Annotated in this window: 200 protein-coding genes, 4 pseudogenes and 1 riboswitch (2 of these 205 cut by a window edge); of the genes and pseudogenes, 96 read left to right on the forward strand and 108 right to left on the reverse strand. The window is 71.2% G+C overall.

From position 1 onward, the window contains the following. From ACFZBP_RS18680 to ACFZBP_RS18695, 4 genes are all read right to left on the reverse strand, one after another. Positions 1 to 427 carry the 5' end (the start) of a SpoIIE family protein phosphatase gene (locus tag ACFZBP_RS18680; protein WP_391414351.1) on the reverse strand. Its footprint begins 2,030 nt before the window's first position, so the window shows 427 of its 2,457 coding nt (coding positions 1-427); the start codon lies at positions 425 to 427; its stop codon lies off the left edge, out of view. A gap of 385 nt (positions 428 to 812) precedes the next feature. Next, complete coding sequence (gene rocD / locus ACFZBP_RS18685) at positions 813 to 2,039, reverse strand: ornithine--oxo-acid transaminase (RefSeq protein ID WP_383453749.1); 1,227 nt, start codon at positions 2,037 to 2,039, stop codon at positions 813 to 815. Beyond that, positions 2,036 to 2,848, reverse strand: coding sequence for a dimethylargininase (gene ddaH, locus ACFZBP_RS18690; protein WP_383453751.1), 813 nt, complete (start codon positions 2,846 to 2,848; stop codon positions 2,036 to 2,038). Before ddaH ends, rocD begins: the two co-directional genes overlap by 4 nt. A gap of 123 nt (positions 2,849 to 2,971) precedes the next feature. Continuing rightward, entirely contained in the window at positions 2,972 to 3,487 is a 516-nt protein-coding gene (locus ACFZBP_RS18695) for an Lrp/AsnC family transcriptional regulator (protein ID WP_383453753.1), read from the reverse strand. Between the two features lie 89 nt (positions 3,488 to 3,576). Here ACFZBP_RS18695 and ACFZBP_RS18700 point away from each other — a divergent pair, with 89 nt between their 5' ends. The 4 genes from ACFZBP_RS18700 (at position 3,577) to ACFZBP_RS18715 (ending at position 7,806) form a co-directional block, all read left to right on the forward strand. Then, a complete protein-coding gene (locus ACFZBP_RS18700) occupies positions 3,577 to 4,341 on the forward strand; it encodes a LytR/AlgR family response regulator transcription factor (protein ID WP_383453755.1) in 765 nt (254 codons plus the stop codon). Between the two features lie 2 nt (positions 4,342 to 4,343). After that, positions 4,344 to 4,703: a hypothetical protein gene (locus ACFZBP_RS18705; RefSeq protein WP_383453757.1), complete on the forward strand. Its 360-nt coding sequence runs from the start codon at positions 4,344 to 4,346 to the stop codon at positions 4,701 to 4,703. A 179-nt stretch (positions 4,704 to 4,882) separates the two neighbouring features. Next, positions 4,883 to 6,595, forward strand: coding sequence for a cation acetate symporter (locus ACFZBP_RS18710; protein ID WP_383453760.1), 1,713 nt, complete (start codon positions 4,883 to 4,885; stop codon positions 6,593 to 6,595). Further along, a complete protein-coding gene (locus ACFZBP_RS18715) occupies positions 6,592 to 7,806 on the forward strand; it encodes a histidine kinase (protein WP_391414355.1) in 1,215 nt (404 codons plus the stop codon). The genes ACFZBP_RS18710 and ACFZBP_RS18715 overlap by 4 nt, the downstream gene beginning before the upstream one ends. A gap of 27 nt (positions 7,807 to 7,833) precedes the next feature. Here ACFZBP_RS18715 and ACFZBP_RS18720 read toward each other — a convergent pair whose 3' ends face one another. From ACFZBP_RS18720 to ACFZBP_RS18750, 7 genes are all read right to left on the reverse strand, one after another. Further along, positions 7,834 to 8,022, reverse strand: coding sequence for a hypothetical protein (locus ACFZBP_RS18720; protein ID WP_383453767.1), 189 nt, complete (start codon positions 8,020 to 8,022; stop codon positions 7,834 to 7,836). Positions 8,023 to 8,035: 13 nt separating this feature from the next. Next, positions 8,036 to 9,874 (reverse strand): protein kinase, encoded by a 1,839-nt coding sequence (locus ACFZBP_RS18725; protein ID WP_383453770.1) that lies wholly within the window; start codon positions 9,872 to 9,874, stop codon positions 8,036 to 8,038. A 39-nt stretch (positions 9,875 to 9,913) separates the two neighbouring features. Next, the gene (locus ACFZBP_RS18730) at positions 9,914 to 11,269 is read right to left on the reverse strand and encodes a DUF6777 domain-containing protein (protein WP_391414358.1); all 1,356 of its coding nucleotides are present in this window, start codon (positions 11,267 to 11,269) and stop codon (positions 9,914 to 9,916) included. Between the two features lie 69 nt (positions 11,270 to 11,338). After that, positions 11,339 to 12,289, reverse strand: coding sequence for a cytochrome c oxidase assembly protein (locus ACFZBP_RS18735; RefSeq protein WP_391414360.1), 951 nt, complete (start codon positions 12,287 to 12,289; stop codon positions 11,339 to 11,341). Positions 12,290 to 12,488: 199 nt separating this feature from the next. Continuing rightward, complete coding sequence (locus tag ACFZBP_RS18740) at positions 12,489 to 13,514, reverse strand: 6-phosphofructokinase (RefSeq protein ID WP_062722841.1); 1,026 nt, start codon at positions 13,512 to 13,514, stop codon at positions 12,489 to 12,491. A 166-nt stretch (positions 13,515 to 13,680) separates the two neighbouring features. After that, positions 13,681 to 14,409, reverse strand: coding sequence for a type 1 glutamine amidotransferase (locus ACFZBP_RS18745; protein ID WP_383453779.1), 729 nt, complete (start codon positions 14,407 to 14,409; stop codon positions 13,681 to 13,683). A gap of 24 nt (positions 14,410 to 14,433) precedes the next feature. Continuing rightward, complete coding sequence (locus ACFZBP_RS18750; RefSeq protein WP_383453782.1) at positions 14,434 to 15,672, reverse strand: MurT ligase domain-containing protein; 1,239 nt, start codon at positions 15,670 to 15,672, stop codon at positions 14,434 to 14,436. A gap of 112 nt (positions 15,673 to 15,784) precedes the next feature. Between ACFZBP_RS18750 and def the strand changes: the two genes are divergently transcribed. Continuing rightward, positions 15,785 to 16,324 carry a peptide deformylase gene (def, locus tag ACFZBP_RS18755; protein ID WP_391414363.1) on the forward strand — a complete coding sequence of 180 codons (540 nt, stop codon included), beginning with the start codon at positions 15,785 to 15,787 and terminating at the stop codon, positions 16,322 to 16,324. A 70-nt stretch (positions 16,325 to 16,394) separates the two neighbouring features. On the opposite strand, the gene ACFZBP_RS18760 is transcribed toward def, so the two are convergent. Further along, positions 16,395 to 17,039: a TetR family transcriptional regulator gene (locus ACFZBP_RS18760; RefSeq protein WP_383453788.1), complete on the reverse strand. Its 645-nt coding sequence runs from the start codon at positions 17,037 to 17,039 to the stop codon at positions 16,395 to 16,397. Positions 17,040 to 17,209: 170 nt separating this feature from the next. Between ACFZBP_RS18760 and ACFZBP_RS18765 the strand changes: the two genes are divergently transcribed. Continuing rightward, entirely contained in the window at positions 17,210 to 18,442 is a 1,233-nt protein-coding gene (locus ACFZBP_RS18765; protein ID WP_383453791.1) for an acyl-CoA dehydrogenase family protein, read from the forward strand. Positions 18,443 to 18,602: 160 nt separating this feature from the next. Here ACFZBP_RS18765 and ACFZBP_RS18770 read toward each other — a convergent pair whose 3' ends face one another. The 5 genes from ACFZBP_RS18770 to ACFZBP_RS18790 form a co-directional block, all read right to left on the reverse strand. After that, complete coding sequence (locus ACFZBP_RS18770) at positions 18,603 to 18,839, reverse strand: DUF6213 family protein (protein ID WP_126389501.1); 237 nt, start codon at positions 18,837 to 18,839, stop codon at positions 18,603 to 18,605. Between the two features lie 25 nt (positions 18,840 to 18,864). Further along, positions 18,865 to 20,259 (reverse strand): NADP-dependent succinic semialdehyde dehydrogenase, encoded by a 1,395-nt coding sequence (locus ACFZBP_RS18775; RefSeq protein ID WP_383453795.1) that lies wholly within the window; start codon positions 20,257 to 20,259, stop codon positions 18,865 to 18,867. A 76-nt stretch (positions 20,260 to 20,335) separates the two neighbouring features. Continuing rightward, positions 20,336 to 20,809 carry an NUDIX domain-containing protein gene (locus ACFZBP_RS18780; RefSeq protein ID WP_391414367.1) on the reverse strand — a complete coding sequence of 158 codons (474 nt, stop codon included), beginning with the start codon at positions 20,807 to 20,809 and terminating at the stop codon, positions 20,336 to 20,338. Then, entirely contained in the window at positions 20,806 to 22,344 is a 1,539-nt protein-coding gene (locus ACFZBP_RS18785) for an ATP-dependent DNA ligase (RefSeq protein WP_391414369.1), read from the reverse strand. Before ACFZBP_RS18785 ends, ACFZBP_RS18780 begins: the two co-directional genes overlap by 4 nt. Positions 22,345 to 22,467: 123 nt before the next feature. Continuing rightward, positions 22,468 to 23,403: an FAD-dependent oxidoreductase gene (locus ACFZBP_RS18790; protein WP_391414372.1), complete on the reverse strand. Its 936-nt coding sequence runs from the start codon at positions 23,401 to 23,403 to the stop codon at positions 22,468 to 22,470. Positions 23,404 to 23,481: 78 nt separating this feature from the next. Here ACFZBP_RS18790 and ACFZBP_RS18795 point away from each other — a divergent pair, with 78 nt between their 5' ends. The 6 genes from ACFZBP_RS18795 (at position 23,482) to ACFZBP_RS18820 (ending at position 28,759) form a co-directional block, all read left to right on the forward strand. Beyond that, entirely contained in the window at positions 23,482 to 24,066 is a 585-nt protein-coding gene (locus ACFZBP_RS18795) for a helix-turn-helix domain-containing protein (RefSeq protein WP_383453807.1), read from the forward strand. A gap of 100 nt (positions 24,067 to 24,166) precedes the next feature. Then, entirely contained in the window at positions 24,167 to 25,144 is a 978-nt protein-coding gene (locus ACFZBP_RS18800) for a zinc-binding dehydrogenase (protein WP_391414374.1), read from the forward strand. Next, complete coding sequence (locus ACFZBP_RS18805) at positions 25,141 to 26,322, forward strand: acyl-CoA dehydrogenase family protein (protein WP_391414376.1); 1,182 nt, start codon at positions 25,141 to 25,143, stop codon at positions 26,320 to 26,322. Before ACFZBP_RS18800 ends, ACFZBP_RS18805 begins: the two co-directional genes overlap by 4 nt. Beyond that, a complete protein-coding gene (locus ACFZBP_RS18810; RefSeq protein ID WP_391414378.1) occupies positions 26,319 to 27,395 on the forward strand; it encodes an acyl-CoA dehydrogenase family protein in 1,077 nt (358 codons plus the stop codon). The genes ACFZBP_RS18805 and ACFZBP_RS18810 overlap by 4 nt, the downstream gene beginning before the upstream one ends. Before the next feature lie 185 nt (positions 27,396 to 27,580). Continuing rightward, positions 27,581 to 28,444: a phosphatidylinositol-specific phospholipase C/glycerophosphodiester phosphodiesterase family protein gene (locus tag ACFZBP_RS18815; protein WP_391414380.1), complete on the forward strand. Its 864-nt coding sequence runs from the start codon at positions 27,581 to 27,583 to the stop codon at positions 28,442 to 28,444. 120 nt (positions 28,445 to 28,564) lie between these two features. Continuing rightward, positions 28,565 to 28,759 (forward strand): hypothetical protein, encoded by a 195-nt coding sequence (locus ACFZBP_RS18820; protein WP_107912016.1) that lies wholly within the window; start codon positions 28,565 to 28,567, stop codon positions 28,757 to 28,759. Between the two features lie 3 nt (positions 28,760 to 28,762). On the opposite strand, the gene ACFZBP_RS18825 is transcribed toward ACFZBP_RS18820, so the two are convergent. The 9 genes from ACFZBP_RS18825 to ACFZBP_RS18865 form a co-directional block, all read right to left on the reverse strand. Continuing rightward, positions 28,763 to 29,998, reverse strand: a complete 1,236-nt coding sequence (locus tag ACFZBP_RS18825) for a phosphodiester glycosidase family protein (protein WP_391414383.1) — start codon at positions 29,996 to 29,998, stop codon at positions 28,763 to 28,765. Positions 29,999 to 30,076: 78 nt separating this feature from the next. After that, positions 30,077 to 30,436: a DUF779 domain-containing protein gene (locus ACFZBP_RS18830; RefSeq protein WP_383453823.1), complete on the reverse strand. Its 360-nt coding sequence runs from the start codon at positions 30,434 to 30,436 to the stop codon at positions 30,077 to 30,079. A 54-nt stretch (positions 30,437 to 30,490) separates the two neighbouring features. Next, positions 30,491 to 30,727 carry a hypothetical protein gene (locus ACFZBP_RS18835; protein ID WP_391414385.1) on the reverse strand — a complete coding sequence of 79 codons (237 nt, stop codon included), beginning with the start codon at positions 30,725 to 30,727 and terminating at the stop codon, positions 30,491 to 30,493. 41 nt (positions 30,728 to 30,768) lie between these two features. Then, entirely contained in the window at positions 30,769 to 32,313 is a 1,545-nt protein-coding gene (locus ACFZBP_RS18840) for an alpha/beta fold hydrolase (protein WP_391414387.1), read from the reverse strand. A gap of 153 nt (positions 32,314 to 32,466) precedes the next feature. Beyond that, a complete protein-coding gene (locus tag ACFZBP_RS18845) occupies positions 32,467 to 37,686 on the reverse strand; it encodes a family 43 glycosylhydrolase (protein WP_391414389.1) in 5,220 nt (1,739 codons plus the stop codon). Between the two features lie 194 nt (positions 37,687 to 37,880). After that, positions 37,881 to 38,513 carry a DedA family protein gene (locus ACFZBP_RS18850; RefSeq protein ID WP_383453831.1) on the reverse strand — a complete coding sequence of 211 codons (633 nt, stop codon included), beginning with the start codon at positions 38,511 to 38,513 and terminating at the stop codon, positions 37,881 to 37,883. A gap of 109 nt (positions 38,514 to 38,622) precedes the next feature. Beyond that, the gene (locus ACFZBP_RS18855; protein ID WP_391414392.1) at positions 38,623 to 39,927 is read right to left on the reverse strand and encodes a sugar ABC transporter permease; all 1,305 of its coding nucleotides are present in this window, start codon (positions 39,925 to 39,927) and stop codon (positions 38,623 to 38,625) included. Then, positions 39,921 to 40,694 (reverse strand): ATP-binding cassette domain-containing protein, encoded by a 774-nt coding sequence (locus ACFZBP_RS18860; RefSeq protein ID WP_383453837.1) that lies wholly within the window; start codon positions 40,692 to 40,694, stop codon positions 39,921 to 39,923. Before ACFZBP_RS18860 ends, ACFZBP_RS18855 begins: the two co-directional genes overlap by 7 nt. 62 nt (positions 40,695 to 40,756) lie before the next feature. Continuing rightward, positions 40,757 to 41,845: a substrate-binding domain-containing protein gene (locus tag ACFZBP_RS18865; RefSeq protein WP_391414394.1), complete on the reverse strand. Its 1,089-nt coding sequence runs from the start codon at positions 41,843 to 41,845 to the stop codon at positions 40,757 to 40,759. Positions 41,846 to 42,233: 388 nt separating this feature from the next. Here ACFZBP_RS18865 and ACFZBP_RS18870 point away from each other — a divergent pair, with 388 nt between their 5' ends. The 6 genes and pseudogenes from ACFZBP_RS18870 to ACFZBP_RS18895 all read left to right on the forward strand — a co-directional run bounded on the left by ACFZBP_RS18870 (position 42,234) and on the right by ACFZBP_RS18895 (position 47,265). After that, complete coding sequence (locus tag ACFZBP_RS18870) at positions 42,234 to 44,744, forward strand: SpoIIE family protein phosphatase (protein ID WP_391414396.1); 2,511 nt, start codon at positions 42,234 to 42,236, stop codon at positions 44,742 to 44,744. A 20-nt stretch (positions 44,745 to 44,764) separates the two neighbouring features. Next, positions 44,765 to 45,847, forward strand: a complete 1,083-nt coding sequence (locus tag ACFZBP_RS18875) for a substrate-binding domain-containing protein (protein ID WP_391414398.1) — start codon at positions 44,765 to 44,767, stop codon at positions 45,845 to 45,847. Between the two features lie 65 nt (positions 45,848 to 45,912). Further along, complete coding sequence (locus tag ACFZBP_RS18880) at positions 45,913 to 46,086, forward strand: hypothetical protein (RefSeq protein WP_391414400.1); 174 nt, start codon at positions 45,913 to 45,915, stop codon at positions 46,084 to 46,086. Between the two features lie 37 nt (positions 46,087 to 46,123). After that, positions 46,124 to 46,396, forward strand: coding sequence for a hypothetical protein (locus ACFZBP_RS18885; protein WP_391414402.1), 273 nt, complete (start codon positions 46,124 to 46,126; stop codon positions 46,394 to 46,396). Positions 46,397 to 46,480: 84 nt separating this feature from the next. Continuing rightward, positions 46,481 to 46,675 (forward strand): annotated as a pseudogene (locus ACFZBP_RS18890) (hypothetical protein); the annotation flags it as partial. Positions 46,676 to 46,737: 62 nt separating this feature from the next. Next, positions 46,738 to 47,265, forward strand: coding sequence for a hypothetical protein (locus ACFZBP_RS18895; protein WP_391415138.1), 528 nt, complete (start codon positions 46,738 to 46,740; stop codon positions 47,263 to 47,265). On the opposite strand, the gene ACFZBP_RS18900 is transcribed toward ACFZBP_RS18895, so the two are convergent. Together ACFZBP_RS18900 and ACFZBP_RS18905 are read right to left on the reverse strand one after the other, a co-directional pair. Next, a complete protein-coding gene (locus ACFZBP_RS18900) occupies positions 47,237 to 48,196 on the reverse strand; it encodes a LysR family transcriptional regulator (protein ID WP_391414404.1) in 960 nt (319 codons plus the stop codon). The genes ACFZBP_RS18895 and ACFZBP_RS18900 overlap by 29 nt on opposite strands. Positions 48,197 to 48,248: 52 nt before the next feature. Then, positions 48,249 to 49,559 carry an SUKH-4 family immunity protein gene (locus ACFZBP_RS18905; RefSeq protein ID WP_391414406.1) on the reverse strand — a complete coding sequence of 437 codons (1,311 nt, stop codon included), beginning with the start codon at positions 49,557 to 49,559 and terminating at the stop codon, positions 48,249 to 48,251. Between the two features lie 167 nt (positions 49,560 to 49,726). Between ACFZBP_RS18905 and ACFZBP_RS18910 the strand changes: the two genes are divergently transcribed. Both ACFZBP_RS18910 and ACFZBP_RS18915 read left to right on the forward strand, forming a co-directional pair. After that, positions 49,727 to 50,965 carry a glycoside hydrolase family 88 protein gene (locus tag ACFZBP_RS18910; protein WP_391414408.1) on the forward strand — a complete coding sequence of 413 codons (1,239 nt, stop codon included), beginning with the start codon at positions 49,727 to 49,729 and terminating at the stop codon, positions 50,963 to 50,965. A gap of 214 nt (positions 50,966 to 51,179) precedes the next feature. Further along, positions 51,180 to 53,003 (forward strand): glycoside hydrolase family 15 protein, encoded by a 1,824-nt coding sequence (locus ACFZBP_RS18915; RefSeq protein ID WP_391414410.1) that lies wholly within the window; start codon positions 51,180 to 51,182, stop codon positions 53,001 to 53,003. A 41-nt stretch (positions 53,004 to 53,044) separates the two neighbouring features. Here the strand turns inward: ACFZBP_RS18915 and ACFZBP_RS18920 are convergent, their stop codons facing one another. From ACFZBP_RS18920 to ACFZBP_RS18965, 10 genes are all read right to left on the reverse strand, one after another. Further along, complete coding sequence (locus ACFZBP_RS18920; RefSeq protein WP_391414412.1) at positions 53,045 to 53,767, reverse strand: hypothetical protein; 723 nt, start codon at positions 53,765 to 53,767, stop codon at positions 53,045 to 53,047. 124 nt (positions 53,768 to 53,891) lie between these two features. Then, entirely contained in the window at positions 53,892 to 54,731 is an 840-nt protein-coding gene (locus ACFZBP_RS18925; protein WP_383453868.1) for an enoyl-CoA hydratase/isomerase family protein, read from the reverse strand. Further along, a complete protein-coding gene (locus ACFZBP_RS18930; RefSeq protein WP_391414414.1) occupies positions 54,728 to 55,975 on the reverse strand; it encodes a cytochrome P450 in 1,248 nt (415 codons plus the stop codon). Before ACFZBP_RS18930 ends, ACFZBP_RS18925 begins: the two co-directional genes overlap by 4 nt. 93 nt (positions 55,976 to 56,068) lie before the next feature. After that, positions 56,069 to 57,445 carry a cytochrome P450 gene (locus tag ACFZBP_RS18935; protein ID WP_383453877.1) on the reverse strand — a complete coding sequence of 459 codons (1,377 nt, stop codon included), beginning with the start codon at positions 57,443 to 57,445 and terminating at the stop codon, positions 56,069 to 56,071. A gap of 10 nt (positions 57,446 to 57,455) precedes the next feature. Next, the gene (locus ACFZBP_RS18940) at positions 57,456 to 58,016 is read right to left on the reverse strand and encodes an ATP/GTP-binding protein (RefSeq protein ID WP_383453880.1); all 561 of its coding nucleotides are present in this window, start codon (positions 58,014 to 58,016) and stop codon (positions 57,456 to 57,458) included. A gap of 3 nt (positions 58,017 to 58,019) precedes the next feature. After that, the gene (locus ACFZBP_RS18945) at positions 58,020 to 58,403 is read right to left on the reverse strand and encodes a DUF742 domain-containing protein (protein WP_383453882.1); all 384 of its coding nucleotides are present in this window, start codon (positions 58,401 to 58,403) and stop codon (positions 58,020 to 58,022) included. Next, positions 58,396 to 59,223, reverse strand: coding sequence for a roadblock/LC7 domain-containing protein (locus tag ACFZBP_RS18950; protein ID WP_391415095.1), 828 nt, complete (start codon positions 59,221 to 59,223; stop codon positions 58,396 to 58,398). Before ACFZBP_RS18950 ends, ACFZBP_RS18945 begins: the two co-directional genes overlap by 8 nt. Before the next feature lie 20 nt (positions 59,224 to 59,243). Next, positions 59,244 to 60,362: an ATP-binding protein gene (locus tag ACFZBP_RS18955; RefSeq protein ID WP_383453885.1), complete on the reverse strand. Its 1,119-nt coding sequence runs from the start codon at positions 60,360 to 60,362 to the stop codon at positions 59,244 to 59,246. Between the two features lie 670 nt (positions 60,363 to 61,032). Then, the gene (locus ACFZBP_RS18960; RefSeq protein WP_391414418.1) at positions 61,033 to 61,935 is read right to left on the reverse strand and encodes a DUF4436 family protein; all 903 of its coding nucleotides are present in this window, start codon (positions 61,933 to 61,935) and stop codon (positions 61,033 to 61,035) included. 87 nt (positions 61,936 to 62,022) lie between these two features. Further along, entirely contained in the window at positions 62,023 to 63,267 is a 1,245-nt protein-coding gene (locus ACFZBP_RS18965; protein ID WP_391414420.1) for a Rieske 2Fe-2S domain-containing protein, read from the reverse strand. Between the two features lie 518 nt (positions 63,268 to 63,785). Between ACFZBP_RS18965 and ACFZBP_RS18970 the strand changes: the two genes are divergently transcribed. The 3 genes from ACFZBP_RS18970 to ACFZBP_RS18980 all read left to right on the forward strand — a co-directional run bounded on the left by ACFZBP_RS18970 (position 63,786) and on the right by ACFZBP_RS18980 (position 69,969). After that, complete coding sequence (locus ACFZBP_RS18970) at positions 63,786 to 66,839, forward strand: FAD-linked oxidase C-terminal domain-containing protein (protein WP_391414422.1); 3,054 nt, start codon at positions 63,786 to 63,788, stop codon at positions 66,837 to 66,839. A 44-nt stretch (positions 66,840 to 66,883) separates the two neighbouring features. Then, a complete protein-coding gene (locus ACFZBP_RS18975; RefSeq protein WP_391414425.1) occupies positions 66,884 to 68,707 on the forward strand; it encodes a thiamine pyrophosphate-requiring protein in 1,824 nt (607 codons plus the stop codon). A gap of 791 nt (positions 68,708 to 69,498) precedes the next feature. After that, the gene (locus tag ACFZBP_RS18980) at positions 69,499 to 69,969 is read left to right on the forward strand and encodes a hypothetical protein (protein WP_383453900.1); all 471 of its coding nucleotides are present in this window, start codon (positions 69,499 to 69,501) and stop codon (positions 69,967 to 69,969) included. 132 nt (positions 69,970 to 70,101) lie between these two features. Here the strand turns inward: ACFZBP_RS18980 and ACFZBP_RS18985 are convergent, their stop codons facing one another. Next, positions 70,102 to 71,016 carry a hypothetical protein gene (locus tag ACFZBP_RS18985; RefSeq protein WP_391414427.1) on the reverse strand — a complete coding sequence of 305 codons (915 nt, stop codon included), beginning with the start codon at positions 71,014 to 71,016 and terminating at the stop codon, positions 70,102 to 70,104. A gap of 390 nt (positions 71,017 to 71,406) precedes the next feature. On the opposite strand from ACFZBP_RS18985, the gene ACFZBP_RS18990 reads away from it, so the two are divergent. After that, entirely contained in the window at positions 71,407 to 72,108 is a 702-nt protein-coding gene (locus ACFZBP_RS18990) for a hypothetical protein (RefSeq protein ID WP_391414429.1), read from the forward strand. Positions 72,109 to 72,325: 217 nt separating this feature from the next. Beyond that, on the forward strand, positions 72,326 to 72,862 hold the full coding sequence (locus ACFZBP_RS18995; RefSeq protein WP_391414431.1) for a MarR family transcriptional regulator: 537 nt from the start codon (positions 72,326 to 72,328) through the stop codon (positions 72,860 to 72,862). 198 nt (positions 72,863 to 73,060) lie between these two features. Here ACFZBP_RS18995 and ACFZBP_RS19000 read toward each other — a convergent pair whose 3' ends face one another. Next, entirely contained in the window at positions 73,061 to 73,549 is a 489-nt protein-coding gene (locus ACFZBP_RS19000; RefSeq protein WP_391414433.1) for a hypothetical protein, read from the reverse strand. A 17-nt stretch (positions 73,550 to 73,566) separates the two neighbouring features. Continuing rightward, entirely contained in the window at positions 73,567 to 73,914 is a 348-nt protein-coding gene (locus tag ACFZBP_RS19005) for a hypothetical protein (protein ID WP_383453917.1), read from the reverse strand. 329 nt (positions 73,915 to 74,243) lie between these two features. On the opposite strand from ACFZBP_RS19005, the gene ACFZBP_RS19010 reads away from it, so the two are divergent. The 4 genes from ACFZBP_RS19010 to ACFZBP_RS19025 all read left to right on the forward strand — a co-directional run bounded on the left by ACFZBP_RS19010 (position 74,244) and on the right by ACFZBP_RS19025 (position 76,828). Beyond that, on the forward strand, positions 74,244 to 75,131 hold the full coding sequence (locus tag ACFZBP_RS19010; protein WP_391414435.1) for a helix-turn-helix domain-containing protein: 888 nt from the start codon (positions 74,244 to 74,246) through the stop codon (positions 75,129 to 75,131). Continuing rightward, complete coding sequence (locus tag ACFZBP_RS19015) at positions 75,128 to 75,946, forward strand: helix-turn-helix domain-containing protein (protein WP_383453923.1); 819 nt, start codon at positions 75,128 to 75,130, stop codon at positions 75,944 to 75,946. Before ACFZBP_RS19010 ends, ACFZBP_RS19015 begins: the two co-directional genes overlap by 4 nt. Positions 75,947 to 76,265: 319 nt before the next feature. Further along, complete coding sequence (locus ACFZBP_RS19020) at positions 76,266 to 76,589, forward strand: helix-turn-helix domain-containing protein (RefSeq protein WP_391414438.1); 324 nt, start codon at positions 76,266 to 76,268, stop codon at positions 76,587 to 76,589. Further along, positions 76,577 to 76,828 carry a transposase gene (locus tag ACFZBP_RS19025; RefSeq protein WP_391414440.1) on the forward strand — a complete coding sequence of 84 codons (252 nt, stop codon included), beginning with the start codon at positions 76,577 to 76,579 and terminating at the stop codon, positions 76,826 to 76,828. Before ACFZBP_RS19020 ends, ACFZBP_RS19025 begins: the two co-directional genes overlap by 13 nt. A 7-nt stretch (positions 76,829 to 76,835) precedes the next feature. Here ACFZBP_RS19025 and ACFZBP_RS19030 read toward each other — a convergent pair whose 3' ends face one another. The 4 genes from ACFZBP_RS19030 to ACFZBP_RS19045 all read right to left on the reverse strand — a co-directional run bounded on the left by ACFZBP_RS19030 (position 76,836) and on the right by ACFZBP_RS19045 (position 81,339). Continuing rightward, positions 76,836 to 77,387 carry a hypothetical protein gene (locus ACFZBP_RS19030; RefSeq protein ID WP_391414442.1) on the reverse strand — a complete coding sequence of 184 codons (552 nt, stop codon included), beginning with the start codon at positions 77,385 to 77,387 and terminating at the stop codon, positions 76,836 to 76,838. 539 nt (positions 77,388 to 77,926) lie between these two features. Then, complete coding sequence (locus tag ACFZBP_RS19035; protein ID WP_391414444.1) at positions 77,927 to 79,402, reverse strand: AMP-binding protein; 1,476 nt, start codon at positions 79,400 to 79,402, stop codon at positions 77,927 to 77,929. A 37-nt stretch (positions 79,403 to 79,439) separates the two neighbouring features. Beyond that, positions 79,440 to 80,363 carry an alpha/beta fold hydrolase gene (locus ACFZBP_RS19040; RefSeq protein WP_391414446.1) on the reverse strand — a complete coding sequence of 308 codons (924 nt, stop codon included), beginning with the start codon at positions 80,361 to 80,363 and terminating at the stop codon, positions 79,440 to 79,442. 7 nt (positions 80,364 to 80,370) lie between these two features. Continuing rightward, positions 80,371 to 81,339: an enoyl-CoA hydratase-related protein gene (locus ACFZBP_RS19045; RefSeq protein WP_391414448.1), complete on the reverse strand. Its 969-nt coding sequence runs from the start codon at positions 81,337 to 81,339 to the stop codon at positions 80,371 to 80,373. A 261-nt stretch (positions 81,340 to 81,600) separates the two neighbouring features. On the opposite strand from ACFZBP_RS19045, the gene ACFZBP_RS19050 reads away from it, so the two are divergent. Next, positions 81,601 to 82,284, forward strand: coding sequence for a WHG domain-containing protein (locus ACFZBP_RS19050; RefSeq protein WP_391415097.1), 684 nt, complete (start codon positions 81,601 to 81,603; stop codon positions 82,282 to 82,284). A gap of 38 nt (positions 82,285 to 82,322) precedes the next feature. Here ACFZBP_RS19050 and ACFZBP_RS19055 read toward each other — a convergent pair whose 3' ends face one another. Further along, the gene (locus ACFZBP_RS19055) at positions 82,323 to 83,219 is read right to left on the reverse strand and encodes a short-chain dehydrogenase/reductase (protein WP_383461140.1); all 897 of its coding nucleotides are present in this window, start codon (positions 83,217 to 83,219) and stop codon (positions 82,323 to 82,325) included. A gap of 106 nt (positions 83,220 to 83,325) precedes the next feature. Between ACFZBP_RS19055 and ACFZBP_RS19060 the strand changes: the two genes are divergently transcribed. The 3 genes from ACFZBP_RS19060 (at position 83,326) to ACFZBP_RS19070 (ending at position 85,526) form a co-directional block, all read left to right on the forward strand. Then, on the forward strand, positions 83,326 to 83,823 hold the full coding sequence (locus ACFZBP_RS19060; protein WP_391414451.1) for a winged helix-turn-helix transcriptional regulator: 498 nt from the start codon (positions 83,326 to 83,328) through the stop codon (positions 83,821 to 83,823). Positions 83,824 to 83,934: 111 nt separating this feature from the next. Further along, positions 83,935 to 84,465 carry an SRPBCC family protein gene (locus tag ACFZBP_RS19065; protein ID WP_391414453.1) on the forward strand — a complete coding sequence of 177 codons (531 nt, stop codon included), beginning with the start codon at positions 83,935 to 83,937 and terminating at the stop codon, positions 84,463 to 84,465. Beyond that, entirely contained in the window at positions 84,465 to 85,526 is a 1,062-nt protein-coding gene (locus ACFZBP_RS19070; protein WP_391414455.1) for an LLM class flavin-dependent oxidoreductase, read from the forward strand. The genes ACFZBP_RS19065 and ACFZBP_RS19070 overlap by 1 nt, the downstream gene beginning before the upstream one ends. A 593-nt stretch (positions 85,527 to 86,119) precedes the next feature. Here ACFZBP_RS19070 and ACFZBP_RS19075 read toward each other — a convergent pair. Further along, on the reverse strand, positions 86,120 to 86,614 hold the full coding sequence (locus ACFZBP_RS19075; protein WP_391414457.1) for a MarR family transcriptional regulator: 495 nt from the start codon (positions 86,612 to 86,614) through the stop codon (positions 86,120 to 86,122). Between the two features lie 106 nt (positions 86,615 to 86,720). Beyond that, positions 86,721 to 87,947, reverse strand: coding sequence for an acyl-CoA dehydrogenase family protein (locus tag ACFZBP_RS19080; RefSeq protein ID WP_383461156.1), 1,227 nt, complete (start codon positions 87,945 to 87,947; stop codon positions 86,721 to 86,723). Positions 87,948 to 88,010: 63 nt separating this feature from the next. Between ACFZBP_RS19080 and ACFZBP_RS19085 the strand changes: the two genes are divergently transcribed. Together ACFZBP_RS19085 and ACFZBP_RS19090 are read left to right on the forward strand one after the other, a co-directional pair. After that, positions 88,011 to 88,838 carry an SDR family oxidoreductase gene (locus tag ACFZBP_RS19085; RefSeq protein ID WP_391414460.1) on the forward strand — a complete coding sequence of 276 codons (828 nt, stop codon included), beginning with the start codon at positions 88,011 to 88,013 and terminating at the stop codon, positions 88,836 to 88,838. 76 nt (positions 88,839 to 88,914) lie between these two features. Continuing rightward, the gene (locus ACFZBP_RS19090) at positions 88,915 to 89,163 is read left to right on the forward strand and encodes a hypothetical protein (RefSeq protein ID WP_391414462.1); all 249 of its coding nucleotides are present in this window, start codon (positions 88,915 to 88,917) and stop codon (positions 89,161 to 89,163) included. A 318-nt stretch (positions 89,164 to 89,481) separates the two neighbouring features. Here the strand turns inward: ACFZBP_RS19090 and ACFZBP_RS19095 are convergent, their stop codons facing one another. Both ACFZBP_RS19095 and ACFZBP_RS19100 read right to left on the reverse strand, forming a co-directional pair. After that, positions 89,482 to 90,312: an enoyl-CoA hydratase-related protein gene (locus ACFZBP_RS19095; protein WP_391414464.1), complete on the reverse strand. Its 831-nt coding sequence runs from the start codon at positions 90,310 to 90,312 to the stop codon at positions 89,482 to 89,484. Between the two features lie 260 nt (positions 90,313 to 90,572). Next, entirely contained in the window at positions 90,573 to 91,412 is an 840-nt protein-coding gene (locus ACFZBP_RS19100) for an alpha/beta fold hydrolase (protein WP_383448557.1), read from the reverse strand. Between the two features lie 131 nt (positions 91,413 to 91,543). Between ACFZBP_RS19100 and ACFZBP_RS19105 the strand changes: the two genes are divergently transcribed. After that, positions 91,544 to 92,152 carry a TetR family transcriptional regulator gene (locus ACFZBP_RS19105; protein WP_391414466.1) on the forward strand — a complete coding sequence of 203 codons (609 nt, stop codon included), beginning with the start codon at positions 91,544 to 91,546 and terminating at the stop codon, positions 92,150 to 92,152. Between the two features lie 137 nt (positions 92,153 to 92,289). Here ACFZBP_RS19105 and ACFZBP_RS19110 read toward each other — a convergent pair whose 3' ends face one another. Continuing rightward, complete coding sequence (locus ACFZBP_RS19110) at positions 92,290 to 92,892, reverse strand: TetR family transcriptional regulator (RefSeq protein ID WP_391414468.1); 603 nt, start codon at positions 92,890 to 92,892, stop codon at positions 92,290 to 92,292. Positions 92,893 to 94,356: 1,464 nt separating this feature from the next. Here ACFZBP_RS19110 and ACFZBP_RS19115 point away from each other — a divergent pair. Next, positions 94,357 to 95,223 carry an alpha/beta fold hydrolase gene (locus tag ACFZBP_RS19115; RefSeq protein WP_391414470.1) on the forward strand — a complete coding sequence of 289 codons (867 nt, stop codon included), beginning with the start codon at positions 94,357 to 94,359 and terminating at the stop codon, positions 95,221 to 95,223. Positions 95,224 to 95,595: 372 nt separating this feature from the next. Here the strand turns inward: ACFZBP_RS19115 and ACFZBP_RS19120 are convergent, their stop codons facing one another. Beyond that, a complete protein-coding gene (locus ACFZBP_RS19120; protein ID WP_383448565.1) occupies positions 95,596 to 96,189 on the reverse strand; it encodes a TetR/AcrR family transcriptional regulator in 594 nt (197 codons plus the stop codon). Between the two features lie 161 nt (positions 96,190 to 96,350). Beyond that, the gene (locus ACFZBP_RS19125; protein ID WP_391415099.1) at positions 96,351 to 97,001 is read right to left on the reverse strand and encodes a hypothetical protein; all 651 of its coding nucleotides are present in this window, start codon (positions 96,999 to 97,001) and stop codon (positions 96,351 to 96,353) included. A gap of 633 nt (positions 97,002 to 97,634) precedes the next feature. Here ACFZBP_RS19125 and ACFZBP_RS19130 point away from each other — a divergent pair. Then, positions 97,635 to 98,645, forward strand: coding sequence for a 3-hydroxyisobutyryl-CoA hydrolase (locus tag ACFZBP_RS19130; protein WP_391414473.1), 1,011 nt, complete (start codon positions 97,635 to 97,637; stop codon positions 98,643 to 98,645). Between the two features lie 338 nt (positions 98,646 to 98,983). Here ACFZBP_RS19130 and ACFZBP_RS19135 read toward each other — a convergent pair whose 3' ends face one another. Further along, complete coding sequence (locus ACFZBP_RS19135) at positions 98,984 to 99,997, reverse strand: zinc-binding dehydrogenase (protein WP_391414475.1); 1,014 nt, start codon at positions 99,995 to 99,997, stop codon at positions 98,984 to 98,986. Positions 99,998 to 100,154: 157 nt separating this feature from the next. Between ACFZBP_RS19135 and ACFZBP_RS19140 the strand changes: the two genes are divergently transcribed. Continuing rightward, complete coding sequence (locus ACFZBP_RS19140) at positions 100,155 to 100,664, forward strand: winged helix-turn-helix transcriptional regulator (RefSeq protein ID WP_391414477.1); 510 nt, start codon at positions 100,155 to 100,157, stop codon at positions 100,662 to 100,664. A gap of 140 nt (positions 100,665 to 100,804) precedes the next feature. Here ACFZBP_RS19140 and ACFZBP_RS19145 read toward each other — a convergent pair whose 3' ends face one another. From ACFZBP_RS19145 to ACFZBP_RS19155, 3 genes are all read right to left on the reverse strand, one after another. Then, entirely contained in the window at positions 100,805 to 102,694 is a 1,890-nt protein-coding gene (locus tag ACFZBP_RS19145) for an AMP-binding protein (protein WP_391414479.1), read from the reverse strand. 186 nt (positions 102,695 to 102,880) lie between these two features. Next, on the reverse strand, positions 102,881 to 103,792 hold the full coding sequence (locus ACFZBP_RS19150; RefSeq protein WP_391414481.1) for an alpha/beta hydrolase fold domain-containing protein: 912 nt from the start codon (positions 103,790 to 103,792) through the stop codon (positions 102,881 to 102,883). 1,020 nt (positions 103,793 to 104,812) lie between these two features. Next, positions 104,813 to 106,279: a non-reducing end alpha-L-arabinofuranosidase family hydrolase gene (locus tag ACFZBP_RS19155; RefSeq protein ID WP_383448579.1), complete on the reverse strand. Its 1,467-nt coding sequence runs from the start codon at positions 106,277 to 106,279 to the stop codon at positions 104,813 to 104,815. 793 nt (positions 106,280 to 107,072) lie between these two features. Here ACFZBP_RS19155 and ACFZBP_RS19160 point away from each other — a divergent pair. From ACFZBP_RS19160 to ACFZBP_RS19170, 3 genes and pseudogenes are all read left to right on the forward strand, one after another. Then, positions 107,073 to 108,506: an endo-1,4-beta-xylanase gene (locus ACFZBP_RS19160; protein WP_383448580.1), complete on the forward strand. Its 1,434-nt coding sequence runs from the start codon at positions 107,073 to 107,075 to the stop codon at positions 108,504 to 108,506. A 99-nt stretch (positions 108,507 to 108,605) separates the two neighbouring features. Further along, positions 108,606 to 109,910, forward strand: a complete 1,305-nt coding sequence (locus ACFZBP_RS19165) for an RICIN domain-containing protein (RefSeq protein ID WP_391415101.1) — start codon at positions 108,606 to 108,608, stop codon at positions 109,908 to 109,910. A gap of 356 nt (positions 109,911 to 110,266) precedes the next feature. Continuing rightward, positions 110,267 to 110,797, forward strand: a pseudogene (locus ACFZBP_RS19170) (IS701 family transposase); the annotation flags it as partial. Between the two features lie 25 nt (positions 110,798 to 110,822). On the opposite strand, the gene ACFZBP_RS19175 reads toward ACFZBP_RS19170, so the two are convergent. After that, entirely contained in the window at positions 110,823 to 111,551 is a 729-nt protein-coding gene (locus tag ACFZBP_RS19175) for an SDR family oxidoreductase (RefSeq protein ID WP_391414484.1), read from the reverse strand. A gap of 75 nt (positions 111,552 to 111,626) precedes the next feature. Here ACFZBP_RS19175 and ACFZBP_RS19180 point away from each other — a divergent pair, with 75 nt between their 5' ends. Both ACFZBP_RS19180 and ACFZBP_RS19185 read left to right on the forward strand, forming a co-directional pair. Further along, complete coding sequence (locus ACFZBP_RS19180; RefSeq protein ID WP_391414486.1) at positions 111,627 to 112,004, forward strand: MerR family transcriptional regulator; 378 nt, start codon at positions 111,627 to 111,629, stop codon at positions 112,002 to 112,004. Positions 112,005 to 112,186: 182 nt separating this feature from the next. Next, entirely contained in the window at positions 112,187 to 113,413 is a 1,227-nt protein-coding gene (locus tag ACFZBP_RS19185) for an IS701 family transposase (RefSeq protein WP_391415103.1), read from the forward strand. A gap of 486 nt (positions 113,414 to 113,899) precedes the next feature. Here the strand turns inward: ACFZBP_RS19185 and adh are convergent, their stop codons facing one another. From adh to xylB, 5 genes are all read right to left on the reverse strand, one after another. Next, positions 113,900 to 115,423: an aldehyde dehydrogenase gene (gene adh / locus ACFZBP_RS19190; RefSeq protein WP_391414488.1), complete on the reverse strand. Its 1,524-nt coding sequence runs from the start codon at positions 115,421 to 115,423 to the stop codon at positions 113,900 to 113,902. 106 nt (positions 115,424 to 115,529) lie between these two features. After that, the gene (locus tag ACFZBP_RS19195; protein WP_391414490.1) at positions 115,530 to 116,846 is read right to left on the reverse strand and encodes a GAF domain-containing protein; all 1,317 of its coding nucleotides are present in this window, start codon (positions 116,844 to 116,846) and stop codon (positions 115,530 to 115,532) included. Between the two features lie 94 nt (positions 116,847 to 116,940). Further along, positions 116,941 to 117,540 (reverse strand): N-acetylmuramoyl-L-alanine amidase, encoded by a 600-nt coding sequence (locus ACFZBP_RS19200; RefSeq protein ID WP_391414492.1) that lies wholly within the window; start codon positions 117,538 to 117,540, stop codon positions 116,941 to 116,943. Between the two features lie 281 nt (positions 117,541 to 117,821). Continuing rightward, entirely contained in the window at positions 117,822 to 119,030 is a 1,209-nt protein-coding gene (locus ACFZBP_RS19205) for an ROK family protein (protein WP_391414494.1), read from the reverse strand. A 14-nt stretch (positions 119,031 to 119,044) separates the two neighbouring features. Next, positions 119,045 to 120,490 carry a xylulokinase gene (gene xylB, locus ACFZBP_RS19210; RefSeq protein WP_391414496.1) on the reverse strand — a complete coding sequence of 482 codons (1,446 nt, stop codon included), beginning with the start codon at positions 120,488 to 120,490 and terminating at the stop codon, positions 119,045 to 119,047. A gap of 201 nt (positions 120,491 to 120,691) precedes the next feature. Here xylB and xylA point away from each other — a divergent pair, with 201 nt between their 5' ends. Together xylA and ACFZBP_RS19220 are read left to right on the forward strand one after the other, a co-directional pair. Further along, positions 120,692 to 121,858 (forward strand): xylose isomerase, encoded by a 1,167-nt coding sequence (xylA, locus tag ACFZBP_RS19215; RefSeq protein WP_383448599.1) that lies wholly within the window; start codon positions 120,692 to 120,694, stop codon positions 121,856 to 121,858. A gap of 398 nt (positions 121,859 to 122,256) precedes the next feature. Then, positions 122,257 to 122,529, forward strand: a complete 273-nt coding sequence (locus tag ACFZBP_RS19220) for a hypothetical protein (protein ID WP_383448601.1) — start codon at positions 122,257 to 122,259, stop codon at positions 122,527 to 122,529. Positions 122,530 to 122,616: 87 nt separating this feature from the next. Here ACFZBP_RS19220 and ACFZBP_RS19225 read toward each other — a convergent pair whose 3' ends face one another. From ACFZBP_RS19225 to ACFZBP_RS19235, 3 genes are all read right to left on the reverse strand, one after another. Continuing rightward, the gene (locus tag ACFZBP_RS19225) at positions 122,617 to 123,963 is read right to left on the reverse strand and encodes an esterase-like activity of phytase family protein (RefSeq protein ID WP_391414499.1); all 1,347 of its coding nucleotides are present in this window, start codon (positions 123,961 to 123,963) and stop codon (positions 122,617 to 122,619) included. Positions 123,964 to 124,092: 129 nt separating this feature from the next. Then, positions 124,093 to 125,382, reverse strand: a complete 1,290-nt coding sequence (locus ACFZBP_RS19230; protein ID WP_391414501.1) for an SWF or SNF family helicase — start codon at positions 125,380 to 125,382, stop codon at positions 124,093 to 124,095. Beyond that, the gene (locus ACFZBP_RS19235) at positions 125,379 to 128,270 is read right to left on the reverse strand and encodes an SNF2-related protein (RefSeq protein ID WP_391414503.1); all 2,892 of its coding nucleotides are present in this window, start codon (positions 128,268 to 128,270) and stop codon (positions 125,379 to 125,381) included. The genes ACFZBP_RS19230 and ACFZBP_RS19235 overlap by 4 nt, the downstream gene beginning before the upstream one ends. A gap of 254 nt (positions 128,271 to 128,524) precedes the next feature. Here ACFZBP_RS19235 and ACFZBP_RS19240 point away from each other — a divergent pair, with 254 nt between their 5' ends. Then, on the forward strand, positions 128,525 to 128,707 hold the full coding sequence (locus tag ACFZBP_RS19240; RefSeq protein WP_062704261.1) for a hypothetical protein: 183 nt from the start codon (positions 128,525 to 128,527) through the stop codon (positions 128,705 to 128,707). A 3-nt stretch (positions 128,708 to 128,710) separates the two neighbouring features. Here the strand turns inward: ACFZBP_RS19240 and ACFZBP_RS19245 are convergent, their stop codons facing one another. From ACFZBP_RS19245 to ACFZBP_RS19260, 4 genes are all read right to left on the reverse strand, one after another. Further along, on the reverse strand, positions 128,711 to 130,105 hold the full coding sequence (locus ACFZBP_RS19245) for a tannase/feruloyl esterase family alpha/beta hydrolase (RefSeq protein WP_391414506.1): 1,395 nt from the start codon (positions 130,103 to 130,105) through the stop codon (positions 128,711 to 128,713). 171 nt (positions 130,106 to 130,276) lie between these two features. Beyond that, positions 130,277 to 131,140 (reverse strand): hypothetical protein, encoded by an 864-nt coding sequence (locus tag ACFZBP_RS19250; protein ID WP_391414508.1) that lies wholly within the window; start codon positions 131,138 to 131,140, stop codon positions 130,277 to 130,279. 134 nt (positions 131,141 to 131,274) lie between these two features. Next, entirely contained in the window at positions 131,275 to 131,589 is a 315-nt protein-coding gene (locus ACFZBP_RS19255) for a hypothetical protein (protein WP_391414510.1), read from the reverse strand. A gap of 114 nt (positions 131,590 to 131,703) precedes the next feature. After that, the gene (locus tag ACFZBP_RS19260) at positions 131,704 to 132,228 is read right to left on the reverse strand and encodes a helix-turn-helix transcriptional regulator (RefSeq protein WP_391414512.1); all 525 of its coding nucleotides are present in this window, start codon (positions 132,226 to 132,228) and stop codon (positions 131,704 to 131,706) included. A 153-nt stretch (positions 132,229 to 132,381) separates the two neighbouring features. Here ACFZBP_RS19260 and ACFZBP_RS19265 point away from each other — a divergent pair, with 153 nt between their 5' ends. Next, on the forward strand, positions 132,382 to 133,137 hold the full coding sequence (locus ACFZBP_RS19265) for an alpha/beta fold hydrolase (RefSeq protein WP_391414514.1): 756 nt from the start codon (positions 132,382 to 132,384) through the stop codon (positions 133,135 to 133,137). 4 nt (positions 133,138 to 133,141) lie between these two features. Here ACFZBP_RS19265 and ACFZBP_RS19270 read toward each other — a convergent pair whose 3' ends face one another. Beyond that, entirely contained in the window at positions 133,142 to 133,741 is a 600-nt protein-coding gene (locus ACFZBP_RS19270) for a methyltransferase domain-containing protein (RefSeq protein ID WP_391414516.1), read from the reverse strand. Between the two features lie 152 nt (positions 133,742 to 133,893). On the opposite strand from ACFZBP_RS19270, the gene ACFZBP_RS19275 reads away from it, so the two are divergent. From ACFZBP_RS19275 to ACFZBP_RS19295, 5 genes are all read left to right on the forward strand, one after another. Further along, positions 133,894 to 134,667 carry an MHYT domain-containing protein gene (locus tag ACFZBP_RS19275; protein ID WP_383448619.1) on the forward strand — a complete coding sequence of 258 codons (774 nt, stop codon included), beginning with the start codon at positions 133,894 to 133,896 and terminating at the stop codon, positions 134,665 to 134,667. A gap of 57 nt (positions 134,668 to 134,724) precedes the next feature. Then, positions 134,725 to 137,244 (forward strand): nitrate- and nitrite sensing domain-containing protein, encoded by a 2,520-nt coding sequence (locus tag ACFZBP_RS19280; RefSeq protein ID WP_391414519.1) that lies wholly within the window; start codon positions 134,725 to 134,727, stop codon positions 137,242 to 137,244. Then, positions 137,241 to 137,714: a roadblock/LC7 domain-containing protein gene (locus ACFZBP_RS19285; RefSeq protein ID WP_383448623.1), complete on the forward strand. Its 474-nt coding sequence runs from the start codon at positions 137,241 to 137,243 to the stop codon at positions 137,712 to 137,714. Before ACFZBP_RS19280 ends, ACFZBP_RS19285 begins: the two co-directional genes overlap by 4 nt. A 22-nt stretch (positions 137,715 to 137,736) precedes the next feature. After that, entirely contained in the window at positions 137,737 to 138,150 is a 414-nt protein-coding gene (locus ACFZBP_RS19290) for a DUF742 domain-containing protein (protein WP_391414521.1), read from the forward strand. A gap of 119 nt (positions 138,151 to 138,269) precedes the next feature. After that, the gene (locus tag ACFZBP_RS19295) at positions 138,270 to 138,875 is read left to right on the forward strand and encodes an ATP/GTP-binding protein (protein ID WP_234763347.1); all 606 of its coding nucleotides are present in this window, start codon (positions 138,270 to 138,272) and stop codon (positions 138,873 to 138,875) included. 19 nt (positions 138,876 to 138,894) lie between these two features. Here ACFZBP_RS19295 and ACFZBP_RS19300 read toward each other — a convergent pair whose 3' ends face one another. Beyond that, entirely contained in the window at positions 138,895 to 139,323 is a 429-nt protein-coding gene (locus ACFZBP_RS19300; protein WP_383448627.1) for a PPOX class F420-dependent oxidoreductase, read from the reverse strand. Positions 139,324 to 139,419: 96 nt separating this feature from the next. On the opposite strand from ACFZBP_RS19300, the gene ACFZBP_RS19305 reads away from it, so the two are divergent. Together ACFZBP_RS19305 and ACFZBP_RS19310 are read left to right on the forward strand one after the other, a co-directional pair. Beyond that, positions 139,420 to 139,833 carry a roadblock/LC7 domain-containing protein gene (locus ACFZBP_RS19305; RefSeq protein WP_391414524.1) on the forward strand — a complete coding sequence of 138 codons (414 nt, stop codon included), beginning with the start codon at positions 139,420 to 139,422 and terminating at the stop codon, positions 139,831 to 139,833. A gap of 126 nt (positions 139,834 to 139,959) precedes the next feature. After that, the gene (locus ACFZBP_RS19310; RefSeq protein ID WP_391414526.1) at positions 139,960 to 140,886 is read left to right on the forward strand and encodes a DUF6397 family protein; all 927 of its coding nucleotides are present in this window, start codon (positions 139,960 to 139,962) and stop codon (positions 140,884 to 140,886) included. On the opposite strand, the gene ACFZBP_RS19315 is transcribed toward ACFZBP_RS19310, so the two are convergent. Next, complete coding sequence (locus ACFZBP_RS19315; RefSeq protein WP_391414528.1) at positions 140,873 to 141,742, reverse strand: acyl-CoA thioesterase domain-containing protein; 870 nt, start codon at positions 141,740 to 141,742, stop codon at positions 140,873 to 140,875. The two genes, ACFZBP_RS19310 and ACFZBP_RS19315, sit on opposite strands and share 14 nt — an antisense overlap. A gap of 28 nt (positions 141,743 to 141,770) precedes the next feature. Beyond that, positions 141,771 to 144,284, reverse strand: coding sequence for a DUF3516 domain-containing protein (locus ACFZBP_RS19320; protein WP_383448633.1), 2,514 nt, complete (start codon positions 144,282 to 144,284; stop codon positions 141,771 to 141,773). A 145-nt stretch (positions 144,285 to 144,429) separates the two neighbouring features. Here ACFZBP_RS19320 and ACFZBP_RS19325 point away from each other — a divergent pair, with 145 nt between their 5' ends. Further along, positions 144,430 to 145,224 carry a metal-dependent hydrolase gene (locus ACFZBP_RS19325; protein WP_383448635.1) on the forward strand — a complete coding sequence of 265 codons (795 nt, stop codon included), beginning with the start codon at positions 144,430 to 144,432 and terminating at the stop codon, positions 145,222 to 145,224. 209 nt (positions 145,225 to 145,433) lie between these two features. Here the strand turns inward: ACFZBP_RS19325 and ACFZBP_RS19330 are convergent, their stop codons facing one another. The 4 genes from ACFZBP_RS19330 to ACFZBP_RS19345 all read right to left on the reverse strand — a co-directional run bounded on the left by ACFZBP_RS19330 (position 145,434) and on the right by ACFZBP_RS19345 (position 150,328). Further along, on the reverse strand, positions 145,434 to 145,694 hold the full coding sequence (locus ACFZBP_RS19330; protein ID WP_383448637.1) for a type B 50S ribosomal protein L31: 261 nt from the start codon (positions 145,692 to 145,694) through the stop codon (positions 145,434 to 145,436). 123 nt (positions 145,695 to 145,817) lie between these two features. Then, on the reverse strand, positions 145,818 to 146,288 hold the full coding sequence (locus tag ACFZBP_RS19335) for a DUF5709 domain-containing protein (RefSeq protein ID WP_383448639.1): 471 nt from the start codon (positions 146,286 to 146,288) through the stop codon (positions 145,818 to 145,820). 462 nt (positions 146,289 to 146,750) lie between these two features. After that, positions 146,751 to 148,538, reverse strand: a complete 1,788-nt coding sequence (locus ACFZBP_RS19340) for an ABC transporter transmembrane domain-containing protein (RefSeq protein ID WP_391414532.1) — start codon at positions 148,536 to 148,538, stop codon at positions 146,751 to 146,753. After that, a complete protein-coding gene (locus ACFZBP_RS19345) occupies positions 148,535 to 150,328 on the reverse strand; it encodes an ABC transporter transmembrane domain-containing protein (RefSeq protein ID WP_383448643.1) in 1,794 nt (597 codons plus the stop codon). The genes ACFZBP_RS19340 and ACFZBP_RS19345 overlap by 4 nt, the downstream gene beginning before the upstream one ends. Before the next feature lie 200 nt (positions 150,329 to 150,528). Between ACFZBP_RS19345 and ACFZBP_RS19350 the strand changes: the two genes are divergently transcribed. The 3 genes from ACFZBP_RS19350 (at position 150,529) to ACFZBP_RS19360 (ending at position 154,630) form a co-directional block, all read left to right on the forward strand. Next, on the forward strand, positions 150,529 to 151,356 hold the full coding sequence (locus ACFZBP_RS19350) for a hypothetical protein (RefSeq protein WP_383448645.1): 828 nt from the start codon (positions 150,529 to 150,531) through the stop codon (positions 151,354 to 151,356). 51 nt (positions 151,357 to 151,407) lie between these two features. After that, entirely contained in the window at positions 151,408 to 153,057 is a 1,650-nt protein-coding gene (locus tag ACFZBP_RS19355; protein WP_391414535.1) for a peptide-N4-asparagine amidase, read from the forward strand. Positions 153,058 to 153,226: 169 nt separating this feature from the next. Continuing rightward, positions 153,227 to 154,630, forward strand: a complete 1,404-nt coding sequence (locus ACFZBP_RS19360; RefSeq protein ID WP_391414537.1) for a cation:dicarboxylate symporter family transporter — start codon at positions 153,227 to 153,229, stop codon at positions 154,628 to 154,630. A gap of 87 nt (positions 154,631 to 154,717) precedes the next feature. Here the strand turns inward: ACFZBP_RS19360 and ACFZBP_RS19365 are convergent, their stop codons facing one another. After that, a complete protein-coding gene (locus ACFZBP_RS19365) occupies positions 154,718 to 155,167 on the reverse strand; it encodes a MarR family transcriptional regulator (RefSeq protein WP_391414539.1) in 450 nt (149 codons plus the stop codon). Positions 155,168 to 155,261: 94 nt separating this feature from the next. Here ACFZBP_RS19365 and ACFZBP_RS19370 point away from each other — a divergent pair, with 94 nt between their 5' ends. Both ACFZBP_RS19370 and mltG read left to right on the forward strand, forming a co-directional pair. Continuing rightward, complete coding sequence (locus ACFZBP_RS19370) at positions 155,262 to 157,076, forward strand: ABC transporter ATP-binding protein (protein ID WP_383448653.1); 1,815 nt, start codon at positions 155,262 to 155,264, stop codon at positions 157,074 to 157,076. A 43-nt stretch (positions 157,077 to 157,119) separates the two neighbouring features. After that, the gene (gene mltG, locus ACFZBP_RS19375) at positions 157,120 to 157,974 is read left to right on the forward strand and encodes an endolytic transglycosylase MltG (protein WP_391414542.1); all 855 of its coding nucleotides are present in this window, start codon (positions 157,120 to 157,122) and stop codon (positions 157,972 to 157,974) included. A 359-nt stretch (positions 157,975 to 158,333) separates the two neighbouring features. On the opposite strand, the gene ACFZBP_RS19380 is transcribed toward mltG, so the two are convergent. From ACFZBP_RS19380 to ACFZBP_RS19400, 5 genes are all read right to left on the reverse strand, one after another. After that, positions 158,334 to 159,440 (reverse strand): NAD(P)-binding domain-containing protein, encoded by a 1,107-nt coding sequence (locus ACFZBP_RS19380; RefSeq protein WP_391414544.1) that lies wholly within the window; start codon positions 159,438 to 159,440, stop codon positions 158,334 to 158,336. 71 nt (positions 159,441 to 159,511) lie between these two features. Next, a complete protein-coding gene (locus tag ACFZBP_RS19385) occupies positions 159,512 to 160,537 on the reverse strand; it encodes an aliphatic sulfonate ABC transporter substrate-binding protein (protein WP_391414546.1) in 1,026 nt (341 codons plus the stop codon). Between the two features lie 63 nt (positions 160,538 to 160,600). Then, positions 160,601 to 161,383, reverse strand: coding sequence for an ATP-binding cassette domain-containing protein (locus ACFZBP_RS19390; RefSeq protein ID WP_391414548.1), 783 nt, complete (start codon positions 161,381 to 161,383; stop codon positions 160,601 to 160,603). Next, complete coding sequence (locus tag ACFZBP_RS19395) at positions 161,356 to 162,240, reverse strand: ABC transporter permease (protein ID WP_383448663.1); 885 nt, start codon at positions 162,238 to 162,240, stop codon at positions 161,356 to 161,358. Before ACFZBP_RS19395 ends, ACFZBP_RS19390 begins: the two co-directional genes overlap by 28 nt. A gap of 116 nt (positions 162,241 to 162,356) precedes the next feature. Then, entirely contained in the window at positions 162,357 to 162,440 is an 84-nt protein-coding gene (locus tag ACFZBP_RS19400) for a putative leader peptide (protein ID WP_349817350.1), read from the reverse strand. A 134-nt stretch (positions 162,441 to 162,574) separates the two neighbouring features. Between ACFZBP_RS19400 and ACFZBP_RS19405 the strand changes: the two genes are divergently transcribed. From ACFZBP_RS19405 to dapE, 3 genes are all read left to right on the forward strand, one after another. Continuing rightward, a complete protein-coding gene (locus ACFZBP_RS19405; RefSeq protein ID WP_391414550.1) occupies positions 162,575 to 162,997 on the forward strand; it encodes a secondary thiamine-phosphate synthase enzyme YjbQ in 423 nt (140 codons plus the stop codon). Between the two features lie 429 nt (positions 162,998 to 163,426). Further along, the gene (locus ACFZBP_RS19410; protein WP_391414552.1) at positions 163,427 to 164,893 is read left to right on the forward strand and encodes an amino acid permease; all 1,467 of its coding nucleotides are present in this window, start codon (positions 163,427 to 163,429) and stop codon (positions 164,891 to 164,893) included. Further along, positions 164,890 to 165,951: a succinyl-diaminopimelate desuccinylase gene (gene dapE / locus ACFZBP_RS19415; RefSeq protein WP_391414553.1), complete on the forward strand. Its 1,062-nt coding sequence runs from the start codon at positions 164,890 to 164,892 to the stop codon at positions 165,949 to 165,951. The genes ACFZBP_RS19410 and dapE overlap by 4 nt, the downstream gene beginning before the upstream one ends. 99 nt (positions 165,952 to 166,050) lie before the next feature. On the opposite strand, the gene ACFZBP_RS19420 is transcribed toward dapE, so the two are convergent. After that, entirely contained in the window at positions 166,051 to 167,664 is a 1,614-nt protein-coding gene (locus ACFZBP_RS19420) for a helix-turn-helix domain-containing protein (protein WP_391414555.1), read from the reverse strand. Between the two features lie 127 nt (positions 167,665 to 167,791). Here ACFZBP_RS19420 and ACFZBP_RS19425 point away from each other — a divergent pair, with 127 nt between their 5' ends. Continuing rightward, on the forward strand, positions 167,792 to 168,799 hold the full coding sequence (locus ACFZBP_RS19425) for a chorismate synthase (protein ID WP_391414557.1): 1,008 nt from the start codon (positions 167,792 to 167,794) through the stop codon (positions 168,797 to 168,799). Next, positions 168,796 to 169,935 (forward strand): o-succinylbenzoate synthase, encoded by a 1,140-nt coding sequence (gene menC / locus ACFZBP_RS19430; RefSeq protein ID WP_391414559.1) that lies wholly within the window; start codon positions 168,796 to 168,798, stop codon positions 169,933 to 169,935. The genes ACFZBP_RS19425 and menC overlap by 4 nt, the downstream gene beginning before the upstream one ends. 69 nt (positions 169,936 to 170,004) lie before the next feature. Here the strand turns inward: menC and ACFZBP_RS19435 are convergent, their stop codons facing one another. From ACFZBP_RS19435 to ACFZBP_RS19450, 4 genes are all read right to left on the reverse strand, one after another. Continuing rightward, positions 170,005 to 170,574, reverse strand: a complete 570-nt coding sequence (locus ACFZBP_RS19435) for a hypothetical protein (RefSeq protein WP_391414561.1) — start codon at positions 170,572 to 170,574, stop codon at positions 170,005 to 170,007. A gap of 120 nt (positions 170,575 to 170,694) precedes the next feature. Continuing rightward, positions 170,695 to 171,519 (reverse strand): rod shape-determining protein, encoded by an 825-nt coding sequence (locus ACFZBP_RS19440; RefSeq protein ID WP_391414563.1) that lies wholly within the window; start codon positions 171,517 to 171,519, stop codon positions 170,695 to 170,697. Then, positions 171,516 to 171,890: a TraR/DksA C4-type zinc finger protein gene (locus ACFZBP_RS19445; protein ID WP_391414565.1), complete on the reverse strand. Its 375-nt coding sequence runs from the start codon at positions 171,888 to 171,890 to the stop codon at positions 171,516 to 171,518. The genes ACFZBP_RS19440 and ACFZBP_RS19445 overlap by 4 nt, the downstream gene beginning before the upstream one ends. A gap of 46 nt (positions 171,891 to 171,936) precedes the next feature. Next, positions 171,937 to 172,248: a TraR/DksA C4-type zinc finger protein gene (locus ACFZBP_RS19450; protein WP_383448681.1), complete on the reverse strand. Its 312-nt coding sequence runs from the start codon at positions 172,246 to 172,248 to the stop codon at positions 171,937 to 171,939. 317 nt (positions 172,249 to 172,565) lie between these two features. Here ACFZBP_RS19450 and ACFZBP_RS19455 point away from each other — a divergent pair, with 317 nt between their 5' ends. The 4 genes from ACFZBP_RS19455 to secD all read left to right on the forward strand — a co-directional run bounded on the left by ACFZBP_RS19455 (position 172,566) and on the right by secD (position 176,955). Next, complete coding sequence (locus tag ACFZBP_RS19455; RefSeq protein ID WP_383448683.1) at positions 172,566 to 173,516, forward strand: histidine kinase; 951 nt, start codon at positions 172,566 to 172,568, stop codon at positions 173,514 to 173,516. A 2-nt stretch (positions 173,517 to 173,518) separates the two neighbouring features. Beyond that, entirely contained in the window at positions 173,519 to 174,199 is a 681-nt protein-coding gene (locus ACFZBP_RS19460; RefSeq protein ID WP_391414568.1) for a response regulator, read from the forward strand. A gap of 4 nt (positions 174,200 to 174,203) precedes the next feature. Then, positions 174,204 to 174,617 carry a hypothetical protein gene (locus ACFZBP_RS19465; RefSeq protein WP_383448687.1) on the forward strand — a complete coding sequence of 138 codons (414 nt, stop codon included), beginning with the start codon at positions 174,204 to 174,206 and terminating at the stop codon, positions 174,615 to 174,617. A gap of 82 nt (positions 174,618 to 174,699) precedes the next feature. Beyond that, positions 174,700 to 176,955: a protein translocase subunit SecD gene (gene secD, locus ACFZBP_RS19470; protein WP_391414570.1), complete on the forward strand. Its 2,256-nt coding sequence runs from the start codon at positions 174,700 to 174,702 to the stop codon at positions 176,953 to 176,955. A gap of 54 nt (positions 176,956 to 177,009) precedes the next feature. Here secD and ACFZBP_RS19475 read toward each other — a convergent pair whose 3' ends face one another. Next, positions 177,010 to 177,444, reverse strand: a complete 435-nt coding sequence (locus ACFZBP_RS19475; RefSeq protein WP_383448691.1) for a hypothetical protein — start codon at positions 177,442 to 177,444, stop codon at positions 177,010 to 177,012. A 93-nt stretch (positions 177,445 to 177,537) separates the two neighbouring features. Between ACFZBP_RS19475 and ACFZBP_RS19480 the strand changes: the two genes are divergently transcribed. After that, complete coding sequence (locus tag ACFZBP_RS19480) at positions 177,538 to 178,215, forward strand: helix-turn-helix domain-containing protein (protein ID WP_391415105.1); 678 nt, start codon at positions 177,538 to 177,540, stop codon at positions 178,213 to 178,215. On the opposite strand, the gene ACFZBP_RS19485 is transcribed toward ACFZBP_RS19480, so the two are convergent. Beyond that, on the reverse strand, positions 178,209 to 179,108 hold the full coding sequence (locus ACFZBP_RS19485) for a S1 family peptidase (protein ID WP_383448693.1): 900 nt from the start codon (positions 179,106 to 179,108) through the stop codon (positions 178,209 to 178,211). The genes ACFZBP_RS19480 and ACFZBP_RS19485 overlap by 7 nt on opposite strands. A 191-nt stretch (positions 179,109 to 179,299) precedes the next feature. Further along, entirely contained in the window at positions 179,300 to 180,001 is a 702-nt protein-coding gene (locus ACFZBP_RS19490; RefSeq protein ID WP_391414573.1) for a methyltransferase domain-containing protein, read from the reverse strand. 114 nt (positions 180,002 to 180,115) lie between these two features. Between ACFZBP_RS19490 and pgm the strand changes: the two genes are divergently transcribed. Then, positions 180,116 to 181,756, forward strand: a complete 1,641-nt coding sequence (gene pgm, locus ACFZBP_RS19495; protein ID WP_383448697.1) for a phosphoglucomutase (alpha-D-glucose-1,6-bisphosphate-dependent) — start codon at positions 180,116 to 180,118, stop codon at positions 181,754 to 181,756. Positions 181,757 to 181,785: 29 nt separating this feature from the next. Here pgm and ACFZBP_RS19500 read toward each other — a convergent pair whose 3' ends face one another. From ACFZBP_RS19500 to ACFZBP_RS19510, 3 genes are all read right to left on the reverse strand, one after another. Beyond that, the gene (locus tag ACFZBP_RS19500) at positions 181,786 to 186,534 is read right to left on the reverse strand and encodes an aminotransferase class I/II-fold pyridoxal phosphate-dependent enzyme (protein WP_391414576.1); all 4,749 of its coding nucleotides are present in this window, start codon (positions 186,532 to 186,534) and stop codon (positions 181,786 to 181,788) included. A 122-nt stretch (positions 186,535 to 186,656) separates the two neighbouring features. Beyond that, entirely contained in the window at positions 186,657 to 186,887 is a 231-nt protein-coding gene (locus ACFZBP_RS19505) for a response regulator transcription factor (protein WP_062725213.1), read from the reverse strand. Positions 186,888 to 187,049: 162 nt separating this feature from the next. Continuing rightward, positions 187,050 to 187,553, reverse strand: coding sequence for a hypothetical protein (locus ACFZBP_RS19510; RefSeq protein ID WP_383448703.1), 504 nt, complete (start codon positions 187,551 to 187,553; stop codon positions 187,050 to 187,052). 373 nt (positions 187,554 to 187,926) lie between these two features. On the opposite strand from ACFZBP_RS19510, the gene ACFZBP_RS19515 reads away from it, so the two are divergent. Further along, positions 187,927 to 189,084, forward strand: a complete 1,158-nt coding sequence (locus ACFZBP_RS19515) for a SpoIIE family protein phosphatase (protein ID WP_391414579.1) — start codon at positions 187,927 to 187,929, stop codon at positions 189,082 to 189,084. A gap of 15 nt (positions 189,085 to 189,099) precedes the next feature. Here the strand turns inward: ACFZBP_RS19515 and ACFZBP_RS19520 are convergent, their stop codons facing one another. Next, positions 189,100 to 189,255 (reverse strand): hypothetical protein, encoded by a 156-nt coding sequence (locus ACFZBP_RS19520; protein ID WP_383448707.1) that lies wholly within the window; start codon positions 189,253 to 189,255, stop codon positions 189,100 to 189,102. A gap of 155 nt (positions 189,256 to 189,410) precedes the next feature. On the opposite strand from ACFZBP_RS19520, the gene ACFZBP_RS19525 reads away from it, so the two are divergent. Next, positions 189,411 to 189,815, forward strand: coding sequence for a hypothetical protein (locus tag ACFZBP_RS19525; RefSeq protein ID WP_391414581.1), 405 nt, complete (start codon positions 189,411 to 189,413; stop codon positions 189,813 to 189,815). Here the strand turns inward: ACFZBP_RS19525 and ACFZBP_RS19530 are convergent. Beyond that, complete coding sequence (locus tag ACFZBP_RS19530; protein ID WP_383448710.1) at positions 189,784 to 190,272, reverse strand: hypothetical protein; 489 nt, start codon at positions 190,270 to 190,272, stop codon at positions 189,784 to 189,786. The genes ACFZBP_RS19525 and ACFZBP_RS19530 overlap by 32 nt on opposite strands. 220 nt (positions 190,273 to 190,492) lie before the next feature. Here ACFZBP_RS19530 and ACFZBP_RS19535 point away from each other — a divergent pair, with 220 nt between their 5' ends. The 14 genes from ACFZBP_RS19535 (at position 190,493) to ACFZBP_RS19600 (ending at position 205,327) form a co-directional block, all read left to right on the forward strand. Next, positions 190,493 to 191,134 carry a DUF998 domain-containing protein gene (locus ACFZBP_RS19535; protein ID WP_391414584.1) on the forward strand — a complete coding sequence of 214 codons (642 nt, stop codon included), beginning with the start codon at positions 190,493 to 190,495 and terminating at the stop codon, positions 191,132 to 191,134. Between the two features lie 70 nt (positions 191,135 to 191,204). After that, positions 191,205 to 191,414, forward strand: a complete 210-nt coding sequence (locus ACFZBP_RS19540) for a hypothetical protein (protein ID WP_383448714.1) — start codon at positions 191,205 to 191,207, stop codon at positions 191,412 to 191,414. Beyond that, on the forward strand, positions 191,414 to 193,789 hold the full coding sequence (locus ACFZBP_RS19545) for a heavy metal translocating P-type ATPase (RefSeq protein WP_391414586.1): 2,376 nt from the start codon (positions 191,414 to 191,416) through the stop codon (positions 193,787 to 193,789). The genes ACFZBP_RS19540 and ACFZBP_RS19545 overlap by 1 nt, the downstream gene beginning before the upstream one ends. Continuing rightward, a complete protein-coding gene (locus ACFZBP_RS19550; protein WP_383448718.1) occupies positions 193,786 to 194,364 on the forward strand; it encodes a copper chaperone PCu(A)C in 579 nt (192 codons plus the stop codon). The genes ACFZBP_RS19545 and ACFZBP_RS19550 overlap by 4 nt, the downstream gene beginning before the upstream one ends. 182 nt (positions 194,365 to 194,546) lie before the next feature. Further along, entirely contained in the window at positions 194,547 to 195,302 is a 756-nt protein-coding gene (locus tag ACFZBP_RS19555) for a hypothetical protein (RefSeq protein WP_391414588.1), read from the forward strand. Between the two features lie 235 nt (positions 195,303 to 195,537). Continuing rightward, complete coding sequence (locus ACFZBP_RS19560) at positions 195,538 to 196,212, forward strand: sigma-70 family RNA polymerase sigma factor (protein WP_383448722.1); 675 nt, start codon at positions 195,538 to 195,540, stop codon at positions 196,210 to 196,212. A 114-nt stretch (positions 196,213 to 196,326) separates the two neighbouring features. Further along, a complete protein-coding gene (locus tag ACFZBP_RS19565) occupies positions 196,327 to 197,403 on the forward strand; it encodes an ABC transporter substrate-binding protein (RefSeq protein ID WP_391414591.1) in 1,077 nt (358 codons plus the stop codon). Between the two features lie 26 nt (positions 197,404 to 197,429). Beyond that, the gene (locus tag ACFZBP_RS19570) at positions 197,430 to 198,494 is read left to right on the forward strand and encodes a FecCD family ABC transporter permease (protein ID WP_383449184.1); all 1,065 of its coding nucleotides are present in this window, start codon (positions 197,430 to 197,432) and stop codon (positions 198,492 to 198,494) included. Beyond that, entirely contained in the window at positions 198,491 to 199,333 is an 843-nt protein-coding gene (locus ACFZBP_RS19575) for an ATP-binding cassette domain-containing protein (protein WP_391414593.1), read from the forward strand. The genes ACFZBP_RS19570 and ACFZBP_RS19575 overlap by 4 nt, the downstream gene beginning before the upstream one ends. A 29-nt stretch (positions 199,334 to 199,362) precedes the next feature. After that, a complete protein-coding gene (locus tag ACFZBP_RS19580; protein ID WP_383448728.1) occupies positions 199,363 to 199,587 on the forward strand; it encodes a hypothetical protein in 225 nt (74 codons plus the stop codon). Between the two features lie 134 nt (positions 199,588 to 199,721). Further along, the gene (locus ACFZBP_RS19585; protein WP_391414595.1) at positions 199,722 to 201,086 is read left to right on the forward strand and encodes an MFS transporter; all 1,365 of its coding nucleotides are present in this window, start codon (positions 199,722 to 199,724) and stop codon (positions 201,084 to 201,086) included. A gap of 13 nt (positions 201,087 to 201,099) precedes the next feature. Next, the gene (gene asnB / locus ACFZBP_RS19590; protein WP_391414597.1) at positions 201,100 to 202,926 is read left to right on the forward strand and encodes an asparagine synthase (glutamine-hydrolyzing); all 1,827 of its coding nucleotides are present in this window, start codon (positions 201,100 to 201,102) and stop codon (positions 202,924 to 202,926) included. A 51-nt stretch (positions 202,927 to 202,977) separates the two neighbouring features. Beyond that, positions 202,978 to 204,249 carry a cytochrome P450 gene (locus tag ACFZBP_RS19595; RefSeq protein WP_391414599.1) on the forward strand — a complete coding sequence of 424 codons (1,272 nt, stop codon included), beginning with the start codon at positions 202,978 to 202,980 and terminating at the stop codon, positions 204,247 to 204,249. Positions 204,250 to 204,352: 103 nt separating this feature from the next. Beyond that, a complete protein-coding gene (locus tag ACFZBP_RS19600) occupies positions 204,353 to 205,327 on the forward strand; it encodes an L-tyrosine/L-tryptophan isonitrile synthase family protein (RefSeq protein ID WP_391414601.1) in 975 nt (324 codons plus the stop codon). On the opposite strand, the gene ACFZBP_RS19605 is transcribed toward ACFZBP_RS19600, so the two are convergent. The 3 genes from ACFZBP_RS19605 to ACFZBP_RS19615 are packed head-to-tail and all read right to left on the reverse strand — an operon-like array spanning position 205,297 to position 208,099. After that, positions 205,297 to 206,301, reverse strand: a complete 1,005-nt coding sequence (locus tag ACFZBP_RS19605) for an ABC transporter substrate-binding protein (RefSeq protein WP_391414603.1) — start codon at positions 206,299 to 206,301, stop codon at positions 205,297 to 205,299. The genes ACFZBP_RS19600 and ACFZBP_RS19605 overlap by 31 nt on opposite strands. Further along, positions 206,286 to 207,068 carry an ATP-binding cassette domain-containing protein gene (locus ACFZBP_RS19610; protein ID WP_391414605.1) on the reverse strand — a complete coding sequence of 261 codons (783 nt, stop codon included), beginning with the start codon at positions 207,066 to 207,068 and terminating at the stop codon, positions 206,286 to 206,288. The genes ACFZBP_RS19605 and ACFZBP_RS19610 overlap by 16 nt, the downstream gene beginning before the upstream one ends. Positions 207,069 to 207,070: 2 nt before the next feature. Then, entirely contained in the window at positions 207,071 to 208,099 is a 1,029-nt protein-coding gene (locus ACFZBP_RS19615; protein ID WP_391415108.1) for an iron chelate uptake ABC transporter family permease subunit, read from the reverse strand. Between the two features lie 179 nt (positions 208,100 to 208,278). Then, positions 208,279 to 208,361: riboswitch (cobalamin riboswitch) on the reverse strand. Between the two features lie 141 nt (positions 208,362 to 208,502). Here ACFZBP_RS19615 and ACFZBP_RS19620 point away from each other — a divergent pair. The 5 genes from ACFZBP_RS19620 (at position 208,503) to ACFZBP_RS19640 (ending at position 214,564) form a co-directional block, all read left to right on the forward strand. Beyond that, complete coding sequence (locus ACFZBP_RS19620; protein ID WP_391414607.1) at positions 208,503 to 209,228, forward strand: ankyrin repeat domain-containing protein; 726 nt, start codon at positions 208,503 to 208,505, stop codon at positions 209,226 to 209,228. Positions 209,229 to 209,487: 259 nt separating this feature from the next. Continuing rightward, complete coding sequence (locus ACFZBP_RS19625; RefSeq protein ID WP_391414609.1) at positions 209,488 to 210,885, forward strand: FAD-binding protein; 1,398 nt, start codon at positions 209,488 to 209,490, stop codon at positions 210,883 to 210,885. 115 nt (positions 210,886 to 211,000) lie between these two features. Further along, entirely contained in the window at positions 211,001 to 212,419 is a 1,419-nt protein-coding gene (locus tag ACFZBP_RS19630) for a cytochrome P450 (protein ID WP_383448746.1), read from the forward strand. Positions 212,420 to 212,613: 194 nt separating this feature from the next. Continuing rightward, the gene (locus ACFZBP_RS19635) at positions 212,614 to 214,092 is read left to right on the forward strand and encodes an MFS transporter (RefSeq protein WP_383449186.1); all 1,479 of its coding nucleotides are present in this window, start codon (positions 212,614 to 212,616) and stop codon (positions 214,090 to 214,092) included. A 40-nt stretch (positions 214,093 to 214,132) separates the two neighbouring features. Continuing rightward, on the forward strand, positions 214,133 to 214,564 hold the full coding sequence (locus ACFZBP_RS19640; RefSeq protein WP_391414612.1) for a hypothetical protein: 432 nt from the start codon (positions 214,133 to 214,135) through the stop codon (positions 214,562 to 214,564). Between the two features lie 18 nt (positions 214,565 to 214,582). Here the strand turns inward: ACFZBP_RS19640 and ACFZBP_RS19645 are convergent, their stop codons facing one another. Then, positions 214,583 to 216,577 (reverse strand): GDSL-type esterase/lipase family protein, encoded by a 1,995-nt coding sequence (locus ACFZBP_RS19645; RefSeq protein ID WP_391414614.1) that lies wholly within the window; start codon positions 216,575 to 216,577, stop codon positions 214,583 to 214,585. A gap of 220 nt (positions 216,578 to 216,797) precedes the next feature. Between ACFZBP_RS19645 and tgmA the strand changes: the two genes are divergently transcribed. Next, entirely contained in the window at positions 216,798 to 216,989 is a 192-nt protein-coding gene (tgmA, locus tag ACFZBP_RS19650) for a putative ATP-grasp-modified RiPP (RefSeq protein ID WP_048580735.1), read from the forward strand. A gap of 14 nt (positions 216,990 to 217,003) precedes the next feature. Beyond that, positions 217,004 to 217,960 (forward strand): MvdC/MvdD family ATP grasp protein, encoded by a 957-nt coding sequence (locus ACFZBP_RS19655; RefSeq protein ID WP_391414616.1) that lies wholly within the window; start codon positions 217,004 to 217,006, stop codon positions 217,958 to 217,960. A gap of 20 nt (positions 217,961 to 217,980) precedes the next feature. Here the strand turns inward: ACFZBP_RS19655 and ACFZBP_RS19660 are convergent, their stop codons facing one another. The 3 genes and pseudogenes from ACFZBP_RS19660 to ACFZBP_RS19670 form a co-directional block, all read right to left on the reverse strand. Continuing rightward, a complete protein-coding gene (locus ACFZBP_RS19660) occupies positions 217,981 to 218,847 on the reverse strand; it encodes a TIM barrel protein (RefSeq protein WP_391414618.1) in 867 nt (288 codons plus the stop codon). Beyond that, positions 218,844 to 219,860, reverse strand: a complete 1,017-nt coding sequence (locus ACFZBP_RS19665) for a Gfo/Idh/MocA family oxidoreductase (protein WP_391414620.1) — start codon at positions 219,858 to 219,860, stop codon at positions 218,844 to 218,846. Before ACFZBP_RS19665 ends, ACFZBP_RS19660 begins: the two co-directional genes overlap by 4 nt. 68 nt (positions 219,861 to 219,928) lie before the next feature. Beyond that, positions 219,929 to 220,290, reverse strand: a pseudogene (locus tag ACFZBP_RS19670) (2-keto-myo-inositol dehydratase); the annotation flags it as partial. 225 nt (positions 220,291 to 220,515) lie between these two features. Between ACFZBP_RS19670 and ACFZBP_RS19675 the strand changes: the two are divergent. Beyond that, positions 220,516 to 221,517: a LacI family DNA-binding transcriptional regulator gene (locus ACFZBP_RS19675; RefSeq protein ID WP_383449187.1), complete on the forward strand. Its 1,002-nt coding sequence runs from the start codon at positions 220,516 to 220,518 to the stop codon at positions 221,515 to 221,517. Positions 221,518 to 221,589: 72 nt separating this feature from the next. Here the strand turns inward: ACFZBP_RS19675 and ACFZBP_RS19680 are convergent. The 4 genes and pseudogenes from ACFZBP_RS19680 to ACFZBP_RS19695 all read right to left on the reverse strand — a co-directional run. Further along, positions 221,590 to 222,593 (reverse strand): annotated as a pseudogene (locus ACFZBP_RS19680) (sugar ABC transporter substrate-binding protein). A gap of 247 nt (positions 222,594 to 222,840) precedes the next feature. Beyond that, positions 222,841 to 224,346, reverse strand: a complete 1,506-nt coding sequence (locus tag ACFZBP_RS19685; protein WP_391414622.1) for an NlpC/P60 family protein — start codon at positions 224,344 to 224,346, stop codon at positions 222,841 to 222,843. A gap of 404 nt (positions 224,347 to 224,750) precedes the next feature. Continuing rightward, positions 224,751 to 225,809, reverse strand: a complete 1,059-nt coding sequence (locus tag ACFZBP_RS19690; RefSeq protein ID WP_391414624.1) for an NAD-dependent epimerase/dehydratase family protein — start codon at positions 225,807 to 225,809, stop codon at positions 224,751 to 224,753. 64 nt (positions 225,810 to 225,873) lie between these two features. After that, positions 225,874 to 226,235: the final stretch of an enolase C-terminal domain-like protein gene (locus ACFZBP_RS19695; RefSeq protein ID WP_391414626.1), read on the reverse strand. 898 nt of this gene lie beyond the right edge of the window; 362 of the gene's 1,260 nt are visible here — the last part of the coding sequence; its start codon lies beyond the right edge, outside the window; the stop codon is at positions 225,874 to 225,876.

Raw genomic sequence — 226,235 nt, forward strand, 5'->3', positions numbered from 1 at the left:
TCGCTATGCCGACGGGGGAGCGGGTGACCATCTGCTCCAGGGTGGCGCGGCTCATGTCCCAGCCGGGCGCGTCCGCGAGCTCCGACAGCAGCACGAGCCAGCGTGCCGGGCCCTGGGCGTCCAGGGCCGAGGTGATCCGCACCATGAGCCGGACCGGGGCGCCATCCCGGTGCCGGGCGGTCAGCAGCCCCGCCCAGCCGCCGTCCCTGCGGCACCGCTCGATCAGCTCCGGCACCCGCCCCGCGTCCTCGGCACTCAGCAGCTCACCGACGCTCTTCCCGACCGTCTCGGATGCCGTGTACGCCAGCAGCCGCTGCGCGTTCCTGGTCCACGCCGTCACCAGACCCCGCGCGTCGAGCAGCACAGGCGCGGCGTCCGCCACGTCGAACCCCTGCCCGGCAACGCCCCGCTCCTCGTGTGTGCCCACGGCCGACCTCTCTGTCGCTGAGAGCGGTCTACCACCTCTTGTCCCCATCTTCACCCTTCCGGTCACCGCTGCCTCTTTGCGGGGGCCGGGAGTGGGGTGGTGGACGGCGGGGTTCGCGCGGCGGCGGCCGCGTGCCGCAGGGGCGGGGACGCGTCATCGGTGACGGGGCCGCGGCGAGCGTACGGGCAAGCGGAGGACGAGGCGGGTCGGGCGCGGGGCGCCGGGACGGCCACCGTCAGGGCGGTCCAGGGGCAAGGGTCCGGGGGCGTTCACCCGTGGAGCTCGGCCTGTTCATTCCGCCTCCGCCGCTCGGCAGTCCGGCCCCTACCCCGACAGCCCGGCCCCCCAACCGCTCGGGAGCCGGGCCGCCGGTATCCCGGGGCGCTTACGCCAGTACTTTCTCCAGCGCCCCCAACGCCCCTGTCAGCTCCTCCGCCGTGATCGTCAGAGGCGGTGCCAGGCGGATGGTGGAGCCGTGGGTGTCCTTGACCAGGACGCCCTCGCGCATCAGGCGTTCGCCGATCTCGCGGCCCGTGCCGACCGCCGGGTCGATGTCGACGCCCGCCCACAGGCCCCGCGCGCGGAAGCCGACGACGCCCCGGCCGAGCAGGGCCGACAGGCCGCCGCGCAGGACCACGCCCAGTTCGGCGGCGCGGCGCTGGTACTCGCCCGTCTCCAGGAGCTCGACCACGGCCGTGCCGACCGCGGCGGCGAGCGGGTTGCCGCCGAACGTCGAGCCGTGCTCGCCCGGCCGCAGCACCCCGAGCACGTCACGGCCGGCCACCACCGCGGACACCGGCACGATGCCGCCGCCCAGCGCCTTGCCGAGCAGCAGCATGTCCGGCACGACCGACTCGTGCTCGACGGCGAGCGTGCGCCCCGTACGGCCGAGCCCCGACTGGATCTCGTCCGCGATGAACAGGCACCCCTCGCGGCGGGTCAGCTCACGGACCCCGGCCAGATAGCCCTCGTCGGGGATCAGGACCCCCGCCTCGCCCTGGATCGGCTCCAGCAGCACCGCCGCCGTCGTCTCGTCGACCGCCGCCTCCAGCGCCGCCAGGTCGTTGTACGGCACGATCCGGAAGCCCGGCGTGAACGGGCCGAAGCCCTGCCGCGCGGTCTCGTCCGTGGAGAACGACACGATGGTCGTCGTACGGCCGTGGAAGTTGTCCGCCGCGACCACGATCGTCGCCCGGTCGGCCGGGACGCCCTTCACCTCGTACGCCCACTTGCGGGCCACCTTGATGCCGCTCTCCACCGCCTCGGCGCCCGTGTTCATCGGCAGCACCATGTCCAGGCCCGTCAGCGCCGCCAGCCGCTCGGCGAACTCGGCGAGCCGGTCGTTGTGGAACGCCCGGGAGGTCAGGGTCAGGCGGTCCAGCTGCGTGTGCGCCGCCTCGACCAGCGCCGGGTGGCGGTGGCCGAAGTTCAGCGCCGAGTAGCCCGCCAGCATGTCGAGGTAGCGGCGGCCCTCCACGTCCTCCACCCAGGTGCCCTCGGCACGGGCCACGACCACGGGCAGCGGGTGGTAGTTGTGCGCCAGGACCGGCTCCTCGGCGCGGATCAGATCGGCGGACGAACGGGTCGTACGGGTCTGCGCGGGCGCGGTCATGAGCGGATCTCCTGGGTGCAGCACTTGATGCCACCGCCGGCCTTGCGGAACTCCGACAGGTCGACGGGGACGGGGACATAGCCGCGCTCGTCCAGGCGCACGGCGAGCGCCTCGGCCTGCGGCGCGATGAAGACATGGCGACCGTCGGACACGGAGTTCAGACCGAAGGCGGTCGCGTCGTCACGGGTGGCGAGCACCGCGTCCGGGTACAGCCGCGCGAGCACCTCACGGCTGCCCGGCGAGAACGCCTCCGGGTAGTAGACGATGTTGTCGTCGTCCAGCACGAACAGCGCCGTGTCCAGGTGGTAGAAGTACGGGTCCACCAGCGTCAGGCTGATCACCGGGTGGCCGAAGAACTCCTGCACCTCGCGGTGCGCCTCCCGGGTCGTCCGGAATCCGGTGCCGGCCAGCACGTACCGGCCCGTCCAGACCAGATCGCCCTCGCCCTCGCAGACGGACTCGGGCCGGTACACGTCGAAGCCCGCCGTCTTGAACCACGTCTCGTAGTGCGTGGACTCCGGGCGGCGCTCGGGCGCGTGGAAGAGGGAGCCGAAGACGCGGCCGCCGACCACGACCGCCGAGTTCGCGGCGAACACCATGTCGGGGAGACCGGCGACCGGCTCCAGCGTGTCGACCGAGTGGCCGTGGGAACGGTAGGCGCGGATCAGCGCCTGCCACTGCTCCTGGGCCAGATCGACGTCCACCCGGACGTCGGGCCGCATCCAGGGGTTGATCGCGTACTGCACGGCGAAATGTCTGGGTTCACAGACGAGGAAGCGCCGCCGGCGCGGCACACGGGTTTCGGGCACAGAGGGGTCCCTCCGCTTCCTACGGTGTTGATGAGGATTGACACCAAGGTAAGAAAGCGGGCTGACGAGCGACAAGAAACAGAAAGTGCGTGTCCACGCAGGAACGCTGCGTCTTCGGCCGGTTCAGCGCACGTCTGCTGCGTCGCTCTCGGCGGCCGTGGGGACGGGCTGGCTCGCGCCCGCCTCCGGACTCTCCGGGATGAGATGGGACAGCACCATCACACTGATCGTCTTGCGGATGAACGGCTCGACCCGGATGCGCTCCAGCACCTCCTCGAAGTGCTCCACGTCCCGCGCCCGCACATGCAGCAGCGCGTCCGCGCCCCCCGTCACCGTCATCGCCGCGGTGATCTCCGGATGGTTGCGGACCACCTCCGCCAACCGCCGCGGCGGGGCCGCGCCCTCGCAGTACACCTCGACGTACGCCTCCGTACGCCAGCCCAGCGCCGACGGCTTCACCGTGGCCGTGAACCCGGTGATCACGCCCGTGTCGCGCAGCCGGTCCACGCGCCGCTTCACCGCCGTCGCGGACAGCCCGACGCTCGAGCCGATCTCCGCGAAGCTCGTCCTGGCGTTCGCCATCAGGGCGGTGATGATCTTCCGGTCGAGTTCGTCGAAGGACGCCGCGCCGCTGTTCATGAGGGCACTGTAAGCGGCCCGACACCCAGCGCGAACGCGCACCGGAAGCACGTGTCCAAGCGTGCGAATTGCTCCTAGACTCCGGGTTCATGCTGCGCGCCCTCGCTGTCGACGACGAACGCCCCTCGCTGGAGGAACTCCTCTACCTCCTGAACGCCGACCCCCGCGTCGGCAGCGCCGAGGGCGCCGGCGACGCGACCGAGGCGCTGCGCCGCATCAACCGCGCCCTGGAGTCCGGGCCCGGCGGGCCCGAGGCGATCGACGTCGTCTTCCTCGACATCAACATGCCCGGTCTCGACGGACTGGACCTGGCCCGGCTGCTGACCGGGTTCGCCACCCCGCCGCTGGTCGTGTTCGTCACCGCCCACGAGGACTTCGCCGTGCAGGCCTTCGACCTCAAGGCCGTCGACTACGTCCTCAAACCCGTCCGCAAGGAACGGCTCGCCGAGGCGGTCCGCCGCGCCGTCGAACAGCGCGACGCCGCCCGGCGCGACACCACGCCCCGCATACCCGTGAGCGAGCCCGACCCCGACCACATACCCGTGGAGCTCGGCGGCGTGACCCGCTTCGTCGCCGTCGACGACATCACCCATGTCGAGGCGCAGGGCGACTACGCCCGCCTGCACACCGACAAGGGCAGCCACCTCGTCCGCATCCCCCTGTCCACCCTGGAGGAGCGCTGGCGCTCCCGCGGCTTCGTCCGCATCCACCGCCGCCACCTCGTCGCCCTGCGCCACATCGGCGAACTCCGCCTGGACGCGGGCTCCGTCAGCGTCATGGTCGGCGCCGAGGAACTCCAGGTCAGCCGGCGCCACGCCCGCGAACTGCGGGACCTGCTCATGCGGAGGTCGTGACCATGCCCCAGAACCCCGCCGACCGCCGTGTCGTCGTCACCGGCCCGCCCCGGCAGACCCGCCGCGTCTCCGGCTACTACCGGCCCCGCACCGAGATCGACGAACAGACCACCCTCGGCCACACCTACGTCCGCTCCCTCATGCGCACCCAACTGCGCACCGCCCTCACCGTGTTCGCCGTCCTCGGCCTCCTCGTCGGCCCGCTGCCGCTGCTCTTCGCGGCGATGCCGGACGCCCAGCACCTGGTCTGGGCGATCCTCGGCTTCGGCCTCTACGCCCCCCTGGTCCTGCTGGCCCGCTGGTTCGTACGCCGCGCCGAGCGCAACGAACGGGACTTCGTACGGCTCGTCGAAGACCGCTGAGCGCTCCGCTGGAAGGGCCGGGACATGCCGTCGATCGTCCGCAGCGCCCTCGTGGCTGGTCGCGCCCACGCGGCGGAGCCGCATATGGACACAGCCGCGCGCCCCTTCAGGGACCACGGAGCCGCAGCAGACTTCGCCCGACCCGCCGAGACCGCTGAGACAGAGGAACCGATGAGGCCGTGAACTCCAGCTACGCCGTCCCCGCCGTCGCCCTCGTCGTCCTCGCGACCGTCCTCGTCGGCGCCTTCGGCCTGCGCATCTCCCGCACCACCTCCGACTTCTACGTCGCCTCCCGTACCGTCGGTCCCCGCCTCAACGCCGCCGCGATCAGTGGCGAGTACCTCTCCGCGGCCTCCTTCCTCGGCATCGCCGGACTGGTCCTCGTCCAGGGCCCGGACATGCTCTGGTACCCGGTCGGCTACACCGCCGGCTACCTGGTCCTGCTGCTGTTCGTCGCCGCCCCGCTGCGCCGCTCCGGCGCCTACACCCTCCCCGACTTCGCCGAGGCCCGCCTCTCCTCCCAGGCGGTACGACGGCTCGCGGGCGCCTTCGTCGTCGGCACCGGCTGGCTGTACCTGCTGCCCCAACTCCAGGGCGCCGGGCTGACGTTGACCGTACTGACGAACGCACCCGACTGGCTCGGCGGAGTGATCGTCGCCGTCGTCGTGGTCGCCATCGTCGCCGCCGGCGGCATGCGCAGCATCACCTTCGTCCAGGCCTTCCAGTACTGGCTCAAACTCACCGCCCTGCTCGTCCCCGCCCTCTTCCTGATCCTCGCCTGGCAGGGCGACGGCGCACCTCGCCACGCCTTCGACGAACCGGCGACGTTCCGCGAACAGAGCGCCGTCCGCGTCGACGACACCCTCGACCTGAAACTCGACCGCCCCCTGACGGTCACCGTCACCGGCACCGTCGACGGCCGCACCCACGAGGAGCACAAGCTCCGGCTCCCGGTCGGCACCCACCACATCGAGGCCGGCACCCGCCTCACCTTCGACCAGGGCGCCCCCGTCCCCGAACCCGACCGCGGCAGCAGCGGCAGCCTCTCGCCCTCCCAAGCCGAGAACCGCGGCGAACGCCCCCTGTACGCCACGTACGGCCTGATCCTCGCCACCTTCCTCGGCACCATGGGCCTGCCGCACGTCGTCGTGCGCTTCTACACCAGCCCGCACGGCGTCGCCGCCCGCCGCACCACCGTCGCCGTCCTCGGCCTGATCGGCGCCTTCTACCTGCTGCCCCCGGTCTACGGCGCCCTCGGCCGGCTCTACGCCCCCGAACTCACCCTCGCCGGAGACGCGGACGCCGCCGTGCTGCTGCTGCCCGAGCGGATGATCGGCGGCCTCGGCGGCGACCTGCTCGGCGCGCTGGTCGCGGGCGGCGCCTTCGCCGCGTTCCTGTCCACGGCCTCGGGCCTGACCATGGCCGTCGCCGGCGTCCTCACCCAGGACGTCCTGCCCTCCCGGGGCGTACGTCACTTCCGGCTCGGCACGGTCCTCGCCATGGCCGTTCCGCTCGCCGCGAGCGCCCTGGTCGGCGGGCTGCCCGTCGCCGACGCGGTGGGCCTCGCCTTCGCCGTGTCGGCGTCGTCCTTCTGCCCGCTGCTCGTCCTCGGCATCTGGTGGCGGCGCCTGACCCCGCCCGGCGCGGCCGCCGGAATGCTGGTCGGCGGCGGCTCGGCGCTGCTCGCGGTGGCGGCGACGATGGCCGGCTTCCCGGGCTCCGGAGCCCTGCACGCGCTGTTGGCCTGGCCCGCGCTCTGGTCGGTGCCGCTGGGCTTCCTCACCATGATCCTGGTGTCGCTGGCCACCCCGGGCCGCGTCCCGGCCGGGACGGCGGCGATCCTGGCACGGTTCCATCTGCCCGAGGAACTGCGCGCGGAGGTGAAGGCATGAGCGGATTCATCGCGGGCCTGTGCGTGGCGATCCTCCCGCTGCTCGCCGCCGGCTTCTGGCTCGGCCGGCGCACCGCCCGCCCCCAGAACCTCGGCGGCCTCGGCACCCCCGTCGAACACGCCACCTTCGAGACCCTGCACACCGCCTCCCTCGCCGCACCCCCGCTCAGGGCAGGCCTCACCGAGGAGACCGCCCGCAAGTCGGCCCGCCGACTGCGCTCACTGCTCGGCACGGACGCGCTCTGCCTCACCGACCACAAGGACGTGCTCGTCTGGGACGGCGTCGGCGGACATCACCGTACGGAGATCATGGAACTCCTCGCCGGCCCCCTGGACACCGGCCGTGGCGAGGCCTTCCCTCTGACCTGCGACACCCCCGACTGCCCCGTGCGCTGGGCCGTGGTCGCCCCGCTCACCGTCGACGACCGCGTCCACGGCGCCCTCGTGGCCTGTGCGCCCCGCGAGTCCGCCGTGCTCGTGCGGGCCGCCGGGGAGGTCGCCCGCTGGGTGAGCGTCCAGCTGGAACTGGCCGACCTAGACCAGTCCCGCACCCGTCTCATCGAGGCCGAGATCAAGGCACTGCGCGCCCAGATCTCCCCGCACTTCATCTTCAACTCGCTCGCCGTGATCGCCAGCTTCGTGCGCACCGACCCCGAGCGCGCCCGCGAACTGCTTCTGGAGTTCGCCGACTTCACCCGCTACTCCTTCCGCAGGCACGGCGACTTCACCACCCTCGCCGACGAACTCCACGCCATCGACCACTACTTGGCGCTCGTGCGGGCACGCTTCGGCGACCGCCTCTCCGTCACCCTCCAGATCGCCCCGGAGGTACTGCCGGTCACCCTGCCCTTCCTCTGCCTCCAGCCGCTCGTGGAGAACGCCGTCAAACACGGCCTGGAGGGCAAGAAGGCGCTCGCGGGCAAGAGCCACATCAGCATCACCGCCCAGGACGCGGGCGCCGAGGCCCTCGTCGTCATCGAGGACGACGGCGCCGGCATGGACCCCGCCCTGCTGCGCCGCATCCTGGCGGGCGAGGTCAGCCCGTCGGGCGGCATCGGACTGTCCAACGTCGACGACCGGCTCCGACAGGTGTACGGCGACGCCTACGGCCTCGTCATCGAGACCGCCCCGGGAGCGGGCATGAAGATCACCGCCCGGCTGCCGAAGTACCAGCCGGGCGTGCACTCCGCGGGGCGGCTCGACAGGCAGTGAGACAGCCCCAGGCGCCGGGCCCCCTTCTCAGGTGCTGCGGCTGACGACCAGCCCCAGCGTGATCAGCCCCAGCACCACCCACCCGAACCACAGCCAGCCATTGCTCCCGAGCGCCACCGTGTAGGCCGTCACCACGACGAGACCTCCTACGGTGACCACCCCCATCGCCTTGGTAGAACTGTCCGCAGAACCGCCAGAACCGCTAGAACCGGGCATCGCGACACCCTCCTCATGGTTCGTCCCCCTCCATGGTGCCCCCGTTCTGCCTCCTGACGGTGCACACGACGAAATGAGTCCCGTTCTTCCAGGACCCCTCGCTCGTCCAGGAGCCCGCCGTGTACACGGAGGGATCGAACCCGTAGTCGCGCGGCGGCACCTCACGGGCACACGCCGTGTCCGATTCGGTGCGGGCCTCGGTCAGCGTGACGTCGGCGCCCAGTCGGGTGAATCCGAGCACCTGCTCGTCGTGCGGATCCGCGCAGGACACCAGGCGGGCGTCCCGGCGCGAGCGCACGTCCAGACAGTCCCGCCGCTGCATGGTCGCCGTGTCGGCGAACGCCGAACCCGCCTCGCGGTGCCCACCCAGCGGCCCGAACACCGGCCCGTGCGCGCCCAGCACCAGACAGGCGGTACGCCGCCCCGCCGCCTCGAACCCCGCCTCGGACGGTACGACGGCGAAGCCGCGCACATCCGCGAGCCGCTCGCGGATCGCCTCCGTCCGCTCCTCGCACGCCGCAGGGCCCTCCCGGCGCGCCTCGGCGGCGGACGCGGCGGCGACGAACGCCATCACCTGCCCGTCGGGAGCCAGCTCCCCACAGCTGGGGTCCAGCCGCAGCCGGGGCGTCCCGTGGAAGGGCGCCGCGCCGGGCCAGTCGGCCACCACACAGTCACCGTCCTTCAGCGGCTCCCCGAGCCCGACGGCATCGCCGTACGGCCGCCCCGACCCGCCCTCGTCCGACTCCCGATCCACCGCGTACCAGGCCCCGGCCCCCGCCAGGGCCAGCCCGAGGAGGCCGGCCAGCACCGCGTGCAGGACGCGGGGACGGGTCCGACGCGGCCATGGGTCGGGCTCGGACAACGAGGACGGCAAGGGCGCCATGGGCGTCGGTGGGGTCACGGAGGGCACGGGTGTCCCGGGCGGCGCCCCGCCCCAGTGCGGCTGCGAACCGAGGTCCGTCCGGGTGCGCGTATACGCGTCCGCCTCGGGCGTCACGATCCGTGACAGCGCCGCCTCCGCCTCCGCGGCGGACATCCGCCGTGCCGGATCCTTCTCCAGCAGGGCCCGTACGACGGGTCCCAGCGCCCCGGCCCGCGCGGCCGGCCGGGGCTCCTCCATGACCACCGCGGTCACCTGGGCGAGATGCGACTCGCGGTCGAAGGGCCCCCGCCCCTCGACCGCGTGGTACAGCGTGCAGCCCAGCGAGAACAGGTCCGTGGCCGGCGTGGGCGCCCCGCCCGTCACCCGTTCCGGCGCCAAGTAGCCCGCCGTACCCACCAGCACCGACGCCAGCGTGTACCGCGTCTCCCCGGCGTCCGGCTGCACCGAGATGCCGTAGTCGGCGAGCAGCACACGCCCGTACGGCGCCCCGGACCGGTCCGGCGCGAGCAGGATGTTCGCCGGTTTCACGTCCCGGTGCATGACGCCCCGCTCGTGTCCGGCGGTCAGCGCGTCGAGTACGGCGAGTCCGATGCGGGCGCACTCCGCGGGCGCGGGCGGGCCGTCCCGGTCGACGAGGTCCCGCAGGTTGACGGCGTCTGCCACGTACTCCATGACGATCCACGGCAGCCCTTCGTGCTCCAGCACGTCATGCACGGTCACCACGTGCGGATGCCCGCGCAGCCCCGCCGCGTGCCGGGCCTCCGCACGGGCCCGGGCCACCCTGGCCTCGCGCTCGTCGGCCTCCGCCGGGTCCCGGAACACGATCTCCTTCAGCGCGACCTCGCAGGCGAGTCTCCGGTCGTGGGCCAGCCAGACATGGCCCATACCGCCGCTGCCGAGCCGGTTCAGCAGCAGATAGCGGCCGGCGACGACCCGGCCCACTCCCGACGTCGGTGATCCTGAGGGCATCCGGTGACTCCCGGGGTCTGCGGGTGCACTGCGTGGTTGCTAGGCGCTCGTGCGCGCGGAGGGGCCGACGGCGGAGGGCGTGCCGGTCGCCGGGTCGCTGGTGGCGGGCGCACTGGTCCCGGACGGGGGCGCGCCGCTGGTGACCGGCGTGCTGGGCGGGGGTGAGCTGGTGAGGGACGGCGGCGGGGGCGGTGTGCTGGACGTGGGGGGCTTGGCCGAGGGGCGGGGTGCGGAGGACGTTCCCGTGGACGGGGAGCCGCTCGTGGGCCCTGGGCCGGACGGTTTGGAGCTGCTGGACTGCGAACTCCCCGGAGACGAGGGCGGCGGAGTCGACGCGGACGACGAAGGGGGTGAGGACGACGAAGACGGCGACGACCTGGTCGGTGTCGGCGTCGGAGTGGGCGTCGGCGTGGGCGTCGAGCCCGGGGGAGTGGGCACCGCCCCACCGGAGCTGTCGCCGGTCACGCTCAGCGTGACGTACTCCCCGAACCGCAGCTCGGTCCCGGCCGGGGGATTCGAGGCCGTCACCGGGGCGTCGTCCGGCGGCAGCCCCCTGCCGTCGAGGTCGACGGCCAGCCCCTGGTCGGCCAGGCGCCGGCTCGCCTGCCCGAACGTCGCCCCGGCGAGGTCGGGCACGGCACGCCGCTCACGCGTGTCGAACGCGGCATCGTCCTCCCCGGCCGTCCCCACGGGACGGGCGATGCCCCGATCCGGTTCATGGATGTCGACCAGGGCGAGCCGCTCCACTTTCCGGGGCGCGGATCGCACGGCCACCACGGACGACTTCTCGTACCCCTTCCACTCCTCATTACGGTCATCGAACGCGACGGTTATCCGGGTCGTGTCACCCTCGAAGGGCCGCAACGGATTTCCGCACGAGCACTTCACCGCGGGAAGACCCTGCTCATCGACGAGAATCGCGATTCCCGACTGAAGCAACGCGTCGAAGGGGACGGCCTTCCCCTTCTTGTAGTCGTGATTCCGCACGAGAGTGTCGTGACGCAGGAGAACAGGTGTGAGGCGTTCCAGATATCCGGGAATCTCGTCCGTCGAAAGGAACAGGGCGGTGGCCCACGCCCGTGCCTTGCGCTCATGGGCGGGATCGGTGAGGAACTTCTTCAGCCGTACGACATCGCAGATCGCCGGCTGCTCGGACCCTCCGTACAGGCCCGGAGTATCCCCCTGCTGAAGACCACCGTGCGCGGCCCGGACCGTGGTGACCCGCGCGTCATCCCGCCCGAGCCCCTGGTTCTCGTCGAAGAAGGGCGCGAGCGAAGGAACTCCCGCGGCCACTGCCTTCACGACGGACACAGGCGCGTCCCGGTCGCACCCGCTCAACACGAGTACGCAGACCCATACGACGGCGAACCTGCGTACGAAAACACGAAGCGCCATTACCGCTCCCCCCGGTGCGGTTCCCCCGACGCGCTTCATGCTACTGAAAGGCGAAGCCTTTCGGTTTCCTCAGTTTCCGCGTGCGTTCAATGAGGCCAAATAGGCGTTGTACGCCTCGAGTTCCTTGTCGCCGTCCCGGTCGGCGGCCCGGTCCGTGCGCCGGGCCTGCCGCTGCTCCGAGCGGTACCACTGGAACAGCAGGGCGATCAGCACCAGCACGGACGGAATCTCACTGAACGCCCAGGCGATACCACCGGCCGCGTTCTGGTCGGAGAGCGCCTCGATACCGAGCGAGCCGGGCGGGTTCTTGAACGTCTCGACCATCGGCTCCGACGCCATCATCAACGCGATCCCGAAGAACGCGTGGAACGGCATCCCCGCGAACAGCTCCAGCATCCGCATCAGATACCCCGGCCGGTGCGGACCCGGGTCCACGCCGATGATCGGCCAGAAGAACACCACGCCCACCGCGAGGAAGTGCACCATCATCGCGATGTGCCCCGTCTTGGAGCCCATCAGGAAGTCGAAGAGCGGCGTGAAGTACAGCGCGTAGAGGCTGGCGATGAACAGCGGGATCGTGAACGCCGGATGCGTGATGATCCGCATGTACCGGCTGTGCAGCAGAGCCAGCAGCAGTTCCCGGGGCCCCTTGCGTCCGCGCCCCGCCGGTGGCATCGCCCGCAGGGCCAGGGTGATCGGGGCGCCGAGCAGGATCAGGATCGGCGACAGCATGCTGATCACCATGTGCTGCACCATGTGCACGCTGAACATGACCATGCCGTAGTCGTTCAGCCCGGTGCACATGACGAGCATCACGGTCAGCACCCCGGTGACATACGAGACCGTCCGCCCCACGGACCACGCGTCCCCCCGCCGCCGCAGCCGCACGACCCCCCAGGCGTACAGCGCGAGCGCCACCAGACAGGCGACGAGGAAGAACGGGTCGGCCGACCACTGAAGACCCCGTCCCAGCGTGAACGGCGGCAGATCCATGGTCATGCCGTGCCCGCTGTGATCCATTCCGACGGCTCCTGATTCGTGGGGGTTGTGCAAGTCTGTCCGCACACAGACTAGAACTGCCCCCGGCCGAGTTCTCGACCGGGGGCAGCTGCATCGCCCAGGGGCGCGGGGCTGTATCGATGTGCGGCTCCGCCGCGTGGGCGCGACAAGCCACGAACCACCCGCAGACTGCTGACAACCTGCGGTCCTGCGGCGAGGCTCAGAGCACGCACTCAGCCTCTTCGTACCGGTCCGCCGGGACCGTCTTCAATGTCTCCACGGCCTCCGCGAGCGGCACCATCACGATGTCCGTGCCCCGCAGCGCCGTCATGTGTCCGAACTCGCCCCGGTGCACGGCCTCCACCGCGTGCCAGCCGAAACGGGTCGCCAGCACCCGGTCGTACGCGGTCGGCGTACCGCCCCGCTGCACATGCCCCAGGATGACCGGCCGTGCCTCCTTGCCGAGCCGCTGCTCCAGCTCGATCGACAGCTGCCGGGCGATCCCGGCGAAGCGCTCATGGCCGTAGATGTCCTTGCCGCCCTCGTCGAACTCCATGGAGCCCGGCATCGGCTTGGCGCCCTCGGCCGCCACGACGATCGCGAAGCGCTTGCCGGCGTCGAACCGCTCGCCGACCCGACGGGCCAACTCCTCGATGTCGAAGGGGCGTTCCGGTACGACGATGGCGTGCGCGCCGGCCGCCATCCCGGAGTGCAGCGCGATCCAGCCGGTGTGGCGGCCCATGACCTCGACGACGAGGACCCGCTGGTGGGACTCGGCGGTGGTCTTGAGCCGGTCCAGGGCCTCGGTGGCCACCCCCACGGCCGTGTCGAAACCGAAGGTGACGTCGGTGACCGCGATGTCGTTGTCGATGGTCTTCGGGACCCCCACCACGGGCAGGCCGCTGTCGGACATGAGCCGGGCCGCCTTGAGCGTGCCCTCGCCGCCGATCGGGATGATCGCGTCGAGGCCGAGCTCCGCGACATGGCCCTTGGCCCGCTCCACGCCGTCGCGCAGATGGGAGGGCTGGACCCGAGAGGAACCGAGGATCGTGCCGCCGCGGGCGAGGATGCCCCCCACCGCGTCGAGGTCGAGCTTGAGGTAGTCGCACTCCAGGAGGCCCTTCCAGCCGTCCCGGAAGCCGATGACCTCGTCGCCGTGGTCCACGACGGCGCGGTGCACGACGGACCGGATGACGGCGTTCAGGCCGGGGCAGTCGCCGCCGGACGTGAGGACACCAATGCGCATAGCCCGGAATACCTTCTCAACGTGGGCCGGGACCGGACCACGTTGTCCGGCTCGAATCCCCGCCACCCTAGCGGCATCAGGGGGCGGGGCCGAACCGTGCGTCCGCCTGCTGGACGACCCCGCTCACCTGTGCGGACGGGCCGTCAGACGGGCTGCGCGACAGCGCTCACGCGGGCTGCTGCGCGGACGCGATCCGCTCGTTGCGAAGCGCCTCGTACCACCGGTCGTCGGTCGGCGGCAGCGCGTTCACGTCGAGCGCAAGCTTCAGCAGGTGGTCCGCGATCAGCGGGTTGCGGGCCAGCACCGGGCCGTGCATGTACGTACCGAAGACGGTGTCGTTGTACGCGCCCTCCGTGCCGTCACCGGTTCCGTTGCCGTTGCCGAGGCGGACCTGGGCGAAGGGGCGGGCGGTGGGGCCGAGGTGGGTGACGCCCTGGTGGTTCTCGAAGCCGGTCAGCGGGGGCAGGCCGAGCCTCGGGTCGATGTCCCCGAGGACGTCGCCGACGCACCGCTCGCCCTCACCACGGACGGACACCACGTCGATCAGCCCGAGGCCGGGCTCACGCTGACCGAGGTCGTTGATGAACTCGTGGCCGAGGATCTGGTAGCCGGCGCACACCGAGAACACGATCGCGCCGTTCTCCACGGCCCGGTGCAGACCGCCGTCCCGGCGCAGCCGCTCGGCCGCGAGCCGCTGCGGACGGTCCTCGCCGCCGCCGATCAGGTAGATGTCGCCGGAGGTCGGGATCGGCTGGTCGCTGCGCACGTCGAGGCGGGCCACGTCGAGGCCGCGCTGGCGGGCACGGCGCTCCACGACGAGGACGTTGCCCTGGTCGCCGTAGGTGCTGAGCAGGTCCGGGTAGATCCAGACGACCCGCAGTTGGTTGTCGCTCACTTAAGTCCCCTGAAGTCTCTTGGCTCAGTTGCCGACGCGGCGGCGCAGGTCCTGGAACGCGGTGTAGTTGGCGATGACCTCGATCCGGCCCGGCGGGCACAGCTGCACCGCCTGGTCGAGGTTCTCGCACACCTGGAACTGCTGGTTCGCGACCTCCAGACGCACCGCGAGGTCGAGCTTGCGGTCGCCGATGACACAGATCGGGTGCCCGGACAGCCGCGTGTAGTCGACGTCCCACAGCCAGGAGGTGTCGGTGCCGTCGGCGCCGCGCGCGTTCACGGAGAGGATCACCGGGGTCGGCGGCGGGTCGATCAGGGAGAACGTCTCCAGCCAGCCGGCCGGGTTCTTGGCGAGCAGCAGCCGCAGGTCCCGCCCCTCGAACTGCACGACGTCGTAGCGTCCCGCGACGGCCTGCACCTGGTACATCCGCTCCAGGGCGACCTGCGGCGGCACCCCGAACACGGCGGCGACGGCTGCCGAAGACGCGGCGTTGGCCTTGTTGGCACGCCCGGGCAGCTGGAGATGGATGGGCCAGGCGGACCCGTGCGGGTCGAGCACATGGTCACCGGAGAGCGCCCAGCTCGGGGTGGGCCGCCGGAAGCCGCACTCACCGCAGAACCAGTCGTCGCCGGGCCGCTGCATCACACCGCCGCACGACGGGCAGGACCAGGCGTCGTCCTTCCACATCTGCCCGGCGGCGACCCAGATCACGTTCGGCGACGAGGACGCCGCCCACACGACCAGCGGGTCGTCGGCGTTGGCCACGATCACGGCCTTCGAACCCGCGAGGCCCTCGCGCCAGTTCTCGGCCAGCATCCGCGTCTCGGCGGCGCGGTCCAGCTGGTCGCGGGAGAGGTTGAGCAGCGCGATGCACTTGGGGTCGGTGTCCCGCGCGACGCCGGCGAGGTACTTCTCGTCGACCTCGATGACGCCGTAGCGCGCCTCCCCGCTGCCCGCGAGCGCCGAGGTGATGCCGGCCGGCATGTTGGCGCCGAGCGCGTTGGACACGACCGGGCCGGCGGCCCGCAGCGCCTCCGCGATGAGCCGGGTCGTGGTCGTCTTGCCGTTGGTCGCGGAGACGAGGACCACGTCCAGGTTCTGCGCGAGCCTGGCGAGGAGGTCGGGGTCGAGCTTGAGCGCCACCCGGCCGCCGATCACCGAACCGCTGCCGCGCCCCGCGGCGCGAGATGCCGCTGCGACCGCCTTGCCCGCGGTCACGGCGATCTTGGCCCGCGGCGTGAGCGGGTCCGAGTTGCCTGCCATCAGTTCTCGATCCTCCTTGCGTACGCGCCGCGCCTGAAGCCCTACGGCAACGTGGTGGTGGTCAGCCTATCGAGATCCATTCGCACTCCCGAACCGCCGTACCCTTGCGGCCATGCGGAACGCCTCCATTCCGGGCGCGCACGGGCGCGTCCGTCCCCTCACCCTGCTCGGCGACCCGGTGCTGCACGCACCCTGCGCGCAGGTCACCGACTTCGGCCCCGAACTGGCGACGCTGGTGGAGGACTTGTTCACGACGATGTACGCGGCCCAGGGCGTGGGCCTCGCCGCGAACCAGGTGGGCGAGTCGCTGCGGGTGTTCGTGTACGACTGCCCCGACGACGAGGACGTACGACACCTCGGTCATGTGGTGAACCCCCGGTTGGTGGAGACGGACGGGGTGGTGATCCGGGGCCCGGAGGGCTGCCTGTCCCTGCCGGGCCTGGAGGCGGGGACGGAACGGTACGACCATGCGGTGGTCGAGGGATTCACGGTGACGGGCGAGCCGGTCACGATCCATGGGACCGGGTTCTTCGCGAGGTGCTTGCAGCATGAGTGCGACCACTTGGAGGGGAAGGTGTACGCGGACCGCGTTGGCGGATGGCGCCACCGCCGTCTCATGCGTCAGGTGGCTCGGGCTTCCTGGCGCCGGTGACTGCGGTGCCGTCAGGGGCGCGGGGAACTGCGCGACCAGCCCCCGCAGACCCGCACCCGAACCACGGCCTTCAGAACCCCGGACCACCCATCTTGTCCCCGGCGGCAGCCAACCGTCCCCACAACAGGTCGGCCAGACTCCCCACCAACTCCGCCCGCGAACAAGGCCGTTCCCCGAGCCACCAGTCCCCGGCCGCATGCATCATCCCGACTATCCCGTGCCCCCACACCCGGGCGAGCTGCTGACTGCCAGGCCCGAGATCCAACCGCTCCTCGATCACGGTGGCCAGCTCCTCGCCCATCGTGCGCAGCAACGGCATCGAGTGCTTGCCGACGTCGAACCCCTGATCCGCCGTCTGACCACCCTCCGTCGGATGCATCAGGAACCGGTACACCTGAGGGCGGGCCTCGATCGCCGCGAGGTAGGTGTCCAGCGTCGACTCGACCCGCTCCCGCCGGTCCGCGGGAGCGTCGAGCGCGGCCCGCAACGAGTCCAGCAGCGCATCCGTGTGCCGCTTGGCCAACGCCGCGTAAAGTCCGCTCTTGTCGCCGAAGTGCCGGTACAGAATCGGCTTCGTGATCCCCGCCTCCGCGGCGATGGCGTTCATCGAGGCCTGCGGTCCGTCGCGCAGCACCACCCGGTCGGCGGCCTCCAGCAGCTCACGCCGACGGCGGTCGGCGGATCGTTGCTGATCGGTCCGCTGCGTGGTGTCCATTCGTTCTCCCCACCCGTGCTCAATCGATGACGCCTGCGCAAACTAACACTCAACATGCTCCATCCATCGAATGGGCGGTCGATGAGTCATCGGGAGTTGACTTTACCTACTAGCCAGTAACAAACTAGGGTTACCGCTAGTAACACGCACGTACCGCCGCTGGAGGGGACATGGCCGAGTTCACCATGGAGCTCAACGACGAACAGAAGGAGGTCCGGGACTGGCTGCACGGCTTCGCGGCCGACGTGATCCGCCCCGCGGCCGCCGAATGGGACGAGCGTGAGGAGACTCCCTGGCCGGTCATCCAGGAGGCCGCGAAGGTCGGCATCTACTCCCTCGACTTCTACGCCCAGCAGTACTTCGACCAGACCGGCCTCGGCATACCGATGGCCATGGAGGAACTGTTCTGGGGCGACGCCGGCATCGCCCTGTCGATCGTCGGCACCGGCCTCGCCGCCGTGGGCGTCCTCGCCAACGGCACCGAGGAGCAGATCGGCACCTGGGTGCCCCAGATGTACGGCGACGCGGGCGATGTCAAGCTCGCCGCGTTCTGCTCCTCCGAACCCGACGCCGGGTCCGACGTGGCCTCGATGCGTACGCGTGCCGTGTACGACGAGGCCAAGGACGAGTGGGTGATCAACGGCACGAAGACCTGGGCGACCAACGGCGGCATCGCCAACGTCCACGTGGTCGTCGCGGTCGTCGACCCCGACCTCGGCTCCAAGGGGCACGCCTCCTTCATCATCCCGCCGAACACGCCGGGCCTGGCCCAGGGGCAGAAGTTCAAGAAGCACGGCATCCGCGCCTCGCACACCGCCGAGGTCATCCTGGACAACGTGCGGGTGCCGGGCTCCTGCCTGCTGGGCGGCAAGGAGAAGCTGGACGAGAGGCTGGCGCGGGCGCGTGAGCGGGCCAGGGCGGCGGGCGGGGGCGAGCGCGTGAAGAACGCGGCGATGGCCACGTTCGAGGCCTCACGGCCGGCCGTCGGTGCGATGGCCGTCGGCACGGCCCGTGCCGCGTACGAGGTCGCCCTCGACTACGCGATGACCCGTGAGCAGTTCGGACGGCCCATCATCGACAACCAGGGCGTGGCCTTCCAGCTGGCCGAGATGCGGACCCAGATCGATGCCGCGCGGCTGCTGGTGTGGCGTGCTTCCTGGATGGCGATCAACGGGAAGCCGTTCACGGCGGCCGAGGGCTCGATGTCGAAGCTCTTCGCGAGCGAGACGGCGAAGAAGGTCACGGCCCAGGCGATACAGATCCTCGGTGGCAACGGCTACACACGGGAGTACCCCGTGGAGCGGATGCACCGCGACAGCGCGATCTACACGATCTTCGAGGGGACGAGTGAGATCCAGCGGCTGGTGATCGCCCGTACGTTGTCGGGGATGCCGATCCGGTAGCGCCGTGGGGGTTTCTGCGCGAAGCGGGCTGCGGGTCTTCCGTGGTTGCTCGCGCAGTTCCCCGCGCCCCTCGAGGTCGGCATCCGCAACCCACTCAAGGGGCGCGGGGAACTGCGCGACCAGCCACGACGTACCGGCAGACGGGTCCGAACCGCCATCTCTACGGCGCGGTCCCGCTGCTGTGCGCGATGCACGCCACGTCGATCCGGTCCGCGAGCTTCGCCAGTTCGATGGTCAGCGCCGCCACCGTGTCCTCGTCGAGCCCGTCCTCCCCGGCCTCGACGAGGTGCAGCCACCGTCCACCCACGGTTCGCAGCAGCTTGCTCACATCGGCGGCAGCCACCTGCAGGGTCCCGCGGTCGTCGACGATCAGCGGCAGAGTAACTTCGCGGTTCACACCCGGGATCGTAGCCGCGCGGCGCTCACGCACCCTGCCAAACCGTAGTGATGTTGCAGAACTCGCGGATTCCGTGCCCGGACAGCTCACGCCCGTAACCGGACCGCTTTACTCCGCCAAACGGGAACGCCGGATGGGACGCCGTCATTCCGTTGACGTACACACTTCCGGCCTCCAGATCCCGGACGAACCGGTCGACGTCGGCCTCGTCCCGCGTCCATACGTTCGAACTCAGCCCGAACGGCGAGTCGTTCGCGATGAGCACCGCCTCGTCCAGGTCACTCGCCCGGTACAGCGTGGCGACCGGCCCGAAGGCCTCCTCGCGGTGGATGCGCATCTCGCGGGTGATGTCGGCGAGCACGGTGGGCGGGTAGTACCAGCCGGGCAGCTCGGGCCGGCGCAACTCGTGGCCGCCGCACAGGACCGTCGCGCCGGCCCGCTTGGCGTCGTCGACCAGTTCCTCCAGGTCCGTACGGCCCTGTTCGCTGGAGAGCGGGCCGACGTCCGTCTCGTCCAGCATCGGGTCGCCGACCTTCAGCGCCTTCATGCCCTCGACGAACCGTTCGGCGAAGGCGTCGTAGACGTCCGTGTGCACGATGAACCGCTTGGCGGCGATGCACGACTGACCGGTGTTCTGCACGCGCGCGGTCACCGCGACCTGCGCGGCCCGGTCCAGGTCGGCCGACGGCATGACGACGTACGGGTCGCTGCCGCCCAGCTCCAGCACCGTCTTCTTGATCATCTCCCCGGCGGTGGAGGCGACAGCGCGGCCGGCCGGCTCGCTGCCGGTCAGCGTGGCCGCCTTGACGCGTTCGTCGCGCAGGATCTCGTCGACCTGCCCGGAGCCGACGAGCAGGGTCTGGAAGCAGCCCTCGGTGTAGCCCGCGCGGTGGAACAGGTCCTCCAGGTAGAGGGCGGTCTGGGGGACGTTCGAAGCGTGCTTGAGGAGACCGACGTTGCCGGCCATCAGCGCCGGCGCCGCGAAGCGGATCACCTGCCAGAGGGGGAAGTTCCACGGCATGACCGCGAGCACCGGACCCAGCGGCCGGTACCGCACCCGGACGCGTGCGGCGCCGGAGTCCTTCACGTCCGCGTCGGGCGGCTCCTCGTCGGCGAGCAGTTCCTCGGCCCGGTCGGCGTACCAGCGCATCGCCTTGGCGCACTTGGCGACCTCGGCGCGGGACTGCTTGATGGGCTTGCCCATCTCGGTCGTCATCATCCGGGCGACGTCCTGCTGGTCCTCCTCCAGGAGACTCGCCGCCTGGAGCAGCAGACGAGCCCGGTCGACGAAGCCGGTCGTCCGGTACGTGCGGAACGTGGCCTCGGCGAGCTGGAGCCTGCGCTCGATCTCCTCGGCGCCCATGGCCTCGTACGTCTTGAGCGTCTCGCCGTTCGCCGGGTTCACCGTCGCGATGGGCATGACCGACCTCCTGGAAGCGGGCTGATGCTTCGACCTTCCCGCGCGGCGGTGGCTACCGCAACGCGTGTACGGCCGCTCAGGCCGAGTGCTCCGCCAGCCGGTCGAGAAACGTCGCCTGGGCCTTGACGATCACCTCGCGCGCCCGCTCGACGCCCAGCCACTCCACCCGGTCCAGCTCCGGGAACTCCTGGGTCCGTCCCGAGCGCGGCGGCCACTCCATGACGAACGTTCCGAACGTCGCCGTCCCCGGATCGAGGTCGGCCTCCACCGCCCACACCGTGACGGTCTTGCCGCCGGCCTGTCTCACCTCGCCGAGCGGTACGGCCTCCCCGTCGGGCGGCGCCAGCCCCAGCTCCTCCCGGAACTCACGGCGGGCCGCCTCCCAGGCGGGCTCGTCGGGCTCGTACTCGCCCTTCGGGACCGTCCACGCCCCGGCGTCCCTCTTGGCGAAGAACGGGCCGCCCATGTGCCCGAGCAACACCTCCAGGCCGTCATCGGTGCGGCGGAAGAGGAGCAGACCGGCGCTGTGCCTACCCCGCGACGACGTCATGGCTTCACCTCCGGGTGGGCGGCGAGCAGCGTCTCGACCGTGTCGGCCTCCTCCGGCCGCTTGTCCTCGCGATAACGGACCACGCGGGCGAAGCGGAGCGTCACACCGGCCGGGTAACGGGTGGAGCGCTGAAGGCCGTCGTAGGCGATCTCGACGACGAGTTCGGGGCGTACGGTCACACCCCAGCTCTTGGTCTCCACGGCCAGTTCCTGGAGCCGCTCGGTCTGCCAGGTCAGCAGGGCGTCGGTCATCCCCTTGAACGTCTTGCCGAGCATGGCGAAGCCGCCGTCCGCCGTGCGGGCCCCGAGGTGCAGGTTGGAGAGCTTGCCGGTCCTGCGGCCGTGGCCCCACTCGGCGGCCAGCACCACCAGGTCCAGGGTGTGGACGGGCTTGACCTTCAGCCAGGACGCGCCTCGGCGGCCCGCGCTGTAGGAGGCGTCGAGGGCCTTGACGACGACGCCCTCGTGGCCGCGCTCCAGGGTCTCGGCGAGGAAGCCCTCGGCCCGCGCGAGGTCGTCGGGGCCGGACACCTGGGTGCGGCGCACCCGCATCGGCTCGGGGACCAGCCGGGCCAGCTCCGCGTGCCGTTCGGTGAACGGCAGGTCGAGCAGGTCGTGGCCGTCGACGGACAGGGCGTCGAAGAAGACGGGGGAGACGGGGACCTCTCTCGCGGCCGTCGCCACGTCCACGCGGGAGCCGACGCGGCCGGCGGTCTCCTGGAAGGAGCGGGGCCGGCCCGCGGCGTCGAAGGCGATGACCTCGCCGTCCAGGATGAAACGCTCGCCCCTCAACTCCAGTGCGGTGGCGGTGAGTTCGGGAAGGCGGTCGGTGATGTCGTCCAGGGTGCGGGTGTAGATCCGTACGGTGTCGCCGTCGCGGTGCAGCTGGACGCGGATGCCGTCCAGCTTCTCCTCGACCGCGCAGACCCCGAGTTTCTCGACCGCCTCCGCCACCGACGAGGCGCTGTGCGCCAGCATCGGCAGCACCGGGCGGCCGACGGTGAGCCGGAAGCGGGCGAGTGCGGCGGGGCCCTCGGCGAGCAGGGCCTCGGCCACCGCCTGGAGCGACCCGGCGAGCATCACCGCTCGGCGTACGTCCGCCGGCGGCGCCTCGGTCGCCTGGGCCAGGCCCTCGACCGCCACGGCGTCCAGGGCGCCCTGCCGGACCTCGCCGGTGATCAGGCCGAACAGGAAGCGCTGCTCGTTCTCCGTGGCCGCGCCCATCAACTCGCCCACCAGACGGGTGCGTTCCGCCTGGGATCCGGTGCCGGTCACCTTGCCCAGCTCCGTGAGGCGGGTGTCCACCTCGGCCACCGTGAGGGTGGGCTCGGTGGCCGGGGCGACCGGGCGGCTCAGTACCTTCCAGCCGATGCCCAGGCGGCCCTGGGGGAGGCGTCCCGCCAGGTAGGGGATGACGATCGGCACGTCGTCCGGCTCGGCGTCCCGGAAGAGTTCCGCCAGCAGGGCGGTCTTCCGGGAGCGGGCCGAGGTCGCGGCGATCTCCTGGGACACCTGGGCCAGTCGGGTCAGCAGCATGCAGCCATGGTGCGTCGCGCTCCGCCGGTTCACACGCCGACGAAGGCTGTCCTTTGTCCGCGGGCGCGTTGTGGCTGGTCGCGCCCACGCGGCGGAGCCGCATATCGGCACGGCCCCGCGCCCCTAGGGGGTTGCGTCGAGGTCGGCGAAGAGGAGCTCGCCGTTGATGAACGCCCCCGCCCGGTAGCCACCCGCTGCCGCGTTGACGACCTGCTCGGCGAAGGCCATCGCGTTGCCTACCGCCCAGACGCCCGGCACCGAGGTCAGTCCCGTCGGGTCGACCACCGGATATGCGCCGAAGGGGGTCTGCTGGAACTCGGCGCCGAGCTTCTCCAGGAGGCCGGTCTGCGGCACCGCGCGGGGTGCGACGAACAGGACCTCGCGTGCGTGCACCGTGCCGTCCGTCAGGCGTACGCCGGTCAGCCGGTCGTCCTCGATCACAAGCCCGGCCACCGCAACCGGGATGACCTTCACGCCCGCCGCCGCCAGCCTGCGCAGGTCGTCGTCCGAGAGGTCGGACTCGGGGACCTGGTGCAGGAAGAAGGTCACGTCCTTCGACCACTGCGACACCATGAGCGCCTGGTGGACGCTCATCGCGGTGGTCGCCAGCACGCCGAAGGCCTGGTCGCGGACCTCCCAGCCGTGGCAGTACGGGCAGTGCAGCACGTCACGGCCGAAGCGTTCGGCGACGCCGGGGACGTCGGGCAGCTCGTCCTTGAGGCCGGTGGCGACGACCAGGCGCCGGGCGTGGAGGTGCCGGCCGTCGGACAGGGTGACCGCGAAGTCCGCGCCGCGCTCGACGTCCACCACCCGGTCGCGGACCAGCTCCACGCCGTACCGTGCGATCTCCTCGCGTCCGACGGCCAGGAAGTCGGCGGGCGGCATGCCGTCCCGGGACAGGTAGCCCTGCATGTGGGCGGCGGGCGCGTTGCGGGGCTCGCCGGCATCCACGACCAGGGTGCGGCGCCGGGCGCGGCCCAGGACGAGGGCGGCGGACAGGCCCGCGGCGCCGCCTCCGACGACGATCACTTCGTACGCACCGGTGTTGTGCTCGGTCATGGTGACCACCTCCACCGAGACAGTCGCGCGGTCACCACCGCATTGACAAACACGTTTGCCGAAACTGCAATGGCAGGCATGAGTGAGGACGACGAGATGGACGCGGTGCTCGCGGAGGTCGGTCCACGGCTGCGCCGGATCCGCAAGGAGCGGGGTGCGACGCTGGCCGGGCTGTCGGAGGCGACCGGCATCTCGGTGAGCACGCTCTCCAGACTGGAGTCGGGGCTGCGCAAGCCCAGTCTGGAACTGCTGCTGCCGATCGCCCGAGCGCACGAGGTGGCGCTGGACGAACTGGTGGCCGCGCCCGCCGTGCGCGACCCCCGGGTGCGGGCCGAGCCGATCCGGCGGCACGGGCGCACGTACTGGCCGCTGACCCGGCAGCCCGGCGGTCTCCAGGCCTTCAAGGTGCTGGTGCCGCAGGAGAAGGTCGAGCCGGAACCGCGGACCCATGAGGGGTACGAGTGGCTGTATGTGATGGCGGGGAAGCTGAGGATGGTCCTGGGCGATCACGACATCGTGCTGACCGCGGGGGAGGCCGTCGAGTTCGACACCCGGGTCCCGCACTGGTTCGGGTCGACGGGGGAGGGGCCGGTGGAGTTCCTCAGCCTGTTCGGACCGCAGGGGGAGCGGATGCATGTGCGGGCGCGGCCCAAGCGGTCGTGACGCACCCGACTGTTGCCGAATGACGGTTCCCTGATGGCAAGCGACCGCTTAGTATGCGTAGCGACCCCGGTCAGACGAAGCAGTCCCGTGGAGGCACCGCATGCAGGCATGGCAAGTGCACGAGAACGGCGAGCCGAGCGAGGTGATGCGGCTCGACGACGTCGAGACGCCCACGCCCGGCGACGGCCAGGTCCTGCTGAAGGTGCGCGCCGCGAACATCAACTTCCCGGACGCGCTGCTGTGCCGGGGCCAGTACCAGGTCAGGCCGCCGCTGCCGTTCACGCCGGGCGTGGAGATCTGCGGCGAGACCGAGGACGGGCGCCGCGTCCTCGCCAACCCGGCGCTGCCGTACGGCGGCTTCGCCGAGTACGCCGTCGCGGACGCCGCCGCTCTCCTGCCCGCGCCCGAAGCGCTGGACGACGCCGAGGCCGCCGCCCTGCACATCGGCTACCAGACCGGCTGGTTCGGCCTCCACCGCCGGGCCGGTCTGGAAGCCGGCGAGACCCTGCTCGTCCACGCTGCCGCCGGAGGGGTCGGCAGCGCGGCCGTGCAGCTCGGGAAGGCCGCCGGCGCCACCGTCATCGGCGTCGTCGGCGGCTCCGAGAAGGCGGCCGTGGCCCGGGAACTGGGCTGCGACGTGGTGATCGACCGGCGTGGCGAGGACGTCATCGCCGCAGTCAAGGAGGCCACCGGCGGCCGGGGCGCCGACGTGATCTACGACCCCGTCGGCGGCGAGGCCTACGCACAGTCCGCCAAGGTCGTCGCCTTCGAGGGCCGGATCGTGGTCGTCGGCTTCGCCAGCGGCTCGATCCCCAGCCCGGCACTCAACCACGCCCTGGTGAAGAACTACTCGATCCTCGGCCTGCACTGGGGCCTGTACAACACCAAGAATCCGAAGCTGATCCAGCACTGCCACGAACAGCTCACCGAGCTGGCCGCCCGGGGCGCCATCAAACCGCTGGTCAGCGAGCGCGTCCCGCTGAGCGCTGCCGCGGCCGCAGTGCAGCGCGTCGCCGACGGCGTCACCACCGGCCGCGTCGCCGTGATCCCGGGACTCACCGAAGGAGGAGCGGCATGACCGACGCCACCGAACTGCGCCGCCGCACCGCGGAGCTGCTGGCCGCCCACCCGCCGGCCGGCACCGACCGACTGGACTTCCTGCGCGCCCGCTTCGACGCCGGCCTGGCCTGGGTGCACTACCCCGAGGGCCTCGGCGGACTCGGTGCGCCCCGCTCCCTCCAGGTCGTCGTGGACGCCGAGCTGGAGGCCGCGGGCGCGCCCGACAACGACCCCCGGCGCATCGGCATCGGCCTCGGCATGGCCGCCCCGACGATCCTCCAGTACGGCACCGAGGAGCAGAGGCGGCGCTATCTGCGGCCGCTGTGGACCGGCGAGGAGGTCTGGTGCCAGCTCTTCAGCGAGCCGGGCGCCGGATCCGACCTGGCCGCGCTGGGCACCCGGGCCGTACGGGAGGGTGACGACTGGGTCGTCAACGGACAGAAGGTGTGGACCTCCAGCGCGCACGTCGCCCGCTGGGCCATCCTCATCGCCCGCACCGACCCGGACGTGCCCAAGCACGCGGGCATCACCTACTTCCTGTGCGACATGACGGACCCGGGCGTCGAGGTCCGGCCGCTGCGCCAGATCACCGGTGAGGCCGAGTTCAACGAGGTCTTCCTCACCGACGTCCGCATCCCGGACTCGCGTCGCCTCGGCGCGATCGGCGACGGCTGGCGGGTCGCGCAGACCACGCTGAACAACGAACGCGTCGCGATAGGCGGCATGCGACTGCCCCGCGAGGGCGGCATGATCGGCCCGATCTCGAAGACGTGGCGCGAGCGCCCCGAACTGCGCACCCACGACCTGCACCAGCGGCTGCTGAAGCTGTGGGTCGAGGCCGAGGTTGCCCGCCTCACCGGCGAGCGGCTGCGCCAGCAGCTCGTCGCCGGCCAGCCCGGCCCCGAGGGCGCCGGCATGAAGCTCGCCTTCGCCCGGCTCAACCAGGAGATCAGCGGCCTGGAGGTCGAACTGCGCGGCGAGGAGGGCCTGTTGTACGACGACTGGACCATGCGCCGCCCGGAGCTCGTGGACTTCACCGGCCGCGACGCCGGCTACCGCTATCTGCGCTCCAAGGGCAACAGCATCGAGGGCGGGACCAGCGAGGTCCTGCTGAACATCGTCGCCGAGCGCGTCCTGGGCCTGCCCGCCGAGCCGCGCACCGACAAGGACGTCGCCTGGAAGGACCTCGCCCGATGACCGACCTGCTCTACTCGGAGGAGGAGGAAGCGCTGCGGGCCGCCGTACGCGACCTGCTCACCGACCACTGCGACGCGCCCGGCGTCATCGCCCGCACCGAGTCGGACACCCCGCACGACCTGGCCGCCTGGAAGGCCCTCGCCGACGGCATGGGCCTGGCCGGGCTGCTGATCCCGGAGGACAGGGGCGGCCAGGGCGCCACGCACCGCGAAGTCGCCGTCGTGCTCGAGGAGTTGGGGCGCGCGGTCGCTCCGGTGCCCTATCTGACCAGCGCCGTCGTGGCCACCGAGGCGCTGCTCGCCTGCGAGACCGACGCGGGCCTGCTCGCCGAGCTGGCGACCGGCCGGCGGATCGGCGCCCTCGCGGTCGCGCTGAACGTCGGACCGGGCGACGCCTACAAGGTCGTACGCCATGAAGACGGCCGTCTGCACGGGGAGTTGACCGGCGTCGCGGACGCGGCCGCCGCCGACGTGCTGCTCGTGCCCGCGGACGACGGCGGACTGTACGCGGTGGACGCCGACGCGGTGACCGTCACCCCGCGGGCGTCCCTGGACCTGACCCGTCCCGTGGCCACGGTCACCCTGGACGGTGCGCCCGGACGGCTGCTCGGCGACGCCGAACCCGCCGTGCGACGCGCCCTGCGCGCCGGGGCCGGACTGCTCGCGTCCGAGCAACTCGGGCTCGCCGACTGGACGTTGACCGAGACGGTCCGCTATCTGAAGGACCGCAAGCAGTTCAACCGGCCCGTCGGCGGCTTCCAGGCGCTCAAGCACCGGCTCGCCCAGCTGTGGCTGGAGGTCGTCAACCTGCGCGCGGCCGCGCGGGGCGCCGCCGACGCGCTGGCGACGGGCGAGGACGCCGACGTGGCGGTGGCGGTCGCGCAGTCCTACGCGGCGTCCGTCGCCGTGCACGCCGCCGAGGAGGCCGTGCAGCTGCACGGTGGTATCGGGATGACCTGGGAGCACCCCGCCCATCTCTACTTGAAGCGCGCCAAGGCCGACTCCATCGCCTACGGCACGGCGGGCGCCCACCGCGCCGCGCTGGCCGAACTCGTCGAGCTCCAGGCTCCCTGACGTACACCTGAGCGAAGCACACGGAAAGCCCGCCCGACCTGGGGCGGGCTTTTCCGTGTGCACGCCCGGGGTGAAGTGAACGGACGACGGCAGTCCGGCCAACTCACCGCACAGCCCTGCTGTTCGGGCCCTTCGGAACCGCATACTCACAGCGGTTCCGTCCGGCCCCACCAGGGAGGCAGAGCATGGCCCTCACCACCCGTCGCAGAGCCCTCACCACCCTCGGCGCCGCCCTCGCGGGCACGGTCGCCCTGCCCGCCGCCGAAGCGCTCGCGGGCGAACGGGGGCACGGCCCGCGCCCGTTGTGGCGGGCCCACGCCCACAACGATTACGAGCACTCGCGTCCCCTCCTCGACGCCCTCGACCACCGCTTCGGCAGCCTCGAAGCCGACATCTACCTCGTCGGCGACCAACTCCTCGTCGCCCACGACCCCGAGGACCTCGACCCCACCCGCACCCTGGAGTCCCTCTACCTCGACCCGCTGGCCGCCCGCGTCAGGGCGAACCACGGCTCCGTCTACCGGGGGCACCGCAGGCCGCTCCAGCTCCTCGTCGACATCAAGACCGAGGGCGCGTCGACGTACCTCGAACTCGACAGGCATCTGAGGCGCTACAAGCACCTGTTCACGACGTACGCCCACGGACGAGTGTTCCCGGGCGCGGTCACCGCCGTGATCTCCGGCGACCGCGCGGCCCGTACGCCGATGGAGGCCCAGAGCGTCCGCCGGGCCTTCTACGACGGCCGCCTCGCCGACCTCGGCAGCTCCGCGCCCGCCTCCTTCGTCCCGCTGATCAGCGACAACTGGACGCTCAACTTCACCTGGCTCGGCGTGGGCGCCTTCCCGGACGCAGAGCGGCGCAAGCTGCGCGACATCGTCCGGGCGGCGCACTCCCGAGGGCAGAAGGTGCGCTTCTGGGCCACCCCGGACGTCGCCGGACCCGCCCGCGACGCCCTCTGGGCCGAACTGCTGGACGCCGACGTCGACTTCCTCAACACCGACGACCTCGCCGGCCTGGAGGCCTTCCTCGACGCCCGCCGCACGGCCTAGGCGGGCAGGACACCACACGTTCGGAGTACGGCTCAGCCGCCCGGACGAACCCTCCGCTACGCCACACTTACGGCCGAACGCCGTGAACCGGGCGAGGCGGCGTGGCGGAGGAGGTTGACGATGGCCATTTCCATCTCTGTGGTGCTGCTGCTGTTCATCCTGGCGGTGATCTTCGTACGCAACGGCGGGTTGAAGATCACCCATGCGCTGGTGTGCCTGCTGCTCGGCTTCTACCTGGCCAGCACGAGCATGGCGCCCACCATCAACAGCGGTCTGACGGCCACGGCGGACATCGTCAGCAGCCTCAGACCGTGAGGCTCAGCCGGTGGAGAAGACCCCGATGCCGTTGGGGACCGGGCGTTCCACGCCGTCGGACGGATGGTTCCGCACGGCGACCGCCGATGCCCCCGCCGCCCGGGCGACCAGCGTCGACGAACCGCCGCCGTCCAGGCTGAACGCGTCCACCGCACCCAGCTCCCGCATCACGGACGCCACTTCCGCGACGGTCAGGCCAGTGCGGTACTCGGGCGCGCCGTCCAGCGCGAGCAGCAGCAGCCGCCGGCCGCGGTCCGCGATGCCCACGGCCGTCCGTACGGCCGAGGCCCGGTCGTCCAGGCCGGGCAACGGCTGCCCGTCGTCGAGGACCGGATAGCCGCCCAGCGCGAAGCGGAACGGGACATGTGACTTCGCCGCCACCAGTCGGTGCCGTACCGTCACCCGCTCGCCCGTCGAGAACTTCCGCAACTGCTGCGCGCCCGCCTCGCGGCCCACGAGGACGGTCGTGCCCGCGGCGATCGGACCACTGCCCGGAGTGTCGGCGGCCGACACGACCCGGCCGTGACGGACCGTCACCTCGTAGGTGTCGGCGCTGCACGGGGCCGCCCGGTCGGTGTCCGTGCCGCAGGTGGCGCGGACCCGGGAGACCTCGCCCCACTTGGTGGTGAACGCCCCGACGGAGCCCACCGGCAGCGCGTACTGGTTGAGCCCGCGCAGCGGCAGCGAGCCCTCCCGAGTGCGGATCGAGCCGGCCAGGCTCAGGGCGTCCATCCGGGCCCGCCCGTCGATGCCCACGCCCACCACGTCCTCGGTGCTCGTGCCGGGCGGCAGCGCCGGCCCGAACCGCTGGCCGTTCGGCACTGCCGCCTTCAGTGCCCGGCCGCGCGCGATCGCCGGTCCCACGCTCGCGCCGGTCACCTGGACGCCCGGGTGCTGGGCCTCGCTGATGTTGAAGAAGTCGCCGTTCACGCCCGCGACGGCACCCTGGTCGGTGGCCTGCCGCGAGACGGTGGCCCGTGCCGCGACCGCGCCCGGGTGCAGCAGGTCGAGGCGTACCCGCGGATCGCGCAGGTCGACGGTGAGGACATGGGCGTGCGTCGTGCCCTTGGCCGCCGGGACGTCGAACTCGTCGTAGGCGACACCGGGCGCGATCGGGGTGCCCTGCGCGGCGCCGGCCGGTGCCGCCCCCGTCAGGGCCGCACCGGCCAGCGCACCGAGTGCCGTGAGCAGTGTGAGGGCCGCTCTGGCGGCACCGAACCGTTTCTGACGACGCGTCACGATTCCTCCCCCTGATGTCTCGTCAAATGTCCCAGGACTCAGGGGAAGTGCACCAGACGGCGATGACCTGCGGGGTTGCTAGGCGCCGACGACGCGAGAACGGGTGAGGAAACGCACCCCCTCGGGTGCCTCCAGCGAGAATCCGCTGCCCCGGCCCTCGACGACGTCCACGATCAGCCGGGTGTGGCTCCACGCCTCGTACTGACTGCGCGACATCCAGAACGTCACCGGCTCCGCCACCCCCTCGACCTGGAGTTCCGCCAGCAGCACGTCCGAGCCGCCGGTACGGAACTCGCCCTCCGGGTAGCACATCGGCGCGCTGCCGTCGCAGCAGCCGCCGGACTGGTGGAACATCAGCGGGCCGTGCGTCGCGTGCAGACGGCGCAGCAGGTCGGCGGCAGCGGGGGTGAGCTCGACACGCGGGGTCTCCTCATACATGGCAGCAAGGGCAGCACGGGCGACGTTGCGAGAGGGTTGCACTCGATCTTCTGACTACGCTGCTCGGGTGACCATCGAGCTGACGCTGTTGACGTCCGTCTCCCACCGGGGCAGGGAGATCACGGCGCCCCGTCTGCGCGGGCTGCTCGCGCTGCTCGCCGGGGAGCCGCGAGCCGACTGCGGCACGGGGCGGCTCGTGGAGGGGCTGTGGCCGGACGAGCAGCCCGAGAAGCCGCCGGTCGTGGGAGACGCCTCGGAGCGTGCGAGGAGCCGGCTTCCGCTCGGCTTCACGGCGGTTTCGACACCGCCGCCGAGGCGCTCCCACGGGTGGGTCAGGCGCCCGGACCGGCCGCGGGGCAGCTGCTGCCGTCCAGCGGAACCTTCAGGGCCATGAGGTAGTCGTCCACCGCTCCGCGGGTGCAGTCACTGCGCCCGTAGACGCTGTGCCCCGCGCCCTCGTACGTGAGCAGCACCGTCGTGTCGCGGGTCTGCCGGTGCACGTTGGTGGCCCACGCGTGGTTGTTCGCCGGGTCGTGGCGAGAGTGCAGCATGAGGATCTCGGGGGCTCCGGTGATGCGAAGGCGGTGCTGCGGGTTGTTCACCTCGTCCGGCCAGCCGACACATCCGGCCATCGCGGCGTGGACACGCGGTGAGCCACGCATGTGCGGTGCCGCGCGCAGCTCGGCCGCGGTCAGACGGGCGAACTCCTTGTGGTCCTTGGGCCGGATGCGCCAGTCCTGGCAGAACACCGCGGCGAAGGGCTCGGCCGTTGTCCGCTGCTCGGCGTCCTCGGCGGCAGACGCCCCCGACGTACTCGGCTCGGGTTCGGCGCGGGGACTTGGCCCCGTCTGCGCTTCGAGTGCGGCCACATGGTCGGCGAGCTCGTCGTAGTCCGGGCCGTAGAACTTGTACCGGAAGGCGAAGAAACTGATGTCGTTCCCGGAGAGCGTCTGGCCCGGGTTCGCCGGATCCTGGATCTCGCCCCGGTCGGCCCGGGCGAGCAGACGGTCCCAGACGGCGGTGACGTCCCGGCCGTGCAGTGCGCAGGACGGCGAGCGCTCGCACCACTTCACGAACTGGTGGAAGGAGTCCTCGGCGGCCGCCGCGGAGGAGACCATGAAGTCGCGGGTGCCCAGGCTGTGGTCGATGTTCGCGGTCAGGGCCATGGCACGGATCCGGTCGCCGTACAGCTCCGCGTACTGCTCGCCGATCAGGGTGCCGTAGGAGTGGCCGAAGTAGTTGAGCTTCTTCTCGCCCAGTGCCCTGCGCAGGGCCTCCATGTCCCGGACGACGCCCAGAGTGTCGGCGTGGTCGAAGATCGGGCCGCTGTGCCGTCGGCAGTCCTCGCGCAACTCCCGGTTGTAGGCCGCCAGTCGGTCGAACTCCGCCTGGTTGCGGGGGTACGGGGACGGCGCCCGGCCGAGCAGTTCCGTCGAGCACTTCACCGGTTGGCTGAGTCCGACACCTCGCGGATCGAAGCCGACGATGTCGAACTTGGCCTGGAGTTCCTTGCTGAACTGGGCGGGCGCGCGGGTCAGGGCGAAGCCCACGCCCGGGTCGCCCGGCCCGCCCGGATTGACCAGGAGCGCGCCGATCCGACGGTCCGGGTCGGTCGCCTTGCGCCGCGCCACCGCCATGTCGAACTTATCGCCCGCCGGGTTCGCCCAGTCGACCGGCAGCCTGAGGGTGCCGCACTCGGCCGTGGGATGTTCGGGGCACGGCGTCCAGTCGATCCGGCCGGCGGGCGTCGCCGAGGGGCCGGCGGATAAGCGGTCCGGCGTGCCGGCGTCCGCCACGCCCGGGCCGACCACCAGTGCGCCGACCGCCAGCACTCCGGCGGTGAGCGCCCCGGTGAGCGCCTTCGTCAACGGCTGCACAGAGTTCCTCCTGGTACTCCTGATACTTCTCGGACCACGGAACACAGGAGTGGCCACTCCTCGACGAGCTTCACAGCGGGCCGAGGGTGGCCACAACGGTTCAGGACCGGAATCAGGGACGGAACCAGGGAACGTCCGGAGCAGGCCTAAGGGTTACCCCTCACGGCCTCCGGGGTTGTCAGCGATCTTGACGACGCCCGTCGTCCTGGCGCCGGTGAGGTTGTCGTAGACGACGTCACCGGTGGACTTCTTCCAGATCTTGATGCGGAAGGTGTCCGGGCCGTCCGTCGCCGTGATCCGGAAGCCGTAGCCACCGCTGCCGTTGACGGTCCCGGAGCCCTGGTAGACCGCCCGGGAGCCGGTGATCACCAGCCAGTCGGAGCCGGTGGAGCGGAACTTCAGCTTGGCCGGGCCGAAATCGAAGGCGGCCTTGCCCGTGAGGACAGCGGCGCCCCAGCCGTACGCGACGGCGAAGGAGAAGGCCGCCTTGCCGGTGACAGCCGGACTGGCCGGGTACGCGCCGGCCGTGGAGGTGATCACACCGGCGCCCAGCGCGGGACCCGCGCCGCGGTCGTAGACGATCAGCTCGGGCAGCGCGGAGCTGTCCGAGGCGCCGTCGTCGTCGGTGACCTTGATCACCGGACGGTGGATGCCGGCCTTGGTGTAGACGTGCTCGGCGCGGCACACGCTGCCGGTGACCGTGCCGTCGGCCGGAGCCGCGCCGTCCTTCCAGTCGACCGTGCAGGTGTGGGAGTCCCGGGTGCCCGCGTCGCCGAAGTCGGCGGTGACCGTGGCGCGTTGGCGGACGGAGACGGCCGACTTCGGGCCGGTGGCCGAGGTGATCGCCGGTGCCGCGTTGGCGACGTCGACGGTGGCCGTGTCGCTGCCGCGGCCGCCGGTGAGGGTGACGTCGTACGTGCCGTTGTCGGCGCAGGTGATCGTGGTCCGGGCGGCCCCGGGGTCGGCGACCGTGCAGGGTGCGCCTGCCTCGACCGTCCACTTCGGGCCGCCCGCACCGGAGACGGTGCCGTTCAGCGGGATCGCGTCGCCTTCCTTCCCGCTGCCGTCAGGACCGGCGTGCACCACGGTCACCGGGTCGATGCCGGTGAGCGTGGGCACGACCTTCTTGATCATGCCCTCGGCGTCGAACTCCAGCTTGTCGACGGTCGTTTCACGATGGGTGCCGTCGCCGCCGGGGATGGCGAACCGGTGGTAGACGATGTACCAGTCGTCGGTGTTGGGGACGTGGACGACGGAGTGGTGGCCGGGGCCCTTGATGCCGAGGGAGAGGTCCTTCTCCAGGATCACGCCGTGCTTGGTCCAGGGGCCGGTGGGGGAGGGGCCGGTGGCGTAGGCGACGCGGTAGTTCTCGTCCCGGGTGTCGTTCTCCGACCACATGAAGTAGTAGGTGCCCTTGCGCTTGATGACGAAGGTGCCCTCGTTGTAGCCGCTCGGGGTGATGTCCTTGACCTTGGAGGTGTCGATGGAGGTCATGTCGGAGTTCAGGGGCGCCACGTACGCGTGCCCGTTGCCCCAGTAGAGGTACGACTGCCCGTCGTCGTCCGTGAAGACCGCCGGGTCGATCATCTGGCCGCTCAACTGGCCCGCCTTGAGCAGCGGCTTGCCCAGTGCGTCCTTGAACGGCCCCGTCGGCGAGTCGGACACCGCGACACCGATGTTGGCGTCGGCGCAGAAGTAGAAGTAGTACTTCCCGTCCTTCTCGGCGATCGTCGGCGCCCACGCCCTGCTGTCCGCCCAGGAGACGTCCGGGCCCAGGTCGAGGATGACGCCGTGGTCCTTCCAGTGGACCAGGTCCGTGGACGAGTACGCCTTGAACTGCGTACCGCTCCAGCCCTCGAAGCCGTCGGTCGTCGGGTAGATGTAGAAGGTGTCGCCGAAGCGGACGATGTTCGGGTCGGCGTTGAGGCCGGGCAGCACCGGGCTCTTCATGATCAGCGCCGAGACCGTCCAGGTGCGCTTCTTCCCGTCCGAGCCCGTCACCTCGTACGTCACCGGCTTGCTGAAGTCCTGCACGCTGCCGGAGGCCGGGCTGATCGCCGCGCCGTGGGCGAGGGTGAACTCCGGGGCGAGGGCCGTGAGATCGGTGCCCTCCTTCATCGGCAGCGTGATCGTGCCGCCGGCGTTGTCGACGAGCGCGTCGACCTTCAACGCCGGGTGCGTGGCCTTGGCGATGCCCGCCGTGTTGCCGCTGAGCTCCATGACCTCGGCGGCCGTCAGGGCCCGGTCGTAGATGCGGAAGTCGTCGACCTCGCCGCCGAAGGACGGGTCGGCCGAGTACAGGGACCGGCCGATGTAGCCGGAGTAGTCCTTGTTCGCGTCGTACAGCTCGGACGGCTTGATGGTCGTCGTCGTGCGCGCGGCCTCGATGCCGTCCACGTAGAGGACCATCGTGCCGGTCGTGCCGTCGAGGGTGACGGTGACGTGCTGCCACTCGCCTGGCGTGAGCTGCCGGCCGGCCGTCAGCTTCGACTCCGCCGACCAACTCGCCTTGGTGATCGCCGAGTAGAGGCTGGAGCCGCCGTTGGAGGGAGTCGCGAACAGGTACTTGTCGCTGTCGGGGCCGAGCCCGAACAGCCACTGGAAGCTGTCGCCGCCCTTCCACTTGGCGTACGTCGAGACGGTGACGCTGTCGGCGTTCCTCAGCACGCCGTTCGGGATCTTCACGTACGGCGAGTCGGAGGCACCGGACATCTTGAACGAGCCGCCCTCGACTCCCGTGCCGAAGTCGGGCGTACGGACATAGGTGCCGTGGTAGCCGTGTCCGCTCGCGTCACGGGCGATGTTGCCGTCCGTCTCGTCGAAGTCGTACCGCAGGAGCAGGTCGGCCGGGACGTCCGGGCCTTCCTCCGAGACGGTCACCTCGGCCCGGACCGGCAGCGCCGTGCCGTCGGGCAGGCTGCCGGTCACGGTGAAGACGCCGGCCTGCGCGTACTTGGACGCCGGGACGTCCTCCCAGGTCACGGAGACGGGGCGCTTGACGCCGTCGGCGTACTCGGCGATCACGGTGCCCGGGAGGACCGGTGCCGCACCGATCCGCGTCTTCACCGTCACGTCCTCGACGCCGGTCACCAACTGGTCGGGCTGGTAGGCGCGCAGCAGCCGGTCGTACTCGGCCTGCGTCACCGGCAGCACCGTGCCGTGGCGTGGTTTCGCCGGGAGGTCGTAGCCCGTGGACGGGGTCCAGGTCCCGGAGGCCAGGTCGGTCGTCTCGAAGGGGATGTAGCCCCGGCCGCCGAACTCGTCCAGGAACGCGTACCACTTGTCCTCGGTGTTCGACTTGAACACCAGCGGCCCCTCGGCGGCGTTCATCGCGCCCTTGCCGATGCCCTCGGCGACGGCGTCCCAGGACAGGTCCAGGAGGGAGTCGCTCTTCTCCTCGAAGATGAACTTGCTGTTGGGGGTGGAGGAGGTGTTGTTCCGCTCGTCCTTGGAGAGGCGGAAGTAGGTGCCGTCGTGCTGGATCACCGTGGAGTCGATGACGGAGTAGCCGCGGTCGATCCAGACCTTGGGCTCGCTGAAGGTGTAGAAGTCGCGGGTGGTCGCGTACATCATGCGGTTGTACGTGTCGCCGGAGTGCGCCTCGTTGTCGTACAGCTTCGACGCCCAGAACACCACGTACTCGCCGAGCTTGGCGTCGTAGAACGCCTCCGGCGCCCAGGTGTTGCCCGCGCTGTCCGGGGAGACCTTGACCAGGCGCTGGTTCGTCCAGTGGACGAGGTCGGTGGACTCCCAGACCATGATGGACTTGCTGCCGGTGCGCTGGGAGGCGTCCCAGTCGCCGTTGCCGTAGATCCTGAGGTCGGTGGCGATCTGGTAGAACTTGTCGCCCTCGGGGGAGCGGATGATGAACGGGTCGCGCAGGCCCTTCTCGCCCAGCGTGGAGGTCAGGACGGGCTTGCCGTCGTTCAACTCCCGCCATTTCAGCGGGTCGTCTCCCTTGCTGAGCGCGGCGTAGAGCTGCTCGCCGTCCGCCGTGCCCTCACCGGTGAAGTAGCTGAACATGTAGCCCTTGAGGGCCTCCTGCCTCGGCAGTTCCGGAACCTTCGCGGTGAAGGTGCGGGTCGCCTTCGCCTCGCCCTTGGTGACGGTGGCGGTCAGCTCGACCGTGGTGGCGCCGTCGCCGTGCGCGGGGCGGTGGACGACACCGTCGGCCGAGACGACGTCCGGCCGCGCGGAGGACCAGGTGACGGCGGTGCCGTAGGAACCGCTCGACGGGAGCGTGAGGTTGCCGCGTACGTCGTCGAGGTTGTGCACGGTGAGGGCCTGGGCGGCCTGTTCGGCGGCCGTCCGGTCGTCGAAGTCGGGGAGCACCGTGACCTCGAAGGTCCTGGTGTCGGTGACGGTGCCCTTCTTCAGGGTGGCCGTGAGTGTGGCGTGGCCGTCGGGCTGTCCGGCGGCCGGGCGGGTCACCTCGCCGGTGGCCGACACCACGGACGGCGCGTCGCTGGCCCAGCTGATCGAGGAGCCGCCCGCCGTGCCGGTCCTCGGCAGGTCGAGGTCGGCCGTGACGGCAGTGGTGTCCCCGAGGCTCAGCGCGGCCTTGTCGTCGGCGACGCCCTGGGTGGCGACGGGGAGGGCGAGCTGCTCGACCTCGGAGGAGGCGAGCGCGCGGTCGTAGACCCGGAAGTCACGGATGCGGCCCTTGAACAGCTTGTCGCCCGAGTAGACGGACTTGCCTATGTAGTTGGCGGTGGTGGTGCCGGAGCCGATCGAGCCCGGGGTGATGCCGACCGCCGTGTTGCGGCCGACCTCGACGCCGTCCTCGTACAGCACGCCCGTGGTGCCGGACTGGGTGTAGGTGAGGTGCTTCCAGACCGCGCGGGTGAGGTTGTGGGAGTCGGCCGGCTTGGTGGTCTGCTCGGTCGACCAGTTGCCGCTGGCGACGGACGTGCGCAGGGAGTTGCCGGTCGTGAAGAGGTAGCCGTTGCCGTTGCCGCCGCTGGAGTTTCCGAAGCCGTACAGGAAGTACGGCGTGCTCTGCGCGGCGTCGATCCGCACGTCCAGCGAGACGGTGATCGCGGCCATGCCCTTCATGACGTCGTTCGGCACCTTGAGGTAGGTGTCCGAACCGTTGAAGGCGAGCCCCTCGCCGGTGCCCGACCAGTCCGCGGTGCCGTTCACCGTGGCGTCCCGGCCGTGGCCGGAGGCGTCGGTCACCGTGCTGCCGGAGGCGGCGTCGAGCTTGTACCAGAGGGCGAGCCCGTCGGTGACCTCCGCCGCTTCGGTCGTGGCGGCGGCCTGTGCGGGGAGGGCGGGGGCGGCGAGCCCTAGCAGCAACGACACGGCGGTCAGCCCGGCGAGTCGGCCCGCCCGGCGTCTCACGCGGTCGCGGGCGCGTGCGATGTACGGCATGTGGTTTTCCCTGCTGAGGCATGGCGGGGCCGCGGCCAAGGGCACCCTGCCGTTTCGGCTGTGTGACGTCGTGTTGCGAGAGTGTCAGCCGGGGTGTGGCACAGCGTCAAGGGTTTTCGAACGATGTCCGATGGGTCGAACGAGCGGAGAGTCGTACGGCGTCGGCGCCGGTGTCGGTCGCGGCTGAGCGGGCGTCAGCGGTCGCGCCTTGAGCGGCGCGCCTCGGTCAGTACGGGGATCAGGGGCAGCAGGGAGAGCACGACGACGACGGCGACCAGCGGCAGCAGGAAGTCATCGGCGTCGGGGACGGTGGTGCCGAGGGCGTAACCGGCCATGACCAGGCTCGTCGACCAGAGCAGGCCGCCGACGATCTGCCACACGGTGAAGGTCCGGGTGGGCACGCCGAGGGCGCCGGCCGCCGGGTGCAGGACGGTCCGCACCATGGGGATGAAACGGCCGATCACCAGGGCCTTTCCATAGCCGTAGCGGGCCAGCAGCTTCTCCGCCCGGGCCGCCGCCTCCCGGACGCGGCGTCTGGAGGTGCGGGCCAGCAGGGCCCGCCCGCCGTGCCGTCCGAGCAGGAAGCCGACCTGGGCCCCGAGGAGGGCACCGACCGCGGCGCACAGCAGCACCTGCCACAGCATCAGCCGGGGCGCCTGGTCGGCGCTCGCCGCGCACAGCACGCCCGCCGGGAAGAGCAGGGTGTCGCCGGGCAGGAAGAATCCGACGACGAGCAGACCCGACTCCGCGAAGATCACCACGAGGACCCCGAGGGCGCCGAAGGTCGCCAGCACCGAGTCGCTGTCCATCGGGTTGACGGCGAACACCGGGCCCTCACCTCCCCACCGTCCTCGTCGGCCACCCTCCCCTCAAGCATCGCGTGCGCCGGGCGCGGCCGCCTGCCCCGGCGGAGCCCCCTGCCCGGGCTCGGGAGCGTCAGGCCCGTCCGTGCGCCTCCTGCGAGCGGCGGGACAACGCGTCGATGACCACGGCGGCGAACAGCACCCCGCCCGTGATCATGAACTGGACGGCGGCGGGGGTGTCCGTGATCGCCATGCCGGAGGCGATCGACTGGATGACGAGCATGCCGAGCACCGCCGACCAGGTGGAGCCGCGCCCGCCGAAGAGGCTGGTGCCGCCGATGACGGCCGCCGCGATGGCGTTCAGGAGCAGCACGCCCGACCCCGAGCTCTGGCTCACCGAGGTGATGCGCGAGGCGAGGAACAGCCCGCCCACGGCGGCCATCGTGCCGGACACCGCGAGCACCGCGGTCTGCACCCGCGTCACACGGAGGCTGGCGCGGCGGGCCGCCTCGATCCCGCCGCCGAGGGCGTAGACCTGCCGTCCGTAGTGCGTGCGGCGCAGGATGATGTCGAGTCCGGCGACCACCACCAGGAAGATCAGCAGGGCGAGCGGCAGACCCTGGAAGCGGTTGAGGAGATACGCGGTGACGAACGCGATCACCGCGAGCCCTCCGGTGCGCACCACGATGACCTGGAGCGAGCGGTGCGGCATGCCGGCGGCCGTGCGGCGCCGCCGGTCCTGGTAGGACACCAGGAAGACCAGGCCCACGGAGAGCGCCGCCAGGCCGTAGGCGACGGCGTCGTTGGTGAAGTAGTAGCCGGTCAGGTCGGCGACGATTCCGGTCTCGTCGAGGTTGATCGTGCCGCTGCTCCCCAGGATGTAGAGCATGAGGCCGTTCCAGGTCAGCAGCCCCGCGAGGGTGACCACGAACGCGGGCACCCGGGTTCTGGCGAAGCTATAGCCCTGCACGGTCCCCGCCGCCGTGCCGGCCAGCACCGCGACGACTAGGGCGAGCCACTCGGGCACGCCGTTGTTCACGTTCAGCACGGCGAAGACGGCCGCCGCGAGCCCGCTGACCGAACCGACCGACAGGTCGAGCTCGCCGAGCAGCAGCACGAAGACGATGCCGACCGCGATCAGGCCGGTGCCCACGATGTCCACGCTGATGTTGGACAGGTTGCGGGGCGAGAGGAAGTTCGCGTTGAGGGACTGGAAGGTGATCCAGACGACGGCGAGGACGAGGACGACGGGCAGGGAGCCCAGCTCGCCGGCCCGCAGCTTGCGCCGGGAGAAGGCGACCCCGCCCTCCAGGGCACGGGCGCAGCCCTCCATGGCACGAGCGACGGCCTGTCGGCGATCCCCCGGCCGGGCCTCGGGGTCGGATGCGGCGGCTTCGGCCTGCGGGTCGTCCGCCCGGTCGCGCGTCCCTTTCACCATCCCGCCTCCTGGTGGGCCGGCCGACGGGGCGTGTTCTCCGTCGCCCCGGTGATGGAGGAGATGATCTGTTCCTGGGAGGCGGTGTTCACGTCGAAGAAGCCGTTGTTGCGCCCGAGCCGCAGCACGGCGGCCCGGTCCGCGAGCGCCTTGACGTCGCCCATGTTGTGGCTGATGAGCAGCACGCCCAGGCCGCGGTCGCGCAGCTGGTCGACGAGGTCCATCACCTCGGTGGTCTGCTGGAGCCCCAGCGCCGCGGTCGGCTCGTCCAGGAGGAGCAGCCGGGGGTCGCCGAGGAGTGAACGGGCGATGGCGACCGTCTGCCGCTGACCGCTGGACAGCGACACCACCGGGGCGCGCAGCTCCGGGACGCCCCTAGTCAGCTGCCCCAGCAGCTGGAGGGTGCGGCGCTCCATCTCCATCTCGTCGAGGAACCCGAACCTGCGGATCTCCCGCCCGAGGAAGAGGTTGCCGACGACGTCGAGGTTCCCGCACAGCGCGAGGTCCTGGAAGACGGTGGCGATACCGAGATCGCGGGCGTCGTTCGGGCGCCTGATGTGGACCGTACGGCCCTCCCACTCGATGACGCCCTTGTCCGCAGGCGTGACGCCGGAGATCACCTTGATCAGCGTGGACTTGCCGGCCCCGTTGTCGCCGAGCAGGGCGACGACCTGGCCGGCGTGGATCTCCAGCTCGATGTCCACGAGGACCTCCACGGCGCCGTAACGCTTGCACACGCCGTGCAGGGCCAGCAGTGGGGGAGCGGACACGGAGACGATCTCCTTCCCATGGATCCGGGCGCCGGCTCGGCATCCGGACGGGGGACCGGATGTCAGGTGAGCCCGGCCGCGGCGCAGGCGGCCGCGAGTTCGGGGGTGCAGATCTGCCGGATCGTGTACACCCCGTCCTTGACCAGGGTGTCCTTGATGTTGCCGACGGTCACGGAGACCGGGGTGAGCATGACGGCCGGAACCCGTCGCCCACCGCGCGTCGTCGCCTCGTCCTTGCCGACCCGCTCGAGGTTCTCCCCGCGGGCCGCGGCCACGGCCATGGCGGCGCCGGCCGCCGCCTCGGGTTCGAAGGGCTTGTAGACGGTCATGTACTGCTCCCCGTCGACGATGCGCTGCACGGCACGGAGTTCGGCGTCCTGCCCGGTGACCGGCGGCACCGGGTCCACCTTGTTCGCCTTGAGCGCGGCGATGCTGCCGGCGGCGAGGCCGTCGTTGGCGGCGTAGACCCCCTGGATGTTGTCGACGCCGAGGGCGGAGATGGCGGCCGACATGTTCAGGTTGGCGGACTCGGTCCGCCACTGGAGGGTGTCGTACTCCTTGCCGATCCGCACCTTCCCCGTGAGCACGGACAGGGCTCCCTTCTTGAAGAGCACCGCGTTGGGGTCGATGGGGTCGCCGTTCATCATGACGATCTGGGCGCCCGGCACCTCGTCGCCCATGGCCTTCAGCAGCGCCGTGCCCTGGAGCCGGCCGACCTCCTCGCCGTCGAAGGAGACATGACCGGAGATCGGGCCCTCGGCGAGGCGGTCGTAGGCGATGACCGGGACGTCTGCCTCCACCGCCTTCCTGACCGAGGCGGCGAGCGACCTGCCGTCCACCGCCACGAGCAGGATCGCGTCGACGCCCTTGGTGATCATCGAGTTCATCTGCTCCTGCTGCATGGCCACATCGCCCTTGGCGTTGGCCTGCTCGATCGTGCAGTCACGGCACCGTTCCTTGATCTCCTTTTCGAGCAGGGGCTTGTCCCGGGTCTCCCAACGCGCCGTGGTGGCGTCCGGCAGCAGCACCCCGATCACCGGTGCGTCACCCTCCGCGGAGTCGCTCCCCCCGCCCGCCCCGCAGGCCCCGACGGCCGCGGCCGTGGAAACGGCGGTCAGAGCGAGCACCGCGCTCCGGATGCGGGCCTTCATGTGAGAGACCTCCCTTGTCCTTCGCCCGGCGTGGCGAGGAGGCGCTCATGGTGTCGAGGACGCGTGTGCGGGTACGGGGCCACCCCAGGCGCAAGGGCCGGGTTCTTGGACGTGGCAGGACGACCACGTGGTCAGTCTGACACCGGCCGGGGGGATCGGCGAACGCAGCGAAGGCGCCCCGGGGAGCGGGCCGCCGCGGCGCCGGACCGGCGTGCGGCCGGCTGGGAACCGGCGCGGAACGGTCGAGGAAGCGACGAGGAAGCCGCAGGCTGATATGTCTGGCTTCTCCATATATGCGATTCTGGTGGGTGGAAGCGACCGGGGCGGCGGGAGGTGGTGCCCCGATCCCCTTCGGCACCTCCGGCACGGACGGGAGGTAGGCGCGGACATGCCGCACGACGGCCGTGCCCGGACCGGAGTTTCGGCGCCGGGGGCATGGGAGGTCGGCACCGCGGGCACCGGTTCACCGCCTACGGAGCCGGGGGCCGCCACGAGCGACCGCGCTCTGGCGTTCGCCGGTGCCGCGCTGGCCGCCGTCTACGCGCCGACGGCCGGGGACGAGGAACTGCAGCTGCTCGAAACGGTCGGCGCCACCCACGAGTACCGGCTGCCGGAGCGGCTGTCCGTGGCGGGCGGCTCGGCCGCGACCCACGCCTTCCGCACCGACCGCCCGCTGTGGCTGAACGCCGCCGCCCTCGCCTCCTACCCCGTGGGCGCTCCCACGCCCCCGCGCGCCAGGTCGGCCTCGCTCGGCGCGCTGCCCCTGGAGCGGGAGGGCACCCGGCTGGGCTGCCTCGTCGTCGTGGGCGCCTCCGCCGACGGCTTCGACGCCGGACAGCAGCGCTTCCTGGAGCGGTACGCCGATGCCGCAGCCGGCCTGCTGCTGGCCGAGTCCGGCCGGCCCCCGCAGCCGTTCCTGCTGAGCCGTGCCCTGCGGAGCCTGCGCGTCGGCACCTTCGTCCTGGTCCCGGACACCGGCCTGATCGAGGCCGACGGCACCCTGCTCGAACTGGTCGGCACCACGCCCGAGGACTTCGACGGCAAGGCCGACACCCTGCTCGCGCACGCCCTCCCGGAGGACATGCCCGCGCTGATGTCGGTCCTGGAACCGTCCGCGCAGGCGCCCGGCCGACGGGAACTGGAGTTCCGGGTCCGCTGCCCCACCGGGGAGATGCGCTGGCTCAGCCTGATCTGCCGGGTGCTGGGGCACACCGACGAGCAGCCCGAGCAGGTGCTGGGCGTGGTGACGGCCACCTCGGTCAAGAGCCGCAGCGCCGACGACGTCTCCCGGATCCAGTGGCTGACCGCGGTGCTCGACGACGCCGCGACGGTCCGGGACGTCGGCCACGTGGCCGTCGCCGCGCTGCGCGAGCCGCTGGGCGCCGACCGGGTGGCGCTCGCCGACGTCCGGGACGACCGGCTCGTGGTCACCCTGCTCGATCCGCCCCAGCCCGACGCCTGGCCGCAGTTGTGGCGCGCCCAGTGGCGCGCCGAGTGGCCCGACGCCCCGGTCAGCGCCCTGCCCACCCTCCAACTGGCCCTGCGCGACGGCCGGATGGACCTCTGGCCGGCCGGTACCGCCCTCGAACCCGGACTCGCCGGCATCGGCCCCGGAGGCCTGGCCGTCCTGCCGCTCCCGGCCAAGGGCCGGGTCGCCGGGGTGTGCCTGGTCGGCTGGGACCAGCCGCACGAGTTCATCCCCGAGGAGCGATCCCTGCTGACCGCCACCGCGGCCCTGATCGGCCAGGCCCTCAAACGGGCGCACGCCTACGACGCCGAGCAGGAACTCGCGACGATGCTGCAGCGCAGCCTGCTGCCCCGGCGGCTGCCCGAACTCCCCGGCGGCACCGCCGTCGCCCGCTACCTGCCCGCCCGACGCGGGCTTCAGGTGGGCGGCGACTGGTACGACGTCATCGCCCTGTCCGAGGACCGGGTCGCGCTGGTCATCGGCGACGTGCAGGGACACAGCGCCGGAGCCGCGACGATCATGGGCCAGATGCGTACGGCGGTCCGGGCGTACGCGGTCGAGGGACACCCGCCCGACGTGGTCGTCTCCCACGCCAACCGCCTCCTCGTCGGCATGGAGACCGACCTCTTCGCCACCTGCTGCTATGTCGAACTCGACATGGAGGAGGGCAACACCCTGGTCGTCCGCGCCGGACACCTCTCCCCGCTGCTGCGCCACCCCGACGGCCGTACCGAGGAGGTGGAGGTCGAGGGCGGACCCCCGCTGGGGGTGCTCGCCGAGGCGGAGTTCCCCATGACCGCGCTCGCCCTGACCCCCGGCACCGTGCTCGCCCTGGTCACCGACGGTCTGGTCGAGGCCGCCGACCTGCCCCTGGACGTGGGCATGGAGCGCACCCGCGTCGCGCTCGCCGCCGCCGACCCCGCGGATCCGGCCCGGATGGCCGACGCGCTGCTCGGCGACATCGGCCGGCGCGAGGACGACGTGGCGCTGCTGCTGCTGCGCTACGACGGCATGAAGACCCGGCCGATCCGGGCCGGCTGGGTGGTGTGGCGACTGCCCGACGCCGTCATGCACGCCCGGCGCTTCACCGCGCGCACCCTGCGCCGGTGGAACGTCGAGGACGCGGCCGACGCGGTGCTGCTCGTCGTGTCCGAACTGGTCACCAACGCCCTGGTGCACACCCAGGGCTCCGTACGCCTCGACCTGATGCTCCGCGGGGACCGGGTCCGGGTCTGCGTGAGCGACTCCTCGCCGCGCGCCCCCGCCAAGCCGGTGATCGTGGACTGGGAGTCGACGGGCGGCCGGGGGCTGCTCCTGGTCGAGGCGGTGTCGGACTCCTGCGGCTCGGTGCCGGTCGCGGGCGGAAAGCAGGTGTGGAGCGAGGTCACCGTGGACCGGGACGATCCCGCCCCCGCCGAGCCGAGTCGCTGAACGGAACGAGGCGAGCTGCGATGAGAACCCGTACGCTGCACGTGATCGCGGCGCTCGTCGCGGGCCTCATGGCGGCTTTCCTGACGGCCTGCGGCGAGGACGACGGAGGGGGCTCGGAGAGCTTCACGGTCGGCCTGCTCCTCCCCAACCGGGTCACCCCGCGCTGGGAGCACTCCGACAAGCCCCTGATCGAGCAGCGGCTCAAGGAGCTGTGCCCCGACTGCACGATGGTCTACGCCAACGCCGAGAACGACGCCGCGCGGCAGCGGCAGCAGATGATCTCGATGATCACCAACGGCGCGAAGGTCCTCATCCTCGACCCCGCCGACAGCAGGGCGGTGCGCTCCTCCATCCAGGAGGCGCGGCGGGCGGGCGTCCCGGTCATCGCGTACGACCGCCTCGCTGAAGGCCCGATCTCCGGCTTCGTCAGCTTCGACGGTGCACAGGTCGGCCGGCTCCAGGGCGAGGCGCTGCTGAAGGCCATGGCGGAGCGGGGCAGGGGCAGAACCGTCGTGATGATGAACGGCGATCCGAGCAGCGCCAACGCGGCGTGGTTCCGCGACGGCGCGATGTCCGTCATCTCGGGCAAGGCGAAGATCGCCCGGTCCTACGAGACGGCGGGCTGGAGCCCGCAGAACGCCCACGCCAACATGACCGCCGCGATCTCCGCCCTCGGTGCGGACCGCATCGACGGCGTCCTGGCGGCCAACGACGCCATCGCGGCCGGTGTCATCTCGGCGTTCAAGAAGGCCGGCGTCGAGGACCTCCCGCCGATCACCGGCCAGGACGCCGACCTGGAGGCCGTACGGCGCATCGTCAAGGGCGAGCAGTACATGACGGTCTACAAACCGTTCGAGAAGGAGGCCGCGGCAGCCGCCGCCATGGCCGTCGCCGTGGGGCGAGGCGAGGGAGCCCGCGACGCCTCCACGACGACGATCGACAGCCCGACCACCAAGGACATCCCGTCCACCCTGCTCACCCCGAACCTGGTGACGGCCGACAACCTGAGGCAGACCCTCGTCAACGCCGGCCTCTACACCGTCGACCAGATCTGCACCCCGCAGCTCCGCGCGGCCTGCGACGACGTCGGCCTCACCAGGTGAGGACGACTGGTCGGCGCCACTCCGCGGGAGCAGCATGGAAGAGCAGCGACCCAGGGAGGTCAGCCATGAAGACCGGAGCCTCGGACTACGACCGCTGGCTGTACTCGCACACCCCCTCCCAGGCCGAGGGCGAACGCGACGAACCCGCGGAGCGCACGGCCATGGAACAGCACCCGGACGTCCCCAGGACCGAGCCCTCCCAGGCCGAGGGGGAACGGGACGATCTCACGGCCCCGTGATACTTTGAACGTGTTCAGAAAACAGGGGGTACTGGTCATGCGTGATCCGATCGTCGCGGCCCGGCAGGACTCGCCCGCCGTCGCCTTGGGGCCCACCGCGCTCGTCCTCGGCGTCATCGCCGCTGTGACGTCGTTCGTCTTCTCTCCGTTCGCGCTGATCGCCGGCGGCCTGGCCGTCACCCTCGGCGCGGCGGGCATGCACTACGCCTGCCAGGGCGTCGGCCGGATGTGGACCGCCACGCTCGGCACGCTGCTGGGAACCGTCGGGGTCCTCGGCATCGCCGCCCTCCTCGGGGCCTGGTCCGTCTAGCCGGCCTGCTCGCCCGACGCCGAGGCCAGCGGTGCGCCCAGGGCCACCGGGGTGCCGAAGTTCGCAGTGCCGTCGGCGTTCCAGGTGAACTTCTGCGCGTACGTCAACCTGTACCTCGCCTCGACGCTGCGCCGGCCGGAGCGGGGTCTCGTCATCGAGCAGAGCAGCGACTTCCCGGCCGAGGGGGTCCGCACGCTGACGTTCCGGGAGGGCGGCGGCAGGCTCGACCTGAAGCTGCGGGTGCCCTCCTGGGCGACGGGCGGCTTCACGGTCGCGGTCAACGGGGTACGGCAACGGGTCGCGGCGACGCCCGGCACGTACCTCACCCTGAGCCGGACTGGGTGCGCGGCGACCGGGTCAGCGTCACCGCGCCCTACCGTCTGCGCATCGAGCGAGCATTGGACGATCCCGGTGTGCGGTCGGTCTTCCACGGGCCGTTGCTGCTGGTCGTGCGCAGCGACGCGACGCGGTTCCGGACGTTCTCCTTCTACAAGGACTTCACGCTGCGGGGCGATCTCGCCGACGCGACCCGCCCCGCTGGCCGCCCGCAGCACTTCACGACCCACGGCCTCAACCTCGCCCCCTTCCACCTCGCCGACGACGCCCGCTACCACGCCTACTCCAGACGAGCCGAACCCCTCGTCGTGTTCGGCACGAGCGACTCCGGCGTACCGAACCGGGCTCGCGGCGACGGCCTGACCTTCCTCGACGTCCTCTGGGAGCAGGCGCCCTTCGCGTCGTCGGGCGGCTTCGTGGCGGCGGTTCGCACGCTCGCCGGAACCTGGCCGGCCGAGGGCCTGTTCACCGCCGCCGAATGGGACCGGGTCGTCTCGGCGGCGGTCAGCGCGGACCTGAGGAGCCGTTCGTAGCGCGGTACGCCCACTGCGGTGCCCAGACCTCGCCCTCCGGAGGCTCGTGGTGGACGGAGGCCAGGTGCTCCCGCACCGCCGTCAGCGCCGGGTGCGGATTGTCGGCGCGCCAGAGGATCGAGTGCGGGTAGACCGGCGTCGGGCCGCGCAGCGGGATCAGCCGCATGTCGTAGCCGGCCGGCCAGACGAGGGGAGTCTGGGTGCCGAGGAAGGTCGCCAGGGTCGAGGAGGCGGCGATCGTGTCGATGAGGGCCTCGACCCCGAAGTTGGGGCCGGTCGCCTCGATGGTCAGCCCGAAGTCGGCGGCGAGCGCGTCGTAGTACGCGGTCCACTCCGCGCCGGGCACGTTGCCCGGCATCCAGATCCGGTGGCCGGCCAGCTGGGCGGGAGAGACCGAGGCGGCACGGGCGAACGGATGGGCCGGGCCGGTGAACAGATGGATCGGCTCGTCATGGACCGGCGTGAACTCGATGCCGTCCGGGATGCGCTGCCCCGGCATGGCGACCGCCCGGAACGTGGCGTCGATGGCGCCGTCCCGGACGGCCGCCAGGGCCTCCTCCGCGCCGGGCAGCGTCACGATGTCGAGGGCGATCTCGGGGTGCGCACGATGGAAGTCGCGCAGGTGCCCGGCCAGCGCGACCCGTCTGCCGACCACGTCGATCCGCAGGGCACGGCTCCCGGGACGCACCGACGCCCGCGCCCGCTCCTCCGCCTGCAGCAGCGCCCGCGCATGGGACAGGAACGCCTGCCCGTCTATGGTGAGCCCGGCCCCGCGCGGCGTGCGCGTCAGCAGCCGCACCCCGATCTCCCGCTCCAGGGTGGCCACGCGCTTGGACACGGCCTGCTGAGTGAGAGCCAGGTCCACGGCGGCCTTCTGGAACTGCCCGGCGTCGGCGACGGCGACGAAGGTGCGTACGGCGTTGAGGTCCACCCCCGCCACCCTAGACGTACAACCAGGCGTTGTTCATCGCGGCCGGAGGTGGCTAGAAGCCGTCCACGCCCAGCTCGGTGATCCCGGCGTAGAGCCAGCTCCACACCTCGCCGCAGGGCGTCTCACGGTCGAAGAGGCCGGGGGACAGCTCGTCGATCTCGTCCATGAACACCTCCGCCACCGCGTCCTGGCCGCCCTCCACCAGGTAGGGGTGCCAGCAGGCGTTGCTGTAGCGGTAGACGGCCTCCAGGACGCGGGTGAAGACATCGAGGTCCGGGGCGAGCCGCACGAGTGTCCTGTCGGTCAGGCCGTCCAGGCGGCTCCAGATGTGCACGGACCCGTCGTGGCGGTGCAGATACAGGTCGCCGTAGTCGACCGTGCCGAAGGTGATCAGGTCCGAGGCGGTCACCCCCTCGGGCAGGCCGTCACCCGGCAGCTCCTCGTCGGTCGGTGGACGCATGGCCTCGGGCCGTCGGGCCTCGTACTCGGCGCCGTGGCACAACCACATCGTGGGCAGGCCGACGTCCCTCAAGAAGCGCCTGCTGCCCGGGTGTTCGAGCCCCGCGGGCAGCTCGCTCTCGGGTATGCGCAGCACATACCGCTCACCGAAGGCGTCGTCCACCCGGTCCGCGGTGAGCGGGCCCTGCGGCCGCCGTACCTCCGGTTCGGTCTCGGGCAGCGCCTCGTCGGCGGAGCCGCCGTCGATGCCTTCGCCGCGCGGCCAGTCCCGCAGGACCTCCGCGTCCGTCTCGACCACCGCCAGGCCCGAGGCGCTCTGGACGAGATGGCGGGTCCTGCCGCCTTCGGCGGCGACCGCGAACGCACCCTCCCAGCACTCCGGTGCGGTGAGGTTCCATTCGTTCAGCTCGGGTGCGTCGAGAGCCTCCCGTGACAAGGGCGCTTCCGGCAGCTTCTCCTCGCCCCGGAGCCTCACCCGGTCCCCCGTCTCCGCGTCGAGCCAGAGACAGCCGCGCCAGTCCGTCGCCACCTCGATGAGCAGCCGACCCTCGTGCAGACGCCGGTGGACCTGGTAGTAGTCGCCGTTCAGGCTCGGGTGGGCCACGAACCAGTTGGCGGGCCGCCACCACGCCCACACCGTCCGCCACGGCATGCCCGGTTCGGCCTTCGCGAGCCCCTCGGCGTACTCCTCGTGGCCGGTCGCCTTGGCCGCGAAGTGCAGCCAGGAGGCGAACTCGGCCCGTGTCACGTCGTCGCTGCCGAAGATCGCCTCGGCCTGGAGGAAGACCTCCCGCCCCGTGTCCTGCCCACGGTCATCGGCGGCGATGTGGTCGCGCACCGCCTCGCGGTCGGCGGTCAACAGCCGTGCGGGGTCGGCCAGTACGTCGTCGAGCTCCTCGTTCATGCGGTCATCGTGTCATCCGCCACTGACAATGCGACGAACGTTGCGGCGAGTCCAGAGGAGCGTAAGTTCACACTGATGAACATTGCTCACGTGGGTGTACAGCACTGAGTCCATCGTGCGACGCTCGGGCAACTCCGTTCTCCCGACCACCAGTTGGAGGGCTCAGCATGAGTGTTTCCCGGCGTACTGTGCTGGCCACGGCGGCCGGTGCCGCGGCGACCGTCGCTTCCACCGCGACGGCCGCCTCCGCGGCACCGGCCGCGGCCGCCGAGCGCACACCGGCACCGACCCTGCGCAAGCTCCGCGCGGCGGCCGACTACGCCGTCGAGAAGCTCCACGCCGTCGCCCCGACCGTGACCGCCTTCCCCGTCGGCACGAAGTTCGAGAAGTGGGCCTACTCGCAGAACGGCGACTGGGTCGGCGGCTTCTGGCCCGGAACCCTGTGGATGGCCTGGCTCCACAGCGCGGACGACACCTTCCGCGACCTGGCCCTGACCTCGGGGAAGAAGCTGGCCCCGCGCCAGTACGACACCGGCACGCATGACCTCGGCTTCCTCTTCTACCCGTCCTGGGTCACCGCCTGGCGGCTCACGGGCGACGACGCCTGGCGCACCGGCGCCGTCCGCGCCGCCGACTCCCTGATCCAGCGGTACAACCCGCGCGGGCGCTTCATCAGAGCCTGGGGCGCGTTGGACGATCCGAGGAACGCCGGCCGGGTCATCATCGACACGATGATGAACCTCGACCTGCTGGCCTTCGCGAGCGGCCAGACCGGCGACGGGAAGTACCTGGACATCGCCGTGGAGCACGCGCGGACGACCCGGCGGGTCTTCCCCCGCTCGGACGGATCGACCCCGCACGTCTACGACTTCGCCCCGGACACCGGTGCGCCGGTCGGACCGAACACCGTCCAGGGCTACAGCCCCACGTCGTGCTGGTCGCGGGGGCAGGCGTGGGGGCTGTACGGGTTCACCACGATGTACCGACGCACCGCGGACCCTGAGTTCCTGGCCACCGCGCGCCGACTCGCCGACTTCGCGGTGGGCGCGCTCACCCCGGACCACGTGCCCGTGTGGGACTACCGGGCGCCGCAGCAGCCGTACGACATCAAGGACGCCTCGGCCGGGGCGATCATGGCCTGCGGCCTGCTCGACCTGGCGGCCGCAACCGGTAGAGCCGCCTACCGCGAGGTGGCGCTGCGGCTCCTCACCGCCCTGTCGGAGACCTGCCTGACCAGGAACTCGACCCGCGCGGAGGCCGTCGTGGCCCGCTGCACCCGCAACCGCCCGGCCGAGGACGGGATCGAGATCTCGCTGCCGTACGCCGACTACTACCTGCTGGAAGGCATCCTGCGGGTGCTGCGGCCCCACGACGTCGACCGGGCGATCGACCTCTCCACGGTCTGACGGGCGGCCATCCGGGTCAGCCCACGATTGAGTCCAGCTGTTCGACCGCCGGGCGCAGCGCCCACAGGTCGCCGCCCGGCGGCACGCCCCCGCAGCCGCGGGGTTTCACACAGGTGGCGTACCCCCTGTGGCGGCCGCACCGGACCCGCAGGAGTGTCGGGGCCACGGGCGGGCGGACCCACGCACCCGGCGACGGGAGGCCGAGAGGATCACCATGCGGCGCTATCCACCGATCGGCGATCACGGGCTGGTCGGAGACCTCCAGACGGCTGCACTGATCTCCTCCGAGGGCGTCGTCGACTGGTTCTGCGCCCCGCGCTTCGACTCGCCCAGCCTCTTCGCCGCGCTGCTGGACCACGACCGGGGCGGCCACTTCGCGATCACGGTCGAGGGGGAGGACGTCACCACCCGCCAGCTGTACGTCGCCGACACCGCCGTCCTCGTCACCCGCTTCCTCACGCCGGACGGGGTCGGCGAGGTCGTCGACTTCATGCCGGTGGAGGCTCCGGAGACCGCCACCGACGTGCACCGTCTGGTCCGGGTCATGCGGGTGACCCGAGGCCGGGTCCGCTTCACGCTCGCCTGCCGGCCCCGCTTCGACTACGGCCGCGCCGACCACCGCCTCGACCTGCGCCCGGACGTGGCACACTTCGCCGGCCCCGGCACCGACGCGTACCTCCAGGCCGCAGGGCCCCTCGCGCTGGAACGGGACGGCGCGGACGTCGGGGCGGTCGTCGAGCTGCGGCACGGTCAGCGGGCGGCGGCGGTACTGACGGTGTGCGCGACCGGAACGCGACCGCCGGCCCCGCCGACCGCCGAGGGCCTGCGCGCGGACTTCGACGCGGCCCGCTCCTTCTGGTACCGCTGGATCCGCCGCAGCCGCTACCGGGGGCGCTGGCAGGGCATGGTCAACAGGTCCGCCATCACCCTCAAACTCCTCACCTACGCCCCGACCGGCGCCCCCGTCGCCGCGGTGACGGCGGCCCTGCCCGAACAGCCCGGCGGCGAACGCAACTGGGACTACCGCTACACCTGGGTGCGCGACGCGTCCCTGTCGATGCAGGCCCTGCTCCGCCTCGGCTTCACCGACGAGGCGTACGCCTTCCGCCAGTGGCTGGGCGCCCGTCTGAAGTCGGGCCGCACGGTCACCGGCGAACCCCTGCAGATCATGTACCGGATCGACGGGGACCCTCATCTCGCCGAGGAGACCCTCGACCACCTGGAGGGATACCGCGGCTCGTCCCCCGTCCGTATCGGCAACGGCGCCGCCGAGCAGCTCCAGCTCGACATCTACGGCGAGGCCGTCCACGCCCTCAGCCACACCGACGACCTCACCCACATGGCCGGCTACGACGGCTGGCTGGAACTGGCCGGACTGCTGGACTGGCTGACCCGGAACTGGGACCGCCCCGACGAGGGCATCTGGGAGACCCGCGGCGGGCCGAAGGACTTCACGTACAGCCGCCTGATGTGCTGGACGGCGTTCGAACGCGGCATCCGCCTGGCGCGCGACTACGCCCGCCCCGCCGACCTGGCAGGCTGGACGACCGCCCGCGACACCATCCTCCACCAGGTGATGGAGCGTGGCTGGAGCAGCGAACGCCGGGCATTCGTCCAGCACTACGGCAGCGAGGTCCTGGACGCCTCACTGCTCCTGATGCCCGCGGTCGGCTTCATCACCCCGCGCGACCCCCGCTGGCTGTCCACCCTCGACGCCATGGAGGCCGAACTGGTCTCCGACAGCCTCGTCCACCGCTACGACCCGGCCGCCTCCCCCGACGGCCTGCGCGGCCGCGAAGGCACCTTCTCCCTGTGCAGCTTCCTGTACGTGGATGCCCTGGCCCGCGCCGGCCGCGTCGACCTGGCCCGCTACGCCTTCGACACGATGCTCACGTACGCCAACCACGTCGGCCTCTTCGCCGAGGAGATCGGGCCCACCGGCGAACAACTCGGCAACTTCCCGCAGGCCTTCACTCACCTGGCCCTGATCGGAGCGGCCCTCGCCCTGGACGAGGAACTCGAGCGGACGGAACGCTGACGGCGTGCCCCTGCGCGGGCCGGGGGGGCTCCGCGGCGGTTTCAGGAGGCGGGCCTGGGGTCGATCCACAACGCCTCGGAGACGGCGCACAGTTCACCCTCGGTCGTGGCCAGCGCCGCGCCCATCCTGTGCTTGCGGCCGGACTCCGACAGCAGCCACGCATAGGAGATGTACGGCTCGCCCGTGGTGACCGGTCGCAGGATCCTGCCCGTGAGGGACGCGGTGACCGCGCCCGGGCGCTGGGTGCCGAGGAAGCGGCCCGCCCAGTTCCCCGGGCAGTCAAGGGCGCCCCAGACGAGGGCGGGCGGCAGCAGGCCGTCCGGGCCGGCGAAGGCGGGGGACGGGGTCCAGGCGGAGGCCACCAGGCCGGCATCCGGCACCGGGGCGCAGTACACCCGCAGACCGCGGTCGGCGGGGCGCAGGCCGCAGCCGAAGCAGTCGACCACGCCCGACGGCGGCGCCGCCCGGAACCACTCGGCCGCGTCGGCCGCCTGGTCCCAGGACGGCGCGGCCGGCGCGTCGGGCGACAGTTCGGCGGGGCGCGCCACGGCGAGGGGCCGCTCGACGTCGCCCAACTCCACACCGCCGTCCGCCGTTTCGGCGATCCGTACGGGGGTCCCCACGGGCACCGGGCCACGGAAGTCGACCCGCACGGTCCCCGCCCCGGATCTCTCGGCCAGCACGCCGGCGACGTAGCCGCCGAACGCCACCTCGGGGTAGCCGGAGTACAGCTCGGGCACCACGATCGCGTCACTCGTCGTCATGATCCCCACTTCACCACAGCCGGACTTGCCCAGGGCCTCCCCGGGTGTGCGTCGGGCCCCCGCCGAGCGTGTCGGAGAGGGCCCTGGGTCCGGCCGGCCGCAGCGGTCGCGGGCCGGCGGTTCGTCACCTGGCTGTGTGCGCGCTCAGCCGGGACGTCAGGAGGTGGGCGTCGAGGAGGGCGATGTCGGCGGTGCGGGAGGCTTTCGCGTAGCCGGTGAGCATGCGTTTGGTCAGGACGAGGGCTTCAGGGGCGCGGCGGGAGAGGGGTTTGGTCCACGCGGCGACGGTGTCGTCCAACTGGTCGAGGGGGGCGACCTTGTGCAGGAGACCGAGCCGATGGGCAGTGTCGGCGTCGAAGATGTCGCAGGTGAGCATGAGTTCACGGATCCGCGCGGCGCCGACCTCCGAGACCAGCCGGCCCATGGCGCCGCCCCAGGCGGGCGCGAGGCCCACGCCGACCTCCGGCATGCGCAGCCGGCAGGTGTCCGCGCCTGCGCGGAGATCGCAGTAGGCGGCCAGGGCGAGGCCGGCGCCGACGACCTTGCCGTGGAGCCGGGCGATGGTGACGGCGTGGGTGTCCTCCAGGGCCTGGCAGAGCCGGTGGGCCTTGTCCGCGATGCGGCGCAGGGCGGCGCCGGAGGGGTCCGTGGCCAGGGCGTCCTGGTACTCCTGTCGGTCCGCTCCCAGACAGAAGTCCTCGCCCAGGGAGGACAGGACGAGGACGCGGATGTCGGGTCGTTCGTGGAGGTCGTCGAGGACGGCGATGAGCTCGTCCAGGACGGCGGCGCTCAGCGTGTCTTCCTGGCGGGTGGGGTTGAGCCGGACGTGGAGGACGGGGCCGGACTGCGCGATGTCCACGTGCGCGGGTGCGAAAGCCGGTGCCGGTCCGGGCACCGGCACGGGTATGGGGACCGGTGCGGCGTCGGAGGTGGGGGAGGGGGTGCGAGCGGTCAGGGGGTTCATGCGAGGGCGACATCCAGATTCAGCAGACGCCGGAACGCCACCCGGGGGGCGTGGGAGGGGCGGCGGACCAGGGTGAGGCGGGGGAGGTGGGTGATCATTCGGCTGAGCAGGGTCTGGGCCTCCAGCCGGGCCAGGGGAGCGCCGAGGCAGTAGTGGATGCCTCCGCTGAAGGCGAGGTGCCCGGGCCCCCGGCTCAGGTCGAAGCGGTCGGGAGCGGGGTACCGGGCCGGGTCCCTGTGCGCGGCGCCCACCATCAGGTGGACCATCTCGTCCGCCCGGACCTCGACGCCCTCCAGGACGCAGTCCTGTGCGGCGACCCGGCTGATGACATGGGTGGGAGGGTCGTAGCGCAGCGACTCCTCCACGAACGCGGGCACGAGATCGGGCTGTTCGGCGAGCAGGGCCCAGCGGTCGGGGTCCTCGACGAGCAGCAGGGCCATGGTCGACAGGAGGGTGGACGTCGTCTCCAGCGCCGCCAGCAGGACGAACAGGGCGAGGAAGTAGACCGCCTCGTCGGCCTTGTCCCGGTCCGGTTCCAGCTCGTCCCAGGTGCGGATCCAGCGGGAGACCGGGTCGTCGCCCAGTCGTGTGCGCCGTTCGGCGACCAGGGCCAGGAAGTACGCGCGCAGTTCGGCCATGGCCACGTCGGAGCGGGCCAACTGGCTGGCGGAGGGCAGGAGTTCCTGGGTGAAGACCTGGTCGTGGGTCAGTTCGCGCAGCCGTGACCAGTCCGCGCTGGGCAGGCCCAGCCAGTCACCGATCGTGGCGATCGGGAGTTCCTCGCCGACCAGGGCGGCGAAGTCGGCCTCCCCGGTGTGCAGTTGGTCCATCAGGGAGTCGAGCAGTCCGTCGACGACCCGGCTCACGCGCGAGCCGATCTGCTCGATGGTGCCCCGGTCGAAGGTGCCGGCCGCCCGCCGGACCCGGGTGTGCTCCGGGGGGTTGAGCGCGGGCAGGGTGCGGCTGATCTCGCGGGAGGAGGGAGCGCTCCAGCGGGTGCGCTCCCCCTGCCGTTCCCGCCACCCCGTGTCCGGCTCCAGCCAGGTGCCGCTGCGCAACACCTGGTCGCAGGCGCCGAAACCGGTCACGAGTAAACCGCCCCAGGGTGCGGGGCTGACGTCTCCTCGTGACCGGAGTTCGGCGTAGAGGGGAAAGGGGTCGGCCTGGCCCTGAACCGTCCGGAGGCGGGAGAAGAGGGCCACGGTGGCACGACGATCGGATATCGGAGAGGTGACACTCCCCACGATGGCGGCTCCTTTCTGAGAGTCAGCCGCCATACGTACCCGACAGATCATTGAAAGATTCAGTAACACACTGGTCTCATAGAGTTACCTGCGTCACGCGCCCCTGGTCCATGCCAGGAACCGGCTGAACAGACCGCCCTTGTGCTGCGGCGGCGCGGCGTGGGCCGGCCGGGGCGCGGGGGACGGCTGCGGAACCGAGGACGCCTGCGCCGTCTGCGTGGAGCGAGCCGCGGCGGACCGGGCCGCGGTGGCCGACGACACGACACGCGGGGTGAACCGGACGGGCACGGTCACCAGCGAACGGCTCCACGGCGTCGGCGCCCACGCCAGCTCCTTGAAGGGGACGCGCAGTTCGACGTCGGGCAGCCGGTTGAGCAGGGACTCCACGGCCGTGGAGGCGATCAGGAAGGCGGGGTCCTTGGCCGGGCAGGCATGCGGGCCGGCACCGAAGGCCAGGTGGGCCTTGGCGCTGAGCTGCTCGCGGTGCTCGGTCAGCTTGGGGTCGGTGTTGGCCGCGGCGAACGAGATCAGGATCGGGTCGCCCGCCTTGACGGTACGGCCGCTGAGCTCCACGTCGTGCACCGGGTAGTGGCCCGCGTAGTTGGCGATCGGCGCGTAGTTCCACAGGGTCTGCACGACCGCGTCCTCGATCGGCAGCCCGCTCGGCCAGTCGTCGCTCAGATACAGCGCGGCGCTGGTGCCGATGGCCGCGGTCAGGGGCATGGTGCCGCCGGAGAGGAGGGTCACCAGCTGGTGCAGCACCTCCTCGTCCGTCAGCCGCGCGGAGTGCACCATCAGCCGGGTGGTGAGGTCCTCGCCGGGCTCGCGGCGCTTGAGGGCGATCAGTTCGGCGAGCGCCGCGCCCAGCGTCTCGTCGGCGCCCGGCGTGCCCTCGAAGATGCCGCTGATCCCGACGATCACCCGGTCGCCGATCTCCGGCGGGCAGCCGAACAGATCGCTGAACACCAGCAGCGGAAGCGGCTGGGCGTAGGCGGCCATCAGCTCGGCCTGACCGAGGGTCTCGGAGCTGAACCGGCTGATCAGATAGTCGGCCGACTGCTGCGCCTGACGGACCAGCTGGACCTGGTTGACGGTGGCCAGACTGTCCGTCACCGCCTGCCGCAGCCGGGCGTGCGCCGCGCCGTCGCTGAACAGCGCGTTGGGGCGGTACGCCATCATCGGCAGCGCCGGGCTGTCGGCGGGCACCCGCCCCTCGTTGAGGGCGTTCCAGCGGCGCGAGTCCCGCACGAACGACGCGGGGTTCTGCAGGATGTAGAGGGCCGCGTCGTAGCTGGTGACCAGCTCGACCTCGACGTCCGGCGCGATGTCGACCGGCGCGCTCGGACCCATCGAGCGCAGCTGGGTGTAGTGCCGCTCGGGGTCGGAGCCGAACTCCGGCCCGTACAGCCGTATGTTGCCGTGAGCGGGGCAGCCGGCCGGTGTCCCGGACGGGTCGAAGTGCTGTTGCATGCCGTGGCTCCTAGCCGAGGGTGGTCATGAGGTGCTTCACGAGGGTGATCAGCGCCTGGGCCGAGGAGCCCTGGTCGCGCACGTCGCAGCGGACGACCGGGGTCTCCTCGGTGAGGTTGAGCGCCTCACGTACCTCGTCGAGCGGGTAGTCGGGGGTGCTGTCGAAGTGGTTGACACCGATGGCGTACGTCAGGCCGAACTGCTCGACCAGGTCCAGGATGGGAAAGCTCTCGTGCAGCCGCTCGGGGTCCACCAGGACCAGCGCGCCCAGCGCACCCCGGGACAGCCCCTCCCACATCTCCTTGAAGCGCTCCTGGCCCGGGGTTCCGAAGAGGTAGAGGACCAGGGTGTCGCTCAGGGACAGGCGCCCGAAGTCCATCGCGACCGTCGTGGTCGTCTTGTCCGGGTTGCCCGAGAGGTCGTCGAAGCCCTCGCTCGCCTCGGTGATCTCCTCCTCGGTCTGCAGCGGCTCGATCTCGGAGATGCTGCCGATGCAGGTGGTCTTCCCGACCCCGAAGTGGCCCACGACGAGGATCTTCACGGAACGGGAGACGGCTGGATCCAGATACACGAATTACGCTCCGAATCGGGTCTTCAGGCCATCGAGCACGGCGGTGAGCAGTTCGCGGTCGACGCGTTCGGCACGCGGCGCCGGATTCCTCACATAGAGCAGGCCGTCCTCGGCCATCTGCGCCAGCAGGATGCGCACGATGCCCAGCGGCAGCCGTGTGTAGCCGGAGATCTCGGCCACGGACAGGAAACCGTCGGCGATCAGGTCCATGACCGCTCTGGCTTCCGGGGACAGCGTGCGGGCGGCGGCCTCGGTGCCCTCCTGGGCGGTGACGAGCGTGGTGTGCTCGTACTCGTGGTCCGCGGGCAGCGCACGCCCCTTCGCGATGACGAACAGCGGCACTAATGCGGACGTCAGTTCCAGCTCGCTGTCCGGTTCGTCATGCATCGCCGGCCTTCCCTCCCTGCGCTACCTGCCGTGTGGTGAGCCTGGGTGCCACCTCGCTCAGCCGAGTGGTGAACTCCTCGATGTCGCAGTCGTGGGCGGCGGCCGCCGCGAGGAAGGCGCCCTCACCGGCCGCGACGAGGAAGATCCAGCCGTGCTGGAACTCGATGACCGTCTGCCGCCACCCCTCGTCGCGCCGCCCGCCCGCGAACGGCGCGGTCGCCCGGCTGTAGGCGTGAATGCCCGTCATGGCCGCGGAGATGGTGTCCGCCAGGTCCCGGCCGATCCCGCCGCTGGCGCCGCGCGGCAGACCGTCGGCCCCGAGCAGAAGGGCGTGCCGGGCACCGCGCACGGACGCGATCAGCTGGTCCAGCTCGGGGAGGACGAACCCCGACCCGCTCGTCGCGTCACCGCGGGCGGCGGCGTCGCCCCGTTCCGCCGACGGGTCGCCGCCGCTCACCCGGGGCGCCGAGGTGAGGTTGTTGCCGAGTCGGGCGACCAGCCGGTTCATCCGGAACGAGATCTGCTGCATGTCGACGTCGGGTTCCGCGGCGGCGGCCAGATACGTGCCCTGCCCGGCCCCGATCAGGAACACCCAGCCGTGCGTGAACTCGATGACCGTCTGGCTCCAGTGCCGGTCCTCGGACGGCCCGGCGAAGTGGGCGGTGGCACGGCTGAGCGACTGCATCCCCGCCATGGCGGCGGCGATGGTCCGTACGTCCCCGTCGACCAGCCCGTCCGTCACCCCGCGCGGAAGCCCGTCCGCGGACAGCACCACGGCGTGCCGGGCCCGGGGGACGTTGTCCACGATGTCCTGGACCATCCAGGACATGTCCGTAGTAGTCATGTGCCTTCGGACCCTTCGGGCGTCGGGGCGTCCAGGTCACGGCCGGTCAGTGTGCCGCGCTGGAACGCCCCCAGGCCCCCGCCACCGGTACCCTGCGCCGGCCGCCTGGGCGCGGACGCCGTCCCGCCGCCGTCGGAGGGGACGCTGGCGATGGGCGACTTGCGGGCGCCGCGCTTCGGCAGGCCGTGCATCGTGCGGGCGCCGCCCTGCTCACGGCCCTCGACCCGGCGGATGCTGCTCACCGGCACCTCACTGGCCGGCGGCGAGGTCTCCTCCATGGTCCACAGCTCCTCGGGCAGCAGAACGACGGCGCGGACGCCGCCGTAGCGGGAGACTCCCGTGACATCCACCTTGAAGCCGTACTGACGGGCGATCAGGCCGACGACGGGGAAGCCGAACTTGGGCTGGGTGCCCAGCTGGGACAGCCGGGGCACCTGGTCGCCGGACAGCAGTGCGGTCGCCGCCTGCCGGTCCTCGTCGCTCATGCTGACGCCGGCGTCGTCGATGATGATGCACAGGTTCTTCTGGACCCGCTGGAACGTTACCTCGATCGGCGCCTCGGCCTGCGAGAAGCTGGCAGCGTTGTCGAGGAGTTCGGCCACGGCGAGGGCCACCGGCGCCACCGCGGACGCCTTCAGCGCGATGCCGCTCGGCTGCATGATCTCGACCCGGTGGAAGTTGCGGATCTGGCTCTGGGCGCTGCGCACCACGTCGTAGACGCTGGCGGGCTGGCTGCGCCGGCCGAGCGGGGCGCCGCACATGACCGCGATGCCCTGGGCCTTGCGGGCCATCTGCGCGTTGGCGTGGTTCACGTCCATCAGGTCGGTCAGGACGCTGTGGCCGCCGTACTTGCGCTGGATCTCGTCCAGCAGGGCCGTCTGTTCGGCCGCGAGGCTCTGGAGGAAGCGGGCGGCGCCCTTGAGGACCGCCTTGGTGCTCTCCTCCGCCGCCTGTTCGGCCTCGCCGATGACACCGTCCTGCTCGTCCCGGACCCGTTGCAGTTCTCCCTGCATGCGGCCGAGCTCGCCCTCGGTGTATCTGAGCCGCTGTGCCAGCGCGGCCTCGGCTTCCCTCTTCTTCGCCCCCAGTGCGGAGTTGCGGAGTGTGAGGGCCACGACTGCGGCTACGGCTATCACCGCTATCGCAACCAGACACCAGATTAGCGCGTCTTGACTCATGGAAACCTTTCCCGGCGCGTGGCATGCAGGCGTCGACGGATACAGCTCGCGAGGATCCGCAACCCGTCACAGGGGACCGCATGACTGTTGGTGCGAAGAGCAGACCATCTCAGGCGGGTTGTGCCTGAGCGAAGTGGATCAAGGTCGCAGACGGCGGAATGCTATCACTCTCAAACATTGGCCCTGAGGCCGCCTTTGAGGTCTCCACAGGGTCAACAGATAGGTTACGAAAGCCGGTTGGGGGGAAGTGCTGATCCCTGGTTACGCCCTGTAACCGGCGGTAACCGGAGCACGGGAAGGGTCGGCCGCGCGGCCACAGGATCTCCGTGGCCGGAAAGACGGTCTCATACGGTGGCCGCACTCTCCCGTCGGCCCCCGTCGGCCCCGGACCGCCGTCAGCGCGATCAGCGTGCCCACCAGGAAACGGCACCCGCTGATCGTCAGCCCGACGCGCATCCCCGATTCGAAGTGCGCCGTCCCGGCCACCAGCGAGCCGAGCTGGGCCACCCCGACCGCGCTGCCCACCTGACGGCCGTCGTTGAGCACCCCGGAGGCCACACCCGAGCGGTCCGCCGGCGCCGACTGGCGCTCGGTTACCGTCGAAGGCCTACCGGGTGGTGTGGGCGTCACCTGAGCGGATGGCGGCGCGCAGGGCGGTGCGGACGCCGGTGACGACCACGGCGATCAGGCACAGGGCGATGACGGTCTCGGCCCACAGGAAGGCGAACCAGTCCAGCACGCAGCCGATCGGGGGTGTGCCGGGGGCGGTGTTGCGGAACGCGGCGAGAGCGAACAGCGTGGCGGCCATCCAGGAGAGGGCGGGCCAGACCAGGGCCTCGCGACGGGTCGTCAGGTACCAGGCTCCGAGGAGCACCGACCCTGCCAGCGCCCACATCACGACCATCATGAAGACCGCGAAGACGAGCAGACTGCCCGATCGGGACAGCCGCAGCCCCACGGCGGCCTCCTGCCCGGAGGGAGGGGGTGCCACGGAGAGGGAGAAGAGCGTTTCGGCGTTGGCGAAGAGCATCCGCACCGGCACCGGCTTGCCGCCCATCAGGGCCCAGAACTCGACGTCGGTCTCGTACGTGTCGAAGGGGTAGTCGCTGATCGACCCGCCCGTGAGCGCGACCTGCACGTCCTTGGGCGCGAGCCGCTCGTGCGCCTTGAACTCCAGGTCGTTGAGGGTCGCCACGGAGGTCTCGACGCTGAGATCGGCCACCGGTGCGGTCCCCTCCTCCTCGCCGAGAGCCCCGCGCGGGGTGACCCGGACCCGCAGGACGAGCTCTCTGGCCGCGGCGTCGACGCTCTGGACGGTGGCCTCCACGTCCACCCGGTCGGCGGCCCGGGATCCGACGGTGTGCACCGTGTCGTTCGCGTTCCGCTCGGTGAACTGCAGCCAGGACCCCACGGACACCGCCACCAGCACCAGAAGGGCAAAGGGAAGCAGGACCGGCAGAATCGACGCCCCGAACCGGCGGGGACGGGGCGAGGGCGAGGGCGGGGCCATGGCGACTCCCAGGCGTGGTCTCGGACCGCGGAGGGCGGCCGGTCACTCCGATGACGTAACCCAGAAGGTCGACAGGACCCATGACGGTCACCCGCATTTGCCTGTCCGGCAGGCAGCGGAGGACTCCGAGCAGGCGTCTGCACCGGTTCCGGCAGATTGGTCGAGTGCCGGCGCCAGGTCGTCGCCAGGGGCGGTGTCACACATCGCCGCCCGAGTGCGGAGGGGCACGCCGTTGGCGCGCAGGACCTCGCGGACATCCAGGATGAGCGGGAAGACTTCGTGATTGCGGTCCTCGCCCTGCTCGTCCCACGCCCGTTGCTCGGCTTCGACGGCCGAGCGGTCCTCGGCGAACACTCGCTCGGTGAAGCGTCGGATGAACGGCCAGGCCAGATGAAGGGCACCGGGAACCCGGGGTTTCTCGATCATGAGCAGGCCGTAGACGTGACACCTGCGCTCTTCGACATCCACGGGCACGTACGCCGCCCAAAGGTAGAACGCCGGATGCTCAGCGTTCTCAGGGACCAAGTCCAAAGTCTGGTAGGGATATTCGGTTCGGATGGTCATGAGGTCGCGGGAGCCGCCGCCGACTCCCTCGGCGGCCAGCAGCCCGGCGCTGCGGTTGCGCTTTCCCCCAGCGTGGGTGAACAGGTACTTGGCCTCCACCGACCGGTCACTGCTCTGATACTCCAGGAGTTGGGGGTGGAGCCTTCCGACGACACCGCGGTGAAGGAACTGGTGGTTCATGTCGAGCAGGTTCTCGTGCATGAAGGAGTAGTGGCAGCGCACCGTCCGGGAGAAGGTCATGGTCTTGTACTTCGGTGAACCGAAGCACGGCAATTCGGGCAGCGCGGTGACAGCAGCCCTTTCAGGGGCACCAGGAAAGACGAAAACGAGTCCGTACGCCTCACGCACGGGATAGCCGCGCACGCCACGGGGTGGCCGGCCGTCGCCTTTGGACAGATACGGGATCTGTGAGATGCGGCCGTCGCCCCGATAGGCCCAGGCGTGATAGCAGCAGCGGAGTGTCTCCCCCTCCACGACGCCCATACTCAGAGGCACTTGCCGGTGGGCACACCGGTCCTCCAACGCGTAGACCATGCCGCTCTCGCCCCGGTACAGCGCGATGCGCTCACCGGCGAAAGCGGCCGCGAGCACCCGCTTGCTGCGCACGCTCCGACTCAGCGCGACCGGGTACCAGAAATTCGGGTTCACCCCGACGCGCCGGAGGTCTGTGGTCGTCTTCTCCGCAGACGGATCAGGTTGTCCTGCGGGTCGGCCGCTCCTGGCTCGGGCACCGAGGGGCCCGGCCTCGTCGGAGTCGGTCTCCGTCATACCTCTCCCTCATCTCGGTAGGGCACCGGCTCAGACACTCACAGGCCGAGAAATGGGCCCCGTCACGCCACGGAGGAGGGGCTTCGGCACCTTCCATCCTGGTGGTCGCCCGCCGCCCGGGCCTGTCCAGCACCTCCGGACAGGTGAACGACAGCATGCGCCTTCTCGTGCGGCGCGGCCGACGGGCGGACAGGCGGGCGCCGCCGGCGCAGCGCGACGCCGCCATCAGGCTGTACCGCTGGATCGCTCAGGGATGAATTCCAGCGAAAATCCCGGCATGAAGACAATTGCACACTGCAAATGAGGGTACCCGTGGATGCGGACTCCGGCAGGGGCTGTGATTCGTGGCCCTGGATCGACCGCGGCGACGTGGGTACGCGTGGAGACGCTTCGCTCGCTTGCGCTCGTCGAAGCCCCTCACTGCTGATCCCGCCCTTTGTCCGTAGCTACCCAGAGAAAAGTTCTCCACCATGATCCGTACATCACGACACGGCACACCTGACTCGGCCGAGGGACAGATGACGACGGTCGACGTGGTGGCGCTGGAAGCTGCCCTGAGCGAAGCAGTCGACGGTGAGGTCCGCTTCGATGCGGGCAGTCGTGGGGCGTACGCCACGGATGGCTCCAATTACCGGCAGGTGCCCATCGGTGTCGTCGTTCCGCGCAGCGTTCAGGCAGGCGTGGACGCTGTGGGGGTGTGCGCCCGGTTCGACGCGCCCGTGCTGTCCCGGGGCGGGGGGACGAGCCTGGCGGGCCAGGCGACCAATGCCGCGGTGGTCATCGACTGGACCAAGTACTGCCACGCGCTCGTGTCGGTGGATCCCGACGCGCGTACCTGCGTCGTGGAACCGGGGATCGTGCTGGACGAGCTCAACCGGCGGCTCGCTCCGTTCCGGCTGCGGTTCGGTCCGAAGCCGTCCACCCACAGCCACTGTGCGCTGGGCGGCATGATCGGCAACAACTCGTGCGGGGCCTCGGCGCAGGCGTACGGCAAGACCGTCGACAGTGTGCGCCGCCTCGAGGTCCTCACCTACGACGGGACCCGGATGTGGGTGGGCCCGACCTCGAAGGACGAGCTCGCTCGGATCGTCGCGGAGGGCGGACGGCGCGCCGAGATCCATGCCGGGCTGGACCGCGTCATCACCGAGTGTCTGGCGGACGTACGCCGCGGCTATCCGAAGATCCCGCGCAGGGTCTCCGGCTACAACCTGGACTCGCTGTTGCCCGAGAACGGCTTCGACGTGGCCAGGGCCCTGGTGGGCAGCGAGGGCACGCTGGTGACGGTGCTGCGCGCTGAGCTCGACCTGGTTCCCGTGCCGCCGTACGTGTCCCTCCTGGCCCTCGGTTACGACGACATCTGCCATGCGGCCGACGATGTTCCGCGCCTGCTCGAGCACTGCTCGCCCAGTCAGCTGGAGGCGATCGACGGCCGGATGGCGCAGCTGATGCGTGAGGAGGGCGCCTATCTCGACTCGCTGGACATGCTCCCGGAGGGCGACAGCTGGCTGATGCTGCAGTTCGCCGGCGACAGCCAGGAGGACGTCGACGAGCAGGCGCACGCACTGCTGCGCTCGGTGGGGCGCAGCGAGCAGGACAGCACGGTTTCCTTCTCCGACAACCCGGAGCGGGAGGAGAAGATGCTCAAGGCGCGCGAGGCCGGGCTCGGTGTGACCGCGCGCCCGCCCGACGACCGGGAGACCTGGGAGGGCTGGGAGGACTCCGCCGTCCCGCCCGAGCGGCTGGGCGACTACCTGCGCGATCTGAAGGAGCTCTTCGCGGAGTTCGACTACGACCATCCCTCGTTGTACGGGCACTTCGGGCAGGGATGTGTGCACACCCGGATCCCGTTCGGCCTGAAGACCGCCGAGGGCGTGGCCGACTTCCGCCGCTTCGTGGAGCGGGCCGCCGACCTGGTGGCGTCGTACGGAGGTTCTCTCTCCGGCGAGCACGGGGACGGCCAGTCACGCGGCGAGCTGCTGACCCGGATGTTCGGTGAGCGGCTCGTGGCCGCGTTCGGCGAGGTCAAGGCGCTGTTCGACCCCGGTGACCGGATGAACCCGGGCAAGGTCGTGGCCCCGAACCCGGTCGACGGGCAGCTGCGACTGGGAGCCGCTTGGCGCCCGGCCGACGCCGACACGCACTTCGGGTACCCGGAGGACGATCATTCCTTCACCCGTGCCGTGCTGCGCTGCGTGGGGATCGGCAACTGCCGTGGCCACCAAGGTGGCGTGATGTGCCCGTCGTACCGCGCCACACAGGAGGAGGAGCACTCCACGCGCGGCCGCGCCCGCCTGCTCTTCGAGATGCTCGGCGGCCACGAGGACTCTCCGGTCACCGACGGGTGGCGCTCGACCGAGGTGCGCGACGCGCTCGATCTGTGCCTGGCGTGCAAGGGGTGCAAGTCCGACTGCCCTACAGGTGTGGACATGGCGACCTACAAGGCGGAGTTCCTCGCCCACCACTATGCCGGTCGGCCACGGCCTGCGGCCCACTACTCCATGGGGTGGCTGCCTCTGTGGGCGAGGCTGTCGCGCTTCGCCCCGGTACTCGTCAACAACGTGCTGCGGGCCCCGGGCCTGGCCCGCGCCGGCAAGTGGCTGGCAGGCGTGGACGGCGCACGCCAGGCACCGGTGTTCGCCGAGGAGTCCTTCCTCCAGTGGTGGCGGAACCGCGGCTCCGACGCCCCGGACCCGGCCGACGCGCGGACTGTCGTGCTGTGGCCCGACACCTTCAGTACGTACTTCCATCCGTCCGTCGCGATCTCCGCCGTCCAGGTCCTCGAAGATGCCGGCTTCCGGGTCGCCGTGCCCACGGAGCCTGTGTGCTGCGGCCTGACGTGGGTCTCCACCGGGCAGCTCACCGTCGCCAAGAAGGTCCTGCGCCGCACGCTCGAAGTCCTGCGCCCCTACTTGGAGGAGGGCACCCCGATCATCGGCCTGGAGCCATCCTGTACGGCGGTGTTCCGCGCGGACGCACCGGAACTGATGCCCGCCGACAAGGACGTGCAACGCCTCGCGGGGCAGGTCCGCACCCTCGCCGAGCACTTGGTCCACCATGCCCCCGACGGCTGGCAGCCGCCCGCGATGTCGCGTCCCGCCACCGTGCAGACCCATTGCCACCAGCACGCCATCATGAAGGACGAGGCCGACCGAGAACTGATGCGCCGCGCCCATCTCGACGCCGAAGTCCTCGACGAGGGCTGCTGCGGTCTCGCCGGCAACTTCGGGTTCGAGCGCGGCCATCACGACGTCTCGATGGCCGTGGGGGAGCTGGGCGTGCTGCCCGCCGTCCGGGAGGCCGCTCCCGGCAACGTGATCCTCGCGGACGGCTTCAGCTGCCGCACCCAGATCGAACACGGCGACACCGGACGCCGAGCCCTGCACCTGGCCGAAGTACTCGCGTTCGGCCTCGACGGCACCCTCCCCGCGCACCAGCCCGAACGCCTGGCCCAGCGGCCGGCGGAGCCCTCGCGCGCCGCCCGATGGGCGACCACGGCGGGGGTCGCCGCCGTCACCGCGGCGACCGCGGCAGCCGCCGTACGCGTATCCCGAACGCTGATCCGCGGCCGCTAGCCCGCCCAACAGCCGTGCCTCATCTCCGACGGAAGGTTGCGACCATGTCGACCAAGGTCTCCGACTACCTGCTGCAGCGTCTGCGCGAATGGGAGGTCGAGCATGTCTTCGCCTACCCCGGCGATGGCATCAACGGTCTGCTCGCCGCCTGGGGACGCGCGGACAATCACCCCCAGTTCATCCAGGCCCGCCACGAGGAGATGTCCGCCTTCGAGGCCGTGGGCTACGCCAAGTTCTCCGGCAAGGTCGGCGTCTGCGCCGCCACCTCCGGCCCCGGCGCCATCCACCTCCTCAACGGCCTGTACGACGCCAAGCTCGACCACGTACCGGTCGTCGCGATCGTCGGGCAGACCAACCGCAGCGCCATGGGCGGCTCCTACCAGCAGGAGGTCGACCTGCTGAGCCTCTACAAAGACGTCGCCTCCGACTTCTGCGAGATGGTCACCGTCCCCGAACAGCTGCCCAACGTGCTCGACCGCGCGCTGCGCACCGCCATGGCCCGCCGTTCGGTGACGGCCGTCATCATCCCCGGCGACGTCCAGGAACTCGACTACTCCCCGCCCGAGCACGCGTTCAAGATGGTGCCCTCCAGCCTGGGCATGGCCCGCTCCGCGCCGGTGCCGGCCGACGAGGAGATCACCCGGGCCGCCGAGCTGCTGAACGCCGGTGAGAAGGTCGCCATCCTCGTCGGCCAGGGCGCTCGCGGTGCCCGCCACGAGGTCATGGCGGTCGCCGACAGGCTGGGCGCGGGGGTGGCGAAGGCACTGCTCGGCAAGGACGCTCTCGACGACGACCTGCCGTATGTCACCGGCGCCATCGGCCTGCTCGGCACCCGGCCGTCGTACGAGCTCATGCGGGACTGCGACACCCTCCTCGTCGTCGGATCGAGCTTCCCCTACACCCAGTTCCTGCCGGAGTTCGGCCAGGCGCGGGCCGTGCAGATCGACATCGACGCGCACATGGTCGGGATGCGCTACCCGTTCGAGATCAATCTCGTCGGCGACTCCCGCGAGACGCTCAGCCGCCTCCTGCCGCAACTGGAGAGGAAGAAGAGCGACGGCTGGCGCAAGAAGATCGAGAAGAACACGTCCCGCTGGTGGGAGGTCATGGAGCGGCGGGCCGCCGTCGAGGCCGACCCGATCAACCCCGAGTACGTCGCCCACGCCCTCAACGACCTGCTCCCCGACAACGTGATCCTGGCCGCCGACTCCGGCTCGGCCGCCAACTGGTACGCCCGTCATCTGCGGCTGCGCGACGGCATGCGAGGTTCGCTGTCGGGCACGCTCGCCACCATGGGGCCCGGCGTTCCGTACGTCATCGGCGCCAAGTTCGCACACGGTGACCGCCCCGCTATCGCCTTGGTGGGCGACGGGGCCATGCAGATGAACGGGCTCGCCGAGCTGATCACGATCGCCAAGTACTGGGAGCAGTGGGCCGATCCGCGTCTGGTGGTCGCCGTCCTGAACAACCAGGACCTGAACCAGGTCACCTGGGAGATGCGGGCGATGGAAGGCGCCCCGCAGTTCCTGCCCTCCCAGTCCATCCCGGACGTCGCCTACGCCGACTTCGCCCGCTCGTTGGGCCTGGGCGCGACCCGGGTGGAGAAGCCGCAGGACGTACGCGGTGCCTGGGAGACCGCACTCGCCTCCGACCGGCCGCACGTGCTGGACTTCCGCACCGACCCCGCCGTGCCGCCCATTCCGCCGCACGCCACCCTGGACCAGATCGAGGCCGCCGCGGCCTCCGTCCTCAAGGGCGACAGCGACCGCGCGGCCATGGTGCGGCAGGGCTTCAAGGCCAAGGTCCAGGAGTTCCTGCCCGGTCACCGCCACCGTGACGACCGGTCAGGAGCGCAGGACGGCACGTGACGGTGCAACCGGTCGTGGACCGGGTGGACACCACCGTCCACACGGTGCCCACGGACGCTCCCGAAGCGGACGGCACCCTCCGGTGGGCCGGCACCACCCTGGTCCTCGCCACAGTGCGGTGCGGGCCGGTCACTCCGGGCACTGCGCCCCGCACGCCCACGCCCACGTCGCCGCCGCGATAACCCGATCCGCGCCACGTCGAGTGGTTCCACGACCACGTACAGTCGGTCCTGCTGCCCACCGCGATGGGCCGCTGGATACCCGGGCAGGGCAGGTGTCAGTCCTGCGGCACCCGGCATTCACCCGTGCGGCCGGATGCGAAACAGCGGTGGCCTCGGGGCGGTGCGCGACCTGACCGGTGCGGCGGCCCTGTCGGTCCCGCGATCACCGGTGCCTACCCGCTAGAGTCCCCGTCGTAGGGCGCTGAGCAGGACAAATCCATGAGTCCGGGGGGCCTCTAGCCGTCGCGCGGAGTGTTGTCAATACCCGACACGTGCGCAGAAGTGTGATGGGGCGTCAGCCTGATCCCTCGAATGGCTCCCCCTCGTCCCCAAGTCTCGGTCGCCTGCGTCGTTCTGACGATCCATCAGGAACGTGATTCCGGCTTTTCAACGCCCGGTCGGCCCATTTCCGCCACCTCTCCAACATTTCTGAGGTGGCGACAGAATTAGGCATGAGTATGTTCATTCGTACCGGCCGACTCGGCTGACATCCCTGAGAGATGGAGAGAAATGCCTGTGAGAAGGAGAATCGGTCTCCGTACGCGTACCGTTGTCGGGATCGCATTGTCGGTGGGCATCACCGTCATTGCCGCGACCAGTGTGAACTACGCCTCGGCTTCGAGTCCTGCCCCGAGTTCCGCATCGAAGTCCGCTCCGTCGGCGCAGGAGCCTCTTGCCTCTGTCCCCCGGGGTGGTGACGGTCAGACGGACTTCGGCTATCGGAATGACGAGCACGGAGGCCGCGAGAGAGACGATGACGGGCGGATCTACGTCAATGAGCGGACCTTCTCGGCAGAGTCGGGTGTGTGCACTGCCGTGATCAGTAGCCCGGCAGTCACCTTCAACGTCCGAAACGAAAGTGACCGGACCGTCGAATTCTTCACCGGGATTACCTGCGACAATGGCGCTGCAATTGCGACCATTGGTCCCGGCAATTCCAGCAGTGCAATTGCGGGCACGACGGTCTTCGACGGTCTGGTGGTGCCGTTCGCGTTGGTCGGCAGCTTCCGAGCCGTCGACAAGGACAAGCGTCATCACTGACCCTCACGTGGATCGAGGCAGCGACAGCTGTCCGTGTGGTACATGATCCCGGCCCTGCAGCAGCAGGGCCGGGCCGTGCCCGTTGTACGACGAACGGGCCGACGGGGCCGCCGCCGCACTGGCGAGGGGCACCTAAGACTTCGCGCGGAAATTCAGTACGGCGCCGTCCCTGTTGACGGCAATGGCTTTGGCGGTGAGCTCGTCGCCGCCCCGTTCACCGAACGTTCCGGTTCCGCCCGTGCTCAACCAGATTTCCCCCACCCCGCCCTCGGATCCGTCGTTGCGCACCGTGGCCTTGGTCTCCGTCAGCGACACGCGGACCTTCCACGCACCGACCCTGAGGTGCACCTTCTTCGTCACCAGGATCTCGCAGGCCCCGTCCGCGCAGGTGCCGAGGTCCGTGCCGTCCGCAGCCTTGGGCAGCGGTCCGGGCGGGGCGCACTCCGGCGCGGCGCCGTACGCGGCCGAGAGCTTCGGCTCCTGTGCGGCCACGGCGGCCAGGTCGGGTTCGGGAATCTTCAGGGACGCGATCAGCCTGCCGACGCGCTCGGCCCGGTCGACCGAGTCTTCCGCGGGGCTGGTGTGCTCGCTGGAGTCGGTGAGGGCGGTGACCTTCGGTCGCACCCTCGCCACCTCCTTGCTCAGGTCGCCGTGCAGCCGGTCCGCGGCGGCGATCCCTGACGGCCGTACGGCGTCGAGCCCCTCGACGACCTCGTCGAGGGACGACGAGGTGTCCCATAGGTAACCCATGGCGGTGAACTCGGCGCCGATCAGCGCGTCCGCGGGCGGATCCGAGATGTCTTCGACCCCGATGGCACTGTCCGTCCTCATCGTCTCGAAGAGCTCCGTGGCCTCACACATCTGACCGGCCCACTTCACCAACGCCCGGCTCGGCTCAGCCACCTTCGACGCGGCGGGCCTTGAGGCGGTCGCCGCGGCCCCCGCTGAACCGGCACCGTCCGCCGTGTCCGACGAACACCCGCTGACGACCAGTGCGACCCCGGCCGTCAACAGGGCGACGCGATCCATCCCTGTCCTCACCGTCATTGCCCCTTCCCTTGCACCCACCGCTTCGGCCAGCCGCTCGCCATCATCGGGCCAGCCCTTCGGGACCCCTCCCAGTGATCGGATCAGTCGTACGTTCGATGTCATGCGAGGCGGCCGGGGCTGGATCCCGAGGGAAGGCTTCGGTCCGCCGCAGGCCAAGCTGCTCCGCAAGAACGCGTGCGGGACAACTACGCGGCGCCGTACGGCCCCGATAGCCGGACTGGCCGTACTTTCCAACCTCGACGCGTTTTGCATAATGCAAGAGACGGGTGAAGTCGTGGCTCGGCTGCCGGATCCCGGCAACGTGACCCGCGGGTGTGTATCCGGTCCGGGGCAGTGCTGATCAGCAGCCCGTGACGCCAGGATGCTGTGGACGAACACGGAGCAGGGGTGGAGGTGGAGACGGGCATGCGCCGACCGCGCCGACCCCTGCCCGCGGTGGAACCGCACCTGCTGACACATCTGCGCGCTTCGGTGTGGGGGCCGGCGGAATTCGTCGGGCTTCCGCCATGGCGATTGGTGGGAGAAGGGCTCCTCCTTGGATTCCTCGGGGCGGCGGCCATCGTGGGCACCACGGTCGTCGGAGCCTGGCATGGCATGCCTGCGCTGGCGGACGGTGAGATCGGCCTGGTCTGCGCCGTCGCGGTCGCCCTCTACCTCTGTCTGGTACGAGCCGGACGAGCACTCATCGGAATCGTCGCCGTCCTCGGCGTGTGCTTTGCGCTTCAGGTGCCGCAGGCGGCCGCCGGTGTGGTCCTGGCGGAGCGGGGCCGAGTGGAGTCCGTTGTGGTGACCTCGGTCGAAGGCGGGCCGGCGGCCGTTTCCAGCCGCGGGCGATACTTCTGTTCGGTGACCGACCGGGAAGGGGTGCCGCTCAAGGTCCGCATCTGGCGGGGCTGCGGGCAGGCCACCCGGCCGGGCGACGCACTGACCGTGGTGTACGACCCGCAGGGGCGGGTGCCGCCCCGCGGTGTCGCAGCAGGGCCGTTGGCGTGGGAACCGCTTCGGGCCCTTGGCGGATGGGCCACGGCCTTGATCGCTGGTTGCGTGCTCGCCGTCGTACGTTCCTGTCGCCTGACCCAGACGGACTGAGACCGCGTCGACGCCGACCGGAGCGCAGGATGCCCACCGCGCACCGGATGCCCTGCGCGCGGATCTTGCTCAGCACGCCGGCGGCCCGCCTCATGACGACGCCGCGATGCCCTGCTGCGTCACCACGGTCATGAACACGGAAAATCAATTTCCCGTCGCGTGAGTGAGCAGCGACTCCGGCACGGTTGAAGCGCCTTCGGCACGGTAGAAAGGACACATGCCGAAGCGCGAGACCCCTCCCGGGGCGTTGGACGATGTGGACGCGGTGACCCGTGCGGTACTGACCGCCTCCCGGCTGCTGGTCGCGGTCTCCGCCCGTTCGCTCGCCGCGGTCGAGGAGCGGTTGACGCTCCCGCAGTTCCGGATGTTGATGGTGATGTCCACGCGCGGGGCCACCAAGCTGGTCGCGCTCGCCGACCTGCTCGGCGTCGCGCCGTCCACCGCGATGCGCATGGTCGACCGGTTGATCGCCGCCGGCCTGGCCGACCGGCAGCCCAACCCCGACAACCGGCGCGAGACCCTGCTCCAGCTCACCGACGAGGGACGGCGCACGGTCGAGGACGTCACCGCTCGCCGGCGCACCGAGATCGCCGGGATCGTGGAACGGCTCACTCCGACACAGCGGCTGGCACTCATCGAGGCCCTGACCGCGTTCAACGAGGCCGGGGGAGAGCCCCTCGCAGGGACGCTGCACGCTGCGCAGCCACATCCTCTGGGCTGGTCCGTGGAGGCCCCGGCGGGCCGCGACGCCTGACAGCCGCAGCCCGCCGTCGGCGTTGGCCGCACCAGTCAGGCCTGCCGCGCCTCCGGGCCGCCCCCGGGACCGACACGGCCGGCGGCCACCCTGACGGCCTCAGCTTCCTGGTGCTGGGGCATGCCACCGGGCCCCGGGCGTCAGTCATGACATCCCCGGGGCCCCGCACTTCACGGGTCACGGCTGGCGGAAGGCTCGTCAGCCGCTCATGGTCCAGCTGTGCCACTTGCCGTCGTAGTGGCAGTTCTGCCAGTAGTGGTAGCCCCTGTCCACGTGGACGATGATGCAGCGGCGCGAGTCGCCGGTGCCGTTGTCACCCACCATGTCGTCGGCACGGCCGTTGCCGGGCATCTCCTTCCAGCCACCGGCGTTCTTCCACGTGTGCCAGATCGTGCGGTTCGCGGCGATCACGAAGACCTCGTCGGTCCGGCCGTCCTCGTTCCAGTCGATGTAGCCGGCCTTCAGGTCCGTGCCGCACATGTAGTAGCCCTGGTAGCCCCAGGCCTTGACCGGACACCGCGCCGCGGCCGCCGTGGGCGCGCCGGTGGCGGCAGACGCGGTCGGCAGCGCCGTACCCGCCAGTCCCGCCAAGGACACCGTGGCGACGAGTAACGGCCTGGCGACGAGTAACGGCCTGGCGACGAGTAACGGCCTGGAGACGAGTAACGTCCTGGAGACGACGTTCATGAGTCGTCCGTCCCCGCTCAGCACACCACGGTCCGGTCGTATCGGCCGCCGACGGTCTGGAAGAGCCAGCCGGACCCGTTCGGCATGGACTTGCACCCGCTGTCCGACCAGCTCTTGACGATCACCTTGACGCGCATGGTCCTGCCGCAGAAGTTGCGCAGGTGGACCCGGACCCCACCCTCGGGCTTGTTCGTGACACTCGTGCGCTCGACGCACGCGGGCGCGGTTCCGGCGGCGGTGACCTGCCCCGCCCTGCTGCCCTGACCGGTCTCGGCCCGATCGGCGGCCGTGGCGCCGCCGGCGAGGCCGACGGTGAGAGCGGCTGCAGCGACCGTTGTGGCGACGGCTGATGTGATCCTTCGCATGACTTCCCCTTGTCGGTAGTGGCTGGAGAACGGTGCGAGCGATGGAGCGGCCCGCACCGCCCGGCTCGGCCCTACCGAGATTGCTGGCCAATCCGGAACAGGACCAGCGGTGTCGGGTCGGCTGGGACACCGTGGGACGTCCCACGTGTTGACCTGTGCGGATGGGCGCCGGGACGCGGGATCGCCGGGACGCCGGTTCGCTGCGGGCGTGGCCGAAGAGGCATGGGCGCGGGGCGGTGCTGGGAACCAGGAGCCTGCGCCGGGGATGCCAACAGTCGGAACATGAAGAAGGTGAAGGCTCTTGGGCCCTGACACTCACGGAGCGAGCCATGCCGCGTTGGAAGGAACTGCCGGATTCGCTGGATCAGAGAGTCCGACAACTCGTCGTCCAGTTGAGGAGATTGAAGGACCGCAGCGGGCTGAGCCTCACCTCGCTCGCGGCCAAGACGGAGTACAGCCGGTCGTCGTGGGAGCGCTGCCTGAACGGCCAGGCGATGCCCCCACGTCACGCGGTGGAGAAGCTGGCACGGATCACGGGGACAGAACCGACCCGGCTGTTGGTCCTGCACGAGGTGGCGGAGGCAGCGTGGCAGCAACGATCCGCACCGTCGTCGGCCGACGCACCTGGCGAGGAGCGGTCTGGCGGGGCTGACACAGCCGTACCGGCGGAGCAGCCCCGTGAGGAGCCCGCTCCCGTTGGCGACGAACGTGGGCCGGATGAACGTGGGCCGGGAGTCTCCAGGCCTGTCGTCGCTGGGGCAGTCGCGGCCGCCGCGCTCGTCGGGTTGTGCGCGGGCCTGCTGATGGGCGCATCGCTGGGCGGTGACGGCGACACTGAGAAGGCGGGCACGGTGGTCGACACGCCGACCGCACAGCCGAGCTCCCGCGTCCAAGCCACGCCCGCCGTAAAAGGGCCGGGACGGTACGTCTTCAAGCCGGGCAAGACCTACCCCTGCGGGGTCCACAAGGCCGACGGCCCGGACGGCGGCATCCTGGTCGCGGGATACAGCTCCACGCGCACCGCCGTTCTCGCCGGACCGGGCTGGGATGTCGTGGAGGCCCAATGCCTGCTGAGATACCGCAATATGGCCCCGGGCACCGTCGACGGGATCTACGGACAGCAGACGATCGCGGCCGTGATGCGGCTGCAGAAGAAGGCAGGGCTGCCGGCGGACGGCATCGTGGGCCCCCACACCTGGCAGGTGCTGCGCGGATGACCACCCCCGCACCCGAATGCGCGGCCCTGGCCGAGGGACTCCGCGCGATGCGGGCCCGCACGGGTCTGAGCCTGGCGGCCCTGGCGGAGCGCACCCCGTACAGCAAGTCGTCCTGGGAGCGCTATCTCAACGGCAAGCTGCCGGCGCCCAGGCAGGCCGTCGAGGCGCTCTGCGCGATGGCGGACGAGCCTCCCGGACGGTTGCTCGCACTCTGGGAGTTGGCCGACGCCGAGTGGAGCGGACGCGCCCGCTCCACCGCTCCGCCGCCGACCACCCCGGGGCCGGGAGCCCCGGCCGCCGACCAGACGGTCACCCGCCCACGGCAGGCGAGGCGGCGGCATCGGCTGGCTCTCGGCGCCGGAGTCGGCGTGGCGGCCGCCGCGATCACGGCCGCCCTGTGGTTGCCGGACCAGACCTCCGGCCCTCCGACGATGCTGTACTCCCCGACGCTGGATCCGGCCCCTGGCTGCCACGGCGAAGCGTGCGACGGCAAGGACCCCGACCGGATGGCCTGCGGCCTGCCCGGCCGGGCGGACGCCCTCGGGTCGCCCCACCGCACCAGAACCGGCGCGCACGTGGAGATCAGGTACAGCACGGTGTGCGCCGCGACGTGGGGGCGGGTCTGGCACACGCGGGTCGGCGACACGGTCGAGATCTCGGCGCCCGGCGCACGGCCGCGCCGAGTCGTCATCCGGACCACGGCGGAAACGAGCGTCTACCGCTTCACGCCGATGCTGGGCGGAGACCACCGAACCGATCTGCGCCTCTGTTTCCTGCCGAAGGACGACACGGCTCGCGAGTGCTATGCGCCGTGACACGCAGGTGGAATGGGCGGCGGTGGCTCTGGATGAAGGTGGAAAACCCGTGACACGTCGAGAACCGATCAACGCCAGTGCCAGCGGGCCCAGGAACTGCAGCGTGACCGCTACTCCCACGTCAAGACGCTACTACGCCGCGATGCGTAGGTCATCGAGGGTTCCATGCGGCGGCAATTGGGCGCCTGCCAGGCATTATCCCTGGTCAGGCGCCCGTCTTCAGTGTCTAGAGATTTTTGACGGTGCGGGTTGCGTCAGGTCGTGACGGTTGTCGTGGCCGCGCTATGCAGGGGGCACGAGGTATCCCGATGGCGGTGGATTGACGGCCGAGGAACGGGCTCGGCGTGAGCAAGTCCGGCTCACAGCCGCTGACCTGATCGAGGCAGGGGCCAGTGACCGGGAGGTGGCCCGGCAGTTCAGGGTGACTCGAATGTCGGCGAACCGCTGGCGGCGGGCGTTGACTTCGGGCGGTCGGCAGGCACTGGCCTCCAAGGGCCCCGGCGGCGCCCGCTGCAAGCTTGATTCGGGACAGCTCCGCGTTCTTCGGACGGCGTTGGATGCCGGGCCGGCCACCTCCGGCTGGAGAGACCAGTGCTGGACACTGGCCCGGATCGCCACATCAGCCGCACCATGCGGCAGCTGATCGCCGCCCGATTATGGCTGACCGTCTACCAACTGCCACCGTATGCACCCGAGTGCAACCCGGTCGAGGGCGTGTGGTCGCACCTGAAACGGTCCCTGGCCAACCTCACCAAACACAGCCTCGACCAGCTCACCGCGCTGGTGAAGACCCGGCTCAAACGGATGCAGTACCGGCCCGGCCTCATCGAGGGACTCATCGCCAAGGCGGGGCTCGACCTCCAACCTCCGGAAGCTCGGTAAAGATTTCCTAGAAGTAGGAGGCCACCAGATCGCGGTCCACCGTGATGGTGTCGCGATCCAGTGCGGGCAGCCCCAGGTGGTGACAGATCAGCTGGGTCAGCTGCTCCTCGTAGGTCTCGTTCTGACGATCCAGTCCGGCCGCGGTGATGACGGAGGCCATCTTGTTGGGCCAGTATTCCCCGACGTAGTCCGGATCCTCGTAGTCGATGCAGGACGACAGCTGGCCGTCCTTGTAGTGGTATGCCTTGGGTCCGTGGGCCTGGGCAATGGACGGGTTGGGAACGAACACCATCAGCTCGGCGCCTTGTGGGCACAGCTCCCGGTAGTCGATCTCGTCGTAGTCGTTGCGGGAAGGGTTGAACATGTGGTGCACGAGCATGCCCCAGTCGCCTGGTGCTGTGTCATTGCCGTAGGCGAACGGCGGCCGGTGCTGTGCGGACAGGCCATCGGCCATGGCGGCCAAGTCGGTCCCCTTGAAGTAGACCAGGACGGTTTCGTCTTCCCGGTAGGGGCCGTCGTCCATCCACGCTATGACGCCGCAGTCGATCCAACTTGTCATGTTCGGCAACATATCCGGCGCCACTGACATACCAACGTCCAGAGTCGCCACTCGACGCCGGGGCCAACCGCCTCACCCGCGCCACCGGGGCAGAACCCTCCGGTCGCCGACTCACGCGCCTACTCACTGAAGCTTTCAGTGTCATTCAAACCCCGTAACCCGCACCCTTGAAGATCTCCAGAAGAAGCCCAGCTTTTTCGGCGAGTAGGACACCCGCAGGTTCCCGGTCTGCTGGTGTACATCGCACCTATGGCGCTGACCTGCGCGAATGTGGGGTTTGCAGAGAGTTGGCGGGAGCTGGTCCGTGTATGGTCCGGATCTTGATGGTGTCTCCTCACCGACCTGCTCCGGCAGGAGCAGGTCGGGGAGCGAGCGCACCGATAGGGCTGGGCCATCCTGTGAGCAACTCCGCGGATGTCCCCGGCAGACCGGGCGAGTGGCGAAGCTCGCGAAGTTCTGGGGGCCCGGATCTGGACTCGGTCCCTGACACGGAGCCGAGGGCCGCCACCGGAGACGGCCCCAGGCGCCATCCGTGGAGGTCAGGACCTCGCGAAGACCTCGGCGTGGGCAGCGCGCAGCGAGACCTTGTCGATCTTTCCGACCGCGTTCTTCGCGATGGCTTCCACCACGAAGAACGCGGTCGGGCGCTTGAAGCCGGTGAGGCTGCGCGCGCAGAGGGACTGCAGTGCCGACGGATCGACGGTCGAACCCGGTCGGGGCTGGACGTAGGCGACGACGACCTCTCCCCATTTCTCGTCGGGGACGCCGATCACGGCGGCCTCGAGCACCGACGGGTCACCGACGAGGACGTCCTCGATCTCCTTGGGGTAGATGTTCTCGCCACCCCGGATGATCATGTCTTTCGAACGTCCGACCAGGGTCAGGTATCCGTCGGTGTCGAGCCGGCCCACGTCGCCGGTGTGCAGCCAGCCGTCGACGATGACTTTGGCTGTCTCCTCCGGGCGACCGAGATAGCCCCGCATGACGTTGGGGCCCCGCACGACGACCTCTCCGTCCCCGCCAGGCGGCACCTCGCTGCCGTCGGCGTCGACGATCCGGATCTCCTGGCCGGGGAAGGGCAGTCCCACGGTTCCGGCGCGTCGAGGGCCCGCGACAGGGTTGATGGTGGAGCCGCAGGTTCCCTCGGACAGCCCGTATCCCTCGACGAGCGGAAACCCGTAGCGGGCCTCGAACCGGGTCAGCAGCTCGGCGGAGGCGGGTGCCGCACCGCAGACTCCGAAGCGCAGGGACGACGTGTCGGGGCGGACCTGGTCCGGGAGCGCCGCGAGCATGCTGTAGATCGTCGGCACGGCGCTGAAGAAGGTGGGGCGCTCACGCTCGACCACGTCGAAGAACGTCTGGGGGTTGAACCGGTCGGCGATGGTGACGCTCGCGCCCGCCAGCAACGGTACGAGGGTGCTGACCACGATGCCGTTGACGTGGAAGAGCGGCAGGATCAGCAGACACCGGTCGGCCGGCCCGACCTCCAGCGCCTGACGCCCCATGTCCGCCATGGCGTCGATGTTGGCGTGGTCGAGCATCACCCCCTTGGGAACCCCGGTCGTGCCGCTGGTGTAGATGAGCAGGGCCAGCGCGGACGGGTCCGGAAGGGGGGCTTCGTCCGGCTCCGCCGCTCCGTCGTCGCGCAGGTCGCCGACGGCGAGGACGGCACTCCCGTCCGCCACTGCGGTCCCGCCGTCCTCGACCACCAGGAGGCGTGCGCCGGAGTCCTTGAGCTGTCGGACCACTTCGACGTCGGTCATGCTCGGGTTGACCGGCGTGATGGTGGCGCCGAGCCGCCAGGCGGCGAACAGCAGGAGCACGAACTCGACGCGATTGGTGAGCTTGAGGGCCACGACGTCGCCGGGGTTGATCCCGAGGCCCTGGAGGTGACGTGCCGCCGCCTGGACGCGACGCAGCAGCTGGACGTTGGTGAGGGCCTGACGGCCGTCCGAGACCGCGGCCCCGTCGGGGTCGAGGGCCGCGCGGCGGTCGGGCAGAGATGCGAAATTCATGGCGAGGGCGTACCTGTCTGGGTGTGATGCGGTCCGGTCACGGAGCTGACGCGGCGGCTGCCGGGTTCAGCTGGCGGGTGAGGAACTCGATCTGGTCGCGCACCAGTACTTCGAAGGTCTCGCCGGTGTAGAAGTCGAAGTGGCCGGCGTCATACCTCTTGATCTCTCCCTTGGGTGCGGCGCGCGCGTAGCGGAGGGTCTGGGCGGGTGGCGTGACGGAGTCGGTGTCGCTGACGCAGAAGAGGATCGGCATGGCGATCTTCTTGGCCGCGCGCCCGGGCCGGTAGGTGAGGATGGTCGGGATGACCCGCGCCGCCACCTCGTTGCGGAACGTCGTTCCCGGAGGCTGGAGCGCCTGGTATCCGGGCAGGGCGTCCGGGGCGTTCATGAGGGCCGACGAGCCGGGGGTGGCGGCGATCGGAACCATCACGGGCGGCTTTCCGCGGCCTCTGGCCGCCAGATCGCGGGCGACCACGGGGAGGACCTTGAGTGAAGCGGCAGGGCCCAGTGCGAGCGCGGAGGCGAGACCGTCGGTGAAGGGGCATTGCGCCACGGCCGCTCGCAGTTCGGGGTGGCGGGCGGCGACGGTGATGGCATGGCCGCCGCCGAACGAGCTGCCCCATACGGCGATGCGGGTGCGGTCGACGTCCGTGCGGGCCTTGACGTAGGCGATGGCGGCGTCCCAGTCGGTGAGCTGACGCCTGATCGACAGGAGCTGGCGAGGGTGGCCGCCGCTGTCGCCGAAGTGCCGGTAGGTGAAGGCCACCGCGGCGATGCCGGCCTGCGCGAAGCGCTCGGCGAAGGCGTCCAGCCGCATCTCGCGGACCGCGCCGAGGCCGTGCCCGAGGACGACGACGGGCGGAGAGGTGACGCCCGTGGGGAGGTAGAGCCAGCCGGCGCAGTTGCTGTCGCCGGAAGGGAACGTGATGTCGTGACGGGTGAAGGACTGCTGAGTGGTCATCGTCGGTTCACCGCCCGCTCGTCGAGCGACGGCCCGGCACGCTGCCCGAGGCGAGGGCTCGTGCGTAGGTGCCCGGTGTGTAGAGCGGGAGTTCGCCGGTGGCGTCGGTTGTGGCCTGGTAGTCGAGCATCAGCCTCTGGCCTTCCTCCGACATGACCTGGGCGAAGAACTCGGCGCGTTCGACGTGCAGGCCGTCCTCCAGTGACATGGAGCCGCCGAAGTACACCGACCTCTTGGCGGCCGCGACCGACCCCTTCGACCGCTTCCCGAAGTGCTCGGCGAGTTCGACCGCCTGCGCGACCACCTTGTCCTGCGGAACGACCTTGTCCACCGCCCCGTTGGCGAGGGCTTCCTCGGGTGTGAACGGCTTGCCTTCGAGGATCGCGGCCAGGGACCGGTGGGTGCCGATCAGGCGGGTCAGCCGCTGGGTGCCGCCTCCGCCCGGGATGATGCCGAGGAGGATCTCCGGCTGGCCGATGAAGAAGTCCCCGTCGGCCATGACCCGCAGATCGCACGCCCAGGCGAACTCCGCGCCGAGGCCGAGAGCGGAACCGTTGAGGGCGGCGACGAAGAGCACACCGCTGGCGTTCATCCGCAGGAAGGTCGTGTGCAGACGTTCCAGCTGCAGGGCCCCGCGCATCGGGGTCCTGCGCATCAGGGGCCCGAGGAGGCGGGACCGGTCCACGTGCTTCGCCATGCGTACGACGGCGGTGGCACCGCGTCGGCCGACCGTGGGGCTCGCGGCGCCCTCCTCCTGCAGCCACCGGACCGCGGCATGGCTGACGAACCGTTCGGGATGTGCCCCGGTGAAGACGACGGCACGGATGTTCGGATCACGGTCGGCTCGGGCCACCAGCTTCTCCAGCTGCTGGGCGATGTCGAGGCCGAACTCCTGGAGCGGGCCGCCGTCGACCCGCGCGATCAGAATGGCGCCGCGATCTTCGACCGTGAGACGGCCCTTGTCTTTGTATGGCATGAGTTCTGCTCCCGTGCTGAGTTCATGGGGTGGGAAAGTGCGTCGAAACGGCCGCGGATGCGTGTCGCAGCGATGAGGTCGGGTTCGCCCCGACACGCTGTGCCCGCACGGGCGGCAGGAGACTGGACCAACGCGTGATGACGTGTCCGAGGGCGGACGCGCGTATCCGAGACGGCACGTCACATGCGATGTGTACTATTGCCGTAAGGAATTACATAACCAAGTTATTTCAGGTGTGTCAACGGTGGAGGCGTGCGGGACATGGCAGGGCGGGCGAGGCTCGAAGACGCACCGGAACGACTCGTGCAGGCGGCCATCGGCTTGCTGGCCGAGCAGGGTCCGTCGGCGCTGAAGGCGCGCACGGTGGCGTCCGCGAGCGGACTGTCGACGATGGTGGTGTACAGCCACTTCGGCGGGATCCCCGAGCTGATGAGCGCTGTTGCCGACCACGGGTTCAAGGAACTCGGCGCAGCGTTCGGCCGGGTACCGGTGACGGAGGACCCGGTCGCGGATCTCTTCGCCATGGCCTTGACCTGCCGTCGGCAGGCCCGCGAGAACCCACACCTCTACGACCTGATGTTCGGACTGTCCACTCGGGCGACGTACCGGCCACTGCCGGAAACGGACCGTCGCATGAGCGGGCACTCCCCGGCCTTTCGGGAAGCCCACGCTCATGTCACCGCGGCGTGCGAACGGCTCGTGCACTCCGGCAGGGTGGAGCGACAGGAACCCGAGGCCATCGCCGCCCAGCTGTGGAGTTACGTGCACGGTTACATCACCCTTGAACTGGCTGAGCACTTCGTCGAGTTCGAGGACGCCGTGGCACAGGTGCTCCTGCCGATGGGCGTGAACTTCGCTGTCGGGCTGGGTGACCAGCGGGAGCGTGCCAAGGCCTCCCACGAGGCAGGCGCGCGCCTGTACGACTCGATCGTCCAAGGCCGCTGAGAAGCCTGGTCGTTGGACGCTGACCCGGTGTGCGGCCGCTAGGACGCCCGGGTCTCCGCGGCAGGGGCATCTGTGCCCGGCGTGAGTTGGTCCTGCCTCCCCAGCGCCGCGACCTCCCGTTCGAGGGACGGAACCGCCCGGGCCGCGAAGCGCCTCGCCCAAGGCCAGGCCACTGGTGAATTCAGCACCGCCTTGGCCCAGTTGGCCACGACGACCGCACGCGGGACGTACACGCGGCTGCGTCGGCGCACGAGCCCGTCGACGATCGCGGCGGCCGCCCGGTCGGAGCTCGTTGTCACGTTGCCCGGATAGGGCAGCCGAGTGCGCAGGTCCTGGAACGAGGGGAGGTCCGCCTCGGCGCCTCGGACGAGGTCCGTGTCGATCCAGGAGGGGTGTACCACGCCGACCGTGACTCCGAGGTGGGCCACTTCCTGTCGGTAGGTCAGGGCGAGCAACTCGGCCCCGGCCTTGCTCGCGCCGTAGGAGGCCATCGCGGCCAGCGGCATGAACGACAGCGCGGACGCCACGACCAGCACATGGCCACGGCTGCGCTCCAGATGGGGCGTCGCGTACTTGAGGGTGCGGAAGACACCGTTGAGGTTGATGTCCAGAACCCGCTCGAACGACGCCTCGTCCGTCTGCCGCACCGTCCCGTACGCCACGACGCCGGCGTTGGCGACCACGAGGTCGATGCCGCCCATCGTCTCGGCGGCCTCGTCGATCGCCGCTCGTAGGGCGGCCCCGTCGCGCACATCGGCCTCACGCCACGAAGCGGCGGGACCCAGCTCGTCGGCGAGGGCGCGCAACCGATCGGCTTCGAGGCCGATCACGGTCACCCGGGCCCCTCGGGCGGCGGCCAGGCGGGCCACCTTCTCTCCGATGCCGCGTGCCGCTCCGGTGACAACCAGTTTTCTGCCCTGCAAGTCACGTTTCATGGCGGCAACATAACTTCGTTATTGATGGAGCACAAGAGACTGCGTGCCGGTCGCTGTTCGGTTCACCTGCTGGGTCTCACGACTGGACGAACCTATGCTGGCCGTCATGAGACGGACATCCTTTGCGCAGTGGCCCTGCTCGATCGCGCGCACCATGGACCTGCTCGGGGACTGGTGGACGCCGCTGGTGCTGCGTGAGGCGTTCTACGGGATCCGGCGGTTCGACGCGTTCCAGGAGTCGCTGGGGATCGCCCGCAACACGCTGACGGACCGGCTGCGCCGGCTGGTGGAGGAGGGGCTGATGGAGAAGCGGCCCTACCAGACGGAGCCGGTCCGCCATGACTACGTGCTCACCGAGAAGGGGCGCGACTTCTATGGCGTGCTGCTGGTGATGAACCGGTGGGGGGACCGCTGGCTCTCCGGCGAAGCGGGCCCGCCGGTGACGATGCGCCACGAGGTGTGCGGGCAGGAGACGCATGCCGAGGTGGTGTGCGCCGCCTGCGGAGAGCCCATGACTCTGGACAACACCCACCCCCGGATGGGCCCCGGCTACCCACCGCACCTGGCCGAACGGCCGGATGTGCGGGCCCGGTTCACGGGCTGACCGGGCAGCGCCCTGCAGGGCAGGTCACCCTTGACAAGTGGGTCTATCTACGCAACTTTACTGGTCAGACGCTCATTCGAACGCTCTTGGTGAGAGAGGGGCCGCGGGTTCATGGAGTGGACGGGCGCACGCTATGCGGACAAACCGACGGTTGAGGTCCACACCTGGATCGCCGCACCACCGGCTCAGGTGTGGAGGCTGGTGTCCGACATCGAACTGATGCCGCGCATGAGCTCCGAGCTGCAGTCGGTGGAATGGCTGGACGGCGGCGGGCCTGCTCTGGGAGCCCGGTTCGTCGGCCGGAGCAAGCACGATGCGTTCGGGGAGTGGGCCACCACGTCCCACATCGTCGAGTGGGAGCCGCCGAAGCGGCTCGCCTGGGCGGTAGAGGATCCGCAGTACCCCTCGGCGATCTGGCGATTCACGTTGGAGCCACAGGACGGGGGCACGGTGCTGCGGGAATGGATGCAGATGGGGCCGGCCCCCTCGGGGCTCTCCTTCGCCATCGAACGCATGCCGGAGAAGGAGCAGAAGATCGTCTTCGTGCGCATGCGGGAGTTCGAGGCCAACATGACCGTCACCCTCGAAGAAGTCAAGAAGCTGGCCGAGAGCCCCCGGACCTCGGGGGAGGCGAGTCTGTGATGCGTACCTCCACCACGATCGAAGCCTCCGGCGGCGACTGGCGGGAGATGGTCGACTACGTCACCGAGGCGGAGAGGCTCGGTCTGGACATCTGCTGGGTGGCGGAGGCATGGGGCTCCGAGGCGCCCTCGCCGTTGGGTTATCTCGCCGCGAAGACGGAGCGCATGCTTCTCGGATCGGGAATCATCCAGCTCGGCACCCGCACGCCGATGGCCATCGCGCGCGCCGCGATCACGCTGTCGCAGATCTCCCAGGGGCGCTTCATCCTCGGCCTTGGCCCCTCCGGACCACAGGTGATCGAAGGGTTGCACGGCGTGCCTTTCGGCCGGCCGCTGTCCCGGATGCGCGAGACCGTCGAGATCGTGCGACAGGCCGCCTCGGGGGAGAAGGTCTCCCACTCCGGCCGTGAATTCCAGATCCCGCTGCCCGGTGGGGAGGCCAGGCCCATGCGTCTGTCCGTGCGTGCCGAGCACGACATCCCCGTCTACCTGGCCACGCTCTCGCCGAAGATGCTGCACCTGACCGGTGAGATCGCCGACGGCTGGCTGGGCACCAGTTTCGTACCCGAAGGCGCCAAAGAGGCGTACTTCGACCACCTGGACCGGGGTCTTGCCGACGCCGGCCGTACACGCTCCGACCTCGAGATCTGCCAGGGCGCCGAGGTCGCCTTCGCGGAGGACGAGGACGACCTGCGCATGATGGTGGCCGGACGCAAGAAGGAGCTTGCCTTCAGCCTCGGCGGCATGGGCTCGGCGACCACGAACTTCTACAACAACGCCTACAGCCGCCAGGGTTGGGCCGAGGTCGCGGCCGAGGTCCGGACCCGTTGGCAGGCCGGGGACCGGGACGGCGCGGCCGGTCTGATCACCGACGAGATGGTGCTGGCGACGACGCTGATCGGAACCGAGGCCATGGTGCGTGAGCGACTGCGCGTGTGGCGCGACGTCGGAGTCGACACCGTCCGCTTCTATCCCGCCGGCGAGACTCTCGACGCCCGGCTCGCCACCCTGGGCCGGGCCATCGACATAGTCCGCGCCATCGAGGACGAGGCGCCACGCTGACGGCAGGCCATGGCGGCTCAAGGCGGGTCGCCCTGTGCCGATGCCGTCCAACACGCGCCGGTTCAGGCCAGCCGGCGGTGCTGATGCCCTCGGTCGCCAGGCCCGACATCAGCGGGGTCATCCCAGGCACCTTTGCTGCGCTCGGCGAAGCTACGGGCCGCGCTGGCACGGTGGTCCCCGCGGCTCTCGGATCGCAGCGCGAGCCGGACCCCGACGGCCGCCGTTCCCTGGTGATCGCCGTTGGCCGCGACAGTCACGGCCGGCCCCTGGCCGCGACGGCCCTCGCCGGGCCGGATCCGTACGAGATGACGGGACCCTCCTGGCGAAGGGCGCCGCCTATGCGGCTCAGCCGGATGTCGTCCTCAAGCCCGGTGCGCACGGGCCGGTCGCGGCCTTCGGCCTCGCCGCTCCCGGCTCGGTGCCGCCGAGGCCGGAGTGCATGAAGTCGACGGGGTTCGCGGGCGGCGATGACCGCATGGGCGTGCGCCGAGGCACCCAGGCCACTGTCGAGGTGAAGGATCACGCGGTTGGGGACAGACCGCCTCGAAGCCGCCGTGACCGTCAAGGCGAGCGACCCCGAATCGCCGTGCGCGTCAAGCCCGTTTCGTACCGCTCTGCTCGCGTACGGCGTCGAACATGGCGGTGAGGGCGGGACTCTCGGCGAGGCTGCCCAGCAGGGCGTGCAGCGAGTGCCGTTCAGAAGTGCCCAGGTCGGGGAGGATCTCGCTGTCGAGGCCGACGAGTGTGCGGTTGAGGTCGGCCAGGATCTTGCGCCCGTCGTCGGTGATGTCGACGGCGTAGCGACGTCGGTCCTGCGGATCGCGGGTCCGCGCGGCGTATCCGGCCCGCTCCAGGTCGTCGAGGCTCGTCACCATCGTCGCCGGGTCGATGCGCAGGAATGAGCCGAGCGCCAGTTGGGGCATGGCGCCGTTGTCGGCCAGGGCCTGCAAGACGCTGTAGTGGCGCACTCGCAGGCCGGTACCGCTGATGCCGTCTTCGGCGATCCTGAATGCCACCTGCCCGAGTTTGACCAGCAGGCAGATGGTGTGTTCGGCCACTGTCCCCGGTACCAGTGGAGCCTCGGACATCGTTCATCCCGCCTATGGTTAGCCCTGCGTATCGTCTGGGTCCATCGTACGAGAAAGCCTGGGGCGACCGAACCGGTGCTTGCCGGGCAGGGAACGCGTGGGACCGTCAGCCGACGATGGTCCGGCCGAAGATCTGCCGGGCGACGACCCACTTCTGGATCTCGTTGGTGCCCTCGTATATCTCGCCGATCTTGCTGTCCCGGTAGATCGCCTCGACGGGGCCGGGGCTTGCGTCGGCACCCAGTTCGCGGGCGAAGCCGAGGCCTCCGAAAGCCTGGACGGCGTCGCGTGCCATGTCCACCGACAGCTTGGTGGCGTAGTACTTCGCCATCGCGGCCTCCGGTTCTGGGGACGGGTTGCCGGCGTCCAGGCGCAGGGCGGCCTTGGTGACGAGGGTGCGGGCGTTGTCGATCTCGGTGGCCCGCTCGGCGAGCAGGAACTGCCAGTACTGGTTGGCGGCCACCGGCTTGCCGAAGGCGTGTCGCGTCGACAGGTGGGCCACGGTGTGGTCGAAGGCGGCCTGCGCCATGCCGACCCCGGCGGCCGCGATGCCGATCCGGCCGTAGGTGAGGGTGGTCAGTGCGTGGCGCAGTCCGTGCCCCTCGGTGCCGCCGAGGAGGTCGCCGTCGGACAGGTGTACGTCCGTGAAGCGGATGTCCGCGGTGAGCTGGCCGCGGTTGCCCATCTTGCGGTCGGCGAGGCCGACTTGAACGCCCGGAAGCGCTGTGTCGACGATGAACATGCTCAGCCGCTCGCCGGTGCGGGCGAGAACCACCACGAACCCGGCCACGGGCGAGTTGGAGATCCACCGCTTGTGGCCGTTCAGCACCCAGCCGGTCTCGGTGCGTACGGCCTCGGTCCGAACGGCCTGTGGAGACAGGTCGCTGGAGGCGTCCGGCTCGGTGGTGGCGAACGCGCCGACCACCGAGCCCTCCGAGACCTTGGGCAGCCAGCGCTGCTGCTGCTCCTCGGTGCCCTGCCGCAGTGCGTTGCCCGCCAGGATGCAGTGCACGTCGAAGACGGCCGCGACGCTGCTGGAGCAGTAGGCGAGTTCCTCGATCGCCGCGGCGGTGGCGGTCGCCGGGTGGGTCAGACCGTCGCCGCCGACCTCGCCGGGGAAGGGGATCCGGAAGACCCCCGCCGATGCGAGCGCGTCGAACACCTGCCGGGGGAAGCCGTCCGTGCGCTCGTCGCCGTTCGCGATCGCCGCTGCGTGCGGAGCCACTTCTTGCACCGCGATCCGGCGTACGGCGGTGCGTACGGACTGGGTCTCTTTGGGGGCGAGGAGCTCGTGGTAGAGCCGGTCGCTCTGGCGTGCGGGAGTGAGAGTCATGCGTGGACGATATCATTCGTAGTGCATATGATTAGTTCCTCAATCGATTTTGGAGGTTCGACCATGACGCGAACGTTGGCAGGCAGGACCGTCCTGATGTCGGGAGGCAGCCGCGGCATCGGGCTCGCCATCGCCCTGCGCGCGGCCCGCGACGGTGCGCACGTGGTGATGCTCGCCAAGACCGCCGTACCGCACCCGAAGCTCGAAGGCACGGTCCACACCGCGGTCGAGGAGATCGAGCGTGCGGGTGGTAAGGGGCTGGCCGTCGTCGGCGACGTCCGCAACGAGGACGACGTACGCACCGCCGTCAATGCCGCGGTCAGTGCCTTCGGTGGCATCGACATCGTGGTGAACAACGCCGGCGCGATCGAGCTGTCGTCGGCGGAGCAGCTGGAGATGAAGCGGTACGACCTGATGCAGGACATCAACACGCGTGGCACGTTCCTGCTGAGCAAGTCCGCGATCCCGCACCTGCGGGAAGCGGACAACCCGCACATCCTCACCCTCTCGCCGCCACTGAACCTCGCGCCGCACTGGGTGGGCAGGCACCTCGGCTACACGCTGTCGAAGTACGGGATGAGCCTGTGCACCATCGGGTTCGCCGAGGAACTCGCCGCCGACGGCATCGCCGCCAACTCGCTGTGGCCTCGAACCCTGATCGACACCGCCGCCGTACGCAACGTGGTCGGCGGCGCAGGGCAAGCCCGCAGTCCGCGGATCATGGCTGACGCCGCGTACGCCGTCCTCACGCGTGACGCGCGCGGGTGCACCGGCAATCTGTTCATCGACGACGAGGTCCTGCTCGACGAAGGCGTCACCGACCTGTCCGTCTACAGCCCTGCCGGCTTCGCGGGCGATCTCGCGCTCGACATATTCGTCGACCCGGCCTGATCCCGCTCGGTTCCGGGCTGTGGGCGGGCCTTACTCCTCTCGGACGGCGCCGGGGCCGTGCCCCGGTGCGCAAGGCATGCGCAACAACACCCCGCTCACGGCCGCGCTACCGGTCATGGGCGCGGACTGGGCAGCTGTGAGGGGACGGCCGTTCGACGCGGACCTGGGCATGGGCGGGATCGCCGCCCTCCCGGCGGAGCTCCTCGGACGGGCACCGGCCGGGTCCGCCCCGACGGATCCTGCGAAGGCGGACTCGGCGGACCTCATCCTGTCGACGGCAGTGCCGCTCGCCTGGCGCGGAACGATCCGCGGTCGGCACGCCTGAGGGTGCTCGGCTTCTTCGCCATGAAGCGGAAAGCTGCGGCCGTCCCGTTTCCTGTCCGGCCGGCATCGCCCGGAAGGACCCCGCGGGCAACGACCCGGCGTCCCACGACAGGGCCGCAGGAGCCCTGCGGCTTCAGCCGGCATGCGATGGGGGCCGCGGCCTCGGGCCGATCGCGCTCCTTGTCTCGCTGTCGCGCCGGACCGCGCGACCACGGCCACCGGATCAAAGGCGTACTGACCGCCGCCAGCGACAGCGACATCCCTCTGGCGGCGTGGCCGAACGCGCCAGCGCGAGACGTCGCTGTCGATGAGATGGAGATCAGGCCTTCTGGTTGACCAGGCCGATGTACTCGCCGAGCCGGTACTCGACGTCGAGCCCCTTGTCGGCGGCGACTGCGCCGAGTCCGGCCATGCGCGAGAGGAACCCGGGTTGCGTCAGGGTGTTCCCGAACGCGGCGAAGGAGGCGACGAGGTCGGCGTCCGGCGGCAGTGTCGCTCGGTTGACCGCCGACTTGGCGGTCGCGAGTGCCTGCCGGTCGAAGGAGGCGAGGCGGGCGGCCGTCGCGTCGACGAAGGCGTCGAGTTCGGCGTCGGGCAGGGTTCGGGTGACCCATCCCCAGCGCTCGGCCAGGTCGGCGTCGTAGTCGGCACTGCCGAGGATCGCTTCGAGCGCCCGGTCGCGGCCGATCGAGCGGGGGAGCCGCTCGGCTCCGCCTCCGCCGGGGACAAGGCCGAGGCCGACCTCGGGCTGGGAGAAGAGCGCCTTCTCACGGCTGGCGTACCGCAGGTCGCAGGCGAGGGCCAGTTCGTTGCCGGCGCCGCGGGTGCGGCCGCGGATGGCGGCGATACTGACGTACGGGGCCTTGCTCAGCCGCAGGACCATGTCGGTCCAGACCGGGTTGCCGTCCTCGTGTTCGGGCGCGGGGATTCCGTCGGCCTGGGAGGCGTCGAAGTGGTTGAAGAAGTAGTCGGGGACCTCGCTGCTGAAGACGACGACCTGGAGGGTGGGATCCGTCTCGAACCCTGCGACGATCTCGTGCAACCTGACGAGGGTCTCGGGAACCACCAGGTTCACAGGCGGGTTCGCGAACATGATCTTGGCGATCTGCGGGCTCGTCCGCTCGAGGCGGACAGTGCTGGGCTGGCTCATGGGATGGTGTCGCTCTTTTCGTAGTGGTTGAGGAATGGGTGCCGGCAGGGCGAGCGCCAGGCGCATGGCGCATCGTGAACGGCGGCCCGCAGTGCCCGGCGCGACTTGTGGCGACCGTGTGCCCGGTGTCGTCGGCCTCCACCAGCCGGAACAAGATCGCCGGGGCTGCGCGCGGGCTGAGGGGTCGGTGCAGCCTCCACCCCGCCCCGCACATCCCGGCCCAACCCGTGACCGACCAAGTGGACAGCGCCCCGCAGGTGTTACTCGTCGAGGAACTGAAGGGCGTGCCGCAGGAACCGCTCGGGGTACTGGAAGTGGGCTCCGTGCCCGGCGTCGGGGTAGATCAGCAGTTGGGCGTTGGGGATGTTCTGGGCGAGGTGCCAGGAGTTGATCGAGGCGATCATCACGTCGTTCTCGCCGTTGAGGACAAGCGTCGGCTGGGTGATCGCGTTCAGGTAGGCGTAGGGATTCTCGCCGGGCAGGGGTTCCGCATAGGCGGCAACTGCTTCGAGCTGCGCCTGTGCGACTGCGAGCGAGCTCGGCGGGTCCTGGTCGGCCCGCTGGTGGCGTCGCTCCCAGAAGGCCCGGCCCGCTTCGACAGCGGCTTGCGAGCGGCCGAAGAACAGGAAGAGGAAGTCCTCCACGGTGGGGACCGGATTCGTCGCCACCTCGGGCACTTTGGGGTCCATCGTAGGGTCCCCGCCGCGGAGGCCGGTGCCGAGCAGGAGGAGCTTGCGCACCAGCTGCGGGTGGCGCAGCGCGACTTCCTCTGCCTGCCAACCGCCGATCGAGAAGCCGAGCAGATCGACCTGCTCCAGCCCCAGCGCCTGGATGACCGCGGCGATGTCGTCGGCCATGTCCTCCATCCGGTTGCGCGGCGTGCCGGATGACGAGGCGATGCCGCGCCCGTTGAACAGGATGACCTCGCGGCCTTCGGCCAGGCCGTCGGTGAGCAGGGGGTCCCAGTGGTCCATTCCCCCGCGGAGGTGCTGGACCAGGAAGATCGGGACGCCGGAGGGCTTGCCCCAGCGGCGGTAGGCGAACCGGTCGCCGTCGACCTCGATGTACTGAGTCGGGGCGGTCACATGCGTATCACTCATGGCCTGGGCCTTTCTGGTGGGGATGAGCAATACGATGACGGTCATAATTTAAAAAGTCAACCTCATAGATGTCGATCGACATCTATGTATCCTTGTTCGTCGAGTGTCAACCGTGGAAGGGGCGGCTGGACATGAGGGTCACCAGGGCACAGGCAGAGCAGAACCGTGCGCACATCGTCACGACGGCCGCCCGGCTGTTCCGGGAGCGCGGCTATGACGGCGTCGGCGTGGCGGAACTGATGGCGGCCGCCGGGTTCACTCATGGAGGGTTCTACAAGCACTTCTCCTCCAAGGCCGGCCTGATGGCCGAAGCGTCCGCGAGCGGGCTCTCGCAGACCGCGGCACGGGCGGAGAGTCTGGGCCTGGCCGAGTTCGTCGAGGGCTACGTCTCCCGGGAGCATCGCGACGGGCGCGGCGACGGCTGCACCATCGCGGCCCTCAGCGGTGATGCCGCACGTCAGCCGGCGGACGTCAAAAGAGAGTTCGCAGCCGGGATCGAGGGCCTGCTGACGGCCCTTCAGGCCCCGAGCGACACGCTGGAGGACGCGGACCAGCGTGCGGCCCGCACCACGGTGATCGGCATGCTCGCCCATTCGGTCGGAGCGCTCATGCTGTCGCGGGCGTGCCCCGACGGTTCTCCGCTGGCGGACGAGATCCTCGATACCTGCCGCAAGGACCTCCTCACCTCGCTGGCGCACCACAACAACGACCAGCCGACGGCACCGAGGACAGAAGCCTGACCACAGCCGACCCACGCAAGGCCCACCACCCGACGGTCAGGCCCTGAGTCAAAGGGGATTTCGCGGTGCGGTCATGTTCGGGTTGCGCCGCTCAGGTGCGGCGGGCGGACTGCGGTGGCGGGTGCGGTTCTGCGGGGTCAGTTCGGGCTTGGGGCGCAGTTGTGCTCGATGCCCAGTAGTGCGAGGGCGTTGTGGATGCCCTGATCGAGGACTTGATCGGCGAGCTGCGGGTCGGCGAGGGCTCGTGCGAGCTGGAGTGTGCCGGCCATCATGGCGTACGAGCTGAGTGCCAGGGGGCGGACTGAGAGCGGGTCGTTGGGCGCCAGGCGGGTGGCGATGCCGTCGGCGACCACCAGTACGCCCGCGGTGTAGGCCTGCTTGGTCGGGTGTGCGCAGCGCCCTATCTCGTCGAGCAGGGCGGCGGAGGGGCAGCCGACGTCACGGCTGTCACGGTGCCAGGGGGACAGGTACCAGCGCACGATCTGTTCGAGGCCGGCGCGGCCTGGGTCCGCGTGCGCGACGATGATCGCGTTCTGGGCCTGTAGCTGGTCCGCGATCGTGGTGGCCACGAGGTCGTCCTTGGACGCGAAGTGGGTGTAGAAGGCGCCGTTGGTCAGCCCGGCGTCCTTCATGAGTGCCGTGATGCCCGAGCCGTCGATGCCGTCCTCCTTGAAGCGGCGGCCCGCCGTCTCGATGATCCTCTGCCTGGTGGCCTGCTTGTGCTCTCTCCCGTATCGCACCGCACACTCCTCTACGTGCCGGGTGGGCCACTCGCCCTCCAGCGGCTCCTTCAATGTATTGTATTGTGAACGTAATTCAATAACCTCGGATTCTGACGCGCTCGCGGCCGGGGTGGGGTCGCCCGCCTGTCGGCCCCACCGCACTGCACTGCTTGCGCCGTTGGCCCGCATGCGGTTCCGCCGCAACGACGCAATGCGCCTGGGACGTGACTGCCACTGCCTCAGCCAGTCCGGTCTCGTCGGCCTCGGCGGGCATGGACAACTCGGTTCGCGGCCAGCCGTCCGGCAGTACGGGGTCGGGGATTAGCCGGCCGATCAGCGCACTGCGACGGTGACGACGGTCCAGGCATCGGGTGCAGGCTCGTTGAACCCGTCGAGCACGGTCTTGGTCAACTCGCGGGTGTCTGTCGAACAGTCGGTCCACCTGTCCGGATGCGCCCGCCCGATCGCCCAGCTGGGCGGTGGGGCGTCGGCGAGCGGGCTGGGAACGGCGACCGTGTGTGCTCTCGCCGAGGAGGCCGGCACGGCGCCGCCGAGGGTTGTCCCTTCGTCCAGCGGCAGCAGTCCAGTGCTGCGCAGGAACAGGAGTGGCCGCGACAGGTCGAGGGCGGGTCGGACCTTGATGGCGACGGCGCTCGCCGCGCTACCGGCCGGCCCGTGAGCTCGGCGCAGCAGACCCGTGGATGGACATGGTCGGTGCGAAGGAGTCGCCGCCGCTCAGAGTGAAGTGGCCCGGTCGTCAGGGCCGAATGCTGGGGCCTCACGCACAGCTCGCCTTCCTCAAGGGCCTTGGAGGGCCACGCCGTGTTGGCCATCCCGGCCACTTCGCGCGCGGAGCTTGTGCCGACCCACGATGTTCTGTGTGAAGTCGAGGGGAAGGGCGCCGCCAGGGCTGCGCCGGGCCCGCTGCGGGTGCGGTGCGGGTGGGAGTTGAAGCCGCACCGGTGGCGCGGGGGCGGGGTCGAGGCGGGCGTTGTCGTAGTCCACGGTGCGGACTCCGGCCCAGTCCTCGTCCTGGAATTCGGGCGCAGTCAGGCCTCGTGCCTACGCCGGGCATCCATGTCCTGACCGTCGTGCAGATCGTCGGCTGTCGCCGGTCCGGGGCGGACGTCCGCGACTCGTCGGTCACGACCCTCTGGTGGCTGTCGGTGTAGGTGGGTCGCGCCCTGCCCTGGCGGTGCGCTGTGCTGTGCACCGCGACGCTCGGCGGAACTCGTGATTCCGCCGCTGTGCATCTCGCTCGGCCCGCCCACTTGCAGTCCGATAGAAGTATGGTCATACTTCAATGGTCGACGAGTTGCTCAGGACCTGAATCCAAGGGGTTTCCCACTTCCGGGGCCTCCTCTGACCGCCGACTCCGGACTGCAGTCGCAGCCGGGAGACCGGGAACCGCTCTGCGCCCACCTGTGAGGAAGCAGAAATCTGCGCACAGTGGCGGTAACCCACACATCGAAGGGCACGACCGTGAACGCACGCGAAACACGAGGCGACGTGGTGACGTCGTACAAGAACGCGCAGACCCGCACCGTCACCGCCGACGGAGTGACCTTCGCCTACCGCGACCTCGGCCCCCGGACCGGCATGCCGGTCATCTTCATCACCCACCTCGCCGCGGTCCTGGACAACTGGGACCCCCGGGTCGTCGACGGCATCGCCGCCAGGCACCGGGTGATCACGTTCGACAACAGGGGCGTGGGCGCGTCGACCGGCGAGACGCCGAAGACCATCGAGGAGATGGCCAAGGACGCCGTCACCTTCATTCGGGCGCTGGGGTTCGAGCAGGTGGACGTCCTCAGCTTCTCGATGGGCGCCATGATCGCCCAGGTGATCGCCGAGACCGATCCGCAGCTCATCCGCAGGCTGATCCTCGCGGGCACCGGTCCGGCCGGAGGCGAGGGCATCAAGAACGTCACCCGGATCTCGCACTACGACACCCTTCGGGCCCTGCTCACCCTTCAGGACGTGAAGATGTTCCTCTTCTTCACCCGCACCGCGAACGGGCGTCGGGCCGGCAAGGAGTTCCTGGCCCGCCTGAAGGAGCGCACCAAGGACCGGGACAAGGCGATCCGCCTCACCTCCTACTTCTCCCAGCTCAAGGCCATCCACCGCTGGGGGCTGGCAAAGCCGCAGGATCTCTCCCGCATCCAGCAGCCCGTGCTCGTCGCCAACGGCGACAACGACAGGATGGTTCCGACATCGAACTCGCACGACATGGCCCGACGACTGCCCAACGCCGAGCTGGTGATCTACCCCGACGGCGGCCACGGCGGCATCTTCCAGTACCACGAGCAATTCGTGCCGACGGCGCTCGAGTTCTTCGGCCGGCCGTAGGGCCGCGGTGCGGTCCGCGCACGGGCCAGGGACGCTGACTCAGAGCCGTGACGCCCGCCGGGCGTCACGGCTCTCGTCATCTGTTCGATGTCACCGGCCTGCTCGTTTGTCGGCCGTGCGGCGCCGAGGTGGTTGTCGTGCGGGAAGTCGATGCGGAGACAGGACTGGTCGACGTCCCGTCCGGGTGCCAGGTCCGGGACCTGTGCTGTCGCCACGGCATATATCGAACGCGCGCAGCGCCACCGCCGTACGAGCGGAGGACCGCCACGCCGGTGTCGCTTCCGGGGTTGCGATTGCCCCCGCGGGCCACCCGCTCAGGCTGACGGCGGAAACGCGGTGCATGGCACCGGCGTCCTGGCTGTTGCCAGTTGGTCACACGGCCGGGACCGACCGGCACCGCGCCAAGGCGAGGACGTTCTCGATTCCCTGCTCGAGGACCTCGTCGGAGAACTTCCGGTCGGAGAGCGCCCGGGACAGCTGCAACGTTCCCACCGCCATGGTGTAGATCCCGATGGCCTGACCGCGGGCGGACTGCGGATCCTCGGGTGCCAGGCGGGCGGCGAGCTCGTCCAGGATGGCCCTGGCGCCGTCCGTGTAGGCGTCCTTGGTCGCGTCACCGCAGCGGCCGATCTCGTCGAGCAGGGCTGCGGACGGGCAACCGTCGCCGGGGTTGTCCCGGTGCTCGGGCGACAGATACCCGCGGATGAGATCCTCGAGTCCCTCGCGGCCGGGCCGCAGGGTGCCGTACTGCTCCACCTGTGCGCGCAACTGCTCGGCGACGACGTTGGCGACGAGGTCGTCCTTGGACTCGAAGTGGGCGTAGAAGGCCCCGTTGGTGAGTCCGGCGTCCGACATCAGCGTGGAGATGCCGGAGCCGTCTATACCGTCCTGCTTGAACCGGTGGCCGGCCCTCTCGATGATCCGCTGCCGCGTCACCTGCTTGTGCTCTTTGGTGTAGCGCGCCACAGGGGTTCCTCCCTCAACTCCGCAGGACCATTGCCCCGTATCTCATCCTAATCCATGGTCTGACATATGTAATATTATGACCGACAGGCAATTTTGGGGACCGCGCTGCAGCCCCCTTCGGTTATGGGATGGGGGCCAAGGCTTTTCGGGGGACCCCGTGTTCACCGCTGCCTGGCTGTGCGGTGCGTACGCCTGAGTGCCCGAGGAAGGCGACTCCCTCGGGCGCCGGGCGCTCTGGTCAGGCGGCGTAGGTGGGGTAGTCCGTGTAGCCGGCCGAGCCGCCGCCGTAGAAGGTGGCGGGGTCGGGTGTTCAGGGGCGCGCCGGCACGTATGCGTTCGACCAGGTCGGGGTTGGCGAGTGCCATCGAGCCCACGGTGATGACGTCGGCGATGCCGTTCTCGATGTCCTTGGCGCGGGTGGCGATGTCGGTGCCGGCCCTGTTGAGGATCAGCGTGTTGGGCCACAGCTCACGCAGCGTGCCCAGGAGTCCCTCGTTGCCGCCGTGGGCGAGGTGCAGGTAGGCGAGGTCGAGGGGGGCGAGGGCGCGCACGAGGTGCGGGTAGAGCTCGTGGGGGTCGTCCTCCGCGAGGTCGCCGAGCTGGAAGGGGTTGCCGGGGGAGGGCCGGATGCCGGTGCGGTCGGCTCCGATCTCGTCGGCCACGGCGGTGGCGACCTCGACCGCGAAGCGGATGCGGTTGTCGAGGGAGCCGCCGTACTGGTCGGTGCGCTGGTTGGTGCTGGGGAAGAGGAACTGGTTGACCAGGTAGCTGTTGGCGCCGTGGATCTCGACGCCGTCGGCGCCGGCCGCGATGGCGGCCGCGGCGGCCCGCCGGAAGTCGTCGACCGTCGCGGCGACCTCCTCCCGGGCGGAGAGTCTGGGCCTGGCCGAGTTCGTCGAGGGCTACGTCTCCCGGGAGCATCGCGACGGGCGCGGCGACGGCTGCACCATCGCGGCCCTCAGCGGTGATGCCGCACGTCAGCCGGCGGACATCAAAAGAGAGTTCGCAGCCGGGATCGAGGGCCTGCTGACGGCTCTTCAGGCCCCGAGCGACACGCTGGAGGACGCGGACCAGCGTGCGGCCCGCACCACGGTGATCGGCATGCTCGCCCATTCGGTCGGAGCGCTCATGCTGTCGCGGGCATGCCCCGACGCGGCGACAGCGACGCCAGCGCCGGCGACAGGCTCGTCGAGGCGTTGGGCGCCCTGTGTCAGGATCTTGAGGTGCCCCCTCAACAAGCCCACGGCGTCGACAAGGACAACTGGTTCGGCCTGTTGCCTCTCGCGGCCGAGCAAGCGCTCGTGTCCGGGCGCCCGCCAACAACCCCGTCGTACCCAGCGTGGACGAGATCCAGGATCTCTACGCGAAGCTCTCGTCTGACACCAGGCGAGTGGGGAACATGATGGCCACGACAACCTGGTCCGCGCGGACGGCGATGACGAGTCATGACTGAAACCGCTGCGGCCGCGGTTCTCTCCGACATCCACCGGGGCGTCGGCCGCATCCTGCTGAACCGGCCCAAGGCGCTCAACGCCCTGACCACAGAAATGGTCGCCGCCATCGACCGTGTGCTTGCCTCATGGGAGGGCGCACCGCTGTCCGCTGTCGTCCTCGCCAGCACCAGCACGAAGGCGTTCTGCGCCGGTGGGGACATTCGCACGATCCGCGAACACAGCCTTGCGGGCGACGTCGAGGCCAGTGAGCGGTTCTTCGCCTCCGAGTACCGGCTCAACGCCCGGATCGCCGAGTACCCCGTGCCGGTCGTATCGCTCATCGACGGCCTGTGCATGGGCGGCGGTCTGGGGCTGTCGGTCCACGGCGGCTTCCGTGTCGTCACGGAACGCGCGGTGCTGGCGATGCCCGAGACCGGGATCGGGTTCTTCCCGGACATCGGGGCGAGCTACTTTCTGCCGAGGCTGCCCGGCGCGATCGGCATGTACCTGGGACTGACCGGGCAGCGGATCGACGCGGCCGACGCCCTGTACACGGGGCTGGCGACGCACTTCGTTCCCGCGGACCTGTTGGACACGGTGGGGGAAGCCCTGGCCGACAGCCCCGATGAGCCGGTGGACGTCGTCCTGAACCGCGTGGCGGGCCGTTCCCCGGTGGCGGAGAGCAGGCTGGCGGAGGTCCGTGGGGACGTGGACTGGGCGTTCGGGGCGCCGACCCTCGGCGAGATCGAGAAACGCCTGCGTCACCTTTACACCCCTTGGGCGGCAGCCGCGTTGGGCGCCCTGGAATCCGCCTCGCCGCAGAGCCTGGAGATCACCCATGCCTTGCTGGCCCGGGGCGGCCAGCGCACTTTGCGCGAGTGTCTCGATGCCGAACTCGCCCTCACGCGCACGACCATCCGCACCCCGGACTTCCTGGAGGGCGTCCGTGCCGCCCTGGTCGACAAGGACCGCACTCCCACCTGGCAACGTGCGTCACTCGGCGGAGGGACGCTGTCGTCCTGAACGTGTCCGCCGTGAGCAGGGACATCACCTTGCGAGCGGGCGTGAGAGTCGCGCGTCGACGAAACGGGGACCGGCGGCCATGCTGTCCATGACGGCCGGGTCGCCGCTGATGCGAGCGGTCTGACCGCGTCCGTACTGAGCCGCATCTGATCGACCGCGGCGACAGCGCGCCACCTTTGTCGCGGTTCGCGTTCTGGACCGAGTGGTGGCGAGGAACGGTCTATCAGGGATTGGGCCGGCAGGACACGGTTTGCGCGGGCATCTAAGGTCGCGCGGCACGATGTGTCGCGGGCGATACGGCGTACGGATGGCACTGAGCCCGTACAGCTGTACGCATCTCAGTCGTTGGCCGGCACCATGGAGACCACGACCTTGCCGGCCTTGGTGCGGCCCTGCTCGACGTACGCCATCGCCTCGAGTGTCTGATCGAAGGGGAAGGTGCTGTCAATGACCGGGCGGAGCTTCCCGCTGTCGTAGAGAGCGGTGAGTTTGCGCAGCTGGGAGCCGTTGGCCTCCATGAAGAGGAACTCGTAGCGCACGCCCAGCGCCTTGGCCCGCTTGCGGATCTTGCGGCTGAGGGTGCTCATGACCAGGCCCATGACGGCGGGGGCACCGAGCTGCTTCGCGAAGGCGGCGTCCGGCGGGCCGACGACGCTGATGGCCAGGCCGCCGGGCTTCAGCACCGTCAGCGACTTCTCGAGGTTCGCCCCGCCCACGGAGTCCAGCACCAGGTCGTAGTCCGAGAGCACCTTCGAGAAGTCCTCCTTGGAGTAGTCGACCACGAGGTCGGCGCCGAGGTCCTTGACCAGCGCCTCGGTCTTGGCGTTCGTGGTCGTCGCCACCGTGGCGCCGAGGTGCTTGGCGAGCTGGATGACCGTTGACCCGAGGCCGCCGGCTCCGGCGTGGACGAGCACCTTCTGCCCCGGCTTCACGTGCGCGCGCTCGACGAGGATCTGCCAGGCGGCCAGCGCCACCAGCGGCACCGCGGCTGCCTCGTCCAGGGAGAGTGAGGCCGGCTTGGGCGCGACATCGTCCGCGTCGATCGCGATGAACTCCGCGAAGCCCCCCACCCGCAGGTCGCGCGGACGGGCGTAGACCTCGTCGCCGACCTTGAAGCCGTGTACGGCGGAGCCGACCCGCGTCACGACGCCGGCCACGTCGTGGCCGAGCGCGAACGGACGCTTGTACTTGAGCAGCTGCTTGAACTCCCCGTTGCGGACCATCTTGTCCAGCGGGTTGATGCTGGCGGCGCTCACTCTGACCAGGACGTCGCGGTCTCCGACCGTGGGCTCGGGTACCTCTGCGGCGCGGAGGCCGTCCTTGCCGTACTTCTCGACGACGAATGCCTTCATGGCGGCCGCCTCTCTGCGCGTGTTTCGGTGGCTGATGCGATTCTTCGGGCAGGTCCCGCTGCGCGCCCGTTTCCGCGTGCGGCCGGGTTGATGTGCTGACCACGACGTTACTTCCTGAGTATGGAAAAGTAAACTCAGGGGAGGTTAGGATCGCCCCATGGATGCAACGACCGAAGCTCTGCAGGACACCGGCGTGGACCCCCGACTCGACCGGGACGCGTCGAACTGCTCGATCGCCCGGACCCTTGAGGTCGTGGGCGAGAAGTGGACGATCCTGATCCTGCGCGAGGTCTATTACGGCTCGTCCCGTTTCAGTGAGTTCGAACGCGTCCTCGGCTGTCCTCGCAACCTCCTCGCGGCGCGACTCAAGATGCTCGTGGAGGAAGGGATCCTGGCCACCGAGACCTACAAGGAGCCGGGCTCGCGGAGCCGGCCGAAGTACGTGATCACCCCCAAGGGTGTGGATCTGGTCCCGGCCGTGATGGGGCTCCTGCAGTGGGGCGACCGCTACCGCGCTGACCCGGAGGGCCCGGCGATGCTGTCCCGGCACCGTGGCTGCGGCGCGAACGTCGACGCCCAGATCCGCTGCGACCAGGGCCACGCCGTACAGCCGCTAGACATCGAGAGCATCCCCGGTCCGGCCTTTCGTCTGAGGCCCGCCGAGTGAACTGAGCGCGGTCACGCAAGAACCCCGTGGCGGGCTCAGCACGGGGTTGTCAGCCTGGGCGTCCTGGGGCAGGTTCCCGTGCGCGGATCATGGTGGTGCACCCATGCCCCGCCGGTGACCGGACGGCCGTCGATCGACGGTCATACGGTGCGGCCTTCGCGTCGCAGGACAGGGCGGAGAGCCTCGATGACGCTCGCGTCGTCGATGGTGGAGGGGATGGGTTCGTCGCGGCCGTCGGCGATGCCGCGCATCGTCTTGCGCAGGATCTTTCCCGATCGGGTCTTGGGCAGGGCCGCCACGACCGCCACGCTCTTGAGCGAGGCGACGGCACCGATGCGGTCGCGTACGAGCTGGACGAGTTCGGCCTCGACCTCGGTCGCCTCGCGGCTGATGCCGGCTTTGAGGACGACGAAACCGCGCGGCACTTGCCCCTTCAGAGCGTCGGCGACCCCGATGACGGCGCACTCCGCGACATCGGGATGAGCCGCCAGGGCTTCCTCCATGCTGCCGGTGGACAGCCGGTGTCCGGCGACGTTGATGACGTCGTCGGTACGGCCCATGACGAAGACGTAGCCGTCCTCGTCGATGTGCCCGCTGTCGCCGGTGAGGTAGTAGCCGTCGAAGGCGGAGAGGTAGGAGGCGACGTAGCGTTCGTCGTCGTTCCAGAGGGTGGGTAGCGCGCCCGGCGGCAGGGGGAGCTTCACGACGATGGCGCCGTCGACGCCCGGGGGCACCGGATCGCCCGAGGGGGCGAGGACGCGGACGTCCCAGCCCGGCAGCGGGCGGGTGGGGGAACCGGGCTTGACGGGCGCGGCTTCGATGCCGACCGGGTTGGCGACGATGGGCCAGCCCGTCTCCGTCTGCCACCAGTGATCGATCACCGGGATGTCCAGAAGGGTGCTCGCCCAGTGGTACGTCTCGGGGTCGAGGCGCTCGCCCGCGAGGAAGAGGTGGCGCAGGCCGGACAGGTCGTGGTCCGCGGTGAGCAGACCCTTGGGGTCCTCCTTGCGGATGGCCCGGAAAGCGGTGGGCGCGGTGAACATCGTCTTGACGCCGTACTCGGCGGCGACGCGCCAGAACTGCCCTGCGTCCGGGGTGCCGACCGGCTTGCCCTCGTACAGGACCGTGGTCGCGCCGACCAGCAGCGGGGCGTAGACGATGTACGAATGGCCGACGACCCAGCCGACGTCCGAGCCGGTGAACATCGTCTCGCCCGGGCCCACGTCGTACACGGCACCCATCGACCAGTGCAGGGCCACCGCGTATCCGCCGCTGTCACGGACAACTCCCTTCGGTTTCCCGGTCGTTCCGGACGTGTAGAGGATGTACAGAGGGGCGTTCGCCGGGACGGGAACGCAGTCGGCCGGCGAAGCCGCGGTGACCAGGTCGGCCCAGTCGAGATCATCGGCCCCCAACTCGGCACGCTCCTGCGGGCGTTGCAGGATCACGCTCTTCTGCGGTTTGTGAACCGCGAGTTCGATGGCCCGGTCGAGCAGCGGCTTGTACGCGATGACCCGTTTGCCCTCGATGCCGCAGGAGGCGGAGACGACCACCTTGGGGGCGGCGTCGTCGATGCGGAGGGCGAGTTCGTGCGGGGCGAACCCGCCGAAGACCACCGAGTGCACGGCGCCGATGCGCGCACAGGCCAGCATCGCGATGGCGGCCTCGGGGACCATCGGCATGTAGATCACCACTCGGTCGCCCTGTTCCACACCGAGTTGCGCGAGCCCTCCGGCGAAGGCCGCCACTTCGTCCCTCAGCTGGGCGTAGGTGTAGGTGCGCCGGGTGCCGGTCACGGGTGAGTCGTAGACGAGTGCGGGTTGATCGCCGCGGCCCGCGTCGACGTGCCGGTCGAGTGCGTTGAAGCAGACGTTGAGCCGCCCGTCGGGAAACCAGCGGTAGAAGGGTGCGCCGGAGGCGTCCAGGGCGCGCCGCGGAGCGACATCCCAGTCGATGCTCTCCGCCGCCGTCAGCCAGAAGTTCTCCGGGTCTTCGGTGCTGGCGCGGAAGACGTCCTCGTACTTTCCCATTGCGCACTCCTTCGTGGCTTCCAGGGACCGGGGGAGGGGGCGGCGTGCAGATTGCTGCCTCAAGGCATACCTCAGGTTGGCCGCAACGGCCGAGCAGGATGCCGAAGCCCGGATTCCCGGTCACCGGTATCGCGTCGCGTCATGGTTGGCGAGCCCCTGTCGGCGGGCCCCGCCCTCAGGCCCCGGTCAGGCGCCGAGGTGCGTGCGAAGCCACTGCCCCATCTGCCCGATCGCCTCGTTCACCTCGGGCACGCGGCCCGCGCCCATAATGAACGAGTGCTGACCCTCGGGAAGGCCGTGGGTCTCGGAAGTGACCTTGAAGTCGGAGAGGCGGCGCCCGAGTTCGGCACCGTCGTCGGCGAGGGTCTCGTACTCGCCGTAGTAGACGAGCGTGGGCGGCAGGCCGGTCAGGTCGGCGTTGGCGATGCTGACCCGGGGGTCGGCGGGGTCGATGGTGGGGTCCTGCACCCAGGCTCCGCGGAAGAACTCGAGGGTGGCGCGGCTGAGGATCTTGTCGTTCTCCTCGTTGGCGTCCACCGACTTGTTCTGGAGGGTGAGGTCGGTCCAGGGCGAGACGCTGACGATCGCACCGGGGGTGGGCTCGCCCTTGGCCAGCAGACGCAGCACCAGCAGGATCGCGAGCGTGCCGCCGATGGAGTGGCCGGTGCTGCCGATGTTCCGGGGCTCGTAACCCTGGGAGAGCAGCCACCGGTAGGCCGTCTCGACGTCGTCGAGCTGCGCCGGGTAGGGGTGCTCCGGTGCCAGGCGGAAGTCCACGACCAGGGAGCGGACTCCGGCAGCCTTGGCGATGTGGCCGGCGGCCTTGCGGTCGGAGTGCATGGAGGCGGCGACGGATCCGCCGAAGTGGAAGTGGAGCAGCGCCTTGTCGGGGGCGGCGCCCTCGGGGATGGCCCAGAGGGCCGGTACGCCGTCCGCGTCGGCCTCGGCGTAGGTGACGCCTTCCGGTTCGGTCGACGCCTTGTGGTGCGAGTCGATGATGTCGCGGACGATGCCCAGGTCGAGCCCCGGTGTCCCGGCCTTCGCAGTCACGCTGGCGAGGAAATCCGCGAACTCGTGCGCTTCTTGACTGAGGCCCATGATGGCGCTCCTTCTCAGATGGGTGCCGTGACAGGTGTCCGTGCGGCAGCCGGATCGATGTACCGGCGACGCTATCGCCTGAGTATATGAAAGTAAACTCAGCGACGATTGGTGTCAGTCCTGTCGGCGCGCGAATGAAGCTCCCTTGGTGCACTCACTTCGTCAGGTGGAGCGGGTCGTGGCCGAAGTCGGCATCGAGATCGGGGAGGTTTCGGTGTCCCTCGGCCTGGCGGCGACGGCTGCGGCTTCGGTGATCAATGCGTGGTCGGGTTTGGGGTCACGGCCGCACTCACGTGGCTCGGCTCGCCGTACGCCCGCGGCGCCCATTCCTCGCCGGGTTGGGTCTGGACCTGCCCGGCTGGGGCGTGGGTCTGGCCATCACGGCGTACGGCGTGCTGCTGAGCGTGCCGGCCGTGCTTCAGAACTGCCGTAGCGCTTGGCCACGGTGTGAAGGGATCGCGCGGTCATCCGGCAACCGCGACAAGGCACCAGGCGGCGACGCCGTGAGTCCCTGGCGAACCCGGAGTGGGTCCGCCCTCGGGTCAAGTCGGGTGCCGGATGGGTGTGGATCACAGCTGGACATGCTGGCCAAGGGATCGGCCGATCATGAAGGGTGCCACTGTCCTCCCTGGACTTGTCCAGGACCACCGCCTGGGCACATGGGCCGGCCCGAGCGCCATGTGCGTCGCCTCCCGCCACGCCTGTCGCCGCTTGTGCGAGCGCATCGCCGCCCACGACCCGAGCGGTGCGGCCGAGGCGATGTGCACCCACATCACGGAAGCCTGGCTCGTCCGCCGCGGCGCACCAGGCGACCCGGTGCGCCTGAACCGTGAACATAGCTGGCGGCGGTACCGCGTCACGGGACGGCTCTCGGGCTGGTGAGTGAGCGTTGCCGGCCCCGCGCTCCGTCGCCGTAGTCGCCGTAAGAGCTCTGACGTTGTCGCCTGACCCGGGCGGGCCCGGCCTTCCGCCGAGCCCGCCACGCCGGCTCCATACCGGAGCCGGACCCGTGTCATGTCGTCAGCGCTGCCGTGTCAGCAGACCCGGACGATAGGGCAGGAGGCCGTAGTCGCCGCCCGAGTTGGGGCTGCGCCCCTGGTAGAGAAACTGCAGATTGCAGGGATCGACGGTCATGGTCTGATCAGGGCTGGTGCGGATCAGTTCGCCATGGCTGATGTCGTTGGTCCAGGTGGCGCCGCTGTTGGCCTTGCCGGCGAAAGGATTGCTCTCGGTCGCGGCCTGGGGTGTCCATGAGCCGTTCAGACTGGTGGCCGTGAACGAGCGGAAGTAGCGGCCCTGCGAGCCGATCGCCTCGACGATCATGAGGTAGCGGTTCTGGCCCTGCAGCTTGTAGACCTGCGGGGCTTCGAACAGGTTGTTCGTCGTGTCGCTCATGATCACTGTCGAGTTCGCGCCGAAGCTGCCCGGGAAGTTCCCGATCGGCATACTGGCCCGGTAGATCTTGCCGTTGTCGCCGGCGAAGAACAGGTACATGTTCGTCCCGTCGGCGATGAGCGTCTGATCGATGGGTCCTGTTCCCGAGTCGGCGATGCTTCCGGAGAAGAGCGCCTGCTCGGATGACCAGCCATTCGGGTTGGTGGGGTCGCTCGACGTCCGGTAGGAGAAGGCCGTCCTACCCCACTGGTAGGCGAGCACCCAGATGTTCTTCGGCGCGAAGTGGAAGAGCGTGGGCGCGACGGTGGAATTCGACATCGTGTTCTGGCTGGCCGAGGCCATCTCCGACCAATTGGTGAACGGGCCGAAGTTCATCGAACCCCAGCGCGTGCCCGTGTCGTGCGTCGTCGCATAGACGAGTTGCCTGCCGTTGTAGGGGACGACGGTGAAGTCCTTGAGCGAGACCCATCCCGGCTTGGGCTGCGCCAGCGCGCCCGTTGAGGTCCAGCGGTATGTCGACGGAAGATCGCACGGGCCGGGGGTACCGGCACCGACCTTGACGAGCTGCCACTGCTGGTTGCTGCCGCCCCAGTCGTCGTACTGGACGATGTTCGCGTTGTCGGCGGTGGAGGCGCCCTGTACTTCGAGGGCCTTGTTGCTGTGGCGCGAGATGAGCCTCACGTAGCCATCCGCGCTGTCGGCCAGCCGCCACTGCTGGTTGGTGGCGTTCAGGTCGGTCCACTGGACGATCGAACCGCCGTTCGCGGTGGACCAGTTGTAGACATCCAGCACCTTGCCCGAGTGGCGGGACTTGATGCGGTAGTAGCCGCCTCCGGCATCGACGAACTGCCACTGCTGCTGGTTCTGATCGTTCCTGGTCCACTGGGTGATGCGGGCGCCGTCGTCGGTCGCCATGTTGTAGACATCCAGGGCCTTGCCGCTGTTGCGGTTGACCAGCACATACGAGGCGTTGGGGTCTACGGTCGCCGCGCTGGCGGGCTGGGCACCGAGGAAGGCAGCCACGAGCAGCAAGGGTGTGAGGACGGCGAGTAAGCGTCTTGGACGAACCGGGGACGGGTGGCGAAACCACATCAGAGGGCCTCCTTGGGGGCGGGGTGAGGTGACGCCGATGCACCGCGAAGCGGCCGTACCGGGGGAGGGACGATTTCGAAACTTTCGAAGAGATCCCCGAACCTTTGACGCCACAAGCTAGGAATGCGAGGCCCTCTGGTCAAGGTCTGTCGCCGATCTGTCCACAAACAGTTCCTCCCCCTTCGGGCTCGGCGAGCTGTCGCACCGACCGGAGGCGCTCCGGCAGTTCGCGATACGGCTCGCCAGTACAAGCCTCCGCGCAGGGAGGGAAGGTGAGGAAGTAGCGTCCGCACACTCGTCCTGGTTTCGGCGCGGGCCTGCGGCATCCGCCGAAGGCGGCACCAGAGGGTTCGCCGTTCGCCCCGACATGATTCCGAATGTTTCGATAGCTAGACGGAAACATTCTGTGCGATGGGTATTGACGATTCACCGTCAAGCCCTCAATCATCCCTCACTGGGTGACCGCCATGTTTCGAGAACTCGAACCACGCCGGCCCTGAGCAAACTGTGCTGCACGGCGGATCCACGCACAGCCGCACCGCACATCCGCGCACCAAGCATCTGCGCCACCCCGTTTCATTCCGGTGAGGTTCGCACCAGCGCATCCTGGCTCGTCGTGCAGTCGGAGAGGTGCGCGACGCCGCGTGACGGTCCCCCGGCTGAGCCGCGATGGAGTTCCCCCGTGCCTGTGTCGAAACACCGCTGCCACCCGCCCTCGTCTGCCGAGTGGGAGCGGACGGCCCTTTCCCCTGCGCTTCAGCCGTTCCCTGATGTCTACCTTGGAGGCACAGTCATGGGCTTGTATGTCCTTCCCAGACCCGTTGTCCGTCGGAAGATCCGCGGCCTGCTGTTGGCGCTGGTCGTCGGCGTCCTCGGTGCGGCCGCCGCACTGGTCGCGCCGCCGCCCCCCGCACATGCCGCCGAGAGCACGCTCGGCGCCGCGGCGGCCCAGAGCGGCCGCTACTTCGGCACCGCCATCGCCTCGGGCCGGCTGGGCGACTCGGCGTACACGACGATCGCGGGCCGTGAGTTCAACTCGGTGACGGCAGAGAACGAGATGAAGATCGACGCCACCGAACCGCAGCGGGGCCAGTTCAACTTCACGGCCGGTGACCGCGTCTACAACTGGGCGGTGCAGAACGGCAAGCAGGTGCGCGGCCACACCCTGGCCTGGCACTCCCAGCAGCCCGGCTGGATGCAGAGCCTCAGTGGCAGCACACTGCGCCAGGCGATGATCAACCACATCAACGGCGTGATGGCCCACTACAAGGGCAAGATCGTTCAGTGGGACGTCGTGAACGAGGCCTTCGCCGACGGCAGTTCGGGTGCCCGGCGCGACTCCAACCTGCAGCGCACCGGCAACGACTGGATCGAGGTCGCCTTCCGTACCGCGCGCGCCGCCGACCCGGCCGCCAAGCTCTGCTACAACGACTACAACGTCGAGAACTGGACCTGGGCCAAGACCCAGGCCATGTACAACATGGTCCGCGACTTCAAACAGCGCGGCGTCCCGATCGACTGCGTCGGCTTCCAGTCGCACTTCAACAACGACAGCCCCTACAACAGCAACTTCCGCACCACCCTGCAGAACTTCGCCGCCCTCGGCGTCGACGTGGCCATCACCGAACTCGACATCCAGGGCGCCCCGGCCTCGACCTACGCCGCCGTGACCAACGACTGCCTGGCCGTCCCGCGCTGCCTGGGCATCACCGTCTGGGGTGTGCGCGACAGCGACTCCTGGCGGCCGCAGCACACACCGCTGCTGTTCAACAACGACGGCAGCAAGAAGCCCGCCTACACCGCCGTCCTCAACGCACTCAACGGCGGCACCACCACGCCCCCTCCGGGTTCCGGACAGATCAAGGGCGTCGCTTCAGGCCGCTGCCTGGACGTGCCCGGCACCAGTACCACCGACGGCACCCAGCTCCACCTGTGGGACTGCCACAACGGCACCAACCAGCAGTGGACGTACACCGACGCCGGCGAACTCAGGGTCTACGGCAACAAGTGCCTGGACGCCGCCGGCACCAGCAACGGCACCAAGGTCCAGATCTACGGCTGCTGGGGCGGCGACAACCAGAAATGGCGCCTCAACTCCGACGGATCCATCGTCGGCGTCCAGTCCGGCCTCTGCCTCGACGCCGCCGCAGGTGCCACCGCCAACGGCACCCTGATCCAGCTCTACTCCTGCTCGAACGGCAGCAACCAACGCTGGACCCGCACCTGATGGACCTGTCACCAACGAAAGGGTGAATCGATGAAGCCCTACGGTGCGGTTTCCCCCGCCCCTCCATTACGACATCGCTGGTGGTCCCGGGTCGCCGCGCTGGTGGCTGCGACCCTCGCGATCGGCATGCTCACCGTGGCGAATCCGGCGCCCGCCGAGGCGGCGACGGTGGACACCAATGCCTGGTACGTCCTGGTCAATCGCAACAGCGGCAAGGCGCTGGACGTCTCCGGCACCTCCACTGCCGACGGCGCGCGGGTCAGCCAGTGGACGCGCCACGACGGAGCCAACCAGCAATGGCAGTTCGTGGACTCCGGCGACGGCTTCTACCGCCTCAAGGCCCGGCATTCGGACAAGGTTCTCGACGTGGCCGGCGCCTCGGCCGCGGACGGTGCCGCGATCCAGCAGTGGGCCGACCACAACGGGGCCAACCAGCAGTTCCGCCTGGCCGACTCCGACGCGGGCCACGTCCGGCTGATCAACCGCACCAGCGGCAAGGCGGTGGAGGTGCAGGGCGCCTCCACCGCCGACGGCGGCAGCGTCGTCCAGTACTCCGACTGGGGCGGCGCCAACCAGCAATGGCAGATGATCAAGCTGTCGTCCGGTGGCGGTGGCGGCGGATGCGGCAGCGCACCGACTCTGGCGAGCGGCACGCACACGATTCAGAGCGGCGGCAAGAGCCGCAGCTTCATCCTCAGGGTTCCCGCCAACTACGACAACAGCCACCGCTACCGGCTGATCTTCGCGTTCCACTGGCGGGGCGGAACCGCCGGCGACGTCGCCTCGGGCGGCACCAGCGGGAACGCCTGGTCCTACTACGGCCAACAGGAACAGTCGAACAACAGCGCGATCCTCGTCGCCCCCCAGGGCCTCGGCAATGGCTGGGCCAATTCGGGCGGTGAGGACATCACCTTCGTCGACGACATGATCCGGCGCATCGAGGGCGGCCTCTGTGTCAACCCGGCACAGCGTTTCGCCACGGGATTCAGCTGGGGCGGCGGTATGAGCTACGCACTCGCATGCAGCCGGGCGAACGTCTTCAGGGCCGTCGCGGTCATATCCGGCGCTGAGATCAGCGGGCGCAGCGGCGGCAGCCAGCCCATCGCCTACTTCGGAATCCACGGCATCAGCGACTCCGTCCTCAACATCGCGCAAGGACGGTCCCTGCGCGACAGATTCGTCCGCAACAACGGGTGCGCCGCCCAGAGCCCGCGCGAGCCCGCGCCGGGCAGCCGAACGCACATCACCACCACCTACTCGGGCTGCCGTGCTGGATACCCGGTCCAGTGGGCCGCGTTCGACGGAGGCCACGCACCCGGTCCGGTCGACGGCTCCAACGGCGACAACGGCGTCGCCACCTGGACCAAAGCAGAGATCTGGAGGTTCTTCGCACAGTTCCAGTGACCCGCCCGCATCACGGAGTGGAGCCAGGATGATCCTGGCTCCACTCCAGGCCCGGCTGATCAGCTGGGGGAGGCCGCTCGGTCCCGCCCCGCAGGCTGCGCGCCGATGAGGCGCACTGTTCCGCCGATCACGTGGCCTGGCTGGGACGTCCTCTGAAGTCACCGATGGCTTGATCCCTGCGCGTTGGGGAACGGAGGGCTACGGGACTCGACCGAACCCGACGCGATCGACTGCCGGCTCGTCGGCCACGACCGCAGCCTGTTGCGGGCCGCGCAGGTGAAATCCGTCGCATACGAAGGGCCGCGACCTGATCACACCCTGCCCAGCTCCCAGCAGGACATGATCGGTCCAGCAGCGACTACCACGTCGACCACTTCGGCGCCGATCAGGCCGTCCTCGTCGTCGACGAGACCGGCGACGTGAAGAAGGGGAACGCGACCTTCGGGGTGCAGCGCCAGTACACCGGCACTGCCGGGCGGATCGAGAACTCCCAGGTCGCGGTCTATCTTGTCCATGCCACGCCGCGCGGACACGCCACCGTCGACCGTGAGTTGTACCTGCCCAGAGCATGGACCGACGATCCTGAGCGGTGCCGCAGGGCGGGCCTGGCCCCCGACGAGGTGCGTTTCGCCACCAAGACGCAGCTCGCCGCCGCGATGCTCGAGAGGTTCTGGGCCGGCGGCCACACGGCCGGCTGGGTCACCGGCGACGAGGTCTACGGCGGCAACCCGGCCCTGCTGTCGGTGATCGCTACGCACGGGACGGGATACGTCATGGCCGTCTCCTGCCGCACCGAAGTGCATACCTCTGCCGGCAAGTTCCGTGTCGACGCGCTGATGCGCAAGGTGCCTCGACATGGATGGCAGCAACTGTCCGCGGGCGCTGGCGAAGCCAGCTTGGCCCGAGGGCCCCTCAGCCTGCGGTTAGCGCCGCCAGGGCTCGGTCCATCGCAGCGTTGAACTCTTCCGGCGTCAGTGGCAGTCGGGACTTGATGTCCCGACTCCACTGGTCGGCGAGGACCTCGGCGGAGCCCGCCTCGACACCGTCGAGCGCCGCGTCGGCCAGGTCCGACGGCGCGATCTTGTCCACGGGCCAGCCCGCGGCCATGTCGGTGTCGGCCAGGCCGAGGTGCACCGCTGTCACGAGCGTGCCCTGCTCGGCGAGCTCCAGGCGGACGCCGTTGGTCATGGCCCAGGCGGCGGCCTTGGTCAGGTGGTAGGCATTGGCGCCCTTGCCCCCGAACCACGACATGGCGGAGAGGACGTTTACGATCGCGCCCCCGCCGTTCCTGGCGAGCGCCGGCGCGAACTCCCGGATCATTCCCAGGTGGCCGAACACGTTGGTCTCCAGCTCGTGCCGCACCGCGTCCAGCGAGCCGGTCACCAGGTCGGTCCCCGTCTGGATCCCCGCGTTGTTGACGAGCAGCGAGACGTCCGCGGCGGCCTCGGCGGCGGCCCTCACGGATGCGGGATCGGCGATGTCGAGGGGCAGCACCTCGACCCGGGGCAGGTCCACGGTCTCCGGTCGGCGGGCCGTCGCGTAGACCTTGCGGGCGCCCCGTTCGAGCAGGCGCTGGGCGAAGGCGCGGCCCAGGCCGCGGTTGGCTCCGGTGACAAGGGCAACTGAGTTGTTGATGTCCATGCCCCGTACGCTAAAACCTGACGCCAACGTCAGAGGCAAGTGCTGATCATCAGGGCCGGAGTGAGAGGAATCGCCATGACCGTCACGGAGGCCGCGGGCGAGCGGCTGATCCGCATCGGCGAGGTGGCACGGGGCGCCGGCGTCTCGGTACGCGCCGTGCGCTACTACGAGCAGCAGGGGCTGCTCATCGCCGAGCGCAGCCCATCCGGCCAGCGCCTCTACCGGCAGGACGCCGTCACCCTGGTCCGCTTCTTCCAGCAGATGTTCGCCGCCGGCCTGACCAGCCGAAGGATCACGGAACTCCTTCCGTGCTGGGACTCCGGGCACACCGACGCCGAGCAACGAGCCATGCTGCGCGCCGAGCGCGACCGCATCCAGGCCAAGGTCGACGACCTGCAGGATGCCCTGGACCGCCTCGACGAGGTCATCGCGATCACGGACACGCACCCGTAGGCGCGGTCGGTTCGGACGGCGCACCAGCGATCTACGGCTGGAGTATTAGTACTCCAGTCGCAGTTCGCTATCGCCGCTGGTCAGGACCGGGTTTCTGAGTGTACTTGGCTGATGTGCCGTCAGGCTGTGGAAGTTCGTGACCTCGGGTGCCGCGGGCCGTTGTGCTTGTCGTGCAAGATGATGTGCAGCCCGATGCCTGGTCTGCGGAACTGGAAGAAGTGCTCGTGCGGATCGGCCACCGGTTCGGCCGGGTGGATTTGCGGCGGCGGATGCGCGCCTACGTACACGGCCTGATCGGTCCAGTGGGGCGGAAGAACAGCTGGCAATTGGCCGAGCACGCCGGTCACCCGACTCCTGCGGGGCTGCAGCACCTCCTTAGCCGAGCCTGCTGGAATCCTGATGAGGTACGCGATGACCTGCAGGAATATGTCGCCGAGAGACTCGGAGACCCTGCCGGAGTGCTGATCATCGATGACACGGGGTTCCTCAAAAAGGGCACAGTCTCGGCGGGTGTGCAGCGCCAGTACTCCGGCACCGCCGGCCGCACCGAGAACTGCCAGATCGGCGTCTTCGCCGCCTACGCCTCACCCAAAGGCCGGGCCCTGGTGGACCGGGAACTGTATCTGCCCAAGTCCTGGATGTCCGACAAGGCTCGCTGCCGAGCGGCGAAGGTCCCCGCGGAGCGGGAGTTCGCCACCAAAGGCGATCTGGCCAAGGCCATGGTGATACGGGCTCTGGCCTCGCCGCTGCCCGTTGCCTGGGTGACCGCGGACTCCGCCTACGGCCAGGAATGGCGGCTGCGCCGCATGCTGGAGGAAGCAGGCGTCGGCTACGTCCTGGCCGTGCCGAAGTCCCAGCATGTCCACGCCCTGGGCCGCATCGACTTCGCCATCGCCCAGGCACCCGACGACGCCTGGGAGCAGCACTCCTGCGGCAACGGCGCGAAAGGCCCGCGCGTCTACGACTGGGCCGCGGCCCAACTTCCGGCCATCGACGACTTCGACGGCGATCAGCCCACCCACCAGCGGTGGGTCCTGGCCCGCCGCAGCCTGGCCCGCCCGGACGAGATCGCCTACTACCTCGCCTACGCACCCAACGACACTGCCGTCGCCGATCTCGTGCGCATCGCCGGGACCCGCTGGGCGATCGAAGAAGCCTTTCAGGCCGCGAAGAACGAGTGCGGCCTGGACCAGTACGAAGTCCGTCGCTACCCGGGCTGGTACCGGCACATCACTCTCGCAATGCTCGCCCATGCCTTCCTCGCCGCCATGGCATCAGCGGCGGCCGAAAAGGGGGCGGCAGAAACGGTTCCGGCACTCTCGCACCGCTCACCGTGGCAGAAATCCGGCGACTCCTGGCAGTTGGCCGGCCCTCGCCGACGCACCACTGGCGCACCGGCCACGCGATGAGCTGGTCCCACTGGCGCAGGCGCCACCAGGCCATCGCCAGACGCTGCCACTACCGCCGCCGCACCCGAGGTCACGAACTTCCACAGCCTGACGGCACATCAGCCAAGTACACTCAGAAACCCGGTCCTGACCAGCGGCGATAGCGAACTGCGACTGGAGTATTAGGAAGCAACCATCCTTCCGCGGACGTCCCGTCGCCATCCGGCCTTTCCTCCTGCAGTGCCCGAGAGCCGGGGTGAGCATCGCATGCGGCACTGACAACAGCCTTGTTCACGCCGGGAACTTGGGGAGGCGGGCTTACTTCGGAGCGGCCTTCCTGGCGGGCCCTTTCTGCTGTCGTCGGCGCAATTTGGTCCGCGACTGGTCCGAGTGGAACTCCATTGGGTGCTAGAGAGTGACGAGAAGAACCCGACTGTTTGCACTGGATAGCCATCGTGTCGGGTTGCCTGGAGCGCGACGACGTCTCCAGGCAACCGACTTCAGGCTCTAGAAGAACCCGAGTTTCTTTGGGCTGTATGAAACTAGAACGTTCTTCGTCTGCTGGTAGTGCTCCAGCATCATCTTGTGCGTCTCACGCCCGATGCCCGACCCCTTGTAGCCGCCGAACGCCGCGTGGGCCGGGTACGCGTGGTAGCAGTTGGTCCACACGCGGCCCGCCTGGATGGCGCGGCCCGCGCGGTACGCCGTGTTGATGTCCCGTGTCCACACGCCGGCGCCGAGCCCGTACAGCGTGTCGTTGGCGATCTTGACGGCGTCGTCGAAGTCGTCGAAGGACGTCACCGAGACGACCGGACCGAAGATCTCCTCCTGGAAGATCCGCATGCGGTTGTGGCCCTCGAAGATCGTCGGCTGGACGTAGTAGCCGCCCTTCAACTCGCCGTCGTGCTCGATGCGTTCGCCACCCGTGAGGACCCGAGCGCCCTCCTGTCGGCCGATGTCGAGATAGGAGAGGATCTTCTCCAGCTGGTCGTTGGAGGCCTGCGCGCCGATCATCGTGTCCGTGTCCAGCGGGTGGCCGGTCCTGATCTGCTCGGTGCGGGCCACGGCCGCCTCCATGAACTCGGCGTACTGGCCGCGCTGTACCAGCGCCCGGGAGGGGCACGTGCACACCTCGCCCTGGTTGAGCGCGAACATGGTGAAGCCTTCGAGCGCCTTGTCCCGGAAGTCGTCGTTCGCCGCCCAGACGTCGTCGAAGAAGATGTTCGGGGACTTGCCGCCCAGTTCGAGGGTGACCGGGGTGATGTTCTCCGAGGCGTACTGCATGATCAACCGGCCGGTCGTCGTCTCGCCGGTGAACGCCACTTTGGCCACCCGGGCGCTGGACGCCAGCGGCTTGCCCGCCTCCACGCCGAAGCCGTTGACGATGTTCACGACCCCCGGTGGCAGCAGGTCCGCGACCAGGCTCAGCCAGTAGTGGATCGACGCCGGGGTCTGCTCGGCCGGCTTGAGCACCACGGCGTTGCCCGCGGCCAACGCAGGCGCGAGCTTCCACGTCGCCATGAGGATGGGGAAGTTCCACGGGATGATCTGCGCGACCACGCCGAGCGGCTCGTGGAAGTGGTACGCCACCGTGTCGTCGTCGACCTCGCCGATCGAGCCCTCCTGCGCCCTGATCGCCCCCGCGAAGTAGCGGAAGTGGTCGATGGCGAGCGGCATGTCGGCCGCCAGCGTCTCGCGTACGGGCTTGCCGTTCTCCCAGCTCTCGGCGACGGCCAGCTTCTCCAGGTTCGCCTCCATCCGGTCGGCGATCTTCAGCAGGATGTCGGCGCGCTCGGTCACCGAGGTCCGACCCCACGCGGGCGCGGCCGCGTGCGCCGCGTCGAGCGCCCGCTCCACGTCCTCCGCCGTGCCCCGCGCGATCTCGGTGAACGGCTGCCCGTTCACCGGCGACGGGTTCTCGAAGTACTGCCCCCGGATCGGCGGCACGTACTCACCGCCGATGAAGTGGTCGTAGCGCGCCTGGTAGGAGACGATCGCACCCTCGGTGCCGGGCGCCGCGTAACGGGTCATACTGCTCTGCCTCCCGAAGAAGCGCTGCCCGCCGTTGGGCAGCTCTCGCCGCGAGGCTAGGAACGGCGAGGTTGCAAGTACGTTGCGAGGGCAAGGGGGTGGGCGGTCAGGTGGCCGGGCGGTGCCGCCGGGCGGGTGCTGGTGCCGCCAGCTCGCACTCCAGCGCCGCCAGCCGCGACCGCACCGCCGACGTCGGGCGTACCGCGGCCAGTGCCCGCCAGACGTCGAGGTCGTCCTCGCCCCACGGGGCGTGGGCCCAGTCGGCCAGCAGGTCGGGATCGCGACGGGTGATCAGTGCCGTGCGGAGGCCGTCGGCGAGGCGCCGCCTGAGCCGCACCACCGCCGGTGCCTGGGAACCGGGCAGCAGCGGGCCGGCGTAGGCCATGGCCGCCCCGGTGATCGCACCGGCCTCCAGGCGACGTTCGACGACCGTCACGTCCGACTCGACCGGCACCGTGAGACGGTACGGCCGCGACCCGAACAGCCCGGGGCCGAGGATCCGGCGCAGTCGGGCCAGCTCCGCACGCAGGGTCACGGGCGTCACCGACTCGTCCTCGTACAGCGCGCACAGCAACTCGTCACCTGTCAGGCCCTCCGGGTGCCGGGCCAGCAGCACCAGGATCTCGCTGTGCCGGCGACTGAGTCTGACCCTGCGACCGCCGATGAGCAGCTGCGCCTCGTCGCGGCCCAGCGCAGTCAGCTCGGGGACGTCGGTGGCGGGCGACTGCGGGGCGAGCAGCGCCAGATGGGACTCCGCGGCCCGTGCGACCGCCTGCACGAACCCCAGGCTGTGCGGATGCGCGAGCCCGTCCCCGCCGGTGATGTCCACCGCCCCGAGCACCCGCCCGGTGCGCGGATCGTGCACCGGCGCCGCCGCACAGGTCCAGGGCTGCACCCGGCGGATGAAGTGCTCGGCCGCGAACACCTGCACCGGCCGGTCCACGGCCACCGCCGTACCCGGCGCGTTCGTCCCGACGGCGGTCTCCGCCCACCGCGCACCCGGCACGAAGTTCATCCCTCCCGCCCTTCGCCGGGTCGTCGGATGGCCCTCGACCCACAGCAGCCTGCCGTGCGCGTCGCACACCGCGAGCAGATGCTCGCCGTCGGCGGCGAACGTACCCAGCAACTCCCGGAACAGCGGCATCACCCTCGCCAGCGGGTGCTCCGCGCGATAGGCGCCGAGATCGCTGTCCGCGAGCTCCACGCTCGCCGTCCCGTCCGGACCGACTCCGGCCCGCGCGGAACGCCGCCAGGAGTCCGCCACCACGGCACGCACCGGCTTGGGCACGGTGCCCGCCTCGGTGAACGTCTCATGCGCGCGACGCAGTACCCGTACCCGCTCGGCGGCGTCGGCCCCTGGCTCCAGGGCCACCCATGGATCGCTCAACTCGGCCTCCCCGGAAGGCGATGCGGCTGGGGACATCGTCACTCCGGGTGCGCACCCGGACAACCTTTTCGACCCGGCTCACCCGAACGATGGGAACCCCTGGACGCGGCCCTGCGAACCCTGCGCGTCCTCAGACACCGTTGACCAGTCGTATGTAGTGCGCCCAGTCCCAGTTCGGCCCGGGGTCGGTGTGGTCCGTGCCCGGGACCTCGTAGTGCCCGATGATGTGCGCGCGGTCCTTCGGTATGCCGTGTCTGGTGCAGACGGCCGCCGTGAGCCGGGCGGACGTCTCGTACATGACGTCGGTGAAGTAGCCGGACCGGTCCACCCAGCCCTCGTGCTCGATTCCGATGCTCCGCGTGTTGTGGTCCCAGTCCCCGGCGTGCCAGGCGATGTCCGACTCGCGAACGCACTGGGACGTGTGTCCGTCGGCCGACCGGACGACGTAGTGGGCGGACACCTTCTTCTTGGGGTTCTCGAAGACGAACAGGGTCTTGGTGTAGGTGGTCTGAGTCATGTGGATGATCACTCGATCGACGGGATGGGTCACGGGGCGGTTCGCCGCCGTGTAGTTCGCGGCGCTGGCCGGCCGCCACTCGGCGAGCGGGTAGTCCGGTCCGGGGACATGCGCACCGACCCGCCATTCGGGGAGCAGGACGTAGGGGACGGCGGCGAGTGCGGTGCCTTGGAGGAGCCGACGTCGGCTGGGGCGTGGTCTCTCGCAATTCAAGAAGGGTGCTGCCTTTCCGAGTTGAGGTCGGCTGGAGGGCCGGGCCCGTCGAGTTGACCTCGTGCCCCCGTCGCCGTCCCACGACGGCTGCTCCTCGCGTGAATCAAGGTACGACGCCCACGGGTTGGTCAGAAGAGCGAGCCTGGAATCCGTGGACAGGCGCGGGATTGTGGATAACTTGCTCACCCTCATGGGCGAACTCAGACTGGAACAGGGGTTTCTCACCCGGAACCGGACTCGCCCATGGCGCGCTAGGGGCCGGACTCGGCCCACGCCCCGACTCAGCTCCGTTCCGCGACCGCCACCGGATCGTCCAGCACGCCGCGCACCACCGAGTGAGCTGCCCCCAGCAACGGCCCCTCGGGGCCCAGCCCCGACACGGCCACCGGACAGGCCGGCCCGGCCGTGCGCCGGTCCAGCTCGGCCTCCAGCGAGGGCAGCAGCCACGGGGCGAGCCCGGCCAGCGCACCGCCGAGCACCACACTCTCCGGGTCGAGCAGATTGACCGCGCCCGTCAGCGCGATGCCGAGCGCCGTTCCAGCGTCGCGCAGGGCACGTCGTACGTCCTCGTCGCCCTCGGCGGCACGCCCAGCGAGCAGCCCGACGCGGTCCTCGCCCGGCTCCAGCCCCGCCGCCCGCAGCACCGCCTCCTCACCGGCGTACTGCTCCAGGCACCCGCGTCCCCCGCACGGGCACTCGGGTCCGTCCGGCTGGACCGGAACATGCCCCAACTCGCCCGCGAAACCGTGCGTTCCGCGCAGCAGCCCCCCGTCCACCACGACCGCCGCACCGATGCCGATCTCCGCCGACACATGCAGGAAGTCACGCGGCGTGCCGTCGCCGAGCCAGAGTTCGGCGAGGGCGCCGAAGTTGGCCTCGTTGCCCACGGTCAGCGGGAAGTCGACGGAGAGCAGATCGCCGAGGTCCCGGTCGCGCCAGTCGAGGTTCGGGGCACGTACCACCGTGCGGGCGTCGCGCGCCACCAGACCCGGCACGGCGACCGCCAGCCCGGCGGGCCACAGCCCTTCGCGCTCGGCCTCGGCGACGACCCGGCGCACCAGCTCGCCGAGTTCCTCGATCACCGGCTCCGGATCCCGGCCCCGGTTGGCGCCGTGCCGCACCGCCCTGGACCGCACCTCGCCGCGCAGATCGACCGCGCAGACCGCGAGATGGTCGACGCCGACCTCCGCCCCGATCCCGGCCGGGCCGCGCCCGCTGACGGCCAGCGCCGATCCGGGACGGCCCACCCGGCCCGGCCGCTCGGGGCCGAGTTCCTCCAGGAGCCCCGAGCGGATCAGCTCGTCGACGAGGGTGGACACGGCCGCGCGGGTCAGCCCGATGCGGGAGGCGACGGCGGCACGTGAGAGGGGACCCTCGGCGCTGACGGTGTGCATCACCTTGGCGAGGTTGCGGCGGCGCATGCCCTGCTGGGTGTTGGGCAGCGCGCGCCCCGCGCCGGTCGGGTGGGCCTCGTGCAGCGGTGCGGTCATGCCTCCGTCAGTCCTCAATGCGCCTCGGGGCTCCGCTCCAGCAGCGGGGCCGCGTCGGAGAGTACCCCGCTGATCCTGGCCAGCGTCTCCTCGTCGCGCTCCACAGCGTCGAACACGGGCCCCTGGGTGGTGTTCCAGCGCCGGGCCACCGCCGCCGGGTCCTCGCCGGTCAGCAGGCCCGCCGCCTGCGCCGCCGCGCCGAGGGCGACCAGTTCCTTGGCCTCCGGGACCTGCACGGGGCGCCCCGAGAGCCGGCGTACGGTCTGCTGCCAGGCCGCACCGCGGGCACCGCCGCCTATCAGCAGCAGCGGCGCCGACCGGTCCGCGTCATCGTCCAGGACCAGGTCCAGGGCGCCGAGCAGCGCGTGGACGGCACCGTCGTAGGCGGCCTGCAGGAGCTGGCCGGCGGTCGTGTCGTGGCGCAGGCCGTGCAGGAGACCGGAGGCGTTCGGCAGGTTCGGGGTGCGTTCGCCGTCCAGGTAGGGCAGCAGTGTGAGGCCGGTGGTGGGTTCCACGGCCTCGCGGTCGAGGCCCAGCAGGGTCGCGAGACGGTCGACGGCGAGCGTGCAGTTAAGGGTGCACGCCAGCGGCAGCCAGTCACCGTGCGCGTCCGCGAAGCCCGCCACGGTGCCGGTCGGGTCGGCGGGACGGCGCTTCGACACCGCGTACACCGTGCCCGACGTGCCGAGACTCAGCACCGGCATGCCGGGACGCAGGCCGAGGCCCAGCGCCGCGGCTGCGTTGTCGCCGGTGCCGGGCGCGACCAGGGTGCCCTTGGAGAACGGCAGGTCATGGCTGTCGCGGACGGTTCCGGCCACCTCGCCGGACCGGACCACGCGGGGCAGCATCGCCGGGTCCAGCCCCACGCGCGCGAGGATCTCCTCGTCGTAGGACTCCGTCCCCGACGCCCACCAACCCGTGCCGGAGGCGTCGCCGCGGTCGGTGGTGCCCTGCCCCGTGAGGCGTTCGGTCAGGTAGTCGTGGGGGAGGCGTACGGCCTTGGTGGCCCGGACGGACTCCGGCTCGTTCTCGGCCAGCCAGGCCCACTTCGTCACGGTGAAGGACGCGGCCGGGACGGAGCCGGTGCGCTCGGCCCAGAACTTCGGGCCGCCCAGTTCCTCGGTCAGCCGACGGGCCTGCGGCGCCGAGCGCACGTCGTTCCACAGCAGGGCCGGACGGACCGGTTCGCCTCGGTCGTCCAGCGTGACCAGGCCGTGCTGCTGCCCGGCGATCGACACCGCGGCGGCCTCGTGCGCCGCGTTGCCGCACTGGCGCAGCGCTTCGCACAGGGCGTCCCACCACTGGCGCGGGTCGCTCTCGCGGCCGGCCCCGGAGGACACCGTGTGCGGTGCCTGGCCGCTCGCGACGACCCGGCCCGTCGACGCGTCGACGACCAGCGCCTTGGTGGACTGGGTGGACGTGTCCACGCCGACTACGAGCGGACCCTCGGCTGCTGACATCGGGCTCTCCCTTTTCCGCGGCTCTACGGGCTCTGACCTGCTGTTTCGAGGGTGCCCGGAGTGTCACGACCCGGACCTCACCCCTTCGGGGACATCTTGTCCCTTCCCAGGGACGCGTGGGCATACTAATTTGTAAAGCGCCATGACGAAATAGTCGTAGCGAGTCGTGCAAGCAGTCGTCAGCAAGCAAGGAGCCGCGGCATGAGCTACCAGCCCACCCCCGAGGACAGGTTCACCTTCGGCCTGTGGACCGTCGGCTGGCAGGGGCGGGACCCCTTCGGCGACGCCACCCGCCGTGCCCTCGACCCGGTCGAGACCGTGCAGCGCCTGGCCGAGCTCGGCGCCCACGGCGTCACCTTCCACGACGACGACCTGATTCCCTTCGGGTCCTCCGACACCGAGCGCGAGGGGCACATCAAGCGCTTCCGCGAGGCCCTCGAGGCCACCGGCATGAAGGTGCCGATGGCCACGACCAACCTCTTCACCCACCCCGTCTTCAAGGACGGCGCGTTCACGGCCAACGACCGTGACGTGCGCCGCTACGCCCTGCGCAAGACGATCCGCAACATCGACCTGGCGGCCGAGCTGGGCGCGCGGACGTACGTCGCCTGGGGTGGACGGGAGGGCGCCGAGTCCGGCGCCGCCAAGGACGTACGCGTCGCTCTGGACCGCATGAAGGAGGCCTTCGACCTCCTCGGCGAGTACGTCACCGAGCAGGGCTACGACCTGAAGTTCGCGATCGAGCCCAAGCCGAACGAGCCGCGCGGCGACATCCTGCTGCCCACCGTCGGCCACGCCCTGGCGTTCATCGAGCGCCTGGAGCGCCCCGAGCTGTACGGCGTCAACCCCGAGGTCGGCCACGAGCAGATGGCCGGGCTCAACTTCCCGCACGGCATCGCACAGGCCCTGTGGGCGGGCAAGCTCTTCCACATCGACCTCAACGGCCAGTCCGGCATCAAGTACGACCAGGACCTGCGCTTCGGCGCCGGCGACCTGCGCTCCGCGTTCTGGCTGGTCGACCTCCTGGAGAGCGCCGGTTACGCAGGCCCCCGCCACTTCGACTTCAAGCCGCCGCGGACCGAGGACCTCGACGGCGTGTGGGCGTCGGCCGCCGGCTGCATGCGCAACTACCTCATCCTCAAGGAGCGTTCGGCCGCCTTCCGGGCCGACCCCGAGGTTCAGGCGGCCCTGCGTGCCTCCCGCCTCGACGAGTTGGCGCAGCCCACTGCGGCGGACGGCCTCAAGGCGCTCCTCGCCGACCGCACGGCCTTCGAGGAGTTCGACGTCGAGGCGGCCGCCGCCCGTGGGATGGCCTTCGAGCGTCTCGACCAGCTGGCGATGGACCACCTGCTGGGCGCCCGCGGCTGAGGCAAAGCGCGCGTACCCGACCGCGTGCGACCGTCCGGCCCTCCGGCCCTCCTGGGCGCCGGTGATCCGGTCACACGCGGTGCGGGTGTGGTTGGCCGTTTTTCGCGCGTAATGTTCCGGAACCATGCGATCCATGGCATGGGCCGGTATCAACTCCCGCGCGGGGGTCGCGTGCCGACCGCCACGGGGCGACCCTTGACGGTATGGCCATGCCGCCCGTACCGCCTCAGCCGCCGGGACCGCCGGGTGACACGCCGCCTGCGGGCGGTGGCTTCGGACCGCCTCCCGGAGGCTACGGACCCCCTCCAGGGGGCAGTGGCCCACCCACCTACGGTGGCTGGCCTCCGCAGGAGCCTCATGGCGGAGGCGGTGGACCGAGGCGGCGACTCAGTCCCCTGGTGGTCCTTCTCGTCGTGATCGTCGCCGTCGGAGCCGTCGTGGCCGTGGTTCTGATGGCCTCGGACAGCGATGACTCACCCGGCGAGAAATCGCCCGCCGAGACCACGAGCAGCTCGCCCAAGCCGTCCTTCAGCATCCCGACCGAGCTGCCCAGCAAGCTGCCGAGCGAACTGCCGACATCGCTCCCGTCCGGGTTCCCCACGGAACTGCCGAGCGGCTTTCCCAGCGACCTCGAATCGCTGCTCCCGTCGTTCGCGGACGAGCTGCCGTAGCCCGGGAGGAACACGGTCGCGGGGCGGCACGCGCGCGTACCGCCCTCTCGACGGCCACGCACGCGTGCCGTGGGTTCGACGCCGGGATCAGATTGCGTGACGCAACCGCACGTAGACGACGGAGGTCTCCACCCCGCTGTCCACGAGCCTGCCCCGGCCGTCGAACGCGCCCTCGCCGTCCGTCATCCCGAAGTCGTTGTCGTTGACGAGAGCAAGGGTGTCGTGGTCCACACGCGCGATGCCCTCGATCTTCCCGGGCACACCGGCCACCGTGCCCAGATCGACGACCAGCTTCTTGGCGAGCACCGGCACACCCGAGGCCGCCGGGTCGTCGAGCTGTTCCAGCGACGGAGACGTCGTGTCGTGGTCCCAGGGGCCGCCGAGGATGTCGGCCGAGCGGTCCAGTCGTACGAGGTGCAGTCGAGCGGCCTTGTCGGTGCGCTCCTCGACCAACAGCCGGTTCCCGCCCACCGCGACGACGGACGAGATCTTCAGCTCCGAGGTGTCGTCCTCGCTCGGGTCCACCACGTTCACCGAGTCGAAGCGGTACGCGTACTCGGCGGTGACCGCCTTCTTCCACGGTGAGAAACGCACCAGCCGCGTGGTCCGCGACGCCTCCCCGGCATCCGTGTCCGGCAGCGACAGCGGGCTCTGGACGGCCAGCACCAGATCGCCGCCGGGAAGTTGGGCCAGTCCCTCGAAGCCTCGGTTGATCTTCCGGTGGAGCAGGACGGAGGGCAGCGCCTCCACGACCGGGTAGCCGGTGCCGGTGAGTCCGAGCCCTTCGGGCACGTAGCGCGTGAGGACCTTCCCGCGCGCGGAGACGTGCACCAGGGACGGCCCGTACTCGTCGACGAGCCAGAAACTCCCGTCCGCGGCCCGCACGATGCCCTCGGTGTCCAGCCCGTTCGGGTCGTACGACACAGGAGTACGCGCGTCATAGGAGTACGGCGCCTCGTCGCGGCCCTTCTGGTTCGGCAGCCCGGTGACGGGCTTCCCGGCGGCGGTCGTGACCGGGATCGAGTCCAGCACGCGCACGCAGCCTCCGGACACCCGGATCTTCACGATCGCGGGGTCGAAGCCCGGCACGGGGAACGTACGGCGCTTCGTGCCGTCGATCTTGATCTGGCCGTTGGGGCCGCGGTCCGTGACCGTCCAGAACTCGCCCTTACGGCTCGCCGGGTAGATGTCGCTCCCGATGCCGCCGAGGTCCACACCCCGGTCGTCGGCCACGGTGCCGGGCAGCAACGCGTTGCTGAAGGCGCCGAGCGGGATGTCGCCGAGCGTCGCCGTGCGCACGACGTGTGCGCCGCTCTCCCGGCCCCCGGCACCGACCGCGGGCCCGGCGGCCATGAGCGCCGCGATCACGGCCAGGGGCACGCCCCCGGCGACGAAACGGTGGGCACGGCGCAGGCCGGTGCGGTGCGGGGACATCGGGCCTCCAGAGGACCAAGTTCACGGACAGCGGCCAGATTTGGAGCCCTCGCCGAACGCCTTACGGCCACCGGGTGAACGCGGGACGACGGGCGCTCGGCGAGCCGACGTCACCGCCCCGCAGGCCTCTCACCCCTCCTCCTCCGCGGTCGCCACGTCCGCCGAGGCCAGTGCGGTTGCCGGATCCTGCGCGGGGCCCGCTGCGGGCACCCAGCGGCTCCGTTCCCTGCGGTACGGCCACCACCGGCCGTCCCGGCCCAGGCGAACTTGCCTTCGCGCGCCGACGACCGTCCACCGGTTGCCCTTCGCCCGCAGCGGCGGCCGTTCGTCGCCGTCCCAGGCGGCTTCCAGGGCGGCACGCGCGCGTGCGAGCGTCTCGCCCTCCACGGTCCACTCCTCATCCAGCACGGACAGCGCGGCGACACCGCCCAGACGCCACGCGCGTACGGCAATCTCCAGCTCCTCACTGCCGCGCCCCGACCCGTCGGCCAGCCGCTCCGCCACGCCCCCGGCAGGGGAGCCGACGGCGAGACGTACCGCGTCCTGGCCGAGCGTCAACTCCGTTTCGCCGACGTGCCCTTCCCAGCCGTCGGCGAGCAGGATCCCCGCGAGCACGCGGTGTGCTTCCGCGGCGGTCCGGGCGGCCAGGAACTCCAGGGCGCCCGGGTCGACGCCGGGCGCGGGAGGCGTCTCGGTGTCCAGGGACGCAGGCAGCCCAGGCTCGGCAGGCAGCTCGGGCAGAGCGGGCAGCGGCGGCAGGATCTCGCCGGTCGCGTACGCCTCCGCGGCGTCCACGCCCTCCGGTTCGGGTGTCGCCGGCCGTTCGGACGGCGTGTCGACGGGCGCCGCGCTGCGGTCCTGGAGGTCGTCCAGGAGGCCGTGTTCGCCCCGTCCGCGCATCAGCAGCAGCACGAAGGGGTCCTGGTCCAGCAGGCGTGCCATCTGGTAGCAGAGGGCCGCCGTGTGCCCGCAGTGGTCCCAGGCGCCGCAGCCGCACTCCGGTTCCAGATCGCCCATGCCCGGCAGCAGTTCGATACCCGTGGCCGCCGCGTCCTCCACCAGGTGCGGCGGCATCTCGCGGTCCAGCAGCGCGGCGACGTGCCCGGCCCGTTCGACGGCCATGTCCAGGAAGTGGTCCCACTGCTCGTCGGTGAGCTCCTCCAGCAGCACGTCGGCCCGGTGTGCCGTGCGGTCGCGGCCCTGCACGACAGCCGTGATACGCCCCGGACGCACCGACACCGCACCGACCGCTCCCGCGCGCGCGAGCCTGCGGCCAGCCTTGAGCTGTCCGGAGTCCAGTGCCGTCTCCTCCAGTGCCTTCAGCCAGGCCTGGCCCCACCAGGTCTGCGCGAACCCGCGCCCGTGCGCGGGCGGGAGCGCGGCGAACGTGCGCTCCATGTCCACCTCGTGTCCAGTCATCGGGCGCCCCCTCGCAGTTCCACCAGATCGGCCAGCTCAGCGTCCGTCAGCTCGGTGAGTGCCGCCTCGCCGGCGCCGAGCACGGCGTCGGCCAACTCCCGCTTGCGGCTCAGCATGTCGGCGATACGGTCCTCGATGGTTCCCTCGGCGATCAGCCGGTGCACCTGCACGGGCCGGGTCTGGCCCATGCGGTACGCGCGGTCGGTGGCCTGCGCCTCGACGGCGGGGTTCCACCAGCGGTCGTAGTGCACGACGTGTTCCGCGCGGGTGAGGTTCAGACCGGTGCCCGCGGCCTTCAACGACAGCAGGAAGACAGGCACTTCACCGTCCTGGAAGCGCCGCACCAGAGCCTCGCGCTCGGCCACCGGCGTACCGCCGTGCAGGAACTGCGAGGGCACACCGCGAGCGGCCAAATGCTCTTCGATGAGCCGTCCCATCCGCACGTACTGCGTGAAGACCAGGACGCCCGCCCCCTCGGCAAGGATCGTGTCGAGCAACTCGTCCAGCAGTTCCAGCTTCCCGGAGCGCCCGGCGATCCTCGGTCGCTCCTCCTTGAGGTACTGCGCCGGGTGGTTGCAGATCTGCTTCAGGCCCGTCAGGAGCTTCACGATCAGACCGCGCCGCGCCATGCTGTCGGCCCCGGCGATCTCCGCGAGCGTCTCACGCACCACCGCCTCGTACAGACCCGCCTGTTCGGCGGTGAGGGACACGGCACGATCGGTCTCCGTCTTCGGCGGGAGCTCGGGTGCGATCCCAGGGTCCGACTTGCGCCGCCGCAGCAGGAACGGGCGTACGAGTCGTGTGAGGCGCTCGGCGGCGGCCGGATCCTGCCCGCCCTCGACCGCCTGGGCGTAGCGTGTGCGGAAGGTGCCGAGGCGGCCCAGCAGGCCGGGCGTCGTCCAGTCGAGGATCGCCCACAGTTCCGAGAGATTGTTCTCGACGGGGGTGCCGGTGAGCGCCACGCGTGCGCGTGCGTCGAGGGAACGCAGCTCCCGCGCGGTCGCCGAGTACGGGTTCTTCACATGCTGGGCCTCGTCCGCCACGACCATGCCCCACGACACCTCGGCGAGGCGGCGCGTGTCCAGGCGCATCGTGCCGTACGTGGTGAGTACGAACTCCCCGTCCGTCACCGAGCCCAGATCGCGCCGTGAGCCGTGAAAGCGGCGCACGCGCGTGCCGGGCGCGAACTTCTCGATCTCGCGCTGCCAGTTGCCCATCAGGGACGTCGGACACACCACCAGCGTCGGGCCGGCCGACGAGGCGTCGGACTGCCGGTGAAGGTGCAGCGCGATCAGCGTGATCGTCTTGCCGAGTCCCATGTCGTCGGCCAGACAGCAGCCGAGGCCCAGGGACGTCATCCGGACCAACCAGTTCAAGCCGCGCCGCTGGTAGTCCCGCAGCGTGGCGTGAAGGGCGGCAGGCTGGCCCACCGGCTCCTGGCCCTCGGGGTCCGCGAGCCGCTCGCGCAGCGCCGCCAGCCAACCGGTGGCCTGGACCTCGACCTGGCGGCCGTCGACCTCCGTGGAGCCGGTCAGCGCGGCGCCGAGCGCGTCGATGGGCGTCACCTTGTGGTCCTGCTGCGCGCGGGCCCGATGCACCTCGTGAGGATCGACGAGGACCCACTGGTCGCGCAGCCGCACCACGGGGCGGTTCGCCTCCGCGAGCCGGTCCAGCTCCTCGCGGGTGAGACGCTGGTCGCCCATCGCGAACCGCCAGTTGAAGGCGAGCAGCGCGTCGGCGGACAGAAGCGACGGCGTGTCGGCGGAGACCCTGCCGGACGCGGCCTCGTCGTCCGGCGGACCGATCACCGCGCGGGCGGTCAGTTGGTGAGCCAACTCCTTGGGCCAGTGCACGTCGATGCCGGCTCCGGCGAGCGTCCGAGCGCCCTCTCGAAGGAGGTCGGTCACCTCGTCGTCGGCCAGTTCCACCGCGTCCGGAACGGCCGCGGCGAGCAGCGGTGTGAGCGGCGCCCACGCGCGGGCCGCGCGGCGCAGTGCCAGCAGGGCGTCCATCCGCGCGCGTGGGCCGAAGGCACCGGAGTCCGCCCATACGTCGGCGGCGTCCGCGACCAGCGTCGGATCGCTGACGCTGTGCACCTGCGGCACTGCCCGGAACGACAGGGCCACGTCATCCGAGGCCGCCGTGCCGAGGCCGGGGACCTCCAGCCGCAGGGACAGCCGTACGCCCGCGTCGTGGCCGGCGGCGACATCGGCGGCCCACGCGCGCTGCTCGGGCACGTGCTGCGGCTCCCGCGCGGCGTAGGCGGGCCCCCCGGTCACGAGCGCCGCCGCGGGGGAGCGGGGGAGCGCATCGGCGACCGCGTCCAGGAAGGCCCGCAGCAGCCGCTCAGGGTCCGGCAGGCGCAGCGGCCCTACGTCGCGCAACGGCAGCGCGTGCGCCTCGGGCGGCATCGCGGCGGCGAGGGAGCGGACCCGCTCGACGTCCTCGGGCCGCAGAGGGCCGACGCGCCAGGCGTCGTGGTCGGCCGCCGAGAGGCCGGGCAGCAGCAGTCCACGCGCCACGAACTGAAGGGCCAGCGCGGCGGCCGCGCCCCAGAAGACGCCCGCACGGTGCGCCTGAGCGGACGTACGCGCACGCGTGAGGACCGGTAGGGCGGCACGCACCGGGAGTACGACGGCCGGCACGGTCGCCAGCTCCACACCCCCGTCGCCGCCCGGCAGCGCGACGGCGACCTCCTCGGCGGATCCGCACGCGACGAGGGGCACGGCGCCCCCGTCCGCGCGCCAGAAGGCGACCCGGCCGGTGCGAGCCGGATCGCCGGGCACGAAGACGGCACAGCAGTAGGCCAGTTCGGAGATCTCGGACGGTGTTGCGTCGGGAAGCCTCGGCACAGTTCTGCGACACTCCTCAAATTTGACTACCCGCATCGAGTGGCCGAGGGTACATCACTCAGGCGATTGCCGGGCGAACAAGTCACGTGACCTGGGTCACTACTCGATAGACGGGGTATCCCCCTCGTGCGGAGCCCGGCACGTTGATCGCGCGTCGGCGGCAGCGGGAGCTCCGTGACCAGTAGGGGCCGCACCTCAGGGTCGTCTCAGGGTCGCGGTTCGGAACCGCTGGAAGCGCGGACCCGTTTTCAGGTCAGAGAGCGGCAGTGGCCGCGAAGGAGGCGACGCACATGTCGAAGAACGCGAAGATCGCCGCAGGAGGTGTGGCGGCCGGTCTCATCCTGTTGATCTGGTTGCCCTGGTGGGCCGCGCTCCTGATAGTCCTGGGAGTCCCGGCCGCCGCGTACCTCACGCTCGACCCGTCACAGCGGCGCAGGCTGCGCCGTGCCACGCGCAAGGAGCTCGGTCGCTGACCCTCACCCGGCCGTCCGCGCGGCCGGGGCGGACAGCGGGCAGGAGTTGAGTACGTCGCCGCTCGCGGGCCTGCCGACGGTGCGGTCCGCGGGCGGCGGGGTGCCCCGCTCCACCCAGGAGACCAGTGCGTCGAAGGCCGACCGGTAGCAAGGCAGGATCGGTCGGAGCCGGTCCGGATAGGTGTCGTACAGGCCGTCGACGTGAGTGCCGCCCGCGATCGTGTAGTAGCGGTGCAGCGGGCCGCGACCGCGGGCGTCGACCATGCGCGCGTACACGTCCGAGTCGGCCGCCTTGGGCAGCAGCGCGTCCAGATCGCCGTGCAGCGTGAGCAGGGGCCGGCCGATGCGCCCGGTCAGCGCGACACGGGCCACGGCGCGACGGACGGACGCCGGGCGCGACGCGTAGTCGTACGAGGCGTCGGACGCGCAGGGTGCCAGGATCCGCTCCGGCGTGGTCCCGGCGGACGGGCCGGGACAGCCGGGGTCGTACGCGGGGTCGAACTCGGCGCGGTAGATCTTCTGCGTGACTCCCCAGTAGGCCTGTTCGTGGTACGGCCACAGAAACTCGGAGCCGCGCGCGAAACCGACCGTGTAGAGATCCTCGTCCCGCGCGGAGCCGAGCGTGCGGGCGACCGCCGTGGGAAGGGAGGTGAGCAGGTTGGGGCCGTCCGTGGTCCACAGGGCGCCTTCCCAGTCCACGCCGCCGTCGTACAGCTCGGGGTGGTTCTCCAGCTGCCAGCGGGTGAGATAGCCGCCGTTGGAGATGCCCGTCATGTACGTGCGACGGGGAGCGTGCCCGTAGCGCTGGGCCACCACCTTGCGGGCGGCCCGGGTCAGCTCGGTGGTCCGGGTGTTCCACTCGGCGACCGCGTCACCGGGCCGCCTGCCGTCGCGATAGAAGTCGGCACCGCTGTTGCCCTTGTCGGTCGCGGCGTAGGCGTAACCGAGCGCGAGCACCTTGTCGGAGATCGCCGTGTCCGTCGCGTACTGCCTGCGGGTGCCAGGGGCTCCTGTGACGACCAGTCCGCCGTTCCAGCGGTCCGGCAGCCGGATCACGAACTGCGCGTCGTGACGCCGGCCGTGAGTGGCATTGAAGCGGGAGGAGTCAGGGAAGTAGCCGTCGATCTGCATCCCCGGCACCCCGGCCGGATTCCGGGTGCCCCGGGCGGTGAGCCCTGCCTGGTCGGCCATGTCCGTGTAGGGCGTGCCGGCGAGTCCGGCCGTGGTCAGATCCAGGAGGCAGGCGCTCTGTTGAAAGGCCGCGCCGGGCACCCGTACGCGTTCGTCCCGAGCGCACTGCTGCTCGTCGACTGCCGTGGCCGCTGCCGGAGTCGGCTGGCTGAGCGCGCCGGCCAGCAGCGCGGCGGCGATGAACGGAGCACCTCGGGACAGGCGCATGACGACCTCCTGACAGCGGGGACGGGCACATGATGGAGCGAAGCCGTGAAGGCTGCCTCATGGTGTAGTCCTGGCTCCGTGCCATCCATGGGTCGGGACCACATGGAACGCCATCGAGAGATGGGGTCGTCAGACAGCGCCCGTCCGCTGCCGTGCTGTCCGGCGCCCGGCTCAGCTGGGGCGTACGGCCATCTTGTCGAGCGCCTCCAGCAGCCCGGGCAGCTCCGGCCCGCGCCCCACCGGCAGGACCTCGCCGGGCTCGTCGTCGAGGAGTACGAACGCGATGTCGTCGGTCCGGGCGACGAGCGACCAGCCGGGGCCGTCCGCACGCAGGGTCCGCGCGTCACCCGGGGCGAACGACGACCTGACGCGGCCGAGGGGCGGCGGGGAGTCCACGTATGCGCGAGCCTCAGCGAGGACCCTTCGGATGCCGCTGTGGCCGCCCTGAGTCCCGCCCGGGGCACCCTTCTCGGCTCGTTCGCTCGCGCCCGCGGCCTCGGCGGGGTCCGCCGTCCCGCTGCCCGGCGTAGCGAAGGCGGTGTCGTCGATCTGCTCGCGCCAGATGGCCCACTGCAAGGCGATCTCGTCGGCGCCCAGACGCCGCTGGGCCGGTCCCCACACGCTCGTGTCCGGTGGCGCCAACGGCGGACCGTCCGCGACGTCGGGGTCGGGATCGTGCGGATCCGGCACGTTGGGGGCGGCGACGGCGACCGCGAGCGGCCACCCGGGCAGCGCGGCCACGACCGTACGTTCGTCGGGAGACAGGTCGTACTCCATGCCGCAGTCCCAGGACGCGATGGCGACGGCGACCAGGGAGACGTCGTCGATGACGACCGTCCACCGGGCCCCGTCGCCGTCCTGGCCGAGAACCAGGCCGTAGCCGTCGGCTAGCGGCGCGAGGCCGAGCGCCGCACAGGCCTCCGGATAGTCGTCGCCCAGCACGCTCGGGAACTTCGCCGGCGTCAGCAACACCGCCGTGAGCACATAGAGCGCATCGTCCGCGGCGGCGACGGCCTCCTCGTCCGTCCCGGCCATCCCAGCCTCCCCATCGGTTCGTCCATCGGCGCGCACCCTAGTGCGAGCGGAAGCCGCTTGTCACGACTCCCCGGCACACCCGAGCTGCAGCTTTCCGACTGGTCGGGGCGAATCGACCGAGATCGTCCATGGTGTCAGGCCGCCGGGAGCCCGAGCAGGGTCCGGGCGACGGTCTGCGGCGACTGGTCGCGCTCCCGGGCGAGCGCGATGACGGCCCGGCACGCCAGTTCGCTCACCCCGAAGGACAGCGCCTCCGGGGAGACCCATCCGGAGGCCTCGTCGATCTGGTCCTGGTCGTCCTCCGCGCGGGCCGACACGTACACGGCGGCGGCCTCGAAGAGGTTGTGTGTGCGCTTCTCCTTGTGCGTGCGCTCCTCCCGGTTGTTGTCCTCCTCCGTGTGCGGGGAACGGAAAATTCTCGCGCGAGCCTTGCGCACCCTGTCCCACATGCTGACTGCCTTCCCCCTGTGTGGCTGATCGGACTGATCGTCCATCTTCCACTGTTCAACCTAGAGTTGGAGCATCGGGGGCAGAAGAGGGCCGGCGCGGTGAAGCGCTTTCCGTCAGCCGTCCAGTGAGGTGATCGTCTCGCGCAGCCAGGCGAGTTCGGCACGGGAGGTGGCGCGCGCGATGGTCAGCAGGCCGCGCCGGAAGGGATCGTCCAGCTCCTCGGCGCGCAGCGGCCGGTCGCCGTCGTAGAAGAAGCTCGCGGGCTCTTCCAGGAACGCCAGCCGACGCCGCAGGACGGCCGCCTGGGCCGGCGCGTCGCCCAGGTGCCGAAGAAAGGCGAGCACCGTGAACCACCTGTTCTCGTCGCTGATGTCGCGTGGGTCCGGCTCGGCGAGCCGGTGGTGCAGTTCCTGTCGGCCCGATTCGGTCAGCGTCAGGACGTGACGTGGCGCGGCCACGGAGCCCGGTTCTGTGGCGCGGGCGAGCAGGCCCGCCTTCTCCAGCCGCTTGATCGCGGGGTACAGCGTGCTCTCGGCGACCGGCTTCACGTGCCCCGTCAGCGCCGTGAGGCGTTTACGCAGCTCGTAGCCGTGGAGCGGGGTGTCGTAGAGGAATCCGAGGATGGCGAGCTCCAGCATGCGTCACATTCTCGCTCGGATCAGGTGTATATCCAAGATGGGGTACATCTAAGTCTTGATACATCGCTGACGATGTATATCCTTGGCGAAGTGGCAACGCTTGACCCGAGGCCGGGCAGGGCCGGCCGATTGAGGCTCCAAGGGGAGGACGCGATGAGGCAGACCGAATTCGACGGCAAGGGCAGCTGCATCCGCTGGACGGAGACGCCGGGGGAGGGGCCCGCGCGCGTGTACGTGCACGGACTGGGGTCGGTCTCCTCCGTGTACCACGCCCATATCGCCGCACGGCCCGAACTCGCGGGCCGGCGGAGCCTGTTCGTCGACCTGCCGGGACACGGCATCAGCGACCGGCCCGAGGACTTCGGCTACCGACTGGAGGACCACGCCGACGCCCTGGCCGCGGCCCTGGACGCGGCGGGGGAGAGCGGCGCGGAGCTGATCGCGCACAGCATGGGTGGTTCCGTCGCCCTGGTGCTGGCACACCGTCGCCCCGACCTCGTCTCCCGGCTGGTCCTCACCGAGGCCAACCTCGACGCCTCGCCCCCGCCCGCCGCGGGGAGCGCATGGATCACGGTCTACGAGGAGGAGGAGTTCGTCGGCGGGGCGCACGCGCGCGTGCTGGACGCGGTCGGCCCGCTGTGGGCGTCGACGATGCGGCTGGCCGACCCGCGGGCGCTCCATCGCAGCGCGACATGGCTGAGGCGGGGCTCCGACCCGATCATGCGGGACATCCTCGAAGGTCTGCCGATCGACCGCGTGTTCCTGCAGGGCGAGCTCACCGGTGAACTCGCCGGCGGCGCGGCCCTGGAGGCCGCGGGCGTGCGTGTGGTGACCGTGCCCGGCGCCGGCCACAACGTCATGCTGGACAACCCGGACGCCTTCGTGGCCGCCGTCGCCGGGCAGGGCTGAGACGTCAGGACTTCCGGACGGCCAGCGCCAGGAAGCGGTCGTCCTCGTCCACGTACGACGTCATGCGCCAGCCGGAACCGGCCAGCAGCGGGCGGAGGTTGGGTTCCGCCCGTAGGTCGTCCGGGGTGATCTGCCGGCCCTGGCGAGCGGCGAGGGCCGCCCTGCCGATCGGGTGGAACAGCGCGAGCATGCCGCCGGGGCGCACCACCCGGGCGAGTTCCCGCAGGTTCTCGGCGGGGTCGGGCAGATGCGCGATGAGGCCGGCCGCGAACACGGCGTCCAGCGACTCGGGCCGCAACGGCAGCGCGGCCACGTCGGCGAGCAGCAACCGCCCGTCCGAGTCGCGTCCCGCCCGTACAGCGGCCTCCAGCATGGCCGGGGTCAGATCGGCACCCAGAACCACTCCCGACGGCCCCACGGCGGCACGCAGCGACGGCAGGGCCCGCCCCGTGCCGCAGCCCGCGTCGAGCACGCGGTCCCCCTCGCGCAGCCCGAGCTCGGCGACCGCGGCCGCGAAGGCGGGTGCGTCGTCCGGGAACCTGCTGTCCCAGGCGGCGGCGCGGGCCGTGAAGAACTCCTGCACATGTGTGTGGTCGTCGCTCATGTTCCGCATGATCCCTCACCGGCACGGATGACACCGCTGTGCACACGTTCGAGCGTGACGCGATCGTTCCGCTGCATCTCTGTGTCATATTCCAACAGCTTTCGAAATGCGCCCCCTTCGCGCGCCCATGACCCGACTAGCGTCCCGTGGCCATGGGACACCTGGACCACGCCGCCCTCGGCTGGCTGACCCCCGTGCTGTCGTACGTGATGGCGTGCATAGGCGCCGCGCTGGGGCTGCGCTGCACTGTCCGCGCGCTCGGCGCCACCGGCCGGTCGCGCCGCAACTGGCTCATCACCGCCGCCTCGGCGATCGGCACCGGCATCTGGACCATGCACTTCGTGGCCATGCTCGGCTTCAGCGTCAGCGGCACCGACATCCGCTACGACGTGCCGCTCACCATCGTGAGCCTCCTCGTCGCCATGGCCGTCGTCTGCGGCGGCGTCTTCGCGGTCGGATACAGCCGTGACCGCACCCGGGCGCTCCTTCTCGGCGGACTCACCACCGGGCTCGGCGTGGCGAGCATGCACTACCTGGGCATGGCCGCAGTCCGCCTGCACGGCGACGTCCACTACGACGCCGTTCTCGTCGGACTCTCCGTCCTGATCGCGGTCGTCGCGGCGACCGCCGCCCTGTGGGCCGCGCTCAACATCAAGTCGCCCGTGGCCGTCACCATCGCCTCACTGATCATGGGCGCGGCGGTCAGCAGCATGCATTACACCGGGATGTTCGCGGTGAGCGTGGACGTCACACCGGCCGGCGCGGTCCTGCCCGGGGCCACGGCGATGCAGTTCATCTTCCCCCTCGCCGTCGGCCTCGGGTCCTACCTCTTCCTGACCTCGGCCTTCGTCGCGCTGTCGCCCACCACGGGGGAGCGTGCGGCATCCGCTTCGGCCCAGGGATCGGTCGAGAGCGTCGTCGGCTAGCGGCGGATCCGACGGACCGGCACAGCACGCCCCGAACCACTTCCGAGCGAGGAGGCCATGCGTACACCCCGTAGGACCACCGCAGTCGGCGCCCAGACGCCGTCCCAGCCCCCCGTGCGAGGCCGCCGCGCCCACGCCGGCCCGCCGGCCGACGAAGGCCCCGAGGAGCCCCTGGGCGGGGCGCCGGAGGAGACACCCACGCGCGCGGAGCGCTGGCGCGTACGTCCGCGCACCGTCCGGGCCAAGATCGTCTGCCTGCTGATGGTGCCCGTCGTCTCGCTGCTGGCCCTGTGGGCCTACGCCACCGTCAGCACCGCACAGGACGTCTCCAGACTGCGCCAGTTGCAGCGCGTGGACACCGGCATCAGGTCTCCGGCCGCGGCCGCCGTCGCCGCGCTCCAGGCCGAACGCGAGGCCGCGGTGCGCTACGCGACCGACCCGTCGGCAGGACCGAGCGACGACTACAAGAAGCTCGCGGCGGACACCGACAAGGCCGTGGCGCGGCTACGGCTCGGCGACCGCAACACAGTCGCCGACGGCGAGGAACTGCCCGCCGGAGTGGCCCGCCGGCTGGAGGCCTTCGTCACCGGCGCCGAGCAACTGGGCACCGTACGGACCGCCGTCCTCGAACGTCGCTCGGGCTGGGACGAGGCGTACGGGCGGTACACGAAGACCATCGCGAGCGCCTTCTCGGTGGGCGGCGCGCTCACCGGCATCCAGGACGCCGAACTCGGCTCCGACGCGCGTGTACTGCTCGAGTTCGCCCGCGCGGGCGAGGCGCTGGCCCAGGAGGACGTGGTGCTGGACAGCGCACGCCTCGCCGGACGCCTCGACGGAGAGCGGCTGCGGCTGTTCACCGGGGCCGTCGACACCCGCCGTACCCTCACCGAGTCAGCCGTGGCCGACCTGCGCGGCCCGGAACGCGCGGCCTGGCAGAGCCTCGCCGCAGGCGGCGACTACGCGACCGTGGCCGCCGTCGAGGACAAGGTCCTCGCCACCGCACCGGGCTCACGTGCGATCGACGCCGCGCCAGAAGCCACCTGGAGCCAGGCACACGCACGCGTGCAGGACGCGATGCGGACGGTCGAGCAGGACGCCGGGCGCGATGTCGCGGACCGCGCCGACCCGTTCACCCGCGGTCTGCTCACCCCGGCCGGCGCCGCCGTCCTCTTCGGCCTCGCCGCCGTCGCCGCCTCGCTGGTGATCTCCGTACGCATCGGCCGCGGCCTGGTCGTCGAGTTGGTGAGCCTGCGCAACAGCGCCCTGGAGATCGCCCGGCGCAAACTCCCCGAGGCCATGCGGAAACTACGTGCCGGTGAGGAGATCGACGTCGAGGCCGAGGCCCCGGCCGGGCCGCCCGCCGAGGACGAGACCGGTCAGGTCGGCGAGGCACTGGGAACCGTCCACCGCGCCGCCCTGCGTGCCGCCGTGGAGCGCGCCGAACTCGCCAGCGGCATCTCCGGCGTCTTCGTCAACCTCGCCCGCCGCAGCCAGGTCCTCGTGCACCGCCAACTGAGCCTGCTGGACAGCATGGAGCGACGCTCCGACGACCCGAACGAACTGAGCGACCTCTTCCGGCTCGACCACCTCACCACCCGCATGCGACGCCACGCCGAGAGCCTGATCATCCTCTCCGGCGCGGCGCCCGGGAGGGCCTGGCGGATGGCGGTATCCCTGACCGACGTGGTCCGCGCGGCCGTCTCCGAAGTCGAGGACTACGCGCGCGTGGAGGTACGGCAGCTTCCCGAGGCGTCCGTCATCGGCGCGGCCGTCGCCGACCTCACCCACCTCCTCGCCGAGATCATCGAGAACGCCGCCCAGTTCTCACCGCCCCACACACGCGTGCGCGTCACCGGCGAACCCGTCGGCAACGGCTACGCCGTCGAGGTCGAGGACCGCGGCCTCGGCATGGGCAAGGAGACGCTCACCGAGGCCAACCGGCGCATCGAACAGTCCGAGGCGCTCGACCTGTTCGACAGCGACCGGCTCGGACTGTTCGTGGTCAGCAGGCTCGCCTCCCGGCACGGCATCAAGGTGCACCTGCGAGCCTCGCCCTACGGCGGTACCACCGCGGTCGTCCTGCTGCCCACGGCACTGCTGCACACCGCCACGGCGGAACGTTCCCGCGAGCAGCACGCGGACGCCAACGGGTCCGCCGAACGCGAGTACGCGCGCGTGCCCGCCGCCGACCGGCGCCAGGAGCCCGTCCACGTGGTCGCCGACCGGCCCGCACTGGTGGCTTCCGCCCCGGGCGCGGCGGAGCCCCGGACCGACACACCACCCCCCGGAGTCACCACCTTGCGACTGCATCGCCCCCCGGACGACTCCGAAGCCTCCGACGACCTCCCCCGCCGCGTACGCCAGGCGAGTCTCGCGCCCCAACTGCGCGAGGGACATCACGACGAGCAACCGGCGGCCACCTCGCGCGACGACGACCGGCGCACCCCCGAACTCGTCAGGGACCGCATGGCGGCCTACCGCGACGGCTGGGCACGCGGCGGCGGCAGGCAGCCCGGTCGCGGGGACGCACCCGATTCCGCAGAGCACAGCGACGGCAGCGAAGGAGACCTCGCATGATCCAGGATCCGAGCATGAGGCCCGGCGTGGGGGTCCCCCCGGGCGAGCGGAGCCGGGAGTGGGGGAGGTCCGGTGAACTCGACTGGCTGCTGGACGACCTGGTCCTGCGGGTGAGCGAGGTACGGCACGCCGTGGTGCTGTCCAACGACGGCCTCGCCGTGGGCGCCTCTACGGACCTGCGCCGCGAGGACGCCGAGCACCTCGCCGCCGTAGCCTCCGGCTTCCACAGCCTGGCCAAGGGCGCGGGCCGGCACTTCGGCGCCGGCGGTGTGCGGCAGACCATGGTGGAGATGGACGACGCCTTCCTGTTCGTGGCCGCCGCAGGCGACGGCTCCTGCCTCGCCGTCCTCACCGCGGTCACCGCCGACATCGGGCTGGTGGCGTACGAGATGGCCCGGCTGGTCAAGCGCGTCGGCGAGCACCTCTACACGCCCCCGCGCGCGGCCGCGCGCCCGCCCGCCGCGGGATGAACCGGAAGGGCGGTCCGCACCGATGACCGAGGACACGACGGACGCCCCGCGCGAGCCGGGCAGCCAGTGGTACGACAACGAGGCCGGGCCCCTCGTCCGCCCCTACGCCATGACGGGCGGACGCACCCGGCCCGGCCCCACAGGGGTCCGGTTCGATCTGATCGCCCTGGTCACACTTGACGCCACCGCACCCGGAGCCGACGACGACACCGCGCTCGGACCGGAACACCGGGCCCTCATCGAACTCTGCCGACCAGAGACGCAGTCGGTCGCGGAACTCGCCGCCGGCGCCGATCTGCCCGTGGGGGTCGTCAGGGTGCTCCTTGGCGACCTCCTGGAGCGGGGCCGCGTCACCGTCAGCCGTCCGGTACCGCCCGCGCAGCTTCCCGACGAACGGATTCTGCGTGAGGTGATCGAAGGATTGCGGGCGCTGTAGACGTCCTTTCAGAACCAGCCAAAAGCGGTCCAAGCCCACGAAGGCGAGCCGCAGTTGTCATGATGCTGACTTCGCACCGTGACGTCGACCGATGCCGGTACTCCCGAGAGAAGTGATCGATGGTCTCCGAGCACCCCGACGCCTCAGACGGCGAGACCGCCGCGCTGGCGTTGAAGATACTTGTCGCCGGCGGATTCGGCGTCGGCAAGACCACGTTGGTGGGCGCGGTCAGCGAGATCAGGCCGCTGCGCACCGAGGAACTGCTCAGCGAAGCCGGGCAGTCGGTGGACGACACCGACGGCGTGGACCAGAAGGTCACCACCACGGTCGCCATGGACTTCGGGCGCATCACCATCCGCTCCGGTCTGTCCCTGTACCTCTTCGGCACCCCCGGCCAGGACCGGTTCTGGTTCCTGTGGGACGAGCTGTCGCAGGGAGCGCTGGGCGCCGTGGTCCTCGCCGACACCCGGCGTCTGGAGGACTGCTTCCCGGCGGTGGACTACTTCGAACACCGCCACATCCCGTTCGTCGTGGCCGTCAACTGCTTCGCGGGAGCACGGACGTACGGCGCCCAGGACGTCTCGCGCGCCCTCGACCTCGACCAGGGGACCCCGGTCGTGCTGTGCGACGCCCGGGACCGCGACTCGGGCAAGGAGGTGCTGATCCGGCTCGTCGAGTACGCCGGGCGGATGCACACCGCCCGGCTGCTGGACTCCGTCGGCTGACCGGCGTTTCGGCCCGCGGTCAGTTGGCGACGCCCTTCTCCGCCAGCACCTTGTCGATCGTGACGCGGACGAGGAGTTCCCCCGGCACACCGTTGCGCGCCCCGAACTCCTCCGCGCGCTCCTCGCCCATGTAACGCGCCCCGATGCGCCCGGCCCAGCGCCGCAACTCATCGAGATCCTCCGAGATCACGGCCCGGCCCCGCAGCACCACGAAGTCGTACGGCGGCCGGTCTTCGTCCACGCACAACGCCACCCGGCCGTCCCGGGCCAGATTGCGTCCCTTCACACTCGACCTGCCGGTGTTGAACACCAGGTCGTCCCCGTCCAGCACGAACCAGATGGGCGTCACATGGGGACTGCCGTCGGCCCGCACGGTCGACAGCTTCGCGGTGCGGGTGCCCTGCGAGACGAACGCCCGCCATTCCTCATCGGTCATCTTCTGCGCCATGCCCCCATCCTCCTTGCCCGTGGGCCGGATCGTCGGGGAGGGTGGCGAAGAGCTCCTCCGGCGCAGGGGGAGACATCTACACGGGGAGACCGGATCATGGCGCAGAACCAGGGACTCGGCTGGCTCCTGGACGACCTGACAGAGCGCGTCGATCATGTGCGACATGCGTTGGTGCTGTCCAACGACGGACTGGTGACGGGCGCGAGCACGGGACTGCGACGCGAGGACGCGGAGCACCTCGCCGCCGTCTCGTCCGGACTGCACAGCCTGGCCAAGGGCTCCGGGCGGCACTTCGGGGCAGGGAGAGTCCGCCAGACGATGGTCGAGTTCGACGACGCGGTGCTGTTCGTCACCGCGGCGGGGACCGGCAGCTGTCTGTGCGTGCTCAGCGCGGCGGAAGCCGACATCGGCCAGATCGCCTACGAGATGACCCTGCTCGTCAACCGGGTCGGTGAGCACCTCGACGTGGACGCCCGGCAGCCCGAACGGAAATCGGTCACAGAGCCCTGACCTGCTGGTTCGTCATCCTCCGTGGAGTTATCCACAGGCCCGCCGCAAGATCCGGCGGAGCGGCTACGGTTCTGTCACGGCGAACGCACAGAGCGTGAGCACTGACTTCCACGGGGGAGACCGACCATGCCCGACACCATCACCACACCGCACCGCCTCTCCTTCACGCCGAGCCGCGCGGCCCGGGAACTGGGCCTGAAGCGAGGCGAGTTGGACCTCGCCGTCCAACTCGGCCTCATCCGGACCGTGCCGGACGAAGGAGGCGGAGGCAGGCGCGTCCCACGGGCCGAGATCGAGCGTGTGCGTGCGGGGGAGGGATATCCCGAGTCGTTGCAGCATCGCGTGCGGGTGGTGGGCACGACAGAGGGTGCGGACGTCATGGGCGTGCCGTCCGGCAGGTTCACGCGTCTCGCACGCCTGGGGCTGGTGGTGCCGGTGCAGTGGTACCTCAACCGCTACCGGGCCGTGGTCTGGCTGTATCTCGCCGAAGAGCTGAAGCAGTTCGCCGTCGACGACAAGAACACCCCTCTTCTGCACGCCCGCCGTATGCCCGAGGGCCCGCGCGGTCTGCTGGGCGCGGGAGTGGACCTGCGTCCGCGCAACTGGCGTGGACGCCATCGGGGATTCCTGCTGCGACTGGCCGAGGACCCATGGGAGAGCGCCGGCGCCGTGGCCGCGTTCCTCGATCCCGTCCAGGTCGCGGAGATCGTCCCCGACCCCTATGAGCGGGCCCATCTGAACCGCTTCCGGCCAGGGCCACCGGCCTCCGGTGCGCCGGGCTCGCCCGCGTCGCTGATCGCCGAGCGGATCATGACGGCGGACGACCCGGACGAGATCAGCCTGCTGCGGGCTGACCTGGCGTCCGTCTTAGCGGAGGCACGCGAGAGGCGACCCGCGCCGCGGCCCACGGTGAAACGGGCCCCGGTGTCCACGCATCCGGCGCACGTGGGATTGCCGCGGCCCCAGCAGCCGGGACGGCCCGAGGTGCCACAACCGCCACGCGGTCTGCTGAGCCGGTTCCGTCGCGGAGGCCGCCGGGCTACAACGACCTGAACAGCCCCTCCTGGACGACGGACACCAGAAGTCGTCCCTCCAGGTCGTAGATACGCCCACGGGCGAGGCCACGTCCGCCGGTAGCGATCGGTGACTCCTGGTCGTACAGGAACCACTCGTCCGCGCGGAAGGGCCGGTGGAACCACATGGCGTGGTCCAGCGACGCGATGTCGAAGCTGCGCGGCCCCCACAGCGGTTCGACGGGGATGCGGACCGCGTCCAGGAGGGTCATGTCGCTGGCGTAGGTCAGCGCGCAGGTGTGCACGACCGGGTCGTCGCCCAGCGGCCCGACCGCGCGCATCCACACCGCGCTGCGCGGTTCGGCGTCCTTGACCTCCTCCTCGGTCCAGCGCAGCCGGTCGACATAGCGGATGTCGAAGGGCTGACGCCGGGCCATCCGCTCCAACTGCTCCGGCAGCGTGCCCAGATGCTCCCGGATCTCGTCGGTGACCGTCGGCAGCGACTCCGGGTCCGGGACCTTGCGGGCCGGAGGCAGCTGATGCTCGAAGCTCCCCTGTTCAGGCTTGTGAAAGGAGGCGGTGAGATTGAAGATCGTGCGGCCCTGCTGCACCGCGGTGACCCGACGGGTCGTGAACGACCTGCCGTCCCGCACCCGTTCGACCTGGTACACGATCGACACCCCCGGCCGTCCCGGGCGCAGGAAGTACGCGTGCAGCGAGTGCACAGGGCGGTCGCCGTCGGTGGTGCGCGCGGCGGCGACCAGCGCCTGGCCCGCCACCTGCCCGCCGAAGACCCGCTGCAGGGACTCCTGCGGGCTGCGGCCACGGAAGATGTTGACCTCGATCTGCTCCAGGTCGAGCAGGTCGACGAGCCTCTCGGCCGGGTTCGTCGTCATGGGTGAGATTCTCCTGTGCTCACAGCGCTCACAGCTGGCCCACGTCGGTGACGCGGACCACGGCGCGGCCCTCCGCGTCGGAGGCGGTGAGGTCGACCTCCGCGCTGATGCCCCAGTCATGGTCCCCGCTCGGGTCGTCGAAGATCTGCCGGACCCGCCACAGCCGGTTCGCGGGCTCCTCCTCGATCACCAGCAGCTTCGGGCCACGGGCGTCGGGGCCGGTGCCGAGGTCCTCGTACTCGTCCCAGTACTTGTCCATCGCCTCGCCCCAGGCATCGGCGTCCCAGCCGGCCTCGGCGTCCATCTCGCCGAGCTCCTCGACCTGGTCGAGAGCGGCGAGTTCGACACGGCGGAACATGGCGTTGCGGACGAGGACGCGGAAGGCACGCGCGTTCGTGGTGACGGGCTTGACCTCGTCGGCCTTCTCCTGGGCCTCCTCGGCGGTCATCTCCTCCGGGTTGGCGAGCTGCTCCCACTCGTCGAGCAGACTGGAGTCGACCTGGCGCACCATCTCGCCGAGCCACTCGATCAGGTCCTGGAGGTCCTCGGACTTGAGGTCGTCCGGGATGTTGTGGTCGAGGGTCTTGTAGGCGCTGGCGAGATAGCGCAGCACGATGCCCTCGGTACGGGCCAGTTCGTAGAACGACACCAACTCCGTGAAGGACAGCGCCCGTTCGTACATGTCCCGGATGACGGACTTCGGCGACAGCGGATGGTCACCGACCCAGGGGTGGCTCTTGCGGTACGTGTTGTACGCGTGGAAGAGCAGCTCCTCCAGGGGCTTCGGGTAGGTGACGTCCTGGAGGCGCTCCATGCGCTCCTCGTACTCGACGCCGTCCGCCTTCATGGCGGCGACGGCCTCGCCCTTCGCCTTGTTGAGCTGGGCGACGAGGATCTGCCGCGGGTCGTCCAGGGTGGACTCGACGACGGACACCATGTCCAGGGCGTAGGACGGCGACTCCGGGTCCAGCAGTTCGAACGCGGCCAGCGCGAAGGTCGACAGCGGCTGGTTGAGCGCGAAGTCCTGCTGGAGGTCGACGGTGAGACGGACGATGCGGCCCGTGGCGTCCGGCTCGTCCAGCTTCTCGACGATGCCGCCGTCCAGCAGCGAACGGTAGATGGCGATCGCGCGCCGGATGTGCCGCAGCTGCTGCTTGCGCGGCTCGTGGTTGTCCTCCAGCAGGTGACGCATCGCCTCGAACGCGTTGCCGGGACGGGCGATCACCGACAGCAGCATGGTGTGTGTCACCCGGAAACGGGAGGTCAACGGCTCCGGTTCGGAGGCGATGAGCTTCTCGAAGGTGTTCTCCGTCCAGGCGACGAAGCCCTCGGGTGCCTTCTTGCGGACGACCTTGCGACGCTTCTTCGGATCGTCGCCGGCCTTGGCGAGCGCCTTCTCGTTCTCGATGACGTGCTCGGGCGCCTGGGCGACGACGAAACCCGCCGTGTCGAAGCCCGCCCGGCCCGCGCGGCCGGCGATCTGGTGGAACTCGCGGGCGCGCAGCGTACGGACGCGGCTGCCGTCGTACTTGGTCAGCGCGGTGAACAGCACCGTGCGGATGGGGACGTTGACGCCCACACCCAGCGTGTCCGTGCCGCAAATGACCTTCAGCAGACCGGCCTGCGCGAGCTTCTCCACCAGGCGCCGGTACTTCGGCAGCATGCCGGCGTGATGGACACCGATGCCGTGCCGCACGTAACGGGAGAGGTTGCGGCCGAACTTGGTGGTGAAGCGGAAGTTGCCGATCAGCTCGGCGATCTGGTCCTTCTCCTCGCGCGAGCACATGTTGATGCTCATCAGCGCCTGCGCCCGCTCCACGGCCTGCGCCTGCGTGAAGTGCACGATATAGACCGGCGCCTGCTTGGTCTCCAGCAGCTCGGTCAGTGTCTCCGTGAGCGGGGTGAGTTTGTACTCGTAGGACAGCGGCACGGGGCGGGTGGCCGAGCGGACCACCGCCGTCGGGCGCCCGGTGCGCCGAGTGAGGTCCTCCTCGAACATCGAGACATCGCCGAGCGTGGCCGACATCAGGATGAACTGCGCCTGCGGCAGCTCCAGGATCGGGATCTGCCAGGCCCAGCCCCGGTCCCCCTCCGCGTAGAAGTGGAACTCGTCCATGACGACCTGGCCGACGTCGGCGTCCTTGCCGTCGCGCAGCGCGATCGACGCCAGCACCTCGGCGGTACAGCAGATGACGGGGGCGTCGGCGTTGACGGACGCGTCACCGGTCAGCATGCCGACGTTCTCGGTGCCGAAGATCTTGCACAGCTCGAAGAACTTCTCCGAGACCAGCGCCTTGATCGGAGCGGTGTAGAAAGTGACCTCGTCCCGGGCCAGCGCGGCGAAGTGGGCACCCGCGGCGATCATGCTCTTGCCGGAGCCGGTCGGCGTCGACACGATCACGTTCGCGCCGGAAACCGCCTCGATCAGCGCCTCCTCCTGGTGGGGGTAGAGAGTCAGACCGCGCTCCTCGGCCCACGACTCGAAGGCTTCGTAGAGGGCGTCGGGGTCGGCGGTCGGCGGCAGCTGATCGATGAGGGTCACCCACCCATCTTGCCTGCCCTCCTCCCTCACAGGGGAATCGGCTGCGAGCACGAAGATCGCGAACGCTACGCTGTGTCGCCGACTACACGTCAGCGAACCCGGTCAACTGGACAGCGGCACACGAGGAATGGGGCGGGCAACGGCGATGATGGGACCAGCACACTCACTGTCGGGCGCTGCGGCCTGGCTCGGCGTCGGAGCGGCGGCCGCCGCTGCCGGGCACGCAATGCCCTGGCCGGTCCTCCTCGCCGGAGCGCTGATCTGCGCCGGGGCCGCTCTCGCCCCGGACCTCGATCACAAGGCGGCCACCATCTCGCGCGCCTTCGGACCGTTGTCGCGCTGGCTGTGCGAGATCGTCGACAAGCTGTCGTACGCCGTCTACAAGGCGACGAAGAAGCAGGGCGACCCGCGTCGTTCCGGTGGGCACCGCACGCTCACGCACACCTGGGTGTGGGCGGTCATGATCGGCGGGGGCGCCTCCGTCCTGGCGATCACCGGTGGCCGCTGGGCGGTGCTGGCGATCCTCTTCGCCCACCTGGTGCTGGCCATCGAGGGCCTGCTGTGGCGGGCGACGCGAGGCGCCAGTGCGGATGTCCTGGTGTGGCTGCTCGCCGCGACCAGCTCGTGGATCCTGGCCGGAGTCCTGGACAAGCCGGGCAACGGTTCGGACTGGCTGTTCACGGCGCCGGGCCAGGAGTATCTGTGGCTGGGGCTGCCGATCGTGCTGGGTGCGTTGGTGCACGACATCGGGGACGCGCTCACGGTGTCCGGCTGCCCGATCCTGTGGCCGATCCCGGTGGGCCGCAAGCGCTGGTATCCGCTGGGGCCGCCCAAGGCCATGCGGTTCCGGGCGGGCAGCTGGGTCGAGCTCAAGGTGCTGATGCCGGTGTTCATGGTGCTGGGCGGAGTGGGCTGCGCCGCGGCGCTCAACGTGATCTGAGCGGGTGGGGGCCGCCATACCGACGCGGGAGGGATACCTGCCCCCATGATCCTCAGGACCATGATCCTCACGGCCGTGATCGACAGACCCGTCCTCACGCCCGTGAGCCGCACGTCCCCGCGCCGCACTCCCGTGAGCCGCACGCCGGTCATCTGCGCGTCGCGCCGCGCGGGCGGGCGGGGCCAACGGGCCCTGGTCCGGTCCGCGGATCAGCCGCCCTGTCCCGCCCCGCCGCCGTAGCGCCGTTCGAAGGCCGCGACGCGGCCCTCGGAGTCCACCGTGCGGGCCTTGCCTGTGTAGAAGGGGTGGCTCTCCGAGGAGATCTCGACGTCCACGACCGGGTAGGTCTCGCCGTCGTCCCACTCGATGGTCTGGTCGCTGGCCGCGGTGGACCGGGTCAGGAAGGCGTAGCCGGCGGCGCGGTCGCGGAAGACGACCGCGTGGTAGTCGGGGTGCTTGTCCTGCTGCATGCGAGCTCCTCGGGTGCGGTGGCCTCGATGGCGGCCCTCGGCAGAGGCCGACGGCAGGGCGCCGGAGGCGCGGGGGCTGCGGCACGGGGGCTGCGGGGATCAGCCGTGCCGGTACCGCGACGGTCAGCCGTAAAGGGCGTCCTCGTCGACGATGTGCATGGCGGCCTCCTCAGCGGACGCCGCAGCACCGTCGATGCCCACGTCCGTCGCGACGAGGGCGCTCTCCTCGTCCTCGTGGGCGCCTTCGTCGGGGGCCACGAGACGGCCGGAGCGCAGGGCGCCGACCTCGTTGTCGAGGAGTTCCCCGTCGGTGCCGTCGGCGTCGCCCAGGCCGTCGCCGTCCGGGGCGACGAGGTCGGGCTGCTCCTCGGCGAGGCGCTGGTCGAGGGTCTCGCCCTGATGGCGCTCGGCGGCCGTGACACCGGTGTGCTCCACCGCTAGCGGTCTGTCCGGAGGGGACCAGCCCCGGTCCAACGGGTCGTCGACGCCGTCGTTCTCCAGGGTGTCCTCCCCGTCGAGCAGCCCGGTGTCCTCACGTTGATCGGATGCGTCGGGCTGGTAGACGTCGTCACCCCATCCGTCGGCGCTGTTCACGGGTACCTCCAGGTGGTGGGGACGGACCCGAACTCACCGCGGTCGGCGGCGGGCCGCCACGGCGCGGGGCACAGGCCGCACCCGGCGCGAACCGCGTGGCTCCCGGGTGCTCCCCGAACCGGTGCCGCTATCCAGCCTTCCACCCCTTTTCGCCCCTGCGCAACGGCACGGGTGCTCTCCGGTACGACAGCAGGGGGCGGTGGCGAGGCATCGGGTTCTCCGCGCCGGGAGCCGGGGGCACGCCCCCTCGGGACGACCGTGCCTCCGGCGGAAACGGACCCGTCCCCGCATCCGGGGCGTCCCGCCCGCTGCCTCAGCCGGTTACCGGAACTGACAGAGACCTCACCCCACGGCCCCGAATGCGCCCCCGGTCCGGGAGAGCCCCGGACCTCCCCGACGGCACTTAACGTGCGGTCGGCCGAGCCCCCCGGCGCCCCCGGCCGACCGCCCCGCCGGCTCCGCTCACCCGTGCCACGACCGCCACAGCGCCGCGTACGCCCCGTCCGCCCTGACCAGCTCGTCGTGGCTGCCCAGTTCGCTGATCCGGCCGTTCTCGACGACGGCGATGACGTCGGCGTCGTGGGCGGTGTGGAGGCGGTGGGCGATGGCGACGACGGTGCGGCCGTCAAGGACACGGGCCAGGGAGCGTTCCAGGTGGCGGGCCGCGCGGGGGTCGAGGAGCGAGGTCGCCTCGTCCAGGACCAGCGTGTGCGGGTCGGCCAGGACCAGGCGGGCCAGCGCGATCTGCTGGGCCTGGGCCGGGGTGAGGGCGAACCCACCCGAGCCGACCTCGGTGTCCAGGCTGTCGTCGAGCGCGCGGGCCCAGTCGTCCGCGTCGACCGCGCCCAGCGCCGCCCACAGCTCCGCGTCGGTCGCGTCGGTGCGGGCCAGCAGGAGGTTGTCGCGCAGGGAGCCCACGAAGACGTGGTGCTCCTGGTTGACCAGGGCCACGTGGGAGCGGACCCGTTCGGCGGTCATCCGGGACAGTTCGGCACCGCCGAGCGTGATCCGGCCGTCCCTGGGCGCGTAGATGCCGGCCAGCAGCCTGCCCAGGGTCGATTTGCCGGCACCCGAGGGGCCGACCAGCGCCAGGCGGGTGCCGGGGGCGACCTCCAGGGAGACCGTGCGCAGCACGTCCACGCCCTCCAGGTAGCCGAAGCGCACCTGCTCGGCGTGCACGTCGCGGCCGTCGGGCGCCAGCCGGGCGTCCCCGGCGTCCGGCTCGATGTCCCGGACGCCGACCAGCCGGGCCAGCGACACCTGGGCCACCTGGAGCTCGTCGTACCAGCGCAGGATCAGCCCCACCGGGTCGACCAGCATCTGCGCGATGAGCGCACCGGTCGTCAGCTGACCGACCCCGATCCAGCCCTGGAGGACGAACACACCGCCGACCATCAGGACCGAGGCGAGGATCATCACGTGGGTGACGTTGATGAACGGGAAGAGCACCGACCGCAGCCAGAGCGTGTAGCGCTCCCAGGCCGTCCACTCCTTGATCCGCCGCTCCGACAGTTCGACGCGGCGCACACCGAGGCGGTGGGCCTCGACGGTGTGCCCGGCGTCCACGGTCTCGGCGAGCGCGGCGGCCACGGCGGCGTACCCGGCGGCCTCCGAGCGGTAGGCGGACGGCGCCCGCTTGAAGTACCAGCGGCAGCCGATCACCAGCGGCGGCACGGCGAGCAGCACGGCGGCGGCCAGCGGCGGCGCGGTGACGACGAGCCCGCCCAGCAGCAGGATCACCCAGACCACACCGATCGCCAGCTGGGGCACCGCCTCGCGCATCGCGTTGCCCAGCCGGTCGATGTCCGTCGTGATCCGGGACAGCAGGTCACCGGTCCCGGCCCGCTCCAGGACGCCCGGCGGCAGGCCGACCGAGCGGACGAGGAAGTCCTCGCGCAGATCGGCCAGCATCCGCTCGCCGAGCATCGCGCCGCGCAGCCGGACCTGGCGCACGAACACGGCCTGGACGACGAGAGCGGCCACGAACAGTCCGACGGTGAGTTCCAGGTGGATGTCCTGGTCGCCGGCGCCGTCCGACACCCGTTCCACCAGGCCGCCCAGCAGCCAGGGCCCCGCCATCGAGGCCACCACGGCGACCGTGTTGACGGTGACGAGGAGGAGGAAGGCGCGGCGGTGTCGACTAAACAGCTCGACCACATAGCCGCGTACGGTCGTGGGGGCGCCGACCGGCAGGGTGTTCGCCGTCGTCGGGGCCGCCGGGTCGTACGCCGGTGGTGCGACGCCGATCATGCTGACTCCTCGATCTCTTGCAGTTCCTTGAAGCCGTGGTCGAGGGCCGCCTCGTCGTCGGTCTCCCGGGTCACCACGGCCCGGTACCGCGGCTCGGCGTGGACCAGGTCGCGGTGCACCCCGACCGCCGCGACCTCGCCCTCATGGACGAGCACGACCCGGTCGGCCCGGTCCAGGAGCAGGGGCGACGAGGTGAACACGACCGTCGTGCGCCCCGCCCGCAGGTCCCGCACTCCCTCGGCGATCCGGGCCTCGGTGTGCGAGTCGACGGCAGAGGTCGGCTCGTCCAGGACGAGCACCTCCGGGTCCGTGATCAGCGAGCGCGCGAGCGCGAGGCGCTGGCGCTGGCCGCCGGACAGGGACCGGCCGCGTTCGGTGATGCGGGCGTCCATGGGGTCGTCGGCGTCGAGCGACCCCTGGGCCAGCGCGGCCAGGACGTCCGCGCACTGGGCGGCCGCCAGCGCCTCCTCGGCACCGACGTCGCCGGACCTGGGCACGTCCAGCAGTTCACGCAGGGTGCCGGAGAGGAGCACCGGGTCCTTGTCCTGCACGAGGACGGCCGTACGGGCGTCGTCGAGCGGCAGCTCGTCGAGCGGGACGCCGCCGAGGAGGACCGAGGTGGTGCCGTCGTCCGAGGGGTGTCCGCCCAGCCGTTCGGCCAGCCGTCCCGCCGCGTCCGGGTCGCCGCAGACCACGGCGGTGAGCCGGCCGGCGGGAGCGAGCAGACCCGTGGCCGGGTCGTACAGGTCTCCGGCGGGCAGCTCGGACCCGTCGCGCGTCCCGGTGGTGTCGGTGGCGCGCTCCAGCGACAGCACGCGCGCGGCTCGGCGCGCCGAGGGCCGGGAGAAGGAGTACGCCATCGCGATCTCCTCGAAGTGCCGGAGCGGATAGGTGAGGATCATGATCGAGCTGTAGACGGTGACCAGTTCGCCGACGGTGACGCGGCCCTGGCGGGCCAGATGGACGCCGTACCAGACGACCGCGATCAGCAGCAGGCCCGGCAGCAGGACCTGGATCGCCGAGATCAGGGACCACATCCGGGCGCTGCGTACGGCGGCGTGGCGTACCTCCTGGGAGGCGCGGCGGTAGCGGTCGAGGAAGAGTTCCTCGCCGCCGATGCCGCGCAGTACGCGCAGTCCGGCGACGGTGTCGGAGGCCAGTTCGGTGGCGCGGCCCGCCTTCTCGCGCTGGAGGTCGGCCCGTCGGGTCGCCGGGGGCAGCAGGGGCAGCACGGCGACCGCCAGTACGGGCAGTCCGACGGCGACGATCACACCGAGCGCGGGCTGGTAGACGACCAGGCCGACACAGACGACCACCAGGGTGAGCGCCGCCGCGGTGAACCGTGACCAGGCCTCGACGAACCAGCCGATCTTCTCGACGTCACCCGTGGAGACGGCCACGACCTCACCGGCCGCCACCCGCCGGGTCAGCGCCGAGCCCAACTGGGAGGCCTTGCGGGCCAGTACCTGCTGGACGCGGGCGGCGGCCGTGATCCAGTTGGTGACGGCGGTGCGGTGGAGGAAGGTCTCGCCGAGCGCGTTCCCGGCGCAGCACAGGAGCAGGAGCCCGCCCGCGAGGGCGAGTTGCCCACCGGAACGGTCGACGACGGCCTGCACGGCGACGCCGACGCAGAACGGCAGCGCGGAGACGGACAGGAAGTGCAGCAGCCCCCAGGCCAGGGCCTTGAGCTGTCCGCCCGCCTGGTTCCTGAAGAGCCACCACAGGAATCGGGGACCCGAGCGTGCGTCCGGCACACCTGGATCGGGATACGGAAGGTCTTGAATCTGCATGACGTCCCAGTGGCTCGTGTCAGTGGGGGGATCAGGGAGGGGAACGGGGTGTGAGTCGGGTACCGGTGAGCGGAACGGGGCAGCGCACGGCGGCAGCAAACCGTGACAGGTTCGCGTCGCAGCGTGGCCGGACGCAAACGGTTTTCCAAGCCGCCGTACAGATCCGGCTGCCGCGCCACACGGGGTGCCACCATGGACCGATGCGGAACGACGGAGGGCGCGAAGGGCGCGAAGTGCACGGCGGACACGGAGGGCGCGGAGTAGGGCGCACGACGGGCGCGAGGTCGGCCCCCGGCTTCCTCCTGGGCCGCCTGGCGGCCCTGACGACGTGGACGACGCTGGTCGCTCTGGCGACCCTGACCGCCTGCGGCGGCACGGAACACGGCACTGGTGCGGACGTCGGCAAGGGTGCGCGCACACGCCCGGCCACCACTCAGGATCCGACGCGGATCCCGGGCGTCGGCGACCGATGGCAGTCCCGCATCCCCGCCGACTCCCGCCAGGTCGTGGCGGTCTACGGCGACGGCAGGGACTCCGCGACCGCCACGGTCGTGCTCTACGCCAGAGAGGGCTCCACCTGGGAGCGCGTCCGCAGCTGGCCCGCCCACAACGGCAAGAAGGGCTGGACGACCGACCACCACGAGGGCGACAACCGCAGCCCCGTGGGCGTGTTCACGCTGAGCGACGCGGGCGGCGTCCTCAGGGACCCCGGGGCGAGGCTGCCGTACACGCGCTCCGCCGCCTTCGCGGCACCGCGCTGGTGGGCGAAGTCGCACTGGCACGACTTCGACTACGTCATCGCCATCGACTACAACCGCGTCAAAGGCACCCCGCCCAACGATCCCACCCGGCCCGAGGGTCAGAGCAAGGGCGGTGGCATCTGGCTGCACATGGACCACGGCAGTGGCACCTCGGCCTGCGTCAGCCTGTCCGAATCGGCGATGGCGTACCTGTTGCGCACGCTCGATCCGGATCGGCATCCCGTGGTGGTGATGGGAGACAGGGCGGACCTGAAACGCTCACGCTGACGCGGGAGGCGTCATTGCGGCAGCGGCCCGAGTCCCCGTAGAACACCGGCCATGAAGAGACGAATCGTCATGTCCATGCTTGCGGGAGCGACCCTCCTCGCAAGCTCGCTGTTGGGCGCGGCCCCCGCCCGATCGGCCGATGTGCCCGCCGAGTTCGGCACCGACTGGCACGACCCGGTCACGGCCGCACCGCCCGTGACCAAGCCGTCCGGCAAGTCCTGCCAAGTCACCGTCGCCGAGGCCCGGTTCCGGGACTTCACCCCGTACAAGGGCACCTACACACCGCCCGACGGCTGCGGCGAGCGGTGGAGCAAGGTCGTGCTGCGGATGGACGGCAAGGTCAAGGGACGCCAGTTCGACCGGCTCGGGTATCTGCACGTCGGCGGGGTGGAGATCTTCCGTACGTCGACGCCGGAGCCGTCGCCCGACGGGATCGAGTGGTCCGTCGAGAAGGACGTCACGCGATACAGCGACACCTTCCGCCGCGGCCAGGACGTCGAGATGCTCATCGGGAACGTCGTCGACGACACCTACACCGGCGTCATCGACGTCAAGGTCACGCTGACGTTCTACGCCGCCCGCCCCGCGGCGAACGCCACGCACCCCGCCGCGAACGCCACCCGGCCCCCTACGGCCGCCGCTCGCTCCGCCACCCCCGACCGCGTCCTCACCCTCCAGAACGGCACTGTCACCACCCCGCGCAACAGCGAACGCATCGTCGCCGAGGTGTACGCCACCGGATCCGGCGGCGGCTGCGAGGAGTTCTGGTACCTGTCGGCGCCCGACCCGGCGCCCTACTCCTGCAAGGCCGGCGACGGTCCCTACCGCGAGGTGCAGATCGAGGTCGACGGCCAACTGGCCGGAATCGCCGCGCCGTTCCCGCACGTCTGGACCGGCGGCTGGTCCAACCCCTTCCTCTGGTACGTCACTCCGGGGCCGCGCGCCTTCGACGTCAAGCCGATCGAATACGACCTGACACCGTTCGCCGGCCTCCTCAACGACGGCCGCCCGCACCGCGTCGAGGTCTCCGTCGTCGGCGTCCCGGCGGGGCAGAGCGGCTGGAGCGCACCGGTGAACGTCCTCGTCTGGCAGGACGCGAAGAGCGCGCACGTCACCGGGCGGCTCACCGAGCACAAGGCCGGCGACCTCGCCAACTCCTCGACGTACACGCCCGGTTCGGAGCATCGGGTGGACACGCAGGGTGGCCATCGGCTGACCGTCGGCGGATACGTCGACACCTCGCACGGCCGGGTGACGACCACCGTCAGGCGATCGCTCGCCAACACCTCCACGCACCGCTGGACCGACGGCGAGAACCTGGACGCGCTCGATGCCACATGGAAGGACGACCAGTCGGTCACCGTCGACGGACGCGGACCCGCCCGCACGACCCGTACCCGGCTGACGTACACGATGGACGGCGCGATCACGATCGGCGCGGGCGACCGGCTGCGTACCGTGCTGACCCTGGGTGACCGGGCCGCGGTCGGGACGACCCGGGCCGGAGGGCGGATCGCGTGGTCGTGGCTCGACGACACCGTCGAGGGCGACGCGTCATGGACGTTGAACGTGCCGCGCGACCAGCGGCACGCGGTCGGTACGACCAGCGAGCGCTATCGGCTGTACGGCTCGGCGGGCTGCTACGACCGCTCGCTCACCAGCGTCCAGGGTCTGCTGACCGAGGATCGCCGGGGCTGCTGAAGCGAGTGATGTGCGACGCGTCACTCAGAAAGCGATTTACACGGATGCAACACGGGGGTCTTGTGCCGGACCAACATCACCAGCAGAGTGATCGCCACGGAATTCGCTTTCCGTATGGCAGAAGTCACCGTCCCTGGCTTCTGTGTGCCGCCGTCCCCTAGGAGTTCCCGTGCCGCCGTCCGAACCGTCCCTTCCGCGACGCGTCGCACGCACGCTGCGTACCTCTCTCTTCGCGCAGGTCGCCTGCGCGCTCGTGCTCGGAATCGTCGTCGGGAAGCTGTGGCCCGGCTTCGCCGCGGATCTTCAGCCGCTCGGCGACGGATTCATCCGGCTGATCAAGACGATCATCTCCCCGCTCGTGTTCTGCGTGGTCGTCGTCGGTATCGCCAAGGCCGGTGACCTGAAGGCGTTCGGCCGGATCGGGCTCAAGGCCCTGATCTGGTTCGAGGTCGCGAGCACGCTCGCGCTGGTCATCGGCCTTCTCGCCGCCAACGTCGTCCAGCCCGGATCCGGGATGAACGTCGACCCGTCCACGCTCGACGCCTCGGCGGTCGACGCGAAGACCGGCGGTGGGCATCTGCCGTCGACGACCCAGTTCGTGCTCGAGGCGATTCCCACCTCGTTCATCGGCGCCTTCGCCGAGAACTCGCTGCTTCAGGTGCTCGTCCTGGCCTGTCTGGTGGGTGCGGCGCTGTTGCACCTCGGCCACACCAAGGTGCCGAAGGTGCTGCCGGCCATCGAGCAGGCCCAGGAGATCATCTTCGCGATCGTCGGCTTCGTCATGCGGCTGGCCCCGATCGCCGTGTTCGGTGCGATGGCCGTCCTGATCGGCAACTACGGCCTCGGTGTCATCGAGACCTACGGCAAGCTGATCGTCCTGTGCTACGCCGCCGCCGCGCTCTTCATCGCGCTGCTGGCCGTCGCGCTGAAGGTGGTCACCGGGCTCAGCCTCTGGAAGTTCCTGCGCTACATCCGTGAGGAGATGCTGCTCGCGCTCGGCACCGCCTCCACCGAGTCCGTCCTGCCGCGCGTGATGCAGAAGCTGCGCAAGGCCGGCGCCCGCGACGACGCCGTGGGTCTGGTCCTGCCGACGGGCTACTCCTTCAACCTCGACGGGGCGTCGCTCTATCTGTCCATCGGCACGCTTTTCATCGCCCAGGCCGTGGGCGTGGACCTCAGTCTCAGCCAGCAGATCACGGTCGTACTGGTGCTGATGCTGACCAGCAAGGGCATGGCCGGCATCCCCGGTTCGGCGTTCCTCGCCCTGTCCGCGACCGCCTCCTCGCTGGGCGCGATCCCGGCGGGCGCGGTCGCCCTGCTGCTCGGCGTGGACCGCATCATGGACTCGATGCGCGTCGTCACCAACCTGCTCGGCAACTGCGTCGCCGTCTTCGCCGTCTCGCGCTGGGAGGGCGCGCTGGACCGGGAGCGGGCGAAGAAGGTCCTGGACGGCGAGATCGTGGTCCACCTGGACGACGAGGAGCCGGAGAAGGCCGTCCCGGCGCCGCCCGCGGAACCGGTCGCCGCCGTACCGGTCCGGACGGACAAGGAGACTGCCTCCGAGGCCGGTTGACGTTCACCCGGTTTTCCACGGCAGGGCTCAGCAAGGGCCGCGGCCACCCCTCCGGCCCTACGGAGCGGTGGCCGCGGCCCTTCGCGTTCAGCACCCTCGCGCGGCGGTCCCGTCGATCAGCGTGTCCAGCAAGTCGCCCAGCGCCGAGCGCTGTTCGTCCGTCAGTGGCGCCAGGATCTCCTCCGCCGCCGAACGGCGCGCACCGTGCAGCTCCCGCAGAGCACCGCGGCCGTCGTCGGTGAGCTCGATCCGGATGACCCGCCGGTTCGTCGGATCCGGCACCCGCCGTACCTTCCCGCTCGCCTCCAGCCCGTCGACCAGCGTCGTCACCGCGCGCGGGACCACCTCCAGGCGCTCGGCGAGGTCGGCCATCCGGGGCGGCGAGTCATAGTGCGCGAGGGTGCGCAGCAGCCGTGACTGGGCCGGGGTGACCCCCAGGTCGCGCTCCAGCAGGTGACGTTTCTGGATCCGGTGCACCCGGAGGGTGAAGCGCAGCAGCTGCTCGGCGAGCGGGCCGTCGGGATCGGGGCTGGTCATGCGGGAACAATATCAGGACGACGTTCATTGTGAGCATAGGTAACAATGAGCTAAGCTCCGTCAGTCCCGCATCGCATACCCTCCGAAGGAGCCCATGCACCCCGACAACGAACCCTCCTGGACGCCACCTGCCGCCGAGCCGCAGCCCCGGCAGGTGCGCCGCATCCTGAGACTCTTCCGTCCCTACCGCGGACGCCTGGCCGTCGTCGGCCTCCTCGTCGGCGCCTCGTCGCTCGTCGGCGTCGCCACCCCCTTCCTCCTCAAGGCCATCCTCGACGTCGCCATCCCCGAGGGCCGCACCGGCCTGCTCAGCCTGCTCGCGCTCGGCATGATCCTCAGCGCCATGCTGACCGGCGTCTTCGGGGTCCTGCAGACCCTGATCTCCACGACGGTCGGCCAGCGCGTCATGCACGACCTGCGCACCGCCGTCTACGGCCGCCTCCAGCGCATGTCGCTCGCGTTCTTCACCCGCACCCGCACCGGCGAGGTCCAGTCCCGCATCGCCAACGACATCGGCGGCATGCAGGCCACCGTCACCTCCACCGCGACCTCCCTGGTCTCCAATCTCACCAGCGTGGTCGCCACGATCGTCGCGATGATCGCCCTCGACTGGCGGCTGACGGCGGTCTCACTCCTCCTGCTGCCGGTCTTCGTGTGGATCAGCCGCCGTGTCGGCAAGGAACGCAAGAAGATCACCACCCAGCGGCAGAAGCAGATGGCCGCGATGGCCGCCACCGTCACCGAGTCGCTCTCGGTCAGCGGCATCCTGCTCGGCCGCACGATGGGCCGCTCCGACTCGCTGACCACGGCTTTCTCGGACGAGTCCGAGCGGCTGGTCGACCTCGAGGTGCGGTCGAACATGGCCGGCCGCTGGCGCATGGCCGTCATCGGCATCGTCATGGCAGCGATGCCCGCCGTCATCTACTGGGCCGCGGGCACGGCCCTCCAGCTGGGCGGCCCGCAGGTCTCGATCGGCACGATCGTCGCCTTCGTCTCGCTCCAGCAGGGCCTGTTCCGCCCGGCCGTCAGCCTGCTGTCGACCGGCGTCCAGATCCAGGCCTCGCTCGCGTTGTTCCAGCGCATCTTCGAGTACCTCGACCTGCCCATCGACATCACCGAGCGGAAGGACCCCGTCCACCTCGACGCCGTCAAGGGCGAGGTCCGCTTCGAGGGCGTCGAGTTCCGCTACGACGGCGACGGCGGCGACGACAAGAGCCGCCCGATCCTCGACGGCATCGACCTCACCGTCCCGGCGGGCGGCAGCCTCGCGGTCGTCGGTCCGACCGGCGCCGGGAAGTCCACGCTCGGCCACCTGGTGCCGCGGCTGTACGACGTGACCGGCGGCCGGGTCACCCTGGACGGGGTCGACGTGCGCGACCTCGACTTCGACACCCTCGCCCGCGCGGTCGGCGTCGTCTCGCAGGAGACGTACCTCTTCCATGCCTCGGTCGCCGACAATCTCCGCTTCGCCAAGCCGGACGCCACCGACGAGGAGCTGTACGAGGCGGCCCGGGCGGCCCAGATCCACGACCACATCGCGGCCCTGCCCGACGGCTACGACACGGTCGTCGGCGAGCGCGGCCACCGCTTCTCCGGCGGTGAGAAGCAGCGCCTGGCCATCGCCCGCACCATCCTGCGCGACCCTCCGGTGCTGATCCTCGACGAAGCGACCAGCGCGCTGGACACCCGTACCGAACACGCCGTCCAGGAAGCCATCGACGCCCTCTCCGCCAACCGCACCACGGTCACCATCGCGCACCGCCTGTCAACCGTTCGGGGCGCCGACCAGATCGTGGTGCTCGACGCCGGGAGCGTGGCGGAGCGGGGTACGCACGAGGAGTTGTTGGAGCGGGACGGGCGGTATGCGGCGCTGGTCCGCCGTGACGCCCAACTGGAGCCGACGGGGTGACGTTATGCCGGGTTTGTGAGCATGTGCACGTTACCGTGCACGCATGCACATGAACACTCCGTCACGGAGCACGATTCGACTGACGCGCCGGGGTCGTATCGCCCTGATCGCCGCCGGCGCCGTCGTGGCCGGCACCGCCGTGGCGGTGCCGCTGCTGAGTCTGGGCGAGGACGAGGAGGCGAAGCCGACCTCGCTGGTGATCCCGGAGGGCTGGCGGGCGAGCCAGGTCTACGCGGCCATCGACAAGGCCCTCGCCCTGCCGCCCGGGTCCACCAAGAAGTCCCTCGGCAAGCTCGACCTCAAACTGCCGAACGACGCCGACGGCAACCCCGAGGGCTACCTCTTCCCGGCGACGTATCCGCTGGAGCGCGCGGGGAAGAAGGCGACGCCGGACTCCCTGCTGTCGGCCATGGTCGACGCCGCCAACCAGAAGTTCAGCGGCGCCCCGATCGCCGCCGGGGCGCAGCGCAACGCGATGAACGTCTATCAGGCGGTCACCATCGCCAGCATCGTCCAGGCCGAGGCCGACACGAAGGCCGACATGGGCAAGGTGGCCCGGGTCATCTACAACCGGCTGGAACGCGGGATGCCGTTGCAGATGGACTCCACCGTCAACTACGCCCTCAACCGCCGCACGCTCAGGGCGAGCGACGCCGACACGCGCATCGAGAGTCCCTACAACTCGTACCAGCGCATGGGCCTGCCGCCCACGCCGATCGCCAACCCGGGCGAGGACGCCATGCGCGCCGCGATCAACCCGGCGGCGGGTGACTGGCTCTACTTCGTCACCGTCAAGCCCGGCGACACCCGCTTCACCGCCGACTACTCGGAACACCAGCACAATGTCGCCGACTTCGACAAGGCCCAACGGGAGGCCTCCCCGAAGCCGACGAAGTGAGCGCCCGGGCGGCATCCTTGCGGGGCGGGAGCTGCATCCCTGCGGGGCGGGGCGACATCCTTGCGGGGCCGGGCAGTCGGCCGTTGCCGGGCGCGGCCGTGTGGCGGGCAGCGGTGCGCATGGTGGTGGGCGGTCGGCATTCGGACGGCGGCACGGCGATCGGCATACGGTCGGACGCGGGGCGGGGTGGCAGACGCGCCCCGGTTGCTCGTGGCGGCCGATTCGGGGCGTGGGCGCGCGCGGAGACGGGGCGCGGCCGGCACACATGGACCCGCGGACCATGGACCCCCTGGCCCGTCGGTCGAGTTCGGAGGACCTCGGCGGAGCAGTAAGCCCCTGCGTCCCACCCCGACGGGACGTCACGCGGCGACCGATTCGGCCCCCTGCTCCTGCTGCTCCTTCGCCAGCGACCGCCTGATGTCCCGCACGGCCGCGCGGCCGGCTCGGTTGGCGCCGATCGTGCTGGCGGACGGGCCGTAGCCGACGAGGTGGACGCGGGGGTCGGCGACCGCGCGCGTTCCCTCGACGCGGATGCCGCCGCCGGGTTCGCGCAGCCGCAGGGGAGCCAGATGGTCGACCGCGGCTCGGAAGCCGGTCGCCCACAGGATGACGTCGGCGTCCAGGCGCCGCCCGTCCCTCCACTCCACGCCGGTCGGGGTGATCCGGTCGAACATGGGCTGCCGGTCCAGCACCCCGTCGGCGAGCCCCTCCCGGATCGCGTCGTTCAGGGGCAGCCCCGTGACCGACACGACGCTCTTGGGCGGCAGCCCCTGGCGGACCCGCTCCTCGACGAGCGCGACCGCCGCGCGGCCCACGTCCTCGGTGAAGGGACCCTCGCGGAACACGGGCGGGCGCCGGGTGACCCAGGTCGTGGCGGCGGCGTACCGGGCGATCTCCAGGAGGTGCTGGGTGCCGGAGGCCCCGCCGCCGACCACGACGACCCGCTTTCCGGTGAACTCCTCGGGCCCGGGGTACTGGGCGGTGTGCAACTGCCGTCCCCGGAAGGTCTCCTGGCCGGGGTAGCGCGGCCAGAACGGCCGGTCCCAGGTGCCGGTCGCGTTGATCAGCGCCCGCGTCGACCAGGTGCCGGCCGACGTCTCGACGAGCAGCCGCCCGTCCGGACCCTCGCGCACGGCACGCACGTCGACGGGGCGCCGGACACGCAGGTCGAACGTCCGCTCGTACCGGTCGAAGTACTCCGCGATGACCTCGGACGACGGCCGCTCGGGATCGGCGTCGGTCAGTTCCATGCCCGGCAGCGCGTGCATCCCGTGCACCTTGCCGTACGTCAACGACGGCCACCGGAACTGCCAGGCGCCGCCCGGGCCGGGGGAGTGGTCGAGCACCACGAAGTCGCGGTCCGGCTCGAAGCCGGTGCGCCGCAGGTGATAGGCGCTGGAGAGACCTGCCTGACCAGCGCCTATGACGACCACGTCGACGGACTCGACCGTCTCGATATCGTTCACGCTTCTACTAACAGCCTCGGGAGCAAGGATCTTCCCCTTCCCGGCCCCGACCGTCAGCGGACCGCGCGCCCTCAGGGACCTTCCGAGGGACGGGACGCGGTGGTCGACGGCGGTAGGTCGCCGTTGAACCGGCTGTCGGTGAAAGCGCCGAAGTCGACCTTGTTCGGAATCAGCTTCAGCTCGGCGAAGGTGTCGACGATCTCCTGCTCGGAGGCGATGAGCGGCTTGTCGACGGCCACCGCGATCCGGGTGGTGTACGTCCGCTTCACGGCGGCCAGCGCCACGTCCTCGGGCAGTCCGGTCTCCTTCGACCAGACCTTCGCCCACTCGTCCTCGTGGGTGTAGACCCACTTCTGGGCCCGACGCAGCCGCTCAAGATAGTCCTTGATCGCGGCGGCCTTCTTCTTGTCCTTCAGCGCGCCCGGCGCCGCCACCTGGAAGGTCAGCCCGTTGGTGATGCCGTCACCGGTGGTCAGCACGCGGCCCTGCTTCCCCTTGAGCACCTGCGAGGTGTACGGGTCCCACACCGCCCACGCGTCGACCCTGCCGGAGGTGAACGCGGCCAGCGCGTCGGCCGGCTGGAGGTACTTGACCTTCACGTCGCTCAGGCTCAGCCCCGCCTCCTTCAGGGAGGCGACCAGCTGGTAGTGGGCGGAGGAGCCCTGCGCCACGGCGACCGACCTGCCCTTGAGCTGCGCGGTCCGGGTCAGTTTCGAGTCGTTCGGCACGAGGATGGCGTCGCCCTGGGACGTGCCGTGCCAGGCGGCCACCACCGCGATCTTCGAACCGGCGCCCGCCGCGAAGACCGGCGGAGTGTTGCCGACGCCGCCGATGTCGACGGCCTTGGCGTTGACGGCCTCCAGCAGCGGCGGGCCGGAGGTGAAGGTGGACCACTTGATCTTGTAGTCGAGGTTCTTCAGCTCTCCCGCGGCCCGCAGGATGGCCTCCGAACCGCCCTTCTGGTCACCGACGTCGAGGGTCAGGGAGCCCGAGCCGTCGGTGTCGCCGCCGGTCGAGGCCGACGAACTGCCTCCGCAGGCGGACAGGAACAGGGCCAGGGGAAGGAGCAGCGCGGCAGGGACGAGGCGACGTCGCATGACGGATCCGTTCTGTGGAACTGAGGGGCGGCGGGGTTCTGCGGTCTTCTTCGGGACGGTGGCTCAGGCGGCTTCGGCGGTGGTGTCGACGCCGAGTCGCTCCAGCAGCCCGGCGCGCAGTTCGGCGAACCGCGGGTCGGTGATGTCGCGGGGCCGATCGAGGTCGACGCGCTGCTCGTGGGCGATGACCCCGTCGTCCATCACGAGCACGCGGTCGGCGAGGAGCACGGCCTCCTCGACGTCGTGCGTGACCAGGAGGACCGCGCAGCCGCGCCGCTGCCACAACTCGCCCACGAGCCGCTGGGCCTTGATCCGGGTCAGCGCGTCGAGCGCGCCGAACGGTTCGTCGAGCAGCAGCAGATCGGGCTCGCGGACCAACGCCCGTGCGAGCGAGGCGCGTTGTGCCTCCCCGCCGGAGAGCGTCTTGGGCCAGGCGTCCGTACGGTGGTCGAGGCCGACCTCCTTCAGCGCCCGCTCGGCCACGCCGCGCTCGGGCTTGCCCGGCAGGCCGAGCAGCACGTTGCGCCACACCTTCTTCCACGGCATCAGCCGCGGCGCCTGGAAGGCTACGGCCTTGCGGCGCGGCACCAGCACGGTGCCCTCGATGTCCCGGTCGAGTCCGGCCAGGATGCGCAGCAGGGTGGACTTGCCGCAGCCGCTGCGGCCGAGGAGGGCGACGAACTCGCCCGGCTGGACGTCGAGTTGGAGTCGGTCGATGACGGCACGGCCGTCGAAGGAGCGGGTCAGCCCGTCGACGTGCACGGCCTGGGGGACGGGTACGGCCTGCGCGGTCGGCCTGGCCTGTGCGGCCAGGGGGCTCACCGGCCGGTGAACGTCGGTCGCCATTGCAGCAGCAGCCTTTCGAGGGAGCGGACGACGAAGTCGGCGAGGAGGCCGAGGAAGGCGTAGACGATCAGGCAGACCACGATCACGTCGGTCCGCAGGAAGTCCCGCGCCTGCACCATCAGGAACCCGATGCCGGAGTCGGCGTTGACCTGCTCGGCGAAGACGAGCGCGAGCCAGGCGATGCCGAGCGAGTAGCGCAGGCCGGTCAGGGCGCCCGGTAGCGCGCCGGGCAGCACGACGTGCCGTACGAGACCCCACCTGGACAGCCCGAGGGACTCCCCGGCCTCGATCAACTGGGCGTCCACGCCACGGATACCGGCGTAGACGTTGAGGTACAGCGGGAACGTCACGCCGAGCGTGATGATGGCGACCTTGGGTGCCTCGCCGATGCCGAACCAGATGATGAACAGCGGGATCAGCCCGACGAACGGCACGGTCCGCAGCATCTGCACGGGCGCGTCCACGAGGTCCTCACCGACCCGGAACAGGCCTGAGACAAGCGCGAGTCCGGTCCCGACGAGGGTGCCGAGCGCCAGCCCGGCGGCGACGCGCTGGAGGGACGTCCCCATGGCCGAGGCCAGCGAACCGTCCGCGATCAGATCGCCGCCGACCTGGGCGATACGGCCCGGCGAGGCGAGCACGTCGGCGGTCAACGCGCCTGTGCTGCTGAGCAGTTGCCACAGCAGGAGCAGCAGGACCGGGCCGGTGGTGCGGCGCAGCCAGCGGGGGACGCGGGTGCGGCGGGAGGAGGCGGGGAGGAGGGGGACGACATCGACGGCGGACGCCGGATGCTCAAGATCTGACTTGGGGGAAATATCCGTCTCTGAGGAGTCGGGTGGGGCATGACTGATGCTCATGAGTGCTCCAGAGGGCGATGAGCGTGACGGGGGTGCGCCTCAGCGGCACCGGGCCGGAGCAGAACCGGGCGGGCGCACGCGGGAAGCGCGGGTGAAGGGGGTGGGGAAAAGGGGCGTCAGCAGCCGCGGCGACACGCGGCGGAGGCCACCCGCAGCAGGTCGATGTGACCGCGCGTGGTGAGCAGGGCTGAACGCAACATGCCGCAGAAGCTAGCCAGATGACGAGGTCATGGTCAACGGCGTCTCGCGAAATGGACCTCGCGTATCACGGCTCGGCCGTCTCGTCGGCGTCCCCTCACGTGTGAACTCCGGTGCATGGGCGAGGATGGAGTACATGTCAGACGCCTTCACCACCCGAGTCCTGAACGTCGCGTCCGGCTCCTCGGAGCGGGTCGTGGACATCACCCGCGACTGCGAGGCCTTCCTGCGGGAGGCGGCCGCGGGCCGCGACGGCCTGCTGAACATCTTCGTCCCGCACGCCACGGCCGGCATCGCCGTCATCGAAACCGGCGCCGGCAGCGACGACGACCTCCTCGCCGCCCTGCACACCCTCCTGCCCGCCGACGACCGCTGGCAACACCGCCACGGCAGCCCCGGCCACGGCCGCGACCACGTCCTCCCGGCCATCGTCCCGCCCCACGCGACACTGCCGGTGCTGAACGGACGGCTGGAGCTCGGGACGTGGCAGTCGGTGTGCCTCGTCGACACCAACCGGGACAACCCCGACCGTCAGGTGCGCCTGTCGTTCCTCGGGTAGTGGTCATTGCGGGGACCCGGACAGGGACCGTGGGCGGGACGGGGTCTGTCACTCGCAGAAGCGGCAGAATTGGCGCCGGCGGCGATCTCCGCTCCAGCCCCTCGTCGACTACCCCTGTACGCGTCGGTTCTCGCCGTGTCAGCCCAGCAACGTGCAAGAGCCTCGACCGGGCTGCGCGGTGACGTTGGCCAGCCGTTCCCGACAGAGCCCGATGCGCGGAGTCTCCTCCCGCAGGGAGTGGTCGAGTGCCTCGCCCGTCCAGAGAGGAGGCCATCAACAGCACTCGCTTCGGGATGCCGACGACTCCCTCTTCGGCTTCGGCCAGGAGGCCAAAGCATCCCGCACCGTCTTGGCCGACACGCACACCCCTCTCCATTCCCCCGTTCCGCATCATCAAGGGCCGAAGTGGAGCTGTGAGAGGAGTGGAGCGTGGACACAGTACAGACGCGCCCGCGGAGAACCGCGGGTGAGGTCGAGGCCGGAAGCAGGTTGACGCGGCGGCGGGACGTCGCCGATCTCGTTTCCGAAGCCCGTGGTGGTGAGCTGCGCCGGACGATGGGGTTCACGCAGCTCACGCTGCTGAGCGTGGGTGCAACCCTGGGCACCGGGATCTTCGTCGTCCTCAGCCAGGCGGTACCCGAAGCGGGCCCCGCCGTCGTGGTCTCCTTCGTGCTCGCCGGGATCACCGCTCTGTTCTCCGCCCTGTCCTACGCCGAGCTGGCGGGCATGATCCCGGGTGCCGGATCCTCGTACAGCTATGCCTATGCCACGTTCGGCGAGCTGGTCGCATGGGTCTGCGGCTGGTGTCTGGTGCTGGAGTACGGCGTCTCGGTCGCGGCCGTGGCGGTCGGCTGGGGCCAGTACGTGAACGAGCTGCTGGAGCTCACCGTCGGCTGGACGCTGCCCGAGTCGCTGGTCGCCCCGCCGGGCGCGGGCGGTGTGCTGAACGTTCCCGCCGCCGCGATCGTCGTCCTGGCCATGGTGGTGCTGCTGCGCGGAGCCCGTGAGAGCGCCGTCGTCAACACGATCATGGTGGCGGTGAAGGTGGCCGCCCTGGTGATGTTCTGCGCCGTCGCCTTCACCGCGTTCCGTGCCGGGAACTTCCAGCCGCTGTTCCCGCTCGGCATGGCGGGAGTGAGCGCGGGCGCCGCCTCCCTGTTCTTCTCGTACATCGGCTTCGACGCCGCGTCGACGGCCGGTGAGGAGGCGAAGAACCCGCAGCGTGACCTGCCGCGCGCCATCCTCCTCTCGCTCGGGGTGATCACCGCGCTGTACTGCGCGGTGGCGATCGCGGCGGTCGGCGCGATGCCGTGGCCGAAGTTCGCGGGTACCGAGGCCACCCTCAGTGAGGTACTCGTCCACTCGGTCGGCGGCGGCAACCTGTGGCCGGTCCTGCTGTCCGTGGCCGCTGTAGTCGCCACCACGAGCGTCGTCCTCGCCGTGCAGTACGGGCAGACCCGCATCCTGTTCTCCATGGCGCGCGACGGGCTCGTGCCGCCACTGTTCGCCAAGATCCACCCGAAGACCGGGGTGCCCCGTGCCAACACGGTCATCGTGTCCGCGTTCATCATGGTGCTCGCCGCAATCGTGCCGCTGGGCGCGCTTGCCGACGCCACCAGCATCGGCACACTGTTCGCCTTCGCGCTGGTCAACTGCGCCGTCCTGATCCTGCGTCGGCGCAGCCCCGATGCCCCGCGTAGCTTCCGGGTACCCCTCGCGCCGGTGAGCTGCGTGCTGGGCGTGCTGTGCTGCGTTTATGTGATGTGGGGGCTCGGCATCGACACCTGGCTCGCGTTCGGCCTGTGGATGGTAGTCGGGTTCGCGATCTATGCGCTGTACGGCATCAAGAACTCCCGGCTGGGCCGGTCCGCCCCGAAGGAAGAGAACCTCGCATGACCTCGCTGAACCCGGCCGCCGACCTGGTGGACCTCGCACGGGCCCTGGTGGACACCCCGTCCGAGAGCGGCGACGAGGCCGACCTCGCCGACGCCGTGGAGTCCGCCCTGCGCGCGTGCGCACATCTGACGGTCGAGCGCATCGGCAACTCCGTCCTGGCCCGCACCGACTCGGGTCGCGCCGAGCGAGTGGTCATCGGCGGCCACCTGGACACCGTGCCGGCCGCCGGGAACCTGCCTTCCCGACTGGACGGAGGCCTGCTCCACGGGCTCGGGGCGTGCGACATGAAGGGCGGCGTCGCCGTCGCGCTTCGCCTCGCGGCCACCCTCCCGACACCGGTACGCGACGTCACGTACGTCTTCTACGAGTGCGAGGAGGTCTCCGGCGACCGCAACGGCCTGAACCGTATCGCCGCCGAACGCCCCGACCTGCTCAGAGCGGACCTGGCGATCCTCATGGAGCCGTCCGGCGCGGGCATCGAGGCGGGCTGCCAGGGTGTGCTGAACGCGGACATCACGGTGCGCGGCGAGCGCGCGCACACCGCCCGTTCCTGGATGGGCGTCAACGCCGCGCACCGAGCGGCCGCCGTGCTCCAGCGCCTCGACGACCACACCTCCGAGCGGATCGTCATTGACGGCCTGGAGTACCGCGAAGGGCTGAACGCGGTCGCTGTCCGCGCGGGCATCGCCGAGAACGTCGTCCCCGACGCCTGCGTGATCACGGTCAACCTGCGCTTTGCGCCGAGCCGTTCGGCCGGGCAGGCCGAGGCGTATCTGCGCGGGCTCTTCCCCGAGTACGAGGTCGAGGTCACCGAGGTCGTGCCGGGTGCCCTGCCGGGGCTCGGACACGGTCCGGTCGCCTCGTTCGTCGAGGTGCTGGGGGCGACCCCCCGCCCCAAGCTCGGCTGGACCGACGTCGCCCGCTTCGCCGCGCTCGGCACACCCGCGCTCAACTACGGCCCGGGTGACCCGACCCTGGCGCACACGGCCGGGGAGTACGTGCCCGTCCGGCAACTGCGGGAGTGCGAGGCTCGGCTCGCGGCCTGGCTGAGTGGCTGAACCCCACAGGGGCGCGCTACCCCGGGCTGGTGGAAGGGTCGGCGTCGACCTCGGATCCCACGACGCCGACCGGGGACCCCACCTGCTGCCCGCCGCGGGTCAGGCCCGCCCGGCGCCCCGCAGGCCCCCGAGCGTCCGCAGCTGCAGCCACAGGACCAGCCGCTCGTCCGGGTTGTCCAGATCGATGCCGAGGTGCTGCTGCGCCTGTCTGAGGCGGTACCGGCAGGTGTTGGGGTGAACGGCGAGCAGCTTCGCCGCCCGCGCCATGTCGCATCCGGCGTCCAGCCAGCACACCAGGGTCCTGGCGTAGTCGGTGCTGTGCGCGGTGTCGTACGCCAGGACCTCCCGCCAGGCACCCGCCGTCAAGGCTCGTTCCGCGCCGATGAGTTCACGCAGCCGTAGCAGGGTGACACGGGCGCGTACCTCGCTCACGGCGGCGACGTCCTCATCCGGGCCGAGCACCCGCAGAACGAGGTCGGCGTCCTCCCGTGAGCCGCGCACGGCCGCCAGGCCCGGGACCACATCGCCCAGCCCGGCCCGCACCGTCACCCGCAGCGCCTGACCCGCGCGCCGCACGATGTCCTCGGCGAGCCGCTTGTGCCGCTCGCCACCGCGCTCACCGGCCACCGGCAGCAGCGCGTACACGCTCCCCTCCACCAGCACGCACGCGTGCCGCCCGTACCGCGCCTCGCACTGGAGCCGTACGAGGTCGAGCAGCCGCAGCGCGGTCTGCTCACCGTCGGGCGTGGACACCGCGCCGTCGAGGGCGAAGGCCGCGACACGGACCGGGGCGCCGGAAGCGAGGCCGAGACGGTGCGCGGCGTCAGCGGGATCGGCGGTGCCGTCCAGGAGACGGCGCAGCACCTCGCTCGTCAGATGCCGGGACAGCTCCTCGCTCGCTCGTGCCCGCAGCAGGAGCAGGGCGGCCGTGGACGCGCCCTGGGTGAGTGCGTCCACGGCATCGCGGCCGACGTGCCCGTCGTCCACGACCCACATCGACCCCAGCGTCTCACCGCCCGCACGGATCGCGACGGCGAGCCGCGGCAACTCGTCGCCGTCGAGTGCGGCGAGGCGTACAGGTCCGGGGGCGGCGAACAGGACGCGGTACTGCTCGGTGTTCTCGGGGCTGCTCGGCACCTGGCGGCCCAGGATGCCTTGCCGCCGGGCCTCGTCGACGACCTGCCCGGGGACGGTTGAATAGGCCAGGATCCGCTGGCGGGCGTCCTCGATGACGGTCGCGCCGCCCACGGCCGCGGCCACCGCGTTGGCGAGCGCGAACAGGTCACCGAAGGCGGCCCCGCCGCCCGCCGGGCCGGGCCGGGCGGCGATCGCGGAGGCCAGCAGCAGATGGACGTGATGCCAGGCGGCGTCCTCGTCGACGGAGAGCAGCGCGAGGCCGTGGGCCTTCGCCGCCGCCACCGCGTCGGGCTGCCCCTCCCCGGCCCGTACGACGAGTCCGGCCATCCCGGCCGCCGCGGCATCGCGTGCCAGCGGTCCCACCTCACCCTCTCGCACCCCGAGCGTCAGCAGCAGGGCGCCCGGCGCGCTGCGCGGAAACGGGGCCCCGGCGTCGTGAAGCACGACCTCGGAAACGGGTGTGGTGAGGCCGGCCGGGGCGGTGAGCACGCGGAGCACGGGACCGCCGAGGGTATCGAGAAGTTCCTCGAGGGTGCTGGACTCCATGGCGGTCGGGCTCTCCGGTGGGACGGTCACCTGGTGACGATTGGCCTTTCTATCGGACGGTCACCGCCCAGGGCCTTGGCCGATCGCAACAGGGATACGGAATCTCATTGTGCCTGACGACAATGGCCTACGGCGTGTGGCCCCGGAGACTCGAGGCATGACACCTGTGACGATCTCCGCCGCCGGGTCCGGGGCGGCAGACGGTACGCCCAACGGGGGCGCCTTTGTGGGGGACACGGCCCGCAGCATCGCGGAGGCAGCCCGCGCCGGCGAAGGAGCAGCCCGTACGGCCGGGGTCACGGTCCGTACCGTGCACGACGTGGCGGGTATCCGTGCCGTCGCCGACTTCTTCGCCGATGTGTGGCAGACGTCGCGCGCCAGCCCGCCCTACCCTTCGGAGGTGCTGCGCAGCCTGGCGCACGCCGGTGGTGCGGTGCACGCGGCGTACTCCGCCGTGCCGTCGGGCGAACGGCTCGTCGGGGCGGCGGTGGCCGTGTTCGGGCCACCTGCCGAGCGGGACGTGTACTCGTTCGTGGCGGCGGCGACCGCTTCCGGCCGGGGGGTCGGCTTCGCGGTCAAGCAGGCGCAGCGGCTGTGGGCGCTGGAGCGGGGCGCCACCACCATGCGCTGGACCTTCGACCCGCTGGTCAGCCGCAACGCCCGCTTCAACCTGGTCAAGCTGGGTGCCGTCGGCAGCGAGTACCTGGTCGACTTCTACGGGCCGATGAGCGACGGCGTGAACAACGGCGACGAGAGCGACCGGCTGACCGTTGTGTGGGACCTGGTGACGGGGACCACGCGGAGGGACGACTCCGCCGACGGCCGCGCCGCCGCCGACGTCGTTCGCCGGGCACCGGACGGCAGCCCGCTCGCGCTGAGCGACGCGGACAGGCTGTGGTGCCGGGTGCCCGAGGACATCGTCGCGCTGCGTGCCGCCGACCCGGCGCTCGCGCTCGACTGGAGGCACGCCGTGCGCGAGGTCTTCAGCGATGCGTACGCAGAAGGCTTGCGCGCGACGGCCATGTCTCGCGACGGCTGGTACCTGCTGACCCGCCCGTCCCTCGACCTCCCGACGGCGGGGGTCGGCGCCGGGACAACCGTCACGACCTCGACCGAGGGCACGTCCGAGATCCCCTGCGGATCCGCTTGCGAGGAGCAGCAATGAAGCTCGAACGCGTTGAACTGCTTCATGTCGCCATCCCGCTCGTCACCCCCTTCCGCACCTCATTCGGGACGATGACCAGCAAGGACACGTTCCTGCTGCATGTGGTGACCGACGAGGCCGAGGGCTGGTCCGAGTTCGCTGCCGACCCGGAGCCGCTGTACTGCTCGGAGTTCGTCGCCGGCGCCGAGATCGTCATCCGGGACTTCCTGTTGCCGCGCATCGCGGCCCTGCCCGAACCGACGACCGCGGCCGTCGCCCCCGCCATGGCCTCCGTCAAGGGACACGAACTCGCCAAGGCCGCCCTCGAAACCGCCCTCCTGGACGCCGAACTGCGTGCCTACGGGATGTCATTCGCGACCTTTCTCGGCTCGGTCCACGAACGGGTGCCCGCGGGGGTCTCGGTCGGCATCAAGAGCTCCGTGCCCGAACTGCTCGACGATGTGGAGCGGTACCTCGCCGAGGGCTATCTCCGCATCAAGCTGAAGATCGAGCCGGGCTGGGACGTCGAGCCGGTGCGCGCCGTACGCGAACGCTTCGGCGACGCACTCCCACTCCAGGTCGACGCCAACACCGCCTACACGCTCGCCGACGCCGAGCATCTGCGCAGGCTCGACGACTTCGGGCTGCTGCTGATCGAGGAGCCGCTGGAGGAGAACAACCTCCACGCCAACGCCCAGCTCCAGAAGCGTCTGGCCACCCCGGTCTGCCTCGACGAGTCGATCCACTCCGCGCGCGACGCGGCGTCCGCGATCGCGATGGACGCCTGCCGGGTCGTCAACGTCAAGCCGGCCCGCGTCGGCGGCTATCGGGAAGCCCGTCGCATCCATGACGTGGCCACCGCCCACGGTGTGCCGGTGTGGTGCGGCGGAATGCTGGAGACGGGCATCGGTCGCGCCCCCAACCTGGCGCTCGCCGCCCTTCCCGGCTTCACCCTCCCCGGCGACACCTCCGCCTCCGGCCGGTACTTCGCCGAGGACATCACCGAGCCGTTCGTCCTCCAGGGTGGCCACCTGCCCGTGCCCACCGCCCCGGGCATCGGCATCGACCCGCTGCCGGACGCGCTTGCCCGGTTCACGACGGCGACTCGGGAGTTGTACGTGAGCGATGCGGTGCGGACACCGACCGGGCGATCTTGACCGTCAGGTTCTGCTGAGCCTCCTCGCCCAGGGGCCTGATCCGAACGACGGGCCCCTGGGCGCGCTGGGTTACGGAGACGTCGTCCACCGAGGTGCCGTCTCGGCCCAGGCGGTGTCCCAGGCGGCGAGGTTGCGGCGCTCGATGGCGCGGCCCGCGGTGGCGTAGGCGGCGGCCGCTGCGGCGTGGACGCCGAGGGCGGCGATGACGGCCGAGCCCATAACGTGGTTGCGGACCTGGCGGGGCGTCAGAGGCGGGTCGGTGACCTTTCCCTCGGTGTCGGCCCATACGCGAATGGTGCTGCCCTTGGGCAGGGCGGGCTGGACGTCGGCCTCGGCGGTGTGGGTGTCCCCGTCGGGGTCGGTGAAGCGGACGGCGGTGGGGTATCGGGTCTTCCTCGCCTCGGCGGAGCCGGGTTCGGGGTGGCGCGGGGCGTCCTCGACGAGCATGGCTGTGGTGTGGTGGCGTGTCGCGGCCTGGTGCTGGGCGGCACGGGCGTAGTGGCGGTGGGCCGCGTCGCCGACCACGAACATCGCGAGGGGAGTGCCCGCCGACACCGTCAGCGCAAGGCCGAGGCCGATCCACGCCTGGGCCAGGTCGCTGCGGCGGCGCAGGGGGTTGCGCCGCAGACGCCAGAACATGACCCGCGGCAGCTCCCGCGGAGGAGACGACGGGGGTGTACGGCCGGGCAAGGGGTCCTCCCTTCGGCGGTGGACGCAGCGGATGCGAGGTGCCGACCGGATCCGAGGGCGGGGCGCGGCCTAGTCGGGTCGGGCGACAGGTGGCTGGGGCGCGCAGGTCGAGGGGTGGACCTGGGCGGACTGGAGGAGCCGGGCGGCGCCTCGCACGGCCGCGGTGTGCGGGGCCGGGACCACGCGCAGGGGTGCGTGCAGGCGGCCGGTGAGGCGATAGGTGATCTCGGGACGCAGCGCGCCCCCGCCCGCCAGGAGGATGCCGTGGTGCAGGGCGTCGACGGTGAGGGAGGTGCGGTCCTGGCGGAGCATCTCGGCCAGCATCGCGCCCACCACGTCGACGAGTTGCTCCGCCGACCCGGGGACGTCCAGGTCGTTCGTGCCGACGGCCGCGTGGTGGGCGTCGGTCACGGCACCGTCGCTCAGCAGCACCGCCTCGGTGAGCTGGGCGCCGATGTCCACCACCAGCAGCGGACGGGACAGGTCCGCGCCGGCGGCCACGGCGACGGCGCGGGCGCCGGGCACGGTCAGCACACCGCACGGCTCCAGCACCGCCACGGCGGCACGCGCCCCGGCGCGGTAGGCGACGCCGTCCAGGACGGGAGTGGTGACGATGACCAGGGGACGGGTGAGGCGCGGCACGCGAGGGGCGAGCAGCCGTTCCAGCATCCGGGCGCAGCCCTCGGCGTCGACGATGGTCCCGCGCCGGACGGGGTACACCGCGCCGGCCCCCGGGAAGGCCACGGTCGGCACGTCGACGACCACGCCCTTGCCGGCGATCCAGGCACGGGTGCGGGCACTGCCCATGTCCAGCGCGATGCCGCAGCAGCGCCGGCACGCCGGCCAGGGCCGGTGCCGGCCGACGCCGGTGCGCAGCAGGTCGGTGCCGGTCATCGCCCCGTCTCCTTGACCTGCTGGCAGCGCGCGCAGTACCGGGCCTGCGGCACGATCATCAGCCGCTCCCGGTCGACGGGGCACCGGCACAGGTGGCAGGTGCCGTAGACACCCTCGTTCATCCGGGCGAGGGCCGCTTCGACGTCGGCCAGGACCATGCGGGCGGAGGCGACGAGCTTGACGTGGACCTCGATCTGCGAGGCGGCCCGCCGCCGGACCCGGTCATCGGTGCGGGAGGTGTCCGGTCCGGTGAGCCGGCGCAGTTGCTCCTGGCGGAACAGCCGCTGCTCGTGCAGGTTCTCCCGCAGTGCGGCGAGGTCCTCGGCCGACAGATGCGTCGTGCTCTCATCGATGGTCTGGTGGTTCACCACGTCACCCCTTTTGAGGCAGGGCGTAGGAGGTCGGTACGGACGGTTCTCAGACGGCGCGGCGCTGGCAGGCGACGCAGTGGCGGGCGTACGGCAGGATCTCCAGCCGCTCCGCCGGGACCGGCTTGGCGCAGCCCGCGCAGGTGCCGTAGGTGCCGTCCTCGATGCGGTCGAAGGCTTCCTCGATCTCCTTGAGGACCCGCTTCATCGCCGTCAGCTGCGCGGACAGGAGCGGATCGTCCGCGCCGTGCCCGCTCTCGCCGAGGGCGCGCAGCTGCGCCAGCCGGGAGACACGGGCGTGTTCGAGGCGTTGGCGGGCCTCGTGCAGCGGGGGTTCGGCCCGGGTGACATCGAGCGACATGATCGGTGCCCTTCTCGTCTCGTCTCGGCCGGGGTGGCCGTCCGTCCTCCACCCCGGTGCCCTCCACCCTGGCCGGACGCGCCGCCGATACCTATCGGTCGCGGGCTCCATTTGCCCGGGGGCCCGTGACCCATACGGTCGCCCCGTGGGTGGCGGGCGCAGGGGGAAATGGGGGTCAGCGCCCATCGACTGCGCGCTCGGGAAGAGGCAGCCTGGCCGCAGGTCAGTCACGCATCCCGGAGTCGCACACGCCGTGGGCCGCCTGATGGCCGACAGTGGAGGTGAACCGAGGTGGTGGAAGGGGAGGCGTGCGGCCGGTGTCGTTGTTCTGGCGGATCTTCGCCCTGAACGCCGTGGTGCTGGGCCTGGCCACGGCACTGCTGCTGTGGGCGCCCGTGACGGTGTCCGTGCCGGTCCTGCTCACCGAGGCCGTCATCCTGGTCGGCGGCCTCGCCGTCATGCTCGTCGCCAACGCCGCGCTGCTGCGCCTCGGCCTGGCCCCGCTGGACCGGTTGACCAGGCTGATGACCACCGTGGACCTGCTGCGCCCCGGCCAGCGCCTGCCCGCCGCCGGCGGTCGCGAGGTCGCCGAGCTGATCCGTACGTTCAACGCGATGCTGGAGCGGCTCGAACACGAGCGGGCCACCAGCAGCGCACGCGCCCTGCTCGCCCAGGAGGCCGAACGCCGCCGCATCGCGCAGGAGCTGCACGACGAGGTCGGCCAGACCATGACCGCGATCCTGCTCGGCCTCAAGCGCGCGGCGGACGACGCGCCCGAACCGCTGCGCAAGGATCTGCACGAGGTGCAGGAGATCACCCGGGAGAGCCTGGACGAGGTCCGTCGCCTGGTGCGCCGGCTGCGGCCCGGCGTGCTGGACGACCTGGGGCTGATCAGCGCGCTGACCTCGCTCACCGAGGACTTCGCCACCCACACCGGGCTGCGGATCACCCGCCGCTTCGACACCGATCTGCCCGCCCTGGCGCCGGAGACGGAACTGGTCCTCTACCGCGTCGCCCAGGAGTCCCTGACCAACGTCGCCCGGCACGCGGACGCCGAACACGTCACCGTCGCCCTGCGCCACACCGACGACAGCGCGGAGCTGACCGTCACCGACGACGGCCGCGGCGTCGAGGCGGCCCGTGAGGGCGCCGGCATCCGCGGTATGCGAGAGCGGGCCCTGCTCATCGGGGGCAGCCTGGAGATCGCCCCCGCACCCGGTGCCGGCACCCGTGTCCAGCTCACCGCGCCCGTATCCAGGAAGCACTGACCATGCCCGAGACGACCACGAACGCGGCGGGGACGAGCGCGATCCGCATCCTGCTCGCCGACGACCACGCCCTGGTCCGCCGCGGTGTGCGGCTCATCCTCGACCAGGAACCCGACCTGCAGGTGGTCGCGGAGGCCGGGGACGGGGCGGAGGCCATCGAGCTGGCCCGCACCCACGACCTCGACCTGGCCGTGCTGGACATCGCCATGCCCCGCCTGACCGGACTCCAGGCAGCCCGTGAACTGGCCGCCCTCAAGCCCGGGCTGCGGATCCTGATGCTCACCATGCACGACAACGAGCAGTACTTCTTCCAGGCCCTGAAGGCCGGCGCGAGCGGCTATGTGCTGAAGTCCGTCGCCGACCGTGACCTGGTCGCGGCCTGCCGGGCCGCGATGCGGGACGAGCCGTTCCTCTATCCGGGCGCGGTCACCGCGCTGATCCGCAACTACCTCGACCGTGCCCGCCACGGCCAGGAGGCCCCCGACCAGATCCTCACCCCCCGGGAGGAGGAGGTCCTCAAGCTGGTCGCCGAGGGCCACTCGTCCAAGGAGATCGCCGACCTGCTCTTCATCAGCATCAAGACCGTCCAGCGCCACCGCGCCAACCTCCTGCACAAACTCGGCCTGCGCGACCGCCTCGACCTCACCCGCTACGCCATCCGCGCCGGCCTGATCGAACCCTGACCACATGCACCACGCCGCGCGCAGCGCCCCCGGCACCGGCGGCACCCCGCCGCCGGTACGGCGTTCCCCCGCCGTAGCACTGCTGGCAGCCGTCCTCCTGGCACTGCTGACCACCCTCGGCGCCGCCGCCCCGCCGGCCGTCGGCGCACCCGTGACGGCCGTACAGCACCGGGACGACGGGCCGCGCGCCGACGACGGCTGCGACGCCGCCCGCGCCGCCCGGGCGGCGACCCGCCACGACCCGCACAGCGAGCACCCGGCCCCGCGCCTCCCCCTCCTCGCCCAGGCCCAGGACTCGGACGCGGCCACCCCCTCCCACGGCGTACGGCCCCCGGCCCCGGCACTCCACGCGCCGACCTCACCGCCCCACACGGCCCACGACCGCGGGCGGGCGCCCCCGGTGTCCTCCGGCACCTGACGCCCACTTCCCCGTCCCATCCCCTCTCGCCCCGCAGCGGCCCGCGCCGGCCGCCGCGGTGGTGTGCCTGCCGGAGGCTCCGTTGAACCGTTCCCCGCGCGTGCGGGCGCTGCTCGCCCTCGCCGTGCTCGCCGTTTCGCTGTACATCGCCATCACCGTGCCGGTCCGGCTCGGACTCGACCTGCGCGGCGGTACGCAGATCGTGCTGGAGACCCGCTCCACCGCCACCGCCGAGGCCGACAGCGAGGCCACCGACCGCAGCCTGGAGGTGCTGCGCGGCCGGGTCGACGCCCTCGGCGTCGCCGAACCCACCCTCGTCCGCTCCGGCGAGAACCGGATCGTCGTCGAACTGCCCGGCGTGCAGGACCCGAAGAAGGCCGCCGACGTCCTGGGCCGCACCGCGCAACTCACCTTCCACCAGGTGCTCGGCACCGCCGACACCGCCGACGACAGCGCCCGCCCCCGGCCGGAGCGGCCACGGGAACGCGTCCTGCCCGACGAGTCCGGCACGCCCCTGCGCCTCGGGGCCGCTGCCCTGACCGGCGAGCATGTCAAGCAGGCCGCTGCCCGGTTCGACCAGCAGGGCGCCACCGGATGGCACGTCACCGTCGGCTTCGAGGGCACCGGCCGCGACGGCTGGGCCCGGCTGACCGGCGAGGCCGCCTGCCATGCGGCGGGCGACCCGGCACGTAGGGTCGCCATCGTCCTCGACGACAAGGTCATCTCCTCCCCGCAGGTCGACCCGTCCGTCGGCTGCCGGGCCGGCATCCGTGACGGCGCCACCCGGATCACGGGCTCCTTCGGCCCCGAGGAGGCCCGCGAGCTGTCCCTGCTCATCAACGGCGGCGCCCTGCCCGTGCCCGTCGAAACCGTCGAGCAGCGCACCGTCGGCCCCACCCTGGGTGCCGAGGCCATCGCCGCCAGCGCCTGGGCCGCCGCCATCGGCACCGCGCTGACCTCGCTGTTCATCATCGCCGTCTACCGGCTGCTGGGCGGCCTCGCCGCCCTCGCCCTGGCCTGTTACGGCCTTGTCTCCTACGCCGCCCTGGCCGCCCTCGGCGCCACCCTGACCCTGCCGGGCCTGGCCGGGTTCGTGCTGGCCATCGGCATGGCCGTGGACGCCAACGTGCTGGTCTTCGAACGGGCGAGGGAGGAGTACGCGGCCCGCCGCCGCCCCAGCACCCGCTCGGCGCTCGCGGCCGGCTTCCGCAACGCCTTCAGCGCGATCGCCGACTCCAACGTCACCACGCTGATCGCGGCCGCCCTGCTGTTCTTCCTCGCCTCCGGGCCCGTCCGCGGCTTCGGCGTCACCCTCGGCATCGGCGCGCTGGCCGCCATGTTCAGCGCCCTGGTGATCAGCCGCGTCCTCGCCGAGTTCGCGGCGAGCCGACCGAGCGTACGCCGTCGTCCCCGCCTCACCGGCATCGCCACCACCGGCGCGGTCCGCGACCGCCTGGTCCGCCGTGCCCCCCAGCTGATGCGCCGTCCGCTGCGCTGGCTGGCCACGTCCGCCGCGGTGCTGGTGCTGGCCGGCTCGGGGATCGCGGTGCGTGGGGTCGACCTCGGCGTGGAGTTCACCGGTGGCCGCCTCATCGAGTACGCCACCGCCGGCCCCGTCGATCCCGACCGGGTCCGCACCGCCCTCGCCGACGCCGGACTGCCCCGGGCCGTCGTGCAGTCCTCGGGCGAGGCGGGCCTGACGGTGCGCACCGGGACGTTGACCGACGCCGAGGCGGCCGAGGTCACCGGTGCCGTGGACGACGTCGCGGGCGGCGCGGACAAGGTCCGTGACGAGCTGATCGGTCCGAGCCTCGGCAAGGAGCTGCGCCAGGGTGCGCTGATCGCGCTCGCCGTGGCCCTCGGGGCGCAGCTCGTCTACCTCACCGTGCGTTTCCGCTGGGTCTTCGGCACCGCGGCGGTCGTCGCCCTGGCCCAGGACGTGGTGATCCTGGTGGGCGTCTTCGCCTGGCTGGGCAAGCCGGTCGACGGGGTGTTCCTGGCAGCCCTGCTCACGGTCGTCGGCTACTCGGTCAACGACTCCGTCGTGCTTTTCGACCGCGTCAGGGAACTGGCCCGCAAGGCTCCCAGGGCGCCGTTCGCCGGCACCGTGAACCAGGCGATCCTCCAGACCCTGCCCCGCACGGTGAACACCGGCATGGGCGCCGCGTTCATCCTCACCGCCCTCGCTGTGCTGGGCGGCTCCTCGCTCACCGACTTCGCCCTGGCCCTGTTGATCGGCCTCGCGGTCGGCACCTGCTCCTCCGTCTTCACCGCGGCGCCCCTGGCGATCCGGCTCCACCGCCGCACCGCACGCCGGAAGCCGTCACGCCGCCCCTGACCGCCGGGATCGCCGGCGGGTTGGGCGAGTGAGGCTTCCGTCGCGACGGTGGCTTCAGCGCGACAGTCCCTCGCGGTGGTAGCCCTGGGCCAGCCGGGCCAGGGCCACCGCGCCGAGCAGCAGACCGAAGTCGCGCAGCGCGATGTCGTAGTAGTCGGGGATGGTCAGGAGGTTGACGATGATGCCGGCGAGCCATCCGGCCACCAGCCAGCCCCCGAAGCGAGGGGCCAGGGCGACGACGAGACCCGCGACGATCTCGATGACACCGACGGCGTACATGGCCGCCTGGGCGCTGCCCGGAACGACGTCGTCGATCCACGGCGCGAGATAGCCGGGCCAGTCCACGAGGAGGTTGGTGAACTTGTCCAGCCCGAACAGGATCGGCGCCACGGTGAACCCGGTGCGCAGGATGACGAATGCCTGGTAGCGGGGGTCGGCGAGCGCGGCTCGCCGAGGCCCGGCCGACGTGGGCGTGGTGGTGGAGGACATGGCGTTGGTTCCTTCGCGTCTTCTAACAACAACTCTCACTGTCGATAGAAGCGCCTGGGCGTTCTTAAGTCAATGGGCATGGGTTTTACACTGGTGTTCGTGGACCGTCCGAACGAACCCAGCCGCCCCGACGTCTCCGCCGTCGCCGCTCTGGACGAGCCGACGCGCAGGAGGCTGTACGACCATGTCGTGCGCCAGCAGGCACCGGTCAGCCGTGACGAGGCCGCCGCCGCGCTCGGGCTCGCGCGCCAGACGGCGGCCTTCCACCTGGACCGGCTGGCGGACGAGTCACTCCTCGACGTCGTCTACGAACGGCGCAGCGGCCGCACCGGCCCGGGAGCGGGCAGACCGGCCAAGCTGTACCGGCGCTCCGCGAAGCAGGTCACCGTCAACCTTCCGGAGCGGCAGTACGAGCTGGCCGGACGGCTCCTGGCGCAGGCCCTGGAGGAGTCCGAGGCCACCGGCGAACCCGTCCGGTCCGTCCTGCACCGCAAGGCCCACGAGGTCGGTGTCCAGCTGGCCGGGCAGCACAGGGGCGTGTTCGATCTCCTGGAGGATTACGGCTTCGAACCCCGCTACGACGGTGACGCGATCGTGCTGGCCAACTGCCCCTTCCACGCGCTCGCCCGCGCACACACCCAGACCGTCTGCGGCATGAACCTCCACCTGCTCCGCGGCGTCCTCGAAGGCCTCGACGAGCACGGCCGCCAGGCCTGTCTGGCACCCGGGGCCGGCCACTGCTGCGTCCGTCTGGAACCGACGGCTCAGTAGACGGAAAGCCCGTAGGCGCTCAGCACCTCCTGGATCGGCTGGTAGTAGGTGGTCCCTCCCGACGCGCAGTTCCCGGAGCCGCCGGAGAGGATCCCGACCACCTTGTCGCCGGCGTAGAGCGGACCGCCGCTGTCGCCCGGCTCGGCGCAGATGTTGGTCCGGATCAGACCGGAGACGGTTCCGTCCGGGTAGTTGACGGTCGCGTTGAGCGCGGTGACCACGCCGCAGTGGACCCCGGTGGTCGCGCCCCGACGGCAGACGCTCTGACCGACGTAGGCCGTCGCGGTCCCGGTCACGTCCACGGTTCCGATGGTGCCGGGGTGCGGCACGGACGGGTTGGAGTACCGGACGACGCCGAAGTCGTTGCCGGGGAAGCTGGTGCCGGTGGTGGTGCCGATCGTGGTGGTCATGGCGGAACTCGTGTACCAGGTGGGCAGGGTCTCGGTGCAGTGGCCCGCGGTGACGAAGTAGTAGGTGGAGCCGCTGCGTACGTTCACCCCTGCCGAACAGCGCCAACCTGCCGCGTAGATGCCGTCGCCGCCCGAGAGGAGGGTGCGCAGCCGACCGTCGAGCCGTTCGAGGGTCGCGACACCCGGGAAGTGGCCGGTGGCCCGTCGGATTCTGGCCAGGTCCGTGCCGGAGACCGTCGAGTCGGCGAGGACGCGCAGCTTCCCGGTGCGTTCGTCGACGGTCCAGGTCGTCCCGGCGATGCCCAGGGACTCGACGGCCGAGGCCGCTCCGGTCACCGACGCGGCGGACGGTGCGGCGTCGGCCGAGGGCGCGGCGGCCGCGCTGGTGACGGACATGGCGAGAGCGGCCGCCACCAGCAGGCTCACCACCGAGGCGATCAGCCGTGAACGGCGTCTGGCGGGGGTACGGCGCACTGTGCTCACTGGAGTCTCCCGGGGACGGTAGGGCAGGTTCGAGTGATGGCGCACGGCAGCGCGGGACGCGGCCACGGGCTGCCCGTCGACGCCGCGTCGAGGCCGGCCGACGTCTCAGTGTGTCCGGCCGCGCCCGGTCGGGGTAGGTGGCCTTCGGCCGAAGGGGCGGACAGGAGAAGGCAGTTGGTCCGGGCAGCGTCTCAGCGGCCGGGTTCGTCGCGGCGGCAGTACAGGAACAGGTGGGGCTCGGGCCCGCCGCCGGGGTGGTCCGGCGTGAAAGTGGCGTTGTGCCGGGACAGCACCGTCAGCCCCGCCGCCTCCACCATGCCGACGACGTCCTCCTCGGCGAAGCTGGTCGCGCGGACCGGCCGTCCCATGAAGACCACCTCGAAGTCCTCCACGTCGGCGGGCACCGTGGCCAGCACCAGATGCCCGCCGGGCCGCAGCGCCAGGGCCAGCCGCCGCGTCAGCGCCGACTGCTCGGCCCGCGTCATCTGCAGCAGCGAGAAGAACACGCACACGCCGTCCAGCGAGTCCGCCTCGAACGACAGTTCCCGGACGTCGCCTTGACGGAACTCGGCCTCGGGGACCTGACGGGCAGCGAGTTCGACCATGACGGGGGAGACGTCCACACCCAGCACCGAGTGGCCCGCCCCGACGAGCGCGGCCGCGGTGGGCCGCCCGGTGCCGCTGCCCACGTCCAGCGTCCGCGCGGCGGGCGGCAGCCGCTCGATCAGCCACTCCAGCGCGGCGAGATGCGCGGGGGCACGGCCGAACGCCTTCTCGTAGTCGGCGCCCAGCGCGTCGAACAGCACGGCGGCAGGCGGCCGTTGGCGCGTCACGTCCTCGTGTCCCACGGCGTCGTGTCCCACGTCGGTGTCCCTCCGCTCGTCGGCCCGCATCGTCGCACCCGTCGGACGCGTCCCACAACGGCGGCCCGATGCGCGTCCCGACGGCCCGGGCAGGGGAGAATGAGGGCCGTACCCAACGGTCGAGCTGTGCGGAGGAGCGGGGAAATGCAGGACGCGCGAGCGGGGCAGGCAGCCCGGCCCGAGGACCTCATCGATGTGGCCCGCCTGGTCACGGCGTACTACGCACTGCACCCCGACCCGGCCGAACCGGGCCAGCGGGTGGCGTTCGGCACCTCCGGACACCGCGGCTCGTCCCTCGCGGCGGCGTTCAACGAGGACCACATCGCCGCCACCAGCCAGGCCATCTGCGAGTACCGCGCCGCCCAGGGCACCGACGGCCCCCTCTTCCTCGGGGCCGACACCCATGCCCTGTCGGAGCCCGCCCGGATCACGGCCCTCGAGGTCTTCGCGGCCAACGAGGTGACGGTCCTCATCGACCAGGCCGACGGATACACGCCCACCCCGGCCGTCTCGCACGCGATCCTCACCCACAACCGGTCGCGCACGTCCGCCCTCGCCGACGGCGTGGTGGTCACCCCCTCGCACAACCCGCCCGCCGACGGCGGCTTCAAGTACAACCCGCCGAGCGGCGGCCCCGCCGGCTCCGAGGCGACCTCCTGGATCCAGGACCGCGCCAACGAGATCATCACCGGCGGCATGAAGGACGTACGCCGCATCCCCTACGCGCGCGCCCTGGCCGCCCCCGGCACCGGCCGCCACGACTTCCTCGGCGCCTACGTCGCCGACCTGCCGAACGTCCTGGACCTGGACGCGATCCGGTCCGCCGGCGTGCGCGTCGGCGCCGATCCGCTGGGCGGCGCCTCGGTCGCCTACTGGGGCCGGATCGCCGAACAGCACCGCCTCGACCTCACGGTCGTGAACCCGCTCACCGACCCCACCTGGCGTTTCATGACGCTCGACTGGGACGGCAAGATCCGCATGGACTGCTCCTCGCCGTACGCCATGGCCTCCCTCATCGAGCAGCGCGACCGCTTCGACATCGCCACGGGCAACGACGCCGACGCCGACCGGCACGGCATCGTCACACCGGACGCGGGCCTGATGAACCCCAACCACTATCTGGCCGTGGCGATCTCGTACCTCTTCTCGCACCGCGAGCAGTGGCCCGCGGGCGCCGGAATCGGCAAGACGCTGGTGTCGTCCAGCATGATCGACCGGGTCGCCGCGGACGTCGGCCGGCCGCTGGTCGAAGTCCCCGTCGGCTTCAAGTGGTTCGTGGACGGCCTGTCCGACGGCACGCTCGGCTTCGGCGGCGAGGAGTCGGCCGGCGCGTCCTTCCTGCGCCGCGACGGCTCGGTGTGGACCACCGACAAGGACGGCATCATCCTGGCCCTGCTCGCCTCCGAGATCACGGCCGTCACCGGCAAGACCCCCTCCCAGCACTACGCCGGGCTCACCGACCGCTTCGGCGCCCCCGCCTACGCACGCGTCGACGCCCCGGCCTCCCGCGAGGAGAAGGCCCTGCTCGCCAAGCTGTCCCCGCGTCAGGTCACCGCCGACACCCTCGCCGGAGAGCCGGTCACCACGGTCCTCACCGAGGCCCCCGGCAACGGCGCCGCCCTGGGCGGCATCAAGGTCGCCACCGCCAACGCCTGGTTCGCGGCCCGCCCTTCGGGCACCGAGGACGTCTACAAGATCTACGGCGAGTCGTTCCTCGGCCCGGACCATCTGCGCCAGGTCCAGGAGGAGGCCAGGTCCGTGGTGCTGGCGGCGCTCGGCGGCTGACGCGGCCCGTCCGGGACCGCCGTCCGGTCTCAGGCGGCCGCGGCCGTGGCGGTGTCGGCGTACGGCAGGTGCCGTCGCAGTGCGTCGACGGTGCGGCGGATCTGGTCCGGAGTGTGTGCGCAGGTGACGAAGAACCGCAGCCGGGTCAGTTCCTCCGGCACGGCCGGGTGGAGGATCGGGTTGACGCTGATGCCCTCCCGGAACAGCGCCTCGGCCAGCCGGAGGGTCCTCGCCGAGTCCCCGACGATGCAGGGGACGATCGGCGAGTCGTGGCTGGCGCCGATGTCGACACCGGCCCGGCGCGCCAGGCTCACGAACAGCGCGGAGTTCTCCCGCAGCCGCGTCAGGCGCTGCGGTTCGGCACGCATCGTGCGCAGCGCGGCCAGGGAGGCGGCGGCGTTGGCGGGAGTCATGCCGGCGCTGTAGACGAAGCCCGGGGCGGTGTACCTGAGGTACTCCACGACACTCCGGCCGGCCCCGATGTAGCCGCCGCACCCGGCCAGCGCCTTGGACAGCGTGCCGCCCCACAGGTCGACGGCTCCGCGGTCCACGTCGTGGTACTCACCGATACCGCGCCCGGTGGCGCCGATCACGCCGATGCTGTGCGCCTCGTCGACCATCAGCAGCGCGCCGTGCCGCCGCTTGACGTCGATGAGCGCGGGCAGGTCGGCGATGTCGCCGTCCATGCTGTACACGCCCTCGACGACGACGAGCACTCGGCGGTACTGGTGCCGGATCCGGGTGAGGAGGGCGTCCAGGGCGGCGGCGTCGTTGTGCGGGAAGGGCCGTCGCGTGGCCCCGGAGAGCCTGCAGCCCTGGAGGATGCTGTCGTGGGCGAGCGAGTCGTGGACGATCAGGTCGTCCGGCCCGACGAGATGGCCGATGACGGTGACGTTGGTGGCGTGGCCGCTGGTCAGGGTGATCGCGTCCTCGGTGCCGAGGGTGTCGGCGAGTTCCCGCTCCAACTCGAGGTGAAGCGGGCGGCTGCCGGACAGCAGCCGGCTGGCGGACGCGGAGGTACCGCACCGGGCGACGGCCTCCTCCACGGCCTCGGTCGTCCGCGGGTCGCTCGCCAGCCCCAGGTAGTTGAAGCCGGAGAAGGAGATCAGCTCACGGCCGTCCACGACGGTGGTGTCCGTCATGCCGCCCTCGTGCACGCGGAGGTACGGGTTCGGCAGGTCGAGCCGGTCGAGCAGGCTCATGCGCTCCTGGTGTGCGGTCACCTCGGGGAAGCGGTCGATGCGGGTCTGGTCCTGCGGGAGCAGGCCGACTGGCGGCGGGGACGCGGCGGGGGTCGGCTCGGCGTGCGTCGGTGCGATGTGTGCGACGTGCCTGGGCTCGGCGTGCCTCGGCTCGGCGTGCCTGGGCTCGGGGACCGAGGGGTCGGCCGGCCGGGGCAGCCGGATCGGGTCGGCCGACGGGCCGGGCATCGCCGCCTCCCGCACCAGCGCCGTGACGCTGCCGACCGTCGGCCGGGCGCACCTCTCGTCGACCGTCAGCGACGGCCAGCGCCGCTTGAGTGACGTGAACAGGTCCGTCAGCATCAGCGAGTCGAAACCGAGGTCGTCCACCAGCCGCTGACCGGCGTGCAGATCGCTCGCGGGGAACGCGCTGATCCGGGCTATCTGCTCGAACACCGCGTCCTGCACCGCCTCGGTTTCGGTGGCGACGGCGGCGGGCCGGGCGGGCTCGACGCGCTGGGCTGGCTGGGCGGCCTCGGCCGGCTGGGCGGGATCCCGGTGGGTCGCGTCGGTCAGCGCCTCGCCGAGGCGGCCGAGGAGGGTCACTTGGTGCTGGATCAGGTCGAGCAGTTCTTGCATGGGGTGGTCCTTGGTCGGGGCGAGGGACGGCCGGGGGCGGGGCGCGGCCGCGGGGATCGGCGGGGTGGGCGGGGTCGTAGGGGTGGTCGGCGCAGTGCGGGTCCCGGGGGCCGCCGCGGTCGGCCGGGGCCCCCACCAGTAGGACCGCGTCTCCAGCCGGGCGATCGGCAGGTTGAGCAGTTGGCGGTCGGCCGGCTCGATCAGCTGCCGCACGTCCACGTCGACGCCGAGGACGGCGAGGCGGGCGAGGGCGCCGAGGTAGCCGCGCTGGGCGTCCGGCGCGGGGTTGTCGACGGCGACGACGTGGACGTCGTCCTGCCCGGCGAGATTGCGGCGCACCGCCGAGAGGAGCGAGTTGCCGCCCGTCACCTGCACGAAGAGGCGGGCGCCCGCGTCGTAGGCACTGCGGACGGCGTCGCTGAAGCGGACCGGCGCGCAGGCGTGACGTGACCACAGCCGGCGCAGCTCGTCGGGGTCGTCGCACACGGTCCCGCTCACGCAGGAGACCAGCGGCAGGCGGGGCTTGGCGAGGGGCCGTCCGTCGAGGTCGGCGCGCATGGCCTCGTCGCCCGCCGCCAGCCGGGGCGAGTGGAAGGCGTTGGAGACCTCCAGCGCCCGCGTGGCGATGCCGGCCTCGGCGCAGCGGCGCCGTAGCGCGTCGAGGGCTTCCCTGCTGCCGCTGACCACCGTCTGCCGGGGCTCGTTGAAGCACGCGACCCACACGTCCCGGACATCCTCGACCAGCCGTCGGCAGGTCTCCTCGTCCGTCTGCACGGCGAGCATCGAACCGCGCGGCTCGCCCTCCGCGTCCCGCAGGACCGCGCCGCGCCGGGCCAGCAGGGCCACGGTCTCCTCGGCCGGGAGGACACCGGCCGTCGCGGCGGCGGCGAACTCGCCCACGCTGTGGCCGAGTACGACATCCGGGACGACGCCGCTCGCCGCCAGCAGCCCGGTGGCGGCGAGCTGCACGGTGCCGAGCAGCGGCTGGCACACCTCGGTGGGGGCGAGCCGGCGCCTGAGGCCGGTCTCGTTCGCCGAGTCCGCCGTCGGCCCGTACAGCAGGTCGGCCGGGTCGACGCCGGTGTGCCGCCGCGCCTCTGCGCCGAGGGCGTCGACGGCGTCGCGGAAGTCGGGATACCGCTCGTGGAGTTCCCGCATCATGCCGGGGCGCTGGCTGCCCTGGCCGGGGTAGACGAAGGCGATCCGGCGGGCGGCGGACCGCAGCGGGGCGTCCGCGGCGAAGGCACCGTCACCGAGGTCGCCCCGGGCCCCTTCGGCCAGCTGCCGGCGTGCCCTGCGCAGCCGTTCGGTGAACTCGGCCGTGTCGCCGGCGACGATCGCGAGCCTGCTCGGCAGCGGCTCGCGCCCGGCCAGGGTGTGGGCCAGCGCCGCCATCGACACCGCGGGCATGGCGCCCCGCTGCTCCAGGTGGTCGAGGAGGTCGTCGATGTGCTCCCGCAGCAGCTGGGGGCTGCCCGCCGATATCAGCGCGAGCTGGGGCTCGGCGTCCCGGACGGCGTTGTCGCCGTGCGTCCGGGGCGAGAGCGACGGCCGCCGGACGGAGGGCGAGGTGGGTGCCTGCTGGAGGACGGCGTGCACGTTGGTGCCACCGAAGCCGAAGGAACTGACGGCCGCGCACACCGGTCCGGCCCCCGTCGACCGCGCTCGCGGCAGCGCCCGCGCGGTGTCGGCCACGCGCAGGCCGGCGGCGTCCAGTCCCAGCTCGGGGTGGGGGATGACGTCCGGCTGCGGCACCACCGTCCGGTGGTGCACCACCAGGGCAGTCTTGATCAGGCCCGCGATGCCGGCCGCGGACAGCGAGTGCCCGATGAGGGCCTTGCCGGAGGAGAGGTAGCAGACGCCCGGGCCCCGGTCCCCGCCCTCGGTGCGCAGTCGGCGCAGCGCCTCCACCTCCGCGCGGTCACCGACGCTGGTCCCCGTCCCGTGCGCCTCGATGAAGGAGACCGCGTCCGGAGACAGGCCCGCGTCGTCGAACGCGCCGCGCATGGCACGCAGCTGTCCCTCGGCGCTCGGCGTCAGCGGTCCCGTAGAGGCGCCGTCGTTGGCGGAACCGACGCCCTTGATGACGGCGTAGACGCGGTTGCCGTCGACGAGGGCGTCCTGCAGCGGGCGGAGGATCACGGCACCGGCCCCCTCGCCGAGCACGAAGCCGTCCGCCCTGCTGTCGAACGGACGGCACACCCCCGCGGCCGACAGCGCGCCGAGCCGTGAGAAGCCGACCAGGCTGTCCGGCGTGAGACTGAGGTAGACCCCGCCGACGACCGCGGCCGCGCACGCACCGCGACGCAGTTGCGCCACCGCGTGGTCGAGGGCCACCAGCGAGCTGGAGCACGCGGCGTCCACGGTGAAGCTGGGGCCGCCGAGGCCGAAGTGCCGGCTCACCGCGGCGGGCGCCATGTTGAGCAGGACGCCCGGCATGGTGAAGGTGCCGATGGGCGGGAGGTCCCGCGCGGCACTGTCCTGGAGCGCGTTCAGCGCGTCGCTGTCGGCGGCCAGGCCGAGCGATCCGTCGGCGAGCCCGAGGGCCCGGAGACGTGCGGTGGCGAGTTCCCGGTAGTCGGACACCGAGACGCCGAAGAAGACGCCCGTGCGCTCCCGGTCGAACCCGCCGCGGCCCAGCCCGGCGTCGTCCAGGGCCTCACGGGTGACGTCGAGCGCCAGGCGGTGCTGCGGGTCCATGGCCTCGGCGCGACGCGGCGGCAGACCGTAGTGCGCGGCGGCGAAGCGGTCCACGTCCCGGAGGAAGGCGACCTGGTCGGTGTACGCGCTGTCGGGGGCCTGGGGGTCACCGGGCCGGTGGAACGTGTCGTGGTTCCAGCGGTCCTTCGGGACCGCGGTGAACTGCCGTTCCCCACGGAGGAGGAGCTTCCAGTACGCCCTGAGGTCCGCGGCTCCGGGGAAGCGGCAGCCGAGTCCGACGATGGCGATGTCATTCATGGGGAACCTGTTCGGGTCTGTGCGTGGGGGGTGGACTGCAACCGTCCCTCGCCGGGGACGAACGCCCCAGCCCCGGCTGTTCGTTACTTGACGCGGGGCGGCGGCGGGGGTTACGGACGGGGTCACAGACCCAGGGCGATGGCCGTCCGGGTGAGCTCGGCGGTGCTGTTGATGTCGAGCTTGGCGCGGATACGGCGGAGGTAGGCGTCGACCGTGTGCTTGGACAGTCCCATGAGCCGGGCCGCCTGGAGGTAGGTGCAGCCTCGGGCGATGTGCTGGAGCGTCTCCCTCTCGCGCGGGGCCAGCGCGGGGGCGGTGGCTTCGTCGTGCGGGGTGGTGATGGTGAAGCTCATGGGGTCCTCTGACAGATCGACTCGGTCATCTCCGCTCACATCACCGGAAGCGATGGATGTCCGAAAGCTGCAATTTGTCCGTTTCCAATACCTTGGCCGGTGGACGTCATGGCGCTGTCCGTCGACTGTCACAGCCGCGTCACAGCGACGCCTCCGGGCCGGTCAGGGCCGTACGCGGCCCCCCGCGGCGCACGCGGCCGGCGCGGGGTGCCCCTGGGTGCGGGACAACTCGCTCGCGCAGCGCTGTAAGGCCATTTCCAGGACCTCGGGCATGTTCAGGGTCCCGGTCCCGTCCGGCGGGACGAGCCAGCGCAGGGCGCCCCAGCGGCAGTGTGGGGCGGGGGCGGTGATCCAGGTGCCCGGGCCGAGCAGGCGTACGCCGGTGCCGATCCACACGGTCTGCGGCTCCGGGGGCAGCAGGAAGCCGACGTTGCGCCGTCTGGTGTCCAGGAGGCAGGGGCCGCGGTCGAGCAGGGGCAGCTCCTCCAGAAGGTCGGAGACGCGCAGCCCGAGTTCCTCCGGCACGATCAGCACGTCCCAGAACCGTCCGGCGGCCAGAAGCGCGACCCCGGTGCTGCCGTTCTGCCACTCCTGCTTGCAGGCGCCGGGGTCCTCCGATGCCGCTGCCAGCCACTCCATTGACTTCGTCCACTCCGTGAGTGCCATGAAAAGCCTCCCTGTGGTGCGCCGACGACCGAGAGATGGAGGCCTCAGTGCACCGGGTGGCCGGTGTCGCGGCCATACGGCGGGGGCTCAATTCCCCGTATGGGGTGAGCGCCCGCGCGCCAAACCGGCAGATATATGCGGCGCGTGCGCCCCTGTGCTCCCCGTGTCCGTCCGCGTCCCGCGCCTGGGCCGTGTGCACGCCCGCCCCCCGCCGCCCTCCCGGCTGCCCAGCCGACGCCCGGCCTCGCCCGCACTCTGGGCGGTTTTGTCACCCTTTAGGGTGTTGGGTGTGGTGCGCTGGTTCCAGCCGTTTCACAGACTGTCGAGGGCACGTCCCGTCGCGTCCCCTGGCACACCCGAGCAGGCGCTCGGCGTGGCCTCCCGGCCGACGGCGATGGGGACGGCGCTGGCCCGGATCGGCACCACGCTGGACGAGGACACCACCTGCGCGGAGCTGACCAGGGAGGCCGCCGGGCGGACGGGCGGCACGGCGGCGGTGCTGCCGGTCGGCGGCGAGGCCGTCCACGGGGACCCGGGAATGCTGCCTGCCGTGCCGTGGGCCGAGTCGGCGGCCCGGGAAGCGGCCGACTCGGACGGAGACGGGACCCCCTGCCCGGTGTCCGGCGGCGCGCGACCGGCGGTCCGCGTCCCCCTGGCCACCCACGGCCACTCCTACGGCGTGCTGGTCTGCGCCCGCGACCGGGCGCCGTTCACCCGGGCGGAGACCGAGCTGCTCGCCCTCCTCGCCGAACGTGCCGCCTCCCACATCCGGCACGCCCGCGAGCACGACCGCGTCCGAGGCGTCGTCGGCAAGCTCCAGCGGGCGCTGCTGGCCGAGCCCGGCCGACCGCACCCGAACCTCGACGTGGCCATCCGCTATCTGCCCGTCGGGCAGAGCGCCCTGGTGGGCGGCGACTGGTGCGAGACCGTCCGGCTGCACTTCGGCCGCACACTGCTCGTCGTCGGCGACGTCATGGGCCACGGTCTGGAAGCCGCCGTGGACATGACCGCGTACCGCTCCGCACTGCGCTACATCGCCTCCGCCGACCTCCCGCCGCACCGCGTGCTGCGTCGGCTCGACGACACCGCCGCCGCGGAACCGGAGCGCCGGCCCGCCACCTGTCTGATCGCCCGCGTCGACCCCGGCCGCGGTCAGGTCACCCTGGCCAGCGCCGGCCATCTGCCCCCGGCCGTGATCGACGCCGAGGGCGGTGCCGCACTGCTGCCGGTGCCGGTCGGCCCGCCCCTGGGAACCGGCCTCGGCGGCTACGAGCCGGGCACCTGGCGGCTGGACCCCGGCCAGACGCTGCTGCTCTTCACCGACGGACTCGTCGAGCACCGCGGCGAGGACATCGAGCAGTCGCTGGACCGGCTGGCCGGAGTCGGCTTCGCCTCCGCCGCCGGGGTCGAGGACATCATCGACACGGCGCTCGCCCACCTCGACGCCCGGCACGCCGAGGACGACGTCGCCGTACTCGCCGCCCAGCTCCACCAGCGCGCCCCGCGGTCCGACGAGGAGCGCGAGCAGTGACCGTCGCGCCAGGTGTCACCAGTCGTCGCCGTCGTACTGTGTCCCCGACACGTACGGGTCGTGCCGTCGGCCCGGTGTCACGGACGGCTGCGTCGTCGGTGACGGGCTCGGCTCACTCAGTGCGGCGCACCACGGGCAGTCGGCGGTCTCGTCGCTGTCGTTGCGGTCCATGGAAGCGGCTCCTGTCTCGATCGAGGGCTGACGATGTCGGGAGGGACGGGGGGACGGAGCACTCCATGGCTCCATTCGGGGGACGGTCTCACTCGACTGGGTGGTCGCGGGGGCGGCGGGCGTACCACCGGCGCACGCCACGGCGTTGCCCCGGCATGGACAGACTTGAGCCGGCGCGGCGTGTCCTCGGTGGCGATGCCGCACCCGCGTCGTACGTCGTACCGGCCACCGGCCTGCGGGGCCAGCCGTCGATCTACGCGGCGCTGGTCGCCGAGTGGCACGCCAAGGGCCGGGCGGTGCCCGAGCGCCGCGACAGCTGGCGGGACGCCGTGGGCGCCGGCGAGGGACAAGGGCAGACCGTCACCTCCTGGGCGGTCGGCAGGTTCGCCGGGCCGGCCCGGGCCGTCGACGCGGAACCGGTGAGTGACCGGCAGGGCGGGGCCGCCGAACGCGTACCGGCCGTCGTCGTCCCCCGAGGCCTTCCCGGACCGGAGGGCCTGTGGGAGTGGAGCGGCCGGAACGGACGCGTCAGCGTCGCCGTTCCGCGCCCGCCCGACTGAAACGCGTCCGCTCGGCACGGGCCCCGCCGGCCGCGCGCAGCGCGCGTTCCACGACCGCGGGGTCGTACAGCGCGCCGGTCCCGTCGGGCGGCAGCAGCCACTCCAGCCGCCACCCGGCGGACTGGTACGGCGGCGGCACGGCGACCCACGACCCCCTGCCGACATGGCGCACGCCGGGCCCGAACCACTCGCTGACGGGATCGGGCGGCAGGAAGAACCCGACTCTTCGCGCCCCGCTGTTGACCAGGACGGGCCCCGACGACCTGGGGTGCGCCCGTCTCAGCAGATCCAGGGCGCCCAGGCCGAGGTGTTCGGGAACGCTGAGCACGTCCCAGAGCCGCCCGGCCTCCAGCAGCACCGCGTCCGCGCCCTGGTCCCACTGCTGCTTGCACGACCGAGGATCCGCGGCGGCCGCGGCGAGCCACTCGACGGCCTGTTTCCCCATGATGCGCTGCATGTCCCAACCCCCAGCACTCGCCGACCCCACCCACCCGCCCGTCCGTCTGCCTGCCCGGGCAGGGCCCTTCATGCTGGTGGATATTTCTATGCGCCGGAAGGGGTGGCGCAGTGTGGCGTTTGCGGTGGATTTGTTCGAATAGCGCAGCGCTGTTCGGTCCACGACGCGGCGTATGCGTGGCAGCGGCTGACGGGCCCGGGGCGCGTTCTACGGTGGTTCAATGCGATCTGTCCCAAGATGGGCTCTGCTTTCGTCGGGATGTGCGCCTGTCGTGCTGATCGGCGGCTGGACGATCGCGGCGCTGCTCGAAGGGCCCGCCTACGACCCCGCCACACAGACGATCAGTGTCCTGGCGGCCTACGGCGCCGCCGGCTTCTGGGTGATGACCGGGGCGCTCGCCGCCCTGGGTGTTTGCCACATGATCACCGCCCTGGGACTGCGCCCGGCCGCGCTGCCGGGCCGGTTGGCCCTGGGCGCGGGAGGAGCGGCCGCGTTCGCCGTGGCCCTCGTCCCCCCGCCCAGCAGTGGGGGCTCCCTGCGGCACGGCTCGGCCGCCGCGGTCGGCTTCGCGCTGCTGGCGGTGTGGCCGGTGCTGGCCGCCGACCGCCGTCGCGCCGCGCCCTGGGGGCTGCGGCCCGTGCCGTCCCTCACGGCGACCGCGCTGATGCTGGTCACCGCGGCCTGGTTCATGATCGAAATGCATCAGGGCGGTGCCTACGGAGTCGCCGAACGCCTGGTGACCGCCTTCCAGTCCCTGTGGCCCTGCGTGGTCGTCGCCTCCTGCCTGCGCCACTCCCACCCCGAGGAACCCTCCCCGCAGGAGCCGAACCGGGCCGAACGCCGCCGCGGCGGAGCCGCCTGAGACCGCCTCCGGGAACTCCCGGCCCGCGTCGCCCGACTCCTGGAGCGGTACGTGCGTCAGGAGGCCGTCGATGAAACCACCCCAACTTGTGCCACCCGCCCTCTGCGGGTTTCTGCTGCTGCTCGCCCTGATCTTCACGGTGTCGTACGCCGTCGGAGCAGCCGCCGGGCCCGTCGCGCCCGGCATGCACCGCTCCGGGACGAGCGACGGCGGCGGTGGCGCCGACCCCGGGGACCAGGACATGGGGGACATGGACATGCGACACGGGAGCGGCGGCTGATGGCCACGGAACCGGCACCCGCGATGACCACCACGGACCTCACCATCGGCGGCATGACCTGCGCGGCCTGCGTGCGGCGCGTGGAGAAGAAGCTCGCCGGACTGGAGGGCGTGACCGCGACGGTCAACCTGGCCACCGGGCGCGCCCGGGTGAGCCATCCGCCGGAGGTACGCCCCGAGGAACTGGTGGCGACCGTCGAACGGGCCGGGTACACGGCCGCGCTGCCCGAGCCACCGAAGCGCCGGGAGCACCGGGACGGCGACATGGAAGGACCCGGCGGACGCGAGCCCGAGGACGTACCGGAACCCGAGGGCGTACCGGAACCCGAGGGCGCGCGGCGGGAGCGTGAGCGGCTCCTCGTCACCGCGCTGCTCGCGGTGCCGGTGCTCGTGCTGTCGATGGTGCCCGACTGGCAGTTCCGCAACTGGCAGTGGCTGTGCCTCGTGCTGGCCGCGCCGGTCGCCGTGTGGAGTGCCCGGCCGTTCCACGCCCGGGCCCTGCGCGGGCTGCGCCACGCCACCGCGACGATGGACACACTGGTCTCCCTGGGGGTCGTGGCGTCCTTCTCCTGGTCGGTGTACGCCCTGTTCCTCGGCGGCGCGGGCGAACCCGGCATGCGGATGCCCTTCAGCCTGCTGCCCTCCGCCTCGGACGGCACCGTCCACGTCTACCTCGAAGCGGCCGTCGGCGTCCCGCTGTTCGTGCTGGCCGGCCGCTTCCTGGAGGCGCGGGCACGCCACGGCACGGGGGCTGCGCTGCGCTCGCTCGCCCGGCTCGCCGCCAAGGAGGTCTCGGTACGCGAGGACGACGGCACCGAACGCCTCGTCCCCATCGAGGAGTTGTCGGTCGGTCAGGTCTTCGTCGTACGGCCCGGAGAGCGGGTCGCCACCGACGGCGAGGTGGTCGAGGGCAACTCCGCCGTGGACCTGTCGCTCGTCACCGGGGAGAGCGAGCCCGTCGAGACCGGGCCGGGCTCGGCGGTGGTGGGCGGCGCCGTCAACGCGGGCGGACTGCTGCTCGTCCGGGCCACCGCCGTCGGCGCCGACACGCAACTCGCGCGGATCGCCCGGCTGGTGACGGACGCCCAGGCCGGAAAGGCGCGGGCCCAGCGCCTCGCCGACACCGTGGCCGGGGTCTTCGTCCCCGCGGTCCTGTCGCTGGCCGTCACCGTTCTCGGGTTCTGGCTCGGAGCCGGGGCCGATCCGCAGGCGGCGATCACCGCGTGCGTCGCGGTCCTGGTCGTGGCCTGCCCTTGCGCGCTGGGCCTGGCGACCCCGACCGCGCTGATGGCCGCCACCGGACGCGGCGCGCAGCTCGGCGTCCTGGTCCGGGGCCCGCAGGCGCTGGAGGGCCTCCAGCACGTCGACACCGTCGTCCTCGACAAGACCGGCACCCTCACCTCCGGGCACATGAGCGTCGCCCGGGTGACGGTCGTGCCCGGCCAGGAAGACGTGCTGCGGCTGGCCGGGGCGGTGGAACAGGGTTCGGAACACCCGCTGGGCCGCGCCGTCGTCGCGTACGCCCGCCGGACCCTGTCCGAGCAGGGGCCCTTGCCCGAGGTGAGCGACTTCCGGGCGGAGACGGGGCGGGGCGTGCGCGGCCGGGTCGAGGGCCGGCTGGTCGAAGTCCTCGCACCGGACGGCGAGTTGCCCCCGACGCTGGCGGACGCGCTCCGGGCGGCGGAGGAGGCCGCGCACACGCCGGTCGTGGTCCGCGTCGACGGGGCGGCGCGGGCCCTGATCGAGATCGGGGACGTAGTGCGCCCCGGCAGCTACCGCGCGGTGGACCGGCTGCGGCGCCTCGGTGTGCACCCGGTCCTCGCCACCGGAGACCGGGAGGCACCGGCCCGCGCGGTCGCGACCGCGCTCGGCATCGAGGAGGTGTACGCCCGCCGCACACCCGAGGACAAGGCCGCCCTCGTACGGGAGCTGAGGGCACAGGGCCGCCGTGTGGCGGCCGTCGGCGACGGCGTCAACGACGCGGCCGCGCTGGCCGGCGCCGACCTCGGCATCGCCATGGGCACGGGCGCGGACGTCGCGATCGGGGCCGCCGACGTGACGCTGGTGCGCGGCGACATCGAGGCCCTCGGGGACGCCGTCCGGCTCGCCCGGCGCACCCTGGGCACCATCCGCGCCAACCTGCTCTGGGCCTTCTGCTACAACCTGGTGACCGTGCCGCTCGCCATGGTCGGCCTGCTCAACCCGATGGTCGCCGCGGTGGCCATGTCGGTGAGCTCCGTGCTCGTGGTGGCCAACAGCCTGCGGCTGAGGGCCTGGCAGCCGGCACCCGCACCGGCGGCGGCGCGCGGCCGTGAACCGGCCGTGGCCGGTGTCCCGGGCCAGAAGTCCGTCGCGACCGGGGGAGGAACCCGATGACCGCACCCACCGCCGAGCGCACGACCGGGCGGTCGGCCGGGACCACGGCCGACCCGACGGCCCGCCCATGGGCCTGGCGCCCGACCCGTCGCCGGATCACCGACGCCCTGCTCGCCGCGCTGGCCCCGATCGCCGCTTGCGCCGTCGCCCTGGGCGGACTGACCACATGGGTGGGCTCCGGCAGCGCGGGCAGCCCGGCGCGTATCTCGGTCACCGGCGGGCGGGTCTTCCTGCCGTACGGCGACGTCCGTGACACCGCCGCGTTCTTCCGCATCACCAACACCGGGGGCGCGGACGACCGTTTGCTGAAGGTCACCTCGTCCGTGGTCGCCGGTGACATGTCGCTCAGCCGACACCGCATGACCAGCGGCAACGCGGCGTCCGCGCGGACCGTGGACTCGGCCCGCGTGCCGGCCGGCGGCGGCCTCGCCATGTCTCCGTTCGGCCTGGACGTGACACTGCGGGCCGATCCGGACTGGCAGACCGGCACCTATGTGCCGTTCACCCTCCACTTCGAGCGGTCCGGGCGGATCGAGGTGCAGGCGGTGGTCGTCCGCCCTGGGGAGGGGCCGTGAGGGCGGCACCGGGGACGCCTTGAGGACAGCGCTCACACCTCCTACGTGTCGGCCGGCGTGCGCGCCCAGTTCCCTCCGCGCGATGTGTCCTGTATCACCGTTCTGGGCTTGAGTGCGGGAGGGGGGTGTTGTGCGTACCCACCCGTGACGAGTGGGCCCAGGATGCGAGGATGAGGGCCGTCATGACTGCTGGGTGGGGTGTGCGCACGCTACGGGCCGCGATGTTCGCGTCCGTCTGCGTGCTGCTCGCTGCCCTCGGCCACGTCCTGATGTCGGGCGCGTCCGTCCCCTGGTGGACGCTGGCCGCCGGTGCCGTCCTGACGGGCGGCGCGGGCTGGTGCCTGGCCGGCCGGGAGCGTGGACTCCCGCTGGTCGTCTCCGTCGTGGTCCTCGCCCAGGGCGGGCTGCACGCGGCCTTCGAGTTCGCGCAGTCCGCCGCCGGTGCCGCACACGACATGGGTTCCATGTCCGCGGGCCAGATGGGCACGGGCCACATGGACGGAAGCCACCTGGGCTCCGGCCACATGGGTGGGGGCCACATGTCCGCGGGCCACATGAGTACCGGCGGTGCCGGTGACATGGGTATGAGCCACATGGGCACGACCCCCACAGACATGAGCCACATGGGCGCGAGCCCCATGGACATGGCCCACGACATGGCCGGCATGTCCTCCCTCGGCATGTTCGCCGCCCACACCCTCGCCGCGCTGCTGTGTGGTCTGTGGCTGGGGCACGGTGAGCGTGCCGCGTTCCGCATCCTACGGGCCGTCGCCGGATGGCTGGCGGCCCCGCTGCGGCTGTCGCTCGCCCTGCCCGTACCGCCGCACCGGTCGCGGCTGCGCCCGCGGCGCGGCCGGTCCGACCGGGCGCCGCGGCTGCTGCCGCTCGTGCACACGATCACCTCTCGGGGGCCTCCACCGGGGATCGCTGTCTTCTGAGACAGCCGGTTTCCCGAGGCCGTACGGACCCGGACGTCGAGTCGTCGACGCCGACCGTGCCTCGGGCCCCGGCCGTACCCGTCGTACGGCCGTGTCCCCAACACCCCCGGATCCCTCCGGTACGGCGTACGCGTACGGCTCCCGTACGCGTCCCCGGATGCCGACGGCGACGCCTGCGCGCCCGCCGTCGCCCGGGTCACCGCGCCGGGGGCCGGACTACCCGAGAAGGACTCAGGTGATCACTCCTGCCCTGCCCTCCTCACGCGCGACCCGCGTGAGAGACACGAAGGCGGACCACACCTCCAAAGCGGCCTCCTGCGACGAGTCGACGACCGCATGGGCGCTGGCCGCCCGCGGTGGCGACCCGGACGCGACGGACCGTTTCGTCCGTTCGCTGCACCGTGACGTCGTGCGGTACGTGGCGCATCTGTCCGCCGATCCGCAGGCCGCCGACGACCTGGCGCAGGACACGTTCCTGCGGGCGCTCGGCAGCCTGCACCGGTTCGAGGGCCGCTCCTCGGCGCGCGCCTGGCTGCTGTCGATCGCACGCCGCGCGGTGATCGACAGCCATCGGTACGCCGCCGCCCGCCCGCGCCTGTGCGACACCGACGACTGGACGCTGACGGCGGAACGCGCCCAGCCGACCGGCCTGCCCGGCTTCGACGACGGCATCGCGCTGCTCGACCTGCTGGACGCGCTGCCCGACGAGCGCCGCGAGGCGTTCGTCCTCACCCAGATGGTGGGCCTGCCCTACGCGGAGGCGGCCGAGATGAGCGACTGCCCGGTCGGGACCGTCCGGTCACGGGTGGCGCGCGCCCGCGCGACCCTCGTCGCACTGCTCACCGAGGCCGAAGCCGGGTTCGAGGCCACTGCCGAGGCGGTGGCCGTGCCCGACGTAGTGGCCGCCTGACCCCGATCCCGGTGTCGGTTCCCCTCGCCGGGAACTGACACCGGGTTCGCCCCGACTACTGGACCGGGCGGCGGAGATCCGCCCGTGCGTCCAGTGGATCCAGGGGAGTTCTTGATGCGTTCTCGTGTGGGGCGGGCTACGACGGCCGCGGTGCTCGGCGGACTGCTGGCGGCAGGCTGCGGCAGCGGGAGCGGGGACAAGGCGAGCTCCGCCGCCGGCAAGGACAGCGAATCCACGGCCGGCTTCCCCGTCACCGTCACCGACTGCGCGGGCGCGGAGACCACCTTCACCTCGGCCCCGAAGAGCATCGTCACCAGCAACGCCTCCAGCCTGGAACTGCTGCTGCGGCTGGGCGCCGGGGACAAGGTGATCGGCACCGGCTTCCCGCCCGGCAAGGGCACCCTGCCGGGCCGACTCGACGCGCGGGCACAGCAGGTCGAGGTGCTCAGCGACACCGTGATCCCCAAGGAGAAGCTCCTCGGCTCCGGCGCCGACCTCTACATCGACACGTTCGCCTCGATGAACATGGGCGGCGGCATGGGCGACGCGCCGACCGAGGAGGAGTTCGCGGCGGCCGGCATCAAGCACACCTTCCTGAAGTCCACGGCCTGCGCCGCCATGAGCAAGAGCCCCGTCACCGACCTCACCGCGGTCGAGGACGACATCACCTCCCTCGGCGCCGTCACCGGCACGACCGCGAAGGCGAAGGAACTCGTCGACGGGATGCGGAGCAAGGTGGACGCCGTACGGAGGGCGGTGGGCGGCACGCCCGAGAGCGAACGGCCGACGTACTTCTTCTTCGACTACGACGCCGGCACCAAGCAGCCCATGGCCGTCTGCAACCGCCAGGTCGCCCACGCGGTCATCACTCTCGCCGGCGCCCGCAACGTCTTCGCCGACTGCGACGGCGACTACCAGCAGGTCGGCTGGGAGGACGTCATCGCGAGGAACCCGGACTGGATCCAGCTCGGCGTGCGCGACCGGGGCAGCGAGAGCGCGAACGACAAGGCCTTCGACGAGGCGCGGAAGTGGCTGGAGTCGAACTCCGCCACCAAGGGCCTCAAGGCCGTGAAGGAAGGCCACTTCCTGCGCATCGGCTCCGAGCAGACCACCATCGCCGGTGTCAGCAACGCCGACACGGTCGAGTCGATCGCGCAGACTCTGTATCCGGGCAAGGTCGGCCGACGGTGACCGACACCCTGGTGCGCCGCAAGGGCGTGCGGGACCGGCCCGACGGGCAGGAACCGGCGCGCACGCGCTCCGTGCCCGCCGCGCCGCTGGCCCTGGCCCTCACCCTGGCCCTGCTCGCCGCCCTCACCGCGGCGGTGTCCTGGGGCTCCACGTCCATCCCGGCCGACGAGGTGTGGAGCGTCGTCGGGCGCCGCCTGTCCGGCGAGGCCCCCCGTCCCGGCACCGACGACCTCATCGTCTGGCAACTCCGCGTCCCCCGCGCCCTGTTGGCCGCCCTCGTCGGCGCGGGGCTCGGTCTCGTCGGTACGGCGATGCAGGCCCTGGTGCGCAACCCGCTGGCCGACCCGTACTTCCTGGGCATCTCCAACGGCGCCTCCCTCGGCGCGGTCGCCGCGATCGTGCTCGGCCTCGGCACGGGCGGCGCGCTCGGGCTCGGCCTGTCCGGCGCGGCCTTCGCGGGTGCCCTCGCGACCTTCGCGCTGGTCTGGACGGTGGCCCGGCGCCGCGGCGGGTTCGCGCCGCTGCGGCTGGTGCTGGCCGGGGTGGCGATCGGGCAGTTCCTGTCCGGCTTCACCAGCTACCTCGTGCTCCAGGCCGGCGACGAGCAGCAGACCCACAGCGTGCTGTTCTGGCTCATGGGCAGCCTGAGCGGCGCGAGCTGGCCCCTGCTCGCCGCGCCCGCCGTCGCCGTACCGGTCACCCTGCTGTGGCTCCTGGCGCGTGCCCGGGCGCTCAACGCGCTGATCATGGGCGACGAGACGGCGGCCGGACTCGGCGTCGACGCCACCCGACTGCGCCGGGAACTGTTCACGCTGACCAGCCTGCTGACCGGCGTACTCGTCGCCGTCTCCGGCGCCATCGCCTTCGTCGCGCTCATGGTCCCGCACGCCTGCCGCCTGGTCGTCGGCGGCGACCACCGCCGCCTGCTGCCGGTCTCGGCGCTGTTCGGGGCACTGCTCCTGGTCGTCGTCGACATCGTGTGCCGTACGGCCATGGACACGCAGGAGCTGCCGGTCGGCGTCGTCACCTCGCTGATCGGTGCTCCGGCGCTGCTGTATCTGCTGGACCGGCGTCTGGGGAGCGGGAGTTGAGGATCGAGATCGAGGACCTGCACGTCGCGTACGCCGGCCGTACGGTCGTCTCCGGCGCCGGTCTGATCGCGGCCGAGGGCGAGATCACCGGCCTAGTCGGACCGAACGGCAGCGGCAAGTCCACCCTTCTGCGCACCGTCTACCGGCATCTCAAGCCGGTCTCCGGCCGCGTCCTGCTCGACGGCACCGACCTGCGCCGGCTGAGCTCCGTCGAGGCGGCCCGGCACGTCGCGGCCCTCCCGCAGGAGCGGGGCGGCGACTTCGAGCTGACCGTCCGCGAGGTCGTCGCGATGGGCCGCACGCCCTACAAGCGGGCGTTCGCCGGGGAGGACGCCACCGACCGGGACGTCGTCGCCCGCGCCCTCGCGAACGTCGGCATGGAGCGCCACGCCTCGCGCCGGTTCACCGAGCTGTCCGGCGGTGAACGCCAACGCGTCCTGCTGGCCCGCGCCTTCGCCCAGGAGCCGGACGTGCTGGTCCTGGACGAGCCCACCAACCACCTCGACATCCGCCACCAGGTGGAACTGCTGGCCCTGCTCAGGGCAGGCCGCCGTACGACCCTGGTGTCGCTGCACGACCTCAACGCCGCGGCGTCCGTGTGCGACCGGCTGCACGTCCTGCACGACGGCCACGTGGTCGCCTCCGGCCCGCCCCGGGAGGTGCTGCGCCCCGCCCTGCTGGCCGAGGTGTTCGGCGTACGGGCGACGGTGGTGGAGCATCCGCTGACCGGTGACCCGCTGATCGCCTTCGACCACCGTGCCCCGGCGGACGGCGCGGGTATCCCTCTGTCGGCCCCGGGCGATGTGCTGGGGGCCGGTCCCGGGCGGTCACGCCGGTGAGCGCCCACGATCGCGAAAGGTTGTGCACTATGAGCGACATCCACGGGACGGCCGGACTGGACCCGGTGGCGACGTTCTGCGGCAACTGCGACTGCGGCTGTCCGCAGCTGTTCGTCGACCCGGCCGCCCCGGCCGAGCGGCGGGTGGTCCTCACGGACGACTTCGGGCAGCGGGTGCAGATGAGCGCGGACCAGTTCTCGTCGCTGGTCGCGGAGGCCAAGTCCGGCAAGTTGGACGGCATCGCCACGGCCTGACACCGTGCGACGGGGGCCGACTCCGTATTCATCATATTTCCGGCCATGTCCGGGAACTCGGCCCCCGCCCCTCCCGACCTCTGGGACGAGGCCGCTGTCCGGCGGTCCGGCCGTGAGCAGGAGGGGGCGCGAGCGTGAGGGACCGCTGGGATCTGGTGGCCGTGGCGGGCGCGCTGTCGTTCGTGGCGATGCTCGACATGAACATCGTCAACGTGGCGCTGGCCGACATCGCGGCCGGCCTGGCCGTCCCGGCCGCAACGGCCCAGTGGGCGGCACTGGGCTACCAACTCCCGGTCGTCGCCCTGCTGTTGCCCGTCGGCCGCCTACTGGACGGCGCGGGCACGCGGCCCGCCCTGCTGTCGGCCACCGCAGGCTTCGCGCTGTGCAGCGCCCTGGCCGCGCTCTCTCCCGGCGCGACGTGGCTGATCGCGGCCCGGACCGGGCAGGGCGCGTGCGCGGCGGTGCTGTTCGTGCTGATGCCGGTGCTGGTGATCCGGGCCGTACGACCCACGCTGCGCGGCCGTGCGATGAGCGTGCCCGCGACCCTCGGTCCGCTCGGCGCGATGACCGGCCCCGCGGTGGGCGGGATGCTGCTGGACCACCTGGGCTGGCGCTGGGTCTTCCTGGTCAAACTCCCGTTCTGCCTGCTGGCGTTGGCCGTGGCCTGGAAGGCGATGCCGAGGGACGGCGCGTTGCCCGCCCCCGACCGGCGGGCGCTGATCGACGCGCTGTCGGTGGCCGGAGGCCTGACCGCGCTGCTGCTGGCCCTGACCCTGGGAGCCGGGGATGCGGAATGGTTCCTGCTCGCGGCCGCCGCGGTACCGCCGTTGTGGTGGTGGCTGCGCGGGCCGGGAGGCCGTCCGGTGACCGACACCCTGCGTACGGCAGGGCTGTTCGGCGCGCACGGGGCGGTGCTGGCCCTCGCGGCCGGGTTCGCCGCCATGCACTACGTCGTCGCCCTGCACCTCCGACGGGACGAAGCCGTCAGCGCCACCGCGACCGGGCTGACCGTGCTCGCCTTCCCGCTCGGCATGGCGCTGGCCGGGCCGCTCGGCGGACGGCTCGCCGACCGCTGCGGCTACCGGCGGATCGCGGTCACCGGCGCCGTGCTCACCGCGACCGGACTGCTCCTGCTGATCCCGCTCGAAGACCACTGGTCCCCGCCCGACGTGGCCTGGCGGCTCGCGCTGGCCGGCGTCGGCATGGGCCTGGGCGGCGGCCCCACCCAGGCCCTGGTCATGGGCGCCGCCCCACCCGGGCGGACCGCCACCGTCGGCTCCACGGTGCAGGTCGCCCGAGGTCTCGGCTTCACCCTGGGCCCGGCCCTGGCCACGGCCGCCTGGAGCCTCGCCGGGACGGGCTCCGGCGCCGGGGCACGCGCCGCACTGACCCTCGCCGCAATGGTGGCCTGCCTGGCCGTACCCCTGCTCGCCCGGCCCGGCCGGCCCACGGCCACCGCGCCCGAGCCGGCCACCGACACCGACACCGTCCCGACCTGAACCAGGAGTCCCCATGTGCGGAATCACCGGCTGGGTGTCGTTCCACAGCGACGCCCGCGCCCAGGCCCCGGTCATCGAGGCCATGACGGCCGAGCTCGCGCGGCGTGGCCCCGACGCCACGGGCGTGTGGCTGGGCGAGCGCGCCGCGATCGGCCACCGCCGCCTGGCCGTCATCGACCCCGACGGCGGAGCGCAGCCGATGACCGACCGGCCGCACGAGCCCACGACCGTGCTCAGCCACAGCGGGGAGATCTACAACCACCACGAGCTGCGGGCCGAACTCCGCGCCCGGGGACACCGGTTCCACACCCGCAGCGACACCGAGGTCGTGCTGCGCGCCCACGCCGAGTGGGGCGAGGGCCTCGCCGACCATCTGGAGGGCATGTTCGCCTTCGCCGTCTGGGACGAACGCGCCCGGCGCCTGCTCCTCGTCCGCGACCGGCTCGGCGTCAAACCGCTCTTCTGGGCGGCTGTGGACGGCGGACTGGCCTTCGCCTCCGAGCCCAAGGCGCTCTTCCAACACCCCGAGATACGGCCCCGGGTGGACGCGGACGGGCTCCGGGAGGCCTACAGCCTGCTGTTCAATACCGGGCCGACGGTCTGGTCCGGCGTACGGGAGGTCGAGCCGGGCGGCCTCCTCGTCCTGGACCGCGACGGCATCCGCGAACGCCGCTACTGGCAGTTGGAGGCCGGCCCGCACGAGGACGACCGGGACGCCACCGTCGAGCGGATCGGGGAGCTGGTCGGCGCGGCGGCCCGCGCCCAGTTGGAGGCCGACGTCCCGCTGTGCAGCCTGCTGTCCGGCGGCATCGACTCCACGGTCCTGACCGCCCTCCTCGCCGACGAACTCCGGCTGCGCGAGGGCCCGGACGCCCGGATCAGGTCCTACGCCGTCGACTACAGCGACCAGGCCGAGCGGTTCACCGGCGACGTCCTGCGCACCGGTCACGACACCCCGTACGCCACCGAGGCGGGCGCGTTCATCGGCACCGACCACAACACGGTCGTACTGGACCCGCGTGCGCTGCTCGATCCCGAGCACCGCAGGGCCGTCGTCGTGGCCCGTGACTCGCCGATCGGCGTCGGCGACATGGACACCTCGCTGTACCTGCTGTTCGGGGAGATCCGGCGGCACTCCACCGTCGCCCTGTCCGGCGAGGCAGCCGACGAGGTCTTCGGCGGCTACCCCTGGTTCCACAACCCCAGGGCGCTCGCCGCCGTCACCTTCCCCTGGCTGCTGGTCACCGGCGACGAGGCCGCCATGCCGCTCAACCCCGAACTCGACCTGCGCATCGGCGAGTTCCGCGACGACACCTACCGCACCGCCCTCGCCGCCGTACCCCACCTCGACGGCGAGACCCCCGCCGAGCACCGACAGCGCGAGATGCAGCACCTGTCCCTGACCCGCTGGCTGCGCCAACTCCTGCACCGCAAGGACCGGTTGAGCATGGCACAGGGCCTGGAGGTCCGCGTCCCGTACTGCGACCACCGGCTCGTCCAGTACGCCTTCGACACCCCCTGGGCGCTGAAGAGCTTCGACGGCCGGGAGAAGAGCCTGCTGCGCGCCGCGGGAGCGGGCCTCGCCCCCGACTCGGTGCTGCACCGGCCCAAGAACCACTACCCGGCCACCCACCACCCCGACTACAACCGCGGTCTGCAGGACCTCGCCCGTGACGCCCTCACCGTCGACCGGGTCCGTGCGCTCGCCGACGAGTCCCGCGTCAAGCCCTGCCTCGACACCCCGCCCGAGCACCTGGAGTGGGGCCACCGCCTCCGCCTCGAACGCGTCGTCGACCTCGCCCTGTGGCTGGACCACCACCAGCCCGAACTCGCCCTCTGAACCCTCTGAAGCCGCTGAGCCCTCTGATCCCCTCTGAGGAGGCCCCGCCCCATGACCGTCCAGGACCAGGAACCCCTCCCGGCCGCGCGACACCGGCAGCCGCTCCCCGACCCGGTGCCGCTGACGGGCTGCCCGTACAAGAGCGACCCCTACCCCCTCTACGAGCGGATGCGCGAGACCGGCCCGGTCCACCGGGTCCTGTTCCCCAGCGGTGTCCAGGCCTGGCTGGTCACCGGCTACGACGCCGCGCACGCCGCGCTGAACGACGACCGGCTCGGCAAGAACCACGAACGGGGCAACGACCGTTGGCGCGCCCGTGCCTCGATCATGCCCGAACCGCAGCACTCCCAGCTCCAGGCGCACCTCCTCCACCAGGACCCGCCGGACCACACGCGCATGCGGCGCCTCGTGACGGACGCCTTCACGCCCCGCCGCGTCGAGCAACTGACGCCCAGACTCCGTGAGTTGGCAGACATGCTCGTCGACGCCCTTCCGGCGACCGGCCCCGCCGACCTCGTCGCCGGGTTCGCCGCCCGCTTCCCCTTCCAGGTGCTCGCCGAAGTCATCGGGCTGCCCGGCGAGTTGGCCGCGCGCTTCGACCGCGACTGGGGCAAGGTCGTCCAACCGGTCGGGCCGACGGACCCCGGGCGGCCGCTGTACGAGGCCCGGCTGCACGGCCTGCAGAGCTATATCGCCGACGTCGTCGCCCACAAGCGGGGGTGCGCCGGCGACGACCTGCTCAGCCGGCTCGTCGTCGCACGTGACCAGGGCGAACTGTCCCGGGAGGAGCTGGACTCGATGATCTTCCAGCTGCTCGTCGCCGGCCAGGAACCCGTCACCAACCAGCTCACCACCGCGCTGATCGCCCTGTTCCGCCACCCCGACCAGCTCGCCCGACTGCGCGACGACCCGGCCCTCATGCCCCGCGCGGTCGAGGAACTCCTGCGCCACGACAGCGCCTTCGAGCTCACCACCTGGCGCTTCTTCGACCGGGACAGTGACCTGCACGGCACCCAGATCCCGGCCGGGGACTCGGTCATCGTCTCCCTGTGCGCGGCCAACCGCGACCCGCGCCGCTTCACGGACCCCGACGCCCTCGACCTGGACCGCTCGCCCAACCCCCACCTCGCCTTCGGACACGGCATCCACTTCTGCCCCGGCGCCGCCCTCGCCCGCACCGAACTCCGCGTCGCCCTCGGCACGTTGCTCACCCGGCTGCCCGGCCTGCACCTCGCCGTCAGGGACGAGGACATCGAATGGATCCCGTCCGTCCTGGGACGCGGTACCAACCACCTGCCCGTCCGCTACGACCGACGGCTGTGACGCCGGCCTCCGGCCGATCCCACCCACCTGCACGGCCGGCGCCCGGCCTGCCGAGGCGCCCCGCCGCCATGCCGTCACGCCCGAACGCCCCTGGAGGAACGACATGCTCCTGACGACCGCACCGGACGCACGCGCCACGCACCGCACCAGCGCCGCCATCCTGGACCTGCTCCTGCCCCACCACCGCTCGACCGACCGAGCACCCGCCGAGCCGGAGGCGTTCGGGCACCAGCTGCGCCGGATCGCCGCCTTCGTGCGCGAGGACGAGCCCGTCGTGTTCACCCTCCCCGGCTTCCCGTGCAAGTCACCCAACCCCGCGAAGGTCCTGGGCCACCTGCCCGACCAGGGCGAACGCCTCTCCCTCCGCTTCCTGCACGCCCTGTGCGCCGACATCGCACGCATCCACCCGCCCGGCGCGCACGTCGTCATCTGCTCCGACGGCCATGTCTTCGGGGACCTGATCCACGTACCCGACGAGCACATCGACGCCTACGCGGACGAACTCCGCACGCTGATCACGGAGTCCGACCTGAGCCACCTCTCCGTCTTCGACCTGCGTGACGTCCTCGGCGACCTCCCCCACACCGCCAAACGCGCCCACGTCCACGACCGCCACGCCCCCACCCTGGACGCCCTGCGCGCCGAGGTCCGCGCCGACGCCCCGACCCTCGCCCTGTACCGGGGCATCACCCGCTTCCTGGTAGAGGACAGCACCGGGTTCACCGGCACCCGCTCCGCGCTCCAACGCGAGTGCCGCAGACGGGCGTACGGCGTCATCCAGCGCAGCCGTGCCTGGACAGAGCTGATCGCCGACCACCATCCGCGTGCCGTACGCCTGTCGATCCACCCCCAGCCGGCCGGCGCTCCCAAGTTCGGCATCCGGCTCCTCGACGGCCCCGACGCCTGGACCACCCCGTGGCACTCCGCCGCCCTGCGCGAAGCCGACGGCACCTGGACCCTCATGCCCCGCGCCAGGGCCCAGCGGCTCGGTCGCCTGGTCCACCGCGACGGCAGACCGAGCCACTTCGAGCGGTCCAGCGCCGACGCTCAGCGCTCCTCGGCGACCGTCCGCAGATAGGTGCCGAGCCGGGCGATGGCCGACGGGTTGCGGGGGCTCTCGACCAGGTCGACGTAGTCAAGGACGAAGATCCGCTCGTGCTTGACGGCGGAGACGTTCCGCAGGGGCGCGTAGGACAGCAGGAACTTCTTCTTCTGCTCGGCGCTGACATCTCCGTAGTCGCAGATCACGATGACGTCCGGGTCCCGCTGCACGACGCTCTCCCAGCCCACCGTGGTCCAGGAGTCCTGGACGTCGTGCATGACGTTGACGCCGCCGGCCTCGCTGATGATCTGCTCGGGGGCGGCGTACCGGCCGGAGGTGAAGGGCTGGTCCTGCCCGCTGTCGTACAGGAACACCTTCGGCCGGTCGCCGGCCGCCGGGGCCTGCGCCCGCACCTGCGCGACCTGCTTCTTGAAGCCGGCGACGAGCGTCGCGGCCCGCTTCTCCACCCCGAAGAGCTTCCCGAGGTTGGTGAGGTCGGTGTACAGGGCGTCCAGGGGCGGCATGATGCCGCGCGAGGACTCGGTACGGCCGTTGTGGCAGGACTCGGTGAGGACGTACGACGGGATGCCGAGCTTCTTCAGGGCGTCCGGGGTGAAGCCGCCGTCCTCGCGGAAGCCGTAGTTCCAGCCGGCGAACACGAGGTCGGCGCGGGCGTCGAGGACGTTCTCCTTGGTGAGCTGGTCCTTCGACAGCCACTTCACCTTGTCGTAGCCGTCCTTCCACGGCACGCCGCTCAGGTCGCCCTTGTCGTCGGGCATGGCGAACCCGGCCATACGACCCTCCAGACCGAGGGCGAACATCAGCTCGGTGATGCCCACGTCGTTGGTGACCACCCGCTCCGGGACCTTGTCGAAGGTGACCTCGCGGCCGCAGTTGGTGAGCGTGACCGCGGAGGACTTGGCGTCGGCCGGCTTCTCCACCGTGGCGCCGCAGCCGGTTGCGGTTGCGGTCGCGGCGAGGCAGAGGGCGGTGGCTACGAGCTTGCGCATGTGGTTCCTTGGGGGAGGAGGTCGAACAGGAGCTGGACCGCGCCGGTCTCCGGATGCCGTACCGGATGGGCGCGGACCCCGAACACCTCGGCAAGCAGGCCGGGTCGGAGGACGTCGTGCGGGGCGCCCGAGGCGACGATGCGGCCCCCGGCGACGACGTACAGGACGTCGCAGTGCGCGGCGGCCAGGTTGAGGTCGTGCAGGGCGGCCAGCGCGGTCAGGCCGCTGGCCCGCACCAGGGACAGCACGTCCAACTGGTGGGCGATGTCCAGGTGGTTGGTGGGCTCGTCCAGGACCAGCACCCGCGGCTGCTGGGCGAGCGCGCGGGCGATGAGCACGCGCTGCTTCTCGCCGCCGGACAGGGCGAGGAACCCGCGGCCGGCGAGATGGGCGACGCCGGTGCGGTCCATGGCCGTGGCGCAGATCTCCCGGTCGGACGCGGCCGTACGCTCCCGGTGCGGCAGCCGCCCCATCGCCACCACCTCGGCGACCGTGAAGTCGAACTCGGCCGACGACTCCTGCGGCAGCGCGGCCAGCACCCGCGCGGCGGCCCGGGGTGCCATCGCGTGCACGTCGTCCCCGTCGAGCCGCACCACACCACCGGCCGGACGCAACGCCCGGTACACGCACCGCAGCAGCGTGGACTTGCCGCTGCCGTTCGGCCCCACGAGGCCGACGAACGCCCCGCTGTCCACGGTGAGTCGGATGTCGTCCACCAGCCGGGCCCCGGCGGCCTCGACCGTGACCCCTTCGATGTCCAGCCGCATCGTCACCGACCTCCGAACGCGTAGCCGCCGCGCCGCATCAGCAGCAGGAACGTGGGCACCCCGACCACGGCCGTGATCACCCCGACGGGCAGTTCGGCGGGCGCGAGGAGCAGCCGGGACAGCAGGTCCGCCCACACCAGCAGCACGGCCCCGACGAGCGGCGCCACGGCCAGCACCCGCCGGTGATCGGCGCCGACCAGCATCCGTACGACATGCGGCACCATCAGCCCGACGAAGCCGACGGCCCCGCTCACCGCGACCACGGTCCCGGTCACGGCGGCGGTGACCAGGAACAGCTCCCCGCGCAGCCGCCCCGGTGGGACACCCAGTGCGGCGGACGTCTCGTCGCCCATCGCCAGCGCGTTGAGCGCCTCGGCCCGCCACCGCAGCCACGCCCACCCGGCCGCCACGGTCACCGCGGCGAGCGGCACCTGGGCCCAGCTCGCGCCGCCCAGGCTGCCGAGCAGCCACATCATCGCCGAGCGGGCCGCCTCGCCCCGGGCCGCGCCGAACACCATCACGGTGGTCACGGCCTCGAAGCCGTACGCCAGCGCGGTACCCGTGAGGACCAGCCGCAGCGGCGTGAGCCCGTGCGGCGACCGGGCCACGGCGTACACCAGCGTCATGGCCGCCAGCGCCGAGACGAAGGCGGACAGGGACAGCGCCCAGACACCGAGCCCCGCGAACGCGCCCAGCAGGATCACGGCGTTGGCGCCCACCGCCGCGCCCGAGGAGATGCCGAGCACGAACGGATCGGCGAGCGCGTTGCGCACCATCGCCTGCACGGCCACCCCGACGGCCGCGAGCCCGGCCCCGACGACGGCACCCAGCACGACACGCGGCAGCCGGATCTCCCAGACGATGGTGTACGCGGCGACGTCCCGGGCGTCGATGGTGCCGCCGGTCAGCCCCGCCCCGAGCAGCCGGAAGACATCACCCCACCCGATCCCGGCCGCTCCCAGCCCGACCCCGCACACGACGGAGACGAGCAGGAGCAGCCCGAGCCCCACGACGAGCGGTGGTACGGCCAGGCGCGGGGCGACGGATGCCGGTCTCGGTATCCGCGTCTTGCTTCGGAGCACGGGCGGGCGGGTCCTTCGCCTGGGGCCGCCTGTGGGCCCCGGTCGAGGAGACGGCCCGAACGACCGTGCCGGCCGCGCGGTCCCCTCTCGCAGTCCACGGCGAGCAGTCAACGGGTCGCACCCACCACGGGCGATCGGGCTCACGCGACGGACCACCGGGTCCGCGCGCACACCGTTGCGGGTCAGCGCCGGACTCTCACCGGACTTCCCCCGCGGGAGGCCCGGGGAGCGTAACAGACGGGGGTTCGGTGACCGCGGGACAGGGCCGCCGCACCGTGCTGGAGGAGGCCTTGTCAGTGGGCCGTGTTATCCAGGTGGGGACGCTGTCAGGCGAGGACTCGCAGGGGGCGCGATGTTGATCGACGCGACCGCTCCGCCGGCCCGAGCCGTCAGCGAGGCGATCCGGAGCGGCGACGTGGAGGCCTCGCGGGACCTGCTCACCGCGCATCCGGGACTGGCCACGGCCCGGGTCGGCGACATCAACAGCGCGCGCACCCTGTTGCACCTCGTCACCGACTGGCCCGGCCACCTGCCGGGCGGCCCCGCCACGGTGGCCGCGCTGGTCGCCGCGGGCGCGGACGTCAACGCCCGGTTCACCGGCGCCCACCGCGAGACCCCGCTGCACTGGGCGGCCAGCACCGACGACGTGCCCGTCCTGGACACCCTGCTCGACCTGGGCGCGGACATCGAGGCCGACGGCGCGGTCATCGGCGGCGGCACCCCGCTGGCGGACGCGGTGGCCTTCGGGCAGTGGCGGTGCGCGCGACGCCTGGTGGCACGCGGCGCCCGCACCACTCTGTGGCAGGCGGCCGCCCTCGGCGAAGCCGACCGCGTCGCCGCCCACCTCGCCTCCGAGACCGGCCCGCCCACCGCCGAGGACATCACCAACGCGCTGTGGTGCGCCTGCCACGGCGGGCAGCGGGAGATGGCGGACCGTCTGCTGCGACACGGCGGCGACGTCAACTGGATCGGCCACGACGGGTTGACGGCACTGGACGCCGCCGACCGCTCGGGGCACCCCGCGCTGGTCGCGTGGCTGCGCGATCAGGGGGCGAGATCCGCCGCGGAGTTGGTCTGACCCGAGGGACGACAGGCTCGACGTGCGACCCTCGACCGTGCGGTGAAGACTGGACGTGGCGGGGCCGGGCCCGCACGCTCCCGCCCTGCCGGCATCAATACATCGACACATCACCACATCGATGCATCAGGAACATCGATACATCGGAACACCGATACGAGGTGCGAACGGATCCGCGCACCACGCCCCCGCTGCCCGCCCGGACGTCAGGCGCCGTCATCCGTGCGCGGTTCGCGTCTTCACACAGAGGGGTCCGGCCATGGGCGGCATCGACGGAACGGCACTCGAAGGCCTGCGCGAGACACTGCGGGGACCGGTCATCACCCCGCGCGACCCGGGCTACGCGGAGGCCCGCAGTATCTACAACGCCATGATCGACCGGCGCCCCGCGGCCTTCGCACAGTGCGTGGACGTGACGGACGTACGCACTGTGCTCTCCTTCGCCAGGGACGCCGGCGTCGAGCTCGCCGTGCGCGGCGGCGGGCACAGCGGACCGGGGTTGTGCCTGGTCGACGACGGGCTCGTGCTCGACCTGTCGACGATGCGCGGGGTGCACGTCGACCCGCGCGCCGGGACCGCACAGGTCGCAGGCGGCGCACAGCTCGGCGACCTGGACCACGCGGCCCACACCTTCGGCCTGGGCGTGCCGGCCGGCATCATCTCCATGACCGGCGTGGGCGGCCTCACCCTCGGCGGCGGCCACGGCTACCTCACCCGCAAGTACGGCCTGACCATCGACAGCCTCCAGTCCGCCGACGTCGTCCTCGCCGACGGATCGTTCGTCACCGCCTCGGCCGAGGAGCACCCGGACCTGTTCTGGGCGCTGCGCGGCGGCGGCGGGAACTTCGGCGTCGTCACCTCCTTCACCTTCCGGCTGCACCCCGTGGACACCGTCGGTGTCGCGGTGACCGTGTGGCCGGTCGACCGCACCCCCGAAGTGCTGCGCTGGTACCGGGAGTTCCTGCCCGCCGCGCCCCAGGACCTGTACGGCTTCTTCACCGTCTTCGTCATCCCGCCCGGACCGCCGTTCCCCGAGCCGATCCACGGGCAGAAGATGTGCGGCGTCGTCTGGTGCTACACCGGCGACCTCGCCGGCGACCGCCTGGAACAGACGCTCACCGCGGTCAACGAACCGGCGCCGTCCGCCTTCCACTTCACCACGCCCATGCCCTACCCCGGGCTCCAGGGCATGTTCGACACGCTGATCCCGAAGGGCTACCAGTGGTACTGGAGGGGTGACTTCTTCGACACGATCTCCGACGCCTCGATCGAGGTGCACCACAAGTACGGCGAGAACATCCCGACCGCACTGTCCCTGATGCACCTGTATCCCGTGGACGCCGCGGCCCACGAGGTCGGCGCCGACGACACGGCCTGGGCGTACCGCGACGCCGTCTGGTCCGGTGTGATCGCCGGGGTCGACCCGGACCCCGCCAACGCCGACCTGATCCGGCGGTGGAGCGTCGACTACTGGACCGACCTGCACCCGCACTCCATGGGCGGCTCCTACATCAACTTCCTCGGCGAGGCGGAGAGCGCGGACCGGGTCCGGTCGACCTACCGCGGCCACTACGACCGACTCGCGGCGACCAAGCACACCTACGACCCGGACAACTTCTTCCACGCCAACCAGAACATTCCGCCCGCGGCCGGCTGACGTCCCGGCCGCCCCGTCGTTCACCCGCGAGGACCGCCTGAGGTAGTGTCACCGGCGTTGCCGGCTACTGACTGGTAGTGCGCCGGTGCGGGGAGTGTCGGAGGGCGGCAGGACGGTGGAATCCCAGGTGGGCGAGAGCGGATCCGTGAACGTCGACGGCACGCGCTTGGAAGAGCTGACGCCCCAACCGCTGCTGACCCGCGACTACGAGACCCGTCCCTCGCTCGTCTACGAACGGCTGCGACAGCGACACGGGCCCGTCGCCCCGGTCGACCTGCTCGGAGTGCCCGCCTGGCTGGTCCTCGGCTACCGCGAGGCGCTCCAGGTGCTCCAGGACGACGACGCCTGGCCGAAGGGGCTGGAGAACTGGCGGGCCCGCACCGAGGGCGAGGTCCCCGCGGACTGGCCGCTCGGGCCGTCCCTCGAGGTCAACCACGTGCTGATCCAGGGCGGCCCCGGATACGGCTCGCTGCGCACGGCCTGGGACGCGGCACTGAAGCCGTTCCAGGACCCCGGCCACCCGCAGGCCAAGCGCCTGAAGGCGGCCGTGACCGCCTACGCCGACGACCTGATCACCCTGGTCGGACAGGGCGGCGGCACCGGCGTGGCCGACCTCTCCGCCCAGTTCTCCCGGCCGCTGCCGCTGATGGTGGCCAGCCATCTGCTCGGCTTCCCCGGCTCCCAGGGCGACGACGCCCTGATGGACATGTGGCGCGTGCTGGACGCGGGCCCGGACGCGGAGCCCGCCCTGGAACGCCTGCTCGCCACGCTCGCGGAACTCGCGGCCGTGAAGCTCAGGGAGCCCGGCGACGACTTCCCGTCCCACCTGCTCGCCGCCCACCCCGGTCTCTCGCTCGACGAACTCGCCCGTGAGTTGTTCATGCTGCTCGGCATGACCTCCGACCACGTCGGCATCCTCATGTCCAACACGGTGGTCGAGGTCATCTCCGGCGACGGTGACGGCGCCGTGCGCGCCAGTCTGTCCGCCGGGATGATCAGGGAGACCATGAACCGGGTGGTCATGCGCAAGCCGCCGCTGGTGAACTTCGTCCCGCGCTTCGCCGCCGAGGACACACCGCTCGGCAACTACACGATCCGGGCGGGCGACCCGGTCTGGGTCTCCTCCGCCGCCGCACACGCCGACCCGCTGTTCGCCGACCATGTGGCGGCGGGCGGCACGATCAGCACCCGGGCGCATCTCTCCTGGGGCGCGGGCCGCCGCCAGTGCCCGGCACGCGAGCTCGCCTCGACGGTCGCCGCCGTCGGCGTGGGCCGGCTGTTCGAGCGGTTCAGCCACCTGGAGCTCGCCCTCCCCGCCGATCAACTGCCCTGGCGTTCCTCGCCGTTCATGCGCGGGCTGCGCTCACTGCCCGTGCGGTACGAACTCGCCGCGATGCCCGACCGGGCGGTGGCGCCGCTGCCGGCCCCTGACCTTGCGGCGGGCAGCGCCGATCCGGTGCTGCCGGACCGCTCCGCCCGGCAGCGCTCGTCGCTCTGGCGCTACCTGACGGGACTGATCCGCGGCGCTCGCTGACCTGGGCCGTCCACGCCGGTCCGGCCCGGTGATCGACTGGAGTGCCGTACGGCACCGGCGTACGGTCGAATGGTGGCGGGAACCAGCCATCGAACCCCCGCCCACGGCGCACAGCCATGAGCAACCCCGAGCCGGCACCCGAAGCACGGACCACCCCGCAGGAGACGGAGCGGAGCGAGAGCCGTGGCAGCGGTATGGCGTTGCTCGTCATCGCGTCCTGTCAGCTGATGGTGGTGCTCGACATCACCATCGTGAACATCGCCCTGCCCGACATCCAGCGCTCGCTCGACTTCTCCACCACCAGCCTGTCCTGGGTGGTCAACGCCTACACGCTCACGTTCGGCGGACTGCTGCTGCTCGGCGGCAGGATGGGCGACATCCTCGGCAGACGCCGCGTGTTCGTCTTCGGCGTGCTCCTCTTCGTCCTGGCCTCCCTGCTCGGCGGACTCTCCCAGAACGAGTGGCAACTCCTCGCCGCCCGTGCCCTCCAGGGCGTCGGCGGCGCCATCGCCTCCCCGACCTCCCTCGCCCTGATCAGCACGACCTTCCCCGAAGGACCCGAACGCAACCGGGCGTTCGGTGTGTTCGCCGCGGTCTCGGCGGGCGGCGGCGCGATCGGGCTGCTGGCGGGCGGCATGCTCGTCGAATGGCTCAACTGGCGCTGGGTGCTGTTCGTCAACGTGCCCATCGGACTGCTCATCGTCCTCGCCACACCGCGCTGGATCCGGGAGTCCGAGCGGCACCCCGGGCACTTCGACGTACTGGGCGCGATGACCTCCACCATCGGCATGGTGCTGCTGGTGTACGGGTTCATCCGGGCCGCGCAGGACGGCTGGCGGGACCCGCTCACCCTGGGCGCGTTCGGGGCGGCCGTGGTCTTCCTGCTGCTGTTCGTCCTGGTCGAGCGGCGCTCCCGGCAGCCGATCACGCCTCTGCACATGTTCGCCGACCGCAACCGGGCGGGCACGTACGGCATGATGCTGAGCCTGGCCGCCGCGATCTTCGGCATGTTCTTCTTCCTGACGCTCTTCGTGCAGAACGTGCTGGACTTCAGCCCGCTCGAAGCCGGGCTGGCCTTCCTCCCGGTGAGTGCCGTCATCGCGATCGGCGCGGGACTGGCGTCCCAGTACCTGCCCAGGTACGGGCCCAAACCGTTCATGGTGGTGGGCGCGATCCTGGCCGCCGCGGGCCTCGCCTGGCTGACCCTGACCGACATCCACTCCACCTACCTCGGCAGCATCCTCGGCCCGATGCTCGTCTTCAGCCTCGGCATGGGCATGGAGTTCGTGTCGCTGACCCTGATGGCCCTGTCCAATGTGCCGACCCCGGAGACGGGCGCCGCCTCCGGGCTGCTGAACGCCACCCAGCAGGTCGGCGGGTCCCTGGGGCTGTCCATCCTCGTCACGATGTTCGGCACGGCGAGCAACAACGAGGCCGACCGGCAGATCCCCGCCTTCCTGTCGCAGGCGACCCCGCTGGAGCGCATCCGCTTCGAACGCACCGGGCAACTCCCGCCGCCCTACGCCGACGAGATCCTCACCGCGGGGGTCTCCGCCGCCTTCGTCGTGGCCGCGATCTTCACCGCCATCGCCGCGGTGATCGCCCTCCTCGTCATCCAGGTCCGCCCCTCCGACCTGGAACGACTCCAGGGCGGCGGACTGCCGACGGCCTGACGGGCGGACCGCGCGAGGGACACGCCCCTATCATCGGCGCGTGGACACAGCCGACCGCGCCGCCCAACGCCTGCCCGTCGCCCTGTGGAGTGCCGCCGGCCGGCTCAGGAAGCTGGCGTACGACCTGTTCCTGGAGCACCAACCCCACATCGGCTGGAGCGAGTTCGCCAAGTACGGCGGGACGCCCGGCATGCAGGTCCTCGGGGTGGACCTCGATCTGAGGGACGGCCGGGAGATGTCCTGCGGACTCACCGTGCGCATGTCACCGGACGCCTTCTCCGTCGAGGCGGACATCGGGGTGGACGCCCCGGAGGACGCGGAGGCCGAGAACGGCGGGTACCGCTACCTGCTGGAGATCCCGGAGGCTTTCGCCGGCTCGCTCGACGAGTACCTCCCCCTGATCGAGAGCCAGGTGGACCAACTGATCGGAGCCGCACCGCGCTTCCTCCGCGAGCTGCGGGCCGGCGCCTGACCGGGACGACCGGCGCCGTCAGCCGCCGATGCGCGCAGCGATGATCGGTGCCAGACGGTCGGCGATGACCCGGTGGCCCTGATCGTTGGGGTGGACGGAGTCCGTCAGGTCGCCGGAGCCCAGCCAGCCCGTCGTGTCGACGAAGGACAGCCGGGTGTCACCGCCGGCGACGGCAGCCTGGACCGCCGCCTCGGTCTGCGGGACGTACCGGCCGCGGAAGGTCTCCAGCGCGAAGATCCAGGCCCGCGGATAGGCGGCGCGCACCTTGCGCAGCAGACTGCCGTACGCCGACTGGAACCGGGTCGGACTCACGCCGTGGCCCACGTCGTTGGTGCCCAGGTTGATGACGACCGCGTCCGCCTGGTAGCGCGAGAAGTCCCAGTCGGGCGTGGCCGCGTTGGGCTTGAGCCTGCCGAACTGCTGCTCCAGGCCCACGCATCCGTCGGCCGTCGCGACCAGACAGGCACCGCCCTGGGCGACCTGGGTGTGCTCCGCGTCGAGCCGCTCGCCGATCAGCCAGCCGTACGCGGTACGGGCGTTCTGCGAGGTGGTCGTGCCGACCGTGATGGAGTCGCCGACGAACTCGATCAGCCTGGCCGGGGCCTGCGCCGCGAACGTCGTCGCGCCGCTGTCGAGGGCCAGCCCCTGGAAGACGGCGTCACCGCGATAGGAGCCCGCGACCACCTGGTAGTTGACCTGGAGCGTGTGGTTGCCGGCGGACAGCGGCGACGGCGTCAGGTCCACGGTGCCCTTGACGTCGTCGTAGAACCTCACGGGTCCGTTGTCGATGCGCGCCCAGAAGTCGATGGTGTCGCGCTGCTTGAGCTTGACCGTGCGGCCGGTGAATCCGACCCGGTAGTAGGCGCCGGCCCAGTACGGCGTGTAGAGCGTGCCGGAACTGCGGGTGTCCCAGCGGCCGACGAACTTGATGTTGGGGTCGCCGGGCTGACCGGGAGCCGCCGCCTCGGTGGACACCTCGGCGGAGCTGCCGAGCCGGGCCGCGATCACGGGCGCCAGACGGGCGGCGAACCTGGTGTGACCCGCCTCGTTGGGATGGCCGTTGCCGTCCTCGTAGTCGGTGCCGTCGGTGAGCCAGCCCGTGGTGTCGACGTAGTGCACCCTGGTGTCACCGGCGCTGTTGCGGGCGCTGACGGCCGCCCTGGTCTCCGTGACGTAGCGCTTCTTGAGGGTCTGCACGGCGAAGAGCTGGGCCTCGGGGTGCCTGGCGCGCAGGTCGCTCAGGAACTTGGTGTACGCCGCCTGGAACGCGGCGCCGGACACCCCGTGGCCGATGTCGTTGGTGCCCAGGTTGACGACGACGGCGCTTGCCCGGTAGCGGGAGAAGTCCCAGCTCTGGTCGCCGGTGCTGCCGGTCCGGAAGTACTGGCCGCTCAGGCCGACGCAACCGGACTGGGCGACCAGACAGTAGCCGGCGCGGGCGATCCGGGTGTGCCGCAACCCCAGCCGCTCACCGGTCTTCCAGGCGTACGAGTCGAGCGCCAGCCGGTCCGTGAGGGCGCCGGCGGTGATGGAGTCGCCGACGAACTCGACCAGACCGGACGGCACGGTCGGCGGGACCGTGCGCGCGCCGGAGTCCAGGACCAGACCCTGGAACACGGTGTCGCCCGAGCGGTAGGAGATCCGCAGGGTGTGGGTGCCGGGGGAGAGGGGCTGGGGAGTGAGGTTCACCGTCCCTCGCACGCCCGCGTGGAAGACGTCGGGGCCGCCGTCGACGCTCGCGTAGAAGTTGACCGCGTCCCTCGCCCGGACCTTGACCGTGGTGCCGGTGAAGGCCGTCTGGAGGTACGCGCCGGACCACTGGGGCACGGCGGCGGTGCCCGAACTCGTGTCCCAGCGGCCGACGTAGACGATGTTCGGGTCGGTCGCCGAACCGTCGCCCGCCGCCGCCCGGGCCGCGGTGCCGCCCGCCCAGGACAGCGACAGAAGGCAGGCGACGAGCGCGGCGGTGAGAAGGAAGGAAAGGATGCTTCTGGGGTGTGAGGGTGTCTGCACGGGGATCCCTTTCACGGTGGGGGTTGGGAGCGCTCCCATGAAGAACTGTGTTTTGAGAGAAGCAATGAAACGGTTCACCGTCAAGGACTCCTGTGCGGAATTAGGGAGTCCGGTGAAGGGTGTGACGACCTTCACGTTGATGTGGCGGAAAGTGATGAATTCCTTACGCAACTAGTGCGTAAGTGACGGTAATTCACTCGCATGGCATAGGAGGTTCATGATGCGACCGTTCACCCTCAACTACGCCTTTCCCAGAGGGCTTTCGAACGCCGTGACGCCATATCACTTCGACCCCGCCCGGCAGCTCAACGTGCTGCCCGACGGACGGCCGGCCGTCAGTGACCCGGACCTGCTGCTCGCGGTCGGCACGACGACGTCGACCGCCGGATCCGCGACCCACTTCGACGACTGACGACAGTTGCGCGAATGACCGTACTGATCCTGACGTCCGAGGAGGACGTGACCGCCGACCTGGTGGTGGCCAGGCTGCACGGGACGGGGACGCCCGTGATGCGACTGGACCCCGCCGATCTGCCGGGCAAGGCCGTGCTGTCCGCCGACTACGCCCACGGCGACTTCGACGGGCACCTGTCGGTCAACGGGCATGTGCTCAGCATGGGCGGGCTGCGCTCCGTCTGGGTGCGCAGACCCGGCGAACCCGCCGCCCACGCGGCCGACCCCTCACCGTGGCTGACCGCGGAGACCCGGCAGGCGCTGTACGGGATGCTCCACTCCGCCGCCGCACGGTGGATGAACCATCCGCGCAACGCCGACCAGGCCCGGCTGAAGCCCTGGCAGTTGAGGGTCGCCCACCTCAGCGGCTTCGCCGTGCCCCCGACGGTGTTCACCACGGCACCCCGGCTGGCGCGGGAGTTCGTCGAGGAGTACCGGGACGTCGTCGTGAAGTCGGCTTCGGGGCCGCCGCCCGGTGACCCCGCGCTGACCCTGCCGACCACCCTCATCGGCCCCGACGCCGACTTCGGTGCCGTCGCCGCCGGACCCGCGCTGCTGCAGAAGTACGTCCCCAAGCGCGCCGACATCCGTCTGACCTGCGTCGGGTCCCGGCTGTTCGCCGCGCGGAAGACCGCCGAACCCGACCAGGTCGACGGCCGCTTCGGCGACACGGGGCACACCTGGGAGCCGGTCCCGGTCCCCGAGCGCATCGGCAAGGTGGTGCACGAGTACGTCACGCTGGCCGGACTGGCGTACGCCGCCTTCGACTTCGCCGAGGACGTGGACGGCATCTGGTGGTTCCTGGAGTGCAACCAGGGCGGCCAGTTCGGCTTCGTCGAGCTGGAGACCGGGCAGCCGATCGCGGCGGAGGTCGCCCTGTGGCTGGCACAGCACAGGGCGGACCGCCGCACCCCGGACCGGCGCGGGTGACGGCCGGAGTGCCGTACGGGCTACGCGGCGAACTCCTTGCGGATGCGGTCCAGCATGAACGCCGAGGACTCCTTCGCCCGCTCCTCCCAGGCGAAGACGCAGGCCGTGGCCACGCCGTCGAAGTCCAGCTCGCGCAGCGTGCCGAAGAACGCGTCCCAGTCGACCTCGCCCTGCCCGATGTCCAGGTGCTGGTGGATCCGGGCCGGGGTGCCGGGCGGGTTGAGGATGTAGCGCAGCCCGGAGGAACCCTTGTGGTTGAAGGAGTCCGCGATGTGCACATGCTGGAGCTTGTCACCGGCGTAGCGCATCATCGCCGCGATGTCCGCCGTCGGGTCGGTGCCCGAGAGATGGAACGAGTGCGGGGCGCAGTACAGATAGGTCACCCACGGCTTGTTGATCGCGCGGACCAGGTCGACCGCGGGGGTGTTCTCCTCGCAGAAGTCGTCCGGGTGGGCCTCCAGGTTCAGTGCGATGCCTTCGCGCTCGAACACCGGGAGCAGTTCCTCCAGGGAGCGCCAGAAGGCCGCCTCGCTCTCGGCGGCGCGCTCGGGACGGCCGTTGAACTCGCTGTTCATCAGCGGACATCCGAGGTCGGCGGTGATCTCGATCATCCGCTTCCAGTAGCGGACGGCCGCCTGCCGCTCGGTCTCGTCCGGCGAGGACCACTTGTACAGCGGCAGCACGGAGGACAGCTGGACACCATGCGCGCGCAGGGAGTTCTTCAGCCCGGCGATCCGCCCGTCGTCGGCGCGCGGGTGCAGGAAGAACGGCATGAAGTCGTCGCGGGGCGACAACTCGATGTATTCGTAGCCGAGTTCGGCGACCGTGCGCACCATCTCGTCGACGGGGAGCGTACGGAGCATGTACGGGTCGAGGGCGATCTTCACGCGGCACCTCCGTAGAAGGCGGGGCGGGGCTTGAGGTCGGTGGCGACGACGCGGCCCGACTCCAGGGCCTCGACGGTCGCGGCGGTGATGACGGTGGCGGCATAGCCGTCCCAGGCCGAAGGACCGGTCGGCTCCTCGCCGGCGGCGATGCCCGCGATCCACTCGCGGAACTCGGTGTCGAAGGCCTCCCGGAAGCGGCCCGCCCAGTCGGTGAGCACCTCGGTGCTGTGCCGGGCGGCGGTGCGCACGCCGACGGTGGCCGGGTCGGGGAGCCGGACGAGGCCGTCCTCACCCACCGCCTCGCACTGGATGTCGTAGCCGTACTGGCAGTTGACGAAGACCTCCAGGTCGATACGGATGCCCTTGGCGGTCTCGAAGAGCATGATCTGCGGGTCCTTCAGGTGAGCGAACCGCTTGCCCGTGGCGCGCGGGGTGATCACCTGGGTGGAGACGATCTCGTCGTCCAGCAGCCAGCGCAGTACGTCCACCTCGTGCACGGCCGTGTCCAGGGCGGCCATGGCGGAGGTGTAGGACTCCGGGACGGTGGGGTTGCGGTGGGCGCAGTGCACGATGAGCGGCTCGCCGATCCGGCCGGAGTCGATGACCTGCTTCATCTGCCGGTAGCCGGTGTCGTAGCGGCGCATGAAGCCGACCTGGACCAGCCGGCGGCCGTGGGCGGTCTCGGCCTCGACGATCCTGAGGCAGTCCTCGGCGGTGGTGGCCAGCGGCTTCTCACAGAACACCGGCTTTCCGGCGGCGACGGCGTCCAGCACGTGCTCGGCGTGGGTCGGCCCCCAGGACGTCACGAGGACCGCGTCGACGTCGTCGGCCGCGACCACGGCCGCACTGTCGGGCAGCACACGGGCGCCGACCGGTGCCGCCGCCTCCTCGGCGCGAACGGCGTCGATGTCGGTGACCGCGGTGACACGGGCGCCGGTGACCGACTCGGTCAGACGCCGGATGTGCTCCTTGCCGATCCAGCCGGCGCCGATGACGCCTACCCGTACAGTCATGGTTCTCAGTCCTAACTAGGAGTAGCGCGCCCGGAGTTCGGCTTCGAGGGTCTCGAGCGAGCGGCCCTTATGGGTGGGATGAAGACCAGGTGATGGGCGACGGCAGAGGCGGTCAGCTCCGCGACCTGCCGGACGTGGGCGAGCACCCTGTCCCAGGCCTCGGGCCGGTGCGGCGCGCCGAACGCGGTGCCGCCGGAGACCTTGAGGCCCCGTGCCGCGAGCTCTTCCGCGAGCTGCCGGGGGTCGGTGGGGAGGTGTCCGTACGGGCCGAGTTCCAGCCACTCGTAGCCGGCCGCGGCGAGTTCGTCGAGGAAGCGGGTGTACGGGACCTGCTGGTCGTCTCGGGGAACCAGACGCCCCAGGAGTCGGGTGCCGAGCCCAGGCACAGGTTGCCCGCGGTGGTGCGGAGCGAGGTTGGCGCCGTTGCCATGACTGGTCCTTCGGGGAGGGGACGGACGGGGCCTGGAGGAGGCCGGCGGACGTATCCACGGATGCACTGTCGCGCTCTACTAGCGCGCTCTAGTGCGAGTACGATGACCCTGGTCCAAATGTCATGTCAATAGCTTGCCGCCGGGAGATTTCGAGAGCTCGTTAAGGTGAACGGCGTCGAAGGGTGGGTTCACAGGTGGAAGCGTCAGGCCGGCAGCGGCCCACGATGGCGGACGTCGCCGAGAAGGCGGGCGTGTCCCGAGCGCTTGTCTCGATCATCTTCCGCGATCTTCCGGGCGCCGGCCGTGAGACCCGGGAGCGGGTGCTGCGCGTCGCCGACGAGATCGGCTACCGCCCGGACAACGCGGCCCGGCTGCTCGCCCGCGGCCGCAGCCGCACCCTCGGTGTGATGTTCACGGTCCACCAGACCTTCCACACGGACCTCATCGCGGGCATCTACCCGGAGGCCGAGCGGCTCGGCTACGACGTGCTGCTGTCCGGCACGACCCCCGGCCGAGGCGAGGCCAAGGCCGTCGAGGCGCTGCTCGGCCACCGCTGCGAGGGGCTGATCCTGCTCGCCCCCGACGCCGATCCCGGCTACCTCGGCCAGCTCGGACGCCGTGCGGCGACCGTCTCGGTCGGCAGGCGTGCGCCAGGCGCCCAGGTGGACCTCGTGCACAGCGCCGAGGGCAAGGGCGTGCGCCAGGCCATGGACCACCTCATGGAACTGGGCCACCGCCGGATCGTGCACATCGACGGCGGCCGTGGCCCCGGCTCGGCCGAGCGGCGGCGCGCCTACCGGGCCGCCATGCGCCGGCACGGGCTGGCGGACCACGCCCGGGTCGTCCCCGGCGCCCACACCGAGGAGGCGGGCATCGAGGCGGGCCGCCTGCTGCTGGCGGAGCGTGAGCAGGGGCTGCCGCTGCCCACCGCGGTCCTCGCGGGCAACGACCGTTGCGCGCTGGGTCTGTTGATGCCCCTGACCCGGGCGGGCGTGGAGGTTCCGCGCGACATGTCCGTGGTCGGCTACGACGACAGCCATCTCTCCCATCTGATGCCGGTCGGTCTGACCACCGTCCGCCAGGACGCCGTCCTGATGGCCGAACACGCGGTCCGCTTCGCCGTGGACCGGCTGGAGAACCCCGAACTGGAGCCACGCGAGGCCGTGTTGGACCCCCAGCTCGTGGTCCGGGGCACCAGCGGGCCGGCTCCGCGGGAGTCGGCCTGAGGTTCGGCACAGCGGCGGGACCGGCCGCGCCCCGTCGCGGCCACGGCCGACCCCGCCTGGCCATGGATCCCCCTAGCGCGTGCCCTTCGCGGCGAACTCGGCCACCGCGTCGACGTTGTCCTCGGTGATGAAGGCGGGCCCGGTCAGCACCGGAGCGGTGCCGCCGCCGCTGAAGTTGCCGTTCGTCCTGTACAGCCACAGCGAGTCGACCGCCAGGTAGCCCTGGAGGTAGGGCTGCTGGTCGACGGCGAACTCGACCTTGCCGTCCTGGACCGCCTGGACCAACTCCTTGTTGAGGTCGAAGGTGGCGACCTTGGCCTTGCTCCCGGCGTCGGAGACCGACTGCACGGCGGTCAGGGCGAAGGGGGCGCCGAGGGTGACGACCTGGTCGATCGTGGAGTCCTGCTGGAGCTTCGCCGTGATCGTCGACTTCACGGACGGCATGTCGGTGCCGTTGACGTACAGGATGTCGGTCTTGCCCTTGAAGCCCTTCTTCAGGCCGGCGCAGCGGGCCTCCAGCGCCACATGGCCCTGCTCCTGGATGACACAGACGGCGTGCTTGGCGCCGGTCTCGTTGAGCCGCTCACGAAGGCGTTGCCGGCGATGTTCTCGTCCTGCCCGAAGTACTCGAGCATGCCGAGGTCCTTCCAGTTGTCCAGGCCGGCGTTGAAGCCGACCACCGGAATGCCGGCCGCCGTGGCCTTGCCGATCACGGCCTTCATCGCGCTGGGCTTGGCCGCGGTGAGGGCGATGCCGTCCACCTTCTGGTCGATGGCGTTCTGCACCAGGTTGGCCTGGTTGCCGGCGCTCGGGTCGCTGGAGTAGACGAGCTTGATGTTGTCCTTGGCCGCGGCGGCCTCGGCCCCCTTGCGGATCAGGTCCCAGAAGGTGTCGCCCGGAGCCGCGTGGGTCACCATGGCCACGGTCATCCGGGGCGTGGTGGCCTTGCCCGCCGAGGCGCCCGCTGAGCCCTCCTCGGACTGCTTCCCGCCGGAGCTGCTGGAGCATCCCGCGGCGAACAGGGCGGCGGCCAGAGCCGTGGCCGTCAGTGTCGCGGCCCGGTGGTGTCTGCGCATGTCCCATGCACCTCGCTGTGCTGGTCGGGGCGGGTTCTCAGGTGGGGGGAGGGTCATGGGTGCCGCCCGCTGGATAACAGCTGGAGCGCTCCACTAGCGCGCTCTAGTGGCGAGTACTATGCGGTGGTCCGCAGATGATGTCAATGGGTTTGTCAGGACGTATCGACAAAGCCGAGGTCGGGCGGACAAAGCGAACCACCCCGCCTGACGGCAGGCGGGGTGGTGGTGGCTGTGCTCCGTCTTCGAATCAGGCGGGCCGTATCGCGCTGTGGATCGCCGACTCGCCGGCGTAGTGGATCGACTCCTCGCGGATGGCCGCCCCCGGCCCCGGGGCGTGGATCATCATGCCGTTCCCGGAGTAGATCCCGACGTGGCCGACGTGGAAGAGGACCAGGTCGCCGGGCTCGAGGTAGGTGAGTGTGATCCCCTGGCCGGCGGTCGCCTGCTCCGGGGCGGTGCGCGGGAGGGAGATCCCGGCGGCCTTCCAGGCGGCCTGTGTGAGGCCGGGGCCGTCGTAGGCGTCCGGCCCCGACGTGCCCCAGACACAGGGCTTGCCGAGCTGGGCACGCGCGAAGTCCAGGGCCCGCAGGGCTCGGGTGTCCTGCGGGGCGGTCGCCGTCAGGGCGGCCGCCGGACTCGTGGCGGGGAGTTGCCCCGTGTCGTAGGTCGGGCTGGTGCCGTACGTCTGGCCGGTGTCGTGGCTCCGCCCGGTGCCGTACGTCTGCCCGGTCCCGTCGGTCTGGCCGGTTTCGAGGGCCTGACCCGGGTCGTAGGACTGTGCCGTCGCGAGGGCCTGGTTCGGTGTGGTGGTGACCAGGGGGTCGGTGAGCGGGTCCGGGGTGGGGGTCCACGCCGTGCTTCCGGGCGGGACGGTGGTGAGGTCGGCCGGTCCCTGGTTCCGCAGGGCGTCCCACTGCATGTCGGCCGAGGGCTGGGCCTGGGGCGACGTGGTGCTCCAGGTGTCGGCGGCGGGCAGCGCCCCCATCGTCGTGAGCGACGTGCTCTGCCGTGCGGTGTGCAGGGACAGCAGCTCGCGGGCCTGGGAGAGCTTGCGCTGGTTGCGCTCCTTGGACGTCCGCAGAGCGGACCGCTGTTGGAGTTCGGCCGAGGGTTCGCCGGACGGGGCGGGCAGCGCGAGGGCGCTTTGGTCGGACCGGGTGCCCTGGAGGGCGCCGGCGGTCTCCAGCGGTGACTCCGGAGCGGCTGGCAGTGCGGCGACGGGCCCGGCCGTCAGTTCGGCCACCGCGGCGCCTGTCGCCGGTCCGGACGTCAACTCGGCGACAGGCGCCGCGGGAAGCTCCAGGGCGGCGCGGCCGGCCGCCTCCCGGCCGCGGTCGGCGAGGCCGTCTGCCGCGCGCGGGGCCCGCGTTCCCGTGGGGCGGGCCGGCGTCCTGCCGGTCGGCAGCACGGCCGGAACGATCGGGCCCAGCTTGGAGCGGGCCACGTCGAACCACTGCCGGGCGACGCTGTCCAGCGCGGGGTCGCCGCCCCCGCTGTCGTCACTGCGGGCGGCGGCGGGCCCGCGTCCGGCGCCCACCGGCCGGTCGGCGGGCCCCCGCGGCCCGGTCGCCGAGGCGCGGGTGGCGTTGAAGGTGCCCGTGTCGGACTCGGCCTGGTCGTAGAGGGAGCTGACGCGTCGGCTGACCTCCTCGCGGCTCGGTGACTCGTCCGCGGCCGAAGGGGCGGCGTTGGCCGTCTGGGCGAGCAGGGCCACCGAGGTGAGGGCTGCCGACGCGAGTGCGGAATTGCGCATGCCGGGGAGGCTCAGAGCCCCCGGACGCGCGCTGCGTTCCGGCGCCATGGGCGACGTACTCCTTCCGTGCTCCGCTTACCGGGTTGGCGGTGGGGGTGCCCCCAGGCCGCTCAGGCTCTGGGGGAGGGTTCGGGCGGTCGGTCCGGAAGGTGTGCCCTACGGCCTTTGCCCCGCAGGGCAGTTGGGCCGATTCACCCCAAGTTCGATTGGGTCCCGGCTCCGGCGGACCCTCATGGGCACACCGGACTCGGCGGAGGCCGCGCGTCCCGGCGGGGTTCGCCGGAGGTCGTCGTGCGGTCCGATGCGTAACCTAACGAACTTGTGAGGCCCCCGTGAAGATTGACATGTGAAATGTCCGATACGTTTTTGTGACCTTCGCCGCTCGGTGTGGTGGGGGCCCCAAGTCACTGCGCCGCGCGGCGGTTTCGCCACGCTTCGTAGTGGTCCAGGAGAGTCTGCTCGATCGGGCGGTAGGTGATGCCCAGTTCGCGCACGCTGCGGCTGTTGTCCACCCGGAACCGGATGCCGAGGTGTTTGCGGATGTAGTCCTGGGTCAGCCCGAAGGCGGGGCCGAGGACACGGACCGGCCAGTGGGGGAGCGCGGTGCGCGGGAGGCGGAGGTCGCGGGGGTGGCGGGTCCGGATCACGCGGGACATCTCGTGGAAGGACGTCATGGTCGGGGCGGCGAGGATGTAACGGCCCCGCGCGTCCGGGTTCTCCGCCGCCGCGATGTGCGCGTCGGCCACGTCGCGCACGTCCACCGTGGTGAAGCTGAAGTCCGGGGCGCCGTAGAAGAAGTAGCCCTTGAACAGCTCGTCCAGCAGGAAGAGGCTTCCGGACTCCGAGGCGGGGGTGAGGGAGGGGCCCAGGATCAGGCCGGGGTTCACCGACACCATGCGCCAACGGTCCTGCGCTGCCTCCGCGTCCCACGCCGCACGCTCCGCGACCGTCTTCGCGTAGTGGTACGGGTTGTTCTCGACCGTGCTGGTGGTGTTGAAGTACCGCTCCGACAGCACCGCGTCGTCCATGGCCAGTACGTCGGTGTAGTCGCCGAAGACCGCGCCCACCGTGGACGTGAGGACCAGCCGCTCGACGGTGTGCGTGCGCTCGACGGCCGCCAGTACGTTGCGGGTGCCCAGCAGGGCCGGGTCGACCATGTCCCGGCGGCCGTCCTTGATCTTCTCCGGCATGCGGAACGGCGAGGCCACATGGAACACCACCCGGCAGCCGGCCATCGCCTCGTCGAAGGAGCCCTCGGTCAGCAAGTCGGCCTCGAACAGCCGCAGTCGGTCGGGATGGGCCTCCTGCATCTCCCACAGGGGCCGCACCTTCGCCGTGTCGGCCATGCCGCGCACCGTGGCATGGACCAGATAGCCGCGCTCCAGCAGCCGCTTGACCAGATGGCTGCCGACGAACCCGCTGCCCCCGGTCACCAACACGCTCGCCGAACCGTCCTCGCCCACGCGCTCACCCCTCCGGTCGTGCGGTCGGGGCCACCCTAAGGGGCCCCGACCGCCCTGTCCCGGATCACCAGCGCGGCAGCCGCAGTTCGTACTCCGGCTGGATCCGCCGCATGTACCCCGTGTCGTCCCGGCTGCGTACGCCCGACTCCACGTACAGCCGGTGCAGCCGGTCGAGGGCGTCGTGGTCGAGCTCGACGCCGAGGCCCGGCCCGGTCGGGACCTCGACCGCTCCGTCGCGCAGCTCCAGGACGCCGGGGACGATCACGTCGTCGGCGGAGTTCCACGGGTTGTGCGTGTCGCAGGAGTGGTCGAGGTTGGGGATGGCCGCCGCCACATGGGTCATCGCGGCGAGGCTGATCCCCAGGTGCGAGTTGGAGTGCATCGACAGGGCGATGCCGAACGCCTCGCAGACCGCCGCCAGTTCAC

This window comes from Streptomyces sp. NPDC008086 (genome assembly GCF_042957325.1).
Lineage (GTDB): Bacteria > Actinomycetota > Actinomycetes > Streptomycetales > Streptomycetaceae > Streptomyces.

Excerpts from the sequence above, each read along its gene's own strand:
- ACFZBP_RS18805 (WP_391414376.1), top strand. The coding sequence starts at position 25,141 with ATGACCGACGCCACCGAACTGCGCCGCCGCACCGCGGAGCTGCTGGCC.
- ACFZBP_RS18760 (WP_383453788.1), bottom strand. The coding sequence starts at position 17,039 with ATGGACACCACGCAGCGGACCGATCAGCAACGATCCGCCGACCGCCGT.
- ACFZBP_RS19160 (WP_383448580.1), top strand. The coding sequence starts at position 107,073 with ATGGGCTTGTATGTCCTTCCCAGACCCGTTGTCCGTCGGAAGATCCGC.
- ACFZBP_RS18790 (WP_391414372.1), bottom strand. The coding sequence starts at position 23,403 with ATGACCGAGCACAACACCGGTGCGTACGAAGTGATCGTCGTCGGAGGC.
- ACFZBP_RS18735 (WP_391414360.1), bottom strand. The coding sequence starts at position 12,289 with ATGGATCACAGCGGGCACGGCATGACCATGGATCTGCCGCCGTTCACG.
- ACFZBP_RS19280 (WP_391414519.1), top strand. The coding sequence starts at position 134,725 with ATGCGTACACCCCGTAGGACCACCGCAGTCGGCGCCCAGACGCCGTCC.
- ACFZBP_RS19090 (WP_391414462.1), top strand. The coding sequence starts at position 88,915 with ATGCGCAACAACACCCCGCTCACGGCCGCGCTACCGGTCATGGGCGCG.
- ACFZBP_RS19225 (WP_391414499.1), bottom strand. The coding sequence starts at position 123,963 with ATGTCCCCGCACCGCACCGGCCTGCGCCGTGCCCACCGTTTCGTCGCC.
- ACFZBP_RS18945 (WP_383453882.1), bottom strand. The coding sequence starts at position 58,403 with ATGCATGACGAACCGGACAGCGAGCTGGAACTGACGTCCGCATTAGTG.
- ACFZBP_RS18970 (WP_391414422.1), top strand. The coding sequence starts at position 63,786 with ATGACGACGGTCGACGTGGTGGCGCTGGAAGCTGCCCTGAGCGAAGCA.
- ACFZBP_RS19250 (WP_391414508.1), bottom strand. The coding sequence starts at position 131,140 with ATGGCCGGGACGGACGAGGAGGCCGTCGCCGCCGCGGACGATGCGCTC.
- ACFZBP_RS19130 (WP_391414473.1), top strand. The coding sequence starts at position 97,635 with ATGACTGAAACCGCTGCGGCCGCGGTTCTCTCCGACATCCACCGGGGC.
- ACFZBP_RS18800 (WP_391414374.1), top strand. The coding sequence starts at position 24,167 with ATGCAGGCATGGCAAGTGCACGAGAACGGCGAGCCGAGCGAGGTGATG.
- ACFZBP_RS19245 (WP_391414506.1), bottom strand. The coding sequence starts at position 130,105 with ATGCGCCTGTCCCGAGGTGCTCCGTTCATCGCCGCCGCGCTGCTGGCC.
- ACFZBP_RS19540 (WP_383448714.1), top strand. The coding sequence starts at position 191,205 with ATGAAACCACCCCAACTTGTGCCACCCGCCCTCTGCGGGTTTCTGCTG.
- ACFZBP_RS19240 (WP_062704261.1), top strand. The coding sequence starts at position 128,525 with ATGTCGAAGAACGCGAAGATCGCCGCAGGAGGTGTGGCGGCCGGTCTC.
- ACFZBP_RS18715 (WP_391414355.1), top strand. The coding sequence starts at position 6,592 with ATGAGCGGATTCATCGCGGGCCTGTGCGTGGCGATCCTCCCGCTGCTC.
- ACFZBP_RS18875 (WP_391414398.1), top strand. The coding sequence starts at position 44,765 with ATGAGAACCCGTACGCTGCACGTGATCGCGGCGCTCGTCGCGGGCCTC.
- ACFZBP_RS19260 (WP_391414512.1), bottom strand. The coding sequence starts at position 132,228 with ATGCTGGAGCTCGCCATCCTCGGATTCCTCTACGACACCCCGCTCCAC.
- ACFZBP_RS18885 (WP_391414402.1), top strand. The coding sequence starts at position 46,124 with ATGCGTGATCCGATCGTCGCGGCCCGGCAGGACTCGCCCGCCGTCGCC.
- ACFZBP_RS19145 (WP_391414479.1), bottom strand. The coding sequence starts at position 102,694 with ATGGGAAAGTACGAGGACGTCTTCCGCGCCAGCACCGAAGACCCGGAG.
- ACFZBP_RS19100 (WP_383448557.1), bottom strand. The coding sequence starts at position 91,412 with ATGAGTGATACGCATGTGACCGCCCCGACTCAGTACATCGAGGTCGAC.
- ACFZBP_RS19085 (WP_391414460.1), top strand. The coding sequence starts at position 88,011 with ATGACGCGAACGTTGGCAGGCAGGACCGTCCTGATGTCGGGAGGCAGC.
- tgmA (WP_048580735.1), top strand. The coding sequence starts at position 216,798 with ATGCGACCGTTCACCCTCAACTACGCCTTTCCCAGAGGGCTTTCGAAC.
- xylB (WP_391414496.1), bottom strand. The coding sequence starts at position 120,490 with ATGTCAGCAGCCGAGGGTCCGCTCGTAGTCGGCGTGGACACGTCCACC.
- ACFZBP_RS19425 (WP_391414557.1), top strand. The coding sequence starts at position 167,792 with ATGACACCTGTGACGATCTCCGCCGCCGGGTCCGGGGCGGCAGACGGT.
- ACFZBP_RS18725 (WP_383453770.1), bottom strand. The coding sequence starts at position 9,874 with ATGCCCTCAGGATCACCGACGTCGGGAGTGGGCCGGGTCGTCGCCGGC.
- rocD (WP_383453749.1), bottom strand. The coding sequence starts at position 2,039 with ATGACCGCGCCCGCGCAGACCCGTACGACCCGTTCGTCCGCCGATCTG.
- ACFZBP_RS19440 (WP_391414563.1), bottom strand. The coding sequence starts at position 171,519 with ATGACCGGCACCGACCTGCTGCGCACCGGCGTCGGCCGGCACCGGCCC.
- ACFZBP_RS18985 (WP_391414427.1), bottom strand. The coding sequence starts at position 71,016 with ATGACGGTGAGGACAGGGATGGATCGCGTCGCCCTGTTGACGGCCGGG.
- ACFZBP_RS19525 (WP_391414581.1), top strand. The coding sequence starts at position 189,411 with ATGGACAGACTTGAGCCGGCGCGGCGTGTCCTCGGTGGCGATGCCGCA.
- ACFZBP_RS19000 (WP_391414433.1), bottom strand. The coding sequence starts at position 73,549 with ATGAACGTCGTCTCCAGGACGTTACTCGTCTCCAGGCCGTTACTCGTC.
- ACFZBP_RS19295 (WP_234763347.1), top strand. The coding sequence starts at position 138,270 with ATGGTCTCCGAGCACCCCGACGCCTCAGACGGCGAGACCGCCGCGCTG.
- ACFZBP_RS19665 (WP_391414620.1), bottom strand. The coding sequence starts at position 219,860 with ATGACTGTACGGGTAGGCGTCATCGGCGCCGGCTGGATCGGCAAGGAG.
- ACFZBP_RS19050 (WP_391415097.1), top strand. The coding sequence starts at position 81,601 with ATGGCAGGGCGGGCGAGGCTCGAAGACGCACCGGAACGACTCGTGCAG.
- ACFZBP_RS19305 (WP_391414524.1), top strand. The coding sequence starts at position 139,420 with ATGGCGCAGAACCAGGGACTCGGCTGGCTCCTGGACGACCTGACAGAG.
- ACFZBP_RS19205 (WP_391414494.1), bottom strand. The coding sequence starts at position 119,030 with ATGACCGCACCGCTGCACGAGGCCCACCCGACCGGCGCGGGGCGCGCG.
- ACFZBP_RS19675 (WP_383449187.1), top strand. The coding sequence starts at position 220,516 with ATGGCGGACGTCGCCGAGAAGGCGGGCGTGTCCCGAGCGCTTGTCTCG.
- ACFZBP_RS18855 (WP_391414392.1), bottom strand. The coding sequence starts at position 39,927 with ATGGTGAAAGGGACGCGCGACCGGGCGGACGACCCGCAGGCCGAAGCC.
- ACFZBP_RS19175 (WP_391414484.1), bottom strand. The coding sequence starts at position 111,551 with ATGGACATCAACAACTCAGTTGCCCTTGTCACCGGAGCCAACCGCGGC.
- ACFZBP_RS19275 (WP_383448619.1), top strand. The coding sequence starts at position 133,894 with ATGGGACACCTGGACCACGCCGCCCTCGGCTGGCTGACCCCCGTGCTG.
- adh (WP_391414488.1), bottom strand. The coding sequence starts at position 115,423 with ATGACCCGTTACGCGGCGCCCGGCACCGAGGGTGCGATCGTCTCCTAC.
- dapE (WP_391414553.1), top strand. The coding sequence starts at position 164,890 with ATGACCTCGCTGAACCCGGCCGCCGACCTGGTGGACCTCGCACGGGCC.
- ACFZBP_RS19500 (WP_391414576.1), bottom strand. The coding sequence starts at position 186,534 with ATGAATGACATCGCCATCGTCGGACTCGGCTGCCGCTTCCCCGGAGCC.
- ACFZBP_RS19180 (WP_391414486.1), top strand. The coding sequence starts at position 111,627 with ATGACCGTCACGGAGGCCGCGGGCGAGCGGCTGATCCGCATCGGCGAG.
- ACFZBP_RS19390 (WP_391414548.1), bottom strand. The coding sequence starts at position 161,383 with ATGGCGACCGACGTTCACCGGCCGGTGAGCCCCCTGGCCGCACAGGCC.
- ACFZBP_RS18695 (WP_383453753.1), bottom strand. The coding sequence starts at position 3,487 with ATGAACAGCGGCGCGGCGTCCTTCGACGAACTCGACCGGAAGATCATC.
- ACFZBP_RS18750 (WP_383453782.1), bottom strand. The coding sequence starts at position 15,672 with ATGGCAGGCAACTCGGACCCGCTCACGCCGCGGGCCAAGATCGCCGTG.
- ACFZBP_RS19235 (WP_391414503.1), bottom strand. The coding sequence starts at position 128,270 with ATGCGGGTAGTCAAATTTGAGGAGTGTCGCAGAACTGTGCCGAGGCTT.
- ACFZBP_RS19030 (WP_391414442.1), bottom strand. The coding sequence starts at position 77,387 with ATGACAAGTTGGATCGACTGCGGCGTCATAGCGTGGATGGACGACGGC.
- ACFZBP_RS19285 (WP_383448623.1), top strand. The coding sequence starts at position 137,241 with ATGATCCAGGATCCGAGCATGAGGCCCGGCGTGGGGGTCCCCCCGGGC.
- ACFZBP_RS19300 (WP_383448627.1), bottom strand. The coding sequence starts at position 139,323 with ATGGCGCAGAAGATGACCGATGAGGAATGGCGGGCGTTCGTCTCGCAG.
- ACFZBP_RS19635 (WP_383449186.1), top strand. The coding sequence starts at position 212,614 with ATGGCGTTGCTCGTCATCGCGTCCTGTCAGCTGATGGTGGTGCTCGAC.
- ACFZBP_RS19385 (WP_391414546.1), bottom strand. The coding sequence starts at position 160,537 with ATGCGACGTCGCCTCGTCCCTGCCGCGCTGCTCCTTCCCCTGGCCCTG.
- ACFZBP_RS19005 (WP_383453917.1), bottom strand. The coding sequence starts at position 73,914 with ATGCGAAGGATCACATCAGCCGTCGCCACAACGGTCGCTGCAGCCGCT.
- ACFZBP_RS19365 (WP_391414539.1), bottom strand. The coding sequence starts at position 155,167 with ATGACCAGCCCCGATCCCGACGGCCCGCTCGCCGAGCAGCTGCTGCGC.
- ACFZBP_RS19065 (WP_391414453.1), top strand. The coding sequence starts at position 83,935 with ATGGAGTGGACGGGCGCACGCTATGCGGACAAACCGACGGTTGAGGTC.
- ACFZBP_RS18920 (WP_391414412.1), bottom strand. The coding sequence starts at position 53,767 with ATGACGACGAGTGACGCGATCGTGGTGCCCGAGCTGTACTCCGGCTAC.
- ACFZBP_RS19350 (WP_383448645.1), top strand. The coding sequence starts at position 150,529 with ATGCGGAACGACGGAGGGCGCGAAGGGCGCGAAGTGCACGGCGGACAC.
- ACFZBP_RS18810 (WP_391414378.1), top strand. The coding sequence starts at position 26,319 with ATGACCGACCTGCTCTACTCGGAGGAGGAGGAAGCGCTGCGGGCCGCC.
- ACFZBP_RS18820 (WP_107912016.1), top strand. The coding sequence starts at position 28,565 with ATGGCCATTTCCATCTCTGTGGTGCTGCTGCTGTTCATCCTGGCGGTG.
- ACFZBP_RS19255 (WP_391414510.1), bottom strand. The coding sequence starts at position 131,589 with ATGTGGGACAGGGTGCGCAAGGCTCGCGCGAGAATTTTCCGTTCCCCG.
- ACFZBP_RS19395 (WP_383448663.1), bottom strand. The coding sequence starts at position 162,240 with ATGAGCATCAGTCATGCCCCACCCGACTCCTCAGAGACGGATATTTCC.
- ACFZBP_RS19580 (WP_383448728.1), top strand. The coding sequence starts at position 199,363 with ATGAGCGACATCCACGGGACGGCCGGACTGGACCCGGTGGCGACGTTC.
- ACFZBP_RS18795 (WP_383453807.1), top strand. The coding sequence starts at position 23,482 with ATGAGTGAGGACGACGAGATGGACGCGGTGCTCGCGGAGGTCGGTCCA.
- ACFZBP_RS18975 (WP_391414425.1), top strand. The coding sequence starts at position 66,884 with ATGTCGACCAAGGTCTCCGACTACCTGCTGCAGCGTCTGCGCGAATGG.
- ACFZBP_RS19460 (WP_391414568.1), top strand. The coding sequence starts at position 173,519 with ATGCCCGAGACGACCACGAACGCGGCGGGGACGAGCGCGATCCGCATC.
- ACFZBP_RS18880 (WP_391414400.1), top strand. The coding sequence starts at position 45,913 with ATGAAGACCGGAGCCTCGGACTACGACCGCTGGCTGTACTCGCACACC.
- ACFZBP_RS19545 (WP_391414586.1), top strand. The coding sequence starts at position 191,414 with ATGGCCACGGAACCGGCACCCGCGATGACCACCACGGACCTCACCATC.
- ACFZBP_RS18705 (WP_383453757.1), top strand. The coding sequence starts at position 4,344 with ATGCCCCAGAACCCCGCCGACCGCCGTGTCGTCGTCACCGGCCCGCCC.
- ACFZBP_RS19035 (WP_391414444.1), bottom strand. The coding sequence starts at position 79,402 with ATGAATTTCGCATCTCTGCCCGACCGCCGCGCGGCCCTCGACCCCGAC.
- ACFZBP_RS18925 (WP_383453868.1), bottom strand. The coding sequence starts at position 54,731 with ATGAACCCCCTGACCGCTCGCACCCCCTCCCCCACCTCCGACGCCGCA.
- ACFZBP_RS19140 (WP_391414477.1), top strand. The coding sequence starts at position 100,155 with ATGGATGCAACGACCGAAGCTCTGCAGGACACCGGCGTGGACCCCCGA.
- ACFZBP_RS18865 (WP_391414394.1), bottom strand. The coding sequence starts at position 41,845 with ATGAAGGCCCGCATCCGGAGCGCGGTGCTCGCTCTGACCGCCGTTTCC.
- ACFZBP_RS19405 (WP_391414550.1), top strand. The coding sequence starts at position 162,575 with ATGTCAGACGCCTTCACCACCCGAGTCCTGAACGTCGCGTCCGGCTCC.
- ACFZBP_RS19150 (WP_391414481.1), bottom strand. The coding sequence starts at position 103,792 with ATGGGCCTCAGTCAAGAAGCGCACGAGTTCGCGGATTTCCTCGCCAGC.
- ACFZBP_RS19400 (WP_349817350.1), bottom strand. The coding sequence starts at position 162,440 with ATGTTGCGTTCAGCCCTGCTCACCACGCGCGGTCACATCGACCTGCTG.
- ACFZBP_RS19490 (WP_391414573.1), bottom strand. The coding sequence starts at position 180,001 with ATGCGGGCCGACGAGCGGAGGGACACCGACGTGGGACACGACGCCGTG.
- ACFZBP_RS19010 (WP_391414435.1), top strand. The coding sequence starts at position 74,244 with ATGCCGCGTTGGAAGGAACTGCCGGATTCGCTGGATCAGAGAGTCCGA.
- ACFZBP_RS18965 (WP_391414420.1), bottom strand. The coding sequence starts at position 63,267 with ATGACGGAGACCGACTCCGACGAGGCCGGGCCCCTCGGTGCCCGAGCC.
- ACFZBP_RS18775 (WP_383453795.1), bottom strand. The coding sequence starts at position 20,259 with ATGCCCATCGCGACGGTGAACCCGGCGAACGGCGAGACGCTCAAGACG.
- ACFZBP_RS18960 (WP_391414418.1), bottom strand. The coding sequence starts at position 61,935 with ATGGCCCCGCCCTCGCCCTCGCCCCGTCCCCGCCGGTTCGGGGCGTCG.
- ACFZBP_RS19080 (WP_383461156.1), bottom strand. The coding sequence starts at position 87,947 with ATGACTCTCACTCCCGCACGCCAGAGCGACCGGCTCTACCACGAGCTC.
- ACFZBP_RS18765 (WP_383453791.1), top strand. The coding sequence starts at position 17,210 with ATGGCCGAGTTCACCATGGAGCTCAACGACGAACAGAAGGAGGTCCGG.
- ACFZBP_RS19610 (WP_391414605.1), bottom strand. The coding sequence starts at position 207,068 with ATGCGGCTGGACATCGAAGGGGTCACGGTCGAGGCCGCCGGGGCCCGG.
- ACFZBP_RS19600 (WP_391414601.1), top strand. The coding sequence starts at position 204,353 with ATGCTCCTGACGACCGCACCGGACGCACGCGCCACGCACCGCACCAGC.
- ACFZBP_RS19345 (WP_383448643.1), bottom strand. The coding sequence starts at position 150,328 with ATGCAGATTCAAGACCTTCCGTATCCCGATCCAGGTGTGCCGGACGCA.
- ACFZBP_RS19070 (WP_391414455.1), top strand. The coding sequence starts at position 84,465 with ATGCGTACCTCCACCACGATCGAAGCCTCCGGCGGCGACTGGCGGGAG.
- ACFZBP_RS19475 (WP_383448691.1), bottom strand. The coding sequence starts at position 177,444 with ATGTCCTCCACCACCACGCCCACGTCGGCCGGGCCTCGGCGAGCCGCG.
- ACFZBP_RS18910 (WP_391414408.1), top strand. The coding sequence starts at position 49,727 with ATGAGTGTTTCCCGGCGTACTGTGCTGGCCACGGCGGCCGGTGCCGCG.
- ACFZBP_RS18845 (WP_391414389.1), bottom strand. The coding sequence starts at position 37,686 with ATGCCGTACATCGCACGCGCCCGCGACCGCGTGAGACGCCGGGCGGGC.
- ACFZBP_RS19465 (WP_383448687.1), top strand. The coding sequence starts at position 174,204 with ATGCACCACGCCGCGCGCAGCGCCCCCGGCACCGGCGGCACCCCGCCG.
- ACFZBP_RS18720 (WP_383453767.1), bottom strand. The coding sequence starts at position 8,022 with ATGCCCGGTTCTAGCGGTTCTGGCGGTTCTGCGGACAGTTCTACCAAG.
- ACFZBP_RS19550 (WP_383448718.1), top strand. The coding sequence starts at position 193,786 with ATGACCGCACCCACCGCCGAGCGCACGACCGGGCGGTCGGCCGGGACC.
- ACFZBP_RS19625 (WP_391414609.1), top strand. The coding sequence starts at position 209,488 with ATGGGCGGCATCGACGGAACGGCACTCGAAGGCCTGCGCGAGACACTG.
- ACFZBP_RS19530 (WP_383448710.1), bottom strand. The coding sequence starts at position 190,272 with ATGCAGCGCATCATGGGGAAACAGGCCGTCGAGTGGCTCGCCGCGGCC.
- ACFZBP_RS19230 (WP_391414501.1), bottom strand. The coding sequence starts at position 125,382 with ATGACTGGACACGAGGTGGACATGGAGCGCACGTTCGCCGCGCTCCCG.
- ACFZBP_RS19520 (WP_383448707.1), bottom strand. The coding sequence starts at position 189,255 with ATGGACCGCAACGACAGCGACGAGACCGCCGACTGCCCGTGGTGCGCC.
- ACFZBP_RS19075 (WP_391414457.1), bottom strand. The coding sequence starts at position 86,614 with ATGTCCGAGGCTCCACTGGTACCGGGGACAGTGGCCGAACACACCATC.
- ACFZBP_RS19045 (WP_391414448.1), bottom strand. The coding sequence starts at position 81,339 with ATGCCATACAAAGACAAGGGCCGTCTCACGGTCGAAGATCGCGGCGCC.
- ACFZBP_RS18730 (WP_391414358.1), bottom strand. The coding sequence starts at position 11,269 with ATGGCGCTTCGTGTTTTCGTACGCAGGTTCGCCGTCGTATGGGTCTGC.
- ACFZBP_RS19595 (WP_391414599.1), top strand. The coding sequence starts at position 202,978 with ATGACCGTCCAGGACCAGGAACCCCTCCCGGCCGCGCGACACCGGCAG.
- ACFZBP_RS19015 (WP_383453923.1), top strand. The coding sequence starts at position 75,128 with ATGACCACCCCCGCACCCGAATGCGCGGCCCTGGCCGAGGGACTCCGC.
- asnB (WP_391414597.1), top strand. The coding sequence starts at position 201,100 with ATGTGCGGAATCACCGGCTGGGTGTCGTTCCACAGCGACGCCCGCGCC.
- ACFZBP_RS18780 (WP_391414367.1), bottom strand. The coding sequence starts at position 20,809 with ATGACGTCGTCGCGGGGTAGGCACAGCGCCGGTCTGCTCCTCTTCCGC.
- ACFZBP_RS18740 (WP_062722841.1), bottom strand. The coding sequence starts at position 13,514 with ATGCGCATTGGTGTCCTCACGTCCGGCGGCGACTGCCCCGGCCTGAAC.
- ACFZBP_RS18995 (WP_391414431.1), top strand. The coding sequence starts at position 72,326 with ATGCCGAAGCGCGAGACCCCTCCCGGGGCGTTGGACGATGTGGACGCG.
- ACFZBP_RS18935 (WP_383453877.1), bottom strand. The coding sequence starts at position 57,445 with ATGCAACAGCACTTCGACCCGTCCGGGACACCGGCCGGCTGCCCCGCT.
- ACFZBP_RS19505 (WP_062725213.1), bottom strand. The coding sequence starts at position 186,887 with ATGAGCTTCACCATCACCACCCCGCACGACGAAGCCACCGCCCCCGCG.
- ACFZBP_RS19555 (WP_391414588.1), top strand. The coding sequence starts at position 194,547 with ATGACTGCTGGGTGGGGTGTGCGCACGCTACGGGCCGCGATGTTCGCG.
- ACFZBP_RS19155 (WP_383448579.1), bottom strand. The coding sequence starts at position 106,279 with ATGTGGTTTCGCCACCCGTCCCCGGTTCGTCCAAGACGCTTACTCGCC.
- ACFZBP_RS19055 (WP_383461140.1), bottom strand. The coding sequence starts at position 83,219 with ATGAAACGTGACTTGCAGGGCAGAAAACTGGTTGTCACCGGAGCGGCA.
- ACFZBP_RS18785 (WP_391414369.1), bottom strand. The coding sequence starts at position 22,344 with ATGCTGCTGACCCGACTGGCCCAGGTGTCCCAGGAGATCGCCGCGACC.
- ACFZBP_RS18700 (WP_383453755.1), top strand. The coding sequence starts at position 3,577 with ATGCTGCGCGCCCTCGCTGTCGACGACGAACGCCCCTCGCTGGAGGAA.
- ACFZBP_RS19655 (WP_391414616.1), top strand. The coding sequence starts at position 217,004 with ATGACCGTACTGATCCTGACGTCCGAGGAGGACGTGACCGCCGACCTG.
- menC (WP_391414559.1), top strand. The coding sequence starts at position 168,796 with ATGAAGCTCGAACGCGTTGAACTGCTTCATGTCGCCATCCCGCTCGTC.
- ACFZBP_RS19605 (WP_391414603.1), bottom strand. The coding sequence starts at position 206,301 with ATGCGCAAGCTCGTAGCCACCGCCCTCTGCCTCGCCGCGACCGCAACC.
- ACFZBP_RS18815 (WP_391414380.1), top strand. The coding sequence starts at position 27,581 with ATGGCCCTCACCACCCGTCGCAGAGCCCTCACCACCCTCGGCGCCGCC.
- ACFZBP_RS19025 (WP_391414440.1), top strand. The coding sequence starts at position 76,577 with ATGCGGCAGCTGATCGCCGCCCGATTATGGCTGACCGTCTACCAACTG.
- ACFZBP_RS19310 (WP_391414526.1), top strand. The coding sequence starts at position 139,960 with ATGCCCGACACCATCACCACACCGCACCGCCTCTCCTTCACGCCGAGC.
- ACFZBP_RS19620 (WP_391414607.1), top strand. The coding sequence starts at position 208,503 with ATGTTGATCGACGCGACCGCTCCGCCGGCCCGAGCCGTCAGCGAGGCG.
- ACFZBP_RS18950 (WP_391415095.1), bottom strand. The coding sequence starts at position 59,223 with ATGGTCCAGGACATCGTGGACAACGTCCCCCGGGCCCGGCACGCCGTG.
- ACFZBP_RS18915 (WP_391414410.1), top strand. The coding sequence starts at position 51,180 with ATGCGGCGCTATCCACCGATCGGCGATCACGGGCTGGTCGGAGACCTC.
- ACFZBP_RS18830 (WP_383453823.1), bottom strand. The coding sequence starts at position 30,436 with ATGTATGAGGAGACCCCGCGTGTCGAGCTCACCCCCGCTGCCGCCGAC.
- mltG (WP_391414542.1), top strand. The coding sequence starts at position 157,120 with ATGCACATGAACACTCCGTCACGGAGCACGATTCGACTGACGCGCCGG.
- pgm (WP_383448697.1), top strand. The coding sequence starts at position 180,116 with ATGCAGGACGCGCGAGCGGGGCAGGCAGCCCGGCCCGAGGACCTCATC.
- ACFZBP_RS19535 (WP_391414584.1), top strand. The coding sequence starts at position 190,493 with ATGCGATCTGTCCCAAGATGGGCTCTGCTTTCGTCGGGATGTGCGCCT.
- def (WP_391414363.1), top strand. The coding sequence starts at position 15,785 with ATGCGGAACGCCTCCATTCCGGGCGCGCACGGGCGCGTCCGTCCCCTC.
- ACFZBP_RS19510 (WP_383448703.1), bottom strand. The coding sequence starts at position 187,553 with ATGGCACTCACGGAGTGGACGAAGTCAATGGAGTGGCTGGCAGCGGCA.
- ACFZBP_RS19195 (WP_391414490.1), bottom strand. The coding sequence starts at position 116,846 with ATGTCCCCAGCCGCATCGCCTTCCGGGGAGGCCGAGTTGAGCGATCCA.
- ACFZBP_RS19330 (WP_383448637.1), bottom strand. The coding sequence starts at position 145,694 with ATGCAGCAGGACAAGCACCCCGACTACCACGCGGTCGTCTTCCGCGAC.
- ACFZBP_RS19450 (WP_383448681.1), bottom strand. The coding sequence starts at position 172,248 with ATGTCGCTCGATGTCACCCGGGCCGAACCCCCGCTGCACGAGGCCCGC.
- ACFZBP_RS19095 (WP_391414464.1), bottom strand. The coding sequence starts at position 90,312 with ATGAGCCAGCCCAGCACTGTCCGCCTCGAGCGGACGAGCCCGCAGATC.
- ACFZBP_RS18905 (WP_391414406.1), bottom strand. The coding sequence starts at position 49,559 with ATGAACGAGGAGCTCGACGACGTACTGGCCGACCCCGCACGGCTGTTG.
- ACFZBP_RS19565 (WP_391414591.1), top strand. The coding sequence starts at position 196,327 with ATGCGTTCTCGTGTGGGGCGGGCTACGACGGCCGCGGTGCTCGGCGGA.
- ACFZBP_RS18870 (WP_391414396.1), top strand. The coding sequence starts at position 42,234 with ATGCCGCACGACGGCCGTGCCCGGACCGGAGTTTCGGCGCCGGGGGCA.
- ACFZBP_RS19370 (WP_383448653.1), top strand. The coding sequence starts at position 155,262 with ATGCACCCCGACAACGAACCCTCCTGGACGCCACCTGCCGCCGAGCCG.
- xylA (WP_383448599.1), top strand. The coding sequence starts at position 120,692 with ATGAGCTACCAGCCCACCCCCGAGGACAGGTTCACCTTCGGCCTGTGG.
- ACFZBP_RS19325 (WP_383448635.1), top strand. The coding sequence starts at position 144,430 with ATGATGGGACCAGCACACTCACTGTCGGGCGCTGCGGCCTGGCTCGGC.
- ACFZBP_RS19315 (WP_391414528.1), bottom strand. The coding sequence starts at position 141,742 with ATGACGACGAACCCGGCCGAGAGGCTCGTCGACCTGCTCGACCTGGAG.
- ACFZBP_RS19060 (WP_391414451.1), top strand. The coding sequence starts at position 83,326 with ATGAGACGGACATCCTTTGCGCAGTGGCCCTGCTCGATCGCGCGCACC.
- ACFZBP_RS19270 (WP_391414516.1), bottom strand. The coding sequence starts at position 133,741 with ATGAGCGACGACCACACACATGTGCAGGAGTTCTTCACGGCCCGCGCC.
- ACFZBP_RS19435 (WP_391414561.1), bottom strand. The coding sequence starts at position 170,574 with ATGTTCTGGCGTCTGCGGCGCAACCCCCTGCGCCGCCGCAGCGACCTG.
- ACFZBP_RS19105 (WP_391414466.1), top strand. The coding sequence starts at position 91,544 with ATGAGGGTCACCAGGGCACAGGCAGAGCAGAACCGTGCGCACATCGTC.
- ACFZBP_RS19685 (WP_391414622.1), bottom strand. The coding sequence starts at position 224,346 with ATGCGCAATTCCGCACTCGCGTCGGCAGCCCTCACCTCGGTGGCCCTG.
- ACFZBP_RS19265 (WP_391414514.1), top strand. The coding sequence starts at position 132,382 with ATGAGGCAGACCGAATTCGACGGCAAGGGCAGCTGCATCCGCTGGACG.
- ACFZBP_RS19340 (WP_391414532.1), bottom strand. The coding sequence starts at position 148,538 with ATGATCGGCGTCGCACCACCGGCGTACGACCCGGCGGCCCCGACGACG.
- ACFZBP_RS19290 (WP_391414521.1), top strand. The coding sequence starts at position 137,737 with ATGACCGAGGACACGACGGACGCCCCGCGCGAGCCGGGCAGCCAGTGG.
- ACFZBP_RS19355 (WP_391414535.1), top strand. The coding sequence starts at position 151,408 with ATGAAGAGACGAATCGTCATGTCCATGCTTGCGGGAGCGACCCTCCTC.
- ACFZBP_RS19135 (WP_391414475.1), bottom strand. The coding sequence starts at position 99,997 with ATGAAGGCATTCGTCGTCGAGAAGTACGGCAAGGACGGCCTCCGCGCC.
- ACFZBP_RS19040 (WP_391414446.1), bottom strand. The coding sequence starts at position 80,363 with ATGACCACTCAGCAGTCCTTCACCCGTCACGACATCACGTTCCCTTCC.